This is a genomic window from Deinococcus carri, assembly GCF_039545055.1.
GTDB classification, from domain to species: domain Bacteria; phylum Deinococcota; class Deinococci; order Deinococcales; family Deinococcaceae; genus Deinococcus; species Deinococcus carri.
In genome coordinates, this window is sequence record NZ_BAABRP010000001.1 from 272,035 (window position 1) to 482,500 (window position 210,466).

Genomic DNA, 210,466 nt, shown 5'->3' on the forward strand with positions numbered 1-210,466 from the left:
CGCAGTTGCCGGGCCAGGCTCTCGGGGTCAGTTTCCTTGCTGACGTAGCCACGTGCCCCGGCCAGCCGCGCGGCCTGCACGATGGCGGGTTCCGCAAAGGTCGTGATCAGCACGCTGACCACCTGCGGATGGGTCAGGCGCAGCCGCTCGCAGACCTCGATGCCGGTCAGGCCGGGCATCTTCACGTCGAGCAGTGCCACGTCGGGCTGGTGGGTGCGGCAGGCTTCCAGGGCCTGGAGGCCGTCGGCGGCCTCGGCCACCACGTCGAAGCCCTGGTGCAGCAGGGCGTATTTCAGGCCCATGCGGAAAAGGGGGTGGTCATCGGCAATCACGAGTTTCAAGGGGACACCTCCGGCAGATTGAGGGTGAAGACGGAATGGGGCGAATGCGGGCCAGCGCTCTGGCGGGCATAGCTGAGGCTGCCGCCGTGCGTCTCCGCGATGCGGCGGGCGATAAAGAGGCCCAGTCCGGTGGTCCCGGCGGTGTACTGCTGCCCCGCGATGGTGGCGGGCTGGGCGTTGAACGGCTGCGCGAGTTCCTCCAGCGGCGCGCCCAGGCCGGGGCCGTCGTCGCGCACCTCCACGCCTGCGGGGGTCACGGCCAGCGCCACCTGCGTCCGCGCGTACCGCAGGGCGTTCTCGGTCAGGTTGGTCACGGCCCGCTCCAGCACGGCGGGGTCGGCGGGGGCGGTGCCCTGGCCCGTCACGGTGAGGGTCAGGCCGCGCGCCTGGGCCTGGGGCAACAGGCGGCGGGTGACGCACTCCAGCAGGGCGCGCAGGTCGGTGGGCCGGGGCGAGAGCTGCACCTCCTCGCGCTCGAAGCGGTGGGCGTCGGCCATCTGCCCGACCAGGGCCAGCAGCCGGGCGTTCTCGGTCAGCAGCTCGCGGCCCATCTCGTGCCGTTCGGCGTCGGGCAGGGGGTGGTCGGTCAGGATGCGGGTCAGGTGGCCGGTGGCGATCAGGGGCGTCTTGAGGTCGTGGACCAGCGTCGCCATAAAGGCGTTGCGGCGGGCCTGCTCGGTCGAGAGGCGGCCCAGCAGCTCGGCAAAGGCCCCCCGCAGCGCGCGAATCTCGGTGGGGTCGTCGGAGTGCGCCCGCGTCTGCCCGGTGTGCGCGAAGTCGCCGCGCTCCACTTCGGCCTCCAGGCGACTGAGGGGCCGCAGCAGCACGCCGCTGAGCAGATAGCCCACCAGCCCGCACAGCGCCGCCACCAGGCCCATCCAGACCGCGAGCATCAGCGAGGGAAGGCCCGGACGTGCCGCCAGCGTCAGCACCAGATTGGGCAGAAACGCCAGCAGGAAAATCACCAGCGTGAACTGCCCCCGCAGCGTGCCTCCGCGCGTCTCCTGCCGCAGGGGGCGGGCCGCACTCAGGGAAACCTCACCTGTGGTCACGTTCCGGAGTGTAGGAATCGCCCTCTGACAGAAACCCCACACCTGTGATGGGGCGGTGATGTGTCCCGCGGCAGCGCCCTCCCCGGCTTCTTTTTGCCGGATAGGACGCGGTTTACGTCTGCCCAGATGCTGCCTGCCTGCTGGAACCGGAGTGCGGACAGGTCAGAGAAAGAAGATGGCCCCGCGCTGCCTCAGCGCCGCAGCTTCCGCAGCAGCAGCAGGCCGCCCACCGCCGCCAGCGTCCCCAGCACGATGTTTCGCAGCGGGTCGGAGGTTCCCGGCTGCGGCAGGGCCACCGGCACCGGATGGTTCAGATACCAGCCGCGCAGGGGCCGCGCCGCCTCGTCGAAGTTGCGGGCGAGCCGCGCCAGGTCGAGGTCCATCTGCACCTCGGTCATGGGGTGGCCGTGCCCTGTGGCGGCCAGGGCGGGGTTCAGGTCCGCGAGCAGGCGCACCGACTCGCGCGCCGCGTCCCAGTTGGGCGTGTAGTAGGCGGGCGGGCGGTGAACGAGGGTGGGCCGCGAGGCCAGCGCCCCCAGGACCGTCTCCTGCCGGGTGGTCACGAAGGCATCCCCGGCAATCAGCGTCCGGTCCTCGGGCCGCCACAGCGACACGTGCCCGGCGCTGTGCCCCGGCGTGTGCAACCAGCGCCAGCCCGGCAGGAAAGGCACCTCGCCCGCCGAGGGGAGCACCTGGACGTGGGGCCGGAAATCGAAGGGGCCGGGCACGAAGGCCGGGGAAAGCGCACTCATCACGCCGCCCATCGTGGGGTCGGGGAAGGGATAGGCGACCTGACCGGTCAGGTGGGGCAGTTCCAGCGGGTGCGCGTAGACCGACACCGGCCACTCCTCCAGCAGGTCATGCAGCGCGCCGATGTGGTCGAGGTGCCCGTGGGTCAGCACAATGGCGGCCGGGGGTTGGCCCGCGTGGTACTTCCCGGCCGCCGCGCGAATCATTCCGGCGGTGCCCGGCATCCCGGCGTCCACCAGCACCCAGGGGTCGCCCAGCAGGCCCAGCAGGTAGGCATTCACCATCGGCAGCCGCACGCGCACCACGTCGGGCCGCAGCACCTGCGTGCCGCCGAAGGTGGAGACATCCGGGGCGGGCGGGCGAATCTGCTGGACACTGGTGGTGAGGGGGGGCGGGGGTTGCCAGGCGGGGAGCTGGGTCATGAGGGCCGTCCTTTCGGGGGTGAAACCGGGGAATGTTTCCTGCACGCTAGGCAGCCAGGATGAGCGGCACTCCCTGCCCGGCCTAACTCTGCCTTACTGGACCACCTGCGGGCCGGGGGAAGAAAGCAGAACGCCCCCGCTGGGGCGGGGACGGGTGATACGGATTCCGTCCAATTCCTGAACAGTCGGGAGGGCACCGCCTGTTCATCCATCTCCCGAAATCCGCCCTTGTTCCTTCTCCCTCTGGTCGGATTTCCGGGTGTTTTCAACACCCTTCAATCGGAATCAGTATGAGGCGTGGACTGCCGGGCCAGGGAAGGTTACTCCTCCGTGCTCAGCACCGCCAGGAACGCCTCCTGCGGCACCTCCACCGTGCCGATCTGCTTCATGCGGGCGCGGCCCTTCTTCTGCTTTTCCAGCAGCTTCTTCTTACGGGAGATGTCGCCGCCGTAGCACTTCGCCAGCACGTCCTTGCGGTAGGCCTTGACGGTGGCGCGGGCGATGATCTTGCCGCCGATGGTGGCCTGCACCGGCACCGGGAACATCTGCCGGGGAATCACCTCCGCCATCTTGTCCACGATCTTGCGGCCCAGCGAGTACGCCTTGTCCTCGTGGACGATGATGGCCAGGGCGTCCACCACCTCGTTGTTGACGAGAATGTCCACCTTGCGCAGGTCGCCCTCGCGGTAGCCTATTTGCTCGTAGTCCATGCTGGCGTAGCCGCGCGAGATGGACTTGAGGCGGTCGTGGAAGTCGTACAGGATTTCCGCGAACGGCACCTCGTAGATCAGCTCCACGCGCTTGCCCACGTAGTTCATCGTGACCATCGAGCCGCGCCGCTCCTGGAGAAGCTGCATCACCGGCCCCACGTAGTCCTCGGGCAGCATGATGCTGAGCTTGATGTACGGTTCCTCCACCGTGCTGATGCGGTCGCGGGTGGGAAAGTCGGCGGGGTTCTGCGTCTCGAACACCTCGCCGTTCGTCAGCGTCAGGCGGTAGACCACGGCGGGTGCGGTGGCGATCAGGTCGAGGTCGTACTCGCGCTCCAGCCGCTCCTGGATGATCTCGGCGTGCAGCAGGCCCAGGAAGCCGCAGCGGAACCCGAAGCCCAGCGCCTCGGACGTTTCCGGCTCGAAGGTGAAGGCGGCGTCGTTGAGCTTGAGCTTGTCCAGCGCGTCGCGCAGCTTGCGGTAGTCCTCGGTATCGGTGGGGTAGAGGCCCGAGAAGACCACCGGCTGCGCGGGCTTGAAGCCGGGAAACGGTTCGGGGGTGGGGCGTTCCTTTTCGGTGAGGGTGTCGCCCACCTGCGCGTCGTGGATGTCCTTGATGCCCGCCGCGACCCAGCCCACCGCGCCCGCCGGGAGCGAGTCGCCCACGACCAGGCCGGGGCTGAAGGTGCCCACCTTGTCCACCTCGAAGGTCTTGCCGGTCGAGAACAGCATGATGGGCTGCTTGGGGGTCAAGGTGCCCTCCAGCACCCGCACGAACAGGATCACGCCCTGGTAGGCGTCGTAGAAGGAGTCGAAAATCAGGGCCTTGAGCGGCGCTTCCGGGTCGCCCGAGGGGGCGGGAATCCGCTCGACAATCGCCTCCAGAATCTCGGGAATGCCCAGCCCCGCCTTGCCCGACGCGAAGATGGCCTCCTCGGCGGGAATGCCGATCACGTCCTCCAGCTCCTGCGCGGCCCCCTCCGGGTCGGCGGCGGGGAGGTCGATCTTGTTCACCACCGGCACGATTTCGAGGTTGCTGTCGATGGCGAGGTAGGCGTTGACGATGGTCTGCGCCTCCACGCCCTGCGAGGCGTCCACCAGCAGCAGCACGCCCTCGCAGGCGGCCAGGGAGCGGCTTACCTCGTAGTTGAAGTCCACGTGGCCGGGCGTGTCGATCAGGTTGAAGGTGTACTCTTCGCCGCCCGTTCCATCAGCCAGCACGGGCCGCTGGTAGGTGAGGCGGATGGGCGTGGATTTGATGGTGATGCCGCGTTCGCGCTCCAGTTCGAGCGTGTCGAGCGTCTGGTCGCGTTTGTCGCGCTCGCCCATCGCGCCCAGCCGTTCCAGGATGCGGTCGGCGAGCGTGGACTTGCCGTGGTCCACGTGGGCGATGATGGAGAAATTTCTGACCTGAGCGGGGGACCTGACGTTCACGGGTGCAGTGTAGCGAGTGCGCCGCCCGCGCACGGTGACGCCCCGCGTTTCCCTGGGCTGGCCTCCCCTATGCTGGGACCCATGTACGCCCGCTCCCGGCCCTTGCCGACCCGGCCGCGCCGTCCTGCCTGGCACTGGCTCCTGCCCGCCGCGCTCGTCCTGGGGGGCGGCTGGGGTGCCTGGCACTGGGCCAACCGCCCGCAGAACCTGCCCGCACAGCCGGCGGCCCTCGCGCGCACCCCGTCGCAGGACTGGGCCGACCTGCGCGCCTTCGGCCCGCGTCCGGTGAGCGCGGGGGGCCATGACCGCGCCCTGGACTGGCTGGCCGCACAGTTCCGCGCGCTGGGCTACCCCGTGACCTGGGAGCCGGTGACGCTGGAGCGGCCCTTCGACCGGGGCGGCACCCTGAAGGTGGGGTCCCTGAGTGTTCCTGCCGCCGCCCTGTACGGCAGCCGGGGCGGCGAGCAGGAGGGCCGGCTGGTGCGCCTGCCCGCCGGGGCGACCACCGAGCAGATGGAGGCGCGGGGCCTGCGCGGGCAGATCGCCCTGACCACCTGCCGGGAGTGGGACGGCGACGAGGTGACGTGGACCGAACTGGTGGAGCGGGCCACGCGGGCGGGGGCGCTGGGCCTGGTGCTGGTGCAGGACTGCGGGACACGGCAGGTGCGGCGTGTGCCCGCCACGCCCCTGCCGCTGGTGCAGGTCAGCGCCGCGGACGGGCGGCGGGTGCTGCCGCTGGCGGGCCAGCAGGCCCAGCTCACTTCAAACGTGGAGGTACGGAAGGTCACGGGCCGCAACCTCATCGCCGCCCGCGTGGGGGCGAAACCCGAAGTGCTGTTCGGTGCCCACCTCGACAGCGTGAACGGCTCGCCCGGCGCGAACGACAATGCCAGCGGCGTGCTGGCGGTGCTGGAGGCCGCGCGCGAGGCGGCCGGGACACCCCTGGCAGGCCGCGCCTGGTTCGTCCTGTTCGATGCCGAGGAGGACGGCCTGGTGGGCAGCCGCACCTTCGTGGACGCGCACCGTTACCCCCTGCGGCAGACGCGGGCGATGCTGAACCTCGACATGGTGGGCGTGGCCGCCGAACCGCTGGGGGTCGCCGCCGACGCCGAGCTGCTGCCGCTGGCAAAGCAGGTGCGGCCCGGCATCCGCGTGTTTGAGGACGAATCCACCCAGCGACGCGAAACCTTCGGCCGGTCCATGAACGTCGGTGGCAGCAGCGACCAGGTGCCCTTCATCGCCTGGGGCGTCCGCACCGTGTTCATCCACCGCGGTCTGGACGACAACTACCACGCCGCCAGCGACAACACGCTCTCGCCCGCGCTGGTGCGGGAGGCGGGAGCGTTCGCCGTGAAGCTGGCGCAGGCGGCCCTCGCCGCCCCCTGGATGCCCGACGAGCCGTGCGAGGGGTTCAAGAGCGAGGGGTGTTAGGGCGGCGCTCAGAAAGGTTGCCGGACCTTTCTGAGCCGAACGGAGTGAGCAACCGTGATGAGGGCGGCGCGAAGTGGAGTGGCCGCCCAAGATACGCGGCAACGGAACGGAGCGCCGCCCTAGGGGAACCCGCCTAGACCCGTTCCAGCCGCTCGTGTGGTTGCGGTGGCAGCTCCACGCGCAGCCTATCGCCCGGACGCACCGCGCCTCCGGCCAGCACCACACCCATGATGCCGGCCTTGCGAATCAGGTTCCCCGCGGCGTCGTGCCCCAGGACGGCCCGCAGCAGGCCCGGCTGGAAGGCATCGATCTGCGCGCAGGGGTTGCGCAGGCCCGTGACCTCCACCACCGCCGCCTCGCCCAGGTGGAGCCGTGTGCCGCGGGGCAGCCCCAGCAGGTCCACGCCCCGCGTGGTCACGTTCTCGCCCAGGTCGCCGGGGGCTGCCCGGAAGCCCTGCCCGCGCAGCTCGTCCAGCAGTTCGGCATGAATCAGGTGAATCTGGCGCAGGTTCGGCTGGTCCGGGTTCTGCGCCACCCGCGAGCGGTGCCTGACGGTGCGGCCCGCGTGGGCGTCCCCCTCCACGCCCAGCCCGGACAGAAGGTGAATCTCCGGCTGCGGCGTTTTGCTGAAGGTGTGCGCGGGGCTGAGGCTGACGGCCAGAACGCTGGCGCTGGGGGTCATGGTTGTTCCTCCGGGGTCGGGCCGAGCAGACGGGCGATAGGCGCATAGCTGCGCCGGTGGACCTCCGAGACCCCCAGGCGTTGCAGCGCGGCGCGGTGGGCGGGTGCACCGTAGCCCTTGTGGGCCGCGAAGCCGTAGCCGGGGTGCCGCGCGTCCAGCTCCAGCATCAGCCGGTCACGCTCGGTCTTGGCGAGCAGGCTGGCAGCGGCCACGCTGTAACTCAGCGCGTCGGCCCTGGGTGGGGCGCTGAGGGGCAGCGGCGTGCGGAGCTTGAGGTAATCGGTGACCAGGGCCTGCGGCGGGGGGTCCAGGCGGGCCAGTGCCCGGAGCGCCGCCGCGTGCGTGGCCCCCAGGATGTTCAGGCGGTCGATCTCCTCCGGCCAGGCGTGTTCCACCGCCCAGCTCAGCGCCACCCGCCGCACCTCCGCCGCCAGCGTCTCCCGCGCCGCGGGCGTGAGCTGCTTGCTGTCCCGGAAGGGATAGTCGGTTGCCAGCCCCGGCAGAATCACCGCCGCCACCGTCACCGGCCCTGCCCAGGCCCCGCGCCCCGCCTCGTCCACGCCCGCCACGCGGAAATACCCGCGCCGCCAGTGTTCGCGCTCGAAGGCCCAGTCGGGGGTCACGGCAGGGGGGGTGTGGGCAGGGGGCGGCATGGGGAAAAGCTATCAGCCTTCGGCCGGCCGCCTTCTGCCTGGGGCAGTGCCGTGACCGGTTGCCGAACCTTTCCGGGCTGGGCGGAGTGCCGCCCTAATCCGCGGGTTGCCCGGCGGCCCGCCCGGCGGCCTGCTCGCGCAGCACGTACTTCAGCACCTTGCCGCTGGCGGTCTTGGGCAGCTCGGGCGCGAAGACGATGCGGGCGGGCAGGGCGTGGGGGGGCAGGTGCGGGCGGGCAAAGGCCAGCAGTTCGCGGCCCTGCACCTGCGCGCCGGGGTGCAGCGTGACAAAGGCGACGGGCAGGTCCCCGCCTTCTCCCCGCGCGGCCACCACGACCGCCTCGCGCACGCTGGGATGACGGTACAGCACGGCTTCCACCTGCGCGCTGGAGACGGGCTGCCCGCCGACGTTCAGCAGGTCCCCGGCCCGGTCGAGGATTTCCAGCCGCCCGCCCGGATGCACGCAGGCCACGTCGCCGGTGTGCAGCCAGCCGCCCTGGATAGCGCGGCGGGTGGCGGCGCGGTTCTTGTAGTAGCCCTTCATGACCTGGTTGCCGCGCAGCACGATCTCGCCGGGCGTCAGGCCGTCGTGGGGAACGGGCGTGCCGTCGTCGCGGATCACCTGCACCTGCCCGGCCAGCAGCATCGCGTACCCCTGGCGGGAGAGCAGGCGGGCCTGTTCCTCCGGGGGAAGTGCCTGCGTTTCCGGCGTGGGGTCGGCCAGCGTGACCAGGGCGCTGCTCTCGGTGAGGCCGTAGCCGTGCAGCACCTCGAAGCCCTGCGCCTGCAAGGTGCCGATCAGGCGCGGCGGCGGGCTGGTGCCGGCCAGCATCACCCGGACGGGGTGGGGGAGGGGTTGCGGCGCGGCCGCGTCCGCCAGCGGGGCCAGCAGCGCGGGCGAGGCGCACAGGTGCGTGACGCCGTGCGCGGTGATCGCGGCCCGCAGGGGAACCGGGCCGGGGTCCGGGAGCGTCACGTGCGTGCCGCCCGCCGCCGTGACTGCCCACACGCTGCCCCAGCCGTTGGCGTGCGCGAAGGGCAGCGCGTGCAAAAAGACGCTGCCGGGCCGCAGGTTCAGGTGGTAGAGCATGTTGGTAACATTCAGGAAGACGCTCCGGTGCGTCAGCATCACGCCCTTGGGGTCGCTGGTGGTGCCGGAGGTGTAGTTCACGCTGATGGGGTCGTCCTCCGCGAGCGTGTCCGGCACCGCGAGCGGCGCGGGCGGCACGCGGGCCAGCCGCGCGGCGAGGTCCCCACCCGTGCCGGTGGCGATGACCGGCACGCCCCGCTGGGTCAGGGCCGCCCCCACGCGGGGAAGGTGCGCCGCGTCCACCAGCGCGAGCACCGGGTCGGCGTGCGCGCCCAGAAAGCCGAGTTCCGCGTCGGTGAAGCGCGGGTTGAGCGGCACGATCACGCCCCCGGCCAGCGGGACCGCGTGAAAGGCCGTCAGCGCGTCGGCGGTGTTGGGGGACACCAGCAGGACGTGACCGCCCGGCGGCAACCCCGCCTCGCGCAGCAGCGTGACGAGGCGCGCGGCCCGGTCCGCCAGTTCGGCGTAACTGAGGTGCCCGTGTCCGGCCGCGTCGACCAGGGCGGGGCGCTGTGGATACACGCTCAGGGCGCGCAGCACGGGGTCCAGGGGGGTCAGGGGCGTCTTCACGGTGAGGGGTCCAGGGCCAAGGATGCGACACGGCATGAGGAGGAGAAGTGAACAGGGCTGTAATACGTCTAGACAGATAAAGGGTTTTGGTTCTTTGAACCTGATTCATCTAGACAGGTTGAGGGCGAGTGTGCCTGCCACTCACTCATAATCCGGGCACCGACAATCCTTTCAGGTTCGTGCTTTCCCGCTCCGCCGTGGGGGAAGCCCCGCCTTTGCTCCCCGCTCCCGCCTGCCGAGTGACGCCACCGGCCCACAGGAGGTGAAATGCCGCAGCTTCACGTCGAGAACGTTACCCTGACCTTCGGGGGCCTGAACGCCCTGACGGACGTGAGCCTCACCGTCCCCGAGGGCGAGATCGTCAGCATCATCGGGCCGAACGGGGCAGGCAAGACCAGCCTGCTGAACTGCATCAGCGGTTTCTACCACCCCACGCGCGGCCGCATTACCTTCGGGGAACACGACCTGTCGCGCGCCGCCCCCAATGTCGTCACCGGGTACGGCATCGCCCGCGCCTTCCAGAACCTGGAGTTGTTCCGGGGCCTCAGCGTCGTGGAGAACCTGCTGCTCGCGCGGCACACCCACCTGCGCTACAGCCTGCTCGACAGCCTGGTCTTCTATGGCCGCGCCAGCCGCCGTGAGGCCGAGAACCGCGCCTACGTCGAGCGGATCGTGGACTTCATGGAACTCGAACCCCACCGCACGCACCCGGTCGGCACCCTGAGCTACGGCATCCAGAAGCGCGTCGAGGTGGCCCGTGCGCTGACCCTCGCGCCCCGGCTGCTGCTGCTCGACGAGCCGATGGCGGGCATGAACGTCGAGGAGAAAGAAGACATGGTGCGCTTCATCCTCGACATCCAGCGCGAGCAGGGCATCACGGTGGTGCTGATCGAACACGACCTGGGCGTGGTGATGGACATCAGCGACCGGGTGTACGTGCTGGACTTCGGGCAGCGCATCGCGGGCGGTACCCCCGCCGAGGTGGGCTGCGACCCGCGCGTGATCGAGGCCTACACCGGCGTGGCCGCGGCAGAGGCGGCGCAGCCGCAGGCGGTGGGCGCATGACCGGACCGCTAGGGACCGGACCGCTGGGAGACGTGGCCGCCCTGACCATCCCGCAACTGCTGGCGCGGCGGGCGGCCCTAATGCCGGACGCCGTCGCCCTGCGCCACAAGGAATACGGCATCTGGAACGAGACGACCTACGCCGCCTACCTCCAGCGGGTGCGGGAGGTGGCCGCCGGTCTGCACGCGCTGGGCGTGCGCCGGGGCGACAAGGTGGCGATCATCGCGGAGAACATTCCCGCCTGGGTGTTCATGGAGGTGGGCGCGCAGGCGCTCGGGGCCGTCAGCGTGGGCGTGTACCAGAGCAGCGTCGCCAGCGAGGTGCGCTACGTCGTGGACTACACCGACGCGGTGGTCGTGCTGGCCGAGGACGAGGAGCAGGTGGACAAGCTGCTCGAACACCGCGCGGAGTTGCCGCAGGTCCGCCGGGTGATCTACGAGGACCCGCGCGGCATGAGCAAACACGCCCCGGACGACTGGTTCATGAGCTTCGGGGAACTGCTGGAACTGGGGCGGCGGGAAGCCGGGGACGTGTTCGGGCGGGAAGCGGCCCTCGGTCAGCCGGACGACATCTGCCACTTCTCGCTGACGAGCGGCACCACCGGCTTGCCCAAAGCGGCGATGCTCAGCCACCGCAACCTGCTGTACATGGGGCAGGCGCTGGGCGAGGTGGACCCGCTGCGGCCCGGCGACGACTACCTCTCCTTCCTGCCGCTGGCCTGGATTGGCGAGCAGATGATGACGGTGGCGGTGGCGCTGTCGTGCGGCCTGACCGTGAACTTTCCCGAAAGCACCGAGACGGCCATGAGCGATCTGGTGGAGGTCGGCCCGCACGTGATGTTCGCCCCGCCGCGCGTCTGGGAAAACATCCAGAGCCAGATGTTCCTGCGCGTGCAGGAAAGCTACGGCCTGAACCGCGCCGTGTACCGCCGGCTGCTGAAGTGGAGCACCGACGCCGCCGACGCTTCCCTGACCGGGAAAAGACCCCGCCCGGCCACCGCCCTCAAACGCTGGCTGGCGTACTGGGGCCTGACCCGGCCGCTGCTCGACCAACTGGGCTTTCTGCGCCTGAGGCGGGCCTACACGGGCGGCGCGGCGCTGGGTCCGGACGTGTTCCGCTTCTATCACGGCCTGGGCGTGAACCTGAAGCAGATCTACGGGCAGACCGAGATCGTGGGCATCGCCTATGTCCACCGCGACGGCGACGTGCGCTTCGACACAGTCGGCAAGATGCTGCCCGGCGGCGAGGTCCGCATCAGTGCCGAGGGCGAGATCATCAGCCGCAGCCCCGCCGTGTGCCACGGGTACTACAAGAAGCCCGAGGCGAGCGCCGAGAGCATCCGGGACGGCTGGCTGCACTCCGGCGACGCGGGCCGCCTCACCGAAGACGGCCACCTGATCGTGATCGACCGCCTCAGCGACGTGATGCTCAGCGCGCGCGGCGAACGCTTCAGCCCGCAGTTTATCGAGAACCGCCTGAAGTTCAGCCCCTACCTCAAGGAAGCCGTGGTGCTGGGCGACGGGCAGGAGGACGTGACCGCGCTGCTGAACGTGGACCCCCTGACGGCCGGGCAGTGGGCGGAAAAACGCCAGCTCGCCTACACCACCTACAGGGACCTCAGCGGCAAGCCGGAGGTGGCCGACCTGATCGCGCGGGAAGTGCAGGCGGTGAACGAACGCCTGGAACCCCACGAGCGGATCAGGCGCTTTGTCCTGCTCTACAAGCAGCTCGACGCCGACGACGACGAACTCACCCGCACCGGCAAGGTCCGCCGGGGGATCGTCCGCGAGCGGTACGCGCCCATCATCGCGGCACTCTACGACGGCTCGGACAGCGTGCGCGTGCAGGCCGAGTTCAAGTACCAGGACGGGCAGGTGCAGCGGGTGGAGACGGACGTGCCCATTCACCGTGTCCCCAGTGGGGGCACCGCTGGCCCCCCGGCCCCCGTGCGGCGCGCGGCGGTGGGGGCATGAAGAACCTGGGGCCAGCGGTGCCTGCCGCCCCCCCGAAAGGAGCCTGAGTGGACCTTCTCCCGCAACTGCTTCTCGCCGGCATCGTGATCGGCAGCATCTACGCGCTGGCCGCGCTGGGCTTCGTGCTGATCTACAAGTCCAGCCGGGTCATCAACTTCGCGCACGGGCAGATCATCGCCACCGGGGCCTTTATCGCCTTTGCCCTCACGCAGCGGGGCCTGAACTTCTGGCTGGCAGGCCTGATCGCCATGCTCGCCACCTTCCTGCTGGGCATGCTGATCGAGCGGGTGTTCCTGCGCCGCATGGTGGGCGAGCCGATCATCGCGGTGATCATGGTGACCATCGGCCTGAGCAGCGTCATCGACGGCCTGATTCACCTCACGCCCTACGGTGCGGGCAGCTTCAGCTTCCAGACGCCCGCCGTCCTGAGCGGCCAGGGGATCGAGGTGTTCGGCACACCGCTCTCGCGCACGCAGATCGCCGGGGTGCTGGCCGCGCTGGGTCTGCTGGGGGCCTTTACCTACTTCTTCAACAAGTCCACCCTGGGTATCACCATGCGCGCCGTCGCGGACGATCAGATGGCCGCCATGAGCGTCGGCACCAGCGTGGAGCGCGTCTTTGCCCTCGCCTGGGCCGCCGCGGGCCTCACCGCCGCCGCCGCCGGGGTCATTCTCGGCCTGATGAGCGGCCTCACCCTCGGCGGCCTGGCCGGCATCGGCCTGAAGGTCTTTCCTGTGGTGATCCTCGGCGGCCTCGACAGCGTGATCGGGGCAATTGTCGGCGGAATGCTGATCGGCATCCTGGAAAACCTCTCGGCCGGCTATCTCGACGCCATCGTGCCGGGCGGCGGCACCCGCGAGGTGTTTCCCTTCATCGTCCTGATCGCCGTGCTGCTGATTCGCCCCTACGGGTTGTTCGGCACGAAGGAGATTGAACGTGTTTAAGACGGCAGATGGCAAGGGTGCGGGCTGGAGGTGGGCACTGGGCCTTCCGCCTTCCGCCTTCCGCCTGGCCCGGAGGGCCACCTGATGCCCGCTTCCCGCTTTACCCAGACGGGCAACTACCGCACGCGGTACGCGCAGGATCAGACGATCTTCGCCACCTCCGCCGAGCAACTGTCGCTGATCGTGCTGGTGCTGGTGCTGCTGGCGTTGCCGCTGCTGCTGCCCAAGACGCTGCTGCGCGACGTGAACCTGATCATGATCTACGCGGTGGCCGTGATCGGCCTGAACGTCACCACCGGCTACACGGGCCTGATCAACATCGGGCAGGCGGCGTTCATGGGGGTGGGCGCATATGCCACGGCGCTCGCGGCTACCCGGCTGAACCTGCCCTTCTTTGTGGCGATCCCACTGGGCGGGGTGGCGGCGGCCCTGATCGGCACCTTCGTGGGCCTGCCCAGTCTGCGGCTGAAGTATCTGTACCTCGCCGTGGCTACGCTGGCCTTCCAGATCATCTTCGAGTGGACGGTGGGGCACCTGCCGCTCCTGCAACAGGGCGGGGCGATCAGCCTGCCGGCTGTGCAGGTGTTCGGGATCCGCGATACCTTCCTGAACCACAACCGCTTCTGGTACTACCTGATTCTGCCCGTGCTGGTGCTGATGGCGCTGCTGTGGCGCAACGTCTTGCGGACCAAGTACGGCCGCGCGCTGATCGCCGTGCGCGACAACGACCGCGCCGCCGCCGCGATGGGGATTCACCCCGGCGTCGCCAAGCTCACCGCCTTTTTGCTGGGCAGCTTCTACGCGGGCGTCGCGGGTGGCCTCTTCGCCTACTTCCAGAAGGCCGTCGTGATCGAGGATTACGGCCTGCATATCAGCGTGCAACTGCTGGCGATGGCGATTGTGGGTGGCCTGGGTAGCCTGCCGGGTGCCTTCCTGGGGCCGCTGTTCATCGTCGCGCTGGACCGTGGCATGGAGGTTCTCAGCCAGTGGCTGGGCGGGCAGAACCTCTTTCCCGAGGGGGTGGACGTGGCGACGGCGCTGCGGCCCCTCGCCTTCGGCCTCACTATCGTGCTGTTCCTGATGTTCGAGCCGCGCGGCCTCGCCAACTGGTGGCGGCTTTCGCGGATGTACTTCAAGAAGTGGCCGTATAAGTTCTGAAACGGCCCCGCGAGCGAAGCGAGTTGCCGCAGAAAGAGCGTTCATGTAGTGCAGCGGCGGTCGGTGTTTTCCCGACCGCCGCGGAACGGAAGGAACGCGGCCCGCCCACCAACTTCACCCTTCAACCTGCTCCTTACCCGCTCCCCCCACTCCCCTTCGGAGGTTCACCATGAAGAAAGCCCTGGCCCTGTCCGCCCTCGTTTCCCTCTCGCTGGCCGCCGCGCAGAAGACCGTGACCCTGGCGTGGTCGGGGGCGATTACCGGCCCCACCTCGGACGCGGGGGCGAGTTACGCGGCGGGCGTGGAGGATTACTGCAAATACGCGAACGCGCAGAACATGCTGCCGGGCGTGCGGCTGAACTGCGTGGTGCGCGACGACCAGTACAACAACGCGAACACCCAGCGCAACTTCGAGGATTTCGTGGGCAACCTGAACACGCCCATCTTCCTGAGTTACTCGACCGGCAGCAACCTGCAACTCAAGGGGGTGATCGAGGAAACGAAGGTGCCGACCCTCCCCGCGAGCTACCACATCGGGCTGATCGACGCGCCGAACAACAGTTACATGTTCCTGCCGGTCAGCTCCTACAGCGAGAACATCGTGGCGCTGCTGGAGTACGTCGCCAAGAAGGACCGCGGCGCGAAGGTGGCGCTGGTCGTGAATCCCAGCCCCTTCGGGCGTGACCCGGTGGTGGACGCGCGCAAGGCCGCCGACCGCCTGGGCCTCAAGATCGTGGACGTGCAGGAGGTCGGCGGCAACAACCTGGACAATGCGGCCATGCTGCGCCGCTTCGAGTCGCAGGGCGTGAAGTACGTGATCAACCAGAACACCGCCGGGCCGGTGGCGAACATCCTCAAGGACGCCAAGCGCCTGGGGCTGCTGGGCAAGATGCAGTTCATGGGGGCGCACTACACGGGCGGCGAGGACCTCACCAAGCTGGCCGGGGACGCTGCCGAGAACTTCATCTGGGCCACCAGCTACTACATGTACGACGAGGGCGACCGGCCCGGCATCCAGCTCGTGAAGAAGATCGGCGCGCAGTACGGGCGCAAGGCCGACACCATCCGCAGCGTCCACTACACCAGCGGCATGCTCGCCGCCGCCATTGCCGTGGAGGCCATGAAGCGCGCAAAGACTGACATCAGCGCCGCCGGGCTGTACAAGGGCCTCACCAGCATGAACGGCAGCCGCGCCTTCAACCCCGGCTTTACCGTCGGCCCGGTCACCTTCAGCACCAAGGACCACGTGGGCGCGGAAAGCCTGCGCCTGCTGCAAGCCGACAAGACCGGCAACTTCAAGGCGATCACGGGCGGCCAGCGCAGCCAGATGTTCCAGCTCGTCCACCCGCTGCGGTAAGCCGCTTGCGAGGGGGGTGGCAAGTGAAGCTGCCCTCCTCCCCCTCAGGGAGGTTTCCACCCTTGACCCTAGCCACCCCTCAACCCGCGGCCGCCCCGCCCGTCACGGCGGCCCCCAACCCGGCCGACCTGACCGTGAACAACGTGGAGGTCGTCTACCACGACATCATTCAGGTGCTGCGCGGCGTCAGCCTGACCGTTCGTGCGGGCAGCGTCACCGCCCTGCTGGGCACCAACGGCGCGGGCAAGACCACCACCCTGCGCGCCATCTCGGGCCTGCTGAAGCCCGAGAACGGCAAGATCCGGGAAGGCACCGTGACCTTCGGCGGCCGGGTCCTCAGCGCCCTGCCCGGCTCGGAGGTGGTCAAGGCCGGGGTCGTGCAGGTGCCGGAAGGCCGCCGGGTGTTCAAGCACCTCTCGGTCGAGGAGAACCTGCGCGCCGGAGCCATCCTGGGGCGCGGCGACTGGAGAAACGACCTGGAGCGCATCTACACCTACTTCCCCAAATTGCGGATGCTGCGCTCGCGGCAGGCGGGGTACACCTCGGGCGGCGAACAGCAGATGCTGGCGATTGGCCGCGCGCTGATGGCGCACCCGAAAGTCCTCCTGCTCGACGAGCCTTCCCTGGGCCTCGCGCCGCTGCTGGTGCAGGAAATCTTCGCGAACGTGCGCCGCATCAACCGCGAGGAGGGTCTGGGCGTCCTGGTCGTCGAGCAGAACGCGAACGTGGCCCTGCGCAACAGCGACTACGGCTACGTGATGGAAGGCGGGCGCATCGTGCTGGAAGGCGAGAGCGCGGCGCTTGCCAGCAACCCCGACGTGAAGGAGTTCTACCTGGGCGTGACCGAACACGGCCAGCGCAAGAGCTTCCGCGACGTGAAGAGCTACAAGCGGCGCAAACGCTGGATGTGATACGGATTCCGATTGAAGGGTGTTGAAAACACCCGGAAATCCGACCAGAGGGAGAAGGAACAAGGGCGGATTTCGGGAGATGGATGAACAGTCGGTGCCCTCCCGACTGTTCAGGAATTGGACGGAATCCGTATGAGGCACTGCCCGCCCGGAGTGGGCTGTGGGGAGTGGGCAAAGAACTCTTTCTCCCTCCCCCCTTGCGGGGGAGGGCTGGGGAGGGGGGTGGCAGGCGCAGCCTGCCCCACCTCGTTCCCGAATGCAGGTGAGCGCATGACGAACACGCTGGCAACCTCCGCCCTCGCCCCCCCAGATGCCCCCGCGCTCCTCGCCCGCCTGCGCGCCCTGCCCCTCTACCGGGAGGCGCTGGCAAGCGTCCCTGATGACACCGACTGGCGGGACGTGCCGCTGCTCACCCGCGAGCGCCTGACCGGGGCGTGGGCGGCGGGCGAACTCCTGCACCCGGACGCCGTGCGCGTTCACCTCACCCCGCATCCGGGCGGCGGGTGGCTGCCGGAGTACGCCACGCGGGCGGACGTGGAGGCCCACGGGCGGGCCGGGGCGGCGGCTTTCGCGCGGGCGGGCATCCGGCCCCGGGACCACGTGCAGGTCGCCTTCGGCTACCACCGTTTCGCGGGCGGCTGGCTGATGCAAGACGGCCTGGAAACGCTGGGCGCGAAGACCATTCCCTTCGGGCCGGGCGAGTCGGAGGCGCAACTGGAAACCCTGACGCGGCTGGGCGTGCGCGTGCTGGTCAGCGCGCCGAGTTTCGCGCAGCGGCTGGGCGAGGCGGGCGCGCAGGTGGAGCTGCTTATTGCGGCAGGCGAGCCGTTCACGTCCATTGCGGGCCGCCGGGAGCGGGTGCAGGCCGCGCTCGGCTGCACCGCCCTGGATTGCTACGCGACCAGCGAGGCGGGGCTGATTGCCCTGGAACCCCCCGAGCAGAACGGCCTGCGGGTGCTGTCCGACTGGGTGTTCGTGGAAGTCCTCGACCCCGAAACCGGGCAGCCCGTGCCCGACGGCGAGCGCGGCGAACTGGTCGTCACGCACCTGGGCAAGGAGGCCATGCCCCTGCTGCGCTTTCGCACCGGCGACCTGACCCGGCTGGAACGGCGGGAGGACGGCACGTTCCTGCCGGACGGCGTGTTCGGCAACGTGGGCGGGATGCTGAAAGTGAAGGGCGTCAAGCTGTTTCCGCGCGAGGTGGCGTTCTGGCTGGCCGGGCACGGCCTGGACCACACGCAGCACACGCTCTGCCTGTGGTCGCGGGGCGGGGCCGACCGGGTGGGCCTGACCGTGCGGGGCGAGGGCCAGGACGGGCCGAGGGACGGGCTGGAGGCCGTGCAGGCGGACTTCCAGCGCCGTTTCGCCGTGAAGCTCGACGCGCTGACGCTCGACGCCGCCCATGAGGGCCGGGGCGTGGTGGACGAGCGGACCTGACCGCCGTGTGCCACTCTGTGAGGCGTGACTGGTAGGGGCAAGCAGAAAATCAGGGTGAGCCGCCCGGCGGGGCGTCAGGAGCCTCGGCAGGCGGAAGCCGGAACATACTTCGACGTGCGGCCCGCGGTTCTGGGCCGGCGGCTGGAGGGCCTGCACGCCCTCACCAAGCCGGGCGTGCGCGGCTTCCCGGGGGTGGACGCGGCCCAGGCCCTTCTGGCGCAGACCCTGCGCAAGGACCGCGTGCGGGGCGAGGTGCTGGACCTCACCGCGATGGGCGGCCTGCTCGCCAGCCTGCCGGGCGTGACGCTGCGGGCGGTGGAGGGGTCGGCGGCGGCCCTGGCGGTGCTGGAAGCGGCGGGGCTGGACGCCCTCGCGGCGGTGCCGGGCGACGACCTGCAGGGGCGCTGGCCCGAGCGGGCGCGGACGGTCGCGCTGGTGCTGGCCGGGGACCGGGGCAACGCCTACGCCTTCGCGCAGGTCGCCTGGGCACACGCCTGCACGCCGCCCGGCGGGACGCTATACCTCGCCGGGGACCGCGACAAGGGCTTCGACCGCTACGTGCGCGCCGCCGGGGCAGCCTTCGGAACGGGGGAGACGGTCGCCCGCGACGGCGGCATGCGCGTGGCGAAACTCGTGCGCCGCCCCGGCCCCACCCCCGCCTTTCCCGACCCCGAAGGCTACGAGGCGTTCGGCGTGCAGGTGGTGGGCCTCCCCGGCGTCTTCAGTGCCACGCGGCCCGACCGGGCGACCACGCTGCTGCTGGAAACGCTCGGCGAGCCGGACCTGACTGGCCGGCGCGTGCTCGACCTGGGCACCGGCACCGGCCTGATCGGCGCGTGGGCCGCCCGCCGCGGCGCACAGGCCACGCTGGTGGACGGCGACCTACAGAGCGTCCGCAGCGCCCAGGCCACCCTGGCCGCCAATGGCCTGCCCGGCGAGGTCCTTCACAGCGACGTGGACGCAGCGCTGGGTGAACGCACCTTCGACGTGATGCTCACCAACCCGCCCTTTCACGTCGGGCGCGGCGTGGTGCTGGATGTGGCGCGCGAGTTCATCGCGGCCGCCGCGCGCCGCCTGAACCCCGGCGGGACGCTGTACCTCGTCGCCAACGAGCCGCTCCCCTACGAGACGCCCCTGCGCGCGCTCGGTGAGGTGCGCGAGCTGCGGCGGGGGGAGGGCTTCAAGGTACTGGCGGCCACACGGGCGGGCTGAGGGCCGGCAGGCTGGGGGTCAGCGGAGCGGCCCCGCCCCCAGCACCTGCCGCACCCGTTCGGGCAGGGCGGCGCGGTCCTCCTGGCCCAGCGTGCTGCGGGGCCGGCGGTGCGTGAGGGCCAGGTACACCTCGGCCTGCTGCGCGAGAAAGGCCCGGTAGCCCTCCTCCGGATTGCCAGGTGGGCCGCTGCGAACGCATTCCAGCGCCAGCAGGTCGAGCTGGCCTTCGAGGAGTTCCAGCGCCAGGAAGCGGGCCGCGTTCGTGCCGCTGTCGCCCAGCAGGGCAGGCAGGGCGGGTAGGCGCTCGGGCGTGCGCGTCAGCGTCCGGGCCGCCCGTTTCACGTTGGGGTCTTCCAGGGTCAGGGCGCAGGCGCGGCAGGGCTGCTCCCGGCTGGCCTCCCCGCACACCGGGCAGGGCCGCCAGCCCTGTTCCTCGCGCCAGCGCCGGGCGCGGGTGATGGCCTCGGCGGCTTTCAGGGCCACGTCCCTCAGGTCGCCGTCCACGTTCCGCACCAGCTCCCGCGCCCGCGCCCGGTCGGGAGCGGGCAGGGGGGCCACCTGCGGGATCGGCGCGGGCACGCGAATCTGGCCCACGCTGAAGCGAATCTCGGTGACCCGTTCCTCGCCCAGCAGGGTGTTCAGGCTCTTCAGGAAGTGATGCCGCTGGAGGGTGAGGTGGTGCGCGGTCGCGCTGTCGCGCACCTCCACAAAGAGCGTCCCGCCCTGCTGCGAGCGTGGCCGGGTCAGCCGCGCGATTTCCGGCCCCACCGCCTGCGGCCACGCCAGAATGGCCCGCGCCCGCTGCACGCCCCTCGCCAGCCGCGCCGTGCCCAGCGTCGCCCCCATCAGCTCGGAGACGTTGCGGGGGCCGCCTAGACGGCGGGGGTTACTCATGGTGGTGGGCCTCTGGCCCGTAAGTGGGAAGTGGTGAGTGGTGAGTGGAAAACAGAGGCGACTGGCCCACTAACCACTGACCACTGACCACTGACCTCTTCACGCCCCCACCCCCACCGCCGCCTCCGCCACTTGGCTCTCCTCCGTGAAGCGGCCCGCGTGTGCCCGCAGCGTCAGCGCCGCGCCGGGGGCACGTTCGGTGCCGGTCACGATGGCCTGGGGGACGCTGCCAGCGAGGTCGAGCAGGAAGCTGCGGCGGCCGGGGTCGAGTTCCGCCGTGAAGTCGTCGATCAGGAGCACGGGCTTTTCCCCGAACTTCTCAGCGAGCAGTTCGAGTTCGGCGCGGCGCAGGGCCAGGGCGATCGTGCGGCCCTCGCCGCGGCTGGCGTACTCGCTCGCCGGGAACTCGCCTAGCGTCAGCGTGAGGTCGTCGCGGTGTGGGCCGGTGACGGTGGACCCGCGCGCGAGTTCCTCCGCGCGGCGGGCGGCCAGGTCGTGCGCATAGGTTTCGGGCGTGGTGGACTCGGTGAGCGTGAGCGTGAGCGGTTTGCGGCTGCCCAGGTGGGCGTTCGCCTCCCGCGCGAGTTCGCCCAGGCGGGTCAGGGCGCGGCGACGGACCTGCATGATCTCGGTGCCCAGCCGCACGAGCTGCTCGTCCCAGACGTGCATGGCCCAGTCCTCCCCGGCCCTGAGTGCCGCGTTGCGCTGCGACACGGTGCGCTCGTAGCGGGCGAGCTGCTGCCCGTAGCGCGCGCTCAGGCGCGAGAGCAACGCGTCGAGATACGCCCGCCGCCCCGCCGGGGGGCCGAACACCAGTTCGCTGTCCTCTGGGCGAATCCACACGGCGCTGCCGCGCGGCAGGTCGCCCGTCTTCGCCCGCACCCCGTCCACCTTGAGCTGCCGCCGCCCGCGCCCCAGCCCCACCTCCTGAATGCTGAGGCTGCCGCCCTGCTGCACGTCGGCCCGCACGTAGGCTTCCTTCTCGCCCGACTGAATCAGGTGCTCCAGCCGCGTCACATCCGTCAGGCCCGTCAGGGCCAGGTACGCCGCCTCCAACAGATTCGTCTTGCCCGCCCCGTTCTCCCCGAACACACCCGTCACGCCGGGCGGGAAACTGAGCGTTCCCGGCGCGAGATTCCGGTAGTTCAGGGTGGAGAGGGACGAGAGCTGCACACCTGACATTCTACCGGCGGGGAGGGGCGGCGGGGGTGCGTGGGATGCAGTTGGGGGAGGGAGGCGGTGCGCGGTACGCGGTGCGCGGGAAAAGACCAGGGCCGTTCCCGCGTCCCGCCTCCCGCCTCCCGCGTCCCGCGTACCATCCTCCCCATGACCCCCGATCGCGACCGCCTCCTCATCCTTACGCCGCACCCGTCCGGGGCGCTGCCCGCCGACGTGTTGCGGGAGATGCTGGGGGAGGATGCCTTCGACCCCGTGAAGCGGGCGGCTTTGCTGACGCGCCTCTTTATGGAGGGGGACCCGTACACGGACCTGATCTACGCGGCGGCGGGGGCGCGGTATCTGCAAGCGCCGTGGAGCCGCTTTGCCGCCGACCTGAACCGCGACCGGGACGACCGCGCCGACAACGGTGTGCTGAAGCTCACCGATTTCGCGCGGCGGCCCCTCTACCCGGCGGGCTTCACCCTGACGCCGGAGCGCCGGGAGGCCCGGCTGCGGCGCATCTGGGACGCCTTTGACGCGCAGGTGGGCCGGGAATTGAGCGGCGCGGCGCTGATGATCGTGGGGCACGCGATGGCCTCGCGCGGCCCGGTGCTCGGCCCGGACACCGGCACCCCCCGCCCCGCCCTCACGCTGATGCCCGGCACGCGGCGCGCCCCCACCTTTCCCCATGACCGCTGGGACGCCCTGCAAGCCGCCTGCGCCGACGCTTTCGCCCCGGTCCTGACCGGCGACCTTACCCGCGTGGCGGTGGGCGACCCCTGGACTACCGACACCCTCAGCGCCCGCTGGAACGCCCGCACGGGGATTCCCGCCTTCGGCCTGGAAATCAACGTGGCCCTCTACCTCACCAAGGAAGGCGAGCCGAGGCCGGAAAGCATCCGCGCGCTGGCCCACGCTTTCGAGCACTTCGCGGACGCGGCGCTGGGGCTGGTGGGGGGGTAGGGGAGGCGGTACGCAGGACACGGTGCGCGGGAAAGGCCCTCTTTTCCTGCGTACCGCGTACCGCGCCCCGCCTCCCCTCACGCCTCCCGCGTCGCCAGTCCCCGCATCTGCCCCAGCAGCTCGCGTGCGGCGGTCTGGTCGGGGGCGTCCTTCAGCGCCTCCGTCAGCAGGGCAAGTCCTTCCCGTGCCTGCCTGTCGGCGTAGGTCTGCGCGTCCTCGATGCTCCCGCTTTCCAGCAGCCAGCGGTGGATGTCTGCGATGGCCGCCCCGTCCTTGTCGGCCCGGTCACGGCGCATCTGGTCCAGAAAGACGCGCTTCTGCTCCTCCGGCGCGTGGGCGAGCCAGTGCAGCACGATCAGGGTGCGCTTGCCCTCCAGCAGGTCGCCGCCGATCTCCTTGCCGTACTTCACGGGGTCGCCCGCCAGGTTCAGCACGTCGTCGCGGATCTGGAAGGCGGCCCCGAGCGCGAGGCCCGCCGCCGTAAAGCGCTCGTCCGGCGTGGCCCCCGCCGCCAGCGCCCCCAGCCGCAGCGGCACGACCACGGTGTAGTACGCGGTTTTCAGGCGCACCATCTCCAGATAGTCGGCCTCGCCCAGGCTCCACTCGCGGCGCTGCACCCAGGTCAGGTCGAGGTGCTGGCCCTCCGCCGTGCGGTGAATCATGGTCAGGAACTCCTCCATGCCGCCCGGCACGCCCGCGCGGTGAACGGCGGCCCACATGTAGGCGTGCAGCGCGTCTCCCACGTTGATGGCGACCGGAACCCCGTGCAGGCGGTGTAGGGCGGGGCGGCCCCGGCGCTCCTCGGAGTCGTCCTCGATGTCGTCGTGAATCAGCACCCAGTTCTGGAAGAGTTCGAGGGCGGCGGCGAGCCACAGCGCCCCCTCCCACGCGGGCGTGCCCGGCCCGGCCCCGTGCGCCCGCGCCGAGGCCAGCAGCAACTCGCTGCGGATGCCCTTGCCGCCGCGCTGCGGGTAGTCGCGGAGCATGGCCGCGAAGTCGGTCAGTTCCGGGCGGTCGCCCTGGGCGGGCAGCAGCGACAGCACGCGGTCAAGCAGGTCGGGGCGCATCGGGAGGCAGTCTAGCCGGGGCGGGGGAGCAGGGCGCAGTTCTCGGCCCGGACCCGGCCCGCAGCCGGCATCACCGGACGCCTCCCTGAAAGCCGGACAAGTCGGGTAAACTGCCCTGCGGACCCCCGGCGCGGTGGTCTTTTCCGGGAGGAACATGACGTACAGCAAACGGGCCGACAGCGCCCAGTCGCAGGAGCCGTCCGCCTACGAGCGCGCGGGCGTGAGCATCGAGGCGGGGCACCGTGCCGTCAGCCTGATGAAGGGGGCCGTGGCCCGCACCCACAACCGGCACGTGCTGGGCGGCATCGGCGGCTTCGGCGGCCTCTTCCGCCCCGAGTTTTCCGGGATGCAGGACCCCGTTCTGGTCGCCTCCACCGACGGCGTGGGCACCAAGACCAAGGTGGCGGTGCGGACCGGGCGCTTCGGCGGCCTGGGAGCCGACATCGTCAACCACTGCGTGAACGACATCCTGGTACAGGGGGCGCGCCCGCTGTTTTTCCTCGATTACGTGGCGATGGGCCAGCTCAGCCCTGAACGGGTGGCCGAGGTGGTCACGGGCGCGGCCGGGGCCTGTGAGGCGCTGGGCGTGGCCCTGCTGGGCGGCGAGACGGCCGAGATGCCCGGCGTGTACGTGGAGGGCGAACTCGATATCGTGGGTACCATCGTGGGCGCGGTGGACCGGCCGAAACTGGTGGACGGCTCGCGCATCGAGGCCGGTGACGCCGTGATCGCCCTGCCCAGCAGCGGGCTACATACCAACGGCTACAGCCTCGCGCGCCTGGCCCTGGGCGAGCTGGACTGGCAGGAGGAGCGGGCCGACCTGGGCGGCGGGCGGCTCGAAGACCTGCTGGTCGAGCCGCACCGCGCCTACGTGGCGGCCTTCGACGCCCTCGAAGGGGCCGGGGTGGACCTGCGCGGCATGGCGCACATCACGGGCGGCGGGCTGGTGGACAATCCGCCCCGCGTCTTCCCGGCCGGCATCGGCATGCGGGTGGACACGGGATCGTGGATCGTCCCGCCCCTCTTCGAGCTGATTGTTCGGCAGGCGCAGGTCGGGCGGCACGAGGCCTTCCGGGCGTTGAACATGGGCGTGGGGTTCCTGTTCATCGTGCCCGCCGCGCAGCGGGAGGTGGCTCTGGCGGCCCTGCGGGAGGCGGGTGAGACGCCCTGGGTTCTCGGCGAGATGGTGCCGGGCGAGGGCGTGACGTTCGGGGAGGGAGCCGCTTCTTGAGCCGCGGGCGTCCGCCGACGGGGTTCGTGCCCCCCGACCGCCGGTCGGCCACCGAGTTCTGGGTGGTGCGGCACGGCGAGAGCACCTGGAACGCCGACGGGCGCTACCAGGGGCAGACCGACGTGCCGCTCAGCCATGTGGGGATTCTCCAGGCCTCCAGCCTCGCCGAGCGGCTGACCGGGCAGCACTTCGACGCCGTGTATTCCAGCGACCTGGCCCGCGCCTCCCAGACCGCCGAGATCGTGGCCGAGCGCCTGAGCGGCCACCCCACCGTGCAGCCCGACCCCGGCCTGCGCGAGATTGACGTGGGCGAACTCAGCGGGCTGGTGCTGGCCGATATCGAGGCGCGGTACCCGGACTACCTGCGCGACCTGCGCGCCGACCCCTGGGCCACCCGCCGCCCCGGCGGGGAGAGCATGGCCGACCTGTTCGCCCGCTGCGGCGCGGCCTTCGAGCGCCTGCGTGCCCGTCACCCCGGCGGCCGGGTGCTGGTCTTCACGCACGGCGGCGTGGTCCGGGTCGCGGTCGGCCTCGCGCTGGGGGGCATCTCGGGCAATGCCTGGGCACGCCTGAGCGTCACCAACACCTCCATCACCCGCGTGCTGCTGGGCGAGCGCAGCGGCACCCTGCTGGGCTTCAACGACGACGCCCACCTGGAGAACCTGATCGAGGCCACCGAGGCGGACGACGTGCTGGGGCAAGCGACGTGAAGTGCGCGGGAAGCGGTGTGCGGTGCGCAGGAGAACCTCTTTTCCCGCGCACCGCGCACCGCTTCCCCCATACCCCGTCCTGTTACCCTGACCCCAGATGACTGCGCCAACCCTCGAAGCCCGCTTCCGTGCCGGGGACCCCCGCGCCCTGGCCCGCGCCATCACCCTCGCGGAAAGTGGTCTGTCCGCCGCGCGGCCCCTGCTGCGGGCGGCACGTGAACTCGCGGCCTCGCGCGGGCCGGGCGGCACCGTCGTGCTGGGCGTGACCGGCAGCCCCGGCAGCGGCAAGAGCACCCTGACCGACGCGCTGATCACGTTTCTGCGGGGGCAGGGCAAACGGGTAGCGGTGCTGGCGGTGGACCCCAGCAGCCCCTATTCGGGCGGCGCGATCCTGGGGGACCGTATCCGGATGCTGCGCCATCACGCCGACGCGGGCGTGTTCGTGCGCTCGCTCGCCAGCCGGGGCGCGCTGGGTGGCCTGTCGGCGCGCACGATGCAGGTGCTGGCGCTGCTGGAGGGTGCGAGCTTCGATTGGGTGATTCTGGAAACGGTCGGCGTGGGCCAGTCGGAGGTGGACGTGGCCGCCGCCTGCGACCACACCCTGCTGGTGCTGACGCCCGCCGGGGGCGACGGCGTGCAGGCCTTTAAGGCCGGGATCATGGAAATCGCCGACGTGATCGCCGTGAACAAGGCCGACCTGCCCGGCGCGGACCGCACGGTCCGCGAACTGATGGCTGCCCAGGGCCTGGGCCGGCACGACGAGCACACCTGGCTCGCGCCCGTTCGCCGCACCATCGCCGCAAAGGGCGAGGGCATCGACAAGATCGTGGACGCGGTGCTGGCCCACCGCGCCTTCCTGGGCGAGGCCGGCCTGCGCGAGCGCCGCACCCGCCGCGCCGAGTTCGAGGTGCGGACGCTGGTGCAGGACCGCGTGCTGAAGCGGGCGCGCGGGATGAGCGGCGACCTGTACGCCCGTGTCGCCCGCGGCGAACTTGACGCGGACGCCGCCGCCGACGCGCTGCTGGCGGAGGCGTAAGCCGGGGCGTGTAGGCTGGGGCGGATGAGCGAACGGATCACGCTGGACGCCGACTTCCTGCGCCGCGCCCTGGGCTTCGGGCGGGAGGGCGACCCCGCCGACGTGGTGGTGACGCCAGGGGCCTTGCCGACGGATTTCCCGATCACGCTGCCGGAGTGGGCGGGAATGCAGGTGCTGGGGGGGATTCGTTCGGTAGCGCCACGGTGGACGTTTTATTACCGCCGCTCAGCACCAGAGCTGTCTCCCGAATATCTGATGTGGCGGGTATTTCTGGATGTGCCCCTGCCGCTGGTTCAGGTAATGTGGGAACTGACGCAGTCGTTGTTGCGCCAGGGCTGGCGGCCCTCGCAGATGCACCGCCAGGCCATCGTAGAGGCGGTGCGCGAGCAGTGGGAGGGCGTCCACCCTAAGCAGGGCCGTACCCTGACGCTGGCGGCGCGTGAGGCGGAGGGCGTGACCCAGGTGTGGCTGGGCGTGCAGGACAGGGACCCCAGACAACTGGATCACCTGCAAGGTCTGAACGTGAACACGGCGGAGGACTCGCTGGCCCTTCCCACGCTGCTTGCACCAGTGGGGGCGCGGGTAGATTGGCAGGGTGGCGGCGACGTGCGGCAGGAAGCTGCCCTCGTGACCGGCAGTGAATTCCCGGCACTCCTGACTCAGTTCGCTGCCCAACTGGAGGGGCAGGAAGGGCCTATTCTGCATCGCCATGTTGCCGGGAACCGGGCCGAGGTGCTGGTACAGGGGCGGGAAGGCCCAGTCCTGCTGACCCTGGAACTTGCCCCGGCAGGTGTTCAGGTTCATCTGCTCAAGATTGCCGGGGGAGGCGAGGCCCGCGCATGAAGGCCCGCACCCTCGCTCCCCTCCTCTTCGCCTTCCTGACCGTGCAGCGGCTCCTCGAACTGCGGGTGGCGCGGGCCAACGAACGCTGGGCGCGTGAGCGCGGCGCGGTGGAATACGGCCAGGAACACTACCCCCTCTTCTTCGTGCTGCACCCGGCCTGGATGCTCAGCCTGCTGCTGGAGGGTCGCCGGTCGCGCGGGCGGGTGAATGTGCTGGCGCTGGCGCTCTTTGTACTGGCGCAGCCGCTGCGCGCGTGGGTGATTCGCACCCTGGGCCACTACTGGAACACCAAGATCCTGATCGTGCCCGGCGGTGAGCGCGTGACGGGCGGTCCCTTCCGGTATCTGCGGCACCCCAATTATGCGGTGGTGGCGCTGGAGATGGCGGCGGGTCCGCTGGCGGTCGGCGCGTGGCGCACCGCGCTGGCCTATAGCGTGCTGAACGCGGCCCTGCTCCTGCTGCTCCGCCTCCCCGCCGAAGAACGGGCGCTGCGGGCGTACCGGGAGGCCGAGGGCTAGAGCATTTGGGGTGAAAAGACCCCTGACCCCTCGCTTCGCAAGGTCCTCTCCCCCGGTGGAAGAGGGAAAAACAGCCGCCCAACTCCATGCGGATTCTTAGGGCGAGTGCTTCAAGACACCCTGGGCCAGGGGTGGGGGATACGGCGTTCAAAGGCCAGGCCTTCCGGCGTGTCGGCCAGTTGGACGGCGGCCAGCACGCGCATGTCCTGAAGTTCCAGCCGGGTGCGGCCCGGCGCGTTCGTGCATTCGATGGCCGCCGCGACCACCCGCACCCGCAGGCCCTGACCCTCGGCCCGCAGCAGGGCCTCCAGCTCCGCCAGGCCGTCTGTCAGATAGCCCGTCACCAGCGCAACCTCGCCGGGTGGGGAGACGGCCGTGCCGGTCGCTGCGCTCAGCCCCTCCAGCAGGGGGATGCCCCGGTCATGGGCCAGGGCGCGGGCCAGAAGTTCTCCTCCCGGCAGGGCCACGACGGCGTCGAGTTCGGGCAGGCCAGCGGAAAACAGCGCGGCCAGTTCGGACCAGTCACCTCCCGGCAGCGCGTCCAGCCTGGCCCGGAGCTGCTCCGCAGAGGGGAGGGCGGCGGCGACAGTCTCCCGGAAGGCAAGTTTCATACCCCAGCGTACTCTGTTAGAAACTTCACGTCATGCCCCCATGTCTCACCCCCGGTTGGGGAGGGCGATAGCGCAGGCGTAAGCGGGGCGGGTGTGAATTGAGGGGTGAGTGGGAAGTGGTTAGTGGGAGGCCAGAAGTCGAGGTTCTCCATTGTCTTTTCTCGGCACCTCGACTCCCTGACCCCTTGACCCCCAGCACGCTGCCTTCTGCCTGTGGCCTGCCCATCCGGACACCCCCTGCCCGACAGGGGCCAGAGGCGTAGGGTGAACCCGATGCAAGCCGTCTCTGCCCAGGTCGCCGCCCGCCACGCCACCGCCATCGCCGTGGCGGTCACGGCCGGTCACTTCATCAACGACGCTTACGGCGCGATGCTCACGCCCCTGACGCCCGCCTTGCAGGGCAAGTTCGGCGTGAGTATCGCCGCCGTGACCCTGCTTTCCAGCGTGTACAGCCTCACCAGCAGCGTGCTGCAACCCCTGCTGGGCATCCTGGGCGAGCGGGTGGACCGCCGCTACGCCGCCGCCCTCGGCCCCCTGATGACCGGGCTGGGCCTCACGCTGATGGGCTTCGTGCCCTGGTTCGGGGCGCTGATGCTGCTGGTCGCGGTGGCGGGCTTCGGCAGCGGCTTCTTTCACCCGGCGGGCGCAGCCTACGTCGCCCTGAACAGCCCGCCGCAGAAGCGGGGGTTATGGGCCAGCCTCTTTAGCGCGGGCGGCACGGCGGGCATGGCGCTGGGGCCGGTCTTCGCGGGCGTGGGCCTCACGCACCTGCCCTGGTTCGCCCTGATCGGGGCCGTTCTGGCCGTCATCACCTTTGCCGTCACGCCTTCCAGCCATGCGGGAGGCCGCCGCACCTCGCTGGCCGAGTATGCCCGGATCTTCCAGGGGCCGCTGGTGTGGCTGTGGGGCATGGCCGTGCTGCGCTCGCTCGCCAGCATGGGCTACAACGCCATGCTGCCCTTCATCCTCAAGGACCGGGGTTTCGGGATGCGCGAGGTCGGCATCACGCTGGCCGTCTATGCCGTCGCCAGCGCCGTCGGCGGGATTGTCGGCGGGCGGGCCAGCGACCGTTACGGGCGGGTGCCGGTGCTGCGCTCGGCCATCCTCAGCACGATTCCGCCCTTTGCGCTGCTGATCATGTCCAGCCCGGCGAACTGGTGGTTCTATCCCCTCACCTTTCTGGTGGGGGCGGCGGTCAATGCCAGCATCCCGGTCGGTGTGGTCGCCGCGCAGGAGTACGCGCCGGGGCATGTGGCGGTCGCCAGCTCGATCATGATGGGGTTCTCGTGGGGGTTTGCGGGGTTGCTGGTGTTTCTGGTCGGGGCGCTGGCGGATGCGAGTACGCTCACCATCGCGGCGCTGGCGAGTCTGACGCTTCTGATTCCGAGTGCGGTGATTGCGTACCGGCTGCCGGAGCCTCGGAAGGTGGCGTTCGGGGAGGAGTGATATCAACTTCAGGTGAGTCGTAGACGAACCCGAGCAGAGCGAGAAGAAGAAAAGACCGGCTTGCGGCGATGGAAGAACATCCGGTGGTTTGTCCGGATGTTCTGGAATCAGAGCAAGTTGGTATGAGGGAGGGGGTTTGGGGGGCAGGGCATCTTGTAGCGAGCTTCCCCCCGCCCCCCCTACCCCCCACCGGGGGACGTCTCCGCCGCGCGGGGCGGCCCGCGCGTTGACGCCAGGCTTGTTGACGTGTCTCTTCTCTTGGTGGAGGGGGGAGCGGCGCTGCGCTAGGCAAGGGGGTTCCTTGCGTTGGAAGGCTTGCCAGGCTTCGCCCCGGTTTCCCGCTGGTCGCCATGCTCTGCCCACCGGGCGGCCTCGGGCCTGGCGGCCCGAACGGCTCGTCTTCCAGGCCTGCCCACTTGAAGAGTGGGACCTGGGCGTCGGCTCCAAAGTTTGAAAAGACAGACAGGGGAGCGAGAGCGTTTGCTTTCCCATGCTGGCGGCTGGTCGCTGGCCGCCCCTTACCCCCTTGCTGCCCGCTGCCGCCCCACGAACGCCAGAAACTCCTGCTGGCCCAGCGTGTTCACGACCTGGCTAGGGGTCAGGCCCGCTTTGCGGGCGACCGCCACACCGTAGCGGGTGTCTCCCAGCCCGGCGGGGACGTGGGCGTCGGTGTTGATGGCGAAGGTCAGGCGGTCGCGCCAGCGCAGGGTCTCGCGCCAGTCGAGGTCGAGGCGGGCGGGGTTGGCGTTGATTTCGACGACGGTGCCTGCCTCGGCAGCAGCAGCCAGCACCGCGTCCAGGTCGAGGGCGTAACCGGGGCGGCGCAGCACCAGGCGGCCCGTGGGGTGGCCCAGCAGGGTGACGAGGGGGTGCGACACGGCCCGCACCAGCCGCGCGGTCTGCCGTTCCCGGTCCAGGGTGAAGTGGCTGTGGACGCTCGCCACCACGTAATCCAGGGTCAGCAGGTCCTCGTCGGGGTAGTCCAGCGAGCCGTCTTCGAGGATGTCCACCTCGGCTCCCGCCAAGATGGGCAGGCCCGCCCGCTGCAACTCGCGGATTTCGCGCACGTAGGCCCGCAAGCGCTCCAGGCTCATGCCGTTGGCGTAGTGCGCGGCGCGGGAGTGGTCCCCGGTGCCCAGGAAGGTCCCGCCAGCCGCGCCGCCCAGCCGCACCGCCTCCTCCACCATTTCCGGCAGGGTCGCCGCGCCGTCGGACCAGACCGAGTGGGTGTGCAGCAGCCCTTTCAGGTCGGCCACGGTGACCAGCTCGGCGGGCGGGGGCAGCGTCTCCCAGACCTCGTCGTGTTCGGGGTCGCGGTACTCGGCGGGGCGCAGGGGCAGGCCCAGTTCGCGCAGCACGTCCGCTTCGGTCGGTGTGGGGAGGAGGGTGCCTTCCCGCTTCAGTCCCCGCCCGCTGAGGTCGAAGCCCCGCGCTTTCGCCTTGGCGCGGAGAGACTCGCGGTACCCGGTGCTGCCGCCCATCATCAGGTCGAGCGCGCCGCGTGCCCCGGCGGGGGCATAGGCGATTTCGACGGGCACACCGTCCACCCGCCCGCCGAGCAGGGGCTTGGGGTCCACCGGGGCGAGGTCGTCCACCCGCCCGGCCAGCCGGGCCGTCACGTCCTCGGCGGTCCCGGTGACCGTCACGCGGGCCACGCGCACCGTTTCCAGGCCGCGCCGCGCGTCCCCGGCTGGCCGCGCCTCCAGCCCGTCCAGCCAGCCCGCCAGCGTCTCTGCCACGTCCAGCCCGGTCGAGAGGTGCTGGCGGTCCTGCGCGGCCAGCGTGAACTCCACCGCTTCCAGAATAGTCGCCGCACTTTTGGGGCCGAAGCCCTTCAGCGCTGCCACCCGCCCGTCCTGCGCCGCCTCGCGCAGCCCTTCCAGGGAGTCGATGCCCGCGTCCCACAGGGCACGAATCTTTTTCGGCCCCAGACCCCGCACGCGGAAGAGGCCCAGCACGCCGGGTTCGACCTGACTCGCGGCGTCCTCCAGCGGCGCGAAGAGGCCCGTGGTGGCGTAAGCGGTGAGGTCGGCGGCGATGGCCTTTCCGACTTTCGGCACTCCGGCAAAGCCTGCTGCCACGAGGTCCGCGACCGGCGTCTCGGTCGCTTCCAGGCTGCGGGCCGCGCCGCGGTAGGCATTGGCGCGAAAAGGCTCCTGCCCCAGCACGTCCAGCAGGTCGGCGGTGGTGTTCAGCGCCCCCACGAGCTGCTTGCGGGTGACTTCAGGCAGAGCCGCGCCGCTCGGGGACAGTCCGGTAGAGTGCCCGGCCGTCCCACCGCTTCTCTCGGGGGCGGACGCCCCGGAATCCTTCTCAGCCACGGCGCACCCTCCCCGCGTAGGTCACGACCTGCCCGCCCACGTCCCCAAGCTGCCGCAGGGCCTCGCTGAAGCGGAAGCCGACCTCCTGCGGAGAATGCGCGTCGCTGCCCAGCACGAAGGGAATGCCGCGCTCGGCGGCGGCGCGCGTCAGCCCCGGCGAGGGGTACGCCTCGGCCACCGGCTTGCGCCAGCCCGCCGTGTTGAAGTCCAGCGCGAGGCCGCACTCGGCCACCACGTCCAGCGCGCGCCACGCTGCCCCATTCTCCGGGTCGCGGTGTCCGAACTTCTTGGGCAGGTCCAGGTGCCCGATGCTGTCGAAGAGGCCCGACCGCGCTGCCCCCTCCACCAGCGCGTAGTAGTCGCGGTACAGGCCGGCCAGGTCCCGGTCCTCGTACTCGGCCACGAATTCGGGATTGTCGAAGCCCCACGCGCCGAGGTAGTGGACGCTCCCGAGGACGTAATCCCACTCGTGTGCCCCCAGCACCCGCTCCACGAACCGCTCGGTGCCGGGGTGAAAGTCGGCCTCCAGCCCCAGGCGCACCTCCAGCCGCCCGGCAAACTCGGCCTGCACCCCGCGCACGGTGTCCACGTATTCCGCGAGCTGATCCAGCCGCATCCGCCAGGGCGCGTCGTACCACGCGGGCATCGGCATGTGGTCGGTGAAGCACAGGCCCGCCAGGCCCGCGTCCAGCGCCGCCTGCGCGTACTCGCGCGGCTGCCCGCTCGCGTGCCCGCACAGCGGCGTGTGCAGGTGAGAGTCCCAGTGCTTGCTGAGAGGGGGGCGTGAGGTCATGGGGAACAGGGTACGTCACTCCTCCAGCCACCCCGCCGGAAAGCGCGTGCCGGGAAAGATGGACCGTGCCGCCCCCAGCAGCTCCGGCCAGCGCCCCGGTCCATAGCGGCGTGAGAGGTGCAGCAGGCACAACTCCCGCACCCCCGCCGCCCGCGCCAGCGATGCCACCTGCGTCACGGTCGTGTGCTGGTGCCGCGCTGCCAGGGCCGCGTCCTCCGGCGTGTACTGCGCCTCGGCGTAGAGGGTGCCCACCCCCGCCAGCAGCGGCGCGAGCCTGCCCTGCTCGGCCTCGTCCAGCAGGAAGTCGGTCAGGTAGGCGAGGCTCTGCCCGGTCTGCCGCCGGAGGAGACGTGCGGCCAGTTCGCCCGCGTCGAGGGGCGTGCCGTGAACATCTAGCAGGCCGGTCGCCCCCGCCTTGAGCTGTGCGAGCCAGGGGCCACCCTTCAGACCCAGCGCGGCGAGCTGCGCCGGGTCCACTGCCACCCGCTCCGGCTCGCGGACCACGTAGCCCAGGCTCAGGCCGTGATGCCCCAGGGGGATGGCCTCCACACTGGCCTCGGCGGTGGTGAGCAGGGGGCCGTGCAGCGGGCGCGTCCCCTCCTCATGCATCACCTCGAACGCCTCGCGCGCCTCGAAGCGGAAGGTGCGGACCTCCCGCCCGTCCACGTCATGCACATGCCAGGTCGCGTGCAGCTCCGGCGCATAGTTCCACCAGTAGCCCTGAAAGCGGTGCCAGAGGATGCGGGCGGTGCCCGGCGGTCCCCAGATGTGGTTTTCGCGGCCCGTCCGGTCAAAGTTGGCGCGGAAGAAGGTGTCGAACCCCGCCACGTGGTCCATGTGCAGGTGCGAGAACAGCAGGTGGTCTACGGCCTGAACCTCGCTCAGCGGCAGCGCGTCCAGCGTGTCCTCGCCGCAGTCCAACAGCAGCCGCGTCTGCCCCTGGCCGCTGTCGGCACTGACCCACAGGGCGTTGTCTTCGGCGGGACGACCCAGAACCTCTGCCTTGAGCATGGACGCAGCTTAGTCGGCGGGGGAGAGGACCGGGCGCATCCGCCCTCCCAGCACATGCAGCACCAGCCCGCCGAACACCAGCCCCGCCCCCAGCAGCTTCAGGAACGGAAAACCCTCGTGGTAGAAGACGGCGCTCGCCAGCATCCCGAACACGGGCACCAGCAGCGAGAGGGGCGCGACGCGGGAGGCCCCGTGCCGCTGAATCAGCAGGCTCCACACGCCGAAGCCCAGCACCGTGTTCCCCAGCCCCATGAACAGCACTGCCGCCCAGAACGCCCAGCCCGACGTGGTGAGGGTGTGAACCACCGACCCCCACCCCGCCGTCAGCCCCGCCAGCAGCGTGAGGGGCAGGGGCGCGATCAGGCTGCTCCAGATCACCAGCGCAAAGGCGTTCGCCCCGCCCGACGCCCGCACCAGCAGGTTGCTGAACGCCCACCCCAGCGCCGCGACCAGCGTGAGCAGCAGCCCCACCAGCGTCACGTCCCCACCTGCGGCCAGGCCAATCAGGGCCATGCCCCCGAAGGCCAGCGTCATCCCCAGCATCTGCGGCGGCGTGATGCGCTCGCCCAGAAAGCGGGCGGCCAGCAGCGCCGTGAAAAAGGCCTGCGTCTGCATCAGCAGTGAGGCCACACCCGCGCTCATGCCGAGCTGCACGGCCAGGTACAGCAGCCCGAACTGCACGACCCCGACCGCCAGCCCGTATCCCCACAGAATCCGCGCCGGAACCTGCGGGCGCGGCACGAAGAAGACGGCGGGAAAGGCGGCCACCGCGAAGCGCAGCGCGGCGACCAGCAGCGGCGACGCCCCCGCCACCGACCACTTGATCACCACGAAGTTCACGCCCCAGATAAAGGTGATCAGCAGCGCGAGCAGCAGGCTCCGGGCGGGCAGGGCAGAAGGCGGCATCGGTCCGGAGTGTACGCCCGACCGTTGAAGCGCGTGCAGCGATACGGGACAGGGTCATCCTGCATCTTTACTCTCTTTTCCGTATACTCATGCTCTATGACTCATGCTGCCCACTCCTCCAGTACGTCAGCTCAGGCAGAACAGTCGCAACAGGCCCAGGCGAACGCAGCGAATAAACCTGCACTCCTCACGCCGGAAACGCTGCCCGCCCCGGTGATGGCCGGGCGCGACTTCCTGAGCAACCTGGACATGACGCCCCAGGAACTGCGGACCGTGCTGGATACGGCCCATTCGATGAAGCGGGGCGAGTGGCGCGGCGTGAAGCCCCTCTCCGGCCTCAGCCTCGCGCTGATTTTCGAGAAAGCCTCCCTTCGCACGCGGACCACCTTCGACGTGGGGATGTACCAGCTCGGCGGGCACGCCATCACCCTCAGCAACGCCGAGATTGGCCTGGGCACCCGCGAACGCGTCAGCGACGTGGCCCGCAACCTGGAGCGCTGGGTGGACGGCGTGATGGGCCGGGTGTACCTCCAGCAGACGCTGCACGAGCTGGCCGACCACGCCGCCATTCCGGTTATCAACGGCCTCAGCGACATGCTGCACCCCGCGCAACTGCTGGCGGACTACCAGACCATCGAGCAGGCCTTCGGCCCCGACCTGCGCGGGCGGCGCGTGGTGTATATCGGCGACGGCAACAACCTCGCCAACAGCCACATTCACCTGGGCATCCTGACCGGAACGGACGTGACCATCGTCACTCCTGTGGGCTACGAGCCGAACGGCTCCGTCCTGCTGGACGCCGTGCGGCGCGGTGCGAACGTGACCCTCACGAACGACCTGGGCGCGGTGGAGGGGGCGGACGTGCTGTACACCGACGTCTGGATTTCGATGGGCCAGGAGGCCGAGGCCGACATCCGCCGCCGCGCCTTCCGGGGCTATCAGGTCACGCCCGCGATGCTGGACACCATCGCGCCGGACGGCATCTTCCTGCACTGCCTCCCCGCCCACTACGGCGAGGAAACCGTGCCGGAGGCGACCGAACACCCCAAGTCCCGCGTCTTCGACCAGGCCGAGAACCGCCTGCATGCGCAAAAGGCGCTGCTGTACCACGTGATGGGGGAGATGACGCCGAGGTGGTGAGGGCGGCTGTGGGGGGTGGGTTGTAGGTTGTGGGGATGATGGCTCAGGCGACGGTGGGCAAGCGGGAGGAGTGGCTGGACCTCGTGAACGAGCGGGACGAGGTGGTGGGTTGTGTCTGCCGGGAGGAGGCGTGGGCAAAGCGGTTGCCGGTGCGCGAAGACTATGAGGCGGCCTTCCGGCGTGAAACGCGCGAGGAACTGAACCTGAATCCGGACGAGCTGGACTGGCGCGAGATTGCGGCCTTTTCCCCCTTCCAGACGCCTCTCAGCGCCTTCATGCGCGTCTATGAACTCCGCAGGGACGCCGCGCCCGACTTCAATCCCGACGACTTCTCGGAAGCCTGCTGGCTCACGCCCCGGCAACTGCTGGACTTCATCGCGGCGGGCGACCCGGCCAAGGGCGACCTGGCCGACCTCGTGCGGCTGTGTTACGGAGACCGACTGTTATGACCCCACCCCGCATCTTTATCGACGGCGAGGCCGGAACGACCGGCCTGCAAATCCGCGCCCGCCTGGAGGGCCGCGCAGACCTCGACCTCCTGAGCATCGACCCCGCCCGCCGCAAGGACCCGGAGGCCCGGCGCGAGTTGCTGAACGCCGCCGACGTGGCGGTGCTGTGCCTCCACGACGACGTGGCGCGTGAGGCCGTCGCCATGATTGAGAATCCGGCCACGCGCGTGCTGGACGCGAGTAGCGCCCACCGTACCGCCGAGGGCTGGGCCTACGGCTTTCCCGAACTGACGCCCGGAAGCCGCGAGGAGCTTCGCCGCGCCCGCCTCGTCAGCAATCCCGGCTGCTATGCGACCGGCGCGATTGCGCTGCTGCGGCCCCTGACGGGTGCGGGCCTGCTGCCGCCCGAATATCTGGTCAGTGTGCAGGGCTTTTCGGGGTACTCGGGCGGGGGCCGCGCGCTGGTGGACGCCAACGAGGGCCGGGCCAATCCCGGTGAACCCCGTCACCCGATGGCCGGGCCGTTCAAGAGCTATGCCCTGGGCCTCACGCACAAGCACCAGCCGGAGATGGCGCGGCACGGTGGCCTGAAGCATGCGCCCCTCTTCACGCCGCATGTGGGCGGCTGGCGGCAGGGGATGCTGGTGCAGATTCCGCTGCACCTCGGGGCGCTGGGGGTGGAGGCCGAGGCGCTGCACGCCGCGCTCGCGGACCACTACGCCGGGGAACGCTTCGTGCGCGTGATGCCCTTCGAGGGCGGCCAGCCCGCTGACCCCATCCTCGATCCGCAGCTTCTCAACGGCACCAACGACCTCGAACTGTTCGTCTACGCCAGCCCCCACGGGGAACACGCCCTGCTCGTCTCCCGCCTCGACAACCTGGGCAAGGGGGCCAGCGGGGCCGCCGTGCAGAACCTCGACGTGATGCTAGGGCTGGGGGAACGGGACTACACCGTGGCGGAAGGCTGAAGGCTCCCCTGGCCTTCTGCCATCTGCCTTCAGCCTTCTGCCATCTGCGCCGTCACCTGAATCTCCCCGTACACCCCCTCCTGCTCCACGCTGAAGGTTCCCTCCTTCACGCCTTCGAGGAGGGCGGCGAAGTAGGTGGTGCGCTCGCCCCAGTCCTGGGCGGGAATGCCCCGGAAGGTGAAGGTGCGCAGGCGGCTGCCGAAGGCGCGCAGGGCCGTCAGGGCGTCGGCCAGCGTGAGGCGTTCGCGGGCCAGCAGGGGAACCTCGACCTGGCGGACGGCGTTCTGCGCGGCCTTGACCAGCTTGGCGAGGCTGCCCTGGGGGTTTTGCCTGCGTTCGCGGCGGGGCAGGTCCACCGGGACGGGGCGGGCGGGAATCAGGCCCTCGCGCTCGCGGCGGCGCGCGGCCAGGAAGCCCACCAGCGCGTCCAGCTCGGCCAGCGCCTCTACCCCCTCCACCACCTCGTCCAGCAGGTCGTCGGCGTAGTCGCCGGGGCCTGGGTCGTCCGGTTCAGGCTGGGGCAGCAGCAGCCGGGCCTTGAGCGCGATGACGTTGGCGAGGGCGGGCAGGGCCTCCGGGTGCGCGTCGAGGTTCCCCGCCAGCGTGCCCACCCACGCCAGCACCTCCCGCGTGAGCGTCAGCAGCGGCACTTCCCCCGGCCCCACCCGCCCCACCCGCAGCGCCGAGGCGAGTTCGGCCAGCGTGCCCTCAAAGACGGGCAGCCGCACGGTAAACCCTGCCCCGGCAACGGGCGGTGGCGCGGCCAGGGTAGTCAAGCCCTGACCCCTCCCGCATCTCGCGTCCCGCGCACCGCGTCCCTCCCCATCAGAACCTCAGAAACCCCGCCTTCTCCCGCACTTCCTCCATCACCGGCCGGGCAATCTCGCGGGCCTGACGTGCGCCGGTCGCCAGCGCGTCGCGCACCCAGTCGAGGTTGGCCCTCAGCTCCTCGGCCCGCTCCTGCAAGGGCGTCAGCTCGCGGGTGATGCCCTGCATCAGCATCTTCTTGCAGTCCACGCAGCCGATGCCGGCGGTGCGGCAGCCCTCGTAGACCGTCTCGATGGTGGGCAGGTCGGAAAAGAGCTTGTGGTAGTCGCCCACCAGGCACTTGTCGGGGTCGCCGGGGTCGCTGCGGCGCACGCGGGCGGGGTCGGTGGGAGCCACGCGCAGTTTCTGCCAGATCGAGTCCAGCGGCTCCAGAATGCCGATGGTGCTGCTCTCGCCCTTGCTCTTGCTCATCTTGCCCTGGCCGTCCACGCCGGGAATGCGCAGGGCGTCCCTGGCGTACACGGCCTTCGGTTCGGGGAAGGTCTCGCCGTGGGCGTGGTTGAACTTGCGGGCGATTTCGCGCGTCAGCTCGATGTGCTGGGTCTGGTCCTCGCCCACCGGCACGGTGTCGGCCTTGTACAGCAGGATGTCGGCGGCCATCAGCACCGGGTACATCAGCAGGCCCGCTGGGATGCTCTCCAGCTGCTCCGCCTTGTCCTTGTACTGCGTCATGCGCTCCAGCTCGCCCACCGGCGTCAGCGCCGTGAACACCCAGCTCAGCTCCTGATGCTCGGGCACCTGCGACTGCACGAAGAAGATGACCTTTTCCGGGTCGAGGCCCGCCGCGAAGTTCGCCACCGCCATCTCGAAGGTCCGCTGGGCAAGCGCTTTCGGATCGTAGGCGGCCGGGTTGGTGATGGCGTGCAGGTCCACCACGCAGTAGATCGAGTTTTTCCCGTACTCCTCGCCCAGCCGCACGTAATTCCGCATGGCCCCGAAGTAGTTCCCGATGTGCGGATCGCCCGTCGGCTGAATTCCTGAAAACACGCGCGGCATACGCAGGGGATTCTAGCGGGGCAGAAGGCAGAAGGCAGAAGGCAGAAGGCAGAAGGCAGAAGGCAGAAGGCAGAAGGCAGAAGGGGCGTGAAGCCTGTCACTAATTCCTAACCCCTCACACCTCACCCCTCAATTCAGCACCCGCTGATCCGCATACGCCTGCGGCGTCCAGTCGGCCCGGAAGAGGCAGGGACCGGCGCGGCGGTGCGTGGGCATGTACCAGACGCGGACGCCGCCCATGCGCTCGTTCAGGGGGAGGAAGGCGGCCTGTCCGGCGTGCAGGGTGTTGAGGGGGGTGCCGGCCTCGGTGCGGACGCGCAGCCAGGCGTTCATGCCGGAGGGGGACCAGCCCGCCAGACGCAGCGGCTTGCCCGAGACGTTGACCAGCTCCGCGCCCCGCTCGGTGAGGGTGACGCTCAGGTCGGGCCATTCGGGAAGCTGCACCGGGGCGAAGCGGACCTCCAGCCCCAGGGTGCGGGAGCGGGGGCGCTCGCGGTACAGGGCCGCCGACAGCCCGCCCAGGCCAGCCAGCAGCGCGGCCAGGGCGACCACGACTGCGGCTTCGGTGCCGCCCCTGGCCGCGTCCAGGGCCAGCAGGGCCAGGCCCGTCAGCACGCCGACCAGGGGCCAGGCCCAGGCGGGCCGCTCACGCGCGGGGCGGAAGGCTCCCGGCCAGAACTCGGCCAGCAGCAGCAGCGCGGCCCCCAGGCCAAACAGGGCGGGCACGTCCGCGACGGGCGTGAGCCACAGCAGCCCCAGGCCCGGCACGGTCCACCACGACACGCGCGGCACCAAGCGCCGGCCGGCCTCCCGCGCCACCCGCCACAGCCAGTACCCGGCGATAAGGGCCAGGGCCACGGCGTACTGGGGCGTCACCTGGTCGCCGGGGGTGAGGCCGAACCAGTCGGGCATCACCCCACCCCGCCCACGGTCCCCGGCTGGCCGTGCCGCGCCACCTCGAAGGCGAGGTGCCCCAGTTCGTCCCGCAGCAGCCCTTCCCAGGCCGTCCGCACGGCATTCAGGCTGCCGGGCAGGGCAAACAGCAGTGTGTGGCCCGCCAGCCCGCCGACGGCCCGCGACAGCATCGCCGCGCCGCCGACCTCGCGGTAGCTCAGCATCCGGAACAGTTCCCCGAAGCCGGGCATGGGCTTGGTGACCAGCGACTCCACCACTGGAATGGTCACGTCGCGCCCGGTGATGCCGGTGCCCCCGCTGGAAATGACGACCACCGCGTCCCGCATGAAGTCGGTCAGGGCCGCGCGGATGGCGAGCGCGTCGTCCCGGACCACCTGGTAGCCCACGACCTCGTGGCCCCCGGCACGCAGTTCGGCCAGCAGATACTGGCCGCTGGTGTCGGTGTCCGGGGTGCGGGTGTCGCTGACCGTCAGGACCGCGACCCGCACGGACCGGGGCGCGGCGGCGTGGTGGGCGGTGGCGGCAGCGTCGGGCGGCGAGAGGTCCATCATGTCCGGCACGATACGCCGGGCGGGGGCAGCCCAGGCGTGTACGGGGTCACGGTGGGCGCGGGCCTTCACCGCAGCTCTCCTGCTCGTGGTCCCCGTTGGCTTCCGGGGGCTACAGCGCGGAAAGGGGCCGGGGATGGAAATGCCCCTATACTTGCCCCTGTGAAGCCCCTCGGCCCCTACGTGGCCGCGCGTGACCTGACAGGCGACCGGCCCGCCGAAGCGGTGCGGACACTGCGCGCCACCGACCGCCTGACCGGTATGCCGGTGCTGCTGCACGTGCTGCCGCACGCGGTTCCCCTGCCCGATCTCCCCAGCAACCCCTCCCTGCTGCTCCCCAGCGAGGGCGGCATCGACGGCGACACGGCCTACATGGTCACCGAGCTGCCGCCCCATGCCCTGCCCGCCTCCGACCCGCTGCTCACGGCGCGGGGGGCACTCTCGGGCCTGGCCGTCCTGCACGGCGCGGGCCTGACCCACGGCGGGGTGGACGCCGCGCAACTGTGGAGCGTGGACGGCCGGGTGGCCCTGGCGGGGGCTGGCCTGCCCTGGGGCGGCGAGGCCACGCCCGAACGCGACCTGCGCGACCTGCTGCACACCCTCGACACCCTGGGCGGCGTGCCCCCCGCGCTGCGAGACCTGCCGCCCGGTGTCAGCGCCCACGACCTCCTTGCGCGGCTGGACGCTCCCCCGGAGCTGCCGCAGACGCCTGCCCCCGTGGCCCCACCCGAGCCGTCTCAGCCCAACCCCTCTCAGGCCGGGGAGGAGGGCACTGTTCCGCTTTCCATTCCCCCGTCCACGCCCGTCGTGCTCGCGGCCAGCGTGCCCCCGCTTCAGCACGGGGACGCGGCAGGGGAGGCCACACCCTCGCCCCAGGCAGAGCTGGAAGTGGGAGGCGACCTGACCGCCCCTGCCAGCGTCCGGGAGGTCCATGAGGGGGAGGAGGCCACGCCCGTGCCTGCTGCCCCCGCCAGTACGCCAGAACGGGTGACGGGCCGCCGCGTGGTGGGCGAGCCGGTCCGCATCCGCTGGAACGCCGACGGAACGCGCGAACTGGTCAAGCCGGGCCGCGAAGCCCCTGCGCCGGCCGCACGTTCCCGCAGGCCCGCCTGGCTGTGGCCGCTGTTGATCCTGCTGGTGCTGCTGCTGGGGCTGGGCCTCTGGTGGGCCAGGCGCTCGGCGGCGGTATCTTCGGCGACCCCTGCCCCGGTCACTGCCACCGCCGCGGCGTGCTGCGACGTGCGGTTCGTCGTGCGGGGGGCCAGCGGGGTTCCCGTGCGGCTCAGCCTGCTGTCTGCCCCCGGCGGCGTGAAGGTGGACCCCGACCGCGAGGTGGGCCGCGCGCCCGGCACGGTGCATCTGCCCCGGCCCGGCACCTACACCCTGCGCGTCGCCGCCGAAGGTTACACGCCGGGGACTGTGACAGTGACCGTGCCGACCGGGCTGCCGGTGCCGGTGACGCTGGCTCCCTGAGGTCCTGACCAGCCCGCCCGGACACCCCACGCCCCCCGCGTGAGACAATCCGGACCGTGAGTGTGGTCATTCTCGACTTCGGCAGCCAGTTCACGCGCCTGATCGCGCGGCGCTTTCGTGAACTTGGCGCGTACAGCGTGATTCTTCCCGGCACAGCGAGCCTGGAACGCATCGCGCAGGAAAATCCCCAGGGCATCGTGCTGTCGGGCGGCCCCAGCAGCGTCTATGACGCGAATGCCCCGCGTCCGGCCCCCGGTGTCCTCGACCTCGCCGTGCCCATCCTGGGCGTGTGCTACGGCATGCAGTTCCTCGCGCACGAGGCGGGCGGCGACGTGAAGCGGGCCGGGAAACGCGAGTACGGCAAGGCGGACCTGACCCGCTACGGCGGCCAGCTGTTCGCCGGGATTCAGGGCGAGTTCGTCGCCTGGATGAGCCACAGCGACTCGGTCACGCAGCTCCCGCAGGGATACGAGGTCGTCGCGGAGACGGAAGACACGCCCGTCGCGGCCATCGAGAACCCCGTCACCCACCGCTACGGCGTGCAGTTCCACCCGGAAGTCGTCCACACGCCCAAGGGCGGGCAGATGCTGGCGAACTTCCTGGAGATTTGCGGCGTGGCCCGCGACTGGAATGCCGAGCACATCATCGAGGAGCTGATCGGGGGCGTGCGGGCGCAGGTGGAGGGGGGCCGCGTGCTGCTCGCCATCAGCGGCGGCGTGGACTCCTCCACGCTGGGGCTGCTGCTGTCACGCGCGATTGGCGACCGCCTGACCGCCGTCTTTATCGACCACGGCCTCCTGAGGCTGGGCGAGCGCGAACAGGTGGAGGCGGCGCTGCGGCCCCTGGGCGTGAACCTCGTCACCGTGGATGCCCGCGAGGAGTTCCTGGGGGCGCTCGCGGGCGTCTCGGACCCCGAGCAGAAGCGCAAAATTATCGGCCGCGAGTTTATCCGGGCCTTCGAGCGGGAGGCCCGGAAGTATGGCCCCTTCGACTTCCTCGCGCAGGGCACCCTCTACCCGGACGTGATCGAGTCGGCGGGCGGTGAGGGGGCCGCGAACATCAAGAGCCACCACAACGTCGGCGGCCTGCCGGAAGACCTCGCCTTCAAGCTGGTGGAACCCTTCCGCACCCTCTTCAAGGACGAGGTGCGGGAAATCGCGCGCCTGCTGGGGCTGCCCGACCACATCCGCATGCGCCACCCCTTCCCCGGCCCCGGTCTGGCAATCCGCTGCCTGGGCGAGGTGACGCCGGAGAAGCTCGACATTCTCAAGCGGGTGGACGACATCTTCATCAGCGGCCTGCGCGAGTTCGGGCTGTACGACGGCTGCTCGCAGGCGCTGGCGGTCCTGACGCCGATCCAGTCTGTCGGCGTGATGGGCGACGAGCGCACCTACTCCTACACCACCGCCCTGCGCGCCGTCACCACCGACGACTTCATGACCGCCGAGTGGGCACGCCTCCCCTACGACTTCCTGGCGACGATGAGCAACCGCATCGTCAACCAGGTCCACGAGATCAACCGCGTGGTGTACGACATCACCGGGAAGCCGCCCGCGACGATTGAGTGGGAGTGAGGGACTGACCGAGCGGAGCCAGGGAGCATGGTCTCCCTGGCCCTCTCGCTTTCAGGGAAGCACGGGCACGAAATGCTCAGCGGTCGGGAAGGGGTCATGGCAATTTCTAAAACCATGCGCCCTCTCGGGGTGCAGCCTATATGCGGAACTAGCGGGACGTTGGTAGCGTACTGCCTGGTGTGAAGAAGGCGAAAAGATCATCCTTTGTGCCAAGAGGTAGACAGGAGTGGGAGGATTTCGGGCACGGCTTATTTGTAGGTCTTTCTATCGTCTTTGTTGTATATTTAATTTTGACAATGTTGAATGGGGGGATAAGGCGACACAAATACAAGCATTCAGTTCTGTGGTCCTAATATGGGCTACATACAATAGCCTTAGAAGATCGGACGAGCAAATAAAGGTTGCACAACGTCAGATAAGTCTCTCTATTGAGGATCAATCAAGACATAATCTTATCGTGCAGCAGACAAGTAATATAAGCTTTATTAAATTAATTAACTTGAGCGCTGGCTATATTTATATTATATCAGTTGCTTTATGGAGGAAAGAAGGTATTTTTACCAACTCTATCGAGGCGGAAGTAATACCTCCTGGCGGAGTAAAAGTTGTTAGCCTCAAAGAAAGCGCTGGCCCCGCGCCTGAAGACTTTGAGACTGGTCTATCTGTAGTTCGTCCAGAAGATATGTCCCTTGCGGGATTGCCTGAAGAAATAGACATTACATATTGCTACTCGTCAACAGGTGATAAGATCTACAACATTACTTACGAAATAGCTCTACCTTATATTGAGTATGAATCATCAAAGCTTATCGTGCCTATATTACGCCAGAAGGAAAATAATTAAGCGGAAATATTCTGAATGGTCATTATACTGTCTCGTACTTTACGTTCATGGTAAGTGGCATATAGTTACTGAAATAGTGAGTATGTTTGGGTTAGTAATTTAGAATACATCATATTATGAAGTTGAAAAAAGTGCAATTCCCTCAAAGGAAAGAGGGCCAAGCGCCCATCCTCATCACTCGGCCCTCATCACTCCTGTTTACACCGTCGTTTGGCTCACCGCCCGGCTCTTGCCCATGCCGGCCACCACCTGATTCACGATGCGAATCCAGGCGCGGGCGCTGGCCTCCACCACGTCCGTCGCCACGCCCGTGCCGTGCAGGGTCGTCTCGCCGTAGCGCGCGCCGATGCTGACCTCGCCCAGCGCGTCGCCGCCGCCTGTGACGGCCTGGATGCGGTAGCTCTCCAGTGTGGGCGTGATGCCGGTGATCCTGTTGATGGCCTGGAAGGCGGCCTCGACCGGGCCGTCGCCGTGCGCGGTGGCGTCCACCGGGCCGTCGGGGGTGTGCAGGCGCACGAAGGCGACCGGGGTCATGTTCATGCCGGAGGTGATCTGGAAGCCCTCCAGCGTGAAGGTCTGCGGCACGTCGCTGCGGCTCTCGACCAGGGCGCGCAGGTCGTCGGCGAAAATCTGGCCCTTGCGGTCGGCCATGTCCTTGAAGCGGCCGAACAGGTGCTTGACGCGGTCCTCGTCCACCTCGTAGCCCAGGTCGGTCAGCGCCTTGCGGAAGGCGGCGCGGCCCGAGTGCTTGCCCATCACCAGCACGGCGGCCTCGCGGCCCACCAGTTCGGCGTTCATGATCTCGTAGGTCTCGCGGGCCTTGATCACGCCGTCCTGGTGGATGCCCGACTCGTGCGCGAAAGCGTTGTCACCCACCACGCCCTTGTTGGGCTGCACCGGCATCCCGCTCAGGCGGCTGACCATGCGGCTGGAGCGGTAGATCTCGCGGGTGCGGATGCCCGTCTCGAAGCCGTAGTGGTCCTTGCGGGTGTGAAAGGCCATCACGATCTCTTCCAGCGCCGCGTTCCCGGCCCGCTCCCCAATGCCGTTCACCGTGCACTCGATCTGCCGCGCGCCCCCCTCCGCCGCCGCGATGGAGTTGGCGACGGCCATGCCCAGGTCGTCGTGACAGTGGGCCGACAGGATGACGTGGGCGGGCAGTTCGCCGCGCAGGAACGCGAACAGGTCGCGGATTTCCTCGGGCGTAGTGTAGCCCACGGTATCCGGCACGTTGATGGTCGTCGCGCCCGCCTCCACCGCCGCGCGGAAGATGCGAGCCAGAAACGCGCGGTCGCTGCGGGTGGCATCCTCCGCGCTGAACTCCACGTCGTCCACGAAGGAGCGGGCCAGGCGCACCGCCTCCACCGCCCGCTCGATCACCGCGTCCGGCTCCAGCCCCAGCTTCTTCGCCATATGAATCGGGCTGGTGGCGATGAAGGTGTGGATGCGGGGCTTTTCCGCCAGTTCCACCGCCTGGGCCGCCGCCTCGATATCAGCCCGGTTCGCGCGGGCCAACCCGGCGATGACGGGGCCGCGCACCTCCCGCGCGATGCGGCTCACACCCTCCAGGTCGCCGGGGGAGGCGATGGGAAAGCCCGCCTCGATCACGTCCACGCCCAGGCGGGCCAGTTGGTGCGCGATTTCCAGCTTCTGCGTGTGGTTCAGCGCCACGCCGGGCGACTGCTCGCCGTCACGCAGGGTGGTGTCGAAGATGCGGATGCGCTGGCCGTCTACCTGGGGCTGAGTCATGGAAGTCTCCTGAAGGGTGAGAGGGCGGGAAAAGAAAAACCCCGGAGGGGGTGCCTCCGGGGGGTTCGGGCAAGCTTCTTCTGCCCTTCACTCCACCGGAGGAAGGCTAAGAAGAAGGCCGCTGAACGCTTGCATAGGGTGCATGGTAACGGGAGGCGCGGAACGAAAAGACCCAGTGTCTAGACGCTCGGCCCGGACCGTATCAGACCTCCAGCTCCTGCTTGCTGAGGAAGGGCATCTTGCCGCGCAGCTCCTTGCCCACCACTTCCAGCGTGTGGTCGCGCATCTTCTTGCGCTGCTCCTTCATGTACGGGAAGCCGCCCTCGGCGTCCTCGATGAAGTCGCGGGCGAACTTGCCGCTCTGGATGTCGCCCAGCACGTCCTTCATGGTGGCCTTGGTTTCACCCGTGATGATGCGCGGCCCGGTCACGTAGTCGCCGTACTCGGCGGTGTTGGAGATGGAGTGGCGCATCCCCTCGAAGCCCTTCTCGTAGATCAGGTCCACGATCAGCTTGACCTCGTGCAGCGTCTCGAAGTAGGCGATTTCGGGCTGGTACCCGGCCTCCACCAGCGTCTCGAAGCCCGCCTGAATCAGGTGCGTTACGCCGCCGCACAGCACCGACTGCTCCCCGAAGAGGTCCGTTTCCGTCTCCTCCTTGAAGGTGGTTTCCAGCACACCCGCGCGGGTGCCGCCGATGCCGCGCGCGTAGGCGAGGGCAATATCACGCGCATTGCCGGTCGCGTCCTGCCCCACGGCAAAGATGCTGGGCATACCCGCCCCGTCCACGTACACGCGGCGCAGCATGTGGCCCGGTCCCTTGGGCGCGACCAGGAACACGTCCACATCCTGGGGCGGCTTGATGCGCCCGAAGTGGATGTTGAAGCCGTGTCCGAACGCGAGCGCCTTGCCCGCCGTGAGGTGGGGGGCGATGCTTTCCTCGTACACCTGCGGCTGCGTCTCGTCGGGAATCAGCAGCATGATGACGTCGGCTTCCTTTGTTGCGTCCTCGATGCTCGCCACCCGCAGGCCCGCCTGCTCGGCCTTGGGGCGGCTGGGGCTGCCTTCCCGCAGGCCGACCACCACGTTCAGCCCGCTGTCCCGCAGGTTCTGCGCGTGCGCGTGCGCCTGGCTGCCGTAGCCGATGATGGCGATGAGTTTGTCCTCGATGGGGGAGAGGCTCACGTCACGGTCGTAGTACATTTTTGCGGCCATTGGGGGATTCTCCTACAGATTGTGAGTTGGGGTGGGATGGGTGGACTAGGCGAGAGTGCAGAAGGCAGAAAGCAGAAGGCCCGACGTCTTTTGCCATCGGCCTTCTGCCATCAGCTAAAACAGATTCGGCACCCCCCGCGCCCGCTCCTCGCGCGGTTCGACGCTCTCCACCACGGGCCGGAGCGTCTCGGTTTCGCCGCCGTGATAGACGTGGCTGGGAATGTCGGCGTTGCTGCCGCGCGTCAGGGCGATGCGGCCCGTGCGCATGGTTTCCAGAATCCCGAAGGGGCGCATCTGCTCGATAAAGGCGGTGATCTTGCCCTCGTCGCCCGTGACCTCGAAGGTCAGCGCGTGGCGGCCCACGTCCACGATGCGGGCGCGGAAGTCCTCGGCAATCTGGCGGACCTCCACCCGGCTCTCGGGCGTGATGGCGACCTTGACCAGCACCAGCTCGCGGTCCACGTACTTTTCGAGGCTGTGGTCGATGATCCTCACCACGTCGTGCAGCTTTTCCAGTTGCCGCATCGCCTGCTCGACCACGCCGCGGTCGCCGGTCACGACAAAGGTCATGCGGCTCACGCCGGGATGCTCGGTCGAGCCGACCGAGAGGCTCTTGATGTTGTACCCCCGCCGCCCGAAGAGAGAGGTGATGCGGGTCAGCACGCGCGGCTCGTCGCGGACCAGGGCGGAGACGAGGTGGTCACGTTGGGGCTGGTCCTGTGGGGTGGGGGCGGTCATGCGTTGTTCGCCTCCTCGGCGGCGGCGTTCTTCCTGGTGCCGGGAGTGGGGGCGCGGGGGGGTTCGGATTCGATCATCTCGCTGAGCGCCGCCCCGGCGGGCACCATCGGGAAGACGGCATGTTCGTGTGGCACCACGACCTCCAGCAGGGCGCTTTTCGGGTCGGACAGCCAGGCGTCGATGGCGGCGGGGAGTTCCTCGGCGCTGCTGGCGCGGTAGCCCGGCACGTCGTAGGCGTCGGCCAGTTTCAGGAAATCGGGGTTGGAGTCGCCCAGCCACACTTCCGAGTAGCGGCGCTCGTGGAACATCTCCTGCCACTGGCGCACCATCCCCAGGTAGGAGTTGTTGATGATGCAGATTTTGACGTTGCGGATGTCGTACATCTTCAGCGTGGCGAGTTCCTGCGCCGTCATCTGAAAGCCGCCGTCCCCAGCAATCACCACCGAGCGCACGCCCGGCTCGGCCAGCGCGGCCCCGATCGCCGCCGGGAAGCCGAAGCCCATCGTGCCCAGGCCGCCCGAGTTCAGCCAGCGCCGGGGCTTCTCGAAGCGGGCAAGCTGCGCGGCGAGCATCTGGTGCTGCCCCACGTCCGAGGAGAGGATGTCGTCGGGGCGCAGGCGTTCCACCACGGCCTGCACCCCGTAGGCCGCACCCCAGTGGTCGGGCTGCGCCGTGCGGGATTTCCACTCCTCGACCTGGGCCTGCCACTCGGGCAGCTCCAGCTTCTGCGCGCCCTCCGCCAGCAGCCGTGCCGCCGCCCCTGCGTCCCCGCGCACCGGCACATGCGTCCGCACGATCTTGCCGATCTCGGCGGCGTCGAGTTCCACGTGGATGATGGCGGCGTTCGGCGCGAAGCCGTTCACCCGGCCCGTCACCCGGTCGTCGAACCGCAGGCCGATTCCCAGTAGCACGTCGGCCTCGCTGATGGCGCGGTTCGCGGCGACCGAGCCGTGCATCCCCGGCATTCCCAGCCACAGCGGGTCACTGGCGGGAAAGACCCCCAGCCCCATCAACGTGGTGATCACGGGGATGTCCCAGGCGCGGGCCAGCGCGGTGATGTCCGCCGCCGCGTCCAGCGCACCGCCGCCGACCATGATCACGGGCTTTTTCGCCCCCCGCAGCAGTTCATGGGCACGTGCAATGGCTTCGGGCGCGGGGTCGGGTGCTTCCGGCCGGGCGTGGGGCCGCGCGATCTCGCCGTGGTAGGGCGCGAGCTGAATGTCCTTGGGGATGTCCACCAGCACCGGGCCGGGCCGCCCGCTGCGGGCGATGCGGATGGCTTCCGCGATCACCTGCGGCAACTCCTCCACGTCGCGTACCACGTAGTTGTGTTTGGTGATCGGCAGCGTGATTCCGGTGATGTCCGCCTCCTGAAAGGCATCGGTGCCCATCAGGTGCCGCGCCACGTTTCCGGTAATGGCCAGGAGCGGCACCGAATCCATCATCGCGTCGGCCAGGCCCGTCACCAGGTTGGTCGCGCCCGGCCCGGAGGTCGCCAGGCACACGCCGATCTCGCCGGTCGCCTTGGCCCAGCCCTCCGCCGCGTGAATCGCGCCCTGCTCGTGCCGCGCCAGCACGTGCCGCATCTCCGGATAAAAGGTCAGCGCGTCGTACACCGGCATGATCGCCCCGCCCGGATAGCCGAACACGGTGGTGATGCCGTGCCCCACAAGTGTCGCCCACAGCGCCTTCGCGCCCGTCATGTCCCCCTGCGTCATGCGTTCCCCTCCATCAAACGGCGCGCGCCACGCTCACCGGGAGGCGGCGCGGCGCTTGAGGCGGCCCGTGGGGCCAAACCCCAGTGGGCCAGTCCCCAGTGGGCCAGTCCCCGGCGGGTGGTGTTCCGATGCTGTCGTTGTTCCCGGCTTCCCATGCTGCCCCTCTCCTTTTCCCGCACTGAAAAACCCCCGCCCGGATGGTGGGCGGGGGTCTGTGGCACGCGCTCGCGCTTAGCCGCCGGAACCCCCGGTGCTAAGAAGTACGATCACGAGAATCGTGTGCGGCGCGTTCATGGCCTCACCCTAAACGCTGGCAAGAGGCCGGAAGGGGAAGCGTCTAGACGCCGTACGAGTACGGGCGGGCAACAAACGGGCGTTTGGCACAGGAAAACGCCCCCACCGGAAAGGCAGGGGCGCGGTTCAGAGCTTGGGTTTAGCGCCCGCCGGGCACGAACTCGCGGTCCGCGAAGTCCTCACGGCGACGCTCGCCGCCCTGGCGGTCATCACGGTCGCGGCTCCAGCGACCCTGGCCGCCGCGATTGCCGCCACCCTGACCCTGGTAGCCGCCCTCGCGGTTGCCGTAGCCGCCGCGTCCGCCCTGCGAGCCGCCGCCGCGGTTGCCCCGGTAGCCGCCCTCGTCGCGGTAGCCGCCGCGTCCACCCTGGTAGCCGCCACCCTGACGGCCCTCGCGGGTCGGGGCCTCGAACAGTTCGGGCAGTTCCTGGGCGACTTCTACGCCCACCTCGCCCTCCAGGGGGGAGGCGGCCAGCAGCTTCTCGACGAACTCGCTGGGCACGTCGGCCACGGTGCCGCCGCGCCACTGGCGCACCTTGCCGAGGCGGCGGGTGTCCACGTCGCTGTTGCGGGCCAGCAGCGCCACAGTGCGCGGCACGCTCAGGCGCTCGCCGTGCAGGATGATGGTGGTCAGGCCTTCCTCGCCGCTCAGCAGGCTGGCCGCCTTGACGGGTTCGGTCACGCCGCTGATCTTGGCGAGCGCGCGGGTCAGGGCTTCGAGGCCCAGTTCGCTGAACAGCCGCTCGGCTTCGGCCTGGAAGCTCGCCGCCACCTCGCTGTCCACCTTGCGCACCAGGTCGGCGCTGGAGCGGGCGCTGGCGGCCTGCACTTCCTTAGGGGTCGGCAGGGTGCGTTCCTTGAACTGCACGCCGGTGCGGTATTCCAGGTTGCGCATCTCGCGGTTGTCGCGGTCGCCGTACATCACGATGGCGGTGCCGGTACGTCCGGCGCGGCCCGTGCGGCCCGAGCGGTGGATGTAGCTCTCGTGGTCCTGGGGCAGGTGGTACTGCACCACCAGGTCCACTTCCGGGATGTCCAGGCCGCGCGCCGCCACGTCGGTGGCGACCAGCACGCCCACGCGCCCGCTGCGGAAGGCCCCCAGCGCACGCTCACGCTGGCTCTGCGCCAGGTCGCCGTGCAGCGCCTCCGACTCGATGCCGCGGTGGATCAGCTCGTTCGCCAGCTCGTCGGCCTCGCGCTTGGTGCGCGTGAAGACGATGGCCTTTTCAGGGTTGTAGACGGTCAGCAGGTCGGCCAGCACGCGGGTGCGGGTGCGCCCCACCTTCACCTTGAGGTGTTCGACGCTCTGGGCGGCCTGGCTCTTGCCCTCGCCCACCATGTCCACCACGACCGGCTCCCGCAGGTACTTGCGGGCAATGCGGCGGATGTCGTCGTTCAGCGTGGCGCTGAACAGCATGGTCTGCCGCTCTTCCGGGGTCTTCTGGAGAATCGTTTCGATGGCGTCCGCGAAGCCCACGCTGAGCATCTCGTCGGCCTCGTCCAGCACGGCGTACTGCACCGCGCTCAGGTCGAGGTTGCCGCGCTCCAGGTGGTCGATCAGGCGACCCGGTGTCCCGACCACCACGTCCACGCCGCGGCGCAGCGCGTTTTCCTGCGGGCTGTAGGCCGCGCCGCCGTACACCGTCACGGTGCTGAGCTGCGGGCCGCTCTTGCTGAACTCCTCCGCGACCTGCTTGGCAAGTTCGCGGGTGGGCGCGACCACGATGGCGCGGGGCAGCCGGGCACGCTCGCGGCTGGGTTCGAGGTTCTGGATGATGGGCAGCGCGAAGGCCAGCGTCTTGCCCGTGCCCGTGCGGGCGCGGCCGATCAGGTCCTTCCCGGCAAGGGTCTGGGGCAGGCTCTCGGCCTGGATGGGGCTGGCTTCCGTGATGCCGCGCTCGGCGAGACGCGCCGCGAGTTCGGGCGCGATCAGTTGATCAAAGTTCATTTGTGGTCCTTTCGGGAAAGCACAGCCCCAGTGACCAGCAAACGCCTCTAATCGGCATCCAGCATGTCCTGAAAGTGGGGGCACCTTCCAGCCGCTGGGAACCTCCCAGGCGGCGCACGAAAAAGAAGTTTACAACACAGGGGGACAAAAGGCAAGGGGGAATGGGGCGCGGGATGCAGGGAGGCAGTCCGCGGGACGCGGTGCGCGGGAGGGACCTTTTACTGCGTACCGCGCACCGCGCACGGCTTCCTACTCCAGCCCCGCCGGAACCGCCCCGCCCAGCGCCACCCAGGCATTCAGCAGGTCATCCGGCACCGGGGCGTGCAGGTGCAGGGCCTCGCCCGTGACGGGGTGGGGGAGGGTCAGGAAGTGGGCGTGCAGGGCGTGGCGCGGCATGACGGCGCTCTCGCGGCCATAGACCGGGTCGCCCAGAATGGGGCTGCCCAGGTGCGCGAGGTGGACGCGAATCTGGTGCGTGCGGCCCGTGTGGGGCTGGGCGCGCACCAGCGCCAGCGTGCGCCCGTGCCCGTCCGGGTGCGCCTCCAGCGGGGTAAAGCGGGTCTGGGCCTCGCGCGGGTTCGCGCCCCCCACCGTCATCCGCTGCCGGGCGGTGGGGTGGCGGCCAATGGGCGCGTTCACGTTCACCGGCCCCTCGGCCTTCCAGGTTCCCGCGGCCACCGCCAGATACGTCTTGCGCGTCTCACGGTCCTTGAAGGCGGCGGCGAGGCGGGCGTGGGCCTCCACGGTCTTGGCGACCACGATCACGCCGCTGGTGTCCCGGTCCAGCCGGTGAACGATGCCGGGGCGGTAGCCGTCGGGGCCGGCCGCGCCGGGTTGCTCGGGCAGGCTCATCCGGCCCAGCAGCGCGTTCACCAGCGTGCCGGTGGTGACGCCCGGCGCGGGGTGCGTGACCATGCCGGGCGGCTTGTTCACGGCGATCAGCACGTCGTCCTCGTACAGCACGTCGAGGGGAATGGCCTCGGGGGCCACGGTCGCGTCGGGGGGGGGAGGCACCTGCACCGTCAGCGCCTCGCCGCCCCGGAGTTTCAGGCTGGCTTTCTGCACCACCACGCCGCCCACCTGCACCTGCCCGCCCGCGATCCACCCGGCCACCTGCGAGCGGCTCACGCCCGCAAGGTCGGCCAGCACGGCGTCCAGGCGGCCCGGTGTGGCGGTGAGGTCGAGGGTGGGGGGGAGGCCGGTCACGGCGGGCAGTGTAGCGCCGGCCCCGGCTATGGTTGAGGCAGCCTTCACCATCACTTGCGCCCGGTGATCCGATTGGGCCTGGCCGGCATACAGCCAGACAGGTACGGCAGCGGGACGACGCTGCTCCCCCAGCGTTCCGCCGCCGTGCCGCCACTCCCGCTCCCCCTTCGCCCCTTCCCTGCCGGCCCTGCCGGCCGTGTCCCCAGGAGGTCACGCCATGCCCAATATCGGTGCCCCCGAACTCCTCGTTATTCTGCTGGTCGCGCTGCTGGTGTTCGGCCCACGCAAACTGCCGGAACTCGGCAAGAGCCTGGGCCAGGGCCTGCGCGAATTCCGCCGCACCACCGGCTCCGTGACCGAGGAACTGCGGCGCGGCCTGGATACCCCCGCCGCGCCCGCCGACGGCGTGATCGCGCCTGCCCCCACCCTTCACCCGGCACCCGTGGCCCAGGTGGTGCCCGAGAACACGCCCCGCGCCTGATACGGAGTCCGGGCACCACGTTCTCCTTCCGGCCGGGTTTTGCAGGGCTGGCGAACTGTTCAACCGGAATCCGTCTGAGCCTGCTCGTTAAGACCCTGCCGGTTGACGGCACATGGCGGCGCGGGGCAGAGCTGTTAGGCTGCATGTACCTCATGACTGCCGAGCCGCCACCTGCCCACGAGCCGACCGATGAAGCCCTCATGCAGGCCATGGCGGGTGGACACGAGGACGCCCTGCGCGAACTGCACCGCCGCTACGCCCGGCTGCTGTATGCCCTGGGGTACCGGATGCTGCGGCAGCGTGACGATGTCGAGGTCTGCGTGCAGGACGCCTTCATGAACGCCTGGCGGCACGCCGCGCGCTTCGACCCCGCGCGGGCGAGCGTCAAGACCTGGCTGGTGAGCATCGCCCACCACCGCTTTCTCCAGGAACTGCGCGACCGTCCGCAGACGCCGCTGGAACTGGAGGAATGGGACTCCCCCGTACAGTCCGCCGACCCCACCGACCGTATTCTGGCAAACCGTGCCGTGCAGGTGCTGGACGCCCCGCAGCGTCAACTGGTTGAACTGGCCTATTACCGCGGCTACTCTCACTCGGAGCTGGCGACCCTGACCGGGTTGCCCATCGGCACCGTGAAGTCCCGGCTGCGGGCGGCCCTGGAAAGGATGCGCGGCGTCCTGGGCCGCGAGGGCAGTACGAGGGGGCCGGATGCTCTGGAAGGAGGTGAGCGCGTGTGACCGTCGACCGTGACCAACTGATCGCCTACGCCCTGGGCATCTTGCCCCCGGCAGAGGAGGCCCGCGTGCAAGCCGCCCTGGAGACAAGCCCCGAACTGCGCGCCCTGCTGCGTACCGACCAAGAGGCGCTGCTCGCCCTCACCGACACCCTCCCCGAGGTGGCCCTGCCCGCCGGGGCCGAGGACCGCCTGCTGGCCCGACTGGCAAGTGAGCGGGCAGTGCCCGCCGTGCCCGCCGCCCTGCCCGCCCGTCAGGTCGCCTGGCCCCTGCTGGCCGCCCTCAGCCTGGCTGCCGCGCTGGCCCTGGCATTCGCCCTGCGGCCTCCCGCCGACCCCTTCCAGCGGTACGTGCAGATTCCGGGGGCCGCCACGCAGGCCCTGACCGCGAATGGCGACACCCTGGGCCAACTGGTGCGCATGCCCGATGGCCGCGCTTACCTGCATCTCAGCCAGCCGGCCACCGCCGGACAGGCCTACCAGATGTGGCAGCTTCAGGACGGCCAGCCCGTCTCGCTCGGCATGTTCCAGGGCCAGGGATTCCTGCTGGCGGGTCTGCCGCCGGGGGCGCAGATTGCCGTGAGCGTCGAGCCGCCGGGCGGCAGCCCCCAGCCGACCAGTACGCCCATCCTGGTGAAGCAGCTTTAGGGCGGAGAGCATTTGTCGTAAGGACGCCGTCATGACTGCGATCAGCAGCCAGCTTCCAGCGGCCAGCAGAACCACGAAACCTTACGACTGCTCTGGACAGGCCACTGCACCTTCCTGAGCCGACCGGAGTGCCGTTCTGGGATGCCTTACTGGACGGCGACGGTGCCGACTTGCTGCCGTTGGCCCACACCTCGCAGGGGTTGGCGCGGGCGGGGTTGCCCTTATCCGTGAAGCTGGGGGCGGGGAAGCGGGGAGTGGGGGAGAGCCTGTCTTACCTGACCGCCCCCACACTTTCCCTGCCGCCCCTACCCCTACCGCGCCGAGGGTTCGGCCTTCAGCGGCGGCACCCTCAACCCACCGCGCCCGTCCCAGCCCTTGAAGGCGTAGAAGCGGCCCGGCTCGCCCGTCTTCAGGTAGTCATGCAGCGGCTCGCGCATGGGGGGAGACTCCAGCAGCTCGACCGCCTCGTCGGGGGTGCAGAAGCGGGCCTCCACGATAAAGCCGTCGGGGTCGGCGGGATTGAGCAGCCCTTCCCAGGTGGCCTCGAAGGCGACGGCGATCGCGCGCTCGCCCCGGCGCTCGTCCTCGATATGCACCGTGTAGGCCATGTGCTTGATGCCGGTCAGCTTGAGGCCGGTTTCCTCGGCTATCTCGCGGTAGAGGGCCTCCAGCAGCGTCTCGCCGGGTTCGACCACGCCGCCGGGCAGGGTATGGCGCACCCGGCCCAGGCCCTGCCAGTCGTTGCCGACCAGCAGCACCCGCCCGAAGCGGTCACGCAGCACGCCCGCCGCGACGAGCAGGTCACGCCGCGCCATAGCTGCCCCGTTCGCCCTCTTCGCCCTGCATCTCCAGCAGTTGCCGCTCGCGTTCGTCGCGGCTCAAGGCCGCCACGACCGGCGCGAGGCCGCCCGCCATCACGCTGTCGAGCGCGAAGTTCTTGACCTCGCCCTCCAGCCGGTGGTCGGTCACGCGGTTTTGCGGGTAGTTGTAGGTGCGAATCTTCTCGGAGCGCTCGCCGCTGCCCACCTGCGAGGCCCGCGTCTCGCGTTCGCGTTCCTCCCGCGCGGCCCGTTCCCGCTCGGCCAGGCGCGAGGCCAGCACGACCAGCGCCTTCTCGCGGTTCTTGATCTGGCTTCTGCCGTCCTGGCAGACCACCACGATCTCGTCAGGGGTGCCGGGCCGGTACACCGCGCGCACCGCCGAGTCGGTGGTGTTCACGCCCTGGCCGCCCGCGCCCTGCGAGCGGAACACGTCAATGCGGACCTCGGCGGGGTCGAGCTGTACCTCGCCCTGCTCGGCTTCGGGCAGCACCGCCACCGTCACCGTGCTGGTATGGATGCGGCCCTGCGACTCGGTGGCGGGCACGCGCTGCACCCGGTGAACGCCGCGCTCCCACTTGAGGGCGCGAAAGGCGAAGTCACCCGTCACCTCGGCCACGACCTTGCTCGCGCCGCCCAGGTCGCTTTCCGCGGCGTCCAGCACGTTCAGTTTCAGGCCCGCCCCCTCGGCGTAGCGGGTGTACATCCGCAGCAGGTCCACGGCAAAGAGGGCGGCCTCGGCCCCGCCCGCCCCCGCGCGCAGCTCCAGAATCACGTCCTTGGCGTCGTCGGGGTCTGTGGGGAGCAGCAGCACTTCCAGCTCGGCCTCCACCTCCGCGAGGCGGGCGCTGAGGGCCTCGACCTCCCCCTGCGCCAGCTCGCGCATGTCGGGGTCGGTCAGCAGCTCGCGCGCGCCCGCCAGGTCCTGACCCAGGCCAGCGTGCTCGCGGTAGAGGGTCACGACAGGCGTCAACTCGCGGTGGCGGCGGGTGAGGCGGGCGTACTCGCGGGGGTCGGCGAGCATCGCCGGGTCGCCCAGCGCGCGCTCCACCATGCCGAACTCGGCGGCCAGTTCCTCCAGGCGGTGGCTCACCACGGCGGACACAACCCGGAGACGTGCGGGACACTTGACACAGGCATCATGAACCCAGTCTACCGCCGCCCCTCCCTAGACGACCGGAAGGCAGGCAACAGGCCGGGCGCTGCCGGGGCCAGGTGCGGGCGCTACAGTCACCCCCATGAGAACCGTCACGGTAGGCCTGCTGGGCTGCGGCACAGTGGGTCAGAACATCCTGCACCTGCTTCAGCGGCGCAAGGACATCTTCGGCGACCTCGGCGTGCAGATTGAGGTCACGGGCGTGCTCGTCCGCGACGCGGGCAAGGCGCGCGACGTGCCCCCCGGCACGCCCGTCACCGCCGACCCCGCCTTCCTTCAGGAAAGCAGCGTGGTCATCGAGGCTCTGGGGGGCATCGAGCAGCCGCTCGCCCTGCTGCTGCCCTACCTCCGCAGCGGGCGGCCCGTCATCACCGCCAACAAGGCGCTGCTGGCCGAATGCTGGGACGACCTGCGCGAACACGCCCTCGCCGGCCGCCTCTACTACGAGGCCAGCGTCATGGCCGGAACGCCCGTCATCGGCCCGATGAGCACCGTGCTGCGGGCCAGCACCTTTACCCGCCTGCAAGCGGTCCTGAACGGCACCTGCAACTACATCCTCACCCAGATGGAGGGCGGCAAGACCTACGCGCAGGCCCTGGCCGAGGCGCAGGCGCTGGGCTACGCCGAGGACCCACCCACCCTGGATGTCGGCGGCTTCGACACCGCGCACAAGCTGACCGTGCTGGCCCGCTTCTGCGCCGACGGCGACTTTCCGTATTCGGCGGTGCAGGTGCAGGGCATCGAGGGCGTGACCCTGGAGGACGTGGCGGCGGCGCGGGCAGCAGGCGAACGCATCAAGCTGGTCGCCGACCTGTGCTGCGAGGGGGAAGGCTGGCGCGCCACCGTCGCGCCCCAGCGCCTCCCCGCCACCCATCCGCTGTGCAACGAGGGGGCCAGCCGCAACGCGCTGGTGTACGAGGGTGAGGAATGCGGCTCCCTGATTTTCGCGGGCGGCGGCGCGGGCGGTATGGTTACGGCCTCCGCGATGGTGGGCGACCTGCTCGACTGGCTGCTCGGGTTTCCGGGGCACGTGCCGCTGCATTAGGCAGATGGCGGAAGGCAGAAGGCAGATGGCTGGAGAAAGCTTCGGCTGAGGTGCCTTCAGCCTTCTGCCGGCACCAGCACTAGCGCGCCGCGTGCCGGCACGTCCACCTCCGCGTCGCCGCCCAGCTCGTACACCTGACCGGTCAGGGCGTCGCGGTACTGGCCGGGTTGCACGGCCTGGAGGGGCAGGCGGGCGGGGTGCAGCGCCGCGTTCAGGGCCACATGCGCGTGGCCGCTGGCGTGTTCGCGCACATACACCAGCTCCTCACCCCCGGCATGGGTGACGCGGAACTCGCCCCGGCGCAGGGCCGGGGTGGCGTGGCGGGCGGCGGTGAGCTTTTGCAGCAGCGAGAGCGTCTCGCGGTCCCAGCCGGCCTCGTCCTGCCAGGGAAAGGCGCGGCGGCAGTCGGGGTCGGGGCCGCCGGGAAGGCCCACCTCGTCGCCGTAGTAGATGCAGGGCGCGCCCACGTAGGTCATCTGAAAGACGCTGGCGAGGCGAAAGGCGCTGGCGTCGCCGCCCACGGCGGTCAGGAAGCGGGCCGTGTCGTGCGAGTCGAGCAGGTTGAGCTGCGCGCGGACAATCTCGGGGTGGTACATCCGCGTGACCTCCTCCACCCGCCGGGCAAAGGCCGCGGCGTCGATGGCGTCCACGTGGCCCAGGCCGCTGCGCTCGTTCATGGGGTGGTCGAGGGTCCGCGCCCCGAAAAAGGCCAGGCAGGGCCGGGTGAAGTGGTAGTTCATCACGGCGTCGAACTGGTCGCCCGCCAGCCAGCGGTGCGCGTCGCCCCAGAGTTCCCCCACGATGTAGGCGTCGGGGTTGACGGCCTTAACGCGGCGGCGGAACTCACGCCAGAAATCGTCGTCGTCGATCTCGTTGGGCACGTCCAGCCGCCAGCCGTCGATGCCGAAGCGCATCCAGAACTCGCCCACGGCCCACAGGAACTCGCGCACGGCGGGGTGGTTCGTGTTGAACTTGGGCAGCGCGCGGATGCCCCACCAGGCGTGATAGTTCGCGGGCCGCGCGTCGTCGTAGGCGTGCAGCGGCCAGCCCTCCACGCGGAACCAGTCGCGGTACGCACTCTCCTCGCCCTGTTCCAGCAGGTCGTTGAACTGGAAAAACCCCCGGCTGGCATGGTTGAACACGCCGTCCAGCACCACGCGAATCCCCCGCGCGTGCGCCTCGTCAATCAAGTGGCGCAGCGCCTCGTTGCCGCCCAGCATGGGGTCCACCTGAAAATAATCGTGGGTGTGGTAGCGGTGATTGGAAGCGGACTGGAACACCGGGCAGAAGTAGATGGCGTTCACGCCCAGCGCCTGAAGGTGGTCCAGATGTTCGGCCACGCCCCACAGGTCGCCGCCCATATACCCGTGGGTCTGCGGCGGGCTGCCCCAGGGCTGGAGGTTCAGGCCCTGAACGCGCCCGCTGTGCGCGAAGCGGTCGGGGAAAATCTGGTAGAAGACGGCGTCCTTGACCCAGTCGGGCGTGAGGGGGTGAGGTTGGGCGGCCATGCGCCGCCAGGATAGCGGAAGCGCTTCACCGGGAACTGACAGGGACTCGGCGGCCAGCGGTCAGCTTCCGGCCGCCAGCCGTTGGGGTGGGGCAGTCTGGAGGGGGCGGGTGTGAAGGAGGCCTGTGCCGGCCTCGCCGCGCTGTGAAACGGAAGGGGGCGGGCGCAAGAAACCAGGTCTTTCCTATGGCGGCGAGGAGCACATGCGCCCCCGTCCTAGCCCTCCCGCCGCCCCAGCAAAAAGGCCTGCGCCTCCTCCGGGCTGCGCACCTCGCCCAGCGCCTGGGCTTCTGCCACGGCCCGCAGCGCCTCCCCGACGGCGGGACCGGGGGGCACGTCCAGCAGCGCCATCACGTCCCGGCCCGTCATGAGGGGGGGAGGGGGAGCGGGCTGTTCCTCCAGGGCGGCCAGCACACGCTCCAGCCCGAGGGCATAGGCCTGCCGGGTCGCCGGGGTGCTTTGCGGCCCCCGCGCGGCTTCGCGGTCGGCCAGCATCAGCCGCAGCAGGTCGGGCAGGAGTTCGCGGCGGCGGTGAACGAAACGCCGCGCCTCCCGCTCATTCAGGGGCAGGTGGGCCATGTGCGCGCGCACGAGGGCGGCGACCCGGTCCACCTCTGCTGCGGGCAGACGCAGCCGGGTGAGGGCCTGCCGCGCCAGCTCCGCGCCGACGCGCTCGTGTTCGTAGAAGGTGGTGCGGTCCAGGCGCGTCTGCGTGTCGCGGGTGCGCGGCTTGCCCACGTCGTGCAGCAGGGCCGCCCAGCGCAGCGGCAGGTCCACGTCGGGAAAGCGGGCCAGGAGCTGGTGCAGTGCTTCCAGCCCGTGCCCGAAGACGTCCAGGTGGTGAAAGCCACCCTGCATCACCCCTCTCCCCTCGCGCAGTTCGGGCAACGTCAGGGCCAGCAGGCCGAGGTCTTCCAGCCGCGCCATGCCACGCGCCGCTTCCGCGTGCAAGAGGAGCGCCTGCACCTCATCGCGGACCCGCTCCGGCGCAGGCAGCGGCAACCGGCCTGCCGCGACCTGCCGCACTGCCGCCTCCGTCGCTGCGTCCAGCCGGAACCCCAGCGTGACCTCGAACCGCACGGCCCGCCACGCCCGCAGGGGGTCCTCCCGCAGGTTCGCCTCCGACACCATCCGCAGCCGCCGCGCCCGCAGGTCCGCCTGCCCGCCCGCCGGGTCCAGCACTTTCCTGCCCGCCGTGAGGGCCAGCGCATTGACCGTGAAATCCCGCCGGAGCAGATCGTCTGTCACGTCCTCCGGCAGGGGCACGAAGTCATGCTGCACACTGGCCGGGGCATGAACACGCCAGTACCCCCGCGCCTCGTCCAGCGGGAAGGCCGAGCCGCCCACCTGTGCGGCCAGCTCGCGGGCCGCGCGTGCCGGGTCAGGGACCGCCCAATCGAAGTCCTTCGGTGGCACGCCCCGCAGCCAGTCGCGGGCCGCACCACCGACCAGCAGCGCCCCCACGGGAAAGGGGGGAAGGGGGGGGCGGCGGCGGAACATGGGGCCATGCTACCCGCCCGACCTCTGCCCAGCCTCGGCCGGCTGGCCTACATCTTGCCTCCGCCGCGTCACTCTGCTACCTTGGACGCCGCTGGGGGGCTTAGCTCAGCGGGAGAGCATCCGCTTTGCAAGCGGAGGGTCAAGAGTTCGAATCTCTTAGCCTCCACCATCGGACGACAAAAACACCCGGTCAACGCCGGGTGTTCGTCTTGTCTGTGCCGGCCCTATGTCCCGAGCCTGCAAGGGACACAGGGCCGCAGAGTCTACCGGCACCCCGGCTTTAGCCTCACTGGCTCTACGGGGTGCCGCCCTGCCTGAGCTTTGGCGGTGTGGAGGGTTCAGCCCCCGAAGGTGAACGTTGCCCCCTCCGCATCCACGGTTACGGTCCCGCCGTCCTTGAGCCGCCCGAACAGCAGTTCGTCGGCCAGGGGGCGCTTGACCCGCTCCTCGATGACGCGGGCGAGGGGGCGCGCGCCCATCTGCGGGTCGTAGCCCAGCCGGGCCAGCAGAGCGCGGGCGGCGGGCGTGACGGTGAGGCTGACGCCGCGCTCGGCCAGTTGCGCGGCCAGCCCCGCCAGGAACTTGTCCACCACGTTTCCCATCACCTCGCGCGAGAGCGGCCGGAAGTGAATCACCGCGTCCAGGCGGTTGCGGAACTCGGGCGTGAAGGTGCGCTTCACCGCTTCGGCCTCCTCGCCCGCGCGGCCCTCGCGGGAGAAGCCCAGGGCCGGGCGGCTCGCGTCGGCGGCCCCGGCGTTGGTGGTGAAGACCAGCAGCAGGCCACGCCCGTCCACCTTCTTGCCGGTGTGGTCGGTCAGCGTGCCGTGGTCCATCAGTTGCAGGAAGAGGTTGTAGACGTCGGGGTGCGCCTTTTCAATCTCGTCGAGCAGCAGGACGGCGTGTGGGTTCTTCGCCACCGCGTCGGTCAGCAGGCCGCCCTGGTCGAAGCCCACATAGCCGGGCGGGGCACCGATCAGGCGGGCGACGGTATGCGCCTCCTGATACTCGCTCATGTCGAAGCGGGCCAGATGCACGCCCAGGCGGTCGGCCAGGGCGCGGGCCAGTTCGGTCTTGCCCACGCCGGTCGGCCCCGCGAACAGGAAGGCCCCCTGGGGCTTTTGCGGGTCGCGCAGGCCCGCGCGGGCGAGTTTGACGGCGCTGGCGACGGCCCCCACGGCGGCGTCCTGCCCGAACACGCGCGCCTTCAGGTCCTGTTCCAGCGTGGCGAGGGACTTCACCTCCTCGGCCTTCACCGCGCCCACCGGCACGCGGGCCATGCGGGCGACGGTCGCCTCGATGTCGGCCTCGCCAATCTCGCCGCCCTTCCCGGCGGAGGAGCGGGCGGCCCCGGCCTCGTCGAGCACGTCGATGGCCTTGTCGGGCAGGAAACGGTCGCGCAGATGCCGGGCCGAGAGACGCACGGCGGCCGAGAGGGCTTCCCCGGTGTACGTGACGCCGTGGTGGCTCGCGTACCCCGGCGCGAGGCCACGCAGAATCGCCAGGGCGTCCTCCTCGGACGGCTCGGGCACCTCCACCGTCTGAAAGCGCCGCCACAGCGCGCGGTCTTTCTCCAGGTAGCGCACCTCGGCGGGGGTGGTCGCGCCCAGCACGCGCAGCCGACCACGGGCCAGCGCCGGTTTGAGGAGGTTCGCGGCGTCCACGCTGCCGCCCTCGGTGGCCCCGGCCCCGACCAGGGTATGCAGCTCGTCGATGAACAGCACCGCGTTCTGACCGTCCAGCGCGCTCAGGACCGCCTTGAGCCGCTGCTCGAAGTCGCCCCGGTAGCGTGTCCCAGCCAGCAGCGCGCCCAGGTCGAGGGCGTAGACGGACGCACCGCGCAGGAAGCCGGGAGCCTTCCCGTCCGCCACCCGCTGCGCCAGCCCCTCGGCCAGCGCCGTCTTGCCCACGCCCGGCTCGCCCACCAGCACGGGGTTGTTCTTGGCCCGCCGCGCCAGGATATGCACCATGCGCTCCAGTTCGGCCTCGCGCCCGATCACGGGGTCGAACTCGCCCGCCTTCGCCTGCGCGGTGAGGTCGGTCGCGTAGGCGTCCAGGGGGTTCTGCTCCGCCGCTTCCGCTTCCGGCTCGCCGTCCACCCCGGCTACGTGCCGTTCGCGCTCGCGGCCCGCCACTTTCGCCGCGCCGTGTGACACGTAGCCCAGCACGTCCAGCCGGGTCACACCCTGGGCTTCGAGTGCGGCCCGGGCGGGGGAGTCCTCCTCCTCCAGCAGCTCGACCAGCACGCGCGCGCCGTCGGCCTGCTCATGGCCCTTGCCGCTGGCGTGGAGTTGCAGCACCGCGCCCTGCACCACCCGGTGAACGCCCAGCGTGAAGTCGGGTTGCGCGTCCTCCACCACCTCCAGGTCGTCCAGCAGTTCCTCCAGATCACCCCGCAGTTTCTCCACGTCCGTCCCCACGGCCAGCAGCGCCTCGCGCGCCTCAGGGTCGTGCGTCAGGGCGAGGAGGAGGTGTTCCAGGGTCACGTACTCGTGCCCGGCCTCGCGGGCGTAGTCGGCGGCGCGGCCAATTGTGACTTGCAGGTGGTCGCCGATCATGCGTCCGCCTCCGGTTCCGCCACCAGCCGCAGCGGGTGCCCGGCCTGGCGGGCATGCGCCGTCACCTGCGCGACCTTGGTTTCGGCCACGTCCCGCGTGTACACCCCCGCCACGCCCTGCCCCTTGTGGTGGACGGCCAGCATGATGAGCTGCGCTTCCGTTTCCGTCTTGCGGAAGTAGCGCTCCAGCACCTCCACCACGAAGTCCATCGGTGTGTAGTCGTCGTTCAGGAGCAGCACCCGGTACAGCCTGGGGCGCTGGACCTGGGTGCGTTCCAGCGTCTGGGTCTGGCCCTCCTGGTCCCTGCGCGTCATGTCCGGAGTGTAGCGGGGGAGGGGAGCGGCGCGCGGGGCAGGCGTCACGAAAAAACCTCCCGCGCGGGGAGGTTCTGGCAGGCTTCGCCGGGGTTACATGCGGCGTTCGGCGTCCTTGACGTTGTTTTTCGCGTTGTTGGCCGCGTTCTGGGCGTCGTTCTTGACATTCTGCGCGGCGTTCTGAACGTCGTTCTTCACGTTCTGGGCACCCTCGCGGACGTTGGCAGCCGCGTTTTGCGCCGCGTTCTGGGCCTGGTTCAGGTTCTGGCGCGCATCGGCCTTGATGTCGGCGGCGGTCTGCTGGGCCTTGTCCTTCGCCTGATCCACGGCCTGCTGGGCGTTCTGCTTCGCGTCCTGGGCGGCGTCTTGCAGGCGGGGCTTCACGTCCTGCGCCTGGTCCTTGGCGGTGTTCGCCACGTTGCGCGCGGCGTCCCCGGCCTCGGCGGCAGCGCCCTGCACGGCCACCTTGGCCTCGCCTGCCACGTCCTTGGCCTTGTCCAGACCTGCTTGCACGCCGCCCTGCTGCACGGCGTCCTTGACCTCGCCCGCCTTGTCAGCGATGACGTGCCCGGCGCTCGTGGCGGCGTCCTTGGTCTTTTCCCAGCCCTTGGCCACGCTGTCGCCCACGTTCTCGGCGGCGTCCTTGAGGCCCAGTTCGGAGAGCTTCTGGTCCAGCGCGCGGCGGTTCTGCTCGCGGCTGAAGTAGTAGGCGACGCCGCCGATCAGGGCACCCAGCAGCAGGAGGCGTTTCAGCGGAAAGTGACGTTCTTCGCGTTCAAACATGAGGTCAGGGTAGGCCCGCCCTCTCATAAACGGATGAGCGCCCGTTCAGGCGGGGTTCACCCCCGCGCAGGCCCCAGGAGCCCCAGCCGCCGCGCCAGGCCCTCCTCCAGCAGCCATTCCTCGGGTTCGTCCGCGTCCGCCACGCGCAGCAGCACGCAGCCCCGGTCGAGGTAAAAGGCGACGATTTTCGCCCATGCCTCCTCCTCATCCCCAGCTTCCTCCTCCAGGTCGGCCAGCGTGCCCCAGAGGTCGCCCTCCACCTCCGCGCTGCGCAGCGCCTCGGCGTGGCCGCTCAGCACGTAGGGGTCCACGTCCTCCTCGGGGAGGTACGCCTGGCCCGGTTCACGTCGCTCCAGCCGGTCGTCGCGCTCGTAGAGGTCCGCTAGAAACGCCTCCCACTGGTCGCTGGTCAGGGTGATGGTGGGGTCTGTGGTCATGGATGGAGTGTAGGGCGTGTGTGGCGGGAAGAGGCGGGTTGGGGCCGCTAACACAGGTCCTCAGGACTTCGCTTTCTTCGGTGGCTTCGACTTGCCCGCCCCGTTCTTGCCTGTCTTGCCCGCCCCGTTGAGGGCGACCGCCTGGCGGACGAGCGCCTGGAAGGCGGCCCCGTCCACTTCTTCTCCCTGGTAAAGATCGATGGCGCGGCGGGCGTTCCCGGCGAGGCTCGCGTTGAAGAGACGCGCCGGGTCCTCCAGGGACGCGCCCCTGGGGAAGGTCAGCTTGACGGCGTTCCTGTAGGCTTCCCCCGTGCAGATGATGCCGCAGCGCGACCAGACCGGCGTGTCCCACTTCCACTCCTCGACGACGTCCGGGACGGCCTCCTGGATAAGCCGGCGCATTCTGCCCAGGGTTTCCCCGCGCCAGTCCCCGAGTTCGGCGATTCTCTGCGAGATGAGTGCCGGGGCCGCCTGGCCCTGGTCCGCGCCTGAGGTTTCCACGTTCTCATCCTAGAGGTCCGGGTGGGAAGCGGACAAACAGGAGGCCCAGGCTTCCCACCGGGCAGGCATGGCGTGGGGGCCTGCCTGCCCCGTCTTTCGTCCCCCACCGCTCTTGGCCCTCCCTTCACCTCGCGGGAACCCGGCGCGGCCTCACCTCATACACTGGGGCATCATGCCGACCTTCACGCGACCGTTCACGCCGCCGACACTCCGGCGAGTCCTTATCGCGCTGGCCCTGCTCGCGCTCGCCCTCGCCGCGCTGGCCCTGCTGGGACACGCCGCCGCGCAGTCGGGGGGCGGCTTCGGCGGCAGCACGGGCGGCAGCTCCGGGGGCGGGGGGTACTCGGGCGGCGGTTATTCCGGTGGGGGGTACAGCGGCCCCATCATCATCGGCGGGGGCGGCCTGGGTGGCGGTTATTACGGCGGTGGGGGCGGCGGCTTCGGCCTGATTGGCCTGCTGGTGTTCGGCCTGGTGATCTTCAGCGTGGTGGGCTTCATGCGCCGCAGCCTGGGAGGTGGCGGGGGCGCGCGGGGTCTGGGCGGGCTGGGGGCCGTCAGCGGCACGGCGCAGGCGGTGAGCGTTCAGCTTCTGCTGGCCGAGGGCGACGAGGTCAAGCGTGACCTCCAGCGGGTGGCGCAACAGGGCGACCCCGACACCAACGAGGGGCTGGCCCGGATGCTTCAGGAGGCCGCGCTGGTCGTGCTGCGCCACCCCGAGCGCTGGGCCTACGGCAACGTGGAGCGCGCGCAGGGGGCCGCCAGCAGCGCCGACAGCCAGGTGGGGGCCTGGGCCACCGAGGCCCGCGCCGCCTTCACCGACCAGACCACCAGCAACTACCAGAACCGCGACGTGAACACCGGTTTCGAGCACCGCACCGACTACACCTTCCAGCAGGAGGCGGGCGACCTGTACCTGGCCGTCACGATTGCGGTCGCCGCCCACGCCCTGGGCAACCTGCCCCCGGCGGGCGTGACCACCGCGCAGGAGGCCCGCGCCGCCCTCAGCGCCATCAGCAGCGTGACCCCCGGCGACCTCATCCGCGCCGAGGTGGTCTGGAGTCCCGACGCCCCCGGCGAGTTCCTCAGCGAGGACGAGGCGATCCGGAAGTACCCCAAGTTGACGAAGCTGTAAGTGGGAAGTGGTTCGTGGTGAGTGGGGGCGAAGGCGCAGGCTTTTGCCTCCGCTTTCCTTTTCCACTCCCCACTTCCCACTGACCACTTACCCGTCCCGTAATCCCCCACCCGGTTTCCCTGCCTGCCACACGCCATCATCTTCCCGATGGCCCGCCGCCGCCCCGAATCCAACTGGCCGCCTCCGCCCCGCGAACCCGAGGTGTGCGCCCTGTGCGAACGCGAGACGCCGGTGCTGACCGAGCATCATCTGGTGCCCCGCTCGCAGGGGCGGCGGCAGGGGGTGAAGGTGCAGGAACTGCCCACCGTGCTGCTGTGCCCGGCCTGTCACAAGTTCCTGCACCGCACCTTCAGCAACGCGGAACTGGCGGGCGAGTACCACACGGTGGACGCCCTGCTCGCCCATGACGCCGTGCGCCGCTTCGTGGCCTGGTTGCGCACCCAGCCTGCCAGCAAGGGCGTCCGGGTGCGCTGAAGCGGCCTCACGCGGCCTGCTGGCCTACGGCGTCATGCTGCTGATGTAGGCGGCCAGTGCCCTCAGGTCGTCCTCGCCCAGGGGCCGCAGCACTATCCGCATGGCCTCGGGCTGGGGAATGCCCCCGAAGCCCGGCGCGTTCTTGAACTCGTGCAGCACGTCCAGCGCGTACTTGGGTGCCTGGTTGGTGACGCTCGCCACACCCAGGTGATCCACGCCACGGCCACTCTGCCCGTGGCAGACGGCGCAGGCGATGGCGTTGCGCGCCGGGTCGCCCCGCAGGAACAGCGCCTCGCCCCGCGCGCGCAGGGCGGCGTCCTGGGTCTTCCAGGCCGGGCCGACCGCCTGCGCCGAGAAGTAGGCGGCCAGGTCCGCGATGTCCTGATCGCTCAGGTGGCTCGCCACAGCCTGCATCACCGGGCTGGGACGCAGCTTGGCCCGGAAGGCGGCGAGCTGGAAGCGGGTATAGTCGGGCACCTGCCCCGCCAGGCGGGGATAGCCGGCATCGGTGCTGACGCCTGCCGGGCCGTGGCACTTCTGGCACACGCTGGCCGAGAGCTGCGCCCCGTGCGCCGCATTGGGCGTGCTGTACTTCAGCTCCAGCGGATTGCCGCCGGGAGGCGCACCGGCAGGAGGTCTGGCCTGCGTGACGGCGGCCAGCACAGGCGCGGCGAGCGCGAGAGGAGCGGCGAGCCACAGCAGACGGGCAACGGTGCGCTTCATGAAAACCTCCCAGGACGGTGAGGGCTGATGAACAGGTTTGTTCCAGCGTACACCTTTTCACCCCCGGCCCTGGGCCAGAACAGAGGGGGCAAGCGGTGGCCCGCGCCACGTTGCCCCCTCGTGCTGCCCGCCTGGAAGGTGGTGCTAGACCGTGCCCTCGCTGCTGTCGCGGCTGGGTTGCTGCGTGCCGTCGTTGGCACCGCTGCCCCCCTCCATCAGGCCGCCCGGATTCACGACGGCGGGGATGCTGCTGCCGTTGCCGTTCACGATGGCGGGCAGGGCGGCGGCGTCCTGGTCGCGGATCTGTTCGCCCTCCACGGGCGAGTTCACCCGGTTGCCGCTTTCCTGCTGGATTTCCTCGACGCTCTTGCCCAGGGGCGCGTCGCCGTAGCGGTTGTCTGAACCTGTCATGCCCCAGTCTGACCTGCAGCGGGCCGGGCGGGTGAGGTGCAGTTTGCGCGGGCCTTCATTCCCGTTCCCCGCCCCCACCACGGGGGACGGAGCGCAGGCGCGGCGACAGACCCGCTATCCTGCCCCTCAAGGTGAGGAGAGAGCCATGAATGACCGCGTGCAGACGGCCCTGAGGGGTCTGGGAATCGGAACGACGCCCGTCGCCGTTCTGGAGCAGGGGGAGGCCTTTTTTGCCCTGCTGGAAGACCTGCTGGTGTACCAGGATCAGAACGGCACCCGCCGCGTGACCCTGCGCGACCTGACCCGCATCCACAGCGATCAGAATGGCCTGCTGCGGGTGGAAACGCCCGCCGGGACCGCCCTCACGGCCAGCCTGCTGGGCTACGACCCGGCCCAGGTCCAGGCCTTTTTCGCCCAGGTGCGTGACGCGACCGCCCGCGCCAAGAACCTGCCCGCCGCGCCGCTCCCCACCCCCGGAGGCCACAAGACCTTCGGCAGCGTGCCCAAATCCAGCCCCCAGAGTGCTCCCGCCCCGGCGGTTTCCTCCGGTACCGCCACGCCCACGCCGCCTGCCCCCACGCCCGCCGCCTCCACCGTGGTCTTGGGCGCGGTGCCCGGCACCGTCAGCGAGGACAGGAAGGAGCCGGTGAAGCGGGAGGAGCGGCCGGTCACCCCGACTCCCAGCCCTGTCCAGGACAAGACCGCAGCCACGCCCAGACCGGGCACGGTGCAGGAGGTGCGCGGGCAGCCAGCCCCTGCCCCGGTCACGGCACCGCCGGCCGCCCAGACTCCGGCTACCCAGACTCCAGCCACACAGACTCCGGCGGTCGCCACCCCAGCCCCCACGCCCGTGCCTTCCAAGCCGGCGGTCCGCGCGGCCGCTGCCGGGGCCGAGAGCCTGCTACCCGCGCTGGCGACGCGGGCGAACGCGGTGGGCGGGCTGGTGGGCCGCCTGCAACTGCTGGCGGTGGTGCTGGGCCTCGCGGCGGTCGGGCTGGCCGTCTTCCAGTACCTCGACGGCGCGCGCCTGGGCGGGATGTGGACGCTGATCGCCGGGGGCGTGGGCTGCATCGCGCTGCTGGCCTTTGCGGATGTGACCCGGCTGCTCGTGTCGCTGGCGCGGGCGGTGGCGGAGGGGGGCCGTGGTACATCCCCCGCAGACCGGACGCAGGGGAACGGCACGGATGACGCCGGGGCCTGAGCCGACCACGGCCGCCCGCGATCTGGTTGTCGGTGCGGTGGGCCTGCCTTCCGTCTCCGGCCAGGAAGCGCGGGTGGCGGCCTTCCTGACGGACTGGATGAGCGCTCATGGCTTCGCGGCCCATATCGACGGGGCCGGAAACGCGGTGGGCGAGCGCGGCTCGGGGCCGCTGACCGTCGTGCTGCTGGGGCACATCGACACGGTGCCCGGCGACATCCCGGTGCGGGTGGAGGAAGGCGTGCTGTACGGGCGCGGCAGCGTGGATGCCAAGGGCAGCTTCTGCGCGTTCGTGGCGGCGGTGGCGGCCCTGCCGCAGATGGCACTGCGGGGCGCACGCTTCATCTGTGTCGGCGCGACCGAGGAGGAGGTGCCCAGCAGCCGCGGCGCACGGCACGCCCTGGGGCAGTACCGCCCCGACCTGGTCCTGATTGGCGAGCCGAGCGGCTGGGCGGGCCTGACGCTGGGGTACAAGGGCCGCCTGGTGGCCCACCTGCGGGTGGAAAAGGACAACTTCCACACGGCGGGCGAGGGCACCAGCGCCGCCGACGATCTGGCCGAGGCCTGGTTCCGGGTGCGCGCCTGGGCAGCCCCCGCCGCCGGGGAGGGCATCTTCGACCGCGTTCAGGCCACCCTCCAGAGCCTCGCCTCCCGCACCGACGGCCTGGCCCAGATTGCGGAGGGCAGCGTCGGCCTGCGCCTCCCGCCCCGCCTGTCTCCCGCCGCCGCCGAGGAGAACCTGCGGGAGCTGCTGCGTGACCTGCCCCTCACCCTGACCTTCACCGGGCACGAGACCGCCGTGCGCCATCCCCGCGACAACGCGCTGACCCGTGCGCTGCGGGTCGCCATCCGCGAGCAGGGCGGCACCCCCGTGTTCAAGGTCAAGACCGGCACCAGCGACATGAACGTGGTCGCACCGCAGTGGCCGGTCCCCACCGTCGCCTACGGCCCCGGCGACAGCGCCCTGGACCACACGCCCGGCGAACACCTCCTGCTCTCCGAGTACGACCGGGCCGTGGCCGTGCTGACGGCAGCCCTCACGCGCCTGGCGACGGGGACGGGCGAACAGCCTTAGGGCGGCGCGCAGTGGAGGGGGGGCCGCTCCAGGCAGGCGGCCACTTCGCTGCGCACCGCCCGCATCCCGGTTTTCGGCTCAGAAAGGTTGCCGAACCTTTCTGAACCCTGCCCTAAGGGTGCCCCAGGTGCCGGGCAGGTGGGGCGGCAGGTAACGTGAGGGCCGCTCAGGGCAGGCCGCTGTGCCCCTGTTCGAGTTTCCTGGACCTTCAGTTCTCATCCTGCTATCGGGGACGCATCCCCGCGGAGATTCATGGACCCCGTCACCATCCTGCTGATCCTGTTCGTCGCCGCCCTGGTGCTGTTCGCCACCGAGTGGCTGCCGGTGGACGTGACCGCGCTGCTCCTGCTGGGCGCGCTGCTGGCCCTGGGGCTGCTGAAGCCCAAGGAGGCCTTTGCGGGCTTCGGGAGCGACACCGTGCTGACGCTCGCGGGCCTGTTCATCCTGACGCGGGTGCTGCTGCGGGCGGGCGTGATCGAGTGGATCGGCACGACTCTGGCCCGCCGCGCCCGGAACGCGGGCGGCGTGATCCGCGGGATGCTGAGCGCGGTGGCGGGCGTGAGTGCCTTTACCAGCAACACGGCCACGACCGCCGTCTTTCTTCCGGTCGTGACCGGCCTGGCCCGCCGGGCGGGCATCGCCCCCAGCCGCGTGCTGATGCCGCTCGCCTTTGCCAGCATCCTGGGCGGGACCGTGACCCTGATTGGCACCACCACCAACCTGGTCGTCTCGGGGGCGCTGCCGGGCATGGGCCTGAAGCCGCTGGGCTTTTTCGAGCTGGCCTGGGTCGGCCTGCCGGTCGCACTGGTGGGCCTGCTGTACCTCTTTTTCGTCGCGCCCCGGCTGCTGCCCGCGCAGGAGGCCGCCCTGGAGGAATCCCTGCGGGCCTACCTCGCGGACCTGACGGTCGCCCCCGGCAGTCCGCTGGCCGGGCAGACCCTGCGCGAGACGGGCCTGGGCCGCGACCACGGCCTGACCGTCGTCGCCGTGCGGCGCGGCCAGGACACCGTGTATGCGCCCGGCCCCGACTTCCGGGTGCAGGAGGGGGACACGCTCGCGGTGGAAGGCCCCTCCGAGCGCATCCTGACCGGCAAGAGTACCCTGGGCGTCTTCAGCAAGAGCGAGCAGAAGCTCCAGGACGAGGGCACGGCCCCGGTGCGGCTGGTCGAGGCCGTGGTGATGCCCGGCAGCCCCCTCACCGGGCGCACCCTGCGCGAGGCACGGTTCCGCGAGCGCTACGGCGTGTCGGTCCTGGCCCTGCACCGCCGCGCCCGCACCGTCGAGCGCCTGGGCGGCCTCCGTGTGCAGGTGGGGGACGTACTGCTGGTTCAGGGCAGCGCCGACCGGGTGGCGGCCCTGGGCGACTACCTGACCGTGCTGGGCGACCTCACCGAGGAGCAGCGCGACCTGCGCAAGGCTCCGCTGGCCCTGCTGCTGTTCGGCGGCGCAGTGGTGGCCGGCGGCCTGGGCCTGCTGCCCCTCAGCGTGGCCGTCGTGATTGCCACGGCCCTGGCGCTGGCGCTGCGTCTGGTGTCCCCCGAGGAGGCCTACCGCGCGGTCGAGTGGCCGGTGATCGTGCTGGTGGCCTGCATGCTGGCCTTCGGCACCGCCTTCGAGGATACCGGGGCGGCGCGGGTGCTGACGGGTGCCCTCTCGGGCGTGCTGGAGCCGCTCGGCCCCTACGGCCTGCTAGCCGCCCTCTTCGCGGTGACGGTCGCCCTCACCCAGCCCATGAGCAACCAGGCCGCCGCCCTGGTGATGCTGCCCCTCGCCATCGGCACGGCGAAGGCCCTGGGCTACGACCCCCGTCCCTTTGTCGTGGGGATTACCATCGCCGCCAGCAACTCCTTCATCACGCCGCTGGAACCGTCCTGCATGCTGGTCTACGGCCCGGGCCGCTACCGCTTCCTTGACTTCGTGCGGGTGGGGGCGGGTCTGACCCTGGTGACGTTCGTGGTGGCGCTGCTGGTGATTCCGCGCGTCTGGCCGTTCTAGGGCAGCCAGCGGCCAGCTTGAGGGGCTGGCGGCTGGAAGCTGGCGGCTAGATAAACAGCGGCGCGTCCGGGTCGTCGGGCAGGGGGCGGTCCTTGCGGGCGAGCAGGGCGGCGGTCGTGCCGATGCCGACCAGTGCGCCGAGCGCCAGGAGGACAAACGCCCACGTCATCAGCACATGGTTGCGGTCCGAACTCATGCGCGCAGCATAACAGCCGCCGCCGCTGCCCCGCCCTCACGGGCCTTTGAGAAAGGGGCAGCGGCGGGTGGGGGTCAGTCGGCGGGAACGCTCTGGGCCGCGGGCGGCGTGATCTGGCGTGGCAGGCGCGACCACAGCAGCAGCAGGGCCAGCCCGCCGAGCAGGGCCAGGGCCACCAGGCCCCAGCGCGGTCCCAGCGGTCCCTCCTTGCTGATCAGGTTGCTGGCGATCAAGGCTCCGGGCGGCCCCATCCCGATCAGCACGAAGGAATACAGGCTCATCACCCGCCCGCGCAGGTGGTCGGGAATGGTGAGCTGCACCGTGCTGTTGGCGCTGACCAGCAGCGAGAGCATCCCGAAGCCGCAGACTGCCAGGATGGGCGTGCCCAGCAGCGGCCCCGGCGCAAAGGCGAGCAGGACCGTGCTGGCGACCAGCAGCACGCCGCCCAGCCGCAGGTTCCGCAGCGGGTTGGGCTTGCTGGCCTGCCACAGTGCCCCCGCCATCGCGCCCACCCCAAAGGCCGCCGAGAGGACCCCGAAGGCCGCCTCCCGCGCCCCGAACACGACGCGGGCGTAGTACGGAATGATGATGTTGAAGTTGATAATGGTCAGGCTCAGGGCACCCACCAGCAGCATCACGTTCCGCAGAGCGGGGGTCCGGCGTACGTAGCCCAGGCCCTCGCGGATGTCCTCCAGCACGCTGCCGCGCGCGGCGTGTTCGCGCACCGGGAAGGGCAGCGTGGCGATCACGAACAGCACCACGAAAAACGACGCCACGTTCAGGTAGAAGGGCAGGGCCAGCCGGGCCAGGTTGTCCGCGTTGCCCCCCGCCAGCAGCGACACGCCCAGCGCCGCCACCACCCCGAACAGCGCCTGGCCGATGGTGCGCGAGACGTTAAAGGACAGGCTGTTGAGCGCGACCGCGTTGGGCACGTCGCTGCGCGGCACGAAGTCCACGACCATGCTCTGCCGGGCGGGCATGTCGAAGGCGTTCGCCGTGCCGCTGACAAAGGCCAGCACCATCACCAGCGGCAGCGTCACGATGCCCAGGTGCGTGGTCACGGCCAGGACCGTGGCGGTCAGCATCAGCGTGGCCTGGGTGGCGAGCAGCACCCTGCGCCGGGGGACCCGGTCGACCACGGCCCCGGCGAACAGCGACAGCAGCAGGCTGGGCAGAAACTGCGTGACCGTGACGTAGCCCAGGGCCGCGCTGCTGCCGCCGGAGAGTTCCAGCACGAGGTACTGCTGCGCGGTCGTCTGCATCCACGACCCGACCAGCGACAGCAGTTGAGAGAACCAGTAACGGCGGTAGGAGGGGTGGCGCAGCGCACTGAAGGTCCGCGTGCGCCACGCGGAGGCACGCGCAAGCACCCCCCCAGGATAGGCCTGGCAACCGGGGGAAAAAGGGCTGTCCCCAGCCGCAGAACACGCCTGTCCCCCTGTGCCTGCCGCCGGGGCTGGGAAGGGGGCTTGGCAAATGTGACCTTTGCATGTTACGGTTCCCATACTTTAGTTTTCCTTGAGCTGCTCTCATGTTGAGCTTTCCGGGGTGTCCTGCCCTGGTTGTTCCGCCTGTGTGTCTTCGCGCCCTGTGAGTCCCCACATGCCTGTGTTCACCCGCACCGCACTGCTGCTGGCCCTCCTGTCCCTCTCCGGGGCCGTGTCTCATGCTCAGGCTGCCAATACCTTCGACCCGGGAAGCACTCCGCTGACCGGGTCCTCGTCTGTTCAGGCCGGGGACGCCGGGCTGACGGTGACGGTCCAGCCGGGGGATACGGCCTACAGCCTGGCCCGCGCTCACGGCCTGAGTGTCGAGGCGCTGCTGGCCCTGAACAGCCTCTCGACGCCCGACCTGCGGGTCGGCCAGGTGCTGCGGGTGCGCGACCTAGCGACCTACACGGTGCAGAAGGGCGACACGCTGTACTCGCTGTCCCGCCGCTTCGGCGTGACGGTGGACGGCCTGCTCGCGGCCAATACCCTGCCGCGCGACACCATTCTGGAAGTCGGCCAGGTGTTGCGGATGCCGGGCGGCGCGGCGCGTCCGGTGGTGGCACAGGCCACCGCTCCGGTGCAGGCTGCCGCGCCGGTCACCGTCGGCGTGCCCGTGGCGGCGTCGGTGACGACCATTACCCGCGGGCAGCCCGGGGACTGGCGCGGCACGGCCCTCGCGCTGCTGGGGGTGCCCTACGTGTATGGCGGCACCAGCTCCAGCGGCCTGGATTGCAGCGGCCTCGTCCTGCAAGTCTTCTCGCCGCTGGGGGTGCAGCTTCCGCGCCGCAGTGCCGATCAGGCGCAGGTCGGCGTGCCGGTCGCCTTCGCGGACCTGCAACCCGGCGACCTGGTGTTTTTCGACACCACCGGGCGCGGCGAGGTGACCCACGTGGGCATCTACCTGGGCGACGACCAGTTCGTGAATGCCAACTCCTACAAGGGTCAGGTCGCGGTCGACCGCCTGCTCAGCGACACCTACTGGTCGCCGCGACTCCTCAGCGCGCGCCGGGTGCTGCCGCCCGGTGGTCCCGTCTACGGTTCGGCCCGCTAGCCTGCCTGCCCCGTCCTGGGGAGCCATTCCTGGGCCACAACAGAAACGCGGACGCCGCCAGGTTCAGCCTGGCGGCGCTCTCTATTGCGGTGCAGTGTTCTCTCAGGCCTGATCGTCGGCCACTTCGTCGTGGTCCAGCAGCAGGCGGTACTCGTCGAGGTGTTCGCCGTCGCCCAGCTCGCGGGCGATCTTCTCGATGGCGAGGCGCACGACCTCGCTCTTGCTGATCAGGCGCTCGGGGCTGGAGAGTTCGTAGGCGGTGCGCGTGAGCAAGGCGTCCTGTTCCTCGCTGATGACGACCTGGAGGCGTTTACGTTCCTTCTTGGGCATCCCTCTCCCTCTCCTGCTGCTCCCGGCCCTGTTGCTTCCGGCGGGGTGCGCCCACCGTCTGTGGTGACGCGCTGACTTGCGGGGCAGCGTAGCACGCACCGGGAGTCCCCTCAACATCAGCCGCATCGCTCCCGCCTGAGTGCTGTCCGCCTGGGGCGGCACGTGCAGCATCTTCACCCCGTACTGCTACGGTCCCAAACAGCCTAGACGCAGGGTGAGCATCATGTGTAACATGCACTCAGCCACAGGCCGGGTGTGCCCGGATACCTTGACCCCTCTGCACCTACCCCCTCCGCGCCCTGTCGCGCGCCCGAAAGGACCACCATGCAACTGACGCCGCTGCACATCCAGGGAGGCCGGGAACTCTCCGGCGAGATCGCCGTTCAGCCCAGCAAGAACGCGGCGCTGCCGATCATCGTGGCGAGCCTCCTGAGCAGCGAACCCGTCACCCTGCACGGCGTCCCGCGCCTGTCGGACGTGTACACCATCCTCGATCTGGCGCACCACATCGGCACGCGCCACGCCTGGGTCGGCCCCAACAGCCTCACGCTGCACACGCCCGAGATCCTCAACACCGACGCGCCCTATGCCCTGGTTAGCAAGATGCGCGCCAGCTTCATCATGATGGGCGCGCTGATTGCCCGCGCGGGCCGGGCTACCGTGAGCATGCCGGGCGGCTGCGCCTTCGGCTACCGCCCCGTCGATCAGCACGTCAAGGCCTTCCGCGCCGTGGGGGTCCACGTGGAGGAGGAGGGCGGCAACTTCGACGCGCGGCGGGAGGGCAGCCTGGGCGGCACCTTCGTCTTCGAGCTGCTGACCGTGGGCGGCACACAAAACGCCATCCTGGCCGCGGTGCTGGGCGACGGTGTGGTCACGCTGGAAAACGCCAGCATTGACACCGACGTGGTGGACCTGATCGGCTTCCTGAATGCGCTGGGCGCGGATATCCAGGGGTCCGGGACCAACACCCTGACCATCCGCGGGGTGCAGGCGCTGCACGGCGGCGAGTACACCGTCATTCCCGACCGCATCGAGGCGGGGACCTTCATGATCGCGGCGGCGGCCACCCGCAGCCGCCTGGTGCTGACCAACGTGCGCCCCGACCACCTGCGGGCCGTGAGCGCCAAGCTGATGGAGATGGGCGTAGACATTCTGGAAACGGAAGACCGCCTGATCGTGGACGCGCGGGACCGGGACCTGAAGCCCGTGAACATCACCACCCAGAGCTTCCCCGGCTTTCCCACCGACGTGCAGCCCCAGATGAGCGCCCTACTCGCCACCATTCCCGGCACCAGCGTGGTGCAGGACCCGGTGTACCCCGACCGCCTGACGCACGTGGCCGAGCTGCACCGCATGGGCGCGAACATCACCGTCAGCGGCTACACCCAGGTCATCCAGGGCGGCCCCCTCCACGCCGCGCCCGTCAAGGCTGCCGACCTGCGCGCCGGCGCGGCCCTCTTTGTCGCGGCGCTGACCACCGAGGGCGAAACCATCATCGACGGCGTGCAGTACCTCAACCGGGGCTACGAGCGCCTGGCCGAGCGGCTGCGCTCCATCGGGGCCAACGCCTCCCAGCCCGCGCCCGCCCTGGCAACGGCGATGGACTGAAGCAGGAGAGAACCCGGCCCGCCTTCTCACTGGAGGCGGGTTTTTTGAGGGCGTACCATACGGCCATGCGTGGCCCCACGCCTGATTTTTGGGAACACGCCGAGGAGATGACGGAGGAGGAGTACCTCCGCACCGAGCCGCATAGCCCGGTTAAGCGGGAGTTCGTGGACGGGTACGTTTACCCCCTACACGGGCCGACGCTGGCACAGGCGGGGGCCAGCAGTGGGCACGGGATCGGGGCAGCTTTGCTCCCCAGGGCACGGCAGGCGGGCTGCCGCGTCTACACCTCAGACATGCGTGTGAACGCGACCAAGCCGACGGGAAAGCGGGTCTACTCCTACCCCGATGTGGTCGTGACCTGCGAACCGATGCCGCGCGAGATCACCTTTTCCCTTGAACCCTGCCTGCTGACCGAGGTCCTCATACCGACTGGCTCTGATTCCAGAACATCCGGGAAAGCGCCGGATGTTCTAGGCGGCCACAGGCTCAGGGGCGGCCCCTCGCCTTTCTTGCCATGAGAGACGTAGGCTGACCCGCTCGTCGTCCATCGCCGCCAGCCGGTACTTTTTGCTGCTCGCTCTCCTGCGGAGCTGTGCCAGTCCGCTCGGTTGATTCTTGCGAATCAACGCAATTTGGTATCAGCCCCAGCACCGGGGACACCGACCGCAACGATAAGCTCTGGGCCTACACCAGCCTCCCCAGCCTCCAGACCTATCTGCTTGTGGACGCCACGCGACGTTTCGTGCGGATCGTTCAGAGAACGGCGGACGGCTGGGAGGAGGTGGAACTGGCGGGCGAGGGAACCATCTCCATTCCCTGCCTGAACACTTTGCTGACGCTGGATGAGGTGTACGCCGGCGTTCTCGACGCCTGACGCCTCGTCCGCGCGGGCGGTGTTGGCCTCCTGTTCTTCGCTGGTGGCCGGTCCTTAAACCAGTTCGGCCCGCGCCTGCTGCTCCTGGCGGAACTGGAGTTCGTAGAGGTCGCGGTACAGGCCGCCCGCCGCCATCAGCTCGGCGTGGGTGCCGTCCTGCACGATCTCTCCGGCGTCCATCACCAGGATGCGGTTCGCGTTGCGTACCGTGCTGAGGCGGTGGGCGATCACGAAGGTGGTGCGGCCCTGCATCAGCGTGTCGAGGGCGGCCTGCACCAGGGCCTCGGACTCGTTGTCCAGGGCGCTGGTGGCCTCGTCGAGAATCAGGATGCGGGGGTCCTTGAGCAGCGCGCGGGCGATGGCGATGCGCTGGCGCTGCCCCCCCGAGAGCTTCACGCCGCGCTCCCCGACCACGGTGGCGTATCCCTCCGGGAAGGCCGTGATAAAGGCGTGGGCGTTGGCGGCGCGGGCGGCGGCCTCCACCTCCCCCGGGGTCGCGCCGGGCCTGCCGTAGCGGATGTTCTCCTCGACGGTGCCGGAAAACAGCAGCGTTTCCTGCGGCACCAGCCCCACCTGCGCGCGCAGGTCGGCCAGGGCATAGGCGCGCACGTCCTGGCCGTCCACGCGCACGGCCCCGCCGGTCACGTCCCAGAAGCGTGGAATCAGGTTCACCAGGGTGGTCTTGCCCGCCCCGCTCGGTCCCACCAGCGCGACGACCTGCCCGGCGGGAACGTCGAAACTCACGTCCCGCAGCGTGGGAACGTCGCCGTACTGAAAGCTCACCTGCTCGAAGGTGACGCGGCCCTCGGCGCGCCCCAGGGGGAGGGGAGAGGCAGGTGCGGGGAGGTCGCTGCGTTCGTCGAGCAGCTCGAAGATGCGGCCCGACGCGCCCAGCGCCTCCTGAAACTGGCTGAAGATGCCGCTCAGGGCCGCGACGGTGCCGCCGACCTGAAGCGCATAGATCAGAAACGTGACCAGGTTGCCCGGCGTGAGGTCGCCCGCCATCACCTGCCGCCCGCCGGACCACAGCACCAGCGCCAGGGCACCGAAGGTCAGGAAGCTCATGGTGCCGCCCATCAGGGCCTGGAGGCGGGCACGTTTCAGGGCGGCCAGGAAGCTGGCGAGGACGCCGCGCCCGTACCGCGCTTCCTCCACCCCCTCGGCGGTGAAGCTCTGCACCACCCGCACGCCGCCCAGGGCCTCCTCGGCGCTGGCGTTGGCCTCCGCCACGCGGTCCTGCACCTCGCGGCTGACCCGGCGAATGCGCCGCCCGATGAAGATGGCCGTGCCGATCACCAGCGGAATCACCGCGAGTGTCAGCAGGCTCAGGCGGGGGCTGGTCAGCACCAGCAGCGTGACCGCCCCCACCAGGCTCACGCTCTGGGCGGCAAGCTGCGCCAGCGCGGTACTCGTCACGGTCTGCACGGTGCCCACGTCCGCCGTGAGCCGGCTGGTCAGGTCGCCCGTCTTGTGGTCGGCAAAGAAGCGCGGCGAGAGCGTCAGCAGGTGCGCGAACAGGGCGCGGCGCAGGTCGGCCACCACGCCCGCCCCCACCCGCGCGAGCAGATACGACTGCGCGGCCCCGAACAGGGCACTGAGGGCAAAGATGCCCAGCAGCAGCAGCACCGTGCGGTCGAGCGGCCCCGTGTCCGTGCTGCCCACCTTCAGGAAGGAGGCGTCGATCAGCCGCCCGAACAGCAGCGGAAAGACCAGGTTCAGCCCGCTGGAAATCAGCGTGGCGAGCAGCCCCAGCACAAAGAGGCCCCGGAAGGGCCGCGCAAAGGCCAGCAGCCGCGCGAGCTGCCGGGGGTCACGCCGGGGGCGCGGTGCCCGGGGGTCGCGGTCAGCCGGGGCGGGGCGAGCGGGGCGGGACAGCATGAGGTCAGGGTACGCCGGGGGGGTGGGGGAGATGGCCCGTCTTCTCAAGCTCTCATGAATCGCGGGCGTGTTTTCCTGGGAGGGGGGGCCTCTAAGCTGAATCAGTACGTTGAATATCGAACGAGTCGGCAGATGCGCTGGCCGCCGGTACTTCTATGACCCGTCCTCTCCCACCCCTTTCCGGGAAAGCAGGTTCTCTGATGAAACACCGCACCACCCTTCTGACCTCCCTGACCGCCGCCCTGCTGGGCACGGCCCTCGCGGGCGGCACGACCGGCATGGCCGGGATGCAGGAAGGCTTCCTCGACGTGAACGGCGCGCGCATCCACTACGTCTCGCAGGGCAGCGGGACGCCGATGCTGCTGCTGCACGGCTACCCCCTCAGCGGTGAGCTGTTCGCACGCAACCGCGCGGCCCTCGCGGCGGCGGGCTACCGCGTCATCACCGTCGACCACCGCGGCTACGGCAAGAGCACCGCTCCGGCCAGCGACCCCGGCAGCCTGCAAACCTACGCCAACGATGCGCTGACCGTGCTCGACCGTCTGGGCGTGCAAAAGGCCATCATCGGCGGCATGAGCATGGGCGGTCCCATCGTGTTCGAGATGTACCGCACGGCCCCCCAGCGCTTCATGGGCATGATTCTGATCGACACCATCGCCAACCCGGCCAGCGTGGTGGAGCAGAACCTCTGGAAGGGCATGGCCCAGAAGGCGCAGATGTTCGGCCCGCAGTCGCTCGCGCCCGAACTGCTCAAGGACATGCTGACCGGCGAGACACGCGCGCACCGCATGGGCGACGTGAAGGTCCTGACGGACATCGTGAAGCAGGCGTCGGTCGCGGCGGACGTGGCGGGCGCGAACGTGCTGGCGACCCGGCCCGACTCCATTCCCACCCTGAAGACCATTACCGTGCCCACGCTGATTATCGAGGGTCTGGAAGACACGGTCTACCCGCCCGAGTTCAGCATGAAGATGCAGCAGAACATCGCGGGGTCGAAGCTGGTCATCATTCCCGGCGCGGCCCACGCGGCCATCTTCGAGAAGGCCGCGGCGGCCAACCGCGCCATCATCGACTGGGCCAGGACCGTCCGCTAGGGCGGGGCGCAGAAAGGTTGCCGCCTTTTGACAACCTTTCCGAGCGAAGCGAGTAACGCAATAAGGGCGGCGCGCAGTGGAGTGGACGCCTGAGACATGCGGCAACGCAACGGAGCGCCGCCCTAAACGGCCGGAACAGTGAAGAGGCAGGCGGGTTTCTCTCCCGCCTGCCCCTTTTTGTTGTCTGCCCCCTTTGCTGTCCGCGTTACGCCAGGGCGGCCAGCGCCGCTTCCGGCTCCACAGCGTTCAACTCAAAGGCGTCTGCCACGCCCTGGTAGGTCAGCTTGCCGCCGAAGGTGTTCAGGCCCAGCCGCAGCGCCGGGTTGCGGTTCAGCGCGCCGAGGCCCTGATCGGCCAGCAGCAGCGCGTAGGGGAAGGTGGCGTTCGTGAGGGCAAAGGTGCTGGTGCGGGGCACCGCGCCCGGCATGTTCGCCACGCCGTAGTGAATCACGCCGTCCACGATGTAGGTGGGGTCGTCGTGGGTGGTGGCGTGGATGGTTTCCACGCAGCCGCCCTGGTCCACCGCCACGTCCACGATGACGCTGCCTTCCTGCATCAGCGGGAGCATGTCGCGCGTGACGAGGTGCGGGGCCTTGGCCCCCGGAATCAGCACCGCGCCCACCAGCAGGTCCGCCTCGGGCAGCAGGGCGCGGATGTTGGCCTCGCTGCTCATCATGGTGGTGAGCCGGCCGAAGAACACGTCGTCCAGGTAGGTCAGTCGGCGGTGCGACACGTCCAGCACCGTCACCTTGGCCCCCAGGCCCATCGCCATCTTGGCCGCGTTGGTGCCGACCACGCCGCCGCCCACGATAACCACATGCCCCGCCTGCACGCCGGGCACGCCGCCCAGCAGCACGCCGCGGCCGCCGACCGGCTTCTGGAGGTGGTAGGCCCCCGCCTGCACGCTGAGGCGGCCCGCGACCTCCGACATGGGGGTCAGCAGGGGGAGGCTGCCGTCTTCGAGCTGCACCGTCTCGTAGGCGACGGCGGTGGTGCCGGCCGAGAGCAGCGCGTCGGTGAGGGGGCGGTCGGCGGCCAGGTGCAGGTACGTGAACAGCAGCAGGTCGTCGCGCAGGTAGCCGTACTCGGCGGCGATGGGTTCCTTGACCTTCACCACCATCTCGGCGGCCCAGGCGTCGGCGGCGCTGCCCAGGACCGCCCCGGCGGCCTCGTACTCGCCGTCCTGAATGCCGCTGCCGACCCCCGCACCGCGCTCTACCGTGACGCTGTGGCCCCGGCGCACCAGGGTGGCGACCCCGCCGGGCGTGAGGGCGACGCGGTTTTCCTTGACCTTGATTTCCTTCGGAAGTCCAATCTTCATGCCATACCTCTGCGGGCCGGGTGGACGCTGTCTCACCGGGCCTGTTTCTGTGGATGTGGCGCAATGCTAGCAGGAGTCTTTCTCTTCAGGATTGCCCAGCCGGCTTGCTGGAAGCCTATGGGCGCAACGGCATTGCGCGCTTCCTGCTAGTCTGTGGGCGTTCATGTCACAACCCGAACTGGACGCCACCGACCGCCGTATCCTGAGTATCCTCCAGCGGGATGCCCGCATCGCCAACACCGAGCTGGCCGACGAGATCGGCCTCACGCCCGCCCCCACCCTGCGCCGGGTGCGGCGGCTGGAGGAAGAAGGCATCATCAACCGCTACGTGGCGCTGCTGGACCCCAAACGGGTGGGCCGCGACCTGATGGTGCTGGTGCGCGTGACGCTGGACAAGCAGACCAAGCAGGGCTTCGAGACCTTTGCCGAGCAGATGCGGGGCCGCCCCGAGGTGCTGGAGTGCTACCTCTGCCTGGGTGACACCGATTACCTGCTGAAAGTCTGCGTGCCCGACCTGGACGCCTACCAGAACTTCCTGGTGGACGTGCTGGCGGCCATTCCCGGCGTGCGCAACACCGCCAGCACGATTGTGGTCAAGCAGGAGAAATACACGACGAGCCTGGCGCTGGAGTGAGGCGGATTCCGATTGAAGGGTGTTGAAAACACCCGGAAATCCGACCAGAGGGAGAAGGAACAAGGGCGGATTTCGGGAGATGGATGAACAGGCGGTGCCCTCCCGACTGTTCAGGAATTGGACGGAATCCGTATGGGGCCGAAGGCCGAAGGCGACCCGTGCGCGGTAGGCTGTGGCCTATGCGTTCCCTGGCCGTGTCTGCCCTGCTGCTCGCGTCCGCTGCCCTTGCCCAGACGCCCGCACCGTCCCCTGTGCCGTCCGCCCCAGCGTCTCCGGCCCCGGCGGCCTCGCCCGCGCCCACCTTCGCACCGGTGCCGTTTCTGGGCACCGCGCCCGTCCGCAGTTTTAAGGCCCCGGCCTGGGTGATCGACCCGGCCAAAACGTACCGGGCGGTCTTCAGGACGGGGAAGGGTGACGTGACGGTGGAGCTGTACCCCCAGCAGGCCCCGAAGGCCGTGAACAGCTTCGTGTTCCTGGCGCTGAACCACTTCTACGACGGCACGCGCTTTCACCGCGTCATCGACGGCTTCATGGCCCAGGGGGGCGACCCGCTCAGCGCCGACCCCGCCCAGAAGGCGAACTGGGGCACGGGCGGGCCGGGCTACGGCTTCTTTCTGGAACTCGACCCCGCGCTGAACTTTGGCAGCGCCGGGGTGCTGGCGATGGCCCGCTCACAGAGTCCCTACTCGCAGGGGAGCCAGTTTTTTCTCACGCTGGCCCCCGCCGACTTTCTGAGCGGCAACTACACCGTGTTCGGCCGGGTGGTCGCCGGACAGGACGTGCTGCAAAAGCTCACGCGCACCGCGACCAGCAGCCCGAGTGGCGAGACACCCATCAGCGGGGCCGAGCCGGACGTGCTTCAGAGCGTGCAGATTCTGGTGGGGCAGTAAGCCGTCAGCGGTCAGCAAAAGATTCCTGGCTGACCGCTGACGGCTGAGAGCTGACCGCTTTCTTCACCCCAACACCGCCACCAGCAGCGTCACCAGCAGCGCGGCCAGGCCCATGCCAATGCTGCTGGCGGCCCCGGTGAGGTCGCCTTCCTCGCGGGCGCGGGCGGTGCCGATGCCGTGGGCGACGCTGCCCAGCGCGATGCCGCGCGCGAGGGGATGCCGCACGCCCAGCCGGGTCAGCACTGGCGGCAGCACCAGCGCCCCCAGCAGGCCCGACAGCACCGCGAGCGTGGCGGCCAGGGCCGGGGGTGCCCCGGTCACCGGGGCGAGTTGCAGCGCGACCGGGCTGGTCACGGAGGCGGTCATGAGTGACCGTTGCGCCTCGGGAGCCAGGGCCAGCAGGCGCGGCAGCAGGATGTCCGCCCCGGCCCCCACCAGCGTCCCCGCCGCCCCGCCCAGCACCAGCGCCCGCCACTCGCGCGCCAGCAGCGCCCGCAGCCGGTACAGCGGCACGGCCAGCGCCACCACCGCCGGACCCAGCAGGAACGAGATGGGCCGCACCTGGGCCGCGTACCCGTCATACGACGTGCGCGTCAGCAGCAGCGTCCCGGCCACCAGGACCGTCGCCACCAGCGTCGGGTTCATCAGCGGATGCCGCACCCGCGCCTGGGCCAGCACCCCCAGCGCAAAGGCGAGGAGGGTGAGGGCAACCCAGGTCACGGGCGGCCCGCGGAGGCGGGGAATCGGGGGCAGAAGGCCAGAGGCAGAAGGCGGAAGGCCAATGACGTTTGGCCTCTGGCCGCGTCCCGCCTACCGCGCACCGCGTCCCCCCTCACTTCCTCACCAGCCGCGCCGCCAGCACCCCGGCCACCCCCGCCCCCAGCAGCAGCCCGGCCAGCATGACCAGCAGCCACAGCGCCCAGGCCGCGCCCGCCGAGAGGTACTCGATGACCCCGGCGGTGGCGGGCACGAACAGCAGGCCTAGCGTGGCGAGCAGGCCGTCGGCCGCGGCCTCAAGCCAGTGCAGGCGCACCACGCCGAGCGACAGCGCTGCCCACAGCAGGCCCATCCCGACCACCGATCCCGGCAGCGGGAGGCGCAGGGCACCCACCAGCGCCGTACCCAGCGCCGCGAAGCCCGTCAGTATCCCCAGGCCCAGCACGAACCGCACCGGGGCGGGCAGGGCGCGGGTCAGGGAGGCGGGGGCAGCGCCGCTCATGCCCGCGCGGGGGCACCCAGGCGGGCGAGCATTCCGCGCACGACCTGCTTGGCGTGGCGGGCCACCAGCGGCATGAAGGTCCGGTAGTCCACGTTCGCGTCGTGATCGGCGGTGTCGCTGACCGAGCGAATCACCACGAAGGGCACGCCCGCCTTCGCGCACACCTGGGCGACCGCCGCGCCCTCCATCTCCGCGCAGGCCGCGCCGAATTGCGTCCAGAGGCGCTGCACGCCCTCCCTGGAGGCGATGAACTGGTCGCCGCTCGCCACCCGGCCCTCCAGCACGCGCACGCCCTCCACCTCAGCGGCCGCGTCCAGCGCGGCGGCCCGCAGGTGTTCGTCGGCGGGCCAGGCGGGGGCCTCGCTGGGAATGGTGCCCAGCGCGTAGCCCAGCGCGGTCACGTCCACGTCGTGCTGCACGAGGTCGGTGCTCACCACGATGTCGCCCACACGCAGCTCCGGGTGAACGCCGCCCGCCACCCCGGTAAAAATCACGCGGGTCGCGCCCGCCATCAGCAGGTGCGTGGCGGTCAGCGCCGCGTTCACCTTGCCGATGCCGCCCCGCGTAAGCAGCACCGGCACGCCGTCCAGCACACCCCGGTAGAGGGTCACGCCGGGGTGCTCCATCGTCTCGCGGTCCCCCAGGTCCGCGAGCAACAACTCGATTTCCTCGTCCATCGCGCCCATGATCGCCAGCATGGGGGTCAGTGTAGGGGAAGCTCTCAGCGATCGGCCATCAGCCTTCTGCCCTCCCCCTTGACTCAGGTCATGGTCCTTTCCAACCGGGCGGCGCAAGCTACCTTCATGCCTCATGTCATCACCAGCTCCTGCATCGGTGTCAAGGACCAGGCCTGCACCGAGGTCTGCCCCGTGGAGTGCATCTACGACGGCGGCGACCAGTTCGTGATTCACCCCGACGAGTGCATCGACTGCGGGGCCTGCGTGCCCGCCTGCCCGGTCAGCGCCATCTTCCCCGAGGAGGACGTGCCCGAAGGCGAAAGCGGATTTATCCTCAAGAACAGGGCGTTTTTCGGGCTATGACGCCGCCTGCGCTCCTCCCGGTCCTGTCTGGCCTGAACGTGCTGCTTGTCGGTGTGTGGGTGGGCATGTACCTGTTCACGACCTCCGTGCTCAGCCCGGCCTTCGCGGAACTCTTCCCCAACGAGGCCACCCGCAGCGCACACCGCCGCACGGTAGGCCGGTATTACGCGCGGGTGAATGGGCCGCTGTCGCTGCTGCTGCTGCTTACCGTGCTGGCGCTTGGGGGACTGCGGGGCTTCAGCCTGGCGCTGGGGACAGAACTCGCGGTGCTGCTCCTGATCGGGGGGCTGGTGTCCATGCACATGCGGCGGGGCGCGCGGGTGCGGCCTCCCGCCTGGCTGACCCACGTCACGCTCGCCGCCAGCGCGCTGCTGTGCGTGCTTTCCGTGGCGGTGGACGCATGACGCAGCCTCTTCCCCTTACCCACCCGGACGCGCTGTTCGCCCGCCTGGGCAACGAGGCGCTGCGGCGCGTGCTGTGGGCCTTTTACGAGAAGGCAACGCGCGACGAGCTGCTCGGCCCCGTCTTTACCCGCAAGATCGGGCCGTTTCCGCGGGGAGGCTGGCCGCTGCACATCGCCCGGCTGGAAGGCTTCTGGCGGGCGGTGACGGGCGGGCCGAGCGCCTACCGCGGACAGCCGGGACCCGCGCACGCCGGCCTGGGTATCGACCCCGCACACTTCGACCGCTGGCTGCTGCTCTGGGAGGAGACGCTGCGCGAACACCTCGACCCGCCGGGGGCCGAGGCGCTGCTGACCCTTGCCCGGCGGATGCGCGTCACCCTGGAGCGGCACGCCGCCGGGGAGAATCCGTGAAGCGCACCCCGCCTCCGCAGGTGCTCGCGGCGACCGCGGGGGGTAGCAGCCTCCTCTTTCACCTGGACGCCGGAGAGGGCCTGCCCCGCCACCAGCACCCGCAGAACCAGGTCGTGATGGCCGTCCTGAGCGGTGCGCTGTACGTCACCACCGACGTGGGAACCCGCGCGCTCTCGGCCGCCGAGGTCATCATCCACGAGGGCGGGCAGCCCCTCGCGCTGGCGGCCACCGCGCCAGGAACGCGGGTGCTGGTCACGCTGCTCGGTGGCGCGTAGGGGAGGGGTTCTCTCCGGCCAGGCCTCCGGCGTGGCAGCATCAGGGAACGTGACCGACCGTGCCGAGACTCTGCTGGCCCACGCCCCGGTCTTTCAGGGGGCACGGGCCGCTGACCTGCGTCCCCTGGCGGCGCTGGCGGCCTTCCGTTCCCTCACGCGCGGCGAACACCTGTTCCGCGAGGGGGAGGCGCTGGACACCCTGTATCTGGTGAGTTCGGGCAGCGTGCGGGTGTACCGCCTGGCGCGCGGCGGCACGCGCGAACTCACGCTGCATGTCGAAGGCCCCCGGCAACTGGTGGCGGGTGTGGCGGCCTTCCAGAGCCGGGCAGTGGCCCCTGCGAGTGCGGTCGTACTGCAAACGCCCACCGAGGTACTGGGCCTGCCTGCCGGGGCGGTGCGCGAGCGGGTCTTCGGCACGCCCGCCCTGGCGCAGGCCGTCATCGCCTACTTCGCGCGGCGTCAGGCCGAACTGCTCACTCGCGTGGAGGGGCTGGTCTTCAGCGAACTCGGGGAACGGCTGGCCGCCTACCTGCTGGACCATGCCCGGCAGCCGCACGCGCTGCCCACCAACAGCGAACTCGCGGCCCTGCTGGGCACCGTGCCCGAACTCGTCAGCCGCAAACTGGGCGAGTTCTACCGCCTGAACCTGATTCACCTGGAGCGCCGCACCGTGCGCGTCACCGACCCGGCCGAACTCGCGCGGCTGGCGCGGGGGCACCGGGAGGAGGGGAGGGCGGGGGAACGCTCTCGCCCACCCTCCGGGACCTGAGCTGCCCGCCCCCGGCCGCTCCTCTCGGCGTATCCTCCCCTTATGACCGACCCGCAGCTTTCCGAACGGATGCCCGACGTGTCCGGTGCCGACGCTTACGGCACCCTGGACCCCGCCGCGCTGAGGCACGTGGACAGCCTGAAGTGGAACAGGTACGGCGAAGGCGTCATTCCGCTGTGGATCGCGGATATGGACTTCCCGGTCGCGCCGCCCATCCTCGCGGCGTTGCAGGAGCGGCTCGGGCAGGGGCTGGGGTATCACCTGCAAGGCGGGGCCACCCTTCAGAGCGCCCTGCTTGAGAAACTTGCCGCGCAGGGCCTCACCGACCTCCCCGAGGACGGCCTGAGCTTCCTGCCGGGGGTGGTGCCGGGCCTGTACACGGCGGTCGCGGCCCTGACCGAGCCGGGCGAGCCGGTCCTGACCATGACGCCGATCTACCACCCCTTCCACCTCAGCATCACCGAGCAGGGCCGCCGGGTGGCCGCCGCGCCGCTGCGCGAGGGCGCAGAGGGGGACACGGCTCACTGGGAAATCGACTGGGACGCGCTGGAAGCGGCCGCCCAGGGCACCCGCCTGCTGATGCTGTGCCATCCGCACAACCCCACCGGGCGCGTGTGGAACGCTGAGGAACTGGCCCGCCTGCGCGACTTCGTGCTGGCCCACGACCTGTACGTGGTGTCGGACGAACTGCACGCCGACCTGCGCCTCACCGACGCTCCCTTCGAGTCCTTCGCCGCCGACCCGCGCGTGCGGGCGCGCACCCTCACCCTGACTGGTCCGTGCAAGGCATACAACACGGCGGCCCTGGGCATCGGCGTGCTGGTGGGGCACGACCCGGCGCTGGTCAGGCGCGTGCGGGCGGCGGCGGGTGGGCTGATGGGCCATCCTTCCGCCCTCAGCGCGACGATGTGGCTGGCCGCGCTGCAAGAAGGTGGGCCGTGGCTGCAAGGCACCCTCGACTACCTGCGCGGCAACCGCGACGTGATGCACGCTTTCCTGGACGCGCGTCTGCCCTGGGTGCGTGCCACCAGTCCCGAGGCCACCTACCTCGCGTGGCTGGACCTGCGCGCCCATCCGCGGGCGGGCGACATCCAGAACTTCCTGCTGGAGGAGGCACGGATTGCCGTCCACGACGGTCCCCTCTTTGCCCCCGACGCCCTCAAGCCGCAGTACCAGGGCTTTATCCGCCTGAACTTCGCCACCAGCCGCGGCCTGCTGCTGGAGGCGCTGGAGCGGATGGCGGACGCGCTGGGGGCCGAGGTACCCGCCTAGCACAGGGGTTGGCAGGGGGCTGTGAGAAGGCGGCCCGCTTCCAGAACAGGCGACTCATACGGGACGAAGTGGCTTTGCTGACATCAAGATGGATGGCCTGCCCCCTCTCCCCCTGCGGGTGACTCGTAGAGCTGCGTAGCAGAGGGATGGGGAGAGGGGGCGACCGGGCAGCCTGCACGCTCCCTGGATGCTGAGGACTCATTTTCATTCCGTGTCAGCCGCTGGATGAAGGCTGATTGGGCCTGTCGAGGGTGCTTGACGTTTGGCGGGGCATCCGGCGGCGGGGCCGGGCTTTTGGCTCTGATTGTGGGGCGGGATGTTTTTTAGGGCAGGCCATCTTGTAGCGAGCTTCCCCCCGCCCCCCAGCCCCCCTACCCCCCCACCGGGGGGCAGGGGGGAGCTTTTCGCTGCGCTCGGCAAGGGGGTTCCTGGCGTTGGAAGGGTTGCCAGGCTTTGCCCCGGTTTCCCGCTGGTTGCCAGGTCCAGCCCACCGGGCGGCCTAGGGCCTGGCGGCCCGAACGGCTCCTCATCCGGGCCTGACCGCTTGCAGGGTGGGACCTGGGCATCGGCTCCAAAGTTTGAAAAGACAGGGGAGGCGATAGCTCTGGCTGGTTGGGGGTGGCAAAGAGGAGAAGGGCGTTGGACGGGCTTATTGCTCCTCCCCCTTGAGGGGGGAGGCCGGGTGGGGGTGAACAGGCCTGGCGTCGGAGAGCAACCGGAGGTGTCCTTCCAGCAGAACCCCGCCCACTTCACCCCGGAGCATTTGTCGTAAAGATAGCTGCGTCTTTTGACCCTCTCCCCTGGCGGGACTCGTAGAGCTGCGGAGCAGAGAGGGCCTTGCTTCGCCAGGGGAGAGGGATTCTTTTGACGTCAAAGTCTCTAACCCCTTCACCCTTCCCCACGTGCCTCCAAGCCCCGTGGTTAACCCCCCGTGGCTTCCTCCGCTGTCAGTTCCCGCAGGCGCTCGATCAGGGGTCGCAGGCGCGCCCGCCGCAGCTTCAGCGCCGCGCGGTTCACGACCAGGCGGGCGCTGGAGTGGTACAGCACGTCCACCTCCTCCAGGTGGTTTGCCCGCAGCGTGCTGCCGGTCTGCACCAGGTCCACCACAGCGTCGGCTAGCCCGGTCAGCGCGGCCAGTTCGATGTTGCCCGACAGCTTCACCACCTCGGCGGGAATGCCGCGGGCGGCGAGGTACGCGCGGGCCGAGCGCGGGTACTTGGTGGCGACGCGGCCAATCGGCCCGGTGGCCCCCACCTCCCGGATGAGGCTGAGGTGGCAGGCGGCAAAGCGCAGGTCCACCGGCTCGTAGACGGCGCGGCCCGACTCGATCAGCACGTCCTTGCCCACGATGCCCACGTCGGCCACGCCCAGGTCCACATAGACCGGCACGTCCTGGTTGCGCAGTTCGAGCAGGGTCACGCCGGGGAACTCGTGCCGCAGCGCGCGGGACTTCTCGGGGAGGGCGAGGGGCAGCCCGGCGCGCGACAGCAGCGAGATGGCGTCGGCCAGAATCCGGCCTTTGGGCAGTGCGAGGGTGAGGTGTTCGGGACCACGTGGGGGGGCGGGCGTCATGCCGTCACCTCCGTCAGCGTGTCGCCCTGTGCCCAGCGGCGGATGCCCCGGCTCTGGCAGTAGGCCAGCAGTGCCCTGCGGTCGTCCGTCCAGGCCAGTTCCGCGACCAGTCCGGCGGTGCGGGCCAGGTCGGCCCCGGCGGCGTCGAGGGCCAGCACCACCTCCGGCTCGGGGGGCAGCCCGGCGGCCGTCACCTCGGTCAGCCGCTCCAGGCCGATGGCGAAGCCCGCGCCCGGCAGCCCGCCCAGGTCGTAGCGCCCGCCGCCCAGCACCGGCTGGTTCAGGCCCTCGGCATAGGCCCGGAAGGTGATGCCGGTGTAGTACCCGTAGCGGCGGCTGGCCCCCAGGTCGAACAGCAGGCCCGGTTCGCCCGGGGCCGGTGAATCTGGGGCCGGTGAATACAGCGCGGCCACCGCCTCCAGATGGGCCACTGCTGCCCGTGCGCGAACACCACGCGCCAGGGCCGCCGCCTGTGCCAGCACCTCCGGCCCGCCGTACAGGTCGGTCAGGGTGTGGAGGGTGGCCGTGACCTGCGGCCCCAGGCCGTGCCGGGCGGCCAGCAGGTCCACGTCCGCGCCGCTCTTGCGGTCGATGGCGTCGTGGAGGGCGTCGCGTGCGGCGGCGGGCAGCCCGGCGTCTTCCAGCACCGCGTCCACGAAGCCGGGATACCCCACCTCCATCACGGCCTGAACGCCCACCGCGGCCAGCGCCCGCGTGCCCAGCCGCAGCAGTTCCGCGTCGGCCTGCGGGGTCGCCACGCCCAGCAGCTCCACCCCCACCTGCCCGAACTCGCGCAGTCGGCCCAGTTCGCTGGTCAGGGTCCGCAGCCACAGGCGGCCCCCGTACTGGAGCCGCAGCGGAAACGGCCCCTCGGGGAAGCGGGCGCGCACCAGCCTTCCGACCGCCGTGGTGAACTCGCTGCGTAGGGCCAGCACCTCCCCGCCCGTGTCGATGAGCTTAAAGGCCTGCGCGTTTTGCGGATGCCCCCCTTCGGCGAACTCCAGCGCCGGGACCTCCACGCCCCGGTAGCCCCACGCCGCGAACACGCCCGCCAGCCGCGTCCTCAGATGCTCGCGCCAGGCCCACTCGGGCGGCAGCACGTCGCGGGTGCCCTGGGGAACGGCGCGGGACAGGGAGGCAGGGCGCAGGGGGAGGCTCACGGGGCGCATTAAAGCACTCCGGACCGGGGAGGGGGAGGCCAGTGCAGTCGGCCAGTGCAGGCATGAGGGGTGAGAACAGGTGCACTTCTGCCCTGGCCTGCCCCTGCCCCATGCCTCAACACCCACAACTCCTCCCTCTATACTCCTCCCCATGCGCCGCGCCGTCCCCGCCCTCCTCCTGCTCGTGCCCCTGCTGGGCGGCTGTGCCCGCACGGCCGACACCTTCAAGCCGCACATCGTGGTCACCAGTCCCGACGGCGGTGGGGTGAGCCGGGCGCGCAGCTTCACGGTGCAGGGCTACGTGCTCGACGACCAGGGGGTCAAGCAGATCACCGTCAACGGCGAGCCGGTGCCGATCAAGCCCGGCAGCCGCAAGATCGCCAATTTCGCGTTCCAGACGCAGCTTGGGCAGGCCCGCGGCGAGTACACCATCGAGGCGCGCGACCGGGCGGGCAACGAGAGCCGGCTGGTGCTGCCCGTCGCCGTGGACGGCACGCCGCCCACCGCCAAGGTCACGCGGTTCGAGCGCGAGCGCAACGTGATTCGCGTGACCGGGGTCGCCACCGACAACAACCGGGTGACCCAGGTGATCGTAGACGGCAACCGCCTGAATATCACGCCGGGAGCGCGGGTAGACTTCTACGCCGAGACGACGGGGGTCTATGCCGACATCCAGGTGATCGACGGGGCCGGAAACGTCACCAAACTGCGCGCACAACGCTGAGGTTCGCCTCCCTTCACAGTCCCGCGCGCGGCAGCCCGCTAGCCTGTCGCCGTGCCGCGCGCCCCTGCCTCCCCCCGGCCCACCCCTGCCCAGGAGGTGCCGCCGCCCGCGCACCTGCCCGAGATCATGCGCCGCCTCGTGGAGGCGTACCTGCCCGCGCCGCTGACCCCGCACGTCAGCCGGGAGCCGCTGAACGACCTGATCCAGACCATCCTCGCGCAGCAGAACACCTCGGCCCTGACCCGGCGGCAGTTCGGGGCGCTCAGGGCGGCCTACCCGGTCTGGGAAGCGGCCCTCGCCGACGGCCCGGATGGGGTCGAGGCCGTGCTGCGCGCGGCGGGGGGCGGGCTGGCCCGCACCAAGGCCGACTACATCTGGAACGTGCTGCACCGCCTGGAGGAGCTGCGCCCGCCGGAGGAGGCGGATGCTCCCCTCAGCCTGCGCGTGCTGCGAACCATGAGCGACGCCGATGCCCGCGCCCTGCTGGAAGCGTTGCCCGGCGTGGGCATGAAGACGGCCTCACTCCTGCTGCTCTTCGACCTGGCCCGCCCCGCGATTCCCATCGAGAACAACATCTGGCGCGTGGCCGGGCGGCTGGACCTGATTCCGGCGCGCTGGAACCTCCTCAAGGCCGAACGCTGGTTCGACGAGGTGCTGGTGCGCGACTGGGCTACCCGCGCGACCTTCCATGTCTCCGCCATCCGCCACGGCCGGCAGACCTGCCTTTCCCGCCGCCCCCGCTGCGAGGTCTGCGTGCTGCAAGACCTCTGCCCCTCGGTGGGCCTGTTCCTGGGCGGTGAGGACGAGGACTGATACGGAATGAAGTTGATTCGTTGACATCAAGATGGATGGCCTACCCCCTCTCCCCCTGCGGGAGAGGGTTGGGGAGAGGGGGCGACCGGGCAGCTTGCATACCTCCCAGATGCCGAGGACTCATTTTAGTTCCGTATGCGTATGGTGCCTGGCTGGCCGCCCCGCGCGAGCTGTTCGGCCCCCGCACCGGCTCTAGCGCCGCTCCCTCTCGCCGGGTGGGGGCACGGTTCCTCCCGCCTCCTCCACACGCTGCCGGATCACCGTGCGGGCAGCGCGGACGGTAAACAGCATGACGATGCCCGCGAACAGCATCGTGAAGTAGATAAAGGCGCGCGGCACCTCCACCCCGAAGGCCTCCCCGACCAGGGTGGAGCCGATCAGCAGCAGGAAGGCGGCGGCCAGCAGCTTCAGCGGCGGGTGTTCGTCCAGGTAGCGCGAGATCGGGCCGCTGGCGGCGATCATCACCAGCATCGCCAGCACGACGGCGGCGATCATCACCGGGAGGTTCCCGCTGACGCCGACTGCCGTGATCACGCTGTCCAGGCTGAAGACAAGGTCCAGCAGCGGAATCTGGAAGATCACGCTCGCCAGCGTCACGCGCGGGGCGTCCGGTTCTTCCACCCCCAGCGGATTGCGGGCCATGTTCGACAGCTCGCGCACGCTCTTGATCATCAGGAAGAGGCCGCCCGCCAGCAGCACCAGGTCACGGATGCTCAGATCCTGCCCGAACAGGCTCAGGACCGGCGCGGTCAGGCGGGTCAGCCAGGTCACGCTGGCGAGCAGGGCAATGCGCGTGACGACAGCCAGCACCAGCCCCAGCGTCCGCGCGAACGCCTGCTGGGCGCGTGGCAACCGCCCGGCCAGCAGCGTGATAAAGACGATGTTGTCGATTCCCAGCACCAGTTCCAGCAGCGTGAGGCTCAGCACCGCGACCCACGCTTCCGGCGTACTCAGGGCGGACAGGAAGGCCTGCATGGCGTGAGGGTACGCCGCCCGCCCGGCCTCTGCCCTCCGGTTTTCCTCACCTTTGGCGGGCAAAGGGAGGGGGGCCGAACCCCCACGGGTCCAGCCCCCTGCGTCGCCCCGTAGCTGATACCAACTTCAGGTGAGTCGTAGACGAACCCGAGCGGGGCGAGCAGAAGAAAAGACCGGCTTGCGGCGATGGACCATGAGCGGGTGAGCCTACAGGGTTCCCAGCAAGAAAGGCGAAGGGCCGCCCCTGAGCCTCCGGCCAGTGGAGAACATCCGGTGTTTCGTCCGGATGTTCTGGAATCAGAGCAAGTTGGTCTCAGGCTTGGTCGGGATGCCGCTGTGTCTCGTGCAGGTCGACCGGCTTGCCCCGGCGGGCGCGCATGTTCAGCACCTCGACCAGGATGGCGAAGCCCATTGCAAAGTACGTGTACCCCTTGGGGATGTGGAAGCCGAAGCCGTCCGCGATCAGGTTCACGCCGATCAGCAGCAAAAAGGCCAGCGCCAGCATCTTGATCGTGGGGTGCGCCTGCACGAACTCCCCGATGGGCCGGGCGGCGACCAGCATGATGCCCACCGTCACCACCACCGCGCTGACCATCACGCCGATGTCGTCGGCCATCCCCACCGCCGTGATCACCGAGTCGAGGCTGAAGACGATGTCCAGCAGCATGATCTGGGCGATGGTGGCCGCGAAGTTGGCGGTGCCCTGCCCCACCACGTTCGTCTCGTGCGCGCCGGGGCCTTCGAGCTGCTCGTGCATCTCCTTGACGGCCTTGTACAGCAGGAAGAGGCCACCCAGAATCAGGATCAGGTCGCGTCCCGAAAAGCCCATGCCGAAGAGGGTAAACAGGTCGTCTTGCAGCCGGTAGATCCAGGTGATGGAAAACAGCAGCGCCAGACGCATCAACATCGCCGCCAGCAGGCCGATGGTGCGCGCCCGCTGTTGCTGCTCGGCGGGCAGTTTGGCCGCCAGGATGCTGAGAAAAATCACGTTGTCGATGCCGAGTACCACTTCCAGCAGAAGCAGCGTACCGAAGGCCAGCCACGCTTCAGGCTGGCTGACCCAGCCAAACAGGGACTCAATCACAAGGGACTCCAGGGACAACACGGGACAGGGAGCAACGCGGCCAAGCGCATTACACCGGATGAGCCGCCGGGGGCGGCAGGAAGGGACAGACGGGGAGAATCCCGCAGCGCACTGCCGGGCAGCGCGTTACGGTTCATGCTCCGGGAGAAGTTGTGCACGAATATTAAATGTTAGATGAAGGGCCTTCATCTTCGCGGCGTTCCTGGTGGGTTCGATGGGCCATGGGGGGAGAGCCAGGAGCCTTTCTCGTAGCTTCAACACTGGAGCAAACAGAACCTGACCCGCCTCCTGCTCAAGGGGCGGGCCGGTGGGTGAGGGGGCGGTCTGTTAGCGCGGCGTCGCGCCGTCGAGGTACACGCTGAGCAGCGCCCGCGCCGTGCCATGGGGGTCAGCGGGAGGGGCACCCGTTACCAGCGGATACAGCAGGGCCAGCAGCGCCCGCGTCAGCACGGCGGGGGGCAGGTCGGCACGCAGTTCGCCACGCCGCGAGGCCTCCTCGATCAGGCCCGAGAGGCCGCCCATCCAGACCCGGCGGTACTCGTCCTCGAAGGCGGCGCGGCGTTCGGGCGACACGTGCCGCAGCTCTCCCGCCAGTTGCAGGCCCACCCGCTGCTCGGGCGCGCTCGCCAGCAGGTCGCCCACCAGCGTCTCCAGTTGTGCCCGCACCCCGGCCTGGGCCTGCGCGTGGCCCACCAGCCGGCTCAGGCCGTCCAGCGTGCCCTCCAGCATCGCCAGGAAGAGGGCTTCCTTGTCGGCGTAGTGGTGGTACAGCGCGGGCTTGGTCACGCCCACCGCCGCCGCCACCTCCCGCATGCTGACCCCGTGGTACCCGCTCGCCACGAAAAGCCGCGCCGCCTCGGTCAGGATGCGGGCGCGGGTGGTGTCGGGAATCGGGGCAGACGGCAGGGAGGGCGGGACAGTCACGGCTGCATGATAGCCCGAAAGGGGCGAACGTCCTTGTGCAGCGGGTGCGGGGGTCAGGCGGGCGTGACCTCCGCCGCCCACACGTCCTGCGGTGTCTCGCGACGGCGAATCAGGGTCCAGCCGGTGCCGTCCCACAGCGCCTCGGCCGGGCGGGAGCGGGTGAGGTAGCTGCTGCTCATGCTCGCGCCGTAGGCCCCGGCTTCCCCGATGGCGAGCAGGTCGCCGGGGGTCGGGCCAGGCAGCGGCACGTCCCGCGCCAGCAGGTCGCCGCTCTCGCAGGCGGGACCGGCCACGTCCCAGCGCGTCACTTCGCCGCCTCCCCAGAGTGCCGTCACCGGATGCTGCGCCCCGTACAGCATGGGCCGCAGCAGTTCGGTCATGCCCGCGTCGGTCAGCACGAAGGGGCGGCCCGTCTGCTTGGTGCCCACCACCCGCGTCAGCAGCGTTCCGGCCCGCGCCACCAGATACCGCCCCGGCTCCACCCACAGCCGCGCGCCGAAGACGCTGGCCGCCGCCTGCGCCTCCCGCGCGATGCCCGGCAGATCGGCGTCCACGCCCCAGCCGCCGCCCACGTCCAGCACCTCCAGGTCGCCGGTGTGGGGGTGCAACTCCGCCAGCCGCGCGAAAGCGGCGCTGAAGTCCGCCGCGTCGCGGATCGCGCTGCCGATATGGACGTGCAGGCCACGGGCGTCGTGGCCCGCTTCCCGCAAGGCCCGCAGGACTTCCGGGGCCTGGTCCAGCGTCACGCCGAACTTGCTGCCCGCCGCCCCGGTGGCGAGGTGGTCATGCGTGCTGACCGCCAGCGCCGGATTCACTCGCACCAGCGCCCGTGAGCGGGGCGGCAGCAGGCCTGGCTCCTCCGCCCGGTCCACGATGAAGGTCGCCCCCAGGCGCGCGCCCGCCGCATACTCCTGCGCCGACTTGGCGGGACCGTTCACCAGCACGTCTTCTCCCCGCGCGCCGACGTGTTCCGCCCGCGCGAGTTCCCCGGCGCTCACGCACTCGAAGCCCACCCCCGCCGCCCGCAGCCGCCCCAGCAGCGTGAGGTTCGGGTTCGCCTTCATCGCATAGAAGACCCGCGCCTCCCCGAAGGCGGCGCGCACCCGGCTCAGGGCCGCGTCCAGTTCGGCGGCGTCGTAGACGTAGAGGGGGGTGCCGAAGCGTTCGGCGGCGGCGTAAAGGGCAGGGTGCGGGATGGTCACAGGGGCAGTGTAGGGGAGCGCCGCGCCCCCTCAATCCCCGGAGGCCAGTTGCCCCACGAAGACCTCGACCACGCGGGGGTCGAGTTGCCGCCCCGCCTGGTTCCGCAACTCCGCCAGCGCCTCCTGCCGGGTCCAGGCCCGTTTGTAGGGCCGCTCGCTGATGAGGGCGTCGTACACGTCCACCACGGCAAAAATCCGGGCCAGCAGGGGAATGGCCTCACCCTTCAGGCGGTCGGGGTAGCCCTGTCCGTCCCAGCGTTCGTGGTGGTGGCGCACCAGCTCCAGCGCGGGCGGCGGAATGAAGCCCAGCGCGTCTGCCAGCCGCTCACCCTCGGCGGCGTGGGTCTGCATTTCCGCGCGCTCCTCCTGGGTCAGGGGTCCGGGTTTCAGCAGGATGCGGTCGGGCACGGCCATCTTCCCCAGGTCGTGCAGGTAGGCCCCCAGGCGCAGGGCGTCCAGTTGCTCCTGCCCGAGGCCCAGCGCCAGCCCCAGCCGCAGGACTTCTCCCGTCACCCGGTCGGTGTGCCCCTGGGTTTCCCGGTCGCGGGCTTCCAGCGCCAGCCCCAGCGCCCGCAGGGCCGCTTCCCGCGCGGCCAACGCCGCCTGTTCGGCCCGTTTGCGCTCCTCGATATCGGTGCAGGTGCCTACCCAGGCCACCCCGCGCCCCGACTCGTCCGTCACCCGCACGCCCCGAATCAGGAACCAGCGGTAGGCCCCGTCCCGCCGCCGCAGCCGGTACTCGATGGCGTAGTTCTCGCCATTGGTGATGGACGTTTTCCAGCGGGCCAGGGTGGGCGCGAGGTCTTCGGGGTGCAGCGCCTCCTCGAAGCCGAAGCCCAGCGCCTCCCCCGTCAGGCCGGTGTACTCCGCCCAGCGCCCGTTGATGTGATGCCAGAGGCCCTCGGCGTCCGCCGTCCACAGCATCACCGGCATGGCGTTCAGGAGACTCAGGTAGGCCTGTTCGGAGTGGAGGCCGACCAGCGTCTCAAGGAACGTCTGTGAGGTGGTCATGGGCTATTGTCCCGGTCAAGACAGACCAGCTCAAGCCCGACAGTAGGGCCACGACGTTCATCTGTGGGGGGAGTCCGGGGCCGGGGCGCACCCTTCAGGCCATCCGGCGCATGTCTTTTCCGCCGCGCACCGTCACTCTTTTCCCATGCGCCTCACCCTGCACCCCAGCCTGCGCGAATTGCGCACCTTGTACGACGTGGAAGGCATGATGCCGCGCTTCCGTGCCTACGTGGATTTGATGACGGGCGGGCCGGAGTTCCTCCCTCTCGGGGCCTTCAGTCCGATGGGGCAGAGGCAGGCCGCCTTTCTGGACGCGCTGCTGGCCCTGGACGCGGAGGGCGAGGCCGCCCGCGAGTGCCGCCGCGTGGAGGCCGAGCTGGAGGGAATGCCGGACCGCTTCCGCCTGCTGCTGGTCGTGCTGGACGAACCGCGCAACGGTTGGACGCAGCGCTGGCTGACGGACGCGGAGTGGCGCTTCCAGGCGAAGTACGACACGCTGCCCCAAAGTTCCCCCGCCGTCGGCTTCGACCGCTGGGTGACGGTGCAGCTCTGGACCGATACGGCCCCCAGCCTGGACACCGTGCGCCGCGAGGTCCGCGCCTCGGTCTGGCGTGCGGCCTGGCAGGCCCGCCACGGCCTTCCCGTCACGCTGCGGCAAATGCTCGCGCAGGAGGGCGGTGCGGCGCGCTTCGCGGGGGAGGCCCTGGGTTTCGGCCCCGAGGAACTCGCCTACACCCGCGAGGTGCTGACGCCCCTGCTGGATTCCGACCACTGGCCCACCTGCTTTGCCGCCCTGTACGGCGACGACGCGGCGCGGGTGGCAGGCTTTCCGCCGCTGGGCCTGAGCCGCCGGGCGGGGTTCGGGCTGGCGCTGGGGGGTGAAGCTCTGAGCTCTGAGCTCTGAACGGGCACCAGTCAGCTTCAGCTTTCGGCGTCCGCCATCTTTTTCATAGCTCACGGCTCAAAGCTCCTCCCTCACTGTCTCCCGCCCCCCCCGCCTGCTAAGCTCCCCGGCGGTATGACGGCCACGGGCGAGAAGGCAAATCAGCGGGTGCTCTGTGCGATGTCGGGGGGCGTGGATTCCAGCGTCACGGCGGCGCTGCTGAAAGACGCGGGCTATCAGGTCGTCGGCGCGATGATGCGTTTCTGGCCCGACGACAAACGCGTGGACACCTTCGACACCTGCTGCTCGCCCGACGCTGCCTATGAGGCGCGGCGCGTGGCCGAACAGGTCGGCGTGCCCTTCTACCTGCTGGACTACCGCGAGCAGTTCCAGCGCCACATCGTCGGCCCCTTCTTGGCCGAGTACGCGCAGGGCCGCACGCCCAACCCCTGCGTGAACTGCAACACGAAGGTGAAGTTCGACGAGCTGGTGAAAAAGGCGAAGATGCTGGGCTGTCAGTACGTGGCGACCGGGCACTACGTCAAGCGCGTCGAGAACGAGCGCGGCGAGGTGGAGTTCTGGCGGGGCGACGACCCCCGCAAGGACCAGACCTACTTCCTGTGGGGCACCCCACGCGAGGCCCTGCCCTACATCCTCTTCCCGGTGGGCGAGCTGGAAAAGCCCCGCGTGCGCGAGATTGCCGAGGAACGCGGTCTGCTGACCGCCCGCAAGCCCGAGAGCCAGAACATCTGCTTCGTGCCCGGCAAGGTGCAGGACTATGTGGCCGAGCATCTGCCGCAGGCGTCCGGCTTCATCCGCGAGATTCACACGGGCGAGGTGGTGGGCGAACACCTGGGCACCCAGTTCTACACGCTGGGGCAGAAAAAGGGCCTGGGCCTGTACCAGTCGCACCGCGTCCGCCACGTCGTCCACCTCGACCCCGCCACAAATACCGTCTGGGTGGGTGACTACGAGGACTGCCTCTGGTCAGGTTTGAAGGCCGGGGGCGCGAACTACCTCCTCGACCTGGCCGAGCTGCCGCGCGAGCTGGAGGTGCAGGTGCGCTACCGCACGAAGCCGGTGCGGGCGACCGTCCTCCACGCCGACGAGAACGGCTTCGAGCTGGCGTTCGAGGAACCGCAGTTCGCCGTCGCGCCGGGCCAGAGCGCAGTGCTGTATGCCGGGCCGCGGCTGCTGGGGGGCGGGCTGATTGCGGACCATGCGCGGCAATTGCCGGATGTGGGGCTATGAGCCGTGAGCTATGAGCTATGAAAAAGATGGCGGACGCCGAAAGCTGAAGCTGACTGGTGCCCGTTCAGAGCTCAGAGCTCAGAGCTCAGAGCTTCAGTACCGCTGCCCCGCCGCCACCCGCCCCTCCGGCTCCCGCCCGGCCTGCATCTCGGTCAGGAAGGTGCGGGTGTAGTCGGCTCCGCGCCGCACCAGGTCGCGCGTCGTGCTGGCGATATGCGGGGTGATGACGACGTTGGGCTGCTGCCACAGGGGATGCCCCTCCGGCAGCGGTTCGGGGTCCGTCACGTCCAGCACCGCGCCGCCGAGGTGGCCGGAATCCAGCGCGGCCAGCAGGGCGTCCGTGTCTATCAGGTTGCCGCGCCCCTGGTTGCTGAGCCAGGCCCCCGGTTTCAGGTGGGCCAGCACGTCCGCGTTCACGATGCCCCTCGTCTCTGGCGTGCTGGGGAGGAGCAGCACCACCCAGTCGGCCGCCGCCAGCGCCGCGTCCCGCTCGGCCGCCGGGGTCCGCGAGCGGATGCCCGTCACCCGCGCCCCCAGGGGACGCAGCAGCTCCTCCAGAATCTGGCCGATGTGCCCGTAGCCCCAGATAGCCACGTTGGCCCCGCCCAGCGTGCCCAGGTCGCGGGTGGGTTGCCAGCGGCCCTCCCGCTGCTGGTCGCGGAAGCGGTGCAGGCCACGGGCGGCGGCGAGCATTCCGGCCAGGGTGTGAACGGCGACGGCGCGGTCGTGCAGGCGGTGGGCGTTGTAGAGGGTCACGTCCTCCGGCAGCTTGCCTGCCACGTGGTCGATGCCCGCCGTGAGGGTGAGGACCCACTTCAGGCCCGGCCAGTTCAGCAGCTCGCCGCGCAGGCTGGCGGTGGCGAGCCACAGCACCAGGCCGTCGGCCTCGCCTCCCGGCAGGTGGTCGGCACGGTAAAAAGCAAACTCCACGCCCTCCACCTGCAACTCGTGGAATTCGGGCAAATCAGGCACCAGCACGCGCACTTTCCCACTCTCCTCTCGTGATTTCCATATGAACGTCGGTGCGGCCCGGCCCGGCCGTGCGCCCCACCTCGCGGAAGCCGCACGCCACAAAGGCCCGCTGCGCGCGGCGGTTGTGCCCGAAGGTGGTGAGGCGCACGCGCGAGAGTGGCACTTCCCTTTCCCGGAAGGCCCAGGCCAGCAACGCCATCACCGCCTCGCGCCCGTAGCCCTGGCCCCACAGCGGGCGCAGGCCAATCATCACGCCCAGGGTGCCCACCGTCGGCGTCAGCGGGGGCGGGGGCCGCAGGTCGTAGAGTTCGGCGCTGCCAATCAGCTCGCCCCGCTCGTTCAGCACGCCGAAGCCCGCGCGTTCGCCGGTCTGTTCTTCTTCCAGCATCACCCGGCGAAAGAGCCATTCGGGCAGCCGGATGGGCTTGGCGTCGTTCCAGTCGGCCAGTTCGCGGTCGCGGAAGAAGCGGTAGAGGGTCTGCCACTCGGCGGGCGTGAACTCCGGAACGGGTTTGAGGGTCACGCGGCCCCACGAAACGCCTGTGCCTTCTGCCGCCATGCGCGTCAGTCTAGCCCTCCCGTCCGCAGCGGTGCGGCGTTCAGCGTCCCTAGCGCCCGCGTCACATCGCGCGTGAGGCGTTCGAGGTGAAAGGCGTCCCCGGAAGCCCGCTCCACCGTGCCGCCTTCGCCCACCACCAGCAGCGCCAGCACCCGCCCGCCCGCATGACGGACAAAGACGCCGGGGTGCCCGCGCAGCGCGTCCCGGTCGGTTTCCGGCAGGGTCGCCCAGGCGGGGGCCGTGTCGGTCAGGCCCAGGTGAGCCGTCGGAAGGTTTCTTGCGTTCAACTCGCCCTCCAGCCACGCCACTGCCTCCGGCCGCCCGCCGATGAGGCCCTGTTCGATGTGGGGCCGCCGCAGGTTGTAGCGGACAGGCCGCCCGTCGCGCCGCCGCAGCTCGCCCCCCACCGCCAGCACCAGCGCGTGCCCCGCCGCGATGTCCCACTCGCTGCGCGGGGACATGGTAAAGGTCACGTCCGCCTCGCCTCCTGCTATGCGCGCCAGCTTGAGGGCAATCGAGCCGCTCGGCACCATGCCGGGGAGGTCGTGGCGGTGCAGTTCGCGCCGGAACTCGGTGTCCGACACGCTGACCACGTACCCGGCGCGGTCGCTGAAGCCTGCCGGTTCGCCATTCTTCGTCACGCCCCCGCCGACCACCCCGGCGAACAGTTCATCCCGCGCGGGGGCGTACACCACGCCGAGCACGGGTTCGCCCCCCACCGCGAGGCCGATGCTGACGGCGTAGTCGGGGCTGCCCGTCGTGAACTCCTTCGTGCCGTCGATGGGGTCCACAATCCAGACGCGCGGTGCGTCCAGCCGGGCGGCGTCGTCCACCGCTTCCTCGCTCAGCAGGCCGTCGGTGGGAAAGGCGGCCCTCAGCCCCGCCAGAATCAGCTCGGACGCCTCGCGGTCGGCGGCGGTCACGGGGTCGTCCGCCGAGGTCTTGTGCTCCACGGTCAGCCCGCGCGCGAGGTGTGTTCTGAGAAGCTCGCCCGCCTCCTGCGCGAGCCGGACAGCGACGGAAAGTTCATGGTCCAGGGTCATGCAGGGGAGGATACGGGAGAGGGGAGGGGGGCAGAAGGCAGAAGGCGGATGGCAGAATGCCCGAAAAGCCATCTGCCTTCTGCCTTGAGCCATCCGCCTCCCTCCCTCCCTCCCTCCCTCCCTCCCTGCCTAGTTCCCCCGCGTTGACCGCGTGAGGGTGCCCCGGCTACACTTGCCCGCATGACCGCAGCGCACGTGAACAACGTGAATGATGATCCCTGCTAGGGGACGTCTCGCCGCACGCCGCGCCCCCGACCCTTCAGAGGAGTCGGGGGCTTTCCCGTTAAAGGAGACCCAGACCGTGACCACCGCCGCAACCTCCCGAATTGAGCGAACGCTGACCCGCGACCTGCCCCGGTTTGAAGGGCAGACCGTGAAACTGCAAGGCTTCCTGCACGCCCGCCGCGACCTGGGGGGCGTGCAGTTTCTGGTGCTGCGCGACGTGAGCGGCGTGGCGCAGTGCGTGGGCGCGGGGCTGGACCTGCCCCTGCCCGAGAGCAGCATCGAGGTCGTGGGCCGGGTCAAGGCCCATGCCAAGGCCCCCGGCGGCTTCGAGGTGCAGGTGGAAAGCCTGCGCGTCCTGTCCCCCGCCGTGGAGCCGCCGCCCGTCGAGATCCCCAAGATGGAATGGAATGTGAACCCCGAAACGCTGCTGGACTACCGCGTGGTGACGGTGCGCGGCCTGAGGGAACGCGCGGCGCTGAAGGTGCAGGCCGAACTGGTGGCGGCCTTCCGCGACCACCTGACGCAGGAGGGCTTCACGGAAATCAGCACGCCGAAAATCGTGTCGGCGGGGGCGGAGGGCGGCGCGAACCTCTTTCCCATCGACTACTTCGGCCAGCCCGCCTACCTCGCGCAGAGTCCGCAGCTCTACAAGCAGATCATGGTGGGCGTCTTCGAGCGCGTCTTCGAGGTCGCGCCGGTCTACCGCGCCGAGGAACACGCCACCTCCCGCCACCTCAACGAGTACCTCTCGCTGGACGTGGAGATGGGCTTCATCGAGTCCGAGGAGGACGTGATGGACCTCGAAACGCGCGTCCTGGCGGCCATCATGGCCCGGCTGAGGGAACGCACCCAGAGTGAGCTGGCCCTCTTCGGTGCGGAACTGCCCGAGGTCTCGACGCATATCCCCCGCATCACGCTGCTGGAGGCCCGCCGGCTCGTGACCGAGAAGTACGGCCACGCCGTCGGTGGCAAGGACCTCGACCCGGAAGCCGAGAGGTTGCTCAGCCAGCACTACGCCGAGACGGAAGGCACCGACTTCGTGTTCGTCACCAAGTACCCCCGCGCCGCCCGGCCCTTCTACACCCACGCCGACCACCGCCCCGACGGCAGCCTGAACCCCGACATCACGCGCGGCTTCGACCTGCTGTTCCGGGGCATCGAGATCACCTCGGGCGGCCAGCGCATCCACGAGTACGCCATGCTGCAAGACTCCATCGCGGAGTACAAACTGAATCCCGACTCGCTCGCGGGCTACACCGAGGTCTTCAAGTACGGGATGCCCCCCCACGGCGGCTTTGCCATCGGGGCCGAGCGCCTGACCGCCAAGCTGCTGGGCATCAGCAACGTGCGCTATGCGCGGGCGTTTCCGAGGGACCGGCACCGGCTGACGCCGTAAGGGGCGGATGGCTCAAGGCAGAAGGCGGATGGCTTTTCGGGCCATCTGCCATCTGCCTTCTGCCATCATCACCCGCATGGAACAGTTCGCCCAGTTCACCGTCAGCGGCCAGCGCCTCTACGGCATGTTGCACGTTCCCGAGGGCGAGAAACCCTCTTCCGGCTGGCCCAGCGTCATCATGCTGCACGGCTTTACCGGCAACCGGCTGGAGGGGCACCGCATCTTTCCGCTGTTTTCGCGGTATCTGGCGGCGCGCGGCGTGGCGAGCCTGCGCTTCGACTTCCGGGGCAGCGGCGAGTCGGAGGGCGACTTCAGCGAGATGACGGTGAGCCGGGAGGTGGAGGACGCGGAAGCCGCCTTCGACTACGTGCGCGGCCTGCCCATGCTCGACCCCGAGCGGGTGATGGCGCTGGGCTTCAGCCTGGGCGGGCTGGTCGCGGCGCTGGCGGCGGAAAAGGTGCGGCCCCACCGCCTCGCGCTGTGGGCACCCGCGTTGCCCGAGCTGTGGCTGCCGCTGCTGCGTGGGGGGTACGCCCCGCCCGTCATCCTCGACCACGGCGGCTGGCCGCTGGGACGCGCTTTTTTGCTGGAGCTGCCGCGCCTCAGGCCGCTGGAGGCCGCCGCCCGCTGGGGCGGGGTGGCCCGCGTCTTCCACGGGGACGTCGATACGGTCTGCCCACCCGAGTGGGGGGTGCGCTATGCCCAGGCCCTGGGCTGCGATGCCGTCGCCATCCCCGGTGCGGGCCACACCTTCGATTCGCTGGACGCGGTGGACCTGCTGTACCGGGAGACGGGGCGCTTCTTGCTGGGGATGTGAGGGGGCCGAAGCTCTGAGCCGTAAGCTGGCCTCCGCGCACTTCTTCAGGGCGGCGTCACCCCTGGCCCCTACACTGCCCGGATGTCCGCCCGTTCGCCGTGGCCTGTACTGCTCGCCCTCCCGCTGGGCTACCTGCTGGGGTGGTTTCTGTACGGTATCGCTGCCCCCGCGCTGCTCCTGACGGTCCTGGGCGCGGCCCTGTTGCTCTCCGTGGTGGCGGGCCGGGGGAGGGGGGTGGCAGGCTTCCTCCGCCTGTTGCTGCTGCTGCTCCTGTCGGGCGTGATGGCTGGCGTGGCGGGGGGCGTGCTGACGCTGTTCGCGTTCGTGACCTCGCCCGACAATCCGCTGCCGGTGGGCCTGCCGCAGGCTCTGGTCGCCGCCGTCCTGGGGCTGGCCGTGGTCCTGGCATGCGTGTGGCTGTTGCGGCGGCTGGCGCGGTCGGCACCGGAGGGGGCACGGGCGACCAGCCCGGCGGCCCCCTGGCTGCTGGTGGCGGGGGTGCTGCTGTTCGCCTTCTTTCCCGCGGTGCGGGTGGATTGCCGGGGCATGCAGGCCGATTCCTTCCTGAGCTACAGCAGCGGCTTCAGCGGCATCTCGGCGGCCCAGAGTTACTGGGCCAGAAAACCGCACCTCATCCCCAACCGCGCCCAGCTTCCCGCCGACTTCGGGGTGGACAGCGTGCGGGCCAGCGTCACCCGCTGCTTTCAGGACGCAAGGGGCAGGCCGCGCCCACTCTCCTTCCGGGCGAGTGCACCGCTGCTGGTTGTTCACCTGATGGAACGGGTGCGACCGGGAATGCAGAGTTACGCCGCCGTCTTCACGCCCGGCGACCACCGCAAGCTCACGCCCTGGATGCGGGCCGAACCTCCCTACGGCCAGCTCCGCCCGCACAAGCCCTACTTCTTCCCCGGCTGGGTGGTCTACCCGGAGTTGCCCACGCTGCCGCCCGCCCTGGCGCGTGAGCTGGAGCGGTGAGGGCCGGCCCTCACTTCACCGTCTTGGGCCGCAATGTGTTCACCTGGGCGGCGGTTTTCCTGTCCTGGCGGACCTTGGCGAGTTCGGCGGGGGTCAGGGGTTTCTGTCCCTTGGGGAACCTGTTGCCCCAACTGGTGCTGACGTAATTCAGGAGGGCGGCCAGCTCGGCGTCCTTCAGCCTCCCGAAGGCGGGCATAACCCCGTTGTAGGTCTGCCCCTTCACGCTGATCTTGCCCTGGAGGCCGTACAGGACGACGTGTTCGAGGTAGGCCCGGCCCCCCGGAGCGGCCAGCAGCGCGCCCACATGACCCGCGAGCGGTGGGAAGGCACCGGGGACACCCTGTCCCGTCGCCTGATGGCAACCGGCGCAGTTGCTGGTATACAGGGCCTTGCCATCGGGGGCGGCCGCCGCGGCGGCACCGGCCAGCAGGAAGGCGAGCGAGAAGACGGCCTGTTTCATGGGGTTCCTCCAGTGCAGAAGCAGAACTTGAGGCGAACGCAGGCTGACCCTGCCAGTCTACCTGACCTCCCGGTCGGGGGCGGGAGAAGGGCAAGGGGACGTGAATGCCCTGTCTGTCTCGCCATTCCTAACGGGCGTTTGTTAGACTGTTCCCGCAGATGACCCAGCCTGATACCCGCGCCCCGGCGCAGCCTGCCCCTGCCCAGGACACCTGGGCGGACGCCCTCGCGCGCCTCGCCGCCGACCAGCAGAAGGTGCGTGCCGGCGGCGGCCCGAAAGCCCAGCAGCGCCAGCACGACAAGAACCGCCTGACCGCCCGCGAGCGCATCGCCCGCCTGGTGGATGAGGGCACCCCTTTCGACGAACTGATGACCTTCGCCGGGTACGGCATGTACGAGGACGTGGGCGGTTGCCCGTCGGGCGGCACCGTGACCGGCATCGGCAGCGTCGCGGGCCGCCCCTGGATGATCATCGCCAACGACGCCACGGTGAAGGCCGGGGCCTTTTTTCCCATCACCGCCAAGAAGGTGATTCGCGCGCAGACCATCGCGCTCGAAAACCGGCTGCCGGTCGTGTACCTGGTGGACTCGGCGGGCGTCTACCTGCCCATGCAGGACGAGATTTTTCCCGACCAGGACGACTTCGGGCGGGTCTTTTACCTGAACGCCCGCATGAGTGCGAGGGGGATTCCGCAGATCGCCGCCATCATGGGCAACTGCGTGGCGGGGGGCGCGTACCTGCCGGTCATGTGCGACACCCTGATCATGACCGAGGGGTCGGGGCTGTACCTGGCGGGTCCGGCGCTGGTCAAGGCCGCCATCGGGCAGGTCGTGGACTCGGAAGAACTGGGCGGCGCGGACATGCACGCCTCCATCGCCGGCACCGTGGACTACAAGGAACCCGACGACGAGGCGGCCCTGAAGCGCGTCCGTGCCCTGGCCGGCATGTACGCGGAGGGCGAGGTCGCGCCCTGGGCGAAACGGCGGGCCGAGGTGAGAGCCGCCCCCGAACGCGACCTCACCGAACTGGTGAGCTTCGACGGCAGCAAGACCTACGACGTGCGTGACCTGATCACGTCGCTGGTGGACGGCGGCCCGGAAGGAGAACCCAGCTTCCATGAGTTCAAGCCCGAATACGGTCAGACCATCGTGTGCGGCTTCGCGCGGGTGGGCGGCTACCCGGTGGGCTTCGTGGCGAACCAGCGCACCGTCATCAAGAAGAAGCTCAAGTCGGGCGGCGAACCCGGCCTGCGCACCCGCATCGAGGTCGGCGGCGTGATCTACGGCGACTCCGCCGACAAGGCCGCCCGCTTCATCCTCGACGCGAACCAGGCGGGCGTGCCGCTGGTCTTTCTCTCCGACGTGACCGGCTTCATGGTGGGCCGCGACTCCGAGCAGGAAGGCATCATCCGCCGGGGCGCGAAGATGGTGAACGCCGTCAGCAACAGTGTGGTCCCCAAGATCACCATCATCACGGGCGGCTCCTTCGGCGCGGGCAACTACGCCATGAACGGCAAGGCCTACGGCCCCCGTTTCCTCTTCGCGTGGCCCAGCGCCAAGTACGCCGTGATGAGCGGCAGCGCGGCGGCCAAGACCCTGCTCGACATCCAGCTCGCCGCCCTCAAACGCAGCGGCCACGAACCCGACGACGAGGAGTTGCAGCGCCTCTACGACGAGGTCAAGGCCAAGTACGACACCGAACTCGACCCCCGCTACGCCGCCGCCCGCCTGTGGGTGGACGAAATCATCCCCCCCAACGACACCCGCGAGCGCCTGATTCGCGCCCTGGAAGTCTGCGCGCAGAACCCGCAGCAGGAAGAACTCAAGGTGGGCGTGTTTCAGGTGTGAGGGGCAGAAGGCAGATGGCACAAAGCAGAAGGCGAAATAGCCTCGCCGCCCATTCTCTGCCTGCCCTTTCCGGTTCTGCCCTCAGCTCAGTCCCCCTCTTTTAAGCCATTGGCCATCCGCCTTCTGCCATCCGCGTACCGGAGGTACTCCCCATGACCAGCACCCTCGTCCGCCCCGTATCCGACGACCAGCGCACCATCCTGTCCGCCCTCCAGAGCTTCCTGAAGAACAAGGTGGCCCCCGGTGCCGCCGAACGTGACCAGACCGGCGAGTTTCCCTTCGACCTCGTGCGGGAACTCGGTGAGATGGGCGTAATGGGCGCGCAGACGCCCGAGGCGTACGGCGGCTCGGCGCTAGATACCGCCACCTTCGCCATGATCATCGAGGAAATCGCCGCCTACGACGGCAGCCTGTGCCTCACGGTCGCCTCGCACAACTCGCTGTGCCAGGGCCACATCATCCTGGCGGGGACCGAGGCGCAAAAAGCGAAGTTCCTGCCCGACCTCGCCAGCGCGCGGAAGCTGGGGGCCTGGGGCCTCACCGAACCCGGCAGCGGCAGCGACAGTGGCGGGATGCAGTCGCGGGCCGCAGAGCAGCCGGACGGAAGCTGGATTCTGAACGGCTCCAAGAACTTCATCACGCAGGGCAGCGTGGGCGGTACCTACGTCATCCTTGCCCGCACCGACGCCCCGCGCCCCGGTAAGGGTAAGAACGACGGCATCAGCGCCTTCGTCTTCAACCGCGACGAGGTGCAGGGCTTTTCCATCGGGCGCAAGGAGGACAAGCTGGGCCTGCGCTCCAGCGACACGGCGCAGCTCATCTTCGAGGACATCCACCTCCCGGCCGACGCGCTGCTGGGTGAGCGCGGCAACGCCTTCAAGGACGTGATGCGGGTGCTGGACGGCGGGCGCATCGGTATCGGCGCGATGGGGCTGGGGCTGGGGCGTGCGGCCTTCGAGTTCGCGGCGCGGTACGCGATGGAGCGCGAGCAGTTCGGAAAGCCCATCGCCATGAACCAGGCCATCGGCTTCAAGCTGGCCGACATGGACACGCAGCTCGACGCCGCCCGCCTGCTGCTCCGCAAGGCCGCCGACCTCAAGGACGCGGGTGAGAACTTCACGGTCGCCGCCGCGCGAGCCAAGCTGTTCGCCACCACCGTCGGCGTGCAGGCCTGCGACGACGCCATCCAGATTCTGGGCGGTTACGGCTACATCAAGGAATACCCGGTCGAGCGCTACTGGCGCGACAACCGCCTCACCCGCATCGGTGAGGGCACCGACGAGGTGCAGCGCCTCGTGATCAGCCGCGACGTGATGGGCCGCTTCGGGCAGTGAAGCTGTGAGCCGTGAGCTATGAGCTATGAAAAGGATGGCTCAGGCAAAAGCAGGTGCCTCCGGGTGCTGGTTCATAGCTCATGGCCCATCGCTCATCGCCCCCGCCGGGGCCGGAACCGCCCAACGGTGAAGCCTTCGTAACCTTCGGTGCATCTGCCCCGGCCCGGCCCCTCTACACTGGGGCCATGAAGGGCCTGCGCGAGTTCGTTGACTGGCTGCGGGAGGTGCTGAAAGGTTCCCCCCAACCCCAGCCGGTGCCCATCCCTGTCCGCGTGCGCGACCGGCGCTGACCAGGGCTTCCATCACACCTTTTTCGTCCACCCCGGCGGGTGGGCGTTTTTGTGGGGCGGCGGCTTTTGGCCAGTGGCCCAACTCCTCTACCATACCCCGCCCGGTGAGGGTTCGCTGTGGCCGATTCGCCTGACTTTTACCTGACGGCCACCCTAGAGTGAACTCCCGGGGCAAGCAATCCTCCGGGAGAAACGGAAAGAGGTGAAGCCGTGCATATCTACAAGCTGTCAGGCCGGAACGTGGACGTCACCGATGCGATGCGCGATTACGTGGAGGAAAAGCTCACGCGCCTGGACCGCTTCAGCGACCAGATTACCGACGCGCGCGTGGTGCTGACCCACCGCGACGTGCGGGACGCCGGGCGGCGCAACCGCGTCGAGGTGCAGCTCAATGTGCCCAGCGGCATCATCCGCGCCGAGGAACATCACGCCGACATGTACGCCGCCATCGACCGCGCCTCGGACGTGCTGGAGCGCCAGCTTCGCAAGTTCAAGACCCGGTACATGCGCCACCGCCAGGAGGCCCTGCCCCAGCCCGAACCGGGCCTGGCCGAGGCGGACGTGAATGCCGGCCTGGACGAGGACGTGACCGAATTCCACCCCGAGATTGTCCGCACCAAGCGCTTCGACGTGCGCCCCATGAGTGCCGAGGACGCCGTCACGCAGATGGAGGCGCTGGGCCACGACTTCTACGTCTTCCGGAACATGGACACGGGCGGCTGCGGTGTGGTGTACCGCCGCCGTGACGGGCACTACGGCCTGATCGAACCGAGCTGAGGCAGGCAGGCGGGGGCAGGGGGGAGGTGGACGTGCCCCTGCCCCCGCCTCATGGCTCTCTCACTCGCCGGGACGCTTATCCCGCCGCATCTGCTAGGCTGGGGTGTTCATGATCGCGCACGTGATCAATCCCGGATCGAGCAGCGTCAAACTCGCCTGCGCCGATATTCAACCCAGCGAGAACGCGGCCCTGCCCGGCCAGTTGCGCGTGACCCTGACCCGTGCCGAGGTGCCCCTCGACGGCCCCCCCGGCGAGCAGGATCTGGACACCCTGACCCGCGCCGTTCTGCACGTCAGCGCCGACTGGCCCTCGCCCGACGCCGTGGTGGCGCGGGGGGGCTGGCTGGGCCGGGTCGCGGCGGGCACGTACCAGGTCACGCCGGAGCTGGCCCACTATGCCCTTCAGGAGGGCCGCGACGGGCTGGGCGGTGCCCTGGCCCTGCGGGTGGGGGAGGCGCGGGGGGTACCCGCCTTCGTGGTGGACCCCCAGAGCGTCAACGAGCTGCTGCCCGAGGCGCGCGAGACGGGGGTGAAGGGCGTGGTGCGCGAGGCCCGCTTTCACGCGCTGAATGCCCGCGTGGTGGCCCGCCGCGCCGCGCACGAGGTCGGCAAACGCCTGCAGGATGCCCGCGTGGTGGTGGCGCACCTGGGGGCGACCACCAGCGTCACGGCCTTTGACGGGGGCCGCGCCATCGACACCACCGGCACCGGCCCCGATGGCGGCCCGCTGGGGGCGAGACAGGCCGGACCGCTGCCCACCACCACCCTGCTGCGGCTGGCGGCCGAGCATTCGCAACCCGAGCTGCTGCGCCTGCTGTCGGCGGGCAGCGGCTTCCTGGGCCTGACTGGCACGGCGAACCTCCGGGAAATGGAGGGCCACGAGGTCACGGACCCCGAGGTGCAGGTCGCTGTCGCCGCCTTCGTGCATCAGGCGTGCAAGGCGATTGGCGAGCAGTGCGGGGCGCTGACCGGACGCCCGGACGCGCTGGCGATCACGGGCGGCGCGGCCCGCTGGGACGCCGTGGTCGACCGCATCGAGCGCCGCCTGAGCTGGATCGCCCCGGTGATCATCGTGCCGGGCGAGCTGGAACTCGAAGCCCTGGCCGAGGGCGTGGGCCGCGTGCTGCTGGGTCTGGAACAGCCCCGCGACTGGACGCCCCCGCCGGACGGTCATGCCTGAGATGGGAAGTGCCTGACATGGCCCGCCGCCGCCCGCCGCGCAGCGCCCCCGAACCCATCCGCGCGACCAGCATGTGGCGGGTGGATCAGGTGTTTCTCGCCCGCCGGGGCCAGCGTATCGAGGTGACCTGCTCCCTGGTCAACGACCGCGGCGGCCTGCGCAACCTCAGCGTCGTGGCCCCCACCGAGGACCCCCGCGAAGCGCTGCGCCATGCCGCCCGCCACGTCGCCGGCAAGGGCAACGTGAGCAGCGCCCGCCAGGCTCGCGTCCGCTGGACCCGCGAGCAGTCCACCACCCTGCAGGACGAACTCATCCGCGCAACTGACCTGGAGGACGACTTTCAGGACGCCTTCGAGGACACCCTGCAAGAAGTACGCGACCGGATGCGCTGAAAGCGGCACAGGAGAAAAGAAGCGGGCGGGTGTGGGGTGTAGACAGGGGAGGCGAGAGCTTTTGCGTTCTCGCCTCCAAGGGAGGGTGCAGAGCCGCACATAGCACAACAAAAAACCCCACCTTGCGGTGGGGGACTTGGTTGCAGGGACAGGATTTGAACCTGCGACCTCCGGGTTATGAGCCCGACGAGCTACCAGACTGCTCTACCCTGCGTTACCTCTTGCGCTTTCGCGAACCTGCGTTCTTCCGGCGCTCAGGAATAGTAGCTCGGGTTCGGGATTCTGTCAATGCCCAGTGGTGCAAGCGGTAGGCTGGGGCGTGACCGGCACCGGGGAGACGAACCTCAGCGAGACGGGAGCGCGCAAGCTGCGCCATCTGGAAGCTTGCCTGCTCCCGGAGAGCCAGTACGCGCGCGTCACCACTGGGCTGGAGCGGGTGCCCTGGCCGTACCGCGCCCTGCCCGACCTGGACCTGGAAGCGGTGGACCTCTCCACGCCGTTCCTGGGCCGGATGCTGCAAGCCCCCGTGCTGATTGGCGCGATGACCGGCGGGGCGGAGCGCGCGGCACTGATCAACCGCAACCTCGCTGCCGCCGCGCAGCGGCTGGGCCTGGGGATGATGCTCGGCTCGCAGCGGGTGATGCTGGAGCATCCTGCCGCCGCCGCCAGCTTTCAGGTGCGCGACGTGGCCCCCGACGTGCTGCTCGTCGGGAATCTGGGGGCCGCGCAGTTCGGCCTGGGTTACGGCCCCACCGAGGCCGAGCGGGCGGTGCGGGCAGTGGGGGCCGACGCCCTCGCCATCCACGTGAACCCCCTTCAGGAGGCGATGCAGGCGGGGGGCGATACGCGCTGGTCGGGCCTGGCCGCGCGGCTGACGGAGGTGGTGTCGGCGCTGCCCTTCCCCGTCCTCCTCAAGGAAGTCGGGCACGGGCTGGACGCGGCGACCATCCGGACGGTGGCGGGCGCGGGGTTCGCGGCGCTGGATGTGGCCGGGGCGGGGGGCACGAGCTGGGCGCGGGTGGAGCAGCTCGTGCGGTACGGCGAGGTTCGCGCGCCGGACCTGTGTGAGGTGGGCCTTCCGACCGCGCGGGCGCTGGTGGAGGCCCGTCACGCCGCGCCTGGTGTGCCCCTGATTGCCTCGGGGGGCATTCGCACGGGGCTGGAGGCTGCCCGTGCACTGGCGCTGGGCGCGCAGGCCGTCGCGGTCGCCCGGCCCCTGCTGGAACCGGCGCTGGAGAGTGCGGGGGCGGTGGAGGCGTGGTTGGCGCGGTTTATCGGGGAGTTGCGGGTGGCGCTGTTCGTGGGGGGATTCGGGAGTGTGGAGGCAGCGCGGGGTGGGGTGGAATTTCCGGGGTGAGGTGGGGTTTTTGGGGCAGGGCATCTTGTAGCGAGCTTCCCCCCGCCCCCCCAGCCCCCCTACCCCCCACCGGGGGGCAGGGGGGAGCGGCGCTGCGCTGGGCAAGGGGGTTCCTTGCGTTGGAAGGGTTGCCAGGCTTTGCCCCGGTTTCCCGCTGGTCGCCAGGCCCAGCCCGCCGGGCGGCCTCGGGCCTTGCGGCCCGAACGGCTCCTCTTCCATGCCCGTCTGCTTGAAGGGTGGGACTTGGGTGGCGGCTCCAAAGTTGAAAAAGCAGGGAGGGCGGGAGCTTTTGCTTGTTAAGGTGCAAGTTCTTGCCTCCCGCTCAGCGCTGGCTCCCTCACCCCACTGCCACCCGCTCTACCCTCGCGCCCAGCCCGGTCAGGACCTCGTATTCAATCGTGCCGCCCCAGGCCGCCGCGTCCGTCACGGTGAGGCTGCCCGGTCCCCAGACCTCGGCCCAGTCGCCTACGCGGACCTTCAGGCCGGTCACGTCCACCATCATCTGGTCCATGCAGATGCGGCCCAGGACCGGGCGGCGCTCGCCCTGGATCAGGACGTGGGCGCTGCCGGTGGCGTTGCGGGGGTAGCCGTCGGCGTAACCGATGCCGACAGTGGCGACCAGCGTCTCGCGCCCGGCCCGCCACAGCCCGCCGTAGCTCACCGTCTCGCCGGGGTGGACGGTGTGGACGTGGGTCACGCGGGCCTGAAGGGTCATCACCGGGGTAAGGGGGGCCACGCCGCGCAGATGCGAGGGCGCGAAGCCGTAGGCGGCGAGGCCGGGCCGCGCCAGGCTCATGCCGGGGAGGGGACCCAGGCTGAGGACGCCGCCGCCGTTGGCCGCGTGGGCCAGCACCGGGGGCAGGGCGGCGAGGACCGTCTGAAAGCGGGCGAACTGCTCGTGGGCAAAGCTCAGGTCCGGCTCGTCGGCGGTGGCGAAGTGGGTGTAGGCCCCCTCCAGCAGCCCCCGCTCGGCCAGGCGCTGGCCGATGCCTATGGCCTCCTCGGGCCGCGCCCCCAGGCGGTTCATGCCGGTGTCCACCTTCAGGTGCGCGCGGGCGTGGGGCGGCAGGGCATCCGCCTCCGCGACCGACGCGACGGGCAGGCGCACGCCCAGGTCGGCCAGCGGGCGCACCTCCTCCGGGGTGGGTGGCGTGAGCAGCAGGATGGGTTTGCCGGGGTTCAGGGCGGCGAGGGCGGCGGCCTCGCGCGGCATGGCGACCGCGAAGCCCCACACGTCGGGGTGGGGGGCCGCCAGGCGGGTCACGGCCTCCATGCCGTGGCCGTAGGCATTCGCCTTGACGGGCAGCAGCAGCCTGGCCTCCGCCCGCCGGGCCAGGGCCGTGAGGTTGCCCCGCAGGGCGGACTCGGAAATCAGGGCCTGCGCGCGTGCCAACATCGCCCCGCATGGTAGCGGCTGAGACGGTCTGGCACTGGGCCTGTCTGGTGGGCCTGCCTGACGCGCGGAACTGCGGCGCGGGAGGCCCGTGTATCCTGACGGGCAGTGAACACGCGACCTGCCTTCCTCCCCCTGCCGGTTCCCTCCCGCGCCGGACTGACCCGCGCCGCGCTGCTGCTGGCCGCCCTGGCGGGAGCGCCCGCCCTGGCGCAGACGGGCGGCATCCTGCCCCTCGTGTCGGTGGGGGAGAAGTGGCCGCAGGCCCAGGAAACCTACGTGATTCGCGTCTCACCGCAGGATGCCGGCAAGCCCCTGGGGCTGGAGGTCTACAGCCCCACCTTCAACCTCGCGGACTACGTGGACGGGCGGCGGGGTGAGGGGTACTTCGGGGACGAGCTGTACAAGAAGAACGAGCCGTTCGAGACGACCTTCACCCTGGTCGGGCCGGGGGGCACGGTCGCGGAGCGGCGCTTTTCGGCCAACCGCGAACACACCTGGGAAAGCCTCTTCGCGGGAGGGCTGCCCGCCGGCACCTATACCCTCAAGGTGACCAGCCGGGGTGACGGCAAGAACTCGTTCGCGCTGCGGACGGCGGCCCCCTTCGTGCTGGAGACGAGCGACTTTTCCGTCAACGCCCGCGACACCGAGCAGACGCCCCTGCTGGCCGCCCGCCTGAATGTGCCCGCCGAGTGGGTGGGCAAGACGCTCGCCGTCCTGAACTACGACGTGGACGGCCCCCAGGAGGCCGAGACCTGGGTGGTGCAGCCGGGCGGCAAGCGCGTGAACCTCACCACCAGCGACAACGGCAAGTCGGCCACCGACCGCTTCACCCTCACCCCGGAGCAGGTCGGGGAGTGGCAGGTCTTTATCCGCGTGCTGCCCACGACCCGGCAGTATTCCAACGCCATCCGCTACTCGTTCCGGCTGAACGACCAGCCCATCACCGCGCGGGTGGGCGGCTTCACCCCGCCCGGCAACGTGAAGCTGACGAACCAGCTGCTGGTGGACGTAGTGGACCCCCAGGGTCGCCCCATTCCCGGCGCGAGCTACACCCTGGTCGGGGACAGCGTGGTGCGGCCCGCGCTGCCGGGCGGGTACGTGCCGGTCAGCAGCAGCATCCTCACGGGCACCGGCAACATCGTCTCGCCCACCGAGGTCCGCTATCAGCCCGGCTTCAACAAGATTCGCTTCGTGGCGCGGCCTCCCGAGGGGCAGCTCACGGTGGAGGCGGTGGCGGTCTACGGCGACCAGCGCCTGCCGCTGACTGGGATTCCCTTCGAGGTGGCGGGCCGCACCCTCACCACGCCGGGCACGCTGCCGCTGGCCCCCGGCGACTACCCGGTCACGCCCTCGGCCATTCCGGGCAGCACCTTCGCGCCGCCGCTGCCGGGCCGGGTGCCCGACGCCGGCACGGGCAAGGTCACCATCGAGTACCGCGTGCAGACCGAACTCAGCCTGGTGACGGCCCCCGACATCCTGAACGCCTGCGACGTGACGCAGCTCACCGCCACCGCCAAGACCGATTTTCCGTACCGCCTGCCCGCGCGGCTGAAGCTCAACCTGCCGGCCGGGTGGACCAGCGACTACCCGCTGGAGGTGCCCGGCGAGTACAGCGGCGGCACACCCCTGCGGCTGAAGGTGCCGGTGCGCGTGTGCCGCAGCGACACCGCCGAGGCCGTCCTCGACCCCATCGACCTGCGGACCACCGGGCAGGCCCGCGTGCGCAATCCGGGCGGCGCGAACGTGACCCGCACCGTGCAGGGCGGCGCGCGCGCCACGCTGGGCAAGAGTGTGGAACCGGCCGCCCAGGGCTACACCGTCACCCTCACCTTCACAGTGGACAGCACGCTGGAAAACGTGCGCCTGCTCGACCCGCTGCCTGCGGGCGGCAGCACCTCGGCCGTGCGCGGCCCCCTGAACGTGCAGGGTCCCAGCCTTGCCGGAGTCAACGCCCGTGCCGACGGCGACACCATCATCCTGGCGCGGGTGATTCCTGGCACCTACACCCTCACCTACACCCTGCTGACCGACCAGCCCGCCGACCGCGTGGTGACAGCCCCCGACCTCGACTGGTAAGCCACTCCGACACCCAATCCTGAGCTTTGTGAGAAAAGCCGCCCTCGCCCGGCGGTTTTTCGACTATTCTGTGGGGGATGAGAAGGTTCTGGCTCCTGCCCCTGGCCGCCGCGCTGCTGAGCGCCTGCGGCAGTCTGGCCGGGCTGCCCGCGCCCACGGCGGGGGACCTGCTGGCCGCCCCCACCGCCCTTCAGGTCACGGGCCGCAGCCTGCGGGCCACAGCCACCTCCACCCTGGACGGCAACGCGCTGAACGTGAAGGTGCTGGTGCAGGCCAGCCGCGCGCCCCTGCCGCCGCTGACGGTGACGGGCGTGTATCTGGTCACTGAAGACGGCGTCTGGAACGCTGCCGCCACCCGCAGCGACCGCCAGAGCTGCGGTGCCGATGCCTGCCTTCAGGGCAGCGGGAGCGGCATGGCACGTGGCCTGCGCCCCGGCGAGGGCGTGCAGGTCGTGGTGAGCCTCAAGGACAGCCGGGGCCGCACCCTGTGGCTGCGCGACGCCCAGGCGAACATCGGGCGGAACTGAGCGCCTGAAGCGGCGTTCCCCATTCGGCCCGGAAGGCCCAGAAAGGTTGAACGGCCTTTCTGGGCCTTTCCTTACTCCTCCACCGTCACCACGCCGTCGCGGACGCGGAGCGTGTGGTCGGCCAGCGCCGCCACCTCGCGGTCGTGGGTAATCAGGACCACCGTGCGGCCTTCACGCGCCTGGGCGGTGAGGAGGGCCAGCACCCGCTCCCCGGTGTGCGAGTCGAGGTTGCCGGTCGGCTCGTCGGCCAGCAGCACGCGCGGATTGTGGGCCAGAGCGCGGGCGATGGCGACCCGCTGCGCCTCGCCGCCCGAGAGTTGGGCGGGCAGGTGTGAGGCCCGTGCACCCAGCCCCACCTCCTCCAGCAGGGCCAGCGCCCGTTCGCGCCGCTCCCGGCGGGGCAGCCCGGCCAGCGTGAGCGGGAACTCCACGTTTTCCAGCGCGGTCAGAATCGTGACGAGGTTGTGGTTCTGGAACACGAAGCCGTAGTTTGCCAGCCGGAAGTCGGCGCGGCCCGCCTCCGACAGCCGGTGCAGGTCGGTGTCGCCCGCCAGCACGCGGCCGGTGGTCGGGCGGTCGAAGCCCGCCAGCAGGTTCAGCAGCGTGCTCTTGCCGCTGCCCGACGGGCCGACCACCGCCGTCAGGCCCGCTGGAAAGCGGTGGGTGAAGGGAGAAAGCGCCGTGACGATGCCTTCCCCGCTGGGATAGATGCGCGAGAGGTCCTCGACCTGAAGGAAGGAGGTGCCGTTTGGTAGCGGGCCGGTCATCAGACCCGCCCCAGGGCTTCGGTGATGCTCAGGCGGCTGGCGCTGCGGGCCGGGAGCAGGCCGGACACCAGCCCCAGCAGCAGGCTGATGCCCAGCGCCAGCAGCGTGAGGCGGGGGGTGAGGGCCGCCGCGTCGATGCCCGCGAGGTGCTGCGTGTAGGCATTCACCGCCGCGATGCCGCCCAGCCCCAGCAGCAGGCCGCCCAGCCCGCCCGCCAGCGCCAGCAGCAGCGATTCGGTCAGCACCAGCGCCCGCACGAAGCCGGGCCGCGCCCCGATGGCCCGCAGGGTGCCGAACTCGCGGGTGCGCTCGAACACGCCCATCATCACCGTGTTGGCGACGGCCAGCCCGCCCACGATCAGGGCAATCAGGCTGATGCCGAAGCGCACGGCGTCGCTGATGCGCAGGGCGCGGTCCACGAAGGACAGGAAGTCCGACTGCGTCTGCGCCTCCAGGTTCAGCCGCTTTGAGAGCGTCTCCGCGACTGTTCTGGCGTTCCTGGGGTCGGCCAGCTTCAGCGCCACCAGCGACACCCGGCCCTCGGCCCCCTCCGCCCGTTGCAGGGTGCCCAGCGGCAGAAAGATGAAGTTGTCCACCAGGCCAGAGGCGGGGGCCAGCACCCCGACCACCTTCACCCGGTGGCGGCGGTTGAGGTTCAGCGTGGAGCCGAGACCCAGGTGCAGGTTCGCGGCGGCCTTGGCCCCGATGACGGCCACGCCCTGGCCCTCGTCCGCCGCGCCCAGGGTGCGGCCCGCCGCCGCCCGCGTCCGGGGAAAGACGGCCCCCACGCCCTGCGCCGCGGGGAGGCCGTACAGCACCGCGCTCTGCGAAACGTCCAGGCTGCCGCGCACCGACATCACCACCGGGGTCACGGCGGTGATGTCCAGGTCCGGCGCGAGCCTGCGGATGTCGCCCACCACCGACTCGGGCAGGTTGGGCTGCGGCGCGAAGCCCTGATTGAAGCCGCTCAGGCTCACCTGCACGTCCGGGCCGATGCCCCCCAGTTCCGCCGTGAAGACCTTGCGAATCCCCTCGCCCAGCGAGAGAAACACGACCATGCTCGCCACCGCCACCGTGATGCCCAGCGCCGTCAGCAGCGTCCTGACGGGCCGGCGTGTCAACCCCCGCCAGGCCAGCCCCCCCACGTCCCATCCATTCACGAGCTACACGCTACGCCGCGCCGGGCGGGAAGAGGGCGGGAAAGGCTGCGGTTGGCAGTGGGGAGATGAGAGCAGCCCCCTACTTCCCGCGGTTCAGCACCCGGCGCAGGCCCACGCTGAGCGCGGCGGCGGCCAGCGAGGTGAGGGAGCGCGTCTGCCGCCCCAGCAGCCCGGCCCCCAGGGTCCCGGCAGCCAGCAGCCGCGCAAGGCGCACGCGCTCGGCAGACACACGCCTGCTCGCGTCGTCGCTGCGGCTGCGCACCTCCTCCGGGGCCAGCAGCACGCCCACGAGGCCCAGCGCCGCGAGGGCGAGCAGGTCCGCCGGGAGACTGCGGCCCTGACCGCGCTGGCCCGCCGGGAGCAGGGCCGCCGCGCCCGCGAGGCCCGCCGCGGGCCACGAGGCCTGCACCCCGTCGGCCTGCTGTGCCGACAGGGCCAGCGCCGCACCGGGCACCAGCGCCGCAACCCGCTCTCCCGCCCGCGCGGCCAGGGCCGCCTGTCCGGCGAGCGCCGCCACGTCGAGGGGGCTGGGCGGGGGGCCGACCGTGGCCGACAGCAACCGCAGGCCGCTCAGCACCGCGAATTCGGCCCGCAGGTCCGGCTCGCCCCCCAGCAGGGCCGCCAGCGCCGCGAGAGGAAGCGCGGCGTTCGCGGTGTCGGGGTGGTCCGGGTCGAGTTCCCGCGCCGTCGACCAGGCCAGGAAGCCCGCCGCCCCCACCCCCAGCGCCGCCCCCCAGGCCCGCCCGGACAGCCGCGCGGCCAGCACGCTGACCCCGGCCCCGCCGCGGCAAAGCGGTTGGAGGTCAGCGAGAAGTCCAGCGGGCGGGGCAGCGCCGAGGGGGGCAGCGGGGACGTGGCAGCGGCGCGTGTCATGCCTGCACCGTACCCCCACCCCTGTCCCGCAGCCGCATCTTCAGGAAACGCTCAAGGCCGCCGCACGGGGCCACTTCGCTCAGGTCGTGTAGTCCGCGTTGATGCTCACGTACTCGGCGCTCAGGTCGCAGCCCCAGGCCTCGCCCGCCGCGTCCCCGGCCCCCAGGTCCACCTCGAAGACGACCTCGGGCGCGTTCATGCTGTCGCTCACCCGCGCGGCGTCATAGGGGAGGGGCTTGCCGGCAAAGACGGGCGTGCCCTGCACCGTCACCCTCATCCCCTCGACGTTCACGGCGGCCCCGCTGCGTCCCACCGCCATGATGACGCGGCCCCAGTTGGGGTCGTTGCCGTGCACGGCGCTCTTGAGCAGCGGGCTGACGCAGCAGGTGCGCGCGGCGGCCAGCGCCTCGGCCTCACTCCGCGCCCCCGTGACCCGCACGGTGAGCAGCTTGGTCGCGCCCTCGCCGTCGGCGGCAATCTGGCGGGCCAGGTCGCGCATCACGCCCTCCAGCGCGGCCAGGAACTCCGCGAGGTCCACCTCGCCCGCCCGCCCGTTCGCCAGGACCATGGCCATGTCGTTGGTGCTGGTGTCGCCGTCCACCGTGACCGCGTTGAAGGTCCGGGCCACGATGCCGGGAAAGGCTGCCCGCAGCGCCGCCTGGTCCACCCCCGCGTCGCTGAAGGCGAAGGCGAACATCGTCGCCATGTCGGGGTGAATCATGCCGCTGCCCTTGGCGGTGCCCACGATGCGCGCGCCGGTGCTGAGGGTCGCTTCCGCGGTCTTGGGGCGCGTGTCGGTGGTCATGATGGCAGCGGCGAAGGGGGCGGCTTCCCGGCTCAGCCCGTCCGGCAGGTGTTCCACACCGCCCAGCACCCGGTCCATCGGCAGCAGGTGCCCGATGATGCCGGTGCTGGCAGTCAGGACGGCCCCCGCGTCCACGTTCAGCACGCTGCCCAGGGCGTCCGCGATGGCGGCGTTGTCCCGCGCCCCCTGCGCCCCGGTCGCCGCGTTCGCGTTTCCCGCGTTCACGACGAGTGCCCGCACCGGCCCGCCCCGCGCATACACCTCGCGGTTGCGGGTCACGCAGGCGGCGGCCGTGGTGCTGCGCGTTCCCGCAAAGGCCCAGGCGCACTCCGCGTCACTCGCCACGCAGCTCAGGTCGGTTCGGCCGCTGGGTTTGATGCCCGCCGCCAGCGCGGCGGCGCGGAAGCCCCGGGGAAAGGTCAGGTCCGTCTCGGTCATGGGGGCATGGTAGCGGGGTGAGCGCGGCGGCGGTTCGGGCCTGTCCTCGCTGGCCTCCCCTCACTGGCCGTCGAACACGGCGGGGAAGAGCGTGCGGACGTTCCGCAGCACGTTCCTCTCTGCCCAGTAGGGCAGTCCTGGCGTGGCGTTGCGGACCAGAAAGCGCCCCGGCTCGCTGACGGTCATCACGGCGTTCCAGCCCGCCCGCAGGGTCAGGTCGTACTCGGTGCTCAGGCCCGTGCAGCGGCCACGCAGGGTGGCGGCGCGGTCGCTGTAGAGCCACTGCGCGCGGCGGGTGGGGTCGGTCGGATGGTCCGCCTGGGTCAGGAAGGTGGCGGTGTTGCGGCCTGCCTGGTAGACCATCAGCGCGTCGGCGGCGTAGGTGCGGGGTTCGCTGGGCACGCTGCGCACACCTGGGCACAGCCGGGCAGGCGTGACCGGAGGCCGGAACGATTCGGGAATAGCGATGCTGAAGTCCGCCCCTTGCAGCCGGCCGATGCCGATGATGCGGCCCCCTGCCAGATTCGTGAGCAGTACCAGGACCCGGTCCTGGCCCAGATGCCGCTCGATGGGCACGAGGTTGCGGATATGACCCTCGATGCCCACCGCCTGGCCCGCGGGGGGCAGGACCATAGCAGCCCCCAGGGTCAGGAGCCCGGAAATGCGGCGGGTACGGCGCAGCAGGCAGGGGGCCATCGACGGTGCAGTCACGCGCTGAACTTTAGAAAAGCTTCATCAGCCCGGCATCAGGGAAAAGGGCGGCTGCATCACCTGCCCCCGCGGCCCTGGCTGACCCCCAGATGACTTCTTCTCGCACACTCCTCACCCGCCCTTCATGGCTGGGCCGGGGGCGGGCAGGTAGGGTGGGGGGGATGAAGAAAGTGATGCTCACCCTGGCGGCGGCGGTGCTGTCCGGCGCGGCCCTGGCCGTGCCCGTCAAGCTGCCGACCATCCCGGTGATTCTCGAACCCAATGCGCGCCTGCTGACGCTGACCGACGCCGGCATCACCAAGGCGTTCCCCTCGGCGGCGGGCCGCCCGGACGCGGTGTTTCTGACCGAGGACCGCAAGGTGACGGTCGCCTTCGAGTGGCGCGAGGGCAAGCTGGCCCCGAATCAGGTCAATGATCTGGTGGCGCAGTTTCCCGCCGTGATCCGCGCCCAGGTACCCAACATCAAGACCCTCAAGGCCAGTCTGGTCCAGATCGGCAACACGCCCTGGGCACAGTTCGTGTTCACCACGCCCGGCCAGGGCGACGACCTGCGCCGCGAGCTGCTGATGACCAGCGCGCTGGGTCGCATCCTGGTCGTGACCATCGCCGGGAACGTGAAGGACTACAGCCGCAACGAGGCCCTGATCCGCACCTTTGCCGACAGCCTGCGCGTGAACTGAGCGCCGCGCCCCTCCCGGCCCCGCACCTTCCGGCTGACTCCCCGGTCCGGAAGACGCGGGGCTGCCTTTTGCACAAAGTCTATTGTGGCCCCCGGAGCAGGTCGCCCGGCCCGGCCCCGTAGAATGGGCCGCGTGCCCCAGGTTCCTGACCCGTCTCTGCTGGATGCCCAGGTTCCCGGGAACCCGCGGGTGCTGGCCGTTCGCAGCGGCATCCAGAGCGAGGTGGGCGAGTGGTGCGGCCAGCCGGTCTTCATCAAGACGCTGCTCACCGACGACCCGCAGACCGCCCTGCGCTTTGACCACGAGGGGCAGATTGCCGCGAGCCTGAAGCATCCGCTGGTCGTGTCGCTGCTGGCACGGGAGGCGGGCCGCCTGATCTTTCCGCTCGTCCCCGGCATCACCCTGCGCGAGCGGATCGAGGCTGGCCCCCTGACTCCCGCCGAGGGGGTGGACGTGGCGGCGGGCCTGCTGCGGGCGGTGGCCCACCTGCACGAGCGGGGTGTCACCCACCATGACCTCAAGCCGGAGAACGTGCTGCTGGCCGGGGGCGACGTGCGTGGGGAGCACGTTCGACTGGTGGATTTCGGCATGAGCCATTCACGGGCGTTGCCGCAGGACGTTCACAGCGGCACGCGCCTGGGCACGCCGCACTTCATGGCCCCCGAGCAGTTCCGGGGCGTGCGCGGCGACGGGCGCAGCGACCTCTATTCGGTCGGCGTCCTGCTGTTCGATGCCCTGGCCGGCCATCCCCCCCACGAGGACGCGCTGGGGTGGCTGGTCGGCCTCTCGCCGCAGTGTGCGCCCCTGCCCGGCCCCGCCGAACTGCATCCCCTCCTGCACGCGGCCCTGTCCCGCGACCCGCAGGACCGCCCGCAGACCGCCGCCGAGATGTATGCGGCGCTGACCGACGCGGCCTGTGCCCTGGGGCTGGAGGTGCCGGGCCTGCTGGACCCCGGCCCGGACGCGCCCGACCGGGAGGCCGCATGCCCCTGATCGCCTTCAGCGGCAACCGTTTTCTGGCCGAGGAGACGCTGCGCGACACCCTCGCCGCGCGTGGCCTGAACGTGCGCGACCTGCCCCGGCTCGCGGGCGAGGAGGTCAGTGCCGAGAGCGTGGGGCCGCTGCTGGCCCCCAGCCTGTTCGGGGACGGGGGCGTGGTGGTGGACCTCGCGGGCGTGAAGCCCGAGAAGGCGCTGCTGGAGCTGCTCGCCTCAGCCCCGGTCACGGTGGCCGTGCTGGACGAGACGCCGCCCGCCACGCGCCTCAAGCTGTACGACTCACGCGGCGAACATCACCCCTCGCCCGCCCCACAGAAGACCGGGGACGTGGCCGGCTGGGTGGCGCAGCGGGCCAGAAAGACCGGCCTGAAGCTGGACCGGGAGGCCGCCCTCTACCTCGCGGAGGTCTTCGGCCCCGACCTGACCGGCATCGCCGGGGAACTGAACAAGCTGACCCTGCTCGACCCGCCCCTGACCGCCGAGCGGGTGCGGCAGGTGGTGGGGCGCGAGCCGCCGGGCGATTCCTTTGCCATGCTGGGGGCGGCGACCACCGGGCGGCCCGGCGAGGCCGTCACGCAACTGCGCCGATTGCTGGAGAATGGTGAGGACCCCTTCAAGCTGATGGGCGCGGTGGTGTGGCAGTACAGCCTGGTCGCCCGCTGCCTGGCCCTGACCCAGGAGGAGGGCCGCGTCACCGAGGCCCAGGCCGCCCAGCGCCTCGGCATCAAGCCCTACCCCGCCAAAAAGGCCCTGGAGGTCGCGCGCCGCCTGAGCGAGAGCAAGATTCGCGCCCACCTCGCCCGCATCCTCGACGCCGACCTCGCCATGAAGCGCGGCCTCGACCCCGCCGTGACGCTGGAGCGCCTGATCGTGCAACTGAGCCTGTGAGGGAACCCCACTGGCAGCATGGAGCTATGGGGTAGGGGAGGCGGTGCCTGGGCGTCGAGAAGTCCAGAAGTCGAGGGGTCGAGAAAGGAACACGGCGAACCTCGACCCCTCGACTTCTAGACCCCCGTCAAGGGGAGCTACAGGCCGCCTGCCTCTTCATAGCTCACGGCTCACAGCTCAGTGCTCCCGCCTCCCACACCCTCAGTCCAGCACGTCGATGCCCGCGGCCTGGGCACGCTCGCGGGCGTCCCGCGCGTCCTGGCCGGTCACGCGCATCACGAAGCGGCGGCGGGGGGTTTCGCCCTGGGCATGGTGGCCGTAGGTCGCCACGCTGATGATGTTGCTGGGCTGGGCGGCGCTGGCGGCGCGGGCGAGGCTGCCGGGGGTGTCGGGCATGTCCAGCGTCAGGCGCGTGCCGCCCTCCTTCAGGCCCATGATGTCGATAAAGGCGCGCAGCACGTCGGTGATGGTGATGATGCCCGTCATCCGCCCGGCGTCGTTCAGCACCGGCAGGCCGCCCACGCCGTGTTCCTGCATCCGCAGCGCGGCGTCTTCCATGTACTCGTCCTCGTGCGCGGTGATCACGGGCCGGGCCATCATCTCGCTGACGGTCAGCTTGCTCAGCAGGTAGTTCAACTCCCAGACGCTCAGGGTGGTGGCCTTGCTGGGCATGGCGTCCTTGAGGTCCTTGCGGGTGGTGATGCCCACCAGCCGCTCCCCCTCCATCACCGGCAGGCGGCGGAAGCCCCGCTCCTTCAGAATCCGCAGGGCGTCCATGACGGGCGTTTCGGGTGTGACGGTGATGGGATCCGGGGTCATCCAGTCGCTGACGAGCATGGCTCTCAGCTTACCGTGCCGCTGCTCTCCCGCATCTGACCTCCGGCTGACGGCGCGTGTGAGCGAACTGTGAAAGGATTCATTCGGCTCAGAAAAGACCGTGCTAGCGTGCGCGGCATGAAGATGAACGCCAAGGCGCTCGCCCCCATCGCCCTCGTGGCCGCGTTCGGCCTGGGGAGCCTGGCTCCGCACGCCCAGACCACCCCCCAGAAGATCGGCTTCGTGGACGTGCAGAAGGTGCTGGCCGCCCACCCCAACGATAAGGACATCAAGGCCATCCAGACCCAGGCCAACAACGAACTGGGCGCGCTGGACAAGCAGATCAGGGAAATCGACGCCAAGGGCACTGCGGCGACCGCTGCAGACAAGGACAAGCGCACCCAGCTGATCAGCACGGCGCAGGCCAAGGCCAAGGCCTTCGACACGCAGATGCAGCCCAAGGTCGACGCGGTCGAGAAGGCCGTGGACACGGCCATCAGCAGCGCCGCCAAGGCCAACGGTTACAGCATCGTGATGGACCGCGCCGTGGCTGCGCAGGGCCTGGTGGTCTACGCCGATGGCACCACCGACCTGACCGACGCCGCGCTCAAGGCCCTCAAGCCCTGAGCGCGAGCGGCCGCTGAGCTGACGGCCCCCGCCCCGCGCGGGGGTCTTGCCTTGACCCGCCCCCTGTCCTCCCGCCGCCCGTCTCCCGGTCGGCCGGGAAAGGAGAACCCATGAGAAAAGCCTTTCTGCTCCTGCCGCTGGCGCTGCTGGCCACCGTCCCGCATGCCCAGCAAAAGGGCCGCCGCGTGGGCTTCGTGGACGTGCAGCAGGCTGTGACGGCCCTGCCCGGCAACAGCGCCTACCTCACCCTCAGCAAGAAGGTCGACAACGACCTGAAGGCCAAGCAGGACAGCATCCGGAAACTCGCCACCCGTGCGGCCAGCACGCGCAGCAACGCCGACCTTCAGGCCCTCCAGAAGGCCCAGCAGAGCTTCGTGAGCGCGCAGAAGGGCTACCAGCAGCGCCTGGCCACCGAGTTCAAGCCGCTGGCCTCCCGCATCAATTCGGCGGTGGCGAGCGTCGCCAAGGCCAACGGCTACAGCGTGGTGATGGACCGCCGCGTGGCCGCGCAGACCAATCTGGTCGTGTACGCCAACAGCCCGGCCACCGACCTGACCGCCGCCGTGATCAAGGCCCTCAAGAAATAAAAATAAGCGTCCGCGTCCCTGGGCCTACCCTCCGCGCGGGGGTGGGCCTGCTACGCTTCGCGGCATGACCGACGACACCGCCCCGACCCCGGCCCGCCAACAGATTTTCGGCCAGCAGGAAGGGCGCATCCTGGAGCGCCTCGCGGCCCTGGACCCCGACTTGATGCGCTATGTGCGCGATTTTGCCTATGACACGGTGTACGAGCGCCCCGGCCTGGACCTCCGCAGCAAGGAACTGATCGCCTGCGCCCTGCTGGTGTCGCTGGGCAGCCCGGACGAACTGCGCACCCACCTGCGCGGGGCGCTGCGGGCCGGGGCCAGCGAGCAGGAGGTGCGCGAAACCCTGCTGCTGTGCGTGCCCTACCTGGGCTTTCCCCGCGTCGTAGCCGCCTTCGCGCAGCTTCAGGCGCTGCTGGACGGGCAGAAAAAAGCCCCCACCCGCGAGGAGTGAGGGCTGGTCCTGCTGCTGTGCTCAGAAGCTCGTCTTGATACCGACACGGGCCTTGAAGACCGTGCCGGGGCGGACGAACTGGCTGTTCACGTCGTTGTAGCCGGCGTCGCTGGAGTTGAAGGTATCCACGTTGCCGTTGCTGCTGCTGACCGTGATCGAGGAGCCGAAGAACTGGTCGATGCCCAGGTCGCCCACCAGGCTGAGGTTGCCGGTGAGGGCGTAGCTGACCATCACGCCCGCGCCGATGCCGAAGGCGCTGCTGGAGTAGCTGCGGCTGCCGCTGTTCCCGAAGTCGGCGGTGCTGCGGAACATGCCGTAGCGGCCACCGGCATACACGGTGGTGCCCACGCCCGGCGTCACCTCGCCCAGGCCGTAGGTGCCGTCCAGGCTCACCACGGTGCGGCTGCCGGATTCGGTCGCCAGCCCCTGCTGCTTGGCCTCCCCAAAGGTCAGGGTGCTGGGGAACAGCACGCCGCTGGGGTCAACGGCGCTGTTGTCGTTGATCGAGTCGCTGGGGCGGGTCAGGCTGATGCCTGCCTTCACGCCGAAGGGACCGGCCACGTTGGGCGCGTGGACAAACAGCTCACCGCTGAGGCCGCCCGCGTAGCCGCCGGTCAAGCCCAGCTCGACCCCGCTCAGGCCGGTGCTGACGGGGGTGGCGGGAATGGTGTTCACGGTTTGCGCGCCCGCCGTGGCGAGGCCCGCGCTGAGGGTCAGAACAAGCAGCTTCTTCATATCGATTCGTAGCCTGACTCACCAAGATGAGCCTCTGACTTTATGAGATTTACGACAGCTTTATGAACAGGACAGCTTCCCGTCAGGCGTGGGCCGTATGCCACCGAGTGACAGGATTTGCGGCACCTGCTAAACTTGAACCGAGTTCAATTTGTCATGCTGAAGGACCGGGCCTGCGGCGTGATGGCTCGCCGCGGCCGCCCGACTTCTGGAGGAGCCATGAAGATTCTGACCCTTGTTCGTCAAGTCCCCGACGCGGAAGCCCGCGTCAAGATCAATGCCCAGAACGTGGACCTTGAGGGAACGACCCTCGTGATCGACGGGATGGACGAGTACGGCGTCGAGGAAGCCTTGCGCCTGCGCGAGGGTGGCGCAGGTGTCGAGGAGATCGTCGCCCTGGCCGTCGGCCCCAAGCGCGTCGAGGATGCCCTGCGCACCGCCCTGGCGATGGGCGTGGACCGCGCCATTCACGTCGAAACCGATGAGAAGCTCGATCCCATCGCCCTGAGCCGCGTGGTGGCGCAGGTGGCGCAGGCCGAGGGCGCGGGCCTGATTCTGGTCGGCGGGCAGGAGGCCGATTGGGACAGCCAGGCGCTGGGGGCCGCGACCGCCGAACGCCTGGGCTGGCCGCAGCTCACCTGGACCAATGAGCTGAAGCTCGAAGGCGAGACGCTCACCGGGCGGCACGACGTGGACGACGGCAACGAGAGCTTCCGCGCCGCGCTGCCTGCCGTGGTCACCACCCAGCAGGGCCTCAACGAGCCGCGCTACCCGACCCTGCCCAACATCATGAAGGCCAAGAAAAAGGAACTTCGCAAGGACGACCTGGGCACTTACGGCGCGCAGCCGACCGTGCGGGTGGTGCAGAGCGAGATTCAGACCCGCGCCCGACTCAACAAGATGATCGACGGCAAGGATCCGCAGGCCGCCGCCGAGCAGCTTCTCGACCTCCTGCGGAACGAAGCGAAGGTGCTCGCATGATCCTGATCGTTGCCGAACACGCGGGCGGCAAGCTCGCCAAATCCACCCTGGAAATGGTCACGGCCGCCCGGCAGTCGGGCCGTGAAGGCCCCGTCACGGTGCTGGTGCTGGGCCAGGGGGTCGCGGACATCGCCAACGCCGCCGCCGCCGTGGCCGATCAGGTGCTGGTCGCGGATATGCCCCAGCTCGCCACCTACAACGCCGAGGTCTGGGCCGCCGCCACCGCGCAGATTGCCCAGGAGGGCGAGGCCAGCACCATCATCATCGGCGGGAGCCGCTCGGGCCGCGAGTACGCCCCCCGTGTGGCCGTGAAGCTGGACGCCCCGTACCTCGAAGACGTGATCAGGCTCAGCGCCCAGGGCAATGCCCTCCAGGCGCAGCGCTACACCTACCTCGCCCGCGTGACCGAGACGGTCGAGGCCGAGGCCCCGGTCATCGTGGTGACGGTGAAGCCCGGTTCCTTTGCGCCCGCAGCGGCGGCAGGGGCGTCGGGCGAGCAGTACGACGTGGAACTCGACCTCCCCGCGCCCCGTGTGGAAGTGACCGGCAAGAGCGTCGAAAAGAGCAGCCGCGTGGCGCTGACCGAGGCCGACGTGATCGTGACTGGCGGGCGCGGCGTGGGCAGCCCCGAGAACTTTGCCACCTACGTGGAGGGCCTGGCCGACCGCATCGGGGCGGGCGTGGGCGCGACCCGCGCCGTCGTGGACGCGGGCTGGCGGCCCTACGCCGAGCAGGTGGGGCAGACCGGGAAGACCGTACAGCCGGGAGCCTACATCGCCCTGGGCGTGAGCGGCGCGGTGCAGCACCTCTCGGGCATGGGCAAGAGCAAGTACATCGTCGCCATCAACAAGGACGCCGAGGCCCCGATCTTCAAGGTCGCGGACTACGGCATCGTGGGCGACGTGAACCAAATTGTGCCCGCGCTGATTGAAGCCGCTGGCAAGTAATACGGGATTGCTCTGATTCCAGAACATCCGGGACGGCACCGGATGTTCTTCCATCGCCGCAACCCCGTCCTTTTTGCTTCTCGCTCCGCTCGGATGATTCGAAGGAATCATCGCAAGTTGGTGTAAGTCTTTTCCGGCAGCGCCGCTCCCCTCCGTGTGAGGGTGGGCGGCGTTTGCTGTTGGGCGGCGAACCTGGCTAGACTGGGGACATAGCACAATCCAGCTTCCCAGGAGTCCCCATGAAGAAACTGGCCTTTGCCGTCCCCCTGGCCCTGACCCTCGCCGCCTGTGGGCAGTCCCCCACCGCTTCCACGTCCGGCAGTCTGACGGCCGCTTATGCGTCCCGCCCCGAACTTCAGGACCCGGACAGCCAGGCCATCCTGGCGCGCTACGCCAACGACCCCGGTCTGCTGGCCGCCCTTCAGGAGGCGTATGGGGAGCGGCCCGCTGACCTCTCGCGCCCCGCCGCGCCCGCCCTCACGGGGCTGGACCTCGCCAGCGACCGTCTCGCCTACATCAAGCGGGTGGCGTGGGGCACGGTGGCCGCCTACAACGGCGAGTACGCCAACCAGAGTGCCGTAAATGCCCGTTATCCTGGCCTGGACTGGTCGCGTGACGGATGCAGCGCCCCGGACGGCGTGGGCCTGGGCTACCGCGAGGACTTCCGGCCCGCCTGCAACGTCCACGACTTCGGCTACCGCAACCTCAAGGTCTACCAGCGTACGGATGCCAACCGCCTCGCCACCGACGACGCCTTCTACAAGAACATGAAGGTCATCTGTGAGGCCAAGAGCTGGTACAAGGAGCCGCCCTGCTACACCGCGGCCTATGCCTACTATCAGGGTGTGCGGGTGGGTGGGGGCAGCAGCTTCCAGTAGGGCTTGTGGCTGGGGGCAGGGCATCTTGTAGCGAGCTTCCTCCAGCCCCCCCAGCCCCCACCGGGGGAACGTCTCCGCCGCGCGGGGCGGCCCGCGCGTTGACGCCAGGCTTGTTGACGTGTCTCTTCTCTTGGTGGAGGGGGAGCTTTTCGCTGCGCTCGGCAAGGGGGCTCCTGGCGTTGGAAAGCTTGCCAAGCTTCGCCCCGGTTTCCCACTGGTCGCCATGCCTGGCCTGCCGGGCGGCCTCGGTCCTGGCGGCCCGAACGGCTCGTCTTCCAGGCCTACCCGGTTGAAGGGTAGGACCTGGGCGTCAGCTCCAAAGTTGAAAAAACAGGGAAGCGGGAGCTGATGCGGGGAGAGCAGGGGAGAGGTGTTGCTGCATAACCGCCCCGTGCAGTTTTCAGTGCTCAATGGTACGGACACTTTTGGAGACGAGGTTTTTCACTCTTGGGGAACGCTGGGAGGGAGTTAGCCCAGGTGTCGTGTCAGACGGCAAACTTTGCATCCCTCCCCTTGAAGTTATGCAACGGTTTGGTTGCGGCTTTCCCTCACCCGATTTCCAGCACTGTCGCATGCGCCAGACCCGCTGCCTTTGCCGCTCGCCATGCCCCACGCGCGTCCCCCCGCGCTACCCGGTCCATAAAGGCCTCATGGCGCGCCAGTGTGGTCAGCACCCAGAAGTCGCCCCAGGCTTCCAGGCCCCACTCGTTGCGCATGGCCCTGGCGGCAGCCTCCCAGATGGGTTCGGACAGGTGTTCCAGTGGCGCGATGAAGTGCAGTTCGCCGTCAGTGCCGGGAGTGCGGGCCACCTCGCGGCGGTAGCTCTCGCGTTCGCGGCGGGTCATGGTTTCCCAGGCCCCGGCCTCGCAGTAGCGGGCGGGCAGGGCGCTGAAGGTGTCGCGGCAGCGGGTGGGGCGCACGTCGTAGCGGGTGCAGCCGCCGCTCTCCCGGTCCAGCAGCGGGCAGAAGCCGACCTCGGTGCGGTGGCGCTCCACATACACGTCCTCGCTGGGCGCAGTGCGGGCGTTGTGCAGCACCTGGCGGGCGTGGGCTTCCACCCGCGCGGCCTCTCCCTCCGTCAGGGCCTGGGCGGTCACGAGGGCTTCTGCAAGGCTCACGCGAATGGGCATGTTGCAGCACGCGAAGCAGCCCGCGCCGCAGAACACGCGCCCGCCGCGCTCCTGGTACTGGCGGGTCCACGCCTGCGCCCGCCGCGCGTAGGCGGCGTAACCGCGCACGACCGGCTCGGTCACGCGGGTGTGGCGGGTGGGGGGCTGGGGGGAGGGGGCGGCGCGCGTCACCCCGGCAGGGTAGCGCGGGTATACTGGGCGGAACGTGTTCCGACGCTCCCGTCCGCAGCCCGCGCCGACGCCCGGGCCTGACCCCCGCAAGTCCGCTGCCCTGCCGCCTGCGGAGACGCCCGACGCGGCCCGCGTGCTGGCAGACCTTCTGTCGCGGCCCACGCCCGAGGGCATCCTGGAGGGTGCCCTGGCCCAGGCCGTCACGCTGCTGGGGGGACAGGCCCAGGGCTACGCCGTGCTGCGCCGGGGGCAGGACCGGGTAGCGGCGGTGTTCGGCTATCCCAGGCCCCTGATCGGTACGGCCCTGAGTGGCCCCTGGGCCAACATGCGGCCCCGCCTCCTGACCGACGGCAGCCGCGAGCTGTACGGCCTGAACCCGCCGGAGGTGGTCACGCTGCTGGACCAGGCCGGGATGCGGGACGTGCCCTTGTCGCTGGTCGTGCCGCTCAGCGACCGGGGCCGTAACCTGGGCGCGCTGGTGCTGGACCGGACCTCCCCGGAGGGGATCTCGCCTGTCCAGCAAGAGGCGGTGACCCGCTGGGCAGGATCGGTCGCGCCGCTGCTGGGTCTGCTGGACTCGCGCGACGAGTGGCGGCAGGCCACCCGCCAGCTGGCCTCGTCGCTGGTCGAGGCGGTCGAGAGCCGCGACTTCGACAGCGTGGGCCACGGACAGGCGGTCACGGAAACGGCCCTGCGGCTGGGGCGCGCGGTGGGTCTGGCCGAGCGCGAGCTGGAGGAGCTGTGGTACGCCGCGATGCTCCACGACATCGGCAAGATTCAGGACGAGGCAGGGCACGCCCAGATCGGCGCGAACTTCCTGCATGGCGTCCCCCACCTCGCGCAGGCCCAGAAGGCCATCCGCCACCACCACGAACGCTGGGACGGCGCGGGGGAACCCGACCGGCTGGAGGGTGAGGATATTCCCCTCTATGCCCGCATTCTGGCGGTCGCCAACGCCTCCGTGCACGCGGGGGACCTGGGGCGCGTGAAGGCCCAGGCGGGAACGGAACTCGACCCGCGGCTGGTCGGCCTGCTGGAAAAAGTCTCGCAGGACGGATAAAGGGCGGGGGTGTGCGGGACGCGGGAACACCTTTGCCTGCGTCCCACACCCCGCTGCCCGCACCCTTCCCCCGCTATCATGCGCGGGTGACTCCGGGCGGCCTGCCATCTCACCGTTTTCCCGTGCTGGAAGCCCGCTTCGGTCCCCTGTCCCCGATGGACACCGGGATGCAGAGCCGGGTGTACGCGGCCCCCGGCGGCGAGGTGGTGGTCAAGGTGTACCGCAACCACCAGGGTGAGCACCGCCTGGAGGCCCAGAACATGCGCCGCGCCGACCTGGGGGCCTGGGTGGTGGACACCGTGGAGGCCGACGGGATCGAGGCCCTGATTCTGCGCCGCTTCCCCGGCCACCCGCTGCGGGCGCAGGACATCCCTGCCGCCCTGCCCCGCCTGCGCGAGATTCTGGGCGCACTCCACCAGGACCGCGAGGGCTGGGTGGACCTGGGGCGGGTGCGCGAGCGCCTGAAACGCTTTCGCAGCGCGCTGGCGGCCTATCCCCTCGACGACCTGTTCGATGCGGTGGAGGAACCGCTGGAACGTGGCCTGCTCGACCAGCCCGCGGCGTTCTGCCACCTCGACCTCTGGCACGACAACATCCTGATCGCGCAGGAAAACGAGGTGCTGGTCATCGACTGGACCAAGGCCGCCTGGGACGACCCGCTGCGCGACCTGGCCCTGCTCAAGACCGGCACGCTCGACCTGCTGGGCATGGACGCCAGCCTGGACGCCGCCCTGACTTTCCTGCCCGACCACGCGCCCGCCACCCTGACCCGCCTGCGGGCCTACCTGGCCCACACCTACCTGCACGACCTGTACTGGTTCCTGATGAACGAACCCTACGAGTTCGACCGCCAGTGCCGCCTGAAGCTGCCGCGGGCGCGGCATGTGCTGGCGCGGCTGCCGGGGGAGGCAGGGATGAGTCATGGGTGATGGGTGATGAGGCCAGGGGAGCGGGTGCCTCTGTCTTCCTCATTCCTCATCGCTCAGCCCTCATCCCTTCCTGCTCTGCCGGGTATCGTGGGGCCATGCTCACGGTCGTCACCCATCCCCTCGTCCAACACAAGCTCTCCCTGATGCGTGACGTTCACACCGGGGTCAAGGAGTTCCGCGAGCTGGCCGCCGAGGTGTCCATGCTGCTCGCCTACGAGGCGATGCGCGACCTGGAACTGGAACCCACGCGCCTGCAAACGCCCATCCAGGAGGGCGAGTTCCCGATGCTCAGCGGCAAGAAGCTGGCGCTGGTCGCCATCCTGCGCGCGGGGCTGATCATGACCGACGCCATCGTGAATCTGGTGCCCGCCGCCAAGGTGGGGCATATCGGTCTGTACCGCGATCCGCAGACTTTGCAGCCCGTCGCGTACTACAACAAGCTGCCCGCCGACATCGCCGAGCGCCGGGTGTTTCTCACCGACCCGATGCTCGCCACCGGGGGCAGCGCCGCGGCCGCCATCGCCTTCCTGAAGGCGGCGGGTGCCCAGAGCATCAAGCTGATGTCCATCCTCGCCGCGCCGGAGGGCATCGCCGTGATCGAGCGCGAACATCCCGACGTGGACATCGTGACGGCCGCCGTGGACGAGCGCCTGAACGACCACGGCTACATCGTGCCGGGGCTGGGCGACGCGGGCGACCGGATTTACGGGACGAAGTAGGCGAGAAGCCCTTCCACCTTTTGCCGGACGCCTGTTCCTCACCACCAGCCTTTAGACTCCGGTCAGCTTATGGAGTCCCTCAAGGCCCTCGCGGCGCAATTCGGTATCGCGGATCTGTTCGGGCGCGGTTTTCTCAGCGTGCTGCTCACGTTCCTGACGGCGTGGGTGTTTACCTGGCGGTTCATTCCCCCGGTGCGGGAGTTCGCCATCAAGGTCGGGTGGGCCGATATGCCCAACGCCCGGCGGCTCAACAAGGAACCGCTCGCCAACGCGGGAGGCCTGGCGATCTTCGCGGGCTTTCTGGTGAGTGTGGTGGTCGCCTGGGCGCTGCGGCCCATCGTGATCGAGCAGGTGAATATTCAGGTGCTGGCGATCCTGCTGGGCGCGGCGGTGCTGGTGCTGGTGGGGTTCATCGACGACCAGTACGAGCTGTCTCCGGCCTTCCGGCTGCTGGTGCAGGCGCTGGCGGCGGTGCTGCTGATCGTGAACGGGCTGAGGATCGATTTCAACGCCATCCCGTTTCTGCCCGTGCTGCCGCACGCGGTCAATGCGCCCCTCAGCGTCCTGCTCACCATCCTGTGGATCGTCGGCCTGACGAATGCCATGAACCTGCTCGACGGCGTGGACGGCGTGGTGGGTGGCGTGGCCTTCGTGGCCTGCATGGTGCTGCTGGTCACCGCCGCCCAGTTTACCGACCGGGCTGCGGCGGTGGTGCTGCTGGCGGGCCTGGCGGGGGCCGCGCTGGGCTACCTGCGCCACAACTTCAACCCCAGCCGCATCATCATGGGGGACGCGGGCAGCAACCTCTTCGGGTACACGCTGGCCGCCGTGAGCCTGCTGGGCACCCTCAAGGTGAGCGCGGGGGCCAGCCTGCTGGTGCCCCTGCTGGTGATGGCGCTGCCCATCCTCGACACCACCCAGGTCGTCATCGGGCGGATGGCGCGCGGCATCCGCAATCCCCTCGGCCACCCCGACAAGACCCACATCCACCACCGCGTGCTGGCCCGCACCTCCTCGGCCCGCCGCACCGCCGTGATTCTGTGGCTGGTGGCGCTGGTCTGCGGCGTGATTGGGATGCTGGCGCAGGGTGTGCCGCTTCCCGCGATTGTGGGGACGGTGGTGGCCGTGCTGCTGTGCCTGTGGTTCGTGGCCCACCGCCGGGTGCGGGCGCTGGGCCGGGAAGCAGCGGCCCGCGCCCCCGGCCAGAGCGGCTGAGCGCAACGGCGGGATGTGGGGAGGTGGGGTGCAAAAGCCCCCGCCTCCCTGCTTTTGGCCTGCTTTTGGGATGGGGGTGGGGTGGAATGGCCGCCGGGAACCGCATTCCGCGTCAGGGCATGAGCTGACGGCTGAAAGCTGACTGCTCCTCCCCACAGCCGCCTGCCCCCAAAACAGCTTTCTGTTACCGTGACCCCGATGACCGACCCCGCCCGCTCCGCTGCCCCCAAGCGCATCGTCCTCGCCTTCGGCACCCGGCCCGAGGCGACCAAGATGGCCCCCGTGTACGCGGCGATTCAGGCGCAGCCAGGCCTGACGCCCCTCATCCTCTCGACCGGGCAGCAGCGCCAGATGCTCGACGAGGCGCTGGCCGTCTTCGGCCTGACCCCCGACGAGGACCTGAACGTGATGACCGACCGGCAGACCCTCGCGGACCTGACCGGGCGCATCGTGCCCCAGGCCGGGCGCAAGCTGCGCGAGATGGGCGCGGACATGGTGCTGGTCCACGGCGACACCACCACCTCCTTCTGCGTGGCCCTCAGCGCCTTTTACGAGGGCATTCCGGTCGGGCACGTCGAGGCGGGGCTGCGCAGCGGCAACATGCGCGAACCCTTTCCCGAGGAGGCCAACCGCCGCCTGACCGGGGTTCTCTCCACGCTGGACTTCGCGCCCACGCCGGGCAGCCGCGCGAACCTGCGGCGCGAGGGCAAGGCGGAAGAGGGCCTCTTCGTGACCGGGCAGACCGCCGTGGACGCCGTGCGCGAGGTGGCGGGGCGGGTGGCCCTGCGGCCCGAATGGCAATCCAGACTGGACGCCGGGCAACGGCTGGTGACGGTGACGATGCACCGCCGCGAGAACCTGCCCGTGATGGTGGGGATGGCGCGGGCGCTGGCGGACGTGGCGCGTGCCCACCCGGACACCCATTTCGTATACCCGGTCCACCTGAACCCCGCCGTGCAGGAGGCGGTGCGCCCGGCCCTGGGGGCGCTGCCCAACTTCGAACTCACCGAGCCGCTCGACTACGCGCAGATGGCCCCGCTGATGGCGGCCTCCACGCTGCTCGCCACCGACAGCGGCGGCCTCCAGGAGGAAGGGGCCGCGCTGGGCGTGCCCGTCGCCGTGCTGCGCAACGTGACCGAGCGGCCCGAGGGCGTCGAGGCGGGCGTGCTGACCCTCGCCGGGAACGACCCGGAGACGCTGCGCGCCGTGCTGAACGGCCTGCTGGACGACGAGGCGGGGCTGGCCCGGATGCGCGCCGCCCGCAATCCCTACGGGGACGGCCAGGCGTCCGGCCGCATCGCGCAGGCCATTGCCTGGTACTTCGGGCTGGCGGGGCGGCCCGCCGACTGGGTGTGAGGGCTGGGCTGAGATGCGGTGGCCCCAGCCCACGCCCTATCCTGGGGCCAACGTGACCTCTGCACCTTCTGCCCGCCCCCTCTCCCAACGGACCTACGCCGTCGTGCTCAACCCCACCGCCGGGCGCGGCCTGGCCCGGCGCGAGTGGCCCCGTCTGGAGGCTGAATTGCGCGCCCGCGGTCTGCCCTTCGAGCTGCTCAGCGAGGCCAGTGGCGCGGCGGCCCTGGCCCGCGTGCAGGCGCTCCCGCCTGACGTGGCGGTGCTGGCGGTGGGGGGCGATGGCACGGTGGGGGCGCTGCTGCCCGCGCTGGTCGGCCCTGCTGGTGGGGGAGGGGGGCGGCCGCTGGGCATCGTGCCGCTGGGCAGCGGGAACGATTTCGCGGGCCTGCTGGGGTTGAAGGCGGGCGACTTCGCCTCTGCCCTCGACCGCCTCGCCTTTGCCCCCCGGCAGGTGGACGCCCTGCGCGCGACCATCCTGGGTGGGGACGGGGCGGGCACCTCGCATCTGCTGCTCAACGGCCTGGGCATGGGCTTTGACGCGCAGGTGACGGCGCTGACCTTGCGCGCCCCGGCGCGGCTGTCGGGCTTCGGGCGCTATGCCTGGGCCGCCCTCGCCGCGCTGCGCGAGCTGACCCTGACGCCCGTGCAGGTGGAGGTGGACGGCCAGGCCCTCTACGCCGGCCCCAGTTGCCTCGCCGCCGTGATGAACGGCACCCGCTACGGCGGCGGCTTTCACATCAGCCCCGCCTCCGACCCCCGCGACGGTCGGCTGAATGCCCTGGCGAGCGGCCCCGTCACCCGCGCGCAACTCCTGGGTCTGATGGCCCGCGTGCTGCCCGGCCGCCACCTGGGCCACCCCCGCGTTCACCACGCCGCGGGCCACACCGCGACCGTCACCTGGGCACGCCCCACCTACCTGCACCTCGACGGCGACCTCGCCGGGCAGGTGACGGGGGTGCGGGTGGAGGTGCTGCCGGGAGCGGTGACGCTGCTCAATGGGTAGCGGCCAGCGGCCAGCTTCCAGCAAAAGAAGCAAAGGAAAAGCCCCGGCCTATGCCGGGGCTTTTTTCTGCTGGCGGCTGGCCGCTGGAAGCTGGCCGCCTTACTGCAACTTGGCGAGCTGCGCCTTCGCCGCGTCCAGGTCGCGCTTCTCCCAGAAGGTGTCGGCGGGGAGCGTCACGGCCTTCTGAAGCTGGGCGACGGCCCCGGCCTTGTTGCCGGTCAGGAGCAGGGCATTGGCGTACTCGATGCGGTGAACGGCGACGTTCGGCTCCAGCGCGATGGCCTTTTCGAAGTTGGGCGCAATCTGGGCCTTTTTCGCCCCGGTCAGGAAGGTGGCCGCGCCGCCCTTGCTGACCAGGTTGGCGTTCCACAGCCCCAGTGCCACGTAGGCCCCGGCCATGTTGGGTTGGAGCCGGATGGCCTGATCGAGGTTCTTCTTCACGTCCCCGGCGAGGTTCAGGCTCTGGAGGATGCCCACGAACTGCGCCAGGCGGCCCTGGGCGCGCGCCAGCTCGAAGTAGGCGTCCGCGTTGTTCTTGTCGAGGGCGATGGCCTGCCGCGCGTAGCCCTGGGCCTTTTCGAACAGCGCCTTTTTCTGGCTGTCGGGGCTGAGGCCCGCGCCCGCGGTGGTGGCCTCGGCGGCCAGCGCAAGGCCCGCGCTGGTGTTCAGGGCGGCGGCGGCGGTCGCGGCCTCCTGCCACTTGCCCTGGTCGTAGAGGGACTGGGCGGCCTGGACGCTCTGGGCGCTGGCACTGACGGCGAGGGCAAGGGCAAGGGTCACGAAAGCCGGACGGGTGAGGTGTGCGCGCATGGGTTCCTCCTGGAAAGGGGCTGGGGTTGTCGAAAACTGGACCGAGTATACACATCGGGCGTCAGGGAGTCTGATGGGCGCGTCAGACACGGGTTGTCCCCTCCTTTGTTGCACCGGGTTCAACCGGATAGGCCGGGGGTGATAGCCTCCGCCTACCTTGGACTGGAAAGGCATCCTGGCCGACCTGCGCGCCCACCTGCCGCCTGCCCGCGACGCGGGGCGCGGCGTGCGCGGCAGCCTGCGCTGGCTGGAGGCCGAGATGCGCGTGCGGGGGGGCAACCCCGCCTCGGTCCGCAACATCGTCTACCGCGACGTGGGCACGCCTGCCGACAAGGCTGCGCTGCGGGCCATCCTGGCCGACCTCGCGCGGGAGGCGGGGCGGCCGTTGGCGGCAGAGGCGACGCCCACGACACCTGCCCCCGCCCCCCTCCCCGCCGAGCTGGAACTGCTGGGCCGCAGCAAGAAGCGCGCCTACAAGCAGGTGCTGGCAGGTGTGCGTGCGGGCCGCGTTCCGCGCCTCATCGTCACCGGGCGGGCCGGGGCGGGGAAGACCATCCTGCTCGACCATCTGGAGCGCGGGCTGGACGGCTGGGCGGGAGAGGTGCGCCGCCTGAACCTGGGGGGGGACGTGGCGGAAACCCTCGCGTTGACCGCGGCGGGCACCTCCTACGCCGAACGGGCGCAGGCCCAGGCGGACGCCGCCCGCCGCGCCTTTCCCGCCGCACCCGGCGTGCTGCTCGCCCGCGTGACCGCCGACCTGAACTTTGCCGGGGAGCCGCCCCGCTCGCCGGACGGCACGCCCACCCCGCCCGCCGCCTGGGCCGCCGAACACCTGCTGCGCCGCGCCCCGCCCGATGTGGCCGTGCTGCTCGCGCTGGAGGACCCGGCGGGGCTGCCGGAAGGCGTTGCGGAGGTTATCGAACTGCGTCCCCCCACCCCCGCCGAGGCCCGCGCCTACCTGATGACCCGCCTGGGGGTCACGCGCGAGCGGGCCGACGCGCTGGTGCGCGAGACGGGCCGGCACCTCGACCGCCTGACGCTGCTGGCCGGGAGTGGGCTGGCCGGGAGCGGCCCGGACGCGGCCCCCCCCGACCGCCTGCTGGCCGACCCCGACGTGCGGCGGCTGGCCGCGGCGCTCGCAGCCCTGGACCGGGGGGAAGCGGTCCCGGACGTGGCCCTGGCCGCCGCACTGGGCATCCCGGTCGCGACCCTGCCCCCCCATGCCCGCGCGTTGCTGGCAGAGGCGGGCGGCGGCTGGACGCCGGCCGCCGCGCTGCGGGCCGCGCTGCCCCGCGTGCCCGCCCCCGAGCGCGAAGGGGCGCTGCGACGCCTGCTGGCCGCGCCCCCCGCGCCGGACCTCGCCCCCGCCCGGCTCGCCGCCTTCGCCGCGTTGCGGGAATGGTCGGCCCTCGCCGCGCATCTCGCCGCATACCCCGACGACGGGCGTTACCTGCCGCCCCTCTGGCCGCGGGTGCGGGCGGGGGCACCCGGTGAACTGCGCGAGGTGCTGGCCCGCACGGTCGCGGCCCACCACGCCGGGCGCGGCGAGTACGACGAACCCCACGCCCGCGACGCCCTCTTTACCCTGCTGGAATCCCCGAACCCCGCCGCGCGGGGCTGGGCCAGGGTCAAGCTGGCCGAGAGCAGCGTGGACGCCGGAAACTTCGAGGCGGCCACCGCCCAACTGGCCCACCCCGAACTCGCCGCCGTGCTGGGCGGCCCGCCCGACGCCTGGACGGTGGCGGCCCAGGCCGACGCGCTGCTGGTGCAGGCAGCCCTGAGCCGCTGGCGCGGCGACCTGGACGCGGCCACACGGGCGGCGACCGACCCCCGCACCGCGCACGGCGGCCCGCGTGCCCACCTGTGGCGCGGCCTGATTGCCAAGGACGCGGGCCGCTGGCCCGAGGCGCTGCGGCACCTGCACCTCGTGCCCGCCAGTAGTCCGCTGCTCTCCGCCCGCGCGCTGTACCAGGAGGGCGACCTGCGGCTGCGCCTGGGCCAGCCCCGGGCCGCGCTGACCGCGCTCACCGAGGCCGCCGCCCGCCTGGAGGCCGCTGGGGGCAGCGCCGAGGAACGCGCCCGCGCCCTGGCCCGCGCCGCCACCGCGCTGCGCCGCCTGGGTCGCCCCGGCGAGGGCCGTGCCTGGCTCCAGCGGGCGCTGGCGCTGCTGCCCGCCGGGGAGGCGCGGGGCGGCTGGGTGGATGCGGTGCTGCGGGCGCGGCTCCTCAGCGAGGGCGTGCCTATCCTGCTGGCCCTGGGGCAGCCCGACGCAGCCCTGGCCGACGCCAGCCGCGCGCTGGCCCTGCTGGCCCGGCCCGGTTCCCGGCGGGCGGAGGCGGAATACCGCACCCGCCGTACCCAGTACCGTATTGCCCTGGCCTACCTCACGCGGGGGCTGGGACGGCCCTACCTCCAGCCGTTCGCGGGGGCGCGGCGCGACCACCCCGACCTGGCCCACGCCCGCGCGCTGCTCGACCGGCACCTGGCCCGTCCCCCCACCCCCAGCGACCGCGAGGAGGTGCTGACCTTCGACCTGCACCTCAGCCGCGCGCTGGCCGACCCCGACCCCCACGCGGCCCTGGACTTCACGGCCCGCGCGCTGGAGATGACCGACCACCCCTACGCGGAGGCGCAGGCCCGCGCCCTATCCGCCGACGCGCTGCTGCGCTGCGGGCGGCCCGAGGCGGCCCTGGCCGAGGTCAACCGCGCCCACGCCCTGATTCGCCGCGTGCAGGCGGGATTGCCCGGCACCTTCGACGCCGACCCCGGTCTGGGCGCACAACTGCTGGCGCTGGAGGCCCGCGCGACCATTCTGGACGGCGAGCGCACCCTGCGCTGGCTGCGCGACGCTCTCCACGACCCGGCCCTGGCCCCCTTTCGCCCCGGCATCTGGCGCGAGGCGGGCCGCGCCCTGGAGGGGCGACATCCCCAGCCGGAGGCCGTGCTGCGCGCCCTGCACCCCGGCTGGGAGGCCGGGTCCCTCCGCATCCGTGACGCCCTGGTGCTGCTGGAGGCGGGCGGGGAGGGTGAGCCGGAACCGTGATCCAAAGTCCCCCGGCCCGCATATCTACACGGTAGAAGGAGGACCCATGCCCGGAATGCCCCCCGAGTTTCCCGAGACGCCCGACCTCCCCGACACGGAAACCCCCGAAACCACCAACCCGGTGCCCCCGCGCCGCGAGTTTCTCAAGAATGCCGCCCTCTTCACCGGCACGGTGGCCCTGCTGGGTGGTGGCCTGGAAGTCCTGACCCGCCGCCCCGGCGCGCTGGCCGAGGGCGAGCCGGGCGAGCTGCTGGCCCAGGCCCGGCGGCCCCTCGGCCCCTACGACACCTCCGAGGCGGTCACGCCCTACGCCCAGGCCACCACCTACAACAACTTCTACGAGTTCGGCACGGGCAAGGACGACCCCGCCCGCCTCGCCGGAAGCCTGAGAACCCGCCCGTGGACCGTGATCATCGACGGCGAGGTCAAGAAGCCGGTGAAGGTGGACATCGATACCCTCCAGTCCTGGTTCCCGCTCGAAGACCGCATCTACCGTATGCGCTGCGTGGAGGGCTGGTCGATGGTGATGCCCTGGCTGGGCTTTCCGCTGGCCGCGCTGCTGCGCCGGGTAGAGCCGAACAGCCACGCCAAATACGTGAAGTTCACCGCCCTCGACGACCCCAAACAGTTTCCCGGCCAGCGCAGCAGCGTCCTCGACTGGCCCTACGTGGAGGGACTGCGGCTGGACGAGGCGCTGCACCCCCTCACCTTCATGGCGGTGGGTCTCCAGGGGCGCGTGCTGCCCAACCAGAACGGCGCGCCGCTGCGGCTGGTGGTGCCCTGGAAGTACGGCTTCAAGAGCATCAAATCCGTCGTCCGCATCACGCTGACGCGCGAGCAGCCCAAGACCACCTGGGCGCTGGCGGCCCCCGACGAGTACGGCTTCTACGCCAACGTGAACCCGGCGGTGCCGCACCCCCGCTGGAGCCAGGCGACCGAACGCCGCATCGGTGAACTGCGCCGCCGCCCCACGCTTCCCTTCAACGGCTACGCCGAGCAGGTGGCGCACCTGTACAAGGGGATGGACCTGCGCCGCTTCTTCTGATGGGGGAGGGGCAGCCAGCCTCCAGCGGCCCGCCGCCAGCCAGGACGGCGGCAACCCGGGCAGCCAGGTCGGCGCGTGCCCGCACCTCCTCCCCGCCGCTCCCGTGGCTGGGGCCGGGTGTGGTGGTGGGCGGGCTGCTGCCGGTGGCCGTGCTGCTGCTGGATGCCGGGAGCGGGGCGCTGGGAGCCAACCCGGTCCAGCGCGCCATCCTGCAAAGCGGGCAACTGGCGCTGGCGCTGCTGCTGCTCTCGTTGGCCTGCACGCCCCTGCGCCGCCTGACGGGCTGGACCTGGCCCGCGCGCATCCGCAAGGCACTGGGGCTGCTGGCCTTCGTGTATGCCCTGCTGCACTTCGGTCTGTATCTCTTCGACCACGGCTTCACGCCGGACGTGGTGCTGGAAGACGTGCTGAAGCGGCCCTTCGTGACGGTGGGGTTCGCGGCGCTGGTGCTGCTGCTTCCCCTGGCCCTGACCAGCACCCGGGACGCCGTGCGCCGCCTGGGCTTTTTGCGCTGGCAGCGCCTGCACCGGCTGGTGTACGCCGCCGCCCTGCTGGGCGTGCTGCACTACTGGTGGGGCGTGAAAAAGGACCACACCGCCCCGCTGATAGCGGCCCTGGTCCTCGCCGCGCTGCTGGCCGCGCGCCTGCTGCGGCAGCGGCGGGGGAGGGCGCGCTCCGGTTCCTGAGTGCCCGGCCTTGACCCCTTGCTTATCCATCTCCCTCCGGCCGCCCGAGCGGGTATGCTGCGGGGCGATGAGCACCCCAGACGAGCACGGGGAGGCGGGAGGTCGCGCCGCCGTGCGCCTGCTTCAGGGCTACCTCTGGCACCCCAGTCACGCCGACGTGGACCTGGAACACTACCTGCCCCATGAGCTGGACGACGCCCACGTGCTGTGGGACACGGTCACGCCGCCCTTCGCCTTTTTCGAGAACGGCGAGCCGACTGCCGGCCAGACCTTCTACCAGTTCACGGTGTTGGGTGTCTACGACGACAAGCCGAACGGCGACGCCCTGCACGCCAACGCCGAGGCCGCCAGCCAGGCGCTGGGGCCGCTGCTGGACGCCACCCCCCCTGGCGTCGGCTGGCAGCTCTGGGAGGACCTGCGCGAGCTATGAGCGGGGGGACAGCCGCGCTGGTCTGGCTCGACCTGTTCGTGGAGGGCGACCCCCACCCCCGCCGCTTTGACGGCCCCGACACCCTGCGGGCCTACCTGGCGCGTATCGAGCGCCTGCCCGGCGACGTCATCACGCGGCTGCTGGAGCGCGGGGAGGTCGGCCCGCCTGCTGCCCGGCGAGTGTACCGCGTCCAGCCCCTCCAGCCATGACCGGTGCCCCCGAGCCGCAGGCCCCCGAGGGTCCCGTGGTCGCCATTCCCGTCTACGCGGACGTCAGCGAGCTGGAACTGGGGCTGATGGTCGCTGTCTGCCGCCTGTGCGGGGGCGAGGGAGCCACCCGCACCGTAAACCGCTCGCGGGCCAGCATCGTGACTGCCGGGGGGCTGGTCAGCACGCCGCACGTGCTGTATGCCGCCCTGCCCGAGCCGGCGGGCCTGCTTCTTCCCGGCGGCCCTGGCGCGCAAAAGGCGGCCCGCGACCCCCTGCTGCGTGAGTTCCTGGCCCGCCACGCCGCGCTTCCCACCGGCGCGAGCGGCAGCGGCCTGCTCCTGCTGGGCGAGGCGGGCGTGCTGCGGGACCGGGTGGTGGGCGGCCCCGCCGACCTGGCCGATACCCTCTGGGGCCATGCCCCCGCCGAGGTGCGCCCCGGCGAGGTCGTTACCGATGGACCGCTGACCACCACGCCCGGCGGCCTGCCCGCCCTGCACGCGGCCCTGGCCGTCGCCGCCCACCTCTGGGGCGAGGAGGCTGCACGCGACGCCGCCCGCCGCCTGGGCCACCCCTAACCTGTGGAAGAGGTCCGCGAATACGTCACCCTACCTGCTGCCCCGGATGAGCCGACCCTCACCGCGCTGCTGGCGACTCCCGGTGGGGCAGCCCTGCACGCCCGGAACGGCACCGATGCGGTGGGCCGTTCCCGCACCGTCCTGACTCTGGCCCACCCCGACCCCGAGGTGGTCGCCGTGACTCGCCAGAACCTCCTGCGCGCCTGCCGTGAGCGCGGCGTGCGGGCATTCGTGGTTTGAGGAAGGTCGCCGGGTGTAGCAGCCTCGCTAGCCCTGGCTCCTGTCCTCCGGGTACCCGCCCCGCTCGCTGCTGTGCCCCGGGCGCACCTTCAGGTCGGGCCGCACATGATGCGTGGCGTGGTTGGCGGCGATGGCGGCCTGGGCAAAGGCCAGCGAGAGCAGCTTGAAGTCCCCGCCCGAGCGAGCGAGGTCGCCCACCACGTAGACGCCCGGCAGGGCCGTCTGGCCGCCGGAGCTGTCCGGCACGTACTCGCCCTCCCAGCCCAGCGGCCAGCCCAGCAGGGGGGAGAGGTCGGGCAGGTAGCCGTTCAGAACCAGCACGGTATCGGCCTGGACCTCCACCGTGTCGCCGCCCACCGTCACCTCTGCTCCCTGCGGGGTGAGGCAGGTCAGTACCGCGGGGGCCAGGACATGGACGCGGCCCGCTTCCCGCGCTGCCTCCAGCCGCGCGAGCATTTGTGGGTCGCCCCGGAAGCCCGCCCGCCGATGCGTGAGGGCAACCGTCGCACCAGCCTCGGCCAGTTCCAGAACCGCCCGTGTCGCCTGGGGCACGCCCCCCACGACCAGCAACCGCCTTCCCGTGAGGCTGGCCGGGTCGGGCAGGTCCGTTCTCACGTCCGGGTGAGTCTCCGTGCCGGGCACCCGCACCTCACGCGGGAGGAGTGCTCCCATGCCTGCGGCCAGAATGACAGCTCCCGCCCTGTACCTGCCGCCGTCCGTGCCGACCACCCAGCCACCCTGGCCGTCCGGTTCGAGGCTACGGGCTACCTCGCCGGTGCGGAGGTCTACATTCAGCGGTGCCAGTTGGGCGACCAGTGCCGCCACCAGTTCCGCGGCTCGCACCTGGGGCGTGCCCGGCGCATCGTAGATCACCTTGTCGGGGTACAGCGCCATCAGTTGCCCGCCGACCTCGCCCCGCGCCTCCAGCACGCGCACGCTCAGGCCCCGCCACGCCGCGTAAAAGGCCGCGTGCAGTCCCGCCGGGCCGCCGCCGAGAACCAGGATGTCGGTGGGTGGGGGCGGCTCGCTCTGCATGGGGGGGAGTATGGCAGATGGCAGAAAGCGAAAGGCAGAAGGCGGATGGCTTGGTCCCTTGCCTTCTGCCTTTCGCTTTCTGCCTTACTTCCGCCGATGCGTCAGCATCTCGTGCTTGTGCACGACCTTGGCGCGGGGGCGGCCCTGGGCCTGGCCCTGGGCGAGTTCGTGGGTGTCCAGCACCTGCCAGTCGTGGAAGGTGTACACGTCCACGCCCCGGCCTTGCAGCAGGGCGTCCACCGCTTCACGGGTGGGCTGGGGGGCGGCGGGAAGCGTTCCGGCTTTCGCGTCGGTCAGCAGGTGGGCCACGGTGTCCACGGCGTCCTTGCGGTTGGTGCCGATCACGCCGCTGGGGCCGCGCTTGATCCAGCCGGCGGTGTATTCGCCCGCGCGGCCCTCCACCCGGCCCTCCAGGTTGGGAATCACGCCGCGCCGCTCGTCGAAGGGGACGCCGGGCAGGCTGACGCCCTTGTAGCCCACCGAGCGCAGCACCATCTGCACCGGCAGCGTCTCGTACTCGCCGGTGCCCACCGCGTTGCCCTGCTCGTCCAGGCGGTTTTTCTCGACTTTCAATCCGCCCACGTTGCCCTGGCCGTCGTCCACAATCTCGACCGGCGACACCAGGAAGCGCAGGTGAATGCGGCGGTCCTTCCCCTCCGGCGTGCGCCCGGCGAAGTCGCGCAGCACTTCCAGGTTCTTCTTGACCGTGTTGTCGCTGACCTGCGCCTCTTCCGCCTCGCTGACGGCGATTTCCTCCGGCTTCACGACCGGGTCGGCCCCGCTCAGCTCCCCGAACTCGCGCAGTTCCTTGGTCGTGAACTTGGCCTGGAGGGGTCCGCGGCGGCCCAGCACCCACACGTCCCGCACGTGGCTGTGTTCGAGGGCACCCAGGGCGTGTGCGGCGATGTCGCTGCTGTGCAGTTCCTCGGTGGTCTTGACCAGGATGCGGCTCACGTCCAGCGCCACGTTCCCCACGCCGACCACGGCCACCCCGGTCGCGCTCAGGACCATGTCGCGGGCCGCCGCGTCGGGGTGGCCGTTGTACCACGCGACAAACTCGGTGGCGCTCATGCTGCCGCGCAGGTCCTCGCCGGGAATGCCCAGGCGGCGGTCGGAGGACGCGCCCACGGTATACACGACGGCGTCGTAATGCTGGCGGGCTTCCTCGTGCGTGAGGTCCGTCCCGAACTCCACGTTGCCCAGAAAGCGCACGCGCGGGTCGGAGAGGGTCTTCTCGAAGCCCTTCGTGACACTTTTGATGGTGAGGTGATCGGGGGCGACACCATAGCGAACGAGGCCGTAAGGGGTGGGGAGGCGGTCGAACACGTCCACCTCGACCGGCAGGTCCGTCTGCTTGAGCAGCGCCTCGGTGGCAAAGACGCCGCTGGGGCCGCTGCCGATCACGGCGACCCGCAGGGGCCGTTCGGGGGTGAAGGGGGTCTGGGCTTGGCTCGTCACCCTGCGAGTGTAGCGGCCCGGCCCCCGGTGCGGTCTGCCGTATCTGGACGAATCTGTCTTCACCGCCCGAAAACGAAAAACCGCCCGGGGTGTCCCGGACGGTCGGTGCGAGGTGAAGGGGAGGGCGGGGTTACGCCGCCGCGATCTGGCCGAGGGCCTGCTCGTTCTTGAGGGTGATCTTGCCGTAGCCGGCGCTGATCACGCCCTCGCGGCTGAGTTCGCCGACCACCTTGGTCACGGTTTCGCGCACGCTGCCGACGGCGGCAGCCAGTTCGTCGTGGGTGGCGTAGATCATCGTCTCGCCGCTGTCGAGCTGGGTGGCGAGGGCCGTATCCTTCAGCTCCAGCAGCTCACCAGCGATGCGGGCGCGCAGGCGCTTGCCGACCAGGCGGTAGATGCTCTCGTAGGCGCGTTCCAGCGTCTTGACGAGGTGAGTGGTCACGACCAGGTTGTCCTCGGCGGTCATCAGGGCGGGGTTGATCACGTCCACCGTGGAGTCGGTCACGGCCTCCGCGAAGTAGGCGCGGTTGACGCCCGCCAGGGCTTCCTCGCCGAAGTACTCGCCGGGCTTCACGTAGCGCAGCGTCAGGCCGTTGCCGTCGTCGTCCATCGTGTGCACGCGCACCAGGCCGGAGGCGACGCGGTAGAGCATGTCGCTCTTGCCGGGGTACAGGATCACCGCGCCGGGGCGGTAGGTGACAGTGTCGACGAAGGTCTTGTTCAGGGAGGGGCTGGTGTTGGTCTGCGTCATTAGGCTCGCCTCCTGGGCGTTGGATTCTGGGGGTTCTCGGGGTCCGGGGACATCCCGGTACAGGTCACAGTGTAACCTCTCGTCACGATTTTGTAAACACTTTTGTTTCTTTAAAAATGTTTTAGATTACGAAGCTCGGCAGTGGGTAGGGAGGCCGAAATCGGCTCTACGTCGAACAAAAAAAGGTGGGGTGCGTGTGGCCTCACCTCATACTTTCCTCATCGTTCCACCATTCCAGATTCCTCGTTGCGCGTGCGGTAGGCGACGGGAGAACCGGGAGAAAAAAGTGTGCCCGACCACCGGGGCCGGGCACACCTGAAGCCTGCGGGGGATTACAGCTCGTCCTCGCGCCGGATGGAGAAGGCGCTGATCACGCGGTCCTTGTCCCCGATGTTGATCACCTTCACGCCCTGGGCGTTGCGGCCCGTCACGCGGACCTCCTCGACGCGGGTGCGGATCACGGTGCCCTTCTCGGTCAGGACCATCAGTTCCTCGTTCCCGGCGACGTGGGTCAGGGTCACCAGTTGGCCGGTCTTGTCGGTCACGTCCAGGGTGATCACGCCCAGGCCGCCGCGGCCCTTGCTGGGGTAGTCGCTGACGGGGGTGCGCTTGCCCAGGCCGTACTCGCTGACGGCCAGCAGCTCGCTGCCTTCCTCGCCGCCGGGGACCAGGGCCATGCTGACCACCTGATCGTCCTCGCGCAGGCGCATGCCGATCACGCCCTGGGTGGCGCGGCCCGTGTCGCGGACCTCGGTCGCGGCAAAGCGCATCGCCTGGCCGCCGCAGGTCGCCAGCACCACATCATCGCCGTCGCGCTGGATGCTCACGCCGATCAGCTCGTCGCCGGGCTGGAGGTTGATCGCGATCAGGCCCGCCGAGGTGATGTTGCCGTACTCGGTGATCAGGGTCTTTTTGACCATGCCGCGCTTGGTCGCAAAGACGAAGCTGCCCGGCTCGTCGAAGCCCTTCACGCTCAGCACGGAGGCGATGTTCTCGTCCTCGCGCAGGGAGGGCAGCAGGTTGCGGATGTGGGTGCCCTTGGCGTCGCGGCCCGCTTCCGGCAGGTCGTAGATCTTCTCGTGGAAGACGCGGCCCGCGTCGGTGAAGAACAGCAGGTAGTCGTGCGTGCTGCCCACGAATACGCGGGTGTTGATGTCCTCGTCGCGCAGCTTGCCGCCCGACGCACCGCGTCCGCCCCGGCCCTGGGCACGGTAGGCGTCGAGCTTGGTGCGCTTGAGGTAGCCCGCCTTGGTCATGGTGATCACCATGTCCTCGACGGCGATCAGGTCTTCCTTGGAGATGTCGTCTTCCAGGTCGGTGATGGTCGAGCGGCGCTCGTCGCCGTAGCGGTCGCGGACCTCGCGGATTTCCTTCTTGATCTCGCGCCACAGCAGCTTCTCGTCACCCAGGATCGAGCGCAGGCGGGCGATGGTCTTTTGCAGTTCGTCGTACTCGCCCAGCAGCTTCTCGCGCTCCAGGCCGACCAGACGTTGCAGGCGCATGTCCAGAATCGCCTGCGCCTGAATCTCGGACAGGCCGAAGCGGGCCATCAGCACGTCACGCGCCTCGGCCCCCGTGTTGCTGCCGCGAATCAGGCTGATGACCTCGTCGATGTGGTCGAGCGCCTTGATCAGGCCTTCGAGCACGTGGGCGCGTTCCTCGGCCTTTTTCAGGTCGTAGCGCGTCCGGCGCGTCACCACGTCGCGGCGGTGGGCCAGGAAGGCGCGCATGGTGTCGATCAGGGGCAGCACGCGCGGCTCGCCGTTCACGATGCTGAGGTTGATCACCGTGAAGGTGCTCTGAAGCTGGGTGTACTTGTACAGTTGGTTCAGCACCAGCGTCGGAATCGCGCCGCGCTTCAGCTCCACGACGATGCGCACCGGGTCCTTGCGGTCGGACTCGTCGCGCAGGGCGGAGATGTCCGGAATCTTCCCGGCCTTGTACATCGCGCTGATCGTCTGGATCAGGTTGGTCTTGTTCACCTGATACGGGATCTCGGAAATGATGATCTGGGTGCGCCCGTTCTTCTCGTCGATGCGGGCCTTGCCACGCACCTTCAGCCCGGCGTGCCCGGTCGCGTAGGCATCACGGATGCCCTGGCGGCTGATGCGCCCGCCGGTGGGGAAGTCCGGCCCCAGCACGTGCGTCATCATCTCGTCGAGCTGGATCTCGGGCTTGTCGATCAGTGCGAGCAGGCCGTTGCTGATTTCGGTCAGGTTGTGCGGCGGAATGTTGGTCGCCATGCCCACCGCGATGCCCACCGCACCGTTAATCAGCAGGTTGGGCACCGCCGACGGCAGCACGCTGGGTTCCTCGGTGGTCTCGTCGTAGTTGGGCTTGAGGTCGACCGTCTCCTTTTCGAGGTCGGCCAGCACCTCCTCGGCCACCTTGGTCATCCTGGCCTCGGTGTAGCGCATCGCGGCGGGCGGGTCGCCGTCGATGGAGCCGAAGTTGCCCTGGGGGTCCACCAGCGTGTAGCGCATGTTCCACCACTGGCCGAGGCGCACCATCGCGTCGTAGATCGACGAGTCGCCGTGCGGGTGGTACTTCTTCATCACCTCACCGACCACGGAGGCGCTCTTGGCGTGTTTGTGGTTGCTGGCGAGGCCTTCGAGCAGCATCGCGTACATGATCCGGCGCTGCACCGGCTTGAGGCCGTCGCGCACGTCGGGCAGCGCCCGGTCCACGATCACGTTCATCGCATAGTTGATGAAGTTGGACTTGACTTCGCTGGTGATGTCAACGGGATGAATTCCAGTCATGAGGCTCCAGTCAGGGGTGCGCCAGCCGGAGGGGGTCCGCTGGCGGTGAGAGGGGAAGAAACCCGGCCAGCGCCCATCTTGCAAGCGGGCCGGGGATGGAATGAGTATACCACATTATGCTGTTAGCGTAACGCGACCCATTCCCTTCACTGCTGCCATTCTACCGCACGGGGACGCCAAAAACAGGAAGCGGAGGGGGTGGTTGTGCACCCTACCAGCCCTCACCATGCACGGATGCCTGTCCCCGATGGTGCCCTCAACTTCCGCCGTCCCCTGCCCGGCCTGTGGCGCAGCGGCAACCTCAGCCGCCTGAGTGAACGGGGGAGGCGCGAGCTGCTGGCGGCGGGATTCGTGCGCATTCTGGACCTCCGCAACCGGGCAGAGCGGGACATGGACGCGCCGCCCTTTCTCGGGCGCACTGAATACCTGAACCTTCCCCTGCTGCCCTACCGCAACCGCGCCCTGAATACGGCGGCGGCAGAGGCACAGACGAATGCCGACCACTACCGCGCCCACCTCGACCATGCCGCGAACCAGATCGTCGCCATCCTGGGGGCAATTCTGGACGCGCCCCCCGGCCGGGTCCTGATCCACTGCCACGCCGGGAAGGACCGCACTGGACTGATCGTGGCCCTGTGTCTGGAACTGACAGGGATGCCGCGCGGAGAAATCGCCGCCGATTATGCGGCGAGTGAACCGGAACTCTGGGCCTTCTACGCTGACTCCCAGACCAGGCGAACCTCGGCAGAGCGGGTGAAGGTGGAACCCTTCGTCGCCTCCCGCCCGGAAGACATCCTGACGGCCCTGGAGCATCTGGACGCGGACTGGGGTGGCGTCGGGCCGTACCTCGCCGCGCACGGCTTCAGCGAGGCAGAGCAGACCGGGCTACGCGAACGTCTGACACATTTGTGAGACTTTTGCGTTACTTGGCCGCCTATGATGCCGGCTGATGCTGCCTCATCTCACACAACTGGTGGCGGACGTGGACGGGGCGTGGGCCGCCGCAATCGGTGGGCTGGACGGCCTGCTGGTCGAGGGCCACGCCGCCGCGGTCACGGACCTGAACCTTCTCGTCGCGGAGCATGCGGGGCTGCTGCGGGCCACGAGCGCCGCCTACGGCGAAACGCTGGGGGCGGGCGCGATGCGCGAGCTGTACCTGCGCGGCGAGCGCCTCGGCGTGTACCTGCATCCCATCACCCCCGACTTCTTCCTGCTGCTGGCCCTGGACGCCCGCAGCAACCTGGGGCAGGCCCGGCTGTATGGCCGCGAGGCCGCCCGCCAACTGGAGAGCTACCTGTGATACGGTTTCCGTCCAATCCGTTATCGAAGCGGGAAAGCGCCGATTCGATAACTCCTTTCCCGGCAACCGTTTTTTTCCTCCTCGCTCTGCTTCGCAGCTTTACAAGTCCGCTCGGGTTGAACAGTTTTTATAACTGTTCAACCGGAATCCGTATGAACGCCGTGAACTGCCCTGCTGGCCCGGAGGCAAGATGAGACTCGATTCCCTGCGCGGCGTGCCGGGTGTGATGGCCTGCGCCCTGGTCAGCCCGGACGGCCTGCCCATCGAACTGCTGGGCGAGGGGGGTGAGGCCCTGGCCGCCGAACTCGCCTCGCTCCGGGTGGGCCTGGACCGCCTGAGCCGCCGCCTGGGCGCGGGCTACGTGACCCGCCTCGCCTTTACCAGCGAGCGGGTCGAGGTGGTGGCCGTGACCAGCGGCGACTTCACCCTCGGCGTGGCCGTGACGCGCGGCCACGACACCCGCCTGGCGCAGCAGCTTCTGGCGCGCCTGGCCCTCGAACTCACCGACCTGCCGCGGGCGGAACCGGCATGATCCAGCAACTGCTGGAAGTGCGCGGCATCCGGCACGTCGCCCTGATCGACGCGGCAGGCAGCATCGTGGCGAGTGCGGGCAGCGGTGCCGATATCAGCGTGGTGCCGGCGGGGCGCGCGGTGGTGGGGAGCCTGCGCGCCGCTCTGGGTCAGGGCGAGTGGCAGGACCTGCTGCTGGACGTGGAGGACGGCCCCATCCTGCTCACGCCACACGGCAACCAGGTGCTGCTGACCGCCTTCGACCGGGTGGACAGCCTGGGCCGGGTACGCTTCGCGGTGCGGCGGCTGCTGGGGTAGAGGGGTGGGCGGCGTGTGGCCGGTGGCCCGGCAGGGCGTTCTTGCCCCGGGCCACCGGCCGCGCGTCAATCGTCCAGCTCCCCCAGCCCCGGCACCCCGTCGAACAGCCCACGCAGCGGGTACCGTTCCAGCGCCGTGCGCGTGCCGCCGATGCTGAAGCTCTCGGTGCCCAGCAGCCGTTGTTCCATCGCGGCGCGTTCCTCGGGCGTCATGCGGCCCAGCAGGCTCTGCTCGCCCGTCTGCGTGCCGTGGGCGGCCAGGGCGGCTTTCTTGTTCTCGGCGTAGGCGGCCACGTTCATGCGCACGGCCACCGTTCCCTCGCTCACCCCATAGACCAGGGGGTCGAGGTCCTGGCCCATGCGCGCGAGGCCCTGCGCCGCCGCGTGGGTCAGCGCCGTGTAATACAGCCGCTGCGGCCCGCCGCCCGGCAGGTGCCCGGTGCTGAAGAAGGCGGCGGTGGCGGCCCGGTGAATCTGAAGGTGGTCCACGTGCCCGTACGCGCCGTGGGGGTCGAAGGTGACCATCACCTGCGGCTGCACCTCCTCGACGAGGGCGCGCACTTTGATTTCCACGTCCAGCGGGTTCACGTTCATCAGGGCGAGCGGGTCGTTATGGCGGGTGCGCTCGAAGCGGCCCGAGTCGTGATAGTCCAGAAAGACGGGTTCGGGAATCTCCAGGGCGCGGCAGGCGGCGCGCAGCTCTGCCTCGCGCTGCTGCCCCAGGTCGTCTACCGTCATGCCCGGCACCGTGATCTTGCCCGCCTCGCCGCGCGTGGCGCAGGCCAGCACCACCCGCACGCCCCGCCGGGCATAGTGGGTCAGCGTGCCGCCGATGCTGAAGGCCTCGTCGTCGGGGTGCGCGAACACGGCCAGAAGGGTCGCCTGTGGCTCTGGGGTCATGCGCGGCAGCATACGCCGGGAACGCCGGGGGCCACGCAGACGTAACGTCGGCATGAGAGCCATGCTCGGTGCCCTGTGGACCCTGCTCACGCAGCTTTTCCTCGCGCTGCTCGGGCAGCCGGTGCCGGGGCAGAGCCGCGCGGAACGCACCCGGAACCTGCGGCAGCGGACGCACACGGAGCCGGAGCGGGCCGGTGCCCTCGCCGCCCTGCGTGCGGTGGTGCGCGAGGCGCTGCTGGCCCTGACCTTTCAGCCCTCGCCCGAGTCGCCGCCTGCCTCTTCCCGTTCCGCTTCCTCCAGACGCAAACCGCGTTCGTAAAAATCCCATAGCTCCGCGGTCCACACCCCATAGATGCGGCGGCGGTTGCCGAGGTCTGCGGCCTCTAGTGCCTCGCCCAGAGCGCGGTAGAAGCGGCTGCCCTGCTCGCGCATCGCCCGCGTGGTCCAGTACGTCTCGGCCTGGAGGAGGGTCTGCACGCGGTCGTCGGTCATGCCGCCATGATAAGAATCCTGGTTGAACAGTGATGCCATCACTGCGAAACCCGACTGGAAGGACTCGCAGAGCTGCGCAGCAGAGAAGGAAAAGGACGGATTCCAGAATGGAGTGAGCCTTCAGCGTTTTCCTGAAGGCTCACGCAATGGCCGGAATCCGTCTGATGCCGCGCTAGCCTGGGTCCATGACCGCCTTCCCCGGAGTGGACCGTCCCGTGGTGGGCCGCTTCGCCCCCAGCCCGACCGGGGCGATGCACCTGGGCAATGCCCGGACGGCCCTGCTCGCGTGGCTGCACTCGCGGGCGCTGGGCGGGCGGCACCTCCTGCGCTTCGAGGACCTGGACACGGGCCGGGTCCGCCCCTGGGCCTGCGATACCACCCGCCGCGACCTGGCCTGGCTGGGCCTGGAGTGGGACGCCGAGTTCGTGCAGTCGGAGAGGCGGGAGGTCTACGCGGACGCCCTGGCGCGGCTCACGGCGGCGGGGCAGACCTACCCCTGCACCTGCACCCGGCGCGAGATTGCCCAGGCCATCGAGGAGAGCGCGGGCGCACCCCACGGTCAGGAGCCGGTCTACCCCGGTACCTGCCGCCTCCACCCCGCCGATCCAGCCCGCCCCGCCGCGGTGCGCTGGCGGGTGCCCGACGAGACGGTCTGTGTGATGGACGCCCTGACTGGGGGCACGCTCTGCCAGAACCTCCCCGCCGAGGTGGGCGACTTCGTGCTGCGGCGCAACGACGGCGTGTACGCCTACCACCTGGCCGTCGTGGTGGACGACGCACTGATGGGGGTGACAGACGTGGTGCGCGGCTTGGACCTCTGGCCCGCCACGCCCCGGCAGGTCGCTTTGGGGCGGGCGCTGGGATACCCGCAGCCGCGTTACCTGCACGTCCCTCTGATGACCGATTTTCGCGGCGAACGCCTCGCCAAGCGGGGAGGTGCGCCGCCCGTCCAGGCGCTGCGGGAGGGCGGGGAAGACGCCGGACGGGTGCTGGCGGCCCTGGCCCGGTCGCTGGGCTGGGAGGTTCCGGAAACGGTCGAGGCCGCCGAGTTGCTGCCGGTCTGGCGGGCGCGGCTGGAGGCGGCGGGATCCTTCATCAAGTCACAAACTTAGACCGCCTGTCTAAGTTTCCCTAACACCCGTTAGGCCCAGCGCTCTACTCTGAAAAATATGTCCCTGACACTTCCCACCTACCCGCAGCCGGACGCGCGGGGGCGGTACGGGCGCTTCGGCGGGCGCTACGTGCCCGAGACGCTGATTCCGGCGCTGGATGAACTGGAGCAGGCCTACAACGCCGCCAAAACCGACCCCGAGTTCCTGAACGAACTGGCCCGCCTGCTGACCGACTTCGTGGGCCGGCCCAGCGGCCTCTACCTGGCGCAGCGCCTCACCGACCACGCGGGCGGCGCGAAGATCTACCTCAAGCGCGAGGACCAGAACTACACCGGGGCGCACAAGATCAACAACTGCCTGGCGCAGGCGCTGCTGGCCCGGCGCATGGGCAAACGCCGCGTGATCGCCGAGACGGGGGCGGGGCAGCATGGGGTCGCCAGCGCCACCGCCGCCGCGTTGCTGGGGCTGGAGTGCATCGTCTACATGGGCGCGGAGGACATCCGCCGCCAGGCCATGAATGTCTTCCGCATGAAGCTGCTGGGCGCGGAGGTCCGCGAGGTCACGTCGGGCACCTCCACCCTCAAGGACGCCACCAACGAGGCCATCCGCGACTGGGTGACCAACGTGCGCGACACCTTTTACATCCTGGGCAGCGTGGTGGGGCCGCACCCGTACCCCGCGATGGTCCGCGACTTCCAGAGCGTGATCGGTGAGGAGGTCAAGGTGCAGCTTCAGGACCTCGAAGGCCGCGCCGCGCCCGACGCCATCGTCGCCTGCGTGGGGGGTGGCTCCAACGCCATCGGCATCTTCGCGCCCTATGCCTATCTGCCGCCCGCCCAGCGCCCCCGCCTGATCGGCACCGAGGCTGCCGGGGAGGGTGTGGACAGCGGCAAGCACGCGGCCAGCGTGGCGGGTGGGCGCATCGGCGTGCTGCACGGCTCGCTGATGTACCTGCTCAACGACGCCGAAGGCCAGATCGTCCCCCCGCACTCCATCAGCGCGGGCCTGGATTACCCCGGCATCGGCCCCGAACACTGTTACTACAGCGAGACGGGCGTGGCCGAGTACGTGCCCGTCACCGACGCGCAGGCGCTGGAGGGGCTGCAACTCCTCACCCGCCTGGAGGGCATCATTCCCGCGCTGGAAAGTGCCCACGCCATCTACCACGCCGTGCAGCTCGCGCGCGAACTCGGGCCGGAAGGTGTCATCGTGGTGAACTTGTCGGGGCGCGGCGACAAGGACGTGGCCGAGGTGATGCGCCTGCTTGACCTGGAAGCCCAGTCCCCCGAAGCCCAGTCCCCGGAAGCCCTGTCCTCGGCAGCACAGTCCCCGGAACCCCAGCGGGAAGAGGTGACCGCATGACCGCCACCCTGACCAGGGGGGCCGAGCGCCTCCACGCCGCCTTTGCGCGGGCGCAGGCCGAGGGCCGCGCGGCCTTTATTCCGTTCATGACGGCCGGATATCCGACGGCAGAGGCCTTTCCCGCCGTGGCCGACGCGCTGCTGTCCCAGGCCGACATTCTGGAGGTCGGTCTTCCCTACAGTGACCCCCTGGGCGACGGCCCCACCATTCAGCGGGCCAGCGAGCAGGCCCTGGCGGGCGGCACCAGCACCCGGCGCACGCTGGAACTGGTGGGGGCCTTACGCCAGCGGCACGATCAGCCCATCGTGGTGATGACCTACGTCAACCCCATCTACGCCGTCGGCCCGCGCGAGTTTATGCGCCTCGCGCAGGAGGCGGGTGTGGACGGCCTGATTCTCCCCGACCTGCCGCCCGACCAGGACATCGAGATTGCCGACCTGGCCGCCGAACATGGCCTCGCCGTCACCTTCCTGATCGCGCCCACCAGTACGCCGGAGCGGGTGCGGCTGGTGGCGGAGGCCTGCACCGGCTTCCTCTACGCCGTCAGCGTCACGGGCGTCACCGGCGCGCGCGAGGGGGCGGCGCTGGGCGAGGTGCCCGCCATGCTCGCCCTGGCCCGGCAGCACGCCCGCGTGCCTATCGCGGTCGGCTTCGGCGTCAAGGACCGGCAGACGGCCCACCAGGTCGCGCAGGTCGCGGACGGTGTGGTGGTCGGCAGCGCCTTTATCAACGCCATCGCGGGCGGGCAGGATGTGGCCGCGCTCGCCGCCGACATCGCGGCGGGGTGCCGCCGGGACTGACGGGGACGGCTTCGGGTAGATTCGACAGACTCGGCCCAACAGAACCCACAGAAAAGGTGCCCGCAGGGAAAGCTCTGCGGGCACTTCCGGGTAACCAGGGTTACTGGTTCATCGCCTCCATGTTGATGCCGCGGGCAAGGCTGGTCAGCTTCTGGTCGGTGGCCTTTTCCTCGTCCTCGGTGGTGCGCAGCAGGTCGGCGTCCTGCTGGCGGCCCAGGAGTTCGGCGTAGGTGCGCAGCGTGCCGTAGGCGGAAATCTCATAGTGCTCGGCGCGCTGGCCGGCGGCGATCAGGGCGGCGTCACGCACGGCGGGCGTGGCCTTTTCCTGGATGGTTTCCTGACCCTCGGCGACGATGCCCTGCATGGCCTTGCAGGTCTTGCCGCCGGGCTGCTGGCCCAGGTCCTGGAAGATCTGTTCCAGGCGCTGAATCTGCTGCTGGGTCTGTTGCAGGTGCATCTGGAACCCCTGGCTGAGCTGGGGGTCGCTGGCGGCCTGGGCCATCTTCGGTAGGGCCTGGGTCAGTTGCTGCTCTGCCGAGTACACGTCCTGAAGCTGCTCTAGGTAGAGGTCTTGCAGGTCAGTCATCTTCATGCTCATTCCGCCGCCGCTCTGTCCACTGCTTTGCGTCATGTTCAGCCTCCCTTGCTCTGACCCGCCCTGTCTGACCGGGTTCTGACCCCAGTGTTCCTGCCGGGCGGGTCAGCGGGATGGGCAGGCTGTGAAGTTCGCTTCATGCCCCTCTCGGAGCTTTCTCCGCTGGGCCGCGCCTCCGTTATCCTGCCGGGCATGGCCTGGACCCAGCATCTCCGTGTCGGTGACGCCGACGTGTTTTCCCTTACCGACGGACAGTTTCGCCTCGACGGCGGCGCGATGTACGGCAGCGTCCCCAAAGTGCTGTGGGAGCGCGGCGCGCCCGCCGACGAGCTGAACCGTATCCGGCTGCGTATCAATCCCCTGCTGATCCGCCTGGGCGGCAGGAACGTGCTGGTCGAGACCGGCTTCTGGGACCAGGGCGGCGAGAAGTTCGAGGGCATGTATGCCCTGGACCGCGACGAGACGGTGTTCCGGGGCCTCTCTGACCTGGGCCTCGCGCCGGACGACATCGACCTGGTGGTGAACACGCACTTGCACTTCGACCACGCCGGGCGCAACGTGACGCTGACCGGCGAGCCGACCTTCCCGAACGCCCGCTACGTGGTGCAGCGCCAGGAACTCCACGACGCCCAGCACACCCACGAGCGCAGCCGCGCCAGCTATATCCCCGGCTACATCGACCCGATTCTGGACGCGGGCCTCTTCGACGTGATGGACGGCGAACACGAGCTGCTGCCCGGCCTGAGCGTGCTGCCGCTGCCCGGCCACAACCTCGGCCAGCAGGGCGTGGTCCTGCGCTCGGGGGGCCAGACGCTGGTGTACGTGGCCGACCTGCTGCCCACCCTGGCCCACGCGCCCTACCCGTACATCATGGGTTACGACCTCTACCCCGTGACCACGCTGGACACCCGCAAGACGTACTTTCCGCAGTGGTTCGAGGAAGGGGCCATTCTCGCCACGCCCCACGACCCCGACGTGGCCTTTGCGCGGCTGGAGGAGGGCAAGAGGGGGGGGTTCGTGCTGCGGCCTGTGGGGCGGGCAGAACAGGCAAACACCCCGACCTCCTGAAGACAGTCGGGGTGCGGCCAGGCACCGGTTCAGCGCAGGGTGCTGAGGAAGGACCGCGCCGCGCCGCCCACCGACTCCTGGGTCAGGAAGGTGAGGCCACCCCCCGGCAGCAGGGCACTGGCCTGCACCATATCGGTGAGGATGACGCGGCTGCTGGCGTCCGCCGTACCAAAACGGATGATGCCGCCACTGCCTTTCAGCCACAGGAGGTCCGGCTGTTGCCGGTCCAGCCCGAGAATGCTGACGGTGCTGCCGTCCACAGCCGGAAAGGTCGTCGAGGTGCCGTCCGGATTGACTCGTGTGAGCCGCCCGTAGGTCTCGTACCACACCTGACTGCTGTCACTGACCGCAGCGCTGTTGATGAGGCCTCCCCCAGTCACGCTCAGGGGGGTGATGGCCTGGGTTTCCGTATCGATCAGCAGGGGTTTGCTGTTGTAGCCGCCCTTGTAGAACAGGTACCGGCCATTGCCGCTGGCGACGAAATCCAGGCTGGAAGCGCTGCTGCTGTAGGCGTTCTGGGTATCTATCAGACTGCTTTTCCCGGTGGCCGGGTCCCAGCGGTACAGCCCGGAGCGGATGACGCCCACCTCCTCGCTGGTCACCCCGGTGTACCAGAGGCGGCCCTGGGCATCGACCTTGCCGTACAGCATATTCATCCCGCCGCCCGACCCGGACAGGGGCAACCGGGTCACGCTGCCATCGTCCTTGAGTCGGTAGATGGTCGTTGCCGGCCCTGAGTAGCCCGCGCTCAGGGCGTAGGCGTCGCCGCCCGGCACCCGCAGCAGTTCGCCGAACACGTCCGCCAGCGTGACTTCGGCCGCGACCTGGCTGCCGACATAGCGGCGGAAGGTGACCTGCGGCGTGAAGGGGCTGGTCGTGGGTGTCTTGTAGGCCGCCATGACCCACACGCCCTGGGCCGCGGGGGTCAGCGAGGAGGGCGTGCCCTGCACGTCCAGCAGGGCGCGGGCGGGCTTGATTTGGAGTGTGAGGGATGTCGGGATCACCTTGCTGCCGCCAATCTGGGCGTGCACCTCGCCCAGGGCCGCTCCCGGTGCCACCTGCACAGGCAATTCGAGGTTGGTGGTGGCATTCGCGGTGAGGTCCACCTTCAGGGGAGCCGCGCTCAGGCCCTCGGGCAGGCCGTCCAGGGTGAGGGTCACGCTCCCGGTCAGGCCGTCCTGCGGGGTGAGGCTCAGCGGCACCTTCAGTGTGGCCCCCTGATAGCCGCTCAGGGTCGCCGTGCCGTAGGGGCCGTTCACGCCCACCTGCACCGAGGGCACGCGAATGTCAGCGGACAGGGTGGCCTGACCGATCGTCTGGCTGCCCTGCCGCGCGAGCAGGTTCAGTGACCTGTTGCTCGTGGTGGCGTTGCCGTCCAGGCTGAAGGTCAGGTTGGTCGTCACGGCCTGCGTGCCGAGGTGCCCCAGGGCACGCAGCAGCGGCCCCCTGCCCCGCTTGCCGAGGTCCTGGGCACCCAGGCTGGGCAGCGTCAGGGTGCCGGGGGTGACCACGACGCCGGGCACGTCGGTCGACAGGTCGATCTGCCCGGACACCCCGCCATCCTGATAGACCGTCACCTCTCGCGTGACCGGCTGCCCGGCGCGCAGCACCAGGGGGGAAGTGTCCTTGAAGCCGAACACGACCTCCTGGGCCAGCGGCGTGAAGCTCAGCGTCACCGGGGTGCCGGGGGCCGCGCTGCTGAAGCCGCCTGGCCGCATGGCGACCGCATTCCACCCGGCCTTGAGGCTGAGGTCCAGGCCCAGCGTCGTGTCCGAGCAGATGGCGGTGCCCTTGAAGGTCGCGTCCTGCCGCGCGTAGAGCCGGGTCAGGGGAACCTGATCCGAGACGCGCGTTTCCGTGAGGCTGCCCAGCAGGTCGCCGCTCGCCTTGAGGGCCAGGATGTCCGCGAACTGAATCTGTGCGTCCGGGGCGCTCCGCTCGCCGCTGAAGGTGCAACCCTCCAGCAGGCCGAACGTCTCGTCGGGAAGGCCCAGGGGAATATCCACCGCGCCTCCCGCCGTGATCTTGCCCTCTGGCAGTTCCAGCAGCTGTTCCGAAGAATAGACGTAGAGCGCCGCCTCGGCGTTGCCGAACGCCCAGTGGGGCAGTTGCCCGCTGAGCCGTGAGGGGTTCAATCTGCCGCCTGCGCCGGGAACGGGTGGGTCGCCGCCATTGCCGCCATTGGAGGGGCAAGCCGTTAGCAACGCGGTGAGGCCGAGCAGGGCTGTGGGAAGGCGAAAGCGCCGGAGGTGGGGGGTCTTCATCTTCACTCAGGATTCTAATGGGAAGTTCTGACGTTGCCATGACGCGCACGCCCCTCCAGCCCGTCTACACGTCTTGCCCACCGCCAGGCCTCTCCCCGCTACACTTCCTCTTGATGTTCACCCTTCCCATGACCGGAAAGAACGCCCGCGCGGCGCTTCTTCTTCTTCTTCGTTGGGGGCGGTGAGCGCGAACCCAGCGTTCATCCCTACGCCCCCGGAGCCGCGAGACTTCGGGGGTTTTTGTTTGGGGGGCGGGCCGCAAAAAGGAGAGGTTCAGGATGGGAATGACGATTGCGGAAAAGATTCTGGCAGCCCACTCGGGACAGGCAGCGGTGGTGTCCGGTCAACTGATCGAGTGCGCGACCGACTGGGTGCTGTGCCACGAGATCACCACGCCCGCCGCCCTGCGGATGCTCGAAGAACGCGGCATGGACCGGGTGTTCGACCCGGAAAAGATCGTGGCGGTGCCCGACCACTCCGTCCCCGCCATGAACATCAAGGCCGCGAAGATGTATCAGAAGCTCAAGTCCTGGGTGCAGGAAAAGGGCATCCGGCACTTCTACGACGTGGGCCGCGGCGGCATCGCCCACGTGGTGCTGGAGAACACCGGGCTGATCAGGCCGGGGCAGACGCTCGTGAGCGGCGACTCGCACACCTGCAACGCGGGTGCGCTGGGGTGCTTTGCCACCGGCGTCGGCAGCACCGACCTCGCCGGGGCCATCTACGCGGGCAAGGTGTGGTTCAAGGTGCCCGAAACCATGCTGATCCGCGTGACGGGCCAGATGCAGCCCGGCGTGACCCCCAAGGATCTCGTACTGGAAGTCATCAAGCGCATCGGTGCGGACGGCGCGAACTACCTGGTGATGGAGTGGGTGGGGGACACCATCGACCGCATGGACATGGAGGGCCGCTTCACCCTCACCAACATGGCGATTGAGGCGGGGGGCAAGACCGGCATCGTGGCGGTGGACGACACGACGCGGGCGTATATGGCCGAGCGCGGCGTCACGCCGGACCAGTACACCGAGTACACCTCCGACCCCGACGCGCAGTACAAGGTGGTCATCGACCTCGACGCCTCGGCGGTCGAACCCACCGTCGCCTACCCCCACATCCCCAGCAACGGGCGGGTGGCGGGCAGCGACCGCATTGCCGTCACGCACGCCTACGTGGGAAGCTGCACCAACGGGCGCATCGGGGACCTGCGCGACGTGGCCCGCATCCTGAGGGGCCGCCGGGTGGCGGACGGCGTGCAGATGATCGTGGTGCCCGCCACCCAGGCCATCTGGAAGCAGGCGGCGCAGGAGGGCCTGCTGGAAGTCTTCGTCGAGGCGGGCGCGAGCGTCAGCTATCCCAGTTGCGGCGCGTGCCTGGGGATGCACTCGGGCGTGCTGGGGCCGGACGACGTGTGCATCAGCTCCAGCAACCGCAACTTCGTGGGCCGCATGGGCGATCCCACCGCCCAGATTTACCTCGCCAGCCCCGCCACCGTCGCCGCGAGTGCCGTCGCCGGGTACATCAGCGATCCGCGCGCCTACAACGCGGACGGAACGGAAGCGGCGGACTAGGGCGCGGTACGCGGGAGGCGGGACGCGGTAAAAGCTGTTCCCGCGCACTGCGTACCGCTTCCCGCTCCCCCGTTCTAAGCTGACAGCTATGGGTGAAGCCAAACGACGCAAGCAACTGGGCCTGATGCCCACCGTTCACCCCTTCGAGGCCGAGCTGGACGCGCAGGGGAACGTCATCCTCGGCAGCGGGCCGGGCGACGCGGCGCTGCGCGAGCAGATTGTGGCCGCGCTGCGGGAGACGCAACCTGCCGGGGATGCCTGGGCACGCGGCTACCGCCGGGCCTACATCATGGCGGGGCTGCCCGACCGCCTCCTTCAGACCCGCGAGGACCTGGAGGCCATCCCGGTGCCCCCGCTGCGGCGGCTGACCGGCGAACTGGTGTTCAACCTCGACCCCAGGACGTCGCGCGGGATACAGGACTACCTGCCGCTGGAAGGTGGCGCTTGGTTGCACCTGCGCCGCCTGGAGACGTCCGGGGACGGGCAACACTGGGAGAGCCTGCCGGAAGACGAGAATCCGCTCGCGGGACTGCAATATCTGATGCAGCACCCCCTCGCCCACGAACAGGGCGCGCTGGTCGCCAGCTACGACGCGACCCAGTGGCGCGAGGGCCGCATCGACTTCGAGCCGGACCCGCCCGCCGGGCATCTGGAGCAGCTCGAAGCCCTGGTGCGTGACTGGCACGGCGAGACGCCCGAAGGCTGGGCCGAGACGCACTACGAGTCCCTCGACCTGCCCGAGGAGGAGGAGGACGAAGCGCTGATTCCCACCGCCCGCCGCGTGCGCCTGGAACTGCGCGAGCGCGCGCCGCTCTCCGGCCTTTTCAACGTGGCCTCCCTGGGCGAACACGACGTCCACCTTCCCCTGGAAAGCCGCTTCTATACCCTGGACGGCGAAACCTGGCATTCCTACGAGGACCCGGACGCCGAGCTGGAGGAGGATGGCGGCGAGCTGGGCGGCTTCCTCCAGAACCTGCTTGACGTGGACACCGTGGAGGTGACGGTCTGGGCCGACGGCCGCGTGGACTGGGCGCAGGGGGATATTCCCGACGACCAGGCCGAGCGCGTCCGGGCCGACCTGCTGCGGGCGACCGGAGCCGGGGACCCGGACGCCTGGGCTACCTTCACCGAACAGGTCCTGCGTGACATGTTCACGCCCGACACCCCCGCCCTGGAGGACGTGGACGCCCTGCCCGTGCCCCAGGCCATCCGCATCGACATCCCGGTGGACGCCCTGACCGACCCCGACCCCCTCGCCCAGGCCTTTATCGAATCGGAAGTGACCTTCGACGGTCAGACCTGGCGCGACCTCTACGACGACCTGCCCGAAGAACTCGCGCTGCGGCTGCCGCAGAACTGAGAGGGGATGAACCCGCCGTGTCCAGCAGCTCTCCCGCCCAAACATCCGGGGTCAGACCATGACGCTGGTCGTGACCGTGTTCGGCAGCTACGCCCTGTGGCTGCTGGCCGGTGGCCTGACGGTGGCGCGTGCGGCCCCCGAGCGGGTGCGGATGGTCGGCGTGGCCCTGTGCGTGCTGCTGGCGCTGGGCGGGCTGACCACCTGGACCCGGAACGAGGTGGAAGGTCTGGGGAGCCACCTCTCCTTTCCGCTCTCGCTGTTCGGCTGGATGGCCCTGGTGGTGGTCTGCGCTGTCGCCGGGCTGAGCTGTCTGCGTCCCTCGCCCGGCACGGCCTGGGCGCTGCTTGGTCCGCCCGCCCTGCTGCCGCTGCTGTGGTTCACCCCTTCCCTGTGATGCCCCCTGCCAAGGAGACACCTATGCCCACCGTTCACGTTTTCGCCCGTGACCACATCAACACTGACGAGATCATTCCCGCCCGCCACCTGACCACCGACGTGGAGGCCGAGCTGGCGAAGTACGCGATGGAGGACTATGACCAGAACTTCGTGCGGCGCGTGAAGCCCGGCGACATCATCGTGGCGGGGGCGGACTTCGGCTGCGGCTCCAGCCGCGAGCACGCGGTCTGGGCGCTGCGGGGCGCGGGGGTGGCGGCCGTCATCGCGCCCAACTTCGCCCGCATCTTCTACCGCAACGCCATCAACAACGGCTTCCTGGCGCTGGAATGCGAGAACGTGGTGGAGACGTTCATGGACGGCGACCCGGCGGAGCTGGACCTGACGGGCGGTACCATCACCAACGCGCGCACCGGGCAAACGCTGACCTTTGTGCCCGTGCCCCAGTTCGCGCTGGACGTGCAGAAGGCCGGGGGCTGGCTGGAGTACATGCGGGAGCAGGAGCAGCCCACCGGGCCGGTGCCTGGAATCGAGGAGGCCATCATGGAAGAAGTGCGTCAGGAGGAACAGCATGCCTAAAATCGTGACTCTGCCCGGTGACGGGATTGGCCCCGAGGTCACCGCCGCCGCCGTGGAAGTGCTGCGCGAGGTCGCCCCAGACGTGCACATCGAGGAACACGCCATCGGGGGCGGCGCGTATGACCTGTACGGCGACCCCTTTCCTCAGGCCACCCGCGACGCCATCAGGGACGCCGACGCCGTGCTGCTGGGCACCGTGGGCGGCCCGCAGAACAGCCCCTGGAACAGCCTCCCGCGCCAGTTGCGTCCGGAAAGCGGCCTGCTGGCGCTGCGCAAGGCGCTGGGCTGCTACGCCAACCTGCGCCCCGTGCGGGTGCAGCCGGGTCTGGAGCACCTCTCGCCCCTCAAGCCCGAGCTGGCGCGCGGCGTGGACATCCTGATCGTGCGCGAGCTGCTGGGCGGCATCTACTTCGACGGCGACCGCCGGATCGAGGGCGAGACGGCCTACAACACCATGCGCTACACGACCCCCGAGGTCGAGCGGGTGGCGAAGGTCGCCTTCTGGGCCGCCGAGCAGCGCCGGGGCCGCGTGACCAGCGTGGACAAGGCGAACGTGCTGGAGGTCTCCGAGCTGTGGCGGCGTGACGTGCAGGCCCTGCGTGACCGCGAGTACCGCAACGTCCACCTGAACCACGAGTACGTGGATAGCGTCGCCATGCTGATCGTCGCCAATCCGGGCCGCTACGACGTGATCGTCACGGAAAACCTCTTCGGGGACATCCTCTCGGACCTCGCCGCCGTGATTCCCGGTTCCCTGGGCCTGATGCCGAGCGCCAGCCTGGGCGACGGCCCCGGCCTCTTCGAACCTATCCACGGCAGCGCCCCCGACATCGCCGGGCAGGGCATCGCCAACCCCGCCGCCACCATCATGAGCGCGGCGATGCTGCTGCGGCATGGCCTGGACCGCCCCCAGGTCGCCAACCAGGTGGACCGCGCGGTGGCCCTGGCCCTGCGCGAACACCCCACCCGTGACCTGGGCGGGAAGGCCGACACCCGGACCTTTACCCACGCCGTGCTGAACGCGATGGGCAGCCCCAGCGTGGGGTAATACCAACTTGCTCTGATTCCAGAACATCCGGACAAAACACCGGATGTTCTTCCATCGCCGCAAGCCGGTCTTTTCTTCTTCTCGCTCCGCTCGGGTTCGTCTACGACTCACCTGAAGTTGGTATAAGAGGGGTCAGGGATGAGGTTTGAGGGCAGAGGGTGATGAAGCCTCTGCCCTCGCCTCTTTCACGGCCCTTTTTCCAGGTTCCGCATGGGGGCTTCCAGCTCCCAGGCGCGGCGGATGACCCGGGCAAGCAGGGAAACGCCCGCGAGCAGCCTCAGCCGTTCTCCGGCCTCTCGACGTTCCTGCATCACAAGGAGGAAGACCTTTGACTGAATACCGCGACTCCGAGTACGCCCATGCCTACCTCGCCATACAGGACGCCGTGCCCCAGCGCGAGGTGGGAGAGAGGGTGCTGGCCGAGCTTTTGCCTGGGCAGACGCGGCGGGTGCTGGACCTGGGGTGCGGGGACGGGCGCTTGCTGGACGTGGTCCGCTCACGCTTTTCGCAGGTGGAGGGTGTGGCGCTCGACGCCTCGGAGCCGATGCTGGAGGCGGCCCGCACCCGTTTCGCCGGGCGACCGGGAGTCAGGGTGGCCTGGCACGACCTGAACGACCCGCTGCCGGACCTGGGCACGTTCGACGCGGTGGTGAGCGGGTTCGCCATCCATCACCTGCCCCACGAGCGCAAGCGGGCACTTTATGCCGAGATTTGTGCCTGCCTTGCGCCGGGCGGCGTGTTCCTGAACCTCGAACACGTTGCCAGCGTGAACGAACGGGAACACGCCCGCTTCCTGGCCCTGCTGGGCGGCGACGAGGACCCCAGCAACCGCCTCGCGCCCGCCTGGGCACAGGTCGCGTGGTTGCGGGAGGCCGGCTTCGCGGAGGCAGATGTGGCCTGGAAATGGCTGGAGCTGGCCCTGCTGGTGGGCTGGGTCGGCTGAACCTCATCCTCCCGGCCGGCCCGCCGTGCTAGACCCCTCCCATGCCCCTGCGCCGCGCTGCCCTGACCCTCGCCCTGCTGGCCGCTCCCGCCCTGGCGGTGGCCCGCGCCGCCCCGGAAGTCTTTGTGGCCTACCCGCCGGACGGTCACCGGGTCGCGTATGACCACGTGATTCTGGAGGGCAGCGTGCCTGCCGGGGCGAGTCTCAAGGTGGGGGGACAGGCGGTGCCGGTCGGTCCGGACGGCCTCTTCATGCTGTGGTGGCCGCTGCGCCCCGGCACCAACGACCTGCGCCTGACGAGTACGCAGGGCGGGCAGACGGGCACCCGGATCGTGCGAGTGATTCGCACGGCGGCGGCCCCGCTGCCCGCCACCCCCACCCGGCTCGACCGCCAGAGCGTGACCCCGCGCGTGCCGCTGGAATTCTGGGACGCGGCGGGGGACGCCCCGGACGAGCGCACGGTCACGGTGTCGTTCCGGGGGTCGCCGGGGGGCCGGGCCGCCTTCCGGGTGGCGGGCGGCGCGCCCCTGCCCCTGCGCGAGGTGAGCGCGGGGCAGTACGAGGCCGCCTATGTCCTGCCGCCCTCGGCCCGCTTCGAGCAGGCCCCCATCACCGTGACCCTGACTGGACGCGACGGTAAGGTTGTGAGCGCCCCCGCCCCCGGACGCCTCAGCAGCACGGGGAGCGGTCCCCGCAGCGGCACCCAGCGGCCCGGCACCGTGCGCGGCCTAGGCCTGAACGACGCGGGCAACGTGGCGACCACCCAGGATGGCGAGCCGTTCCTGTATCCCCGCGACGGCATGACCTTTGCCGTGGTCGGGCGGCAGGGCGAGGACGTGCGCGCCCGCCTCGCGCCGGGGGTGAGCGTGCTGATCACGGCGTCGCAACTGGACGTGACGCCTGCCCCTCCGCTGCCCGGCCAGGGGGGAACCGTGACGCTGGAGGGCACGACGCCCGCCGCGCCCCTTCCCACCGCCCCTGCCCCTCTTCCAGCCATTCCTCCCGTGCCCGTGGCTGCGGTGCCTGCTGCGCCGGAGGCCGCGCCGCCCGTGCCCCTTCCGCCGCCTGTGCCCGCCCCTGGTGGCGACCTGCGGGTGCGGGTGCCGCTGGGGGGAGCACGGGTGCCCTTCACCGTCACGCAGGAACAGGGAGGCCGCCGCCTCGCGCTGACGCTGTACGGCCTGGGGACGCTGCCCACGCTGCCCGCCCCCCTGACCGACCCGCTGCTGGCGCGGGCGGAGGTGCAGCTCCTGGGCCTGGGCGTGACGCGGCTGACGCTGGACCTCACCGCGCCGCAGGCCTGGGGCTTTACCGCGGGCTACGACGGCGGCGACCTGCTGCTGACGGTGCGCCGCCCACCGGCCCTCGACCCGGCGCGGCCCCTGACCGGGCGGGTGATCGTGCTGGACGCGGGGCACGGCGGCACCCAGTTCGGCGGGGCGGGCAGCCTGCGCGTGCCCGAAAAGGACCTGACCCTGCCCATCGCCCGCCGCGCCGCCGAGCTGCTGCGCGCGCAGGGGGCCGAGGTGGTGCTGACCCGCGACTCGGACGTGACACTGGGCCTCTACGAGCGCGACCTGACCGCCGAGGCCGCCCGCGCCGACCTGCTGGTGTCCATCCACGCCAATGCCCTGCCCGATGGGCGCGACCCGCGCAGCATTCGCGGGCCGGAGGTGTACTTCACCCATCCGCAGGCGCAGGCCCCCGCCGCCGCGATTCTGGCCGGGCTGCGCCGCCTGCTTCCCGACCTCGGCCCCGGCGCGGGTCTGAAGCCCGGCGCGAACCTGGCCCTGACGCGGCCCACCACCCAGCCCAGCCTGCTGATCGAGACGGCCTACCTGACCGACCCCCAGAACCTCCGCGCCCTGATGGACCCGGCGGGCCGGGAACGTTTTGCCCAGGCCATCGCGGCGGGCATCGCGGACTTCTACGGGGCGCAGGTGGCCGCCCGCTAGGGCAGCGCTCCGTTGCGTTGCCGCAGGTCTCATACCAACTTGCTCTGATTCCAGAACATCCGGACAAAACACCGGATATTCTGTGGGGCCACAGGCTCAGGGGCAGCCCTTCGCCTTTCTTGCCGCATGAAACGTAGGCTCACCCGCTCATGGTCCATCGCCGCAAGCCGGTCTTTTCTTCTTCTCGCTCTGCTGCGTCGTCGTGAACGGACGCCCCTGGGGACGCCACTCCTCAGCTTTGCAAGTCCGCTCGCCCCTCGTCTACGACTCACCTGAAGTTGGTATCAGGCGTCCACTCCACTGCGCGCCGCCCTTTTTGCGTGACTCGCTTCGCTCGGGAAGGTTGCCAAAAGGCGGCAACCTTTCGGCGCCCCGTCCTAAAGGCCGCTGTGCCGACCTTCAGCCCGCCGTCATGCCCGCCCGGTACGCTCGGCGTATGACGCCCCGCCCTCTGGCTGCCCTCGCGGTCCTGCTGGCCCTGCCCTCCGCCCCGCTGGCGCAGGAGATTCCGCCGATGTCCCCGCTAGGCAGTGGCACGGGGACGCCGGTGCTGGTGCAGCCTGCTCCGCTTCCGCCTGTTGCTGCCGAACCGACGCCCGCGCCCGCCCGGCCGGAAGGGGTCACGGCCACGCTGACGGCCCCGCGCCGCGTGACCGGGCGGGTTCCCCTCACCCTCACCCTGAAAAGCAGCCGCGCGGTGCCAGTCACGTTCGGTGTGACCCACGACAATGACCAGAACTGCGCCTTCGCGCCGACCGTGCGAGTTCTGCGCGTCGGCACACGGGAGGTGGTGTACCCGGTCCCCGGTGCATCCCCCCGCATCTGCACCCAGGAACTGATGAGCAGGACCGTGCCCGCCCGGGGCAGCACCACCTTTACCCGCGAGCTGGACCTGCCCGCCGGGGAGTACATGGTGGAAGGCTGGTTCGCGGGGTTCGGCAACAAGTTGCAGGTGAAGGTGCCTGCCCAGCCCGTGCGCGTCACGGTCCAGTGATACAGGATTGCTCTGATTCCCGGACATCTGGGAAAGCGCCAGATGTTCCTGCCCGCCCTGAAAGTGTGTCCAGAGGCGGCTCTGGACACTGGGCGGTTCCATCGCCGCAACCCCGTCCTTTTTGCTCCTCGCTCTGCTGCGGAGCTGTACCAGTCCGCTCGGTTGATTCCAAGGAATCAACGCAATTTGGTATGAGGAGGCCAGGATGAAACGACTGCTCGTGGTGTTGCTGCCCGCCCTGCTCGGAAGCTGCGCGGTGCTGGGCGGGATGTGGGAGCCGTTGCCCGCGCCTGCCGTACTGTCTTCCCCGGCCCCGGCCTCCCCCCTCACCGCGCGGGCCGGGGCCAGCCTGAGCGGGCGGGAGGTGACGGTGGTCCTCACGCTGCAAAACGGGAGCGGCCAGGCCCTGGCCCTCCGCTACGCCGCGCAGGTCAACTGGGGCAGTTGTGGCCTCCCGCCCTACGTGGCCCTGACGCGCGCGGGCGGCGCACCCGTTCCCGCCCCGACCTCCGGCGAACGCCTCACCTGCCCCGAACTCCAGTTCACCCGCACCCTCGCGCCCGGTGAGACGTTGACCCTGAAACGCACCCTGCCGCCCCTCGCGCCCGGCACGTACACGCTGACCGCGTGGTTCGACGGCACGGCGGGAGGCGGGCCGCTGCGGGTGCAGGCCGCCCCGGTCGTGCTGGAGGTCAGGTGAGCGTGCCCAGCACCCTCCGCCGCCTGCTGCCCCTCGCGCTGGCCCTCACGGCGGCGGCCTCTGCCCAGGCTGTCGTGAAGCTCAGCCCCCCTGCAACCTCCCTCTATGCCGGGCAACCCGCCGACCTGACGCTGATCTTCCGCAACACCGGAAAAACGCCGGTCATGTTGGGCAATGTCCTGAAGGACGGTTCCATGCCCTGCCTGCTGTTCAGGGTGTTTGACCGGGCGGGAGGTCCACCGCTCATCACCGACTGGGCCACCGCGAATTGTGCCGTCCGTGAACGGGTCACGCTTGCCAGTGGGCAGAAAGCCGTTTACCGGGTTCAGCTTTCCCTGGCCCTGCCACCCGGCGAGTACACCGCCATCATGACTGTGCCGACGGAGCCGAAAGCGCAGCACGTGCAAACGACGCTGCGGGTGGGGCCGGGGCCGCTGGTGGCCGAACTCCGCATTCCGCTGAACGTGAAGGCGGGGGCGCTGCCGCTGGACATTGTTTTGCACAACGTCTGGCGCACACCTGAGAGGCCGCCCCTGCTGTCTTGCGGCGTGGGCCTGCTGATTCGCAATGCGAACGGACGCAGCGTGTACGACAGCCGCCCCGAACACCTGGGCTGCAAGCCCGAAGCACACCTCGGCACGGTGCAACCCGGCAGCGCCCTGGTGATGAGGTGGCACGAGGAAATCAAGCTCCCGCCCGGACGTTACACCGCCGTGATGTGGGGCGAGTACAACGCCAGCGTCCGCTTTTAGGTGAACAGATGAAACGGCTTCCCCCCCTCCTCACCCTCGCCCTCTCCGCCACCGCGCACGCCGACCCCAACGCGCCGCTGATTTTTCAGATGCAGCCCCAGCAGTACCACACCTACCAGAACGACCCTCCGCCACCCCTGACCCTTACGCTGACGCTGAAGAATCCCACCGGGCAGGCCGTGGCCCTGAAGTGCCTGGCACCCGGCGGGCCCGTGCTGAAGCGGTTCACGGCCTATCAGAACTACCAGCCGGTGAATGGGCTGGAGCATCTCGGCCAGATGCAGCCTACGGGGAGTGCCCCTACCTGCCGCGAAGTGGGCGAGGTCATCACCGTACCCGCCCGCACCACCTTCACCTATACGCGGGCGCTGGGGCCGCAGAAGGTCGGGGCGCAGGTGGAGTACGCCGCGGGCTGGAACGTGAGCCTCCGCCCCGGCTTCGGTTGGCTCCAGCGGGCCTATGCCTCCGCGTTGGTGGTACCGGAAAACCGGCCCATTCCGACGCCGAATCCTCGGGCTTATCAAGACGCTCTGGATGCCAGCCATGCCCAATGGCAGACCCGCACCAGCCGCGACGTTCCAGCGGACCAACGCCTTTCCTTCCGACTGGCCGACGAGGTTTCACGTCAGGCTTTTCTGGCCGAACTCAAGAAGCGCGGCCTGGACCCCAGCAAGATTGATATTGAAGTCGCGCCGCCCGTGCGCTTTCCCGCCAGGCCCACGCTGGCCCACACCGCTGCCGTGACCGTCACACCCATGAACAAGGGCTACACCTTCACGATGAAGGTGACGAACAGGACTGGCGGGCCACTCAAGACGTTTCAGTCTGTCTGCGAACCCCTCGCCATCGAGCGCGTCTCCAGCGGCCTGCGCGTCTGGCAGGTGGGAAATGGGCCATGTCCGGCGATGGCTCCTGCGGCTATCCTCCTCCAGCCCGGCCAGTCCACCACCCGCGAGGCCAAATGGGACGGCACCAACAGCCTCGGCCAGCGCGTCCCGCCCGGTCAGTACCGCGTGAGGATGGGCCTGGGCCAGTTCGTGGGCGAGACGGTCTTCACGGTGAAGTGATGCAGCGGCTTCTCCTGACCCTCGCCCTGGGCCTCGGCGTGGGTGCCTCCGCGCAGGTGGGTTTCCGGCTGGATTCGCCCGGCTACCGGGTGTTCGCGGGGGAAAAGCCGGTGCTGACTCTCACGGTGACAAATGGGGGGCGGGAAGCGGTGCCGCTGCCGTTCTCGCCGGTCACGCGTGAGTTCGCCTGCCCTGCTTTCAAGGTGTTCCGCAAACCCAGCGGGCAACAGGTTGACCCCCTCTTGCCCAGTCTGGGATGCCACGGGGAGGACTCAGTGCGCCTCCTCCGGGTGCAGCCGGGGCAAAGCCGGACGCTGCCCGTGTCACTGCCGACTCGCCTGGGGGTCGGAGAGTACCGGGTGCAGCTCCGCGTTCCCCCGCCCGGTGGGCAGATGGCGCAGTACGTCGCGGCTGACCTGCGGGTGCTGCGCCGCTCCGACCCCGCCGAGCGCACGCCCTGGCCGCTGCTGTATCGCCTGGCCCTCAAGTTCAGCCACGCCCAGATTTACGGCACGGAAGACGGGGATGGCCGCCTGACCTTTAACTTCGTGGACGACCTCTCGCGGGCCGCCTTCATGAACACGCTGCGGCACTGGCATCTGGATGCCCGCCGGGTGGACCTCCGCGTGGCCCCGGCCGTCCGTTTCCCCGCCAACAACAATCCCTACTGGCACGCCTCGCGGCGCTTGGCTGTGACATCGGGCAAATCGGGCTACACCTTCACCCTGACGGTCACCAACCGAGCCGCGCAGACGCTGAACGCCTGGCAGCATCCCTGCGACCCGGTGGCCGTGGAGCGCTTCTCCGACAGCGTGTATGTCTTCCAGCAAGGCAACGGTCCTTGCCCAACGGTCGGCCATACGCCCGTGCCCCTCCAACCGGGCCAGTCCGCCACTCGCCGTTTCCAGTGGGACGGCCGCGACAGTCTGGGTCAGCCCGTCCCCTCCGGCCAGTACCGCGTGAGGATGGCTTTCGGTCAGGTGACGGGCGAGGCGGTCTTCACGGTGAAGTGATGCCCCTCACCCACTAACCCCTAACGCCTAATCCCCCAGGTCAATCAGCGTCAGCCCGAACTCTTTATTGAACCTGCGCCGCAGGTGGGCGGGCTGTTCGGTCAGCGTGACTTCCAGCGTGGGCCGGACGTGCCCTGCCAGCAGGTGGCCACCCATCGCCGTGCCGTCGCGCTTGCCGACCACCAGATGGGCGTGGACCTGGGGTGTACCGTCCTCCCCCAGCGCCACGTTGCCCAGCAGGCTCAGCACCTCCACCTGCTCGTTCACCTCGGTGGGGACGTATTCCTGCGTCTCCAGGTCGTAGAAGCCGAACTTCACGCGGCTCAGCGCCCCGATGGCCGTGAAGGCGGCCGCCTCCAGCCCCTGCTCGCGGGCAAAGGCATGGAGGCCCTGCGCCACCTCGTCCCCGGCAGCAAAGACGAGCACAAAGGTGCGCTCCCCCGTGGGGCTGGTCTGCAAGAGTTGGCTGTGCATGGCCCAGCGTAACAGGCAGAGGGCGGAAGGCAGAAGGCCGCAGGAGCCGTGAACGCCGATGGGGAGAGCCTGCTGGCAGCGGGTCGCCGGAAGCTGGCCGCCCCCTCATCCCTCTCTGCAACCGCTAAAATCTCCCGTTATGGACCTCAAGGCACAACTCAAAGCCGCCGTGGAGCAGGCCGCCGCCAACCTGGGCGCGCCGGTGGACGCGGCCATTCAGGACACCCCGGCCAACAAGCCCGGCGACTACGGCACGCCCGCCGCCTTCCAGATGGCGAAGGCGCTGGGCCAGAACCCCGCGCAGGTGGCCGCACAACTCGCCCAGACAGTGCAGCTTCCCGCCGGAATCGCGCGGGTGGAGGCCGCCGGGCCGTTCCTGAACTTCTTCGTGGACGTGGGGGCGTTCGTCAGGGGGGTCGTGCAGGAGCCGACGCCGCTTCCGGTGCAGGAGGGCAAGGTCGTCATCGAACACACCTCCGTCAATCCGAACAAGGAGCTGCACGTGGGCCACCTGCGGAACGTGGTGCTGGGCGACAGCCTCGCCCGCATCTTCCGGGCAGCGGGGCACACCGTGGAGGTCCAGAACTACATCGACGACACCGGGCGGCAGGCCGCCGAGGCGCTGTTCGCAGTGAACCACTACCACCGCGTCTGGGACGGCGCGCAGAAGTACGACCACTGGCTGGGCGAGGGCTACGTGCGCCTCAACGCCGACCCCGAGAAGCCCGCCCTGGAAGAAGGCATCAGCGCCGTGATGCACCGCCTGGAGGCCGGAGAACTGCGCGGCGAGGTGGAGAAAGTGGTCAAGGCCCACCTGGAAACCTGCTTCCGCCTGGGCGCGCGCTACGACCTGCTCAACTGGGAGTCGGACGTGGTGGGCAGCGGCTTTCTCAGCAGCGCGATGAGCATTCTGGAGGGGAGCCGCTACACCTCGCACCCGGCGGAGGGCAAGTATGCCGGGGCCTTCGTGATGGACGTGTCCGAGTTCATGCCGGGCCTGGAGGAGTCGAACGTGGTGCTGCTGCGCTCGGACGGGACCGCCATGTACGCCGCCAAGGACATCGGCTACCAGTTCTGGAAGTTCGGCCTCTTCGAGGGGATGCGGTTCAAGCCCTTCCTCACCGACCCCGACGGCCATACGGTCTGGACGAGTGCCCCCGACGGCCAGCCCGACACCGAGCGCCGCTTCGGCCACGCGCAGGAGGTCATCAACGTCATCGACTCGCGCCAGGACCACCCGCAGACGGTAGTGAGAAGCGCGCTGGGCGTGGCGGGCGAACCCGAGAAGCAGGAGCGCAGCATCCACCTGAGTTACGCCTTCGTGACGCTGGAGGGTCAGACCATCAGCGGCCGCAAGGGCATCGCGGTGAGCGCCGACGCGGCGATGGACGAGGCCGAGCGCCGCGCCCTGAGCGTGCTGAATGACATCAACCCCGACCTCGCCGCCCGAAGTGACGCCGCCGAGATTGCCCGGCGCATCGGCATCGGCGCGATTCGCTTCGCCATGCTCAAGGCCGAGCCGACCCGCAAGATCGACTTCCGCTGGGAGCAGGCCCTCGCGCTCAACGGCGACACCGCTCCCTACGTGCAGTACGCCGCCGTCCGCGCCGCGAATATTCTCCGCAAGGCGCAGGAGGCCGGGTACGCGGTGGACGGCACCGGGGCCGACTGGGACGCGCTGCCCGACATCGACCTCACCCTCGCCAAGATGGTCGCCAGGCTGCCGGAGGTCGTCGCCCAGGCGGTCCGTGTCCACTCGCCGCACGTGGTCGCGCAGTACGCGCTGGACCTCGCTACCGCCTTCAACGCCTGGTACAACGCGAAGGACAGGGCGGGCAAACCCGCCACCAACGTCCTCCAGAGTCCCGCCGGACTGCGCGAGGCCCGCCTGGCCCTGGTGGGTCGCCTGCGCCGCGCCTTCGAGGAGACGCTGGACCTGATTGGCATTCAGGTGCCGAGCGCGATGTAAGGATGTGGTGTCGGGGGGCCGGGTGTGCGCCCGGCCTCTTGCTCTGGCGGGCTAGGGTGGCGCTCCGTTACGTTGCCGCGGGTCCTGGGCAACAACTCCACCTCCGCCAACCGCTCCTTTTTGGCTTCTCGCTCTCCTGCGGAGCTGTGCCAGTCCGCTCGGGGTGATGATCGCATCATCACCCGCCAGTTCCTTACCGCCGCGCCTGCGTCTGTGCCCGCTCCTCCAGCCGCTGGAGGAACGTCACCAGGGGCCGGGTGACCGTATGCGAGAAGCGGTTGCCGCCCAGGTGGGGGCCGGTGACCTTCAGCAGCTCGCTGACCCCCGCCTCGGCATGGGCGAAGAGCCGCTCGCCGTTGTTGCGGGCCGGGACCGTGGTGTCGTCCGGGCTGGCGACGACGAAGAGGGGGAGCGCGGGTGTTCCGGCGGCCAGGGCCAGGGGATTCAGGCCGGGGGCGGGTTCGCCGCCCAGGTCGTAGGCGCGGTCGATTTCCTCGCGGCGGCTGGCGGCGGACCCCCACGCCTCCCGCAGGTCGGCCCAGCCGTCGATCAGTGCCACGCCCGACACCGGGTAGGGGCTGCCGGGCAGGGCGCTGCGCAGCGCGAGCAGGCCGCCCATGCTCAGGCCCAGGGCGTAGGTGCGGCCACTGAAGGCGAAGTGGCCGACGGCTTCCTCGCGCAGGCTGGCGACCTGGGCGAGCGCGGCGGGGCTGCCCCAGGGCGTGGGGCCGCCGTCGTCGCTGAGCAGCACCGCGAAGGGTGCGTCCAGCAGCGCGTCCACCAGCGCCGTGACCTGGGGGCTGGCGTGCAGCCGCGCGGCACTCTGCCCCCGCGGATGCGACACGATGACCAGCGCGCAGTCCCGCTGGTAGCAGGCGGGCGGCACCCGCAGAAACGACGGGCCGCTCACCCGGTCCAGCCGCACCGTGTCGGGCACGGCGGGCAGCGGAAACGGCAGGGGAGAGGGCGCGGAAGGGGCGGCGGAGGCGAGCGCCCCGGCGGGCAGCGCGGCGAGCAGCGTGAACAGCAGGGCGAGGCGGCGGCGCATGGCTGAGCTGCACTCTAGAGCATTTGCCATAAGAATGCGGTGCTGTTCCGTATTCGTTGGCCGAGCGGAGCGAGCGAAGTTGGACGGCGCATGGAGCAGAATGACGCCGCGCAGGGAAAGGCCCCTCGTTGACAGAGCAGAGGCTCTGGCGTCCCCGCTCAACGCCCGAACAGCAGCAGGCCCAGGCGCTTGCCCAGCAGCAGGCGGCCAATCACGGCGGGCACCACCAGCGCCACCAGCGCGTAGAGCGCCACCGTGAGCGCCAACTCCACCGACTGCCCCTGGGGGGCGCGCCAGCGTTCCAGGGCCTGAAGCAGCGCCGGGTGCAGCAGGTAGATCGGCAGGCTGACGGTGCCCAGCGTGGCGATGACCCGTTTGAGGGTCTGGGCCTGCCGCCCCCGTTCGAGGCGGTAGGCTAGGCCCAGCAGCGCCAGCGCCACCAGCGCCGTGTAGGTCCAGCTCAGGCCGCTGTACACCACCGGCGTGACGGGTGTGCCGCGCACGTAGGCCAGCGCGACCGGGAGGTAGATGGCGTAGGCCACGGCCAGCAGCGGGAGCAGCACCCACCGCCGCCTGCGCCACCAGTCCGGGAACACCTCCAGCCGCGCCCCCACCGCCAGCCCCAGGCTGATAGGCAGCGCGTACCACAGCACCGTGCTGGCCGGAAAGCGCAGGTGCAGCACCTCGCGGTTCAGCAGGTACAGCCCGAGCTGCGCGGCCAGCCCCCCCAGCAGCGCCAGCGTGATGGAGGGCCTGCGCCGGGCCAGCGGCAGCAGCAGCGGCAGCACCAGATAGACCTCCAGCGCCACCAGCAGGAAGTACAGGTGGTAGCTGGCCTTGCCGTACAGCAGCCAGTCGCGCCAGCGCTCCGGGTCGGTCAGCGTTTCCGGGGCGCGCTGTCCGGTCCACACGTACCACAGGGCATACAGCGCGCTCCACAGCAGGTAAGGCCAGCCCCCCCGCGTAAGCCTGCGCCAGAAGTACCGCTTCGGGTCGAATCTCTTGAGCAGGCTGCGCGTCAGCACCAGCACCGACAGGAACACGAAGGCGGGCACCGCGAAATGCAGCGTGCGGTTCAGCACCAGCAGCAGGTCGTGGGTGGTCGAGCCGACCTCCGCGTGCCGCAGCCCCATGCCCGTCGCGTGGTGTCCCACCACCTCCAGAATCGTCAGGCCCCGGAAGGTGTCGATGGCCGTGAGACGGGGACCGTTGGGGGGCGGGGTGGGCGGCTGCGACATGCAGGGGTCACTCTAGCGGTCTGGCGCGGGCAGTGGTTCCGGAGGGGACCCTGGGCGAGCTGGGCGACATGCCTTCTGCCTTCCGGCCCTTTCCGCCGGACCCCCGCCCTACCCCCGCCCCCGCACCTCGAAGCCCGCCGCACCCAGAATCTCCCCGGCGCGGCGCACGTCCTCCAGGCTTTCCAGGCCCAGGCGGATCGCGCCGCCCTCCTCGCGGATCGCCAGGACCTCGATGTCCTTGATGTTCACGCCCGCCTCGCCCAGCGCCTGAGTCAGCGCCCCGATCTGGTTGGGCCTGTCCGGCACGGCCACCACCAGGTCGTGGCGGGGGGGCAGCAGGCTGCGCCGCACGACGGGCAGGCTGTCGCGGGTGCGCTTGCCTTCCTGCGCGGCGGCCAGCAACTCCTCCGGGTGGTCGAGGTCAGTCTCCAGGCGTTCGAGCTGCCGCCGGAAGCGGGCCAGGGCGTCCCGCAGCGCCGCGCGGTTTTCGACCACCATGTCGCGGCTCATGCCGGGATCGCCACTCGCCACCCGCGTCAGGTCGCGGAAGCCCCCGGCGGCCAGCAGGCTGAGGCGCTCGTCGCGCGCGACCAGGTGCGTCAGGGCCAGGCTGGCGAGGTACGGCAGGTGGCTGATCGTCGCCACCAGGCTGTCGTGGGCGTCGGGGGGCATCACCACCGGGGCGGCCCCCAGCCCCTCCACCAGCGTCCGCATCCGGCTGAGGGCGGTCAGCGGCGTGTGGTCGGTGGGGGTCAGCACCCACACGGCGTTTTCCAGCAGGGCCGCCCGCGCATGGGTCACGCCGCCGCGTTCGCTGCCCGCCATCGGGTGCCCCGGCACGAAGTTCCGCACGCCCAGCGCCTCCAGCTCGGCAGCCAACCCCGCCTTCACGCTGCCCACGTCCGTCACCAGGGCACCTGAAGAGAGGAAGGGGGCCAGGTCGCGGGCCAGCGGCGCGAGTGCCCGCATGGGGGCGGCCAGCACCACCAGGTCGCACTCCCGCAGCCAGTCTCCCGGCGTGGCGCGCACCTCGTCCACCACCCCGAGCGCCTGCGCCTCGCGCAGCACCTCCATGCTGGCGTCGTAGCCGACCACCCGCCGGGCCAGCAGGCGTTGCCGCAACCCCAGCGCCACGCTGCCCCCGATCAGCCCCACGCCCGCGATGGCGGCCTGCTCGAACATCGGCGGGGGCGGCACGGGGGCGCGGGAGGCGTCATTCATGGGGGCGAGGCTAGCATGCGCCCCTCCCGGTGCCCGGACGCCTGTCCGGTCAGGCCCGCCCTGTGAGGCTCTGGTGACGCCGCGCCCGCTTTACTGTGGGCCGTGATCCGCGTCCTGCCCGCCCTCCTGCTGCTGCTGGCCTCCTCCGCGCTGTCCGCCCCGGCCCCCGACTACTATCCCCGTCAACCGGGCACCACCTGGAGCTACAGCAGCGGCGAGACGCAGGTGATCGCCGCACCCACCACGGTCCGGGGCGTGCCGGTCGTGCCGGTGGGCCACCAGTACGGCGGGCAGACCTACACGCAGGACCTGCTGGAGTACCGCCCCGACGGCAGCGTGTGGCTGCGCGGGGTCAAGGCCGGGGACCGCCTGACTTGGTATGCCGCGCCACTGAACGTGTACCCGCCCGGTCCCCTGCGCCCCGGCCAGCGCTGGCAGAGTGGGGGCGGCACCCTCAAGAGCAGCAGTCAGGTGGTCGGCTCCGAACCCGTGCGCGTTCCGGCGGGCACCTTCAATGCCCTGGTGATTCGCACCGACCTGATGGTGGGGGGGCGGCAGAGTACACAGCTCACCTCCTTCGTGCCGGGGATCGGCGTGGTCCGGTATCAGACGGCGGACGGCAGCCGGATTGACCTGTTGAAATGAGCTACAGCTACCTCTCCCGCTTCTTGCGCCGCCGGTAGGTCAGGAGGTCGGCGTACATGCGGGTGCGGGCGCGGGCACCCTTCCAGAAGCCGCGTTTGGTTTCCTTGAGGACCTGCCGCACCTGGCCCAGTTCCACGTAATCCCAGCGCGCGGCGGTGGTCTTGAGGTGATCGGTGATGGGCGGCTCGGGCCAGCGCTCGGCCCCCAGGCGGGGTACGGCCAGGAGCCAGTCGCGGCGGCAGGCGCGCTGCCCGCTGAGGTGCGGCGTGAGCTTGTTGCCCCAGTCGCTCGCAAAGCCGCCGCCCTCGAACACGCCGATCGCCATGTCCAGTTCGCCCGCCAGCACGGGCCGCAAGAGCCGCTCCAGATGCTCGCGCGTCAGGCCCAGCAGGTCGCCGTCGAGCATCACGACGTACTCGGCCGCCGTCGCTTCCAGCCCCGCCCGCAGCGCCGGTCCCTTGCCCACGTTCTGCGGCAGGTCCACCACCCGCGCCCCGGCCTCCCGCGCGACCTGCGCCGTGCGGTCGCTGCTGCCGTCGCTGACGACCACCACGTCGGGCGTGAGTTCCCGCGCGGCCCGGACCACCTCCGCGACCGTCTCCTCCTCGTTGAACGCGGGAATCACGACCGCCACGCGCGCTCCTGTTTCCTGCGCTTCTGGCTGCTGCATCAGGGGCATGGTAAAGCTTTCAGGCGTCAGCGGTCAGTCATGGAGAGAGGCGGCCAGCTTCCAGCGGCCAGCCACCAGCACAAAAGGAAAGCCAGCTCCCCGGCTGGAAGCTGGCTGCTGGCGACTGGCCGCCTAAAAAAACCGGCTCACGTCCCGCACCACCACGAACACCGTCAGCAGCATCACGAAGGCGAAGCCCGCCACGTTGATGGCCTGTTCCTGCGCCAGCGTGAGGGGGCGGCCGCGCAGGGCACCCACCAGCACCAGCAGGATGCGCCCGCCGTCCAGGCCCGGAATCGGGATCAGGTTGAAAAAGGCCAGCGAGAGGTTCAGCAGGGTGGCGACCTGCACCAGCGCCCAGGGACTCAGCGCGGCGGCGCGGCTCACGATTTCCGCCGTGCCGATGGGGCCGCTGACGTTCTGGTCCTGCGAGAGATTCAGGGTGAAGAACTTGGCGAACAGGCCCCCGAAGGCCCGCAGCACCTGCGGCATGGCCTCGGCGGTGGTCCGCAGGGAGGTGCCCAGGGCGACGGGCACGCTGGCGGGCTGCACGTCCGGGCCGTACTGAATCCCCAGGCGCTGCTGGACGCCGTTCACGCGCGGCTGCCAGTCGAAGCTCAGTTGCCGGGTCTGGCCGCCGCGTTCCACGGTCAGCGTCTTGCGGCCCGCCGTGACGAGGGTATCGCGCACGCTTTCCCAGCCCGCGTGCGGCCCTCCATTCGCGGTGTACGTGTCGGGAAGGTCACGCCCGCCGATGGCCGTGATCACGTCCCCGGCCCGCAGGCCCAGCGCCTGCGCCCGCGAGTTCGGCAGCACCGCCTCGATACGGGCGCGGTCGGGGGCGGGGATGCCCTGGGCGGTGAAGGTGGCCGTCATCAGACCTATCGCCAGCACCAGGTTCATCAGCGGCCCGGCGAGCAGGATCGCCACCTTGCCCCAGGTGGGCAGCGCCGCGAAGCCGCGGGTGGGCTGGCGGTACTCGCCGCCGGGGCCTTCCTCGGGGGCCATGCCGTCGATTTCCACGTAGCCGCCGATGGGCAGCAGGCTCAGCCGCCACTCGGTCCCGCGCCAGTGCCGCCGCAGCAGCACCGGCCCCATGCCCACGCTGAACGACCTCACGGCCACGCCCTGCCAGCGGGCCAGCGCGTAGTGCGCCAGCTCGTGCAGGAAGGTCGCCACGCCGATGATCAGCAGCGTCCACAGCAGCCCCGCCGGGGAGAGGGCCGCCGCGATGCTCTGGAAGATGTTCATCCCCGCACCCCCGCCGCCACCAGTTCGCGTGCCCGCGCGCTGGCCCACGCTTCCGTCTGCACCAGCGTCTCCCAGGTCAGCGTGCCCTGCGGCGTCTCGTCCAGCACGCGCTCAATCAGGCGGGGAATCTCCATGAAGCCGATCTGTCCGGCCAGAAAGGCGGGGACGGCCACCTCGTCCGCCGCGTTCAGCGCTGCCGGAAGCAGACCACCCGCCTCGCCCGCGCGGTACGCCAGGCCGAGCGCGGGGAAGCGGGCGGCGTCCGGCTCGCGGAACTCCCAGCTTCCCCGCAGGGGCCAGCCCAGGTGCCCCGCCACCTCCGGCCCGCGCCGCGCCCCCCGCACGTCGCCCGGTCTGCTCATGCCGGTCGGCGCGGCGTCGATGGCGTAGGCGATCGCCAGGCGCATATCGGTGGGGCCGAACTGCCCCTTGAGGCTGCCGTCGCGGAAGCGCACCGCCGCGTGAACCACACTCTGCGGGTGGATGACCACGCCCACCTGCGAGAGGGGCAGGCCGTACAGCGAGGCGCACTCCATCACCTCCAGCCCCTTGTTCATCAGGGTGGCGGAATCGACGGTAATCTTCGGCCCCATGCTCCAGGAGGGGTGCTTCAAGGCCTGCTCGGGCGTGACGCGGCTCAGGTCCGCCGGGCCGTCGCGGAAGGGGCCGCCGCTGGCCGTGAGAATCAGCTCGGCCACGTCTCCCAGGTGTTCCCCGGTGAGGCACTGGTATACGCCGGTATGCTCGGAATCCACCGGGACCAGGCGGCCCCCGCCCCGTGCCGCGGCCTCCCAGATCAGATCCGCCGCCGTGACCATCGCCTCCTTGGTTGCCAGGGCCACCGCCCGCCCGGCCTCCAGCGCCGCCCGCGTGGGGGCCAGCCCCGGCAGACCGCTCATGGCATTGACCACCACGTCGGCGGGCCGGGCCGCGACCTCGCTGGGGTCAGCCACCACGCGCACCCCCGCCAGCCGCGAGCGGGCCTCCGCGAACGCTTCCGCCGCCACGCTGACCACCTCGGGCCGAAACTCGCGCACCTGGGCTTCCAGCAGGTCCAAGTTCCGTCCCGCCGCCATCGCCCCCACCGCCCAGCCGCGCTCCCGCGCCACGTCCAGCGCCTGCGTGCCAATGCTTCCCGTACTGCCCAGAACCGTGAGCTTCACCCGTACAGCATGGCGCATGAGGCGGGCCGGGAGGGTGCGCGGGACGCAGTACGCGGGCGGCGGGAAAAGCAGCGCGGCGGCTGGAGCCTCCTGCCTCAGCCACCGCGCACCGCGTCCTCCGTACCGCGCCCTACCTCGTAAACACGCTGATATTCAAAAACAGATACGTCGCCGGCACCGCAAACAGCAGGCTGTCGAGCCGGTCCAGAAAGCCGCCGTGCCCCGGCAGGCTGCTGCCGCTGTCCTTGGTCTTCAGCGCGCGCTTGAGCAGGCTCTCGGCCAGGTCGCCCAGTTGCGAGGCACTGGCGACCAGGATGGAATACAGCAGGGCTTCGAGCGGTGAGCCGATATGCGTGAGCTGCGAGAAGATCAGCACCGTGATAAAGCTGAAGGCCAGCCCGCCGATGGCCCCCTCGACCGTCTTGCCGGGGCTGATCTCCGGGGCGAGCTTGCGCCGTCCGAAGAAGTGGCCCCCGAAGTAGCCGCCGATATCCGCCGCAAAGGTCGCCAGCAGTGGCAGCGCGAAATACAGCAGGCCCTCACCGGAATCGGGCGTGTAGCGCAGCAGCAGGAAGTAGCCCAGCAGCCAGGGGATATACAGCAGCCCGAACATGGAGTACACCACGCGCTCCAGCGGGCGCTCGCCGGGCCGCATCACCTCCATCACCAGCAGGCAGCCCAGCGCGACCGTCAGCACCACCTCGCGCCACGACCCGCCCAGCCAGGGCACTGCGGGCAGCATGGGCAGGCTCGCCACGATAATCGCCGCCCCGAACACCCCCAGCGAGACGCGCCGCACGTCGATGTCGTTATGCTCCAGCATCCGGATGTACTCGTACAGCCCCATCACCGACACGAAGAGCAGCAGGGGCAGCATTGCGATCCACCCGATCCACACGAGCAGGCTGATGATGGTAAAGCCCACCACCGAGGTGAGGACGCGGGTACTCAGGGATTCCACGGGCGGCTCCTGCGGAGGGCTGTGGGTTGTAGGCGGTGGGCTGTAGGGAGGGGCCTTTTCCCACAACCCACAAGAACGCGCCGCCAGAAGCCGTAGCCCCGGCGGTCGCTTGGTCTGGCGGGAACTCGCCTCGTACGAACTTCAGGTGAGTCGAAGACGAACCCGAGCGGAGCGAGAAGAAGAGAAGACTGACTTGCGGCGATGGACCATGAGCGGGTGAGCCTATGTTTTGTGCAGCAAGAAAGGCGAAGGGCCGCCCCTGAGCCTGTAGCCCCTGCAGAACATCCGGTGGTTTGCCCGGATGTTCTGGAATCAGAGCAAGTCGGTCTCACCCGAGGATTTCCTGCTCCTTGCGGCTGAAGATGTCGTCGACGCGCTTCACGTATTCGTCGGTGATCTTCTGCACCTCGGCCTCGCCGCGCTTGATGTCGTCGTCGCCGACGCCTTCGAGCTTCTTGACCTCGTCCAACGCGTGCTTGCGGAGGTTGCGGATGGCGATGCGGGCGTCCTCGGCGTAGTTGCGGGCGTTTTTCACCAGGTCCTTGCGGCGCTCCTCGGTCAGCATGGGCAGGCTGATGAAGATGGTGTCGCCCTTGTTGTTGGGGTTCAGGCCCAGGTCGCTGTCGCGGATGGCCTTTTCGATGGGGTTCAGCGCGCCGCGGTCCCAGGGCGTGATCACCAGCGTGCGCGCGTCGGGCGTGGTGATGCTCGCCACCTGGTCAATCGGCATGGTGGAGCCGTAGTAGTCCACCAGAACCTTTTTCAGGATGCCGGGGTTGGCGCGGCCCGTGCGCAGCACGCTCAGGTTGTTCTCCAGTGCCTCCAGGGCCTTGCCCATGCGCTCGCGCGTACCTTCGTTGATCGCTTTCATGTCTGCCATGAGAAGTTCTCCTTTGGGTGGGATTCTAGCCTGTGACCTGTGGCCCCGCGCTCAGCTCTGGATCAGCGTGCCCACCCGCTCACCCAGGAAGAGGCGGCGCAGGTTGCCCGGCTGGAAGATATCGAACACCACGATGGGCAGGTTCTTGTCCATGCACAGGGTCAGCGCGGTGGCGTCCATGACTTCCAGGCGGCGCTCCACGACCTCCAGGTGGGTGGCCGTGTCGATCCACTGCGCGTCGGGGTTCTTGCGTGGGTCGCTGTCGTACACGCCGTCCACCTTGTTCTTCGCCATCAGCACCACGTCCGCGCCGATTTCCAGCGCGCGCAGGGTGGAGGTGGTATCGGTGGTGAAGAAGGGCGCACCGTTGCCGCCGCCAAAGATCACCACCCGGCCCTTTTCCAGATGCCGGATGGCGCGGCGGCGGATGTACGGCTCGGCGACTGCGGCCATCTGGATGGCACTCATGACGCGGGTGGGCTGGCCGGTGGCCTCCATCGCGTCTTGCAGGGCCATCGCGTTCATGACCGTGCCCAGCATCCCGATGTAGTCGGCGGTGGCGGGGTCCATGCCCTTGCCGTTGCGCGCGCCGCGCCACAGATTCCCACCGCCGATCACGATGGCGAGTTCCACACCGGTCCCCTCCAGCGCCTCCGTGATCAGGCGCGCGAGCTGGGCGGTCGTCTCGGGGCTGATGCCAAACCCCCCCGAACCATCAGGCGCTGGGCCTGCCAGAAATTCACCGGAAAGTTTGAGCAGGACACGTTTGAACATGAAGTCACCTCGGGGAGGGGGGAAAGGACAGCAAAAAACGCCCGGCGGGAAGGGGCCGCCGGGCGCGGGGTGGGGGGAAGCGGCCCAGGGAAAGGGCGGCTCTGCTGGCCGCCCCCCCGTTTAAGCGCCGATCTCGAAGCGCACGAAGCGCTTGATCTGCGCGCCGTCCAGGTACTTGGAGACCGTCATGCTCTGGTCCTTGACGAACTTCTGCTCGGGCAGAACCTTTTCCTCGTAGAACTTGCCGATCTGGCCGCCCACGATCTTTTCCACGATCTGCTGGGGCTTGCCCTCGTTCAGCGCCTTGTTGGTGAGGATCTCGCGCTCCTTCTCGATGTCCTCCTGGTTCACCTCGTCGCGGCTGAGGTACTGGGGACGCTCGGCGGCCACGTGCAGGGCCACGTCCTTCGCCTGGGCCTCGCTGCCGCCCGCGATGTCCACCAGCACGCCAATCTTGCCGTTGGAGTGAACGTACCCGGCCACCTGCTCGCCCTCGGCGGCCTCGACATAGGCCACGCGGTTGAGCACCAGGTTCTCCCCGATCTTGCCCGCGGCGGCGGCGACGGTGTTGGTCACGGTGTCACCGCTGTCCAGCGTGAAGTTCTTGAACTCCTCCACGTCGCTGGTGCCCGCCTTCAGCGCGGCCTGGGCAAGGTTCTCCACCAGGGCCTGGAAGTCGGAGTTGCGCGCCACGAAGTCGGTCTCGCTGTTCACCTCGACCATCGCGGCCTTGTTGCCGTCCACGACAAAGCGCACCAGCCCCTCGCGCGCCTCGCGGTCGGCCTTCTTGGCGGCCTTCACGATGCCGCGCTCGCGCAGCAGGGCAATTGCCTTGTCCTCGTCGTTGCCCGCGTCGGAGAGGGCCTTTTTCACGTCCATCATGCCCGCGCCGGTCAGTTCGCGCAGCTTCTTGATCGATTCCATCATGGTGTGTACCTCCGGAAGTTGGATTCAGGAATGTGTCTTGAAAGTGTGTCTTGAAAGGGGGGGCGGACCGAACCGCGCCGGACGCCCCCGAGAGGTGGGTGCCGGAAGCTTAGCTGCGGCCCTGGCTGCTGGTGAGCTGGGCGGTGTCGCCCTCGTCGCCCTGCTCGGCGGCCGCGATGTCGGCGTTGCCTTCCTCCACGCGCCCCTCCGCAACGTCCTCGCCGCCGCCGCGCGCTTCCACGATCAGGTCACCGATGCGGTGCGTGATCAGCTGAATGCTGCGGATGGCGTCGTCGTTGCCGGGCACGATGTAGTCAATCACGTCCGGGTCCGAGTCGGTGTCGGCCAGGGCAATCACAGGAATCCCGAGCTTGTTGGCCTCCTGCACGGCGATCACTTCCTTGGTGGGGTCCACCACGAAGATCGCGTCGGGCAGGCGGGTCATCTTGCGAATGCCGCCCACGAAGCGCAGCAGCCGCTCGCGCTCGGCCCCCAGCTCGATGCGCTCGGCCTTGGGGCGGTCGTTGATGCGGCCCGACTCGAACATCTCGTCGAGTTCGTTCAGGCGGTCGATGCGGGTGCGCATGGTGCGGAAGTTGGTGAGCATCCCGCCCAGCCAGCGGCTGGTCACATAGGGCATCCCGGTGCGGCGGGCTTCCAGCTCCACGATTTCCTGCGCCTGCTTCTTGGTGCCCACGAACAGAATCACGCCGCCGCGCTCGGACAGGTCCTTGATGTAGTCGAAGGAGCGGTCGAGCTGCTTGAGGGTCTTTTGCAGGTCGATGATGAAGATGCCGTTGCGCTCGGCGAAGATGAACCGCTTGAACTTGGGGTTCCAGCGCTTGGTCTCGTGCCCGAAGTGGACGCCCGCTTCGAGCAGCTGCTTCATGGAGATGTACGACATGTCGGACTCCTGAGCGTTGGTGGGAAAAGTTTGCCGTCCTCGTGCCAGCCTCTCGTCCGTTCCCAATTGCTGAACAGACACGTTTCCTGGGCCAGGCCTCCGCGCGACGCTCGAGCGCGCGGGGGCGGGGGTCACGGGGGCACCCAAACGGAAATTATAGCAGTTCTGCCGCTGCGAGAGCCGCGACGGTCAGCACGGGCTGCGCCTCGTCGTGCCTGCCGTCTTCCAGCCACCACGCGGCCGACAGGCCCGCGTAGGCCAGCACCCACTGGAGAAGGCGGGACCGCTCCAGCCCCGCCGCCTGCGCCACGACGTGCGATTGCCGGGCGAGCCGTCCGGGCTGCGTGGCCGTCTTCAGGTCCGGGTTGCAGAAGATGTTGGCGTAGTCGAAGCCGCGCTCGCCCAGCAGGCTGTGGGGGTCAATCGCCAGCCAGCCACGCCCACCCTGCTCCAGCCGGCTGCCGTCCAGCACGTTCTCGTGGTGCAGGTCGCCGTGCAGCACGCCCACGTCTCGCGGCGTCTCCAGCAACTGCCGGGCCGTGTCCGCCGCTTCCACAAACATCCCCCCGTGCTGCCGGGAGGCCGCCTCCAGCGAGCGAAACCACCGCTCCAGCGGTGCCAGTTCGGGCAGAGGCCGGGCACGCGGAACATGCAGCCGGGCCGCCACCCCGCAGAGAATGCGGCTCGCCTCATCGTCCTGCCCCTCGCGCACCATCTGCACCAGGGAGCGCGGCCCCGTGAGGCGCTCCAGCAGCAGCGCCCCGGTTCCCTCGTCGTATGCCAGGACCCGCGCGGCCCCGTCACCCTGCCACCACCGCATCAGCCCGCCGCCGCGGCGTTCCTCGGCCCCGCGGGGCAGTTTGAGCATGGCGGGTTGTCCCCCAGCTCGCACGGGCAACAGATCGCTGCTGTGGGTGTGCAGCGCCTCGCCGTCCGGCACGAGCTGCCAGCGGTTCAGGTAAGGGGCGAACGGCCAGGGGCTGGCGTCTCCAGAACGGCTCATCTCAGTGCGACTTGATCCAGCTCGCCGCGTCCCGCATCGGCCCCGCCGCGATGGGCCGGAAGTCGTCGTCGATGAGGCTGGCGGCTGGCCCCAGCGAGTGGCCCAGGCCGGGGTAGACCTTGACCGTCGCCTCCCGACCCGCCGCCTTGAACGCCTGTTCCAGCGTGCCCAGATATTTTGTGGGCGTGTTCGCGTCATTCGCGCCTTGCAGCACCAGCACGGGCACCTTGAGGTTCGGCACCTGTGCCGTCACGCTCGGCAGGGCGCGGCCCGGCGCGTAGATGCTGAAAAAGCCCTGGGGAGTGAGGGCGTCATTCAGCACGGTCTGGAACCCCGGCACGACCTCACGGTCCACTTCCAGCTGGCCGTCCCCGTCGGTGTCGAGCTGCGGGTTGATGACGTACTTGCCCTGCTGCGCCTGCGCGGGGTCTGTGAAGTACAACGCCGCGCTTTTGGCGACCATCCCGCCCTTTCCGGTCACGAGCCGGACAAAGTCGGCGTTCGTGAGTGCCCCGCCCACCACCGAGCGCAGGTAGGGAAGCTGCACCTCACTGAACTGGGCCTCGAACAGTGGCCGCCAGGGCAGCACCACCGGCCCCTGCACGATCAGGCCCGCGACCTCGGGGTGCTTGGCGACCAGCGCGGCGGCCACGGTCGACCCCTCGCTCCAGCCGTACACGAAGACCTTCTTGGGGTCCACGCGCGGGTTCTTCTTCAGGGCTTCCAGCGCGACCTCGGCGTCTTGCAGGAAGAGGTTCAGGTCGGCCTTGGTGTAGAAGCTCGGGTAGTCCACCTGGCCGGGGCCGCTGACGTAGTGCTTGTTGTAGCGCAGCGTGGCGATGCCCTGGGCGGCGAAGGTGTCCGCGAGGTCCTTGAAAATGGCCGATTTGACCTGGCCGTCCTGGCCCATCACCGTGAAGTTCATGTCGGCGGGCGAGGAGCCGTGGATCAGCAGCACGGCGGGCAGCTTCCCGCCTTTGCCCTGCGGGAAGGTCCACTCGGCCTTGCTCTGGAAGTCGCCGAAATTGAGGGTGGTGCCCGCCTGCTCTGCCGGCCACACCCGCACCGCAGGTTGACCGCCGCCCGCTAGCAGGCCGCCTTGCAGGAGCGGGGGCGATCCCTGACCCGCCTGGGCCTGGGCGAGGGAAAGCAGCAGCAACGTGCAGAGCGGCAGGTGTCTTGGCATGGCCCACCCTACTCCGTCCGGGCAGCGACCGAATGACAGGGCCAGGAAAACCGGCTGGAGAAACGAGCCGGAAAAGACGGGCCACACTGACCGCTCGCTTTGAAATGCGGTTCACCTTCTCCCCGAGGTGCTAGCCTCACCCGGACTATGGACTGGTTCTACGCCATCATCTACGGGATCGTCGAGGGCATCACCGAGTTTCTGCCGATCAGTTCGACGGGCCACCTGATCGTCGCCGGGAACCTGATGGGCGTGCCCTGGCCCAAGGAGATCAAGGACACCTTCGAGGTGGTGATTCAGGGCGGCGCGATCCTGGCGGTGCTGGCGTACTACTGGCGCGACTTCGCGCAGCAGGCGCGCGTGATCGGCCGGGACCAGCCCACGCAGCGGCTGTGGCTGGGCGTCGTGGTCGCCTGCATTCCGGCCGTGGTGCTGGGCCTGCTGTTCGCGGACACCATCAAGGCCAACCTGTTCCGGCCCAGTGTGGTGGCCTGGGCGCTGATCGTGGGCGGCGTGCTGATGTGGCTGATCGAGAGCCGCAAGACTACGCCCGTGGTCCACGAGATCAAGAACATCGGTGTGGGCCGCTCCTTTCTGATCGGGGCGGTGCAGTGCCTGGCCATCCTGTGGCCGGGCTTCTCGCGCAGCGCCAGCTCCATCCTGGGCGGCATGCTGATGGGCCTGGACCGGCCCACCGCCACCAAGTTCAGCTTCTACCTGGGGATTCCCACCCTGGGCGGCGCGGCGCTGATCGACTTCATCAAGAGCCGCGACCTGCTCGCCCAGATCGGCATCGTGAACGTGGTGCTGGGGGCGGCCGTGAGCTTCGGGGTCGCCTACCTCGCCATCGGCTGGCTGCTGCGCTTCGTGTCCTCCAACAACTTCAAGGGCTTCGCGGTGTACCGCGTGGTGGTCGGCGTGCTGATTCTGCTGCTGGTGGCGAGCGGCCGGCTGACAAACGGCGGGCTGTAGGACAGCAGAACGCGAGAAGGCAGAGGGGCAGAGGGCGAGAACCTTCTGCCCGCTTCCTTTGGCCTCAGGCAGAAAAGGGAAGGTCAAGGCGGGCCGTCGCCGGGGCGGCGTACACTCCGGGGCGTGAGCTTTCGCCGTCCACCTTTCTCCCTGGGCCGTCTGCTGGGCACCGCGCTGCTGGCCGGGCTGCTCGCCGCCTGTGATGTTCCCAGCGCCCAGACGGGCACAACACAGGCGGGGACGACGGGACAGCAGACGCGGGCGGAGCAGACGCGCCGTGCGCCGACTTCCACCCCGGCCCGCATCCCCACCCGACCTGGGCGCGATGCGGTCAGCGGTCTGCCCTTCGTCGCCGTGGGCGACCTCCCGCGTGAGGGACAGCACACGCTGCGGCTGATCGCGGCGGGCGGTCCCTTTCCGTACCGCAAGGACGGCAGCACGTTCGGCAACCGCGAGGGCGTGCTGCCCCGGCGGTCGGGCGGGGGCTACCGTGAGTACACCGTGCCCACACCGGGCGAGGGGGACCGGGGGGCGCGCCGCATCGTCTGCGCGGCCGTGACACCCCCGGACGCCGAGTGCTACTACAGCGCCGACCACTACACCACCTTCAGGAGAATCCGCCCGTGATCAACGTCTTTGCCGAGGCCCCGCAGGGGATTCAGGCCGCCCCCCACGATCCCCGCATCATCGCGGCCGGGTATCAGGTGGCGGTGCGCGAGGTGGACCTTTCGCACGTGCGGGACAAGGAGGGCCTGATGCTGGCCTTTTTGCGCGGCCTGGCCCTGACCGAGAATTTCGGGCGCAACTGGGACGCCCTGTACGACGTGCTGACCGACCCGAATGCCCGCCCGGCCCGCTTCGCGCTGGTGCTATGCGGCTACGACCTCTTCCGCCGCCGCTCCCGGCAACTGGGGGCCGAGCTGGAGCGCCTGCTGCTCGATGCCCAGCGCAACGCCGCCCAGCAGGGCCGCTCGCTGTGGCTGCTCACCGAGGAACCCGACACCGACCCCCGCATGCGGTAGTCAGGCGGGACGCAGGACCGCCGTGTACATCATGCTCTCGCCCAGTGACACCTCCGCGTGGAACACGCCTGCCCGGGGGTCGTAGGCTCCGCCCGGCCACACCTCCGCCAGCATCAGCCCGGTGCCCGCGAGCAGCAACCGCAGGTCGGCGGGGCTGTAGCAGCGCAGCGACTGGGTCAAGGCCGCTTCCCCGCGCGGCGCGTACGTGTCGAGCATCCGGCAGCCGTCCGCGTTAAAGCCGTAGGTCTGGCTGTAGCGTTCGGTCCGGCGGGTGAAGCCCGCGTGGTGCGCCCAGTACCACGGCGTGAACACGTCGACATACGCCGTCCCGTCCACCGCGAGCCACCCCGCTACCCGTGAGATCAGGTGCCGCTGCTCGTCGTCCTCGCCGATGCCGAAGCCGTCCCAGCAGCACACGGCATCGAAGGGGCCACCGGGGTCCGCCACATAGAAATCTCCCGTCAACGTGTGAACAGGAGTGCTGTGCTGCGCGGCCAGCTCGAGGGTGTGTTCGCCCGCCCCCTGCCGCAGGTCGAGGGCCGTGACCCTATGCCCAGCGAGCGCGGCGGCGACCGCGAACTGCCCGCCGCCCGCCCCGAGGTCGAGCAGCGTTCCTGGCTGGCCCCGGTGCGCCGTGACGCGCGCCGCGAGGGCCGTGTGAAAGGGATGGATGGGCGTGCGGTAGCACCCCGTCAGGGCGTCTTGCCGCTCGTAAAAAGAGTGTGACCAGTGCATGTGCCGTTTCTCCCGTGAGAAAGAAGGGACGCCGCGCCGAACCGGCGGCGGGCGGGTTCAGTTCAGAGTGGGAGGGTCAGCGCAAACGCACGGTCGGGAGGCTCCTTGATACCAACTTCAGGTGAGTCTTAGACGAATCCGAGCGAAGCGAGAAGAAGAAAATACCGGCTGGCGGCGATGGAAGAACATCCGGTGTTGTGCCCGGATGTTCTGGAATCAGAGCAAGTCGGTATGAGATGCGGCCATCCTACCGCGTTTGGTGCCTTCCCACCTCGTCCGTTTTGCCTGCCCCTGCTACACTCCCCCGCGATGAGTTCCCCGCCTCCCCGCTATCTCCTCGGCATCGATACCTCCTGCGACGACACCGGCGTGGGCGTGGTCGAACTGGCCCCGGACGGGGCGGTGCGGGTGCGGGCCAACCGGGTCTGGTCGCAGACGGTCCACGCGCAGTACGGCGGCGTGATGCCCGAGATGGCGAGCCGCGAGCATGTCGAGCGCATCGACGCGGTGCTGGAGGACGCGCTGGCCGAGGCGGGCCTCACGGTCACGGACGTGGATGTGGTCGCGGCCACCTCCGGCCCCGGCCTGGTCGGGGCGCTGCTGGTGGGCCTGATGTACGGCAAGGGCCTCGCGCAGGCGCTGGACGTGCCCTTCTACGCCTCCCACCACCTGGAGGGCCACATTTTCGCGGCGGCGAGCGAGGCCGAGCTTCAGCCCCCCTACCTCGCGCTGGTGGTGTCGGGCGGCCACACCCACCTTTTCGACGTGCCGCGGGAGGGCGAGTACGTGCTGGTGGGGGCCACCCGCGACGACGCGGCGGGCGAGGCCTTCGACAAGATCGCGCGCCTGGCGGGTCTGGGCTATCCCGGCGGCCCGGCCATCAGCGAGGCGGCCTTGCGCGGCGACCCCGACGCCGTGCCGTTCAAGGAACCCCTGCAAGGCCAGAAGGGCTTCGACTTCTCCTTCAGCGGCCTGAAAACGGCGGCGCTGCTCGCGCACCGGGCCGGGGCGAAACCGGAGGACCTCGCGGCGGGGTTCGAGCGGGCCGCCGTGCGCTTCCTGGTGGGGACGACACTGCGGGCCGCCCAGGCCCACGGGCGCGGGACGGTGGTGGTGTCGGGCGGCGTGGCGGCTAACCGCGCCCTGCGTGAAGCCTTCGCGGCCAGCCCGGTGCGCGCTGTTTTTCCCGGCAGGGGCCTGAACACCGACAACGGCGCGATGATCGCGCTGGCTGCCGCCGCTGCCCTGCGCGCGGGCCGCGAACCCAGCCCCCTCAGCGAGGGCGCGGTGGCGTATGCACCGCTGGCGAACGCGACCGGCTGATTCTTCTGCTGGTCCCCCACGAGTCGTTTCCGGCCCCTCGGCCCTGAGCCGCCTCCACTCAACTTCCTTACGCGCGCCTCACTGACATCTGGCGATGGGCGGTTCGGGCGCGCGCTATACTCACGTGTCATGTTCCGTGTCCTGAACAAAATGTTCGATAACAACGAGCGCGATGTCGCGCGCATCATCAAGACGGTGGTGCAGCCGGTCAACGCGCTCGAAGAAGAGACGATGAAAGTCGAGAATCTCGCCGAGGCCTTTATGGACCTGCGCCGCCGGGTGCAGGAAGGCGGCGAGTCGCTCGACGACGTGATCGTTCCCGCCTTTGCCCTGATCCGCGAAGCCGGCCGCCGCTCTATCGGCAAGCGGCACTACGACGTGCAGCTGATCGGCGGCACGGCGCTGCACCAGGGCCGCATCGCGGAAATGCGTACCGGCGAGGGCAAGACGCTGGTCGCCACGCTGGCGCTGGCTCTCAACGCCCTGGAGGGCAAGGGCTGCCACCTCGTCACCGTGAACGACTACCTGGCGCGGGTCGGCATGGAGGAGATGGGCCTGCTGTACCGCACGCTGGGCCTGACGGTGGGCCTGGCGAGCCGCGACCTCCAGCCCCACGAGAAGCAGGCCGCCTACGCCTGCGACATCACCTACGTCACCAACTCGGAGCTGGGCTTCGACTACCTGCGTGACAACATGGCCCAGAGCCGCGAGCAACTGGTGCTGCGCGCCGACAGCCCGCTGCACTACGCGATTGTCGACGAGGTGGACTCGATCCTGATCGACGAGGCCCGCACCCCGCTGATCATCTCGGGCGCGGCCGAAAAGGCCACCGACCTGTACTACGTGTATGCCAAGCTGATTCGCCGTCTCCAGCGCGGCGAACCGGCCGAACCCGGCAAGCGCACCGAGCCGACCGGCGACTACACCATTGACGAGAAGGGCAAGCAGGTCCACCTCACCGAGCAGGGCATCTCCAAGATCGAGCGCCTGCTGTCGCTGCCGGACCTCTACAGCCCGGAAAACATGGACAAGGCGCACATGATCACCCAGGCGATCCGTGCGCGCGAGCTGTACCAGCGCGAGAAGGACTACATCGTCAACAATGAGGGTGAAGTCATCATCATCGACGAGTTCACGGGCCGCTCGATGCCGGGCCGCCGCTACGGCGAGGGGCTGCACCAGGCCATCGAGGCGAAAGAGGGCGTCAAGATCGAGAACGAGAACCAGACGCTCGCCACGATCACCTACCAGAACTTCTTCCGCCTCTACGACAAGTTCGCGGGCATGACCGGCACCGCCAAGACCGAGGAAAAGGAGTTTCTCGACATCTACGGCTCGGACGTGCTGGTGATCCCCACCAACCGGCCGGTGGTCCGCCAGGACGCCGACGATCTGGTGTACCGCACCCGCCTGGGCAAGTACAACGCGGTGGTGCAGGAGGTCGCGCAGATACACGCCACCGGCCGCCCCATCCTGATCGGTACGGCCAGCATCGACACCAGCGAGCAGCTCAGCAGCCTGCTGACGCAGGCGGGCATCAAGCACTCGGTGCTGAACGCCAAGTACGAGGCGCAGGAAGCCAGCATCATCGCGCAGGCGGGCCGGTCGGGCACCGTCACCATCGCCACCAACATGGCCGGGCGCGGCACCGACATCATGCTGGGCGGCAACGCCGAGTACATCCTGGGCGAGGCCATCGAGCAGAACTTCGGCATCAGCCGCTTTGCCCCCGAGGCCGAGGCCTTTATCAAGGCGATCAGCCGCCAGGACCCGGAGGCCGAGAGGCTGGGGATGCAGATTCCGGGCATGGTGCCTGACTTTATCCGCCAGGCCCAGCAGCTTCAGGAGGGCACGGTGGCCGACCGCGCCCGCGTGCAGGAACTCGGCGGCCTGCACATCATCGGCACCGAGCGCCACGAGTCGCGCCGCATCGACAACCAGCTCCGCGGCCGCGCGGGCCGTCAGGGGGACCCCGGTTCCAGCCGCTTCTACGTCAGCTTCGAGGACGACCTGATGCGCCTCTTTGCCAACGACCGCGTGGTCGCCATGATGGACAGCCTAGGCATGGACGACACCCAGCCTATCGAGGCCAAGATGGTCACGGGGGCCATCGCCAAGGCGCAGGCGCGCGTCGAGGACCGCAACTTCGGCATTCGCAAGCAACTGCTGGAGTTCGACAACGTGATGAGCAAGCAGCGCGACACCATCTACGCCCAGCGCCGCGAGGTGCTGCTCGGGGCCGACGAGGACGTGGAGGAATCGACCGAGGGCATGATCGCCGACTTCACCGACATGCAGCTCGCCTACTACGCCCCGCTCGACCAGGCCCCGGAAAGCTGGGACCTCGACACGCTGCGCACCAACATGCTGGAAGCCGTGCCCCAGCTCGAAACCTACGACTTCGAGGCGCTGCGGACCATGACGCCCGCCGATGCCCATGCCCACCTGATGAACGCGGTCGCGGACACCTTCGACGCCCGCAAGGAAGAACTCAGCCCCACTATGCTCAACAGCCTGTCGCGCTACGTGCTGCTTCAGGTCGTGGACCAGCACTGGAAGGAGCACCTGCACGGCATGGACGTGCTGCGGCAGGGCATCGGCCTGCGCGGCTACGGCCAGCGCGACCCCTTCACCGAGTACAAGTTCGAGGCCACGAACATGTTCAACGACATGATCGACAACCTCAAGGGCGAGGTCACCAAGTTCGTGTTTAGGATGCAGTTCGGCCAGGCGAGCTGAGCGAGGCCGCCGGGTAGGGGAGGGGGCGTGGGCCGGGAGGTCTGCGCCCTCTTTCAGGTTCGGCGGTCGAGAGGTCGAGGGGTCGGGGCAGGGAGCATCTCGACCTCTCGACTCTTTTCCTCGACCTCTCAACCGCCGTCTTTCCCGGCGGCTTCCGGCCCTGCGTGGTAAACTTCACCCGTCAGCCAAGCGTCAGCGTTCACCCTGGGAATCTCGTTTGCGTACCCCGGTTGCCCGACACCATTCACGGGCGAGAGATGGGGCGAAAGGTAGGCCGCTCATGGCGGAAGTCGTTCTGGAACATATCAACAAGTACTACGGCACCAAGCAGCACGCGGTGAAGGATTTCAACCTCCACATCGCGGACCGGGAGTTCATGGTCTTCGTGGGTCCGTCGGGCTGCGGCAAGTCCACCACGCTGCGCATGATCGCGGGCCTGGAGGACATCTCGGACGGCGTGCTGCGCATCGGGGACCGCATCGTGAACGACGTGCCCCCCAAGGACCGCGACATTGCGATGGTCTTCCAGAACTACGCGCTGTACCCGCACATGAACGTCTACGAGAACATGGCTTTTGGCCTCAAGCTGCGCAAGACGCCCCGCGAGGAGATCGACAAGCGCGTGCGCGACGCGGCGCGGATTCTCCAGATCGAGCACCTGCTGGGCCGCAAGCCCAAGGAACTCTCGGGCGGTCAGCGCCAGCGCGTGGCGATGGGCCGCGCCATCGTGCGTGAACCCAAGGTCTTCCTGATGGACGAGCCGCTTTCTAACCTCGACGCCAAGCTGCGCGTGGAGATGCGCTCGCAGATTTCCCAGCTTCACCGCCGCCTGGGCGCGACCATCATCTACGTGACCCACGACCAGGTCGAGGCGATGACGCTGGGCGACCGCATCGTGGTGATGCGCGACGGCTTGATCATGCAGGTGGACACGCCCATGAACCTCTACGACTTCCCGCAGAACAAGTTCGTGGCGGGCTTTATCGGCAGCCCCTCCATGAACTTCCTGACGGGCCGGGTGCAGAACGGCGAGTTCGTCGTGGGCAGCAGCCGGGTCGCGCCGATGGGCCGCCTCGCGCAGAGCCTCAAGGCCTACGAGGGCCGGGAAGTCTCCCTGGGGATCCGCCCCGAGCATATCGGCGTGGTCGGCTTCAGCGAGCTGCCGCGGGGCGTGAACGTGCTGCGCGGCCGGGTCGTGGTGGTCGAGCCGCTGGGCGCGCAGACCGACCTGATCATCGACGTGGAGGGGCAGCACATCACCGCCAAGGTGGAAGGTCAGGCTCCCCTGGAACCCGGCGACGACATCGAGCTGCTGATCGACCAGACCCGCCTGCACGCCTTCGAGCAGGAAAGCGAGGCGGCCATCGACCGGGGCAGCCCGACCGGCAAGCGCGGCCAGGCGGACACCACGGGCCTGGGCTACGAGTACGGCACGCCGCAGGTGGGGCAGGCCAGCATGGACAGCGGCACAGAGGTGCAAGTGCCTACCGGCTCCGTCACCGTGATCTCTGCCGACGACTGATGCTCTAAACCAGGGAGGCGGGGAACGGGATGGCACCGTTCCCCGCCTCCTCATGTCGCCCACCTTTACCTGCCCTTTAACGGGGAGTAGAGTGGCGCATCACTTCAACCTTCCGGCTTCCGGCGACAGGCCGGGGTGCCGGAACAGGCCGTACCGGAGGAACCCGCATGATCAAAAAAGCACTGCTGACCCTGACCGCCCTGACCCTGCTCGCCAGCGTCGCCCAGGCCCGCACCTGGGACGAGATCAAGCGCAGTGGCACCATCAGGATTGCCACCGAGGGGGCCTTTCCGCCCTTCAACGTGATGAAGGGCAACCAGCCCACCGGCTTCGAGGTGGACCTCGCCAACGCGCTCGCCAAGCAGATGGGCCTCAAGGTGCAGTGGGTGACGCAACCCTTCGACAACCTGCTGATCGGGCTGAACCAGGACCGCTACGACTTCGTGATCGCCAGCCACGGCATCACGCCCGAGCGGCAGAAGGCGGTGGACTTCGCTAGCCCGCACTACTGCACGGGCGGTGCCATCGTCACCCGGCCCGGCGGCCCGATGACGGCGGCGGCCCTGCAAGGCAAGAAGGTCGGCGTGCAGGTCGGCACCACCTACCTCCAGAACGTCAGCAAGCTGCCCGGCCTCGGGGAGGTCAAGACCTACCCCAAGGACACCGACGCGCAGGCTGCGCTGATGGCGGGCCGCGTGGACGCCTGGGTGGGCGACCGCTTTACCGGCCTCGAAGTGGTCAAGGCCCAGAAGGGCAAGCTGGTGCAGGGCGACCTGCTGTTCAAGGAGCGCATCGCCATGGCGGTCAAGAAGGGCAACACCAGCCTGCTCAAGGAGCTGAACGCCGCCCTCGCCAAGGCGATGAACAACGGCACCTATGCCAAGATCAGTAACGAGTACTTCGGCCAGGACATCCGCTGCCGCTGAGGCTCCCCGTCCCCTGATTCCCCGGTCGTGTGGCCGGGGATTTTCTTTGGCGGGGAGGTGGGGCGGACTGTCTCCCGATCCTCATGGAGGCGCTACCACCCGCAGGGCATCTGTGCCATCATCTGCCCAATGAAAAACCAGTGTGACTCACGTTTCACGGTCCTTCCCCCGAGGCGGGCGTGACCGTTCCGAAAACTGCGCCCCGGCAGCCGCTGGGGGGGCTGACCCTGCTGGGCTGGCTGGCCGGGGCCGCCCTGACCTTCTTCCTGCTGTTCTTCCTGATCACCGCCGTGTTGCGGCAGATGCCCGAACCTATCGGCTCCCGCGCGGGCCTGTTCGTGGAAGGGGCCAGGATGACCCTGCTGCTGACGGTGTTCAGCGGACTGCTGGGGCTGCTGATCGGGGTCGTGGTGGGCATCATGCGCACCAGTACCCTGTGGCTGGTGCGCGCCCCGGCCTCGCTGTTCATCTGGCTGATTCGCGGGACGCCCCTGCTGGTGCAGATTCTGTTTGCCTACAACGCCATTCCGCCCACGTTCTACGCGCCGGTTCAGGGCCTGTTGCGCGACCTGCACCTCAACGTCCCCGATGAGTTCCTGCCCGCCGTGCTCGCGCTGTCGCTGAACGTCGGCGCGTACAACGCCGAGGTGATTCGCGCGGGCATTCTCGCCATTCCGCGCGGGCAGACCGAGGCAGCGCGCAGCCTGGGCCTCAGCGGCGCGCAGACCATGCGGACGGTCGTGCTGCCGCAGGCGCTCAGGATCGTGGTGCCGCCCCTGGTCAACAACCTGGTCGCGCTGCTCAAGGATTCCTCGCTCGCCTCCTCCATCGCCCTGCTCGAACTCACGCTCGCCGGGTCGCGTGTCACCAGCGAAACCTTCCAGCCGGTGCCCGTCCTGACGACCGTCGCGGCCGTTTACCTGGCCCTGACCACCGTGATGACCTTCTTTACCGACCAACTGGAAAAGCGGATCAAGATCGCGACGAGGTAGCGGCCAGCCACCAGCTGCCAGCGAAACCCCCAGCCGACGCAGGGCTGGGGGTCTGTTTTGTCGGCTGCTGGGAGCTGGCCGCTGGAAGCTTTCCTACACCGCCGGGACCACCGGTGGCTCGTTCCTGCTCCCCGCCTTCTGCCAGAAATACACCAGGGCGAGCAGGGCCAGGGCGGCGAGGTTCCACAGGATGTGGGTCGGGATGATCAGGATGAAGGACGCGACCAGCAGCAGCAGCGTCTGAAGCAGGTTGGTGCGGCGGTGCAGGAAGCGCAGCGTGGCCGCGCTGAAGGCCACCAGGCCGATGAAGGCGAACAGGACCATCGGCACCGCCTCGGCCCAGGACAGGCCGCCCAGACGGTTATTGGCGATCAGCAGCAGCGCCGGATTGAAGAACATCATGTACGCCAGCAGCGCCGTTCGCAGTTCGTACTGAAAGGCCTGCACGCCCGTGCGGACCGGATTCCCGCCCGAGATGGCGGCGGCGGCAAAGGCGGCCAGCGCCACGGGCGGCGTGGAGTCGGCCATGATGCCGAAGTAGAAGACGAACATGTGGACCGGGAGCATCTGCGCGGGGTTGGTCACGTCCAGCCCGGCGATCTTGGCGATGATGGGCACGATCAGCGCGCTCATCAGGATGTAGTTGGCGGTGGTGGGCAGGCCCATGCCCAGAATCAGGGCGATCAGCTGCGCCATCAGCAGCACGATCAACATTGCGCCGAAGCCTGCCACGGCCGCCGCATTCACCCCCGGCAGCAGCCCAGCCACGCCCGTCAGGAAGGAACGGAAGCCCTCGCTGACCAGTTGCACGATGTCCGCCAGTCCGAAGCCCAGTCCGGTGATGGTCACGATGCCCACGATGATCCCGGCGGCGGCGGTGGCGATGGCGATGCCGATCATGCTCCTGGCCCCGGCCTCGAAGGCCTCGATCAGCATGCGCCCGCCGTCGAGCAGGCCGCGCCCTACGGTGCGCCCATCACGGCTGGCCCGCCACGCCTCCTGCACGAACATCATCGCGATCATCAGGTAGATGGTGTAGAGGGCGACGCGCTCGGGGGTGGCATCCGGGTTAATTGTCAGAGTGCCGATCAGGTAGCCCAGCGGAATCAGGTAGTACCAGCCGTTCAACAGCGTCTGGCGCACGCGCGGCAGTTCGCTGCGGGGCAGGCCGCGCAGCCCCAGCTTGAGCGCCTCGATGTGCGTGACGACCAGCAGCGCCGCGTAGCACAGGAAGGCGGGAATGGCGGCTGCCAGGATCAGGCTGCGGTACTCGATGTTCAGGTTGCGGGCCATGATGAAGGCGGCGGCTCCCATCACCGGCGGCATCAGTTGCCCGTTGGAACTGCTCGCCACCTCGATGGCCCCGGCCTTTTCGGCGCTGTAGCCCACCCGCTTCATGGTCCCGATGGTGATGTTGCCGCCCGTGACCACATTCGACACCGCCGACCCGCTGATGATGCCGTTGAGCGCGCTGCTCAGCACGCTGGCCTTGGCGGGGCCGCCCCGGAAGCCGCCCAGCAGCCCCTGGGCCACGTTCATGAACCACTCGCCCGCCCCCAGCTTGTCGAACACCGAGCCGAACAGCACGAACAGAAACACGATCTGCGCGCTGACGCCGATGGCCGTGCCGAAGATGCCCTCGGTGTTGGCGAAAAGCTGCCCGACCACCTGCGGCCAGGTCTGCCCGGCATGAAGCTGAAGCTGCGGCCCCAGGTCGCCCCGGATGAGTCCCCGTGGCCCGGTGAGGGCATACAGCATGAACACCCCCGCCACGATGGGCATGGCGATCCCGATGGTGCGCCACGCGGCCAGCAGCAGCAGCACGACCATGCCGCTGCCCACCCACACGTCGGTGTTGTTCAGCACGCCGCCCTGCACGTTGGCAATCGTCGGGTACTGCGTGATCAGGTAGACGGCGGTGCCGACGGCCAGGGTTCCCAGAATCCAGTCGTACCACGGCACGCCCACCTGGGCTTCTCCCGGCGTCTTGCGAAAGGGAAAGACCAGGTAGGCCAGCGCGAAGGCAAAGGCCAGGTGCGTCACGCGCAGCAGCAGCGTGTCGATGGTTCCCACCTGCGCCGCGTACATCTGAAAGAGGCACCAGCCGATAGCGAGCACCGTCACCAGGGTTTTTTGCCAGCCCACCAGCTTGCGTCCGCCCGTCTCGGCGGCCTCCACCATCTCCAGGGCGCGTCTCTCGCCCTCGGTCATGCCGCTGTGATCCAGGGCCGGGTCGCTGGACACGGGTCTTGTCGGGTCACTCATAAGGTACTCATTTCCTTTCTCGAAAAGGGGGCCAGCCCGCACCTCTCACGGCGGCTGGCCCCTCTGACCCAGGTGCTGGGGCCGTCTTACTTGACGTTCAGGCCCTTTTCCCGGAAGAACTTCACCGCGCCGGGGTGCAGCGGGGCGGGGAGGCCCTTGACGGCCTTGTCGTAGCTGAAGCTGGCGAGGCTGGGGTTCAGGCCCCTCAGCTCGGCCTCGTTGCCGAACGACGCCTTCATGGCGCGGTACACGGCGTCCTCGGGGACGTTGGTGGTGGTGACCATCACGGCCTGCACGGCGACGCTGGGCACGGTGGCCCCCACGCCGCGGTAGCTCTTGGCGGGGATGTTGTAGCGCACGTAGAAGGGGTACTTCTTGATCAGGCCGGCGGCCTGGTTGCCGCTGACCGGCACGACCTTCACGTCCACCGTCTGCGCGATCTGGCTGATGGCGCTGGCCCCCACGCCGACCGTGTAGAAGAGGGCGTCGGCGCGCTTGTCCTGCATCAGGCTGATGCCCTGCGCGGGCGAGACGCGCAGCGCCTGCCCCAGATCGTCGAAGCCCAGGTTGTAGGCTTCCAGTACCTGCCGGGCGGTCTGCTCGGTGCCCGAGCCGAGGTCCCCGATCACCACGCGCTTGCCCTTGAGGTCGGCAATCGAGTTGATGCCCGCGTCCTTGCGCGCGATCACGTGCAGGACTTCCGGGTACAGCACGGCCATGGTGCGCAGCTTGGTGTTGGCCTTGCCCTGGAAGGCCTGAATGCCGGTGCCCTTGTAGGCGTAGTACACGATGTCGTTTTGCGCGATGGCGGCGTCGAGTTCGCCGCTGGCGAGGGCATTCACGTTAAAGACGCTGCCGCCCGTGCTGCGGGCGTTGGCGCGCACCCCCGCCCCGGCATCGTTGATCATCTTGGCGATGCCGGTGGCGACCGGGAAATACACCCCGGTGGTGCTGCCCGACCCGATGGTCAGGAAGGTGGTGCCCTGGGCGAGGGCCACCGCGGCGGTGCCCAGCAGAAGAACAGTGGTGATTCGTTTCATGGTTTCCCTTCCGGCGACGCCTGGCGTCCCCCGTGTGTCTGGAGATGGTGATAAATCTTAGCATGTCCTCATGCTTGGAGGCGCTTCCATGCCTCACAGTGGTTCCGTCTGCGGCGGCATCCCAGCGTGTACACTCCGCGCATGACCCAGACCAGCACCGCTGCCGCCTCCCTCAGCACGAGTGCCCCGGCGGCGCAGCCCATCATCGTCGCCCGCGATGTGCGCAAGCATTTCGGGGCGTTCGAGGCCCTGCGCGGCGTGAGCCTGACGGTCGGGCGCGGCGAGGTCGTGGTGATCATCGGCCCCTCGGGCAGCGGCAAGAGCACCTTTATCCGCACCCTCAACGCGCTCGACCCCCACGACGGCGGCACCATCGAGGTGGACGGCATCCCGCTCGACGGTGCCCGCCACCTCGACGAGATTCGCCGCGAGGTCGGGATGGTCTTTCAGAGCTTCAACCTCTTTCCGCACCTGACCGTGCTGGAGAACATCACCCTCGCCCCCACGCGCGTGCGCAAGACCAGCAAGGCCGAGGCCGAGAAACGGGGCCTGGAACTGCTGCGCCGCGTCGGCATCGAGGAGCAGGCCCACAAGTACCCCGCGCAGCTTTCGGGCGGCCAGCAGCAGCGCGTAGCCATCGCGCGCGCCCTGGCGATGGACCCCCAGATCATGCTCTTCGACGAACCCACCAGCGCCCTGGACCCCGAGATGATCAAGGAGGTGCTCGACGTGATGAAGGAACTCGCCCGCACCGGCATGACCATGCTGGTCGTGACCCACGAGATGGGCTTCGCGCGCGAGGTGGCCGACCGCATCCTCTTTTTCGACCAGGGCAACATCGTGGAGGACACCACCCCCGAGCAGTTCTACAACAACCCCCAGCACGAGCGGGCGCAGGCGTTCCTGAGCAAGATTCTGGGGCACTGAGAAGGCGGTCAGTCGCCAGCTTCCAGCGGCCAGATGCCAGCAAGGCAGCTTCTGCTAACTGCTGGGAGCTGGTCGCTGGCCGCCGGCCTACGCATCCCGCCGCAGCCGCCCGCACTGCCACCACGCCGCCGCGAACAGCAGCGCGCTCAGCACGAACACGGCGCGGTAGCCCGCCAGGTCGGCCAGCAGGCCGCCGGCGACCGGGGCAAACAGCACTGCGCCGACCAGCGTGTTCAGGGTGCCGATGTAGCGGCTGCGGGCGTCCGGCGGGGCGAGGTTGAGCAGGTGGTTGGTGTGGCCCAGGTTGAAGCCTTGCAGCGCCACGCTGGACAGGATGAACACCAGCAGGTAGGTGAAGGGCGGCAGATGCAGCGCGCCGACCGTCAGGGCCACCAGCGGGGCCAGACCCGCGAAGAAGGCGGCGTAGCGGATGATGCGCCGCGACCCCTTGCGCTCCGCCACCCGCTGCCAGACGAGGTTGGAAAGGGGAGCCGCGCCCGTCAGCGCCATCACGAAGACGCCCAGGGTGGCCGCCGGGTAGTGCAGCTCGCGCAGGGCGTACACGGCATAGAAGGGATCGCCCAGACTGGCCCCCGCCAGCAGCAGCCGCACCGTCAGAAAGGCGCGGAAATGGGGGTCCTGGAGCGTGACTGGAATCGAGCGCACCTCCTCGCGCAGGTTGCCGGGGGGCAGCGGGGTGTCGGGCGGTTCCGAGACGCGTCCGAAGACGCCGTAGCCGACGGTGTAGGCGATGGTCCCCAGCAGGAAAATCAGGGCGTAGTTCAGCGGAAAGCTCAGCCCCGACCCCAGAATCCAGCGCACGATCAGCCCCGCCCCGAAGGCCAGCAGGCCGCCGTAGAGGTTGCGCACCCCGAAAAACCTTGCCCGGCGTTCCGGCGGCACCGTCTTGCTGACCACCTCCAGAAACGGCAGGCCCGCCACGCCCGACGCCAGCGCGTTGAGCAGCATCGCCAGCACGAACAGGCCCAGGCACAGCGCGGGACGCCCAGCCAGCGTCGCCGCGATAATCACCATCGCCAGATAGGTCAGCATCCGCACCAGCGCCGCCGAGCGGTACACCGGTAGCTTGTAGGCCAGGGGCCGCACGCGGGCCGCCACCAGCAGTTGCGGCAGCATCCACCCCCCCGCCGCGATCCCCGGCAGCAGCCCGATGACCGCGTTGGGTGCGCCCAGCCGCGCCGCGAAGCCCGCCACCACCACCGACACGCTCAGAAAGCCGTCCCCCAGAAACACCAGCCAGCCGTTCAGAATGCCCAGGCGTTCATTGGCGTTCCACGCGGGCCGGGACGGTCGGAGTGCAGTCACCCGCGCATTATGGAGAGCGGCCGGAGCGGACCGGGCCGATTCCGTTCCGAATGGAAAGACAGGGCGGGAGCGGTGTCCTTCTGCGGGCGTTCTGGCTGGGCAGCCCCGTTCCTGTTCGGCCCCCCAGACTGGCCCCGCTTTCCATTGTCGCCGGATCATCTGCGCTAGCCTGCGGCCATGTTGGACCGTCCCCGTCGTCTGCGCCGCACCGCGGGCCTGCGCGCCATGCTGCGCGAGGTGTCGCTGGCACCGCAGCACTTCATCCACCCCATCTTCGTGCACGAGCAGGACACCGAGGTTCCCATCGCCACCATGCCGGGCGTGAGCCGTCATAGCGTTGCGGGGGCCGTGGAGCAGGCCCGGCAGGCACGCGACCTGGGCATTCCCAACGTCATCCTGTTCGGCATTCCCGACCACAAGGACCCCCAGGGCAGCCAGGCCTACGCCGAGGGCGGCGTGATTCAGCGGGCGGCGGCGGCCATCAAGGCGGCCCTCCCCGACCTGACCGTCATCGCGGACACCTGCCTGTGCGAGTACACCGACCACGGCCACTGCGGGCCGCTGTGTCAGACCGCTGAGGGCGACTGGACCGTGGACAACGACGCGGCACTGGCTCTGCTCGCCCAGACCGCCGTCTCACAGGCGCGCGCCGGAGCGGATGTGGTGGCCCCCAGCGCGATGATGGACGGGCAGGTCGGGGCCATTCGTGCGGCGCTGGACGCCGCCGGGTTCGAGCATGTCCCCGTCATGAGCTACGCCGTGAAGTACGCCAGCGCCTACTACGGCCCCTTCCGGGACGCGGCGGGGAGTGCGCCCAGCGTGGGCAACCGCGCCTCCTACCAGATGGACCCGGCGGGCGGCGAGCGCGAGGCGCTGCGCGAGGCCCGGCTGGATGCCGAGCAGGGGGCCGACTTCCTGATGGTCAAGCCCGCACTGGCCTACCTCGACATCCTGCGGCTGCTGCGCCAGACCTTCGACCTGCCGCTGGTCGCCTACAACGTCAGCGGCGAGTACGCGCTGGTCAAGGCCGCCGCCCAGGCCGGGTACATGGACGAGCGCCGCACAGTCCTCGAAACCCTGACCGGGATGCGCCGCGCGGGGGCCGATGCCATCATCACCTACCACGCGCTCGACGCGGCGCGCTGGCTGCGGGAGAGCTGAGCGCGTGACCAGCCAGACCGACCCCATCCGCGTGGACTGGATCGACACGGCCCTCTGGCCCGGCCGCCTGGGTCTGACCTTCGCCCCCGGCAAGAAGGGAGCCAGCGTGGTGCAGGCGGGGGTGACGCACGCCCGCGACCTCGCCGCCGACCTCGACCGCCTCGCGCAGCAGGGTGTGAACGTCCTCGCCCCCCTGATCGAGGCCCACGAGTTCGACCTGCTGGGCATCCCTGACTATGAGGCGCAGGCGGACGAGCGAGGGCTGACGATTCTCGCCTGCCCGATTCCCGACCGCGATGTTCCCGGCGACCTGGAGAACTTCAGCGCCTTTCTGGACGAGGTGATGGAGCAGCTTCTCGATGGGCGCGCGGTCGTGGTGCATTGCCGGGGGGGGCTGGGCCGCGCGGGCCTGACGGCCGCCTGCCTGCTGACCCAGGCGGGGATGCCGCCCGAACAGGCCCTCGAGCGCGTGCGGGGGGCGCGGCCCGGCACGGTCGAGACGGCGGCGCAGGAACACTTCGTGTATGATTTTGCCAGCCGCTGACCGTGCGGTCAGGCCAGGGCCAGGAGGGTCGAGCATGATCACTGTCGCCAACCGCATCTACGTGAACCCCGAGTACCACGACCAGTTCGAGGCCCGCTTCCGTGACCGCGCGGGGCTGGTGGACGGGATGCCCGGTTTCATCGCCAACCATGTCCTGCGCCCCCTGAAGGCGGGGGAGCCGTTCGTGGTCCTGACCTTCTGGGAAAGCCGCGAGGCCTTCGAGGCCTGGACGAACAGTGACGCCTTCCGCCAGGGCCACGCCCGCAGCGGCAGCCTCCCCCGTGAGGCCTTCAGCGGTCCCAACGCGCTGGAGGTGCATGAGGTGGTGCAGAGCAGCGGCGTTCCCGCGTCTGCGCCCATCGCGCCTCACTAAAACATTTGTCGCAAAAAGAACCCCTCTCCCCTTGCTTCGCAAGGCCCTCTCTGCTCCGCAGCTCTACGAGTCCCGCAAGGGGAGAGGGTCAAAAAATGACGCCATCTTGACGACAAGTGCTCTAAAGGTCAGGTCAGCCGTCCTGAATGATGCGGGGTTGACCTGAATCGGGCAGAGCTGTCAGAAACGCGCCCTACACTGAGAACATGATGAAGGCCACGCTGACCTGCCTGGGCTGCGCCGCGCTCCTCGCCTCCTGTGCGCCCACCCTGACCGCGCCGACCCTGGGCCGTATCGTGAATGCCGGGACCGGGCAGGAGGGCGTCGTGACCTTTCAGCCAGGAACGCTGGGGAACTGGGGAGGCAGCGCGCGCGGGGGCGACAACGTGACGGTCCAGGTCGGGGGCCAGACCTACACGGGCCGGGCGGCGCTGCTTGATGTCGCCACGGTCTATCCCCG

At 69.8% G+C, this 210,466-nt stretch carries 208 protein-coding genes and 2 tRNA genes (2 of these 210 running past the window's edge); 118 read left to right on the forward strand and 92 right to left on the reverse strand.

Annotated features, from left to right (window positions below):
• The 4 genes from ABEA67_RS01410 to lepA form a co-directional block, all read right to left on the reverse strand.
• On the reverse strand, positions 1-341 hold the 5' portion of the coding sequence (locus ABEA67_RS01410) for a response regulator transcription factor (RefSeq protein ID WP_345459760.1). The gene continues 244 nt to the left of window position 1, outside the view; 341 of the gene's 585 nt are visible here — the first part of the coding sequence; the start codon lies at positions 339-341; the stop codon falls past the left edge of the window.
• On the reverse strand, positions 338-1,393 hold the full coding sequence (locus ABEA67_RS01415; protein ID WP_425557135.1) for a sensor histidine kinase: 1,056 nt from the start codon (positions 1,391-1,393) through the stop codon (positions 338-340). The genes ABEA67_RS01410 and ABEA67_RS01415 overlap by 4 nt, the downstream gene beginning before the upstream one ends.
• 191 nt (positions 1,394-1,584) lie before the next feature.
• Entirely contained in the window at positions 1,585-2,565 is a 981-nt protein-coding gene (locus ABEA67_RS01420; RefSeq protein WP_345459762.1) for an MBL fold metallo-hydrolase, read from the reverse strand.
• A 320-nt stretch (positions 2,566-2,885) separates the two neighbouring features.
• On the reverse strand, positions 2,886-4,709 hold the full coding sequence (lepA, locus tag ABEA67_RS01425) for a translation elongation factor 4 (RefSeq protein ID WP_345459764.1): 1,824 nt from the start codon (positions 4,707-4,709) through the stop codon (positions 2,886-2,888).
• 81 nt (positions 4,710-4,790) lie between these two features.
• On the opposite strand from lepA, the gene ABEA67_RS01430 reads away from it, so the two are divergent.
• Positions 4,791-6,140 (forward strand): M28 family peptidase, encoded by a 1,350-nt coding sequence (locus ABEA67_RS01430; protein ID WP_345459767.1) that lies wholly within the window; start codon positions 4,791-4,793, stop codon positions 6,138-6,140.
• 133 nt (positions 6,141-6,273) lie between these two features.
• Here the strand turns inward: ABEA67_RS01430 and ABEA67_RS01435 are convergent, their stop codons facing one another.
• From ABEA67_RS01435 to ABEA67_RS01445, 3 genes are all read right to left on the reverse strand, one after another.
• A complete protein-coding gene (locus ABEA67_RS01435) occupies positions 6,274-6,822 on the reverse strand; it encodes an MOSC domain-containing protein (protein ID WP_345459770.1) in 549 nt (182 codons plus the stop codon).
• Complete coding sequence (locus ABEA67_RS01440) at positions 6,819-7,475, reverse strand: ribonuclease HII (RefSeq protein WP_345459773.1); 657 nt, start codon at positions 7,473-7,475, stop codon at positions 6,819-6,821. The genes ABEA67_RS01435 and ABEA67_RS01440 overlap by 4 nt, the downstream gene beginning before the upstream one ends.
• Before the next feature lie 94 nt (positions 7,476-7,569).
• Entirely contained in the window at positions 7,570-9,135 is a 1,566-nt protein-coding gene (locus tag ABEA67_RS01445; RefSeq protein WP_345459775.1) for an AMP-binding protein, read from the reverse strand.
• A 267-nt stretch (positions 9,136-9,402) separates the two neighbouring features.
• Here ABEA67_RS01445 and ABEA67_RS01450 point away from each other — a divergent pair, with 267 nt between their 5' ends.
• The 8 genes from ABEA67_RS01450 (at position 9,403) to ABEA67_RS01485 (ending at position 19,192) form a co-directional block, all read left to right on the forward strand.
• Positions 9,403-10,200, forward strand: coding sequence for an ABC transporter ATP-binding protein (locus ABEA67_RS01450; protein WP_345459778.1), 798 nt, complete (start codon positions 9,403-9,405; stop codon positions 10,198-10,200).
• Positions 10,197-12,173, forward strand: a complete 1,977-nt coding sequence (locus ABEA67_RS01455; RefSeq protein WP_345459781.1) for an AMP-binding protein — start codon at positions 10,197-10,199, stop codon at positions 12,171-12,173. Before ABEA67_RS01450 ends, ABEA67_RS01455 begins: the two co-directional genes overlap by 4 nt.
• Positions 12,174-12,220: 47 nt before the next feature.
• A complete protein-coding gene (locus tag ABEA67_RS01460; protein WP_345459784.1) occupies positions 12,221-13,117 on the forward strand; it encodes a branched-chain amino acid ABC transporter permease in 897 nt (298 codons plus the stop codon).
• A gap of 84 nt (positions 13,118-13,201) precedes the next feature.
• On the forward strand, positions 13,202-14,275 hold the full coding sequence (locus ABEA67_RS01465) for a branched-chain amino acid ABC transporter permease (protein ID WP_345459787.1): 1,074 nt from the start codon (positions 13,202-13,204) through the stop codon (positions 14,273-14,275).
• 169 nt (positions 14,276-14,444) lie between these two features.
• Positions 14,445-15,632, forward strand: coding sequence for an ABC transporter substrate-binding protein (locus tag ABEA67_RS01470; protein WP_345459790.1), 1,188 nt, complete (start codon positions 14,445-14,447; stop codon positions 15,630-15,632).
• Between the two features lie 62 nt (positions 15,633-15,694).
• Positions 15,695-16,543: an ABC transporter ATP-binding protein gene (locus tag ABEA67_RS01475; protein ID WP_345459793.1), complete on the forward strand. Its 849-nt coding sequence runs from the start codon at positions 15,695-15,697 to the stop codon at positions 16,541-16,543.
• Between the two features lie 270 nt (positions 16,544-16,813).
• The gene (locus tag ABEA67_RS01480; protein ID WP_345459796.1) at positions 16,814-17,980 is read left to right on the forward strand and encodes a phenylacetate--CoA ligase family protein; all 1,167 of its coding nucleotides are present in this window, start codon (positions 16,814-16,816) and stop codon (positions 17,978-17,980) included.
• 24 nt (positions 17,981-18,004) lie between these two features.
• The gene (locus tag ABEA67_RS01485) at positions 18,005-19,192 is read left to right on the forward strand and encodes a class I SAM-dependent methyltransferase (RefSeq protein ID WP_425557136.1); all 1,188 of its coding nucleotides are present in this window, start codon (positions 18,005-18,007) and stop codon (positions 19,190-19,192) included.
• Between the two features lie 18 nt (positions 19,193-19,210).
• Here ABEA67_RS01485 and ABEA67_RS01490 read toward each other — a convergent pair whose 3' ends face one another.
• Together ABEA67_RS01490 and recF are read right to left on the reverse strand one after the other, a co-directional pair.
• A complete protein-coding gene (locus ABEA67_RS01490; protein WP_345459802.1) occupies positions 19,211-20,086 on the reverse strand; it encodes a DciA family protein in 876 nt (291 codons plus the stop codon).
• Between the two features lie 99 nt (positions 20,087-20,185).
• Complete coding sequence (gene recF / locus ABEA67_RS01495) at positions 20,186-21,268, reverse strand: DNA replication/repair protein RecF (RefSeq protein ID WP_345459805.1); 1,083 nt, start codon at positions 21,266-21,268, stop codon at positions 20,186-20,188.
• A 144-nt stretch (positions 21,269-21,412) separates the two neighbouring features.
• Between recF and ABEA67_RS01500 the strand changes: the two genes are divergently transcribed.
• Positions 21,413-22,207, forward strand: a complete 795-nt coding sequence (locus ABEA67_RS01500) for an N-formylglutamate amidohydrolase (RefSeq protein WP_345459808.1) — start codon at positions 21,413-21,415, stop codon at positions 22,205-22,207.
• 77 nt (positions 22,208-22,284) lie between these two features.
• On the opposite strand, the gene ABEA67_RS01505 is transcribed toward ABEA67_RS01500, so the two are convergent.
• Positions 22,285-23,274 carry a polyprenyl synthetase family protein gene (locus ABEA67_RS01505; protein ID WP_345459811.1) on the reverse strand — a complete coding sequence of 330 codons (990 nt, stop codon included), beginning with the start codon at positions 23,272-23,274 and terminating at the stop codon, positions 22,285-22,287.
• A 154-nt stretch (positions 23,275-23,428) separates the two neighbouring features.
• On the opposite strand from ABEA67_RS01505, the gene purM reads away from it, so the two are divergent.
• From purM to ABEA67_RS01530, 5 genes are all read left to right on the forward strand, one after another.
• Entirely contained in the window at positions 23,429-24,505 is a 1,077-nt protein-coding gene (gene purM / locus ABEA67_RS01510) for a phosphoribosylformylglycinamidine cyclo-ligase (RefSeq protein WP_345459814.1), read from the forward strand.
• Positions 24,502-25,215, forward strand: coding sequence for a histidine phosphatase family protein (locus ABEA67_RS01515; protein WP_345459816.1), 714 nt, complete (start codon positions 24,502-24,504; stop codon positions 25,213-25,215). Before purM ends, ABEA67_RS01515 begins: the two co-directional genes overlap by 4 nt.
• Before the next feature lie 97 nt (positions 25,216-25,312).
• A complete protein-coding gene (gene meaB / locus ABEA67_RS01520) occupies positions 25,313-26,251 on the forward strand; it encodes a methylmalonyl Co-A mutase-associated GTPase MeaB (protein WP_345459819.1) in 939 nt (312 codons plus the stop codon).
• Positions 26,252-26,275: 24 nt separating this feature from the next.
• A complete protein-coding gene (locus ABEA67_RS01525; RefSeq protein ID WP_345459822.1) occupies positions 26,276-27,094 on the forward strand; it encodes a hypothetical protein in 819 nt (272 codons plus the stop codon).
• Complete coding sequence (locus tag ABEA67_RS01530) at positions 27,091-27,612, forward strand: isoprenylcysteine carboxyl methyltransferase family protein (protein ID WP_345459825.1); 522 nt, start codon at positions 27,091-27,093, stop codon at positions 27,610-27,612. Before ABEA67_RS01525 ends, ABEA67_RS01530 begins: the two co-directional genes overlap by 4 nt.
• A 110-nt stretch (positions 27,613-27,722) precedes the next feature.
• Here ABEA67_RS01530 and ABEA67_RS01535 read toward each other — a convergent pair whose 3' ends face one another.
• A complete protein-coding gene (locus ABEA67_RS01535) occupies positions 27,723-28,223 on the reverse strand; it encodes a hypothetical protein (RefSeq protein ID WP_345459828.1) in 501 nt (166 codons plus the stop codon).
• A gap of 273 nt (positions 28,224-28,496) precedes the next feature.
• On the opposite strand from ABEA67_RS01535, the gene ABEA67_RS01540 reads away from it, so the two are divergent.
• Positions 28,497-29,669 carry an MFS transporter gene (locus ABEA67_RS01540; protein ID WP_345459831.1) on the forward strand — a complete coding sequence of 391 codons (1,173 nt, stop codon included), beginning with the start codon at positions 28,497-28,499 and terminating at the stop codon, positions 29,667-29,669.
• Positions 29,670-30,187: 518 nt separating this feature from the next.
• On the opposite strand, the gene ABEA67_RS01545 is transcribed toward ABEA67_RS01540, so the two are convergent.
• The 4 genes from ABEA67_RS01545 to ABEA67_RS01560 all read right to left on the reverse strand — a co-directional run bounded on the left by ABEA67_RS01545 (position 30,188) and on the right by ABEA67_RS01560 (position 34,685).
• Positions 30,188-31,900 carry a helix-hairpin-helix domain-containing protein gene (locus ABEA67_RS01545; RefSeq protein WP_345461770.1) on the reverse strand — a complete coding sequence of 571 codons (1,713 nt, stop codon included), beginning with the start codon at positions 31,898-31,900 and terminating at the stop codon, positions 30,188-30,190.
• 82 nt (positions 31,901-31,982) lie between these two features.
• Positions 31,983-32,783, reverse strand: a complete 801-nt coding sequence (locus tag ABEA67_RS01550; protein WP_345459834.1) for a histidinol-phosphatase HisJ family protein — start codon at positions 32,781-32,783, stop codon at positions 31,983-31,985.
• 15 nt (positions 32,784-32,798) lie between these two features.
• A complete protein-coding gene (locus ABEA67_RS01555) occupies positions 32,799-33,794 on the reverse strand; it encodes an MBL fold metallo-hydrolase (protein WP_345459837.1) in 996 nt (331 codons plus the stop codon).
• 9 nt (positions 33,795-33,803) lie between these two features.
• Positions 33,804-34,685 (reverse strand): EamA family transporter, encoded by an 882-nt coding sequence (locus ABEA67_RS01560; RefSeq protein WP_425557150.1) that lies wholly within the window; start codon positions 34,683-34,685, stop codon positions 33,804-33,806.
• 231 nt (positions 34,686-34,916) lie between these two features.
• Here ABEA67_RS01560 and argF point away from each other — a divergent pair, with 231 nt between their 5' ends.
• From argF to argC, 3 genes are read left to right on the forward strand one after another with little or no spacing between them, the layout of a single operon-like run.
• On the forward strand, positions 34,917-35,840 hold the full coding sequence (argF, locus tag ABEA67_RS01565; protein WP_425557151.1) for an ornithine carbamoyltransferase: 924 nt from the start codon (positions 34,917-34,919) through the stop codon (positions 35,838-35,840).
• 35 nt (positions 35,841-35,875) lie between these two features.
• Positions 35,876-36,289: an NUDIX domain-containing protein gene (locus ABEA67_RS01570; RefSeq protein WP_345459846.1), complete on the forward strand. Its 414-nt coding sequence runs from the start codon at positions 35,876-35,878 to the stop codon at positions 36,287-36,289.
• Positions 36,286-37,257, forward strand: coding sequence for an N-acetyl-gamma-glutamyl-phosphate reductase (argC, locus tag ABEA67_RS01575; protein WP_345459849.1), 972 nt, complete (start codon positions 36,286-36,288; stop codon positions 37,255-37,257). The genes ABEA67_RS01570 and argC overlap by 4 nt, the downstream gene beginning before the upstream one ends.
• Positions 37,258-37,286: 29 nt before the next feature.
• On the opposite strand, the gene ABEA67_RS01580 is transcribed toward argC, so the two are convergent.
• The 4 genes from ABEA67_RS01580 to ABEA67_RS01595 all read right to left on the reverse strand — a co-directional run bounded on the left by ABEA67_RS01580 (position 37,287) and on the right by ABEA67_RS01595 (position 40,544).
• Positions 37,287-38,033, reverse strand: coding sequence for a segregation and condensation protein A (locus tag ABEA67_RS01580; protein ID WP_345459852.1), 747 nt, complete (start codon positions 38,031-38,033; stop codon positions 37,287-37,289).
• Positions 38,034-38,082: 49 nt separating this feature from the next.
• On the reverse strand, positions 38,083-39,081 hold the full coding sequence (gene trpS / locus ABEA67_RS01585) for a tryptophan--tRNA ligase (protein WP_345459855.1): 999 nt from the start codon (positions 39,079-39,081) through the stop codon (positions 38,083-38,085).
• A gap of 129 nt (positions 39,082-39,210) precedes the next feature.
• Positions 39,211-39,993, reverse strand: coding sequence for a hypothetical protein (locus ABEA67_RS01590; RefSeq protein WP_345459858.1), 783 nt, complete (start codon positions 39,991-39,993; stop codon positions 39,211-39,213).
• Positions 39,993-40,544, reverse strand: coding sequence for a MogA/MoaB family molybdenum cofactor biosynthesis protein (locus ABEA67_RS01595; protein ID WP_425557152.1), 552 nt, complete (start codon positions 40,542-40,544; stop codon positions 39,993-39,995). The genes ABEA67_RS01590 and ABEA67_RS01595 overlap by 1 nt, the downstream gene beginning before the upstream one ends.
• A 162-nt stretch (positions 40,545-40,706) precedes the next feature.
• Between ABEA67_RS01595 and ABEA67_RS01600 the strand changes: the two genes are divergently transcribed.
• The 3 genes from ABEA67_RS01600 to ABEA67_RS01610 all read left to right on the forward strand — a co-directional run bounded on the left by ABEA67_RS01600 (position 40,707) and on the right by ABEA67_RS01610 (position 44,435).
• Entirely contained in the window at positions 40,707-42,017 is a 1,311-nt protein-coding gene (locus tag ABEA67_RS01600) for a PEGA domain-containing protein (protein ID WP_345459864.1), read from the forward strand.
• 56 nt (positions 42,018-42,073) lie between these two features.
• Entirely contained in the window at positions 42,074-43,591 is a 1,518-nt protein-coding gene (gene guaA, locus ABEA67_RS01605; RefSeq protein WP_345459867.1) for a glutamine-hydrolyzing GMP synthase, read from the forward strand.
• Positions 43,592-44,048: 457 nt separating this feature from the next.
• Positions 44,049-44,435 carry a hypothetical protein gene (locus tag ABEA67_RS01610; protein ID WP_345459870.1) on the forward strand — a complete coding sequence of 129 codons (387 nt, stop codon included), beginning with the start codon at positions 44,049-44,051 and terminating at the stop codon, positions 44,433-44,435.
• A 198-nt stretch (positions 44,436-44,633) separates the two neighbouring features.
• Here the strand turns inward: ABEA67_RS01610 and ABEA67_RS01615 are convergent, their stop codons facing one another.
• The 6 genes from ABEA67_RS01615 to ABEA67_RS01640 form a co-directional block, all read right to left on the reverse strand.
• Complete coding sequence (locus ABEA67_RS01615; protein WP_345459873.1) at positions 44,634-46,184, reverse strand: 2-isopropylmalate synthase; 1,551 nt, start codon at positions 46,182-46,184, stop codon at positions 44,634-44,636.
• A 202-nt stretch (positions 46,185-46,386) separates the two neighbouring features.
• The gene (gene ilvC / locus ABEA67_RS01620; protein WP_345459876.1) at positions 46,387-47,397 is read right to left on the reverse strand and encodes a ketol-acid reductoisomerase; all 1,011 of its coding nucleotides are present in this window, start codon (positions 47,395-47,397) and stop codon (positions 46,387-46,389) included.
• A 114-nt stretch (positions 47,398-47,511) separates the two neighbouring features.
• Positions 47,512-48,135, reverse strand: a complete 624-nt coding sequence (gene ilvN / locus ABEA67_RS01625) for an acetolactate synthase small subunit (RefSeq protein WP_345459879.1) — start codon at positions 48,133-48,135, stop codon at positions 47,512-47,514.
• The gene (ilvB, locus tag ABEA67_RS01630; RefSeq protein WP_345459882.1) at positions 48,132-49,853 is read right to left on the reverse strand and encodes a biosynthetic-type acetolactate synthase large subunit; all 1,722 of its coding nucleotides are present in this window, start codon (positions 49,851-49,853) and stop codon (positions 48,132-48,134) included. The genes ilvN and ilvB overlap by 4 nt, the downstream gene beginning before the upstream one ends.
• 433 nt (positions 49,854-50,286) lie before the next feature.
• Positions 50,287-52,095 (reverse strand): DEAD/DEAH box helicase, encoded by a 1,809-nt coding sequence (locus ABEA67_RS01635; protein ID WP_345459884.1) that lies wholly within the window; start codon positions 52,093-52,095, stop codon positions 50,287-50,289.
• Positions 52,096-52,344: 249 nt separating this feature from the next.
• Entirely contained in the window at positions 52,345-53,352 is a 1,008-nt protein-coding gene (locus ABEA67_RS01640) for an RluA family pseudouridine synthase (protein WP_345459886.1), read from the reverse strand.
• Between the two features lie 166 nt (positions 53,353-53,518).
• On the opposite strand from ABEA67_RS01640, the gene tatA reads away from it, so the two are divergent.
• The 3 genes from tatA (at position 53,519) to ABEA67_RS01655 (ending at position 55,163) form a co-directional block, all read left to right on the forward strand.
• On the forward strand, positions 53,519-53,782 hold the full coding sequence (gene tatA / locus ABEA67_RS01645) for a twin-arginine translocase TatA/TatE family subunit (protein WP_345459889.1): 264 nt from the start codon (positions 53,519-53,521) through the stop codon (positions 53,780-53,782).
• Between the two features lie 152 nt (positions 53,783-53,934).
• Complete coding sequence (locus ABEA67_RS01650; RefSeq protein WP_345459893.1) at positions 53,935-54,519, forward strand: RNA polymerase sigma factor; 585 nt, start codon at positions 53,935-53,937, stop codon at positions 54,517-54,519.
• On the forward strand, positions 54,516-55,163 hold the full coding sequence (locus ABEA67_RS01655) for an anti-sigma factor (protein WP_345459896.1): 648 nt from the start codon (positions 54,516-54,518) through the stop codon (positions 55,161-55,163). The genes ABEA67_RS01650 and ABEA67_RS01655 overlap by 4 nt, the downstream gene beginning before the upstream one ends.
• Before the next feature lie 311 nt (positions 55,164-55,474).
• Here ABEA67_RS01655 and ABEA67_RS01660 read toward each other — a convergent pair whose 3' ends face one another.
• Both ABEA67_RS01660 and prfA read right to left on the reverse strand, forming a co-directional pair.
• Positions 55,475-55,978, reverse strand: coding sequence for an NUDIX hydrolase (locus ABEA67_RS01660; protein ID WP_345459899.1), 504 nt, complete (start codon positions 55,976-55,978; stop codon positions 55,475-55,477).
• Positions 55,965-57,077 carry a peptide chain release factor 1 gene (prfA, locus tag ABEA67_RS01665; protein WP_345459902.1) on the reverse strand — a complete coding sequence of 371 codons (1,113 nt, stop codon included), beginning with the start codon at positions 57,075-57,077 and terminating at the stop codon, positions 55,965-55,967. Before prfA ends, ABEA67_RS01660 begins: the two co-directional genes overlap by 14 nt.
• Before the next feature lie 142 nt (positions 57,078-57,219).
• On the opposite strand from prfA, the gene ABEA67_RS01670 reads away from it, so the two are divergent.
• Positions 57,220-58,182 carry a homoserine dehydrogenase gene (locus ABEA67_RS01670; protein ID WP_345459905.1) on the forward strand — a complete coding sequence of 321 codons (963 nt, stop codon included), beginning with the start codon at positions 57,220-57,222 and terminating at the stop codon, positions 58,180-58,182.
• Between the two features lie 56 nt (positions 58,183-58,238).
• On the opposite strand, the gene ABEA67_RS01675 is transcribed toward ABEA67_RS01670, so the two are convergent.
• Together ABEA67_RS01675 and ABEA67_RS01680 are read right to left on the reverse strand one after the other, a co-directional pair.
• Complete coding sequence (locus tag ABEA67_RS01675) at positions 58,239-59,690, reverse strand: glycoside hydrolase family 13 protein (protein WP_345459908.1); 1,452 nt, start codon at positions 59,688-59,690, stop codon at positions 58,239-58,241.
• A gap of 215 nt (positions 59,691-59,905) precedes the next feature.
• Complete coding sequence (locus tag ABEA67_RS01680; protein ID WP_345459911.1) at positions 59,906-61,189, reverse strand: CCA tRNA nucleotidyltransferase; 1,284 nt, start codon at positions 61,187-61,189, stop codon at positions 59,906-59,908.
• Positions 61,190-61,283: 94 nt separating this feature from the next.
• On the opposite strand from ABEA67_RS01680, the gene ABEA67_RS01685 reads away from it, so the two are divergent.
• A tRNA-Ala gene (locus ABEA67_RS01685) sits at positions 61,284-61,358 on the forward strand.
• Positions 61,359-61,527: 169 nt separating this feature from the next.
• Here the strand turns inward: ABEA67_RS01685 and ABEA67_RS01690 are convergent.
• The 5 genes from ABEA67_RS01690 to ABEA67_RS01710 form a co-directional block, all read right to left on the reverse strand.
• Positions 61,528-63,744, reverse strand: coding sequence for an AAA family ATPase (locus ABEA67_RS01690; protein ID WP_345459914.1), 2,217 nt, complete (start codon positions 63,742-63,744; stop codon positions 61,528-61,530).
• Positions 63,741-64,058: an ATP-dependent Clp protease adapter ClpS gene (gene clpS / locus ABEA67_RS01695; protein ID WP_345459917.1), complete on the reverse strand. Its 318-nt coding sequence runs from the start codon at positions 64,056-64,058 to the stop codon at positions 63,741-63,743. Before clpS ends, ABEA67_RS01690 begins: the two co-directional genes overlap by 4 nt.
• A 93-nt stretch (positions 64,059-64,151) precedes the next feature.
• Positions 64,152-64,841 (reverse strand): YtxH domain-containing protein, encoded by a 690-nt coding sequence (locus tag ABEA67_RS01700; protein WP_345459920.1) that lies wholly within the window; start codon positions 64,839-64,841, stop codon positions 64,152-64,154.
• A 56-nt stretch (positions 64,842-64,897) separates the two neighbouring features.
• Positions 64,898-65,278 carry a hypothetical protein gene (locus tag ABEA67_RS01705; RefSeq protein WP_345459923.1) on the reverse strand — a complete coding sequence of 127 codons (381 nt, stop codon included), beginning with the start codon at positions 65,276-65,278 and terminating at the stop codon, positions 64,898-64,900.
• 60 nt (positions 65,279-65,338) lie between these two features.
• A complete protein-coding gene (locus tag ABEA67_RS01710; protein ID WP_345459926.1) occupies positions 65,339-65,779 on the reverse strand; it encodes a DUF1801 domain-containing protein in 441 nt (146 codons plus the stop codon).
• Positions 65,780-65,951: 172 nt separating this feature from the next.
• Here ABEA67_RS01710 and ABEA67_RS01715 point away from each other — a divergent pair, with 172 nt between their 5' ends.
• Together ABEA67_RS01715 and ABEA67_RS01720 are read left to right on the forward strand one after the other, a co-directional pair.
• Positions 65,952-66,911: a DUF1517 domain-containing protein gene (locus ABEA67_RS01715; protein WP_345459929.1), complete on the forward strand. Its 960-nt coding sequence runs from the start codon at positions 65,952-65,954 to the stop codon at positions 66,909-66,911.
• A gap of 147 nt (positions 66,912-67,058) precedes the next feature.
• Entirely contained in the window at positions 67,059-67,385 is a 327-nt protein-coding gene (locus ABEA67_RS01720) for an HNH endonuclease (protein WP_345459932.1), read from the forward strand.
• Positions 67,386-67,409: 24 nt separating this feature from the next.
• On the opposite strand, the gene ABEA67_RS01725 is transcribed toward ABEA67_RS01720, so the two are convergent.
• The gene (locus tag ABEA67_RS01725) at positions 67,410-68,108 is read right to left on the reverse strand and encodes a c-type cytochrome (RefSeq protein ID WP_345459935.1); all 699 of its coding nucleotides are present in this window, start codon (positions 68,106-68,108) and stop codon (positions 67,410-67,412) included.
• Positions 68,109-68,252: 144 nt separating this feature from the next.
• Positions 68,253-68,519, reverse strand: a complete 267-nt coding sequence (locus ABEA67_RS01730; protein WP_345459938.1) for a hypothetical protein — start codon at positions 68,517-68,519, stop codon at positions 68,253-68,255.
• Between the two features lie 145 nt (positions 68,520-68,664).
• On the opposite strand from ABEA67_RS01730, the gene ABEA67_RS01735 reads away from it, so the two are divergent.
• The 3 genes from ABEA67_RS01735 (at position 68,665) to ABEA67_RS01745 (ending at position 72,787) form a co-directional block, all read left to right on the forward strand.
• A complete protein-coding gene (locus ABEA67_RS01735) occupies positions 68,665-69,720 on the forward strand; it encodes a hypothetical protein (RefSeq protein ID WP_345459941.1) in 1,056 nt (351 codons plus the stop codon).
• A complete protein-coding gene (locus ABEA67_RS01740; protein WP_345459944.1) occupies positions 69,704-70,792 on the forward strand; it encodes a [LysW]-lysine hydrolase in 1,089 nt (362 codons plus the stop codon). Before ABEA67_RS01735 ends, ABEA67_RS01740 begins: the two co-directional genes overlap by 17 nt.
• A 252-nt stretch (positions 70,793-71,044) precedes the next feature.
• Complete coding sequence (locus tag ABEA67_RS01745) at positions 71,045-72,787, forward strand: SLC13 family permease (protein ID WP_345459947.1); 1,743 nt, start codon at positions 71,045-71,047, stop codon at positions 72,785-72,787.
• Positions 72,788-72,833: 46 nt separating this feature from the next.
• Here the strand turns inward: ABEA67_RS01745 and ABEA67_RS01750 are convergent, their stop codons facing one another.
• Positions 72,834-72,983: a hypothetical protein gene (locus ABEA67_RS01750; RefSeq protein ID WP_345459949.1), complete on the reverse strand. Its 150-nt coding sequence runs from the start codon at positions 72,981-72,983 to the stop codon at positions 72,834-72,836.
• Positions 72,984-73,057: 74 nt separating this feature from the next.
• Positions 73,058-74,353, reverse strand: a complete 1,296-nt coding sequence (locus tag ABEA67_RS01755) for an MFS transporter (protein ID WP_345459952.1) — start codon at positions 74,351-74,353, stop codon at positions 73,058-73,060.
• Between the two features lie 232 nt (positions 74,354-74,585).
• Between ABEA67_RS01755 and ABEA67_RS01760 the strand changes: the two genes are divergently transcribed.
• Entirely contained in the window at positions 74,586-75,524 is a 939-nt protein-coding gene (locus ABEA67_RS01760; protein WP_345459955.1) for a LysM peptidoglycan-binding domain-containing protein, read from the forward strand.
• A gap of 102 nt (positions 75,525-75,626) precedes the next feature.
• On the opposite strand, the gene ABEA67_RS01765 is transcribed toward ABEA67_RS01760, so the two are convergent.
• A complete protein-coding gene (locus ABEA67_RS01765; protein ID WP_345459958.1) occupies positions 75,627-75,854 on the reverse strand; it encodes a transcriptional regulator in 228 nt (75 codons plus the stop codon).
• Positions 75,855-76,178: 324 nt separating this feature from the next.
• Here ABEA67_RS01765 and murA point away from each other — a divergent pair, with 324 nt between their 5' ends.
• The 3 genes from murA (at position 76,179) to ABEA67_RS01780 (ending at position 78,336) form a co-directional block, all read left to right on the forward strand.
• Positions 76,179-77,462, forward strand: coding sequence for a UDP-N-acetylglucosamine 1-carboxyvinyltransferase (murA, locus tag ABEA67_RS01770; RefSeq protein WP_345459961.1), 1,284 nt, complete (start codon positions 76,179-76,181; stop codon positions 77,460-77,462).
• A 65-nt stretch (positions 77,463-77,527) separates the two neighbouring features.
• Positions 77,528-77,980 carry a Uma2 family endonuclease gene (locus ABEA67_RS01775; RefSeq protein WP_345459964.1) on the forward strand — a complete coding sequence of 151 codons (453 nt, stop codon included), beginning with the start codon at positions 77,528-77,530 and terminating at the stop codon, positions 77,978-77,980.
• A 74-nt stretch (positions 77,981-78,054) separates the two neighbouring features.
• Positions 78,055-78,336, forward strand: a complete 282-nt coding sequence (locus ABEA67_RS01780) for a Uma2 family endonuclease (protein WP_345459967.1) — start codon at positions 78,055-78,057, stop codon at positions 78,334-78,336.
• 54 nt (positions 78,337-78,390) lie between these two features.
• Here the strand turns inward: ABEA67_RS01780 and ABEA67_RS01785 are convergent, their stop codons facing one another.
• Positions 78,391-80,214, reverse strand: a complete 1,824-nt coding sequence (locus ABEA67_RS01785; RefSeq protein WP_345459970.1) for an ABC transporter ATP-binding protein — start codon at positions 80,212-80,214, stop codon at positions 78,391-78,393.
• A 200-nt stretch (positions 80,215-80,414) separates the two neighbouring features.
• Here ABEA67_RS01785 and ABEA67_RS01790 point away from each other — a divergent pair, with 200 nt between their 5' ends.
• Positions 80,415-81,308 (forward strand): alpha/beta fold hydrolase, encoded by an 894-nt coding sequence (locus tag ABEA67_RS01790; RefSeq protein WP_345459973.1) that lies wholly within the window; start codon positions 80,415-80,417, stop codon positions 81,306-81,308.
• A gap of 205 nt (positions 81,309-81,513) precedes the next feature.
• Here ABEA67_RS01790 and ald read toward each other — a convergent pair whose 3' ends face one another.
• On the reverse strand, positions 81,514-82,629 hold the full coding sequence (gene ald, locus ABEA67_RS01795; RefSeq protein ID WP_345459976.1) for an alanine dehydrogenase: 1,116 nt from the start codon (positions 82,627-82,629) through the stop codon (positions 81,514-81,516).
• 163 nt (positions 82,630-82,792) lie between these two features.
• Between ald and ABEA67_RS01800 the strand changes: the two genes are divergently transcribed.
• Together ABEA67_RS01800 and ABEA67_RS01805 are read left to right on the forward strand one after the other, a co-directional pair.
• Entirely contained in the window at positions 82,793-83,263 is a 471-nt protein-coding gene (locus tag ABEA67_RS01800) for an Lrp/AsnC family transcriptional regulator (RefSeq protein WP_345459979.1), read from the forward strand.
• A gap of 179 nt (positions 83,264-83,442) precedes the next feature.
• Entirely contained in the window at positions 83,443-84,153 is a 711-nt protein-coding gene (locus ABEA67_RS01805) for a peptidylprolyl isomerase (RefSeq protein WP_345459982.1), read from the forward strand.
• 63 nt (positions 84,154-84,216) lie between these two features.
• Here ABEA67_RS01805 and ABEA67_RS01810 read toward each other — a convergent pair whose 3' ends face one another.
• The 3 genes from ABEA67_RS01810 to ABEA67_RS01820 all read right to left on the reverse strand — a co-directional run bounded on the left by ABEA67_RS01810 (position 84,217) and on the right by ABEA67_RS01820 (position 86,070).
• Positions 84,217-84,873, reverse strand: coding sequence for an LrgB family protein (locus tag ABEA67_RS01810; RefSeq protein ID WP_345459984.1), 657 nt, complete (start codon positions 84,871-84,873; stop codon positions 84,217-84,219).
• Positions 84,874-84,985: 112 nt separating this feature from the next.
• Positions 84,986-85,372 carry a CidA/LrgA family protein gene (locus ABEA67_RS01815; protein WP_345459987.1) on the reverse strand — a complete coding sequence of 129 codons (387 nt, stop codon included), beginning with the start codon at positions 85,370-85,372 and terminating at the stop codon, positions 84,986-84,988.
• Positions 85,369-86,070, reverse strand: coding sequence for a 5'-methylthioadenosine/adenosylhomocysteine nucleosidase (locus tag ABEA67_RS01820; protein ID WP_345459990.1), 702 nt, complete (start codon positions 86,068-86,070; stop codon positions 85,369-85,371). Before ABEA67_RS01820 ends, ABEA67_RS01815 begins: the two co-directional genes overlap by 4 nt.
• Before the next feature lie 105 nt (positions 86,071-86,175).
• On the opposite strand from ABEA67_RS01820, the gene ABEA67_RS01825 reads away from it, so the two are divergent.
• Genes ABEA67_RS01825 through ABEA67_RS01850 form a run of 6 tightly spaced genes read left to right on the forward strand, consistent with a single transcriptional unit; the run spans position 86,176 to position 89,542 of the window.
• Positions 86,176-86,412, forward strand: coding sequence for a ferredoxin (locus tag ABEA67_RS01825; RefSeq protein ID WP_345459993.1), 237 nt, complete (start codon positions 86,176-86,178; stop codon positions 86,410-86,412).
• A complete protein-coding gene (locus tag ABEA67_RS01830) occupies positions 86,409-86,816 on the forward strand; it encodes a hypothetical protein (protein ID WP_345459995.1) in 408 nt (135 codons plus the stop codon). Before ABEA67_RS01825 ends, ABEA67_RS01830 begins: the two co-directional genes overlap by 4 nt.
• The gene (locus tag ABEA67_RS01835; protein ID WP_345459998.1) at positions 86,813-87,226 is read left to right on the forward strand and encodes a group III truncated hemoglobin; all 414 of its coding nucleotides are present in this window, start codon (positions 86,813-86,815) and stop codon (positions 87,224-87,226) included. The genes ABEA67_RS01830 and ABEA67_RS01835 overlap by 4 nt, the downstream gene beginning before the upstream one ends.
• Positions 87,223-87,501 carry a cupin domain-containing protein gene (locus tag ABEA67_RS01840; RefSeq protein WP_345460002.1) on the forward strand — a complete coding sequence of 93 codons (279 nt, stop codon included), beginning with the start codon at positions 87,223-87,225 and terminating at the stop codon, positions 87,499-87,501. The genes ABEA67_RS01835 and ABEA67_RS01840 overlap by 4 nt, the downstream gene beginning before the upstream one ends.
• Before the next feature lie 49 nt (positions 87,502-87,550).
• Entirely contained in the window at positions 87,551-88,270 is a 720-nt protein-coding gene (locus ABEA67_RS01845) for a Crp/Fnr family transcriptional regulator (protein WP_345460005.1), read from the forward strand.
• A gap of 42 nt (positions 88,271-88,312) precedes the next feature.
• Entirely contained in the window at positions 88,313-89,542 is a 1,230-nt protein-coding gene (locus ABEA67_RS01850) for a MalY/PatB family protein (RefSeq protein ID WP_345460008.1), read from the forward strand.
• Positions 89,543-90,463: 921 nt separating this feature from the next.
• Here ABEA67_RS01850 and hisG read toward each other — a convergent pair.
• Positions 90,464-91,114: an ATP phosphoribosyltransferase gene (gene hisG / locus ABEA67_RS01855; protein WP_345460012.1), complete on the reverse strand. Its 651-nt coding sequence runs from the start codon at positions 91,112-91,114 to the stop codon at positions 90,464-90,466.
• Positions 91,111-92,283 carry an ATP phosphoribosyltransferase regulatory subunit gene (locus ABEA67_RS01860; RefSeq protein WP_345460015.1) on the reverse strand — a complete coding sequence of 391 codons (1,173 nt, stop codon included), beginning with the start codon at positions 92,281-92,283 and terminating at the stop codon, positions 91,111-91,113. Before ABEA67_RS01860 ends, hisG begins: the two co-directional genes overlap by 4 nt.
• A 142-nt stretch (positions 92,284-92,425) precedes the next feature.
• Here ABEA67_RS01860 and ABEA67_RS01865 point away from each other — a divergent pair, with 142 nt between their 5' ends.
• Together ABEA67_RS01865 and ABEA67_RS01870 are read left to right on the forward strand one after the other, a co-directional pair.
• On the forward strand, positions 92,426-92,998 hold the full coding sequence (locus ABEA67_RS01865; RefSeq protein WP_345460018.1) for a hypothetical protein: 573 nt from the start codon (positions 92,426-92,428) through the stop codon (positions 92,996-92,998).
• A gap of 51 nt (positions 92,999-93,049) precedes the next feature.
• The gene (locus tag ABEA67_RS01870) at positions 93,050-93,811 is read left to right on the forward strand and encodes an endonuclease III domain-containing protein (protein ID WP_345460021.1); all 762 of its coding nucleotides are present in this window, start codon (positions 93,050-93,052) and stop codon (positions 93,809-93,811) included.
• Positions 93,812-94,003: 192 nt separating this feature from the next.
• On the opposite strand, the gene ABEA67_RS01875 is transcribed toward ABEA67_RS01870, so the two are convergent.
• The 5 genes from ABEA67_RS01875 to ABEA67_RS01895 all read right to left on the reverse strand — a co-directional run bounded on the left by ABEA67_RS01875 (position 94,004) and on the right by ABEA67_RS01895 (position 99,007).
• Positions 94,004-94,786 (reverse strand): TerC family protein, encoded by a 783-nt coding sequence (locus ABEA67_RS01875; protein WP_345460024.1) that lies wholly within the window; start codon positions 94,784-94,786, stop codon positions 94,004-94,006.
• Between the two features lie 313 nt (positions 94,787-95,099).
• Positions 95,100-95,870, reverse strand: coding sequence for a TerC family protein (locus tag ABEA67_RS01880; protein ID WP_345460029.1), 771 nt, complete (start codon positions 95,868-95,870; stop codon positions 95,100-95,102).
• 327 nt (positions 95,871-96,197) lie between these two features.
• Entirely contained in the window at positions 96,198-96,794 is a 597-nt protein-coding gene (locus ABEA67_RS01885) for a TetR/AcrR family transcriptional regulator (RefSeq protein WP_345460032.1), read from the reverse strand.
• Positions 96,795-96,847: 53 nt separating this feature from the next.
• Positions 96,848-97,996, reverse strand: coding sequence for a diaminopimelate decarboxylase (lysA, locus tag ABEA67_RS01890; RefSeq protein ID WP_345460035.1), 1,149 nt, complete (start codon positions 97,994-97,996; stop codon positions 96,848-96,850).
• A 30-nt stretch (positions 97,997-98,026) separates the two neighbouring features.
• Positions 98,027-99,007: an HD domain-containing phosphohydrolase gene (locus ABEA67_RS01895; RefSeq protein ID WP_345460038.1), complete on the reverse strand. Its 981-nt coding sequence runs from the start codon at positions 99,005-99,007 to the stop codon at positions 98,027-98,029.
• Between the two features lie 145 nt (positions 99,008-99,152).
• On the opposite strand from ABEA67_RS01895, the gene ABEA67_RS01900 reads away from it, so the two are divergent.
• Together ABEA67_RS01900 and mnmA are read left to right on the forward strand one after the other, a co-directional pair.
• Positions 99,153-99,911: a hypothetical protein gene (locus ABEA67_RS01900; RefSeq protein ID WP_345460041.1), complete on the forward strand. Its 759-nt coding sequence runs from the start codon at positions 99,153-99,155 to the stop codon at positions 99,909-99,911.
• Positions 99,912-100,025: 114 nt separating this feature from the next.
• Positions 100,026-101,141, forward strand: a complete 1,116-nt coding sequence (gene mnmA / locus ABEA67_RS01905) for a tRNA 2-thiouridine(34) synthase MnmA (protein ID WP_345460043.1) — start codon at positions 100,026-100,028, stop codon at positions 101,139-101,141.
• A 93-nt stretch (positions 101,142-101,234) separates the two neighbouring features.
• On the opposite strand, the gene ABEA67_RS01910 is transcribed toward mnmA, so the two are convergent.
• Genes ABEA67_RS01910 through ABEA67_RS01920 form a run of 3 tightly spaced genes read right to left on the reverse strand, consistent with a single transcriptional unit; the run spans position 101,235 to position 103,715 of the window.
• Positions 101,235-102,125 carry an NAD(P)-dependent oxidoreductase gene (locus ABEA67_RS01910; protein WP_345460045.1) on the reverse strand — a complete coding sequence of 297 codons (891 nt, stop codon included), beginning with the start codon at positions 102,123-102,125 and terminating at the stop codon, positions 101,235-101,237.
• Complete coding sequence (locus ABEA67_RS01915) at positions 102,106-102,672, reverse strand: GNAT family N-acetyltransferase (RefSeq protein WP_345460048.1); 567 nt, start codon at positions 102,670-102,672, stop codon at positions 102,106-102,108. Before ABEA67_RS01915 ends, ABEA67_RS01910 begins: the two co-directional genes overlap by 20 nt.
• A 5-nt stretch (positions 102,673-102,677) precedes the next feature.
• On the reverse strand, positions 102,678-103,715 hold the full coding sequence (locus tag ABEA67_RS01920) for a 3'(2'),5'-bisphosphate nucleotidase CysQ family protein (RefSeq protein ID WP_345460051.1): 1,038 nt from the start codon (positions 103,713-103,715) through the stop codon (positions 102,678-102,680).
• A 301-nt stretch (positions 103,716-104,016) separates the two neighbouring features.
• Here ABEA67_RS01920 and aspS point away from each other — a divergent pair, with 301 nt between their 5' ends.
• From aspS to ABEA67_RS01935, 3 genes are all read left to right on the forward strand, one after another.
• A complete protein-coding gene (gene aspS / locus ABEA67_RS01925) occupies positions 104,017-105,336 on the forward strand; it encodes an aspartate--tRNA(Asn) ligase (RefSeq protein ID WP_345460053.1) in 1,320 nt (439 codons plus the stop codon).
• 76 nt (positions 105,337-105,412) lie between these two features.
• The gene (locus tag ABEA67_RS01930) at positions 105,413-106,153 is read left to right on the forward strand and encodes an alpha/beta hydrolase family protein (protein ID WP_345460056.1); all 741 of its coding nucleotides are present in this window, start codon (positions 105,413-105,415) and stop codon (positions 106,151-106,153) included.
• An 81-nt stretch (positions 106,154-106,234) separates the two neighbouring features.
• Positions 106,235-107,128 (forward strand): hypothetical protein, encoded by an 894-nt coding sequence (locus tag ABEA67_RS01935; protein WP_345460059.1) that lies wholly within the window; start codon positions 106,235-106,237, stop codon positions 107,126-107,128.
• Positions 107,129-107,138: 10 nt separating this feature from the next.
• Here ABEA67_RS01935 and ABEA67_RS01940 read toward each other — a convergent pair whose 3' ends face one another.
• Entirely contained in the window at positions 107,139-107,588 is a 450-nt protein-coding gene (locus ABEA67_RS01940; protein WP_345460062.1) for a c-type cytochrome, read from the reverse strand.
• A gap of 158 nt (positions 107,589-107,746) precedes the next feature.
• Here ABEA67_RS01940 and ABEA67_RS01945 point away from each other — a divergent pair, with 158 nt between their 5' ends.
• The 5 genes from ABEA67_RS01945 (at position 107,747) to ABEA67_RS01965 (ending at position 113,408) form a co-directional block, all read left to right on the forward strand.
• Positions 107,747-109,435, forward strand: coding sequence for an acyl-CoA carboxylase subunit beta (locus tag ABEA67_RS01945; protein ID WP_345460065.1), 1,689 nt, complete (start codon positions 107,747-107,749; stop codon positions 109,433-109,435).
• Positions 109,436-109,587: 152 nt separating this feature from the next.
• Positions 109,588-110,769 carry an acyl-CoA dehydrogenase family protein gene (locus ABEA67_RS01950; RefSeq protein ID WP_345460068.1) on the forward strand — a complete coding sequence of 394 codons (1,182 nt, stop codon included), beginning with the start codon at positions 109,588-109,590 and terminating at the stop codon, positions 110,767-110,769.
• 500 nt (positions 110,770-111,269) lie between these two features.
• A complete protein-coding gene (gene hpf, locus ABEA67_RS01955; RefSeq protein ID WP_345460070.1) occupies positions 111,270-111,836 on the forward strand; it encodes a ribosome hibernation-promoting factor, HPF/YfiA family in 567 nt (188 codons plus the stop codon).
• A 109-nt stretch (positions 111,837-111,945) separates the two neighbouring features.
• Positions 111,946-113,016 (forward strand): butyrate kinase, encoded by a 1,071-nt coding sequence (locus ABEA67_RS01960; protein WP_345460073.1) that lies wholly within the window; start codon positions 111,946-111,948, stop codon positions 113,014-113,016.
• Between the two features lie 17 nt (positions 113,017-113,033).
• Positions 113,034-113,408 (forward strand): hypothetical protein, encoded by a 375-nt coding sequence (locus tag ABEA67_RS01965; protein ID WP_345460076.1) that lies wholly within the window; start codon positions 113,034-113,036, stop codon positions 113,406-113,408.
• Between the two features lie 137 nt (positions 113,409-113,545).
• Here ABEA67_RS01965 and ABEA67_RS01970 read toward each other — a convergent pair.
• Positions 113,546-113,622, reverse strand: a tRNA-Met gene (locus ABEA67_RS01970).
• Positions 113,623-113,727: 105 nt separating this feature from the next.
• On the opposite strand from ABEA67_RS01970, the gene fni reads away from it, so the two are divergent.
• Positions 113,728-114,765 (forward strand): type 2 isopentenyl-diphosphate Delta-isomerase, encoded by a 1,038-nt coding sequence (gene fni, locus ABEA67_RS01975; RefSeq protein ID WP_345460078.1) that lies wholly within the window; start codon positions 113,728-113,730, stop codon positions 114,763-114,765.
• Positions 114,766-115,102: 337 nt separating this feature from the next.
• On the opposite strand, the gene alr is transcribed toward fni, so the two are convergent.
• Positions 115,103-116,161 (reverse strand): alanine racemase, encoded by a 1,059-nt coding sequence (gene alr, locus ABEA67_RS01980; RefSeq protein ID WP_345460081.1) that lies wholly within the window; start codon positions 116,159-116,161, stop codon positions 115,103-115,105.
• A gap of 105 nt (positions 116,162-116,266) precedes the next feature.
• On the opposite strand from alr, the gene ABEA67_RS01985 reads away from it, so the two are divergent.
• Both ABEA67_RS01985 and ABEA67_RS01990 read left to right on the forward strand, forming a co-directional pair.
• Positions 116,267-118,237 carry a hypothetical protein gene (locus ABEA67_RS01985; protein WP_425557139.1) on the forward strand — a complete coding sequence of 657 codons (1,971 nt, stop codon included), beginning with the start codon at positions 116,267-116,269 and terminating at the stop codon, positions 118,235-118,237.
• 77 nt (positions 118,238-118,314) lie between these two features.
• A complete protein-coding gene (locus tag ABEA67_RS01990; protein ID WP_345460084.1) occupies positions 118,315-118,764 on the forward strand; it encodes a hypothetical protein in 450 nt (149 codons plus the stop codon).
• Positions 118,765-118,835: 71 nt separating this feature from the next.
• Here the strand turns inward: ABEA67_RS01990 and ABEA67_RS01995 are convergent, their stop codons facing one another.
• The 5 genes from ABEA67_RS01995 to ABEA67_RS02015 all read right to left on the reverse strand — a co-directional run bounded on the left by ABEA67_RS01995 (position 118,836) and on the right by ABEA67_RS02015 (position 123,440).
• Entirely contained in the window at positions 118,836-119,531 is a 696-nt protein-coding gene (locus ABEA67_RS01995; protein WP_345460087.1) for an ABC transporter ATP-binding protein, read from the reverse strand.
• Positions 119,531-120,691, reverse strand: a complete 1,161-nt coding sequence (locus ABEA67_RS02000; RefSeq protein WP_345460090.1) for an ABC transporter permease — start codon at positions 120,689-120,691, stop codon at positions 119,531-119,533. The genes ABEA67_RS01995 and ABEA67_RS02000 overlap by 1 nt, the downstream gene beginning before the upstream one ends.
• Before the next feature lie 79 nt (positions 120,692-120,770).
• Positions 120,771-121,457: a hypothetical protein gene (locus tag ABEA67_RS02005; protein WP_345460093.1), complete on the reverse strand. Its 687-nt coding sequence runs from the start codon at positions 121,455-121,457 to the stop codon at positions 120,771-120,773.
• Between the two features lie 186 nt (positions 121,458-121,643).
• The gene (argJ, locus tag ABEA67_RS02010) at positions 121,644-122,807 is read right to left on the reverse strand and encodes a bifunctional glutamate N-acetyltransferase/amino-acid acetyltransferase ArgJ (RefSeq protein ID WP_345460095.1); all 1,164 of its coding nucleotides are present in this window, start codon (positions 122,805-122,807) and stop codon (positions 121,644-121,646) included.
• A 60-nt stretch (positions 122,808-122,867) separates the two neighbouring features.
• A complete protein-coding gene (locus tag ABEA67_RS02015; RefSeq protein ID WP_345460097.1) occupies positions 122,868-123,440 on the reverse strand; it encodes a hypothetical protein in 573 nt (190 codons plus the stop codon).
• A 239-nt stretch (positions 123,441-123,679) separates the two neighbouring features.
• Between ABEA67_RS02015 and ABEA67_RS02020 the strand changes: the two genes are divergently transcribed.
• From ABEA67_RS02020 to holA, 3 genes are all read left to right on the forward strand, one after another.
• Entirely contained in the window at positions 123,680-124,198 is a 519-nt protein-coding gene (locus tag ABEA67_RS02020) for a hypothetical protein (RefSeq protein WP_345460099.1), read from the forward strand.
• A 123-nt stretch (positions 124,199-124,321) separates the two neighbouring features.
• Positions 124,322-125,191 (forward strand): serine/threonine-protein kinase, encoded by an 870-nt coding sequence (locus tag ABEA67_RS02025; RefSeq protein ID WP_425557140.1) that lies wholly within the window; start codon positions 124,322-124,324, stop codon positions 125,189-125,191.
• Positions 125,182-126,084 carry a DNA polymerase III subunit delta gene (gene holA, locus ABEA67_RS02030; protein ID WP_345460104.1) on the forward strand — a complete coding sequence of 301 codons (903 nt, stop codon included), beginning with the start codon at positions 125,182-125,184 and terminating at the stop codon, positions 126,082-126,084. The genes ABEA67_RS02025 and holA overlap by 10 nt, the downstream gene beginning before the upstream one ends.
• Positions 126,085-126,285: 201 nt before the next feature.
• Here the strand turns inward: holA and ABEA67_RS02035 are convergent, their stop codons facing one another.
• A complete protein-coding gene (locus ABEA67_RS02035) occupies positions 126,286-126,921 on the reverse strand; it encodes a CBS and ACT domain-containing protein (RefSeq protein ID WP_345460107.1) in 636 nt (211 codons plus the stop codon).
• A gap of 117 nt (positions 126,922-127,038) precedes the next feature.
• Here ABEA67_RS02035 and ABEA67_RS02040 point away from each other — a divergent pair, with 117 nt between their 5' ends.
• The 3 genes from ABEA67_RS02040 (at position 127,039) to ABEA67_RS02050 (ending at position 128,565) form a co-directional block, all read left to right on the forward strand.
• The gene (locus ABEA67_RS02040; RefSeq protein ID WP_345460110.1) at positions 127,039-127,527 is read left to right on the forward strand and encodes an OmpH family outer membrane protein; all 489 of its coding nucleotides are present in this window, start codon (positions 127,039-127,041) and stop codon (positions 127,525-127,527) included.
• A 110-nt stretch (positions 127,528-127,637) separates the two neighbouring features.
• Positions 127,638-128,114 carry an OmpH/Skp family outer membrane protein gene (locus tag ABEA67_RS02045; protein ID WP_345460113.1) on the forward strand — a complete coding sequence of 159 codons (477 nt, stop codon included), beginning with the start codon at positions 127,638-127,640 and terminating at the stop codon, positions 128,112-128,114.
• 64 nt (positions 128,115-128,178) lie between these two features.
• On the forward strand, positions 128,179-128,565 hold the full coding sequence (locus ABEA67_RS02050; RefSeq protein WP_345460116.1) for a carboxymuconolactone decarboxylase family protein: 387 nt from the start codon (positions 128,179-128,181) through the stop codon (positions 128,563-128,565).
• A 21-nt stretch (positions 128,566-128,586) separates the two neighbouring features.
• Here the strand turns inward: ABEA67_RS02050 and ABEA67_RS02055 are convergent, their stop codons facing one another.
• A complete protein-coding gene (locus ABEA67_RS02055; RefSeq protein WP_345460119.1) occupies positions 128,587-129,300 on the reverse strand; it encodes a hypothetical protein in 714 nt (237 codons plus the stop codon).
• A 219-nt stretch (positions 129,301-129,519) separates the two neighbouring features.
• On the opposite strand from ABEA67_RS02055, the gene ABEA67_RS02060 reads away from it, so the two are divergent.
• The 3 genes from ABEA67_RS02060 to ABEA67_RS02070 all read left to right on the forward strand — a co-directional run bounded on the left by ABEA67_RS02060 (position 129,520) and on the right by ABEA67_RS02070 (position 132,106).
• Positions 129,520-130,281: an electron transfer flavoprotein subunit beta/FixA family protein gene (locus ABEA67_RS02060; protein ID WP_345460122.1), complete on the forward strand. Its 762-nt coding sequence runs from the start codon at positions 129,520-129,522 to the stop codon at positions 130,279-130,281.
• A complete protein-coding gene (locus ABEA67_RS02065) occupies positions 130,278-131,228 on the forward strand; it encodes an electron transfer flavoprotein subunit alpha/FixB family protein (RefSeq protein WP_345460125.1) in 951 nt (316 codons plus the stop codon). The genes ABEA67_RS02060 and ABEA67_RS02065 overlap by 4 nt, the downstream gene beginning before the upstream one ends.
• A 239-nt stretch (positions 131,229-131,467) precedes the next feature.
• Positions 131,468-132,106 carry a phospholipase A2 gene (locus tag ABEA67_RS02070; protein WP_345460128.1) on the forward strand — a complete coding sequence of 213 codons (639 nt, stop codon included), beginning with the start codon at positions 131,468-131,470 and terminating at the stop codon, positions 132,104-132,106.
• Between the two features lie 548 nt (positions 132,107-132,654).
• Here the strand turns inward: ABEA67_RS02070 and ABEA67_RS02075 are convergent.
• Complete coding sequence (locus ABEA67_RS02075; protein ID WP_345460131.1) at positions 132,655-133,407, reverse strand: YkgJ family cysteine cluster protein; 753 nt, start codon at positions 133,405-133,407, stop codon at positions 132,655-132,657.
• Between the two features lie 34 nt (positions 133,408-133,441).
• Here ABEA67_RS02075 and ABEA67_RS02080 point away from each other — a divergent pair, with 34 nt between their 5' ends.
• The 6 genes from ABEA67_RS02080 to ABEA67_RS02105 all read left to right on the forward strand — a co-directional run bounded on the left by ABEA67_RS02080 (position 133,442) and on the right by ABEA67_RS02105 (position 139,689).
• Positions 133,442-134,467 (forward strand): HD domain-containing phosphohydrolase, encoded by a 1,026-nt coding sequence (locus tag ABEA67_RS02080; RefSeq protein WP_345460134.1) that lies wholly within the window; start codon positions 133,442-133,444, stop codon positions 134,465-134,467.
• Between the two features lie 86 nt (positions 134,468-134,553).
• On the forward strand, positions 134,554-135,396 hold the full coding sequence (locus ABEA67_RS02085) for a phosphotransferase (RefSeq protein ID WP_345460137.1): 843 nt from the start codon (positions 134,554-134,556) through the stop codon (positions 135,394-135,396).
• Positions 135,397-135,491: 95 nt separating this feature from the next.
• A complete protein-coding gene (gene upp / locus ABEA67_RS02090; protein WP_345460140.1) occupies positions 135,492-136,115 on the forward strand; it encodes a uracil phosphoribosyltransferase in 624 nt (207 codons plus the stop codon).
• A gap of 69 nt (positions 136,116-136,184) precedes the next feature.
• Entirely contained in the window at positions 136,185-137,330 is a 1,146-nt protein-coding gene (locus ABEA67_RS02095) for an MraY family glycosyltransferase (protein WP_345460143.1), read from the forward strand.
• 198 nt (positions 137,331-137,528) lie between these two features.
• The gene (wecB, locus tag ABEA67_RS02100) at positions 137,529-138,686 is read left to right on the forward strand and encodes a non-hydrolyzing UDP-N-acetylglucosamine 2-epimerase (RefSeq protein WP_345460146.1); all 1,158 of its coding nucleotides are present in this window, start codon (positions 137,529-137,531) and stop codon (positions 138,684-138,686) included.
• Positions 138,687-138,738: 52 nt separating this feature from the next.
• Entirely contained in the window at positions 138,739-139,689 is a 951-nt protein-coding gene (locus tag ABEA67_RS02105) for a diacylglycerol/lipid kinase family protein (RefSeq protein ID WP_345460149.1), read from the forward strand.
• Between the two features lie 99 nt (positions 139,690-139,788).
• On the opposite strand, the gene ABEA67_RS02110 is transcribed toward ABEA67_RS02105, so the two are convergent.
• Positions 139,789-140,499 carry a tetratricopeptide repeat protein gene (locus tag ABEA67_RS02110; protein WP_345460152.1) on the reverse strand — a complete coding sequence of 237 codons (711 nt, stop codon included), beginning with the start codon at positions 140,497-140,499 and terminating at the stop codon, positions 139,789-139,791.
• A 157-nt stretch (positions 140,500-140,656) separates the two neighbouring features.
• On the opposite strand from ABEA67_RS02110, the gene ABEA67_RS02115 reads away from it, so the two are divergent.
• From ABEA67_RS02115 to ABEA67_RS02145, 7 genes are all read left to right on the forward strand, one after another.
• Positions 140,657-143,542, forward strand: coding sequence for a hypothetical protein (locus ABEA67_RS02115; RefSeq protein ID WP_345460155.1), 2,886 nt, complete (start codon positions 140,657-140,659; stop codon positions 143,540-143,542).
• Between the two features lie 46 nt (positions 143,543-143,588).
• Positions 143,589-144,587 (forward strand): protein-methionine-sulfoxide reductase catalytic subunit MsrP, encoded by a 999-nt coding sequence (msrP, locus tag ABEA67_RS02120; protein WP_345460158.1) that lies wholly within the window; start codon positions 143,589-143,591, stop codon positions 144,585-144,587.
• Positions 144,588-144,706: 119 nt separating this feature from the next.
• Positions 144,707-145,273 carry a protein-methionine-sulfoxide reductase heme-binding subunit MsrQ gene (locus ABEA67_RS02125; RefSeq protein WP_345460161.1) on the forward strand — a complete coding sequence of 189 codons (567 nt, stop codon included), beginning with the start codon at positions 144,707-144,709 and terminating at the stop codon, positions 145,271-145,273.
• Between the two features lie 67 nt (positions 145,274-145,340).
• Positions 145,341-145,703, forward strand: a complete 363-nt coding sequence (locus ABEA67_RS02130) for a DUF3208 domain-containing protein (protein ID WP_345460165.1) — start codon at positions 145,341-145,343, stop codon at positions 145,701-145,703.
• Positions 145,700-145,912, forward strand: coding sequence for a hypothetical protein (locus ABEA67_RS02135; RefSeq protein WP_345460168.1), 213 nt, complete (start codon positions 145,700-145,702; stop codon positions 145,910-145,912). The genes ABEA67_RS02130 and ABEA67_RS02135 overlap by 4 nt, the downstream gene beginning before the upstream one ends.
• Positions 145,909-146,487, forward strand: coding sequence for a type 1 glutamine amidotransferase family protein (locus tag ABEA67_RS02140; RefSeq protein ID WP_345460171.1), 579 nt, complete (start codon positions 145,909-145,911; stop codon positions 146,485-146,487). The genes ABEA67_RS02135 and ABEA67_RS02140 overlap by 4 nt, the downstream gene beginning before the upstream one ends.
• 3 nt (positions 146,488-146,490) lie before the next feature.
• Positions 146,491-146,727 (forward strand): hypothetical protein, encoded by a 237-nt coding sequence (locus tag ABEA67_RS02145; RefSeq protein WP_345460174.1) that lies wholly within the window; start codon positions 146,491-146,493, stop codon positions 146,725-146,727.
• Positions 146,728-146,754: 27 nt separating this feature from the next.
• Here ABEA67_RS02145 and ABEA67_RS02150 read toward each other — a convergent pair whose 3' ends face one another.
• The 4 genes from ABEA67_RS02150 to gyrA all read right to left on the reverse strand — a co-directional run bounded on the left by ABEA67_RS02150 (position 146,755) and on the right by gyrA (position 152,733).
• Positions 146,755-147,762 carry an NAD(P)/FAD-dependent oxidoreductase gene (locus ABEA67_RS02150; RefSeq protein WP_345460177.1) on the reverse strand — a complete coding sequence of 336 codons (1,008 nt, stop codon included), beginning with the start codon at positions 147,760-147,762 and terminating at the stop codon, positions 146,755-146,757.
• Between the two features lie 84 nt (positions 147,763-147,846).
• Positions 147,847-149,220: an FAD-dependent oxidoreductase gene (locus ABEA67_RS02155; protein ID WP_345460180.1), complete on the reverse strand. Its 1,374-nt coding sequence runs from the start codon at positions 149,218-149,220 to the stop codon at positions 147,847-147,849.
• A 130-nt stretch (positions 149,221-149,350) separates the two neighbouring features.
• Positions 149,351-149,971, reverse strand: coding sequence for a helix-turn-helix domain-containing protein (locus tag ABEA67_RS02160; protein ID WP_345460183.1), 621 nt, complete (start codon positions 149,969-149,971; stop codon positions 149,351-149,353).
• Between the two features lie 332 nt (positions 149,972-150,303).
• The gene (gene gyrA / locus ABEA67_RS02165; protein ID WP_345460186.1) at positions 150,304-152,733 is read right to left on the reverse strand and encodes a DNA gyrase subunit A; all 2,430 of its coding nucleotides are present in this window, start codon (positions 152,731-152,733) and stop codon (positions 150,304-150,306) included.
• A 234-nt stretch (positions 152,734-152,967) separates the two neighbouring features.
• Here gyrA and ABEA67_RS02170 point away from each other — a divergent pair, with 234 nt between their 5' ends.
• From ABEA67_RS02170 to ABEA67_RS02185, 4 genes are all read left to right on the forward strand, one after another.
• The gene (locus ABEA67_RS02170; protein ID WP_345460189.1) at positions 152,968-153,645 is read left to right on the forward strand and encodes a tyrosine-protein phosphatase; all 678 of its coding nucleotides are present in this window, start codon (positions 152,968-152,970) and stop codon (positions 153,643-153,645) included.
• Between the two features lie 37 nt (positions 153,646-153,682).
• Complete coding sequence (locus tag ABEA67_RS02175) at positions 153,683-154,033, forward strand: roadblock/LC7 domain-containing protein (RefSeq protein WP_345460193.1); 351 nt, start codon at positions 153,683-153,685, stop codon at positions 154,031-154,033.
• A 190-nt stretch (positions 154,034-154,223) separates the two neighbouring features.
• The gene (locus ABEA67_RS02180; protein ID WP_345460196.1) at positions 154,224-154,565 is read left to right on the forward strand and encodes a roadblock/LC7 domain-containing protein; all 342 of its coding nucleotides are present in this window, start codon (positions 154,224-154,226) and stop codon (positions 154,563-154,565) included.
• Positions 154,562-154,861, forward strand: a complete 300-nt coding sequence (locus ABEA67_RS02185) for a roadblock/LC7 domain-containing protein (RefSeq protein WP_345460199.1) — start codon at positions 154,562-154,564, stop codon at positions 154,859-154,861. Before ABEA67_RS02180 ends, ABEA67_RS02185 begins: the two co-directional genes overlap by 4 nt.
• A gap of 65 nt (positions 154,862-154,926) precedes the next feature.
• Here the strand turns inward: ABEA67_RS02185 and ABEA67_RS02190 are convergent, their stop codons facing one another.
• Entirely contained in the window at positions 154,927-155,760 is an 834-nt protein-coding gene (locus tag ABEA67_RS02190) for a PIG-L deacetylase family protein (protein ID WP_345460201.1), read from the reverse strand.
• A 61-nt stretch (positions 155,761-155,821) separates the two neighbouring features.
• On the opposite strand from ABEA67_RS02190, the gene ABEA67_RS02195 reads away from it, so the two are divergent.
• Positions 155,822-156,079 carry a hypothetical protein gene (locus tag ABEA67_RS02195; protein ID WP_345460204.1) on the forward strand — a complete coding sequence of 86 codons (258 nt, stop codon included), beginning with the start codon at positions 155,822-155,824 and terminating at the stop codon, positions 156,077-156,079.
• Here the strand turns inward: ABEA67_RS02195 and ABEA67_RS02200 are convergent.
• Positions 156,010-156,252 carry a hypothetical protein gene (locus ABEA67_RS02200; protein WP_345460207.1) on the reverse strand — a complete coding sequence of 81 codons (243 nt, stop codon included), beginning with the start codon at positions 156,250-156,252 and terminating at the stop codon, positions 156,010-156,012. The two genes, ABEA67_RS02195 and ABEA67_RS02200, sit on opposite strands and share 70 nt — an antisense overlap.
• A 185-nt stretch (positions 156,253-156,437) precedes the next feature.
• Here ABEA67_RS02200 and gluQRS point away from each other — a divergent pair, with 185 nt between their 5' ends.
• From gluQRS to trpA, 3 genes are read left to right on the forward strand one after another with little or no spacing between them, the layout of a single operon-like run.
• Positions 156,438-157,364, forward strand: coding sequence for a tRNA glutamyl-Q(34) synthetase GluQRS (gene gluQRS, locus ABEA67_RS02205; RefSeq protein WP_345460210.1), 927 nt, complete (start codon positions 156,438-156,440; stop codon positions 157,362-157,364).
• A gap of 57 nt (positions 157,365-157,421) precedes the next feature.
• On the forward strand, positions 157,422-158,726 hold the full coding sequence (gene trpB / locus ABEA67_RS02210; RefSeq protein WP_345460213.1) for a tryptophan synthase subunit beta: 1,305 nt from the start codon (positions 157,422-157,424) through the stop codon (positions 158,724-158,726).
• Positions 158,723-159,526 (forward strand): tryptophan synthase subunit alpha, encoded by an 804-nt coding sequence (gene trpA / locus ABEA67_RS02215; protein ID WP_345460216.1) that lies wholly within the window; start codon positions 158,723-158,725, stop codon positions 159,524-159,526. The genes trpB and trpA overlap by 4 nt, the downstream gene beginning before the upstream one ends.
• 100 nt (positions 159,527-159,626) lie before the next feature.
• On the opposite strand, the gene ABEA67_RS02220 is transcribed toward trpA, so the two are convergent.
• Positions 159,627-160,157, reverse strand: a complete 531-nt coding sequence (locus tag ABEA67_RS02220; protein ID WP_345460219.1) for a ferritin-like domain-containing protein — start codon at positions 160,155-160,157, stop codon at positions 159,627-159,629.
• Positions 160,158-160,313: 156 nt separating this feature from the next.
• Here ABEA67_RS02220 and ABEA67_RS02225 point away from each other — a divergent pair, with 156 nt between their 5' ends.
• Positions 160,314-161,189, forward strand: a complete 876-nt coding sequence (locus tag ABEA67_RS02225; protein WP_345460222.1) for an MBL fold metallo-hydrolase — start codon at positions 160,314-160,316, stop codon at positions 161,187-161,189.
• Between the two features lie 29 nt (positions 161,190-161,218).
• On the opposite strand, the gene ABEA67_RS02230 is transcribed toward ABEA67_RS02225, so the two are convergent.
• A complete protein-coding gene (locus ABEA67_RS02230; protein WP_345460225.1) occupies positions 161,219-163,459 on the reverse strand; it encodes a COG1470 family protein in 2,241 nt (746 codons plus the stop codon).
• Positions 163,460-163,731: 272 nt separating this feature from the next.
• Here ABEA67_RS02230 and ABEA67_RS02235 point away from each other — a divergent pair, with 272 nt between their 5' ends.
• From ABEA67_RS02235 to ABEA67_RS02290, 12 genes are all read left to right on the forward strand, one after another.
• Complete coding sequence (locus tag ABEA67_RS02235) at positions 163,732-165,021, forward strand: 3-isopropylmalate dehydratase large subunit (protein ID WP_345460228.1); 1,290 nt, start codon at positions 163,732-163,734, stop codon at positions 165,019-165,021.
• A gap of 88 nt (positions 165,022-165,109) precedes the next feature.
• Positions 165,110-166,381, forward strand: coding sequence for a hypothetical protein (locus ABEA67_RS02240; protein ID WP_345460231.1), 1,272 nt, complete (start codon positions 165,110-165,112; stop codon positions 166,379-166,381).
• Positions 166,382-166,439: 58 nt separating this feature from the next.
• Positions 166,440-166,775: a hypothetical protein gene (locus ABEA67_RS02245; RefSeq protein WP_345460234.1), complete on the forward strand. Its 336-nt coding sequence runs from the start codon at positions 166,440-166,442 to the stop codon at positions 166,773-166,775.
• 23 nt (positions 166,776-166,798) lie between these two features.
• A complete protein-coding gene (locus ABEA67_RS02250; RefSeq protein WP_345460237.1) occupies positions 166,799-167,353 on the forward strand; it encodes a 3-isopropylmalate dehydratase small subunit in 555 nt (184 codons plus the stop codon).
• Positions 167,346-168,401, forward strand: coding sequence for a 3-isopropylmalate dehydrogenase (gene leuB, locus ABEA67_RS02255; protein WP_345460240.1), 1,056 nt, complete (start codon positions 167,346-167,348; stop codon positions 168,399-168,401). Before ABEA67_RS02250 ends, leuB begins: the two co-directional genes overlap by 8 nt.
• A gap of 328 nt (positions 168,402-168,729) precedes the next feature.
• Positions 168,730-169,344 (forward strand): class I SAM-dependent methyltransferase, encoded by a 615-nt coding sequence (locus ABEA67_RS02260; RefSeq protein WP_345460243.1) that lies wholly within the window; start codon positions 168,730-168,732, stop codon positions 169,342-169,344.
• 41 nt (positions 169,345-169,385) lie between these two features.
• The gene (locus ABEA67_RS02265) at positions 169,386-171,299 is read left to right on the forward strand and encodes an N-acetylmuramoyl-L-alanine amidase (protein WP_345460246.1); all 1,914 of its coding nucleotides are present in this window, start codon (positions 169,386-169,388) and stop codon (positions 171,297-171,299) included.
• A 436-nt stretch (positions 171,300-171,735) separates the two neighbouring features.
• Positions 171,736-172,293, forward strand: a complete 558-nt coding sequence (locus ABEA67_RS02270; protein ID WP_345460249.1) for a hypothetical protein — start codon at positions 171,736-171,738, stop codon at positions 172,291-172,293.
• Between the two features lie 205 nt (positions 172,294-172,498).
• On the forward strand, positions 172,499-172,993 hold the full coding sequence (locus ABEA67_RS02275) for a hypothetical protein (protein ID WP_345460252.1): 495 nt from the start codon (positions 172,499-172,501) through the stop codon (positions 172,991-172,993).
• A complete protein-coding gene (locus ABEA67_RS02280; RefSeq protein WP_345460255.1) occupies positions 172,990-173,745 on the forward strand; it encodes a hypothetical protein in 756 nt (251 codons plus the stop codon). Before ABEA67_RS02275 ends, ABEA67_RS02280 begins: the two co-directional genes overlap by 4 nt.
• An 8-nt stretch (positions 173,746-173,753) precedes the next feature.
• Positions 173,754-174,812, forward strand: coding sequence for a hypothetical protein (locus ABEA67_RS02285; protein WP_345460258.1), 1,059 nt, complete (start codon positions 173,754-173,756; stop codon positions 174,810-174,812).
• A complete protein-coding gene (locus tag ABEA67_RS02290) occupies positions 174,812-175,825 on the forward strand; it encodes a hypothetical protein (RefSeq protein ID WP_345460261.1) in 1,014 nt (337 codons plus the stop codon). The genes ABEA67_RS02285 and ABEA67_RS02290 overlap by 1 nt, the downstream gene beginning before the upstream one ends.
• A gap of 27 nt (positions 175,826-175,852) precedes the next feature.
• On the opposite strand, the gene ABEA67_RS02295 is transcribed toward ABEA67_RS02290, so the two are convergent.
• Positions 175,853-176,299 carry a PPC domain-containing DNA-binding protein gene (locus ABEA67_RS02295; RefSeq protein WP_345460264.1) on the reverse strand — a complete coding sequence of 149 codons (447 nt, stop codon included), beginning with the start codon at positions 176,297-176,299 and terminating at the stop codon, positions 175,853-175,855.
• A 139-nt stretch (positions 176,300-176,438) separates the two neighbouring features.
• Here ABEA67_RS02295 and ABEA67_RS02300 point away from each other — a divergent pair, with 139 nt between their 5' ends.
• Positions 176,439-178,268 carry an arginine--tRNA ligase gene (locus tag ABEA67_RS02300; protein ID WP_345460267.1) on the forward strand — a complete coding sequence of 610 codons (1,830 nt, stop codon included), beginning with the start codon at positions 176,439-176,441 and terminating at the stop codon, positions 178,266-178,268.
• 193 nt (positions 178,269-178,461) lie between these two features.
• Here the strand turns inward: ABEA67_RS02300 and ABEA67_RS02305 are convergent, their stop codons facing one another.
• The 3 genes from ABEA67_RS02305 to ABEA67_RS02315 form a co-directional block, all read right to left on the reverse strand.
• Positions 178,462-179,316 carry an alpha/beta hydrolase family protein gene (locus ABEA67_RS02305; protein WP_345460269.1) on the reverse strand — a complete coding sequence of 285 codons (855 nt, stop codon included), beginning with the start codon at positions 179,314-179,316 and terminating at the stop codon, positions 178,462-178,464.
• A 158-nt stretch (positions 179,317-179,474) separates the two neighbouring features.
• Positions 179,475-180,554 carry an acyltransferase gene (locus tag ABEA67_RS02310; protein ID WP_345460272.1) on the reverse strand — a complete coding sequence of 360 codons (1,080 nt, stop codon included), beginning with the start codon at positions 180,552-180,554 and terminating at the stop codon, positions 179,475-179,477.
• 108 nt (positions 180,555-180,662) lie between these two features.
• Positions 180,663-181,775 carry a prephenate dehydrogenase/arogenate dehydrogenase family protein gene (locus ABEA67_RS02315; RefSeq protein ID WP_345460275.1) on the reverse strand — a complete coding sequence of 371 codons (1,113 nt, stop codon included), beginning with the start codon at positions 181,773-181,775 and terminating at the stop codon, positions 180,663-180,665.
• Between the two features lie 102 nt (positions 181,776-181,877).
• On the opposite strand from ABEA67_RS02315, the gene ABEA67_RS02320 reads away from it, so the two are divergent.
• A complete protein-coding gene (locus ABEA67_RS02320; RefSeq protein ID WP_345460278.1) occupies positions 181,878-182,420 on the forward strand; it encodes a hypothetical protein in 543 nt (180 codons plus the stop codon).
• 7 nt (positions 182,421-182,427) lie between these two features.
• On the opposite strand, the gene ABEA67_RS02325 is transcribed toward ABEA67_RS02320, so the two are convergent.
• The 10 genes from ABEA67_RS02325 to ABEA67_RS02370 all read right to left on the reverse strand — a co-directional run bounded on the left by ABEA67_RS02325 (position 182,428) and on the right by ABEA67_RS02370 (position 192,139).
• Positions 182,428-183,090, reverse strand: a complete 663-nt coding sequence (locus ABEA67_RS02325; protein WP_345460281.1) for a glycosyltransferase family 2 protein — start codon at positions 183,088-183,090, stop codon at positions 182,428-182,430.
• A 132-nt stretch (positions 183,091-183,222) separates the two neighbouring features.
• Positions 183,223-184,341 (reverse strand): M50 family metallopeptidase, encoded by a 1,119-nt coding sequence (locus tag ABEA67_RS02330; protein WP_345460284.1) that lies wholly within the window; start codon positions 184,339-184,341, stop codon positions 183,223-183,225.
• The gene (dxr, locus tag ABEA67_RS02335) at positions 184,338-185,504 is read right to left on the reverse strand and encodes a 1-deoxy-D-xylulose-5-phosphate reductoisomerase (RefSeq protein WP_345460287.1); all 1,167 of its coding nucleotides are present in this window, start codon (positions 185,502-185,504) and stop codon (positions 184,338-184,340) included. The genes ABEA67_RS02330 and dxr overlap by 4 nt, the downstream gene beginning before the upstream one ends.
• Before the next feature lie 130 nt (positions 185,505-185,634).
• A complete protein-coding gene (locus tag ABEA67_RS02340; protein WP_345460290.1) occupies positions 185,635-186,465 on the reverse strand; it encodes a phosphatidate cytidylyltransferase in 831 nt (276 codons plus the stop codon).
• Positions 186,466-186,793: 328 nt separating this feature from the next.
• Positions 186,794-187,345 carry a ribosome recycling factor gene (gene frr, locus ABEA67_RS02345; RefSeq protein WP_345460293.1) on the reverse strand — a complete coding sequence of 184 codons (552 nt, stop codon included), beginning with the start codon at positions 187,343-187,345 and terminating at the stop codon, positions 186,794-186,796.
• A 51-nt stretch (positions 187,346-187,396) separates the two neighbouring features.
• A complete protein-coding gene (gene pyrH / locus ABEA67_RS02350; protein WP_345460296.1) occupies positions 187,397-188,119 on the reverse strand; it encodes a UMP kinase in 723 nt (240 codons plus the stop codon).
• A gap of 120 nt (positions 188,120-188,239) precedes the next feature.
• On the reverse strand, positions 188,240-189,046 hold the full coding sequence (gene tsf / locus ABEA67_RS02355) for a translation elongation factor Ts (protein ID WP_345460298.1): 807 nt from the start codon (positions 189,044-189,046) through the stop codon (positions 188,240-188,242).
• Positions 189,047-189,155: 109 nt separating this feature from the next.
• A complete protein-coding gene (gene rpsB / locus ABEA67_RS02360; protein ID WP_345460301.1) occupies positions 189,156-189,950 on the reverse strand; it encodes a 30S ribosomal protein S2 in 795 nt (264 codons plus the stop codon).
• A 154-nt stretch (positions 189,951-190,104) separates the two neighbouring features.
• Positions 190,105-190,953 (reverse strand): aminoglycoside phosphotransferase family protein, encoded by an 849-nt coding sequence (locus tag ABEA67_RS02365; protein WP_345460304.1) that lies wholly within the window; start codon positions 190,951-190,953, stop codon positions 190,105-190,107.
• Between the two features lies 1 nt (position 190,954).
• On the reverse strand, positions 190,955-192,139 hold the full coding sequence (locus ABEA67_RS02370; protein WP_345460307.1) for an alpha/beta hydrolase family protein: 1,185 nt from the start codon (positions 192,137-192,139) through the stop codon (positions 190,955-190,957).
• 147 nt (positions 192,140-192,286) lie between these two features.
• On the opposite strand from ABEA67_RS02370, the gene ABEA67_RS02375 reads away from it, so the two are divergent.
• The 3 genes from ABEA67_RS02375 (at position 192,287) to ABEA67_RS02385 (ending at position 194,133) form a co-directional block, all read left to right on the forward strand.
• Positions 192,287-193,111, forward strand: a complete 825-nt coding sequence (locus ABEA67_RS02375) for an undecaprenyl-diphosphate phosphatase (protein WP_345460309.1) — start codon at positions 192,287-192,289, stop codon at positions 193,109-193,111.
• Between the two features lie 123 nt (positions 193,112-193,234).
• Positions 193,235-193,738 carry a guanyl-specific ribonuclease gene (locus ABEA67_RS02380; protein WP_345460311.1) on the forward strand — a complete coding sequence of 168 codons (504 nt, stop codon included), beginning with the start codon at positions 193,235-193,237 and terminating at the stop codon, positions 193,736-193,738.
• A complete protein-coding gene (locus tag ABEA67_RS02385; protein WP_345460314.1) occupies positions 193,735-194,133 on the forward strand; it encodes a barstar family protein in 399 nt (132 codons plus the stop codon). Before ABEA67_RS02380 ends, ABEA67_RS02385 begins: the two co-directional genes overlap by 4 nt.
• Here the strand turns inward: ABEA67_RS02385 and ABEA67_RS02390 are convergent, their stop codons facing one another.
• Positions 194,134-194,868, reverse strand: coding sequence for a class I SAM-dependent methyltransferase (locus tag ABEA67_RS02390; protein ID WP_345460317.1), 735 nt, complete (start codon positions 194,866-194,868; stop codon positions 194,134-194,136).
• A gap of 309 nt (positions 194,869-195,177) precedes the next feature.
• Between ABEA67_RS02390 and tsaD the strand changes: the two genes are divergently transcribed.
• The 5 genes from tsaD to ABEA67_RS02415 all read left to right on the forward strand — a co-directional run bounded on the left by tsaD (position 195,178) and on the right by ABEA67_RS02415 (position 202,370).
• The gene (gene tsaD / locus ABEA67_RS02395; protein WP_345460320.1) at positions 195,178-196,191 is read left to right on the forward strand and encodes a tRNA (adenosine(37)-N6)-threonylcarbamoyltransferase complex transferase subunit TsaD; all 1,014 of its coding nucleotides are present in this window, start codon (positions 195,178-195,180) and stop codon (positions 196,189-196,191) included.
• A gap of 129 nt (positions 196,192-196,320) precedes the next feature.
• Positions 196,321-198,930: a preprotein translocase subunit SecA gene (secA, locus tag ABEA67_RS02400; protein WP_345460323.1), complete on the forward strand. Its 2,610-nt coding sequence runs from the start codon at positions 196,321-196,323 to the stop codon at positions 198,928-198,930.
• 280 nt (positions 198,931-199,210) lie between these two features.
• Entirely contained in the window at positions 199,211-200,452 is a 1,242-nt protein-coding gene (locus tag ABEA67_RS02405; RefSeq protein WP_345460326.1) for an ABC transporter ATP-binding protein, read from the forward strand.
• Between the two features lie 167 nt (positions 200,453-200,619).
• Positions 200,620-201,378, forward strand: a complete 759-nt coding sequence (locus tag ABEA67_RS02410; protein ID WP_345460329.1) for an ABC transporter substrate-binding protein — start codon at positions 200,620-200,622, stop codon at positions 201,376-201,378.
• 179 nt (positions 201,379-201,557) lie between these two features.
• Positions 201,558-202,370 (forward strand): amino acid ABC transporter permease, encoded by an 813-nt coding sequence (locus ABEA67_RS02415; protein ID WP_345460332.1) that lies wholly within the window; start codon positions 201,558-201,560, stop codon positions 202,368-202,370.
• A 93-nt stretch (positions 202,371-202,463) separates the two neighbouring features.
• Here the strand turns inward: ABEA67_RS02415 and ABEA67_RS02420 are convergent, their stop codons facing one another.
• Both ABEA67_RS02420 and ABEA67_RS02425 read right to left on the reverse strand, forming a co-directional pair.
• The gene (locus ABEA67_RS02420) at positions 202,464-204,635 is read right to left on the reverse strand and encodes a TRAP transporter permease (RefSeq protein ID WP_345460335.1); all 2,172 of its coding nucleotides are present in this window, start codon (positions 204,633-204,635) and stop codon (positions 202,464-202,466) included.
• An 86-nt stretch (positions 204,636-204,721) separates the two neighbouring features.
• Positions 204,722-205,675 carry a TAXI family TRAP transporter solute-binding subunit gene (locus tag ABEA67_RS02425; RefSeq protein ID WP_345460338.1) on the reverse strand — a complete coding sequence of 318 codons (954 nt, stop codon included), beginning with the start codon at positions 205,673-205,675 and terminating at the stop codon, positions 204,722-204,724.
• Positions 205,676-205,816: 141 nt separating this feature from the next.
• On the opposite strand from ABEA67_RS02425, the gene ABEA67_RS02430 reads away from it, so the two are divergent.
• Complete coding sequence (locus tag ABEA67_RS02430; RefSeq protein WP_345460341.1) at positions 205,817-206,602, forward strand: amino acid ABC transporter ATP-binding protein; 786 nt, start codon at positions 205,817-205,819, stop codon at positions 206,600-206,602.
• An 87-nt stretch (positions 206,603-206,689) separates the two neighbouring features.
• Here the strand turns inward: ABEA67_RS02430 and ABEA67_RS02435 are convergent, their stop codons facing one another.
• Positions 206,690-207,928, reverse strand: coding sequence for an MFS transporter (locus tag ABEA67_RS02435; protein WP_345460345.1), 1,239 nt, complete (start codon positions 207,926-207,928; stop codon positions 206,690-206,692).
• A gap of 177 nt (positions 207,929-208,105) precedes the next feature.
• On the opposite strand from ABEA67_RS02435, the gene hemB reads away from it, so the two are divergent.
• From hemB to ABEA67_RS02455, 4 genes are all read left to right on the forward strand, one after another.
• Complete coding sequence (gene hemB, locus ABEA67_RS02440; protein WP_345460348.1) at positions 208,106-209,089, forward strand: porphobilinogen synthase; 984 nt, start codon at positions 208,106-208,108, stop codon at positions 209,087-209,089.
• Positions 209,090-209,093: 4 nt separating this feature from the next.
• The gene (locus ABEA67_RS02445; protein WP_345460351.1) at positions 209,094-209,633 is read left to right on the forward strand and encodes a cyclin-dependent kinase inhibitor 3 family protein; all 540 of its coding nucleotides are present in this window, start codon (positions 209,094-209,096) and stop codon (positions 209,631-209,633) included.
• Between the two features lie 34 nt (positions 209,634-209,667).
• Positions 209,668-210,006, forward strand: a complete 339-nt coding sequence (locus ABEA67_RS02450; protein ID WP_345460354.1) for an antibiotic biosynthesis monooxygenase family protein — start codon at positions 209,668-209,670, stop codon at positions 210,004-210,006.
• 206 nt (positions 210,007-210,212) lie between these two features.
• Positions 210,213-210,466, forward strand: partial view of a hypothetical protein gene (locus tag ABEA67_RS02455; protein ID WP_345460357.1) — the 5' portion only. Its footprint extends 250 nt past the window's final position; only the first 254 of its 504 coding nucleotides appear in the window; the start codon lies at positions 210,213-210,215; the stop codon falls past the right edge of the window.

What these genes read in the sequence shown, in the direction of transcription:
- ABEA67_RS01420 (WP_345459762.1), bottom strand. Translation starts at nt 2,565, where the DNA reads ATGACCCAGCTCCCCGCCTGGCAACCCCCGCCCCCCCTCACCACCAGT.
- ABEA67_RS01430 (WP_345459767.1), top strand. Translation starts at nt 4,791, where the DNA reads ATGTACGCCCGCTCCCGGCCCTTGCCGACCCGGCCGCGCCGTCCTGCC.
- ABEA67_RS01435 (WP_345459770.1), bottom strand. Translation starts at nt 6,822, where the DNA reads ATGACCCCCAGCGCCAGCGTTCTGGCCGTCAGCCTCAGCCCCGCGCAC.
- ABEA67_RS01440 (WP_345459773.1), bottom strand. Translation starts at nt 7,475, where the DNA reads ATGCCGCCCCCTGCCCACACCCCCCCTGCCGTGACCCCCGACTGGGCC.
- ABEA67_RS01450 (WP_345459778.1), top strand. Translation starts at nt 9,403, where the DNA reads ATGCCGCAGCTTCACGTCGAGAACGTTACCCTGACCTTCGGGGGCCTG.
- ABEA67_RS01455 (WP_345459781.1), top strand. Translation starts at nt 10,197, where the DNA reads ATGACCGGACCGCTAGGGACCGGACCGCTGGGAGACGTGGCCGCCCTG.
- ABEA67_RS01465 (WP_345459787.1), top strand. Translation starts at nt 13,202, where the DNA reads ATGCCCGCTTCCCGCTTTACCCAGACGGGCAACTACCGCACGCGGTAC.
- ABEA67_RS01470 (WP_345459790.1), top strand. Translation starts at nt 14,445, where the DNA reads ATGAAGAAAGCCCTGGCCCTGTCCGCCCTCGTTTCCCTCTCGCTGGCC.
- ABEA67_RS01480 (WP_345459796.1), top strand. Translation starts at nt 16,814, where the DNA reads ATGACGAACACGCTGGCAACCTCCGCCCTCGCCCCCCCAGATGCCCCC.
- ABEA67_RS01490 (WP_345459802.1), bottom strand. Translation starts at nt 20,086, where the DNA reads ATGAGTAACCCCCGCCGTCTAGGCGGCCCCCGCAACGTCTCCGAGCTG.
- recF (WP_345459805.1), bottom strand. Translation starts at nt 21,268, where the DNA reads ATGTCAGGTGTGCAGCTCTCGTCCCTCTCCACCCTGAACTACCGGAAT.
- ABEA67_RS01500 (WP_345459808.1), top strand. Translation starts at nt 21,413, where the DNA reads ATGACCCCCGATCGCGACCGCCTCCTCATCCTTACGCCGCACCCGTCC.
- ABEA67_RS01505 (WP_345459811.1), bottom strand. Translation starts at nt 23,274, where the DNA reads ATGCGCCCCGACCTGCTTGACCGCGTGCTGTCGCTGCTGCCCGCCCAG.
- purM (WP_345459814.1), top strand. Translation starts at nt 23,429, where the DNA reads ATGACGTACAGCAAACGGGCCGACAGCGCCCAGTCGCAGGAGCCGTCC.
- meaB (WP_345459819.1), top strand. Translation starts at nt 25,313, where the DNA reads ATGACTGCGCCAACCCTCGAAGCCCGCTTCCGTGCCGGGGACCCCCGC.
- ABEA67_RS01525 (WP_345459822.1), top strand. Translation starts at nt 26,276, where the DNA reads ATGAGCGAACGGATCACGCTGGACGCCGACTTCCTGCGCCGCGCCCTG.
- ABEA67_RS01530 (WP_345459825.1), top strand. Translation starts at nt 27,091, where the DNA reads ATGAAGGCCCGCACCCTCGCTCCCCTCCTCTTCGCCTTCCTGACCGTG.
- ABEA67_RS01535 (WP_345459828.1), bottom strand. Translation starts at nt 28,223, where the DNA reads ATGAAACTTGCCTTCCGGGAGACTGTCGCCGCCGCCCTCCCCTCTGCG.
- ABEA67_RS01540 (WP_345459831.1), top strand. Translation starts at nt 28,497, where the DNA reads ATGCAAGCCGTCTCTGCCCAGGTCGCCGCCCGCCACGCCACCGCCATC.
- ABEA67_RS01550 (WP_345459834.1), bottom strand. Translation starts at nt 32,783, where the DNA reads ATGACCTCACGCCCCCCTCTCAGCAAGCACTGGGACTCTCACCTGCAC.
- ABEA67_RS01555 (WP_345459837.1), bottom strand. Translation starts at nt 33,794, where the DNA reads ATGCTCAAGGCAGAGGTTCTGGGTCGTCCCGCCGAAGACAACGCCCTG.
- argF (WP_425557151.1), top strand. Translation starts at nt 34,917, where the DNA reads ATGGCCGGGCGCGACTTCCTGAGCAACCTGGACATGACGCCCCAGGAA.
- ABEA67_RS01570 (WP_345459846.1), top strand. Translation starts at nt 35,876, where the DNA reads ATGATGGCTCAGGCGACGGTGGGCAAGCGGGAGGAGTGGCTGGACCTC.
- argC (WP_345459849.1), top strand. Translation starts at nt 36,286, where the DNA reads ATGACCCCACCCCGCATCTTTATCGACGGCGAGGCCGGAACGACCGGC.
- trpS (WP_345459855.1), bottom strand. Translation starts at nt 39,081, where the DNA reads ATGCCGCGCGTGTTTTCAGGAATTCAGCCGACGGGCGATCCGCACATC.
- ABEA67_RS01590 (WP_345459858.1), bottom strand. Translation starts at nt 39,993, where the DNA reads ATGCCCGACTGGTTCGGCCTCACCCCCGGCGACCAGGTGACGCCCCAG.
- ABEA67_RS01595 (WP_425557152.1), bottom strand. Translation starts at nt 40,544, where the DNA reads ATGGACCTCTCGCCGCCCGACGCTGCCGCCACCGCCCACCACGCCGCC.
- ABEA67_RS01615 (WP_345459873.1), bottom strand. Translation starts at nt 46,184, where the DNA reads ATGACTCAGCCCCAGGTAGACGGCCAGCGCATCCGCATCTTCGACACC.
- ilvC (WP_345459876.1), bottom strand. Translation starts at nt 47,397, where the DNA reads ATGGCCGCAAAAATGTACTACGACCGTGACGTGAGCCTCTCCCCCATC.
- ilvN (WP_345459879.1), bottom strand. Translation starts at nt 48,135, where the DNA reads ATGACCGCCCCCACCCCACAGGACCAGCCCCAACGTGACCACCTCGTC.
- ilvB (WP_345459882.1), bottom strand. Translation starts at nt 49,853, where the DNA reads ATGACGCAGGGGGACATGACGGGCGCGAAGGCGCTGTGGGCGACACTT.
- ABEA67_RS01635 (WP_345459884.1), bottom strand. Translation starts at nt 52,095, where the DNA reads ATGAACTTTGATCAACTGATCGCGCCCGAACTCGCGGCGCGTCTCGCC.
- ABEA67_RS01640 (WP_345459886.1), bottom strand. Translation starts at nt 53,352, where the DNA reads ATGGTGAAGGCTGCCTCAACCATAGCCGGGGCCGGCGCTACACTGCCC.
- tatA (WP_345459889.1), top strand. Translation starts at nt 53,519, where the DNA reads ATGCCCAATATCGGTGCCCCCGAACTCCTCGTTATTCTGCTGGTCGCG.
- ABEA67_RS01650 (WP_345459893.1), top strand. Translation starts at nt 53,935, where the DNA reads ATGACTGCCGAGCCGCCACCTGCCCACGAGCCGACCGATGAAGCCCTC.
- ABEA67_RS01660 (WP_345459899.1), bottom strand. Translation starts at nt 55,978, where the DNA reads ATGGCGCGGCGTGACCTGCTCGTCGCGGCGGGCGTGCTGCGTGACCGC.
- ABEA67_RS01670 (WP_345459905.1), top strand. Translation starts at nt 57,220, where the DNA reads ATGAGAACCGTCACGGTAGGCCTGCTGGGCTGCGGCACAGTGGGTCAG.
- ABEA67_RS01675 (WP_345459908.1), bottom strand. Translation starts at nt 59,690, where the DNA reads ATGGCCGCCCAACCTCACCCCCTCACGCCCGACTGGGTCAAGGACGCC.
- ABEA67_RS01680 (WP_345459911.1), bottom strand. Translation starts at nt 61,189, where the DNA reads ATGTTCCGCCGCCGCCCCCCCCTTCCCCCCTTTCCCGTGGGGGCGCTG.
- ABEA67_RS01690 (WP_345459914.1), bottom strand. Translation starts at nt 63,744, where the DNA reads ATGATCGGCGACCACCTGCAAGTCACAATTGGCCGCGCCGCCGACTAC.
- clpS (WP_345459917.1), bottom strand. Translation starts at nt 64,058, where the DNA reads ATGACGCGCAGGGACCAGGAGGGCCAGACCCAGACGCTGGAACGCACC.
- ABEA67_RS01700 (WP_345459920.1), bottom strand. Translation starts at nt 64,841, where the DNA reads ATGTTTGAACGCGAAGAACGTCACTTTCCGCTGAAACGCCTCCTGCTG.
- ABEA67_RS01705 (WP_345459923.1), bottom strand. Translation starts at nt 65,278, where the DNA reads ATGACCACAGACCCCACCATCACCCTGACCAGCGACCAGTGGGAGGCG.
- ABEA67_RS01715 (WP_345459929.1), top strand. Translation starts at nt 65,952, where the DNA reads ATGCCGACCTTCACGCGACCGTTCACGCCGCCGACACTCCGGCGAGTC.
- ABEA67_RS01720 (WP_345459932.1), top strand. Translation starts at nt 67,059, where the DNA reads ATGGCCCGCCGCCGCCCCGAATCCAACTGGCCGCCTCCGCCCCGCGAA.
- ABEA67_RS01725 (WP_345459935.1), bottom strand. Translation starts at nt 68,108, where the DNA reads ATGAAGCGCACCGTTGCCCGTCTGCTGTGGCTCGCCGCTCCTCTCGCG.
- ABEA67_RS01730 (WP_345459938.1), bottom strand. Translation starts at nt 68,519, where the DNA reads ATGACAGGTTCAGACAACCGCTACGGCGACGCGCCCCTGGGCAAGAGC.
- ABEA67_RS01735 (WP_345459941.1), top strand. Translation starts at nt 68,665, where the DNA reads ATGAATGACCGCGTGCAGACGGCCCTGAGGGGTCTGGGAATCGGAACG.
- ABEA67_RS01740 (WP_345459944.1), top strand. Translation starts at nt 69,704, where the DNA reads ATGACGCCGGGGCCTGAGCCGACCACGGCCGCCCGCGATCTGGTTGTC.
- ABEA67_RS01745 (WP_345459947.1), top strand. Translation starts at nt 71,045, where the DNA reads ATGGACCCCGTCACCATCCTGCTGATCCTGTTCGTCGCCGCCCTGGTG.
- ABEA67_RS01750 (WP_345459949.1), bottom strand. Translation starts at nt 72,983, where the DNA reads ATGAGTTCGGACCGCAACCATGTGCTGATGACGTGGGCGTTTGTCCTC.
- ABEA67_RS01760 (WP_345459955.1), top strand. Translation starts at nt 74,586, where the DNA reads ATGCCTGTGTTCACCCGCACCGCACTGCTGCTGGCCCTCCTGTCCCTC.
- ABEA67_RS01765 (WP_345459958.1), bottom strand. Translation starts at nt 75,854, where the DNA reads ATGCCCAAGAAGGAACGTAAACGCCTCCAGGTCGTCATCAGCGAGGAA.
- murA (WP_345459961.1), top strand. Translation starts at nt 76,179, where the DNA reads ATGCAACTGACGCCGCTGCACATCCAGGGAGGCCGGGAACTCTCCGGC.
- ABEA67_RS01775 (WP_345459964.1), top strand. Translation starts at nt 77,528, where the DNA reads ATGCGTGGCCCCACGCCTGATTTTTGGGAACACGCCGAGGAGATGACG.
- ABEA67_RS01785 (WP_345459970.1), bottom strand. Translation starts at nt 80,214, where the DNA reads ATGCTGTCCCGCCCCGCTCGCCCCGCCCCGGCTGACCGCGACCCCCGG.
- ABEA67_RS01790 (WP_345459973.1), top strand. Translation starts at nt 80,415, where the DNA reads ATGAAACACCGCACCACCCTTCTGACCTCCCTGACCGCCGCCCTGCTG.
- ald (WP_345459976.1), bottom strand. Translation starts at nt 82,629, where the DNA reads ATGAAGATTGGACTTCCGAAGGAAATCAAGGTCAAGGAAAACCGCGTC.
- ABEA67_RS01800 (WP_345459979.1), top strand. Translation starts at nt 82,793, where the DNA reads ATGTCACAACCCGAACTGGACGCCACCGACCGCCGTATCCTGAGTATC.
- ABEA67_RS01805 (WP_345459982.1), top strand. Translation starts at nt 83,443, where the DNA reads ATGCGTTCCCTGGCCGTGTCTGCCCTGCTGCTCGCGTCCGCTGCCCTT.
- ABEA67_RS01815 (WP_345459987.1), bottom strand. Translation starts at nt 85,372, where the DNA reads ATGAGCGGCGCTGCCCCCGCCTCCCTGACCCGCGCCCTGCCCGCCCCG.
- ABEA67_RS01820 (WP_345459990.1), bottom strand. Translation starts at nt 86,070, where the DNA reads ATGCTGGCGATCATGGGCGCGATGGACGAGGAAATCGAGTTGTTGCTC.
- ABEA67_RS01825 (WP_345459993.1), top strand. Translation starts at nt 86,176, where the DNA reads ATGCCTCATGTCATCACCAGCTCCTGCATCGGTGTCAAGGACCAGGCC.
- ABEA67_RS01830 (WP_345459995.1), top strand. Translation starts at nt 86,409, where the DNA reads ATGACGCCGCCTGCGCTCCTCCCGGTCCTGTCTGGCCTGAACGTGCTG.
- ABEA67_RS01835 (WP_345459998.1), top strand. Translation starts at nt 86,813, where the DNA reads ATGACGCAGCCTCTTCCCCTTACCCACCCGGACGCGCTGTTCGCCCGC.
- ABEA67_RS01850 (WP_345460008.1), top strand. Translation starts at nt 88,313, where the DNA reads ATGACCGACCCGCAGCTTTCCGAACGGATGCCCGACGTGTCCGGTGCC.
- hisG (WP_345460012.1), bottom strand. Translation starts at nt 91,114, where the DNA reads ATGACGCCCGCCCCCCCACGTGGTCCCGAACACCTCACCCTCGCACTG.
- ABEA67_RS01860 (WP_345460015.1), bottom strand. Translation starts at nt 92,283, where the DNA reads ATGCGCCCCGTGAGCCTCCCCCTGCGCCCTGCCTCCCTGTCCCGCGCC.
- ABEA67_RS01865 (WP_345460018.1), top strand. Translation starts at nt 92,426, where the DNA reads ATGCGCCGCGCCGTCCCCGCCCTCCTCCTGCTCGTGCCCCTGCTGGGC.
- ABEA67_RS01875 (WP_345460024.1), bottom strand. Translation starts at nt 94,786, where the DNA reads ATGCAGGCCTTCCTGTCCGCCCTGAGTACGCCGGAAGCGTGGGTCGCG.
- ABEA67_RS01895 (WP_345460038.1), bottom strand. Translation starts at nt 99,007, where the DNA reads ATGACCACCTCACAGACGTTCCTTGAGACGCTGGTCGGCCTCCACTCC.
- ABEA67_RS01900 (WP_345460041.1), top strand. Translation starts at nt 99,153, where the DNA reads ATGCGCCTCACCCTGCACCCCAGCCTGCGCGAATTGCGCACCTTGTAC.
- mnmA (WP_345460043.1), top strand. Translation starts at nt 100,026, where the DNA reads ATGACGGCCACGGGCGAGAAGGCAAATCAGCGGGTGCTCTGTGCGATG.
- ABEA67_RS01915 (WP_345460048.1), bottom strand. Translation starts at nt 102,672, where the DNA reads ATGGCGGCAGAAGGCACAGGCGTTTCGTGGGGCCGCGTGACCCTCAAA.
- ABEA67_RS01920 (WP_345460051.1), bottom strand. Translation starts at nt 103,715, where the DNA reads ATGACCCTGGACCATGAACTTTCCGTCGCTGTCCGGCTCGCGCAGGAG.
- ABEA67_RS01930 (WP_345460056.1), top strand. Translation starts at nt 105,413, where the DNA reads ATGGAACAGTTCGCCCAGTTCACCGTCAGCGGCCAGCGCCTCTACGGC.
- ABEA67_RS01935 (WP_345460059.1), top strand. Translation starts at nt 106,235, where the DNA reads ATGTCCGCCCGTTCGCCGTGGCCTGTACTGCTCGCCCTCCCGCTGGGC.
- ABEA67_RS01940 (WP_345460062.1), bottom strand. Translation starts at nt 107,588, where the DNA reads ATGAAACAGGCCGTCTTCTCGCTCGCCTTCCTGCTGGCCGGTGCCGCC.
- ABEA67_RS01945 (WP_345460065.1), top strand. Translation starts at nt 107,747, where the DNA reads ATGACCCAGCCTGATACCCGCGCCCCGGCGCAGCCTGCCCCTGCCCAG.
- ABEA67_RS01950 (WP_345460068.1), top strand. Translation starts at nt 109,588, where the DNA reads ATGACCAGCACCCTCGTCCGCCCCGTATCCGACGACCAGCGCACCATC.
- ABEA67_RS01960 (WP_345460073.1), top strand. Translation starts at nt 111,946, where the DNA reads ATGATCGCGCACGTGATCAATCCCGGATCGAGCAGCGTCAAACTCGCC.
- ABEA67_RS01965 (WP_345460076.1), top strand. Translation starts at nt 113,034, where the DNA reads ATGGCCCGCCGCCGCCCGCCGCGCAGCGCCCCCGAACCCATCCGCGCG.
- alr (WP_345460081.1), bottom strand. Translation starts at nt 116,161, where the DNA reads ATGTTGGCACGCGCGCAGGCCCTGATTTCCGAGTCCGCCCTGCGGGGC.
- ABEA67_RS01990 (WP_345460084.1), top strand. Translation starts at nt 118,315, where the DNA reads ATGAGAAGGTTCTGGCTCCTGCCCCTGGCCGCCGCGCTGCTGAGCGCC.
- ABEA67_RS01995 (WP_345460087.1), bottom strand. Translation starts at nt 119,531, where the DNA reads ATGACCGGCCCGCTACCAAACGGCACCTCCTTCCTTCAGGTCGAGGAC.
- argJ (WP_345460095.1), bottom strand. Translation starts at nt 122,807, where the DNA reads ATGACCGAGACGGACCTGACCTTTCCCCGGGGCTTCCGCGCCGCCGCG.
- ABEA67_RS02015 (WP_345460097.1), bottom strand. Translation starts at nt 123,440, where the DNA reads ATGGTCCTGCCCCCCGCGGGCCAGGCGGTGGGCATCGAGGGTCATATC.
- ABEA67_RS02020 (WP_345460099.1), top strand. Translation starts at nt 123,680, where the DNA reads ATGAAGAAAGTGATGCTCACCCTGGCGGCGGCGGTGCTGTCCGGCGCG.
- ABEA67_RS02025 (WP_425557140.1), top strand. Translation starts at nt 124,322, where the DNA reads ATGGGCCGCGTGCCCCAGGTTCCTGACCCGTCTCTGCTGGATGCCCAG.
- holA (WP_345460104.1), top strand. Translation starts at nt 125,182, where the DNA reads ATGCCCCTGATCGCCTTCAGCGGCAACCGTTTTCTGGCCGAGGAGACG.
- ABEA67_RS02035 (WP_345460107.1), bottom strand. Translation starts at nt 126,921, where the DNA reads ATGCTCGTCAGCGACTGGATGACCCCGGATCCCATCACCGTCACACCC.
- ABEA67_RS02040 (WP_345460110.1), top strand. Translation starts at nt 127,039, where the DNA reads ATGAAGATGAACGCCAAGGCGCTCGCCCCCATCGCCCTCGTGGCCGCG.
- ABEA67_RS02045 (WP_345460113.1), top strand. Translation starts at nt 127,638, where the DNA reads ATGAGAAAAGCCTTTCTGCTCCTGCCGCTGGCGCTGCTGGCCACCGTC.
- ABEA67_RS02050 (WP_345460116.1), top strand. Translation starts at nt 128,179, where the DNA reads ATGACCGACGACACCGCCCCGACCCCGGCCCGCCAACAGATTTTCGGC.
- ABEA67_RS02055 (WP_345460119.1), bottom strand. Translation starts at nt 129,300, where the DNA reads ATGAAGAAGCTGCTTGTTCTGACCCTCAGCGCGGGCCTCGCCACGGCG.
- ABEA67_RS02060 (WP_345460122.1), top strand. Translation starts at nt 129,520, where the DNA reads ATGAAGATTCTGACCCTTGTTCGTCAAGTCCCCGACGCGGAAGCCCGC.
- ABEA67_RS02065 (WP_345460125.1), top strand. Translation starts at nt 130,278, where the DNA reads ATGATCCTGATCGTTGCCGAACACGCGGGCGGCAAGCTCGCCAAATCC.
- ABEA67_RS02070 (WP_345460128.1), top strand. Translation starts at nt 131,468, where the DNA reads ATGAAGAAACTGGCCTTTGCCGTCCCCCTGGCCCTGACCCTCGCCGCC.
- upp (WP_345460140.1), top strand. Translation starts at nt 135,492, where the DNA reads ATGCTCACGGTCGTCACCCATCCCCTCGTCCAACACAAGCTCTCCCTG.
- ABEA67_RS02095 (WP_345460143.1), top strand. Translation starts at nt 136,185, where the DNA reads ATGGAGTCCCTCAAGGCCCTCGCGGCGCAATTCGGTATCGCGGATCTG.
- wecB (WP_345460146.1), top strand. Translation starts at nt 137,529, where the DNA reads ATGACCGACCCCGCCCGCTCCGCTGCCCCCAAGCGCATCGTCCTCGCC.
- ABEA67_RS02110 (WP_345460152.1), bottom strand. Translation starts at nt 140,499, where the DNA reads ATGCGCGCACACCTCACCCGTCCGGCTTTCGTGACCCTTGCCCTTGCC.
- msrP (WP_345460158.1), top strand. Translation starts at nt 143,589, where the DNA reads ATGCCCGGAATGCCCCCCGAGTTTCCCGAGACGCCCGACCTCCCCGAC.
- ABEA67_RS02130 (WP_345460165.1), top strand. Translation starts at nt 145,341, where the DNA reads ATGAGCACCCCAGACGAGCACGGGGAGGCGGGAGGTCGCGCCGCCGTG.
- ABEA67_RS02135 (WP_345460168.1), top strand. Translation starts at nt 145,700, where the DNA reads ATGAGCGGGGGGACAGCCGCGCTGGTCTGGCTCGACCTGTTCGTGGAG.
- ABEA67_RS02140 (WP_345460171.1), top strand. Translation starts at nt 145,909, where the DNA reads ATGACCGGTGCCCCCGAGCCGCAGGCCCCCGAGGGTCCCGTGGTCGCC.
- ABEA67_RS02150 (WP_345460177.1), bottom strand. Translation starts at nt 147,762, where the DNA reads ATGCAGAGCGAGCCGCCCCCACCCACCGACATCCTGGTTCTCGGCGGC.
- ABEA67_RS02160 (WP_345460183.1), bottom strand. Translation starts at nt 149,971, where the DNA reads ATGACGCAGACCAACACCAGCCCCTCCCTGAACAAGACCTTCGTCGAC.
- gyrA (WP_345460186.1), bottom strand. Translation starts at nt 152,733, where the DNA reads ATGACTGGAATTCATCCCGTTGACATCACCAGCGAAGTCAAGTCCAAC.
- ABEA67_RS02170 (WP_345460189.1), top strand. Translation starts at nt 152,968, where the DNA reads ATGCCTGTCCCCGATGGTGCCCTCAACTTCCGCCGTCCCCTGCCCGGC.
- ABEA67_RS02175 (WP_345460193.1), top strand. Translation starts at nt 153,683, where the DNA reads ATGCTGCCTCATCTCACACAACTGGTGGCGGACGTGGACGGGGCGTGG.
- ABEA67_RS02180 (WP_345460196.1), top strand. Translation starts at nt 154,224, where the DNA reads ATGAGACTCGATTCCCTGCGCGGCGTGCCGGGTGTGATGGCCTGCGCC.
- ABEA67_RS02185 (WP_345460199.1), top strand. Translation starts at nt 154,562, where the DNA reads ATGATCCAGCAACTGCTGGAAGTGCGCGGCATCCGGCACGTCGCCCTG.
- ABEA67_RS02190 (WP_345460201.1), bottom strand. Translation starts at nt 155,760, where the DNA reads ATGACCCCAGAGCCACAGGCGACCCTTCTGGCCGTGTTCGCGCACCCC.
- ABEA67_RS02195 (WP_345460204.1), top strand. Translation starts at nt 155,822, where the DNA reads ATGCTCGGTGCCCTGTGGACCCTGCTCACGCAGCTTTTCCTCGCGCTG.
- ABEA67_RS02200 (WP_345460207.1), bottom strand. Translation starts at nt 156,252, where the DNA reads ATGACCGACGACCGCGTGCAGACCCTCCTCCAGGCCGAGACGTACTGG.
- gluQRS (WP_345460210.1), top strand. Translation starts at nt 156,438, where the DNA reads ATGACCGCCTTCCCCGGAGTGGACCGTCCCGTGGTGGGCCGCTTCGCC.
- trpB (WP_345460213.1), top strand. Translation starts at nt 157,422, where the DNA reads ATGTCCCTGACACTTCCCACCTACCCGCAGCCGGACGCGCGGGGGCGG.
- trpA (WP_345460216.1), top strand. Translation starts at nt 158,723, where the DNA reads ATGACCGCCACCCTGACCAGGGGGGCCGAGCGCCTCCACGCCGCCTTT.
- ABEA67_RS02220 (WP_345460219.1), bottom strand. Translation starts at nt 160,157, where the DNA reads ATGACGCAAAGCAGTGGACAGAGCGGCGGCGGAATGAGCATGAAGATG.
- ABEA67_RS02225 (WP_345460222.1), top strand. Translation starts at nt 160,314, where the DNA reads ATGGCCTGGACCCAGCATCTCCGTGTCGGTGACGCCGACGTGTTTTCC.
- ABEA67_RS02235 (WP_345460228.1), top strand. Translation starts at nt 163,732, where the DNA reads ATGGGAATGACGATTGCGGAAAAGATTCTGGCAGCCCACTCGGGACAG.
- ABEA67_RS02240 (WP_345460231.1), top strand. Translation starts at nt 165,110, where the DNA reads ATGGGTGAAGCCAAACGACGCAAGCAACTGGGCCTGATGCCCACCGTT.
- ABEA67_RS02245 (WP_345460234.1), top strand. Translation starts at nt 166,440, where the DNA reads ATGACGCTGGTCGTGACCGTGTTCGGCAGCTACGCCCTGTGGCTGCTG.
- ABEA67_RS02250 (WP_345460237.1), top strand. Translation starts at nt 166,799, where the DNA reads ATGCCCACCGTTCACGTTTTCGCCCGTGACCACATCAACACTGACGAG.
- leuB (WP_345460240.1), top strand. Translation starts at nt 167,346, where the DNA reads ATGCCTAAAATCGTGACTCTGCCCGGTGACGGGATTGGCCCCGAGGTC.
- ABEA67_RS02265 (WP_345460246.1), top strand. Translation starts at nt 169,386, where the DNA reads ATGCCCCTGCGCCGCGCTGCCCTGACCCTCGCCCTGCTGGCCGCTCCC.
- ABEA67_RS02270 (WP_345460249.1), top strand. Translation starts at nt 171,736, where the DNA reads ATGACGCCCCGCCCTCTGGCTGCCCTCGCGGTCCTGCTGGCCCTGCCC.
- ABEA67_RS02275 (WP_345460252.1), top strand. Translation starts at nt 172,499, where the DNA reads ATGAAACGACTGCTCGTGGTGTTGCTGCCCGCCCTGCTCGGAAGCTGC.
- ABEA67_RS02285 (WP_345460258.1), top strand. Translation starts at nt 173,754, where the DNA reads ATGAAACGGCTTCCCCCCCTCCTCACCCTCGCCCTCTCCGCCACCGCG.
- ABEA67_RS02290 (WP_345460261.1), top strand. Translation starts at nt 174,812, where the DNA reads ATGCAGCGGCTTCTCCTGACCCTCGCCCTGGGCCTCGGCGTGGGTGCC.
- ABEA67_RS02295 (WP_345460264.1), bottom strand. Translation starts at nt 176,299, where the DNA reads ATGCACAGCCAACTCTTGCAGACCAGCCCCACGGGGGAGCGCACCTTT.
- ABEA67_RS02300 (WP_345460267.1), top strand. Translation starts at nt 176,439, where the DNA reads ATGGACCTCAAGGCACAACTCAAAGCCGCCGTGGAGCAGGCCGCCGCC.
- ABEA67_RS02305 (WP_345460269.1), bottom strand. Translation starts at nt 179,316, where the DNA reads ATGCGCCGCCGCCTCGCCCTGCTGTTCACGCTGCTCGCCGCGCTGCCC.
- ABEA67_RS02310 (WP_345460272.1), bottom strand. Translation starts at nt 180,554, where the DNA reads ATGTCGCAGCCGCCCACCCCGCCCCCCAACGGTCCCCGTCTCACGGCC.
- ABEA67_RS02315 (WP_345460275.1), bottom strand. Translation starts at nt 181,775, where the DNA reads ATGAATGACGCCTCCCGCGCCCCCGTGCCGCCCCCGCCGATGTTCGAG.
- ABEA67_RS02325 (WP_345460281.1), bottom strand. Translation starts at nt 183,090, where the DNA reads ATGCAGCAGCCAGAAGCGCAGGAAACAGGAGCGCGCGTGGCGGTCGTG.
- ABEA67_RS02330 (WP_345460284.1), bottom strand. Translation starts at nt 184,341, where the DNA reads ATGAACATCTTCCAGAGCATCGCGGCGGCCCTCTCCCCGGCGGGGCTG.
- frr (WP_345460293.1), bottom strand. Translation starts at nt 187,345, where the DNA reads ATGGCAGACATGAAAGCGATCAACGAAGGTACGCGCGAGCGCATGGGC.
- pyrH (WP_345460296.1), bottom strand. Translation starts at nt 188,119, where the DNA reads ATGTTCAAACGTGTCCTGCTCAAACTTTCCGGTGAATTTCTGGCAGGC.
- tsf (WP_345460298.1), bottom strand. Translation starts at nt 189,046, where the DNA reads ATGATGGAATCGATCAAGAAGCTGCGCGAACTGACCGGCGCGGGCATG.
- rpsB (WP_345460301.1), bottom strand. Translation starts at nt 189,950, where the DNA reads ATGTCGTACATCTCCATGAAGCAGCTGCTCGAAGCGGGCGTCCACTTC.
- ABEA67_RS02365 (WP_345460304.1), bottom strand. Translation starts at nt 190,953, where the DNA reads ATGAGCCGTTCTGGAGACGCCAGCCCCTGGCCGTTCGCCCCTTACCTG.
- ABEA67_RS02370 (WP_345460307.1), bottom strand. Translation starts at nt 192,139, where the DNA reads ATGCCAAGACACCTGCCGCTCTGCACGTTGCTGCTGCTTTCCCTCGCC.
- ABEA67_RS02375 (WP_345460309.1), top strand. Translation starts at nt 192,287, where the DNA reads ATGGACTGGTTCTACGCCATCATCTACGGGATCGTCGAGGGCATCACC.
- ABEA67_RS02390 (WP_345460317.1), bottom strand. Translation starts at nt 194,868, where the DNA reads ATGCACTGGTCACACTCTTTTTACGAGCGGCAAGACGCCCTGACGGGG.
- tsaD (WP_345460320.1), top strand. Translation starts at nt 195,178, where the DNA reads ATGAGTTCCCCGCCTCCCCGCTATCTCCTCGGCATCGATACCTCCTGC.
- secA (WP_345460323.1), top strand. Translation starts at nt 196,321, where the DNA reads ATGTTCCGTGTCCTGAACAAAATGTTCGATAACAACGAGCGCGATGTC.
- ABEA67_RS02405 (WP_345460326.1), top strand. Translation starts at nt 199,211, where the DNA reads ATGGCGGAAGTCGTTCTGGAACATATCAACAAGTACTACGGCACCAAG.
- ABEA67_RS02410 (WP_345460329.1), top strand. Translation starts at nt 200,620, where the DNA reads ATGATCAAAAAAGCACTGCTGACCCTGACCGCCCTGACCCTGCTCGCC.
- ABEA67_RS02420 (WP_345460335.1), bottom strand. Translation starts at nt 204,635, where the DNA reads ATGAGTGACCCGACAAGACCCGTGTCCAGCGACCCGGCCCTGGATCAC.
- ABEA67_RS02425 (WP_345460338.1), bottom strand. Translation starts at nt 205,675, where the DNA reads ATGAAACGAATCACCACTGTTCTTCTGCTGGGCACCGCCGCGGTGGCC.
- ABEA67_RS02430 (WP_345460341.1), top strand. Translation starts at nt 205,817, where the DNA reads ATGACCCAGACCAGCACCGCTGCCGCCTCCCTCAGCACGAGTGCCCCG.
- hemB (WP_345460348.1), top strand. Translation starts at nt 208,106, where the DNA reads ATGTTGGACCGTCCCCGTCGTCTGCGCCGCACCGCGGGCCTGCGCGCC.
- ABEA67_RS02450 (WP_345460354.1), top strand. Translation starts at nt 209,668, where the DNA reads ATGATCACTGTCGCCAACCGCATCTACGTGAACCCCGAGTACCACGAC.